General features: G+C 68.6%; 211 protein-coding genes, 4 tRNA genes and 3 pseudogenes (2 of these 218 only partly in view). 126 read left to right on the top strand and 92 right to left on the bottom strand.

Annotated elements, in window-relative coordinates; genetic code table 11:
- Positions 1-332 carry the final stretch of a peptidoglycan-binding domain-containing protein gene (locus Q0938_RS07800; RefSeq protein ID WP_299360760.1) on the top strand. The gene continues 1,090 nt to the left of window position 1, outside the view, so the window shows 332 of its 1,422 coding nt (coding positions 1,091-1,422); the start codon falls outside the window, past its left edge; it ends in the stop codon at positions 330-332.
- 109 nt (positions 333-441) lie between these two features.
- Here the strand turns inward: Q0938_RS07800 and ykgO are convergent, their stop codons facing one another.
- Both ykgO and Q0938_RS07790 read right to left on the bottom strand, forming a co-directional pair.
- On the bottom strand, positions 442-567 hold the full coding sequence (gene ykgO, locus Q0938_RS07795; protein ID WP_036720860.1) for a type B 50S ribosomal protein L36: 126 nt from the start codon (positions 565-567) through the stop codon (positions 442-444).
- 78 nt (positions 568-645) lie between these two features.
- Positions 646-720: transfer RNA gene (locus Q0938_RS07790), tRNA-Val, on the bottom strand.
- A 182-nt stretch (positions 721-902) separates the two neighbouring features.
- On the opposite strand from Q0938_RS07790, the gene Q0938_RS07785 reads away from it, so the two are divergent.
- Both Q0938_RS07785 and nagA read left to right on the top strand, forming a co-directional pair.
- On the top strand, positions 903-1,793 hold the full coding sequence (locus tag Q0938_RS07785; RefSeq protein ID WP_299360757.1) for an N-formylglutamate amidohydrolase: 891 nt from the start codon (positions 903-905) through the stop codon (positions 1,791-1,793).
- Positions 1,794-1,856: 63 nt separating this feature from the next.
- Complete coding sequence (gene nagA, locus Q0938_RS07780; RefSeq protein ID WP_299360756.1) at positions 1,857-3,065, top strand: N-acetylglucosamine-6-phosphate deacetylase; 1,209 nt, start codon at positions 1,857-1,859, stop codon at positions 3,063-3,065.
- On the opposite strand, the gene Q0938_RS07775 is transcribed toward nagA, so the two are convergent.
- A complete protein-coding gene (locus tag Q0938_RS07775; protein WP_299360798.1) occupies positions 3,023-3,709 on the bottom strand; it encodes a YggS family pyridoxal phosphate-dependent enzyme in 687 nt (228 codons plus the stop codon). The genes nagA and Q0938_RS07775 overlap by 43 nt on opposite strands.
- Positions 3,710-3,779: 70 nt before the next feature.
- Entirely contained in the window at positions 3,780-4,745 is a 966-nt protein-coding gene (locus tag Q0938_RS07770; RefSeq protein ID WP_299360755.1) for a porin, read from the bottom strand.
- 311 nt (positions 4,746-5,056) lie between these two features.
- Here Q0938_RS07770 and Q0938_RS07765 point away from each other — a divergent pair, with 311 nt between their 5' ends.
- The 6 genes from Q0938_RS07765 (at position 5,057) to Q0938_RS07740 (ending at position 12,266) form a co-directional block, all read left to right on the top strand.
- Positions 5,057-5,527: a DUF3576 domain-containing protein gene (locus tag Q0938_RS07765; protein WP_299360754.1), complete on the top strand. Its 471-nt coding sequence runs from the start codon at positions 5,057-5,059 to the stop codon at positions 5,525-5,527.
- Between the two features lie 111 nt (positions 5,528-5,638).
- Positions 5,639-8,179 carry a leucine--tRNA ligase gene (gene leuS, locus Q0938_RS07760; protein ID WP_299360753.1) on the top strand — a complete coding sequence of 847 codons (2,541 nt, stop codon included), beginning with the start codon at positions 5,639-5,641 and terminating at the stop codon, positions 8,177-8,179.
- On the top strand, positions 8,166-8,651 hold the full coding sequence (lptE, locus tag Q0938_RS07755; RefSeq protein ID WP_299360752.1) for an LPS assembly lipoprotein LptE: 486 nt from the start codon (positions 8,166-8,168) through the stop codon (positions 8,649-8,651). Before leuS ends, lptE begins: the two co-directional genes overlap by 14 nt.
- Positions 8,648-9,676: a DNA polymerase III subunit delta gene (holA, locus tag Q0938_RS07750; protein WP_299360750.1), complete on the top strand. Its 1,029-nt coding sequence runs from the start codon at positions 8,648-8,650 to the stop codon at positions 9,674-9,676. The genes lptE and holA overlap by 4 nt, the downstream gene beginning before the upstream one ends.
- Positions 9,673-10,950 carry a TIGR03862 family flavoprotein gene (locus Q0938_RS07745; protein WP_299360748.1) on the top strand — a complete coding sequence of 426 codons (1,278 nt, stop codon included), beginning with the start codon at positions 9,673-9,675 and terminating at the stop codon, positions 10,948-10,950. Before holA ends, Q0938_RS07745 begins: the two co-directional genes overlap by 4 nt.
- A 47-nt stretch (positions 10,951-10,997) precedes the next feature.
- Entirely contained in the window at positions 10,998-12,266 is a 1,269-nt protein-coding gene (locus tag Q0938_RS07740; RefSeq protein WP_299360747.1) for an MFS transporter, read from the top strand.
- Positions 12,267-12,308: 42 nt separating this feature from the next.
- Here Q0938_RS07740 and Q0938_RS07735 read toward each other — a convergent pair whose 3' ends face one another.
- On the bottom strand, positions 12,309-13,217 hold the full coding sequence (locus Q0938_RS07735; RefSeq protein ID WP_299360745.1) for an NAD(P)-binding domain-containing protein: 909 nt from the start codon (positions 13,215-13,217) through the stop codon (positions 12,309-12,311).
- A gap of 143 nt (positions 13,218-13,360) precedes the next feature.
- On the opposite strand from Q0938_RS07735, the gene Q0938_RS07730 reads away from it, so the two are divergent.
- From Q0938_RS07730 to Q0938_RS07715, 4 genes are all read left to right on the top strand, one after another.
- The gene (locus Q0938_RS07730) at positions 13,361-14,290 is read left to right on the top strand and encodes a glycosyltransferase family 2 protein (RefSeq protein ID WP_299360744.1); all 930 of its coding nucleotides are present in this window, start codon (positions 13,361-13,363) and stop codon (positions 14,288-14,290) included.
- Between the two features lie 103 nt (positions 14,291-14,393).
- Positions 14,394-15,587, top strand: coding sequence for an MFS transporter (locus Q0938_RS07725; protein WP_299360742.1), 1,194 nt, complete (start codon positions 14,394-14,396; stop codon positions 15,585-15,587).
- Positions 15,580-16,656 carry a glycosyltransferase family 4 protein gene (locus Q0938_RS07720; RefSeq protein ID WP_299360741.1) on the top strand — a complete coding sequence of 359 codons (1,077 nt, stop codon included), beginning with the start codon at positions 15,580-15,582 and terminating at the stop codon, positions 16,654-16,656. Before Q0938_RS07725 ends, Q0938_RS07720 begins: the two co-directional genes overlap by 8 nt.
- Entirely contained in the window at positions 16,653-17,267 is a 615-nt protein-coding gene (locus Q0938_RS07715; protein WP_299360739.1) for a glycosyltransferase family 29 protein, read from the top strand. The genes Q0938_RS07720 and Q0938_RS07715 overlap by 4 nt, the downstream gene beginning before the upstream one ends.
- A gap of 25 nt (positions 17,268-17,292) precedes the next feature.
- Here Q0938_RS07715 and Q0938_RS07710 read toward each other — a convergent pair whose 3' ends face one another.
- Positions 17,293-17,676, bottom strand: a complete 384-nt coding sequence (locus Q0938_RS07710) for a hypothetical protein (RefSeq protein ID WP_299360738.1) — start codon at positions 17,674-17,676, stop codon at positions 17,293-17,295.
- A 136-nt stretch (positions 17,677-17,812) separates the two neighbouring features.
- On the opposite strand from Q0938_RS07710, the gene Q0938_RS07705 reads away from it, so the two are divergent.
- A complete protein-coding gene (locus Q0938_RS07705) occupies positions 17,813-18,454 on the top strand; it encodes a carbonic anhydrase (protein ID WP_299360737.1) in 642 nt (213 codons plus the stop codon).
- An 82-nt stretch (positions 18,455-18,536) separates the two neighbouring features.
- Here Q0938_RS07705 and Q0938_RS07700 read toward each other — a convergent pair whose 3' ends face one another.
- Positions 18,537-19,559, bottom strand: a complete 1,023-nt coding sequence (locus tag Q0938_RS07700; RefSeq protein ID WP_299360736.1) for an aspartate-semialdehyde dehydrogenase — start codon at positions 19,557-19,559, stop codon at positions 18,537-18,539.
- 187 nt (positions 19,560-19,746) lie between these two features.
- Here Q0938_RS07700 and Q0938_RS07695 point away from each other — a divergent pair, with 187 nt between their 5' ends.
- The 5 genes from Q0938_RS07695 (at position 19,747) to Q0938_RS07675 (ending at position 25,613) form a co-directional block, all read left to right on the top strand.
- Positions 19,747-21,144 carry a M17 family metallopeptidase gene (locus Q0938_RS07695; protein WP_299360734.1) on the top strand — a complete coding sequence of 466 codons (1,398 nt, stop codon included), beginning with the start codon at positions 19,747-19,749 and terminating at the stop codon, positions 21,142-21,144.
- A complete protein-coding gene (locus tag Q0938_RS07690) occupies positions 21,144-21,971 on the top strand; it encodes an NlpC/P60 family protein (RefSeq protein WP_299360733.1) in 828 nt (275 codons plus the stop codon). Before Q0938_RS07695 ends, Q0938_RS07690 begins: the two co-directional genes overlap by 1 nt.
- A 106-nt stretch (positions 21,972-22,077) precedes the next feature.
- Complete coding sequence (locus tag Q0938_RS07685) at positions 22,078-23,139, top strand: saccharopine dehydrogenase (protein ID WP_299360731.1); 1,062 nt, start codon at positions 22,078-22,080, stop codon at positions 23,137-23,139.
- Complete coding sequence (locus Q0938_RS07680; protein WP_299360730.1) at positions 23,136-24,305, top strand: saccharopine dehydrogenase family protein; 1,170 nt, start codon at positions 23,136-23,138, stop codon at positions 24,303-24,305. Before Q0938_RS07685 ends, Q0938_RS07680 begins: the two co-directional genes overlap by 4 nt.
- A gap of 99 nt (positions 24,306-24,404) precedes the next feature.
- Positions 24,405-25,613: a PQQ-dependent sugar dehydrogenase gene (locus Q0938_RS07675; protein ID WP_299360728.1), complete on the top strand. Its 1,209-nt coding sequence runs from the start codon at positions 24,405-24,407 to the stop codon at positions 25,611-25,613.
- Positions 25,614-25,649: 36 nt separating this feature from the next.
- Here the strand turns inward: Q0938_RS07675 and mutL are convergent, their stop codons facing one another.
- The gene (gene mutL, locus Q0938_RS07670; RefSeq protein WP_299360726.1) at positions 25,650-27,500 is read right to left on the bottom strand and encodes a DNA mismatch repair endonuclease MutL; all 1,851 of its coding nucleotides are present in this window, start codon (positions 27,498-27,500) and stop codon (positions 25,650-25,652) included.
- 193 nt (positions 27,501-27,693) lie between these two features.
- Here mutL and Q0938_RS07665 point away from each other — a divergent pair, with 193 nt between their 5' ends.
- Positions 27,694-27,870, top strand: coding sequence for a hypothetical protein (locus tag Q0938_RS07665; RefSeq protein ID WP_299360725.1), 177 nt, complete (start codon positions 27,694-27,696; stop codon positions 27,868-27,870).
- Positions 27,871-27,925: 55 nt separating this feature from the next.
- Here the strand turns inward: Q0938_RS07665 and Q0938_RS07660 are convergent, their stop codons facing one another.
- Complete coding sequence (locus Q0938_RS07660) at positions 27,926-29,323, bottom strand: pitrilysin family protein (protein WP_299360724.1); 1,398 nt, start codon at positions 29,321-29,323, stop codon at positions 27,926-27,928.
- Positions 29,320-30,957, bottom strand: coding sequence for an insulinase family protein (locus Q0938_RS07655; protein WP_299360722.1), 1,638 nt, complete (start codon positions 30,955-30,957; stop codon positions 29,320-29,322). The genes Q0938_RS07660 and Q0938_RS07655 overlap by 4 nt, the downstream gene beginning before the upstream one ends.
- A gap of 202 nt (positions 30,958-31,159) precedes the next feature.
- On the opposite strand from Q0938_RS07655, the gene Q0938_RS07650 reads away from it, so the two are divergent.
- Both Q0938_RS07650 and Q0938_RS07645 read left to right on the top strand, forming a co-directional pair.
- Positions 31,160-32,221, top strand: a complete 1,062-nt coding sequence (locus tag Q0938_RS07650; RefSeq protein WP_299360721.1) for an aldo/keto reductase — start codon at positions 31,160-31,162, stop codon at positions 32,219-32,221.
- Between the two features lie 80 nt (positions 32,222-32,301).
- Positions 32,302-33,270: a nitronate monooxygenase family protein gene (locus tag Q0938_RS07645; RefSeq protein ID WP_299360719.1), complete on the top strand. Its 969-nt coding sequence runs from the start codon at positions 32,302-32,304 to the stop codon at positions 33,268-33,270.
- Positions 33,271-33,277: 7 nt separating this feature from the next.
- Here the strand turns inward: Q0938_RS07645 and Q0938_RS07640 are convergent, their stop codons facing one another.
- Entirely contained in the window at positions 33,278-34,741 is a 1,464-nt protein-coding gene (locus Q0938_RS07640) for a transcription antitermination factor NusB (protein ID WP_299360718.1), read from the bottom strand.
- A 56-nt stretch (positions 34,742-34,797) separates the two neighbouring features.
- Here Q0938_RS07640 and Q0938_RS07635 point away from each other — a divergent pair, with 56 nt between their 5' ends.
- Positions 34,798-34,980, top strand: a complete 183-nt coding sequence (locus tag Q0938_RS07635; protein WP_299360717.1) for a DUF1674 domain-containing protein — start codon at positions 34,798-34,800, stop codon at positions 34,978-34,980.
- A gap of 70 nt (positions 34,981-35,050) precedes the next feature.
- Here the strand turns inward: Q0938_RS07635 and dapB are convergent, their stop codons facing one another.
- Positions 35,051-35,899, bottom strand: a complete 849-nt coding sequence (gene dapB / locus Q0938_RS07630; RefSeq protein ID WP_299360715.1) for a 4-hydroxy-tetrahydrodipicolinate reductase — start codon at positions 35,897-35,899, stop codon at positions 35,051-35,053.
- Positions 35,900-35,984: 85 nt separating this feature from the next.
- Here dapB and rbfA point away from each other — a divergent pair, with 85 nt between their 5' ends.
- The 11 genes from rbfA to Q0938_RS07575 all read left to right on the top strand — a co-directional run bounded on the left by rbfA (position 35,985) and on the right by Q0938_RS07575 (position 45,589).
- Complete coding sequence (rbfA, locus tag Q0938_RS07625; protein ID WP_299360713.1) at positions 35,985-36,413, top strand: 30S ribosome-binding factor RbfA; 429 nt, start codon at positions 35,985-35,987, stop codon at positions 36,411-36,413.
- A complete protein-coding gene (locus tag Q0938_RS07620; RefSeq protein WP_299360712.1) occupies positions 36,400-37,170 on the top strand; it encodes a phosphodiester glycosidase family protein in 771 nt (256 codons plus the stop codon). Before rbfA ends, Q0938_RS07620 begins: the two co-directional genes overlap by 14 nt.
- The gene (gene truB / locus Q0938_RS07615) at positions 37,170-38,063 is read left to right on the top strand and encodes a tRNA pseudouridine(55) synthase TruB (protein WP_299360711.1); all 894 of its coding nucleotides are present in this window, start codon (positions 37,170-37,172) and stop codon (positions 38,061-38,063) included. The genes Q0938_RS07620 and truB overlap by 1 nt, the downstream gene beginning before the upstream one ends.
- A 62-nt stretch (positions 38,064-38,125) precedes the next feature.
- Positions 38,126-38,917, top strand: coding sequence for an aldolase/citrate lyase family protein (locus tag Q0938_RS07610; protein ID WP_299360710.1), 792 nt, complete (start codon positions 38,126-38,128; stop codon positions 38,915-38,917).
- Positions 38,918-39,012: 95 nt separating this feature from the next.
- Positions 39,013-40,212 carry an ABC transporter substrate-binding protein gene (locus tag Q0938_RS07605; protein WP_299360709.1) on the top strand — a complete coding sequence of 400 codons (1,200 nt, stop codon included), beginning with the start codon at positions 39,013-39,015 and terminating at the stop codon, positions 40,210-40,212.
- A 109-nt stretch (positions 40,213-40,321) separates the two neighbouring features.
- Entirely contained in the window at positions 40,322-41,521 is a 1,200-nt protein-coding gene (locus tag Q0938_RS07600) for an ABC transporter substrate-binding protein (protein ID WP_299360707.1), read from the top strand.
- A gap of 5 nt (positions 41,522-41,526) precedes the next feature.
- Positions 41,527-42,300 (top strand): ABC transporter ATP-binding protein, encoded by a 774-nt coding sequence (locus Q0938_RS07595; RefSeq protein WP_299360705.1) that lies wholly within the window; start codon positions 41,527-41,529, stop codon positions 42,298-42,300.
- Positions 42,297-42,998 carry an ABC transporter ATP-binding protein gene (locus tag Q0938_RS07590; RefSeq protein ID WP_299360704.1) on the top strand — a complete coding sequence of 234 codons (702 nt, stop codon included), beginning with the start codon at positions 42,297-42,299 and terminating at the stop codon, positions 42,996-42,998. Before Q0938_RS07595 ends, Q0938_RS07590 begins: the two co-directional genes overlap by 4 nt.
- A 1-nt stretch (position 42,999) precedes the next feature.
- Positions 43,000-43,887, top strand: a complete 888-nt coding sequence (locus Q0938_RS07585) for a branched-chain amino acid ABC transporter permease (RefSeq protein ID WP_299360702.1) — start codon at positions 43,000-43,002, stop codon at positions 43,885-43,887.
- Between the two features lie 28 nt (positions 43,888-43,915).
- Positions 43,916-44,887, top strand: coding sequence for a branched-chain amino acid ABC transporter permease (locus Q0938_RS07580; RefSeq protein ID WP_299360797.1), 972 nt, complete (start codon positions 43,916-43,918; stop codon positions 44,885-44,887).
- A 177-nt stretch (positions 44,888-45,064) separates the two neighbouring features.
- Complete coding sequence (locus Q0938_RS07575) at positions 45,065-45,589, top strand: DUF2243 domain-containing protein (RefSeq protein WP_299360700.1); 525 nt, start codon at positions 45,065-45,067, stop codon at positions 45,587-45,589.
- Positions 45,590-45,663: 74 nt separating this feature from the next.
- On the opposite strand, the gene Q0938_RS07570 is transcribed toward Q0938_RS07575, so the two are convergent.
- The 3 genes from Q0938_RS07570 to Q0938_RS07560 are packed head-to-tail and all read right to left on the bottom strand — an operon-like array spanning position 45,664 to position 49,348.
- Positions 45,664-47,877 (bottom strand): xanthine dehydrogenase family protein molybdopterin-binding subunit, encoded by a 2,214-nt coding sequence (locus Q0938_RS07570; protein ID WP_299360698.1) that lies wholly within the window; start codon positions 47,875-47,877, stop codon positions 45,664-45,666.
- Complete coding sequence (locus tag Q0938_RS07565) at positions 47,877-48,845, bottom strand: xanthine dehydrogenase family protein subunit M (RefSeq protein WP_299360697.1); 969 nt, start codon at positions 48,843-48,845, stop codon at positions 47,877-47,879. The genes Q0938_RS07570 and Q0938_RS07565 overlap by 1 nt, the downstream gene beginning before the upstream one ends.
- Entirely contained in the window at positions 48,842-49,348 is a 507-nt protein-coding gene (locus tag Q0938_RS07560; protein ID WP_299360695.1) for a 2Fe-2S iron-sulfur cluster-binding protein, read from the bottom strand. The genes Q0938_RS07565 and Q0938_RS07560 overlap by 4 nt, the downstream gene beginning before the upstream one ends.
- Positions 49,349-49,413: 65 nt before the next feature.
- On the opposite strand from Q0938_RS07560, the gene Q0938_RS07555 reads away from it, so the two are divergent.
- From Q0938_RS07555 to Q0938_RS07545, 3 genes are all read left to right on the top strand, one after another.
- A complete protein-coding gene (locus tag Q0938_RS07555) occupies positions 49,414-50,316 on the top strand; it encodes an XdhC family protein (RefSeq protein WP_299360694.1) in 903 nt (300 codons plus the stop codon).
- The gene (locus tag Q0938_RS07550) at positions 50,313-50,858 is read left to right on the top strand and encodes an NTP transferase domain-containing protein (protein ID WP_299360692.1); all 546 of its coding nucleotides are present in this window, start codon (positions 50,313-50,315) and stop codon (positions 50,856-50,858) included. Before Q0938_RS07555 ends, Q0938_RS07550 begins: the two co-directional genes overlap by 4 nt.
- A gap of 150 nt (positions 50,859-51,008) precedes the next feature.
- Positions 51,009-52,223, top strand: a complete 1,215-nt coding sequence (locus Q0938_RS07545) for an SMP-30/gluconolactonase/LRE family protein (RefSeq protein ID WP_299360690.1) — start codon at positions 51,009-51,011, stop codon at positions 52,221-52,223.
- Between the two features lie 100 nt (positions 52,224-52,323).
- On the opposite strand, the gene Q0938_RS07540 is transcribed toward Q0938_RS07545, so the two are convergent.
- Entirely contained in the window at positions 52,324-53,250 is a 927-nt protein-coding gene (locus Q0938_RS07540) for an NAD(P)-dependent oxidoreductase (RefSeq protein ID WP_299360689.1), read from the bottom strand.
- Between the two features lie 217 nt (positions 53,251-53,467).
- On the opposite strand from Q0938_RS07540, the gene denD reads away from it, so the two are divergent.
- From denD to Q0938_RS07525, 3 genes are read left to right on the top strand one after another with little or no spacing between them, the layout of a single operon-like run.
- Complete coding sequence (gene denD, locus Q0938_RS07535) at positions 53,468-54,451, top strand: D-erythronate dehydrogenase (protein WP_299360688.1); 984 nt, start codon at positions 53,468-53,470, stop codon at positions 54,449-54,451.
- On the top strand, positions 54,451-55,182 hold the full coding sequence (locus Q0938_RS07530; RefSeq protein WP_299360686.1) for a GntR family transcriptional regulator: 732 nt from the start codon (positions 54,451-54,453) through the stop codon (positions 55,180-55,182). The genes denD and Q0938_RS07530 overlap by 1 nt, the downstream gene beginning before the upstream one ends.
- 25 nt (positions 55,183-55,207) lie before the next feature.
- Positions 55,208-55,942: an SDR family NAD(P)-dependent oxidoreductase gene (locus Q0938_RS07525; protein ID WP_299360685.1), complete on the top strand. Its 735-nt coding sequence runs from the start codon at positions 55,208-55,210 to the stop codon at positions 55,940-55,942.
- Between the two features lie 46 nt (positions 55,943-55,988).
- Here Q0938_RS07525 and Q0938_RS07520 read toward each other — a convergent pair whose 3' ends face one another.
- From Q0938_RS07520 to ugpC, 4 genes are all read right to left on the bottom strand, one after another.
- Entirely contained in the window at positions 55,989-56,873 is an 885-nt protein-coding gene (locus Q0938_RS07520) for a carbohydrate ABC transporter permease (RefSeq protein ID WP_299360684.1), read from the bottom strand.
- A gap of 9 nt (positions 56,874-56,882) precedes the next feature.
- The gene (locus tag Q0938_RS07515; RefSeq protein WP_299360683.1) at positions 56,883-57,824 is read right to left on the bottom strand and encodes a carbohydrate ABC transporter permease; all 942 of its coding nucleotides are present in this window, start codon (positions 57,822-57,824) and stop codon (positions 56,883-56,885) included.
- A 63-nt stretch (positions 57,825-57,887) separates the two neighbouring features.
- Positions 57,888-59,189: an ABC transporter substrate-binding protein gene (locus Q0938_RS07510; RefSeq protein ID WP_299360682.1), complete on the bottom strand. Its 1,302-nt coding sequence runs from the start codon at positions 59,187-59,189 to the stop codon at positions 57,888-57,890.
- Between the two features lie 25 nt (positions 59,190-59,214).
- Positions 59,215-60,270, bottom strand: coding sequence for a sn-glycerol-3-phosphate ABC transporter ATP-binding protein UgpC (gene ugpC / locus Q0938_RS07505; RefSeq protein ID WP_299360681.1), 1,056 nt, complete (start codon positions 60,268-60,270; stop codon positions 59,215-59,217).
- A 259-nt stretch (positions 60,271-60,529) separates the two neighbouring features.
- Here ugpC and Q0938_RS07500 point away from each other — a divergent pair, with 259 nt between their 5' ends.
- From Q0938_RS07500 to otnK, 5 genes are read left to right on the top strand one after another with little or no spacing between them, the layout of a single operon-like run.
- Positions 60,530-61,480, top strand: coding sequence for a tripartite tricarboxylate transporter substrate binding protein (locus Q0938_RS07500; protein WP_299360678.1), 951 nt, complete (start codon positions 60,530-60,532; stop codon positions 61,478-61,480).
- 1 nt (position 61,481) lies between these two features.
- Positions 61,482-61,967, top strand: a complete 486-nt coding sequence (locus tag Q0938_RS07495) for a tripartite tricarboxylate transporter TctB family protein (protein WP_299360677.1) — start codon at positions 61,482-61,484, stop codon at positions 61,965-61,967.
- A 3-nt stretch (positions 61,968-61,970) separates the two neighbouring features.
- Positions 61,971-63,464: a tripartite tricarboxylate transporter permease gene (locus Q0938_RS07490; RefSeq protein WP_299360676.1), complete on the top strand. Its 1,494-nt coding sequence runs from the start codon at positions 61,971-61,973 to the stop codon at positions 63,462-63,464.
- Positions 63,457-64,365 carry an L-threonate dehydrogenase gene (ltnD, locus tag Q0938_RS07485; protein WP_299360675.1) on the top strand — a complete coding sequence of 303 codons (909 nt, stop codon included), beginning with the start codon at positions 63,457-63,459 and terminating at the stop codon, positions 64,363-64,365. Before Q0938_RS07490 ends, ltnD begins: the two co-directional genes overlap by 8 nt.
- Entirely contained in the window at positions 64,362-65,612 is a 1,251-nt protein-coding gene (gene otnK / locus Q0938_RS07480; RefSeq protein WP_299360673.1) for a 3-oxo-tetronate kinase, read from the top strand. The genes ltnD and otnK overlap by 4 nt, the downstream gene beginning before the upstream one ends.
- Here the strand turns inward: otnK and Q0938_RS07475 are convergent.
- The 3 genes from Q0938_RS07475 to Q0938_RS07465 form a co-directional block, all read right to left on the bottom strand.
- On the bottom strand, positions 65,601-66,359 hold the full coding sequence (locus Q0938_RS07475; protein ID WP_299360670.1) for a TIM barrel protein: 759 nt from the start codon (positions 66,357-66,359) through the stop codon (positions 65,601-65,603). The genes otnK and Q0938_RS07475 overlap by 12 nt on opposite strands.
- Positions 66,359-67,009 (bottom strand): aldolase, encoded by a 651-nt coding sequence (locus Q0938_RS07470; protein WP_299360669.1) that lies wholly within the window; start codon positions 67,007-67,009, stop codon positions 66,359-66,361. The genes Q0938_RS07475 and Q0938_RS07470 overlap by 1 nt, the downstream gene beginning before the upstream one ends.
- 343 nt (positions 67,010-67,352) lie before the next feature.
- Positions 67,353-67,428, bottom strand: a tRNA-Lys gene (locus tag Q0938_RS07465).
- Positions 67,429-67,523: 95 nt separating this feature from the next.
- On the opposite strand from Q0938_RS07465, the gene dapF reads away from it, so the two are divergent.
- The 8 genes from dapF (at position 67,524) to Q0938_RS07425 (ending at position 75,251) form a co-directional block, all read left to right on the top strand.
- Complete coding sequence (gene dapF / locus Q0938_RS07460; RefSeq protein ID WP_299360667.1) at positions 67,524-68,372, top strand: diaminopimelate epimerase; 849 nt, start codon at positions 67,524-67,526, stop codon at positions 68,370-68,372.
- Positions 68,369-69,634: a tRNA (N(6)-L-threonylcarbamoyladenosine(37)-C(2))-methylthiotransferase MtaB gene (gene mtaB / locus Q0938_RS07455; protein ID WP_299360665.1), complete on the top strand. Its 1,266-nt coding sequence runs from the start codon at positions 68,369-68,371 to the stop codon at positions 69,632-69,634. Before dapF ends, mtaB begins: the two co-directional genes overlap by 4 nt.
- Before the next feature lie 117 nt (positions 69,635-69,751).
- Positions 69,752-70,669: a histone deacetylase family protein gene (locus Q0938_RS07450; protein WP_299360663.1), complete on the top strand. Its 918-nt coding sequence runs from the start codon at positions 69,752-69,754 to the stop codon at positions 70,667-70,669.
- On the top strand, positions 70,666-70,911 hold the full coding sequence (locus tag Q0938_RS07445; RefSeq protein ID WP_299360662.1) for an exodeoxyribonuclease VII small subunit: 246 nt from the start codon (positions 70,666-70,668) through the stop codon (positions 70,909-70,911). Before Q0938_RS07450 ends, Q0938_RS07445 begins: the two co-directional genes overlap by 4 nt.
- Positions 70,912-70,914: 3 nt before the next feature.
- Positions 70,915-71,817, top strand: a complete 903-nt coding sequence (locus Q0938_RS07440; RefSeq protein ID WP_299360661.1) for a polyprenyl synthetase family protein — start codon at positions 70,915-70,917, stop codon at positions 71,815-71,817.
- Positions 71,818-71,858: 41 nt separating this feature from the next.
- A complete protein-coding gene (dxs, locus tag Q0938_RS07435) occupies positions 71,859-73,799 on the top strand; it encodes a 1-deoxy-D-xylulose-5-phosphate synthase (protein WP_299360660.1) in 1,941 nt (646 codons plus the stop codon).
- A 107-nt stretch (positions 73,800-73,906) separates the two neighbouring features.
- On the top strand, positions 73,907-74,620 hold the full coding sequence (locus Q0938_RS07430) for a VIT family protein (protein WP_299360658.1): 714 nt from the start codon (positions 73,907-73,909) through the stop codon (positions 74,618-74,620).
- Positions 74,621-74,633: 13 nt separating this feature from the next.
- On the top strand, positions 74,634-75,251 hold the full coding sequence (locus Q0938_RS07425; protein WP_299360656.1) for an SH3 domain-containing protein: 618 nt from the start codon (positions 74,634-74,636) through the stop codon (positions 75,249-75,251).
- A gap of 16 nt (positions 75,252-75,267) precedes the next feature.
- On the opposite strand, the gene Q0938_RS07420 is transcribed toward Q0938_RS07425, so the two are convergent.
- Positions 75,268-76,155 (bottom strand): SDR family oxidoreductase, encoded by an 888-nt coding sequence (locus tag Q0938_RS07420; RefSeq protein ID WP_299360654.1) that lies wholly within the window; start codon positions 76,153-76,155, stop codon positions 75,268-75,270.
- Complete coding sequence (locus Q0938_RS07415; RefSeq protein WP_299360652.1) at positions 76,152-77,129, bottom strand: LLM class flavin-dependent oxidoreductase; 978 nt, start codon at positions 77,127-77,129, stop codon at positions 76,152-76,154. Before Q0938_RS07415 ends, Q0938_RS07420 begins: the two co-directional genes overlap by 4 nt.
- A 99-nt stretch (positions 77,130-77,228) precedes the next feature.
- Between Q0938_RS07415 and Q0938_RS07410 the strand changes: the two genes are divergently transcribed.
- The 3 genes from Q0938_RS07410 (at position 77,229) to Q0938_RS07400 (ending at position 80,956) form a co-directional block, all read left to right on the top strand.
- Positions 77,229-78,713: an AMP nucleosidase gene (locus tag Q0938_RS07410; RefSeq protein WP_299360650.1), complete on the top strand. Its 1,485-nt coding sequence runs from the start codon at positions 77,229-77,231 to the stop codon at positions 78,711-78,713.
- Between the two features lie 547 nt (positions 78,714-79,260).
- A complete protein-coding gene (locus tag Q0938_RS07405; RefSeq protein ID WP_299360648.1) occupies positions 79,261-79,560 on the top strand; it encodes an HU family DNA-binding protein in 300 nt (99 codons plus the stop codon).
- An 82-nt stretch (positions 79,561-79,642) separates the two neighbouring features.
- Positions 79,643-80,956, top strand: coding sequence for an MFS transporter (locus tag Q0938_RS07400; RefSeq protein WP_299360647.1), 1,314 nt, complete (start codon positions 79,643-79,645; stop codon positions 80,954-80,956).
- A gap of 73 nt (positions 80,957-81,029) precedes the next feature.
- On the opposite strand, the gene Q0938_RS07395 is transcribed toward Q0938_RS07400, so the two are convergent.
- Complete coding sequence (locus Q0938_RS07395; RefSeq protein WP_299360645.1) at positions 81,030-81,833, bottom strand: response regulator; 804 nt, start codon at positions 81,831-81,833, stop codon at positions 81,030-81,032.
- A 92-nt stretch (positions 81,834-81,925) separates the two neighbouring features.
- Here Q0938_RS07395 and Q0938_RS07390 point away from each other — a divergent pair, with 92 nt between their 5' ends.
- Genes Q0938_RS07390 through Q0938_RS07380 form a run of 3 tightly spaced genes read left to right on the top strand, consistent with a single transcriptional unit; the run spans position 81,926 to position 84,452 of the window.
- Positions 81,926-82,072, top strand: a complete 147-nt coding sequence (locus Q0938_RS07390) for a NepR family anti-sigma factor (protein ID WP_299360643.1) — start codon at positions 81,926-81,928, stop codon at positions 82,070-82,072.
- 2 nt (positions 82,073-82,074) lie between these two features.
- Positions 82,075-82,662: an RNA polymerase sigma factor gene (locus tag Q0938_RS07385; protein WP_299360642.1), complete on the top strand. Its 588-nt coding sequence runs from the start codon at positions 82,075-82,077 to the stop codon at positions 82,660-82,662.
- A gap of 35 nt (positions 82,663-82,697) precedes the next feature.
- Positions 82,698-84,452 (top strand): histidine kinase dimerization/phosphoacceptor domain -containing protein, encoded by a 1,755-nt coding sequence (locus Q0938_RS07380; protein WP_299360640.1) that lies wholly within the window; start codon positions 82,698-82,700, stop codon positions 84,450-84,452.
- Here the strand turns inward: Q0938_RS07380 and Q0938_RS07375 are convergent.
- The 4 genes from Q0938_RS07375 to Q0938_RS07360 form a co-directional block, all read right to left on the bottom strand.
- Positions 84,446-85,357 carry a YihY/virulence factor BrkB family protein gene (locus tag Q0938_RS07375; protein ID WP_299360639.1) on the bottom strand — a complete coding sequence of 304 codons (912 nt, stop codon included), beginning with the start codon at positions 85,355-85,357 and terminating at the stop codon, positions 84,446-84,448. The two genes, Q0938_RS07380 and Q0938_RS07375, sit on opposite strands and share 7 nt — an antisense overlap.
- 61 nt (positions 85,358-85,418) lie before the next feature.
- A complete protein-coding gene (dnaQ, locus tag Q0938_RS07370; protein WP_299360796.1) occupies positions 85,419-86,126 on the bottom strand; it encodes a DNA polymerase III subunit epsilon in 708 nt (235 codons plus the stop codon).
- A complete protein-coding gene (coaE, locus tag Q0938_RS07365; protein ID WP_299360638.1) occupies positions 86,119-86,721 on the bottom strand; it encodes a dephospho-CoA kinase in 603 nt (200 codons plus the stop codon). Before coaE ends, dnaQ begins: the two co-directional genes overlap by 8 nt.
- Positions 86,718-87,566 (bottom strand): shikimate dehydrogenase, encoded by an 849-nt coding sequence (locus Q0938_RS07360; protein ID WP_299360636.1) that lies wholly within the window; start codon positions 87,564-87,566, stop codon positions 86,718-86,720. Before Q0938_RS07360 ends, coaE begins: the two co-directional genes overlap by 4 nt.
- Before the next feature lie 438 nt (positions 87,567-88,004).
- Between Q0938_RS07360 and Q0938_RS07355 the strand changes: the two genes are divergently transcribed.
- The 7 genes from Q0938_RS07355 (at position 88,005) to Q0938_RS07325 (ending at position 95,227) form a co-directional block, all read left to right on the top strand.
- Positions 88,005-88,454 (top strand): CopD family protein, encoded by a 450-nt coding sequence (locus Q0938_RS07355; RefSeq protein ID WP_299360633.1) that lies wholly within the window; start codon positions 88,005-88,007, stop codon positions 88,452-88,454.
- Between the two features lie 138 nt (positions 88,455-88,592).
- Positions 88,593-89,864, top strand: coding sequence for a transcription termination factor Rho (gene rho / locus Q0938_RS07350; RefSeq protein WP_299360795.1), 1,272 nt, complete (start codon positions 88,593-88,595; stop codon positions 89,862-89,864).
- Positions 89,865-89,871: 7 nt separating this feature from the next.
- A complete protein-coding gene (gene mnmE, locus Q0938_RS07345; protein WP_299360631.1) occupies positions 89,872-91,128 on the top strand; it encodes a tRNA uridine-5-carboxymethylaminomethyl(34) synthesis GTPase MnmE in 1,257 nt (418 codons plus the stop codon).
- A 27-nt stretch (positions 91,129-91,155) separates the two neighbouring features.
- Positions 91,156-93,000, top strand: a complete 1,845-nt coding sequence (gene mnmG / locus Q0938_RS07340; protein WP_366942737.1) for a tRNA uridine-5-carboxymethylaminomethyl(34) synthesis enzyme MnmG — start codon at positions 91,156-91,158, stop codon at positions 92,998-93,000.
- Positions 92,997-93,572 carry a 16S rRNA (guanine(527)-N(7))-methyltransferase RsmG gene (gene rsmG, locus Q0938_RS07335; RefSeq protein ID WP_299360627.1) on the top strand — a complete coding sequence of 192 codons (576 nt, stop codon included), beginning with the start codon at positions 92,997-92,999 and terminating at the stop codon, positions 93,570-93,572. Before mnmG ends, rsmG begins: the two co-directional genes overlap by 4 nt.
- Complete coding sequence (locus tag Q0938_RS07330; protein WP_299360625.1) at positions 93,565-94,356, top strand: ParA family protein; 792 nt, start codon at positions 93,565-93,567, stop codon at positions 94,354-94,356. The genes rsmG and Q0938_RS07330 overlap by 8 nt, the downstream gene beginning before the upstream one ends.
- The gene (locus Q0938_RS07325) at positions 94,349-95,227 is read left to right on the top strand and encodes a ParB/RepB/Spo0J family partition protein (protein WP_299360623.1); all 879 of its coding nucleotides are present in this window, start codon (positions 94,349-94,351) and stop codon (positions 95,225-95,227) included. The genes Q0938_RS07330 and Q0938_RS07325 overlap by 8 nt, the downstream gene beginning before the upstream one ends.
- Here the strand turns inward: Q0938_RS07325 and hemW are convergent.
- The 3 genes from hemW to rph all read right to left on the bottom strand — a co-directional run bounded on the left by hemW (position 95,224) and on the right by rph (position 97,909).
- Positions 95,224-96,426, bottom strand: coding sequence for a radical SAM family heme chaperone HemW (gene hemW, locus Q0938_RS07320; protein ID WP_299360622.1), 1,203 nt, complete (start codon positions 96,424-96,426; stop codon positions 95,224-95,226). The genes Q0938_RS07325 and hemW overlap by 4 nt on opposite strands.
- A gap of 167 nt (positions 96,427-96,593) precedes the next feature.
- Entirely contained in the window at positions 96,594-97,199 is a 606-nt protein-coding gene (gene rdgB, locus Q0938_RS07315; RefSeq protein WP_299360621.1) for an RdgB/HAM1 family non-canonical purine NTP pyrophosphatase, read from the bottom strand.
- The gene (gene rph / locus Q0938_RS07310; protein WP_299360620.1) at positions 97,196-97,909 is read right to left on the bottom strand and encodes a ribonuclease PH; all 714 of its coding nucleotides are present in this window, start codon (positions 97,907-97,909) and stop codon (positions 97,196-97,198) included. Before rph ends, rdgB begins: the two co-directional genes overlap by 4 nt.
- 100 nt (positions 97,910-98,009) lie before the next feature.
- On the opposite strand from rph, the gene hrcA reads away from it, so the two are divergent.
- From hrcA to Q0938_RS07290, 4 genes are all read left to right on the top strand, one after another.
- A complete protein-coding gene (gene hrcA / locus Q0938_RS07305) occupies positions 98,010-99,059 on the top strand; it encodes a heat-inducible transcriptional repressor HrcA (protein WP_299360619.1) in 1,050 nt (349 codons plus the stop codon).
- Positions 99,060-99,064: 5 nt separating this feature from the next.
- On the top strand, positions 99,065-99,661 hold the full coding sequence (locus Q0938_RS07300) for a nucleotide exchange factor GrpE (protein WP_299360618.1): 597 nt from the start codon (positions 99,065-99,067) through the stop codon (positions 99,659-99,661).
- Between the two features lie 147 nt (positions 99,662-99,808).
- Positions 99,809-100,447: an ATP-dependent Clp protease proteolytic subunit gene (locus Q0938_RS07295; RefSeq protein ID WP_299360617.1), complete on the top strand. Its 639-nt coding sequence runs from the start codon at positions 99,809-99,811 to the stop codon at positions 100,445-100,447.
- A 244-nt stretch (positions 100,448-100,691) separates the two neighbouring features.
- Positions 100,692-101,573 (top strand): hypothetical protein, encoded by an 882-nt coding sequence (locus tag Q0938_RS07290; protein ID WP_299360615.1) that lies wholly within the window; start codon positions 100,692-100,694, stop codon positions 101,571-101,573.
- 25 nt (positions 101,574-101,598) lie between these two features.
- Here the strand turns inward: Q0938_RS07290 and Q0938_RS07285 are convergent.
- The 7 genes from Q0938_RS07285 to fdnG form a co-directional block, all read right to left on the bottom strand.
- Positions 101,599-101,694, bottom strand: a tRNA-Sec gene (locus tag Q0938_RS07285).
- A gap of 19 nt (positions 101,695-101,713) precedes the next feature.
- A complete protein-coding gene (selB, locus tag Q0938_RS07280; RefSeq protein WP_299360601.1) occupies positions 101,714-103,636 on the bottom strand; it encodes a selenocysteine-specific translation elongation factor in 1,923 nt (640 codons plus the stop codon).
- Positions 103,633-104,997 carry an L-seryl-tRNA(Sec) selenium transferase gene (selA, locus tag Q0938_RS07275; protein WP_299360599.1) on the bottom strand — a complete coding sequence of 455 codons (1,365 nt, stop codon included), beginning with the start codon at positions 104,995-104,997 and terminating at the stop codon, positions 103,633-103,635. The genes selB and selA overlap by 4 nt, the downstream gene beginning before the upstream one ends.
- Positions 104,997-105,914, bottom strand: coding sequence for a formate dehydrogenase accessory protein FdhE (gene fdhE / locus Q0938_RS07270; protein ID WP_299360598.1), 918 nt, complete (start codon positions 105,912-105,914; stop codon positions 104,997-104,999). The genes selA and fdhE overlap by 1 nt, the downstream gene beginning before the upstream one ends.
- A 28-nt stretch (positions 105,915-105,942) precedes the next feature.
- A complete protein-coding gene (locus Q0938_RS07265; RefSeq protein ID WP_299360597.1) occupies positions 105,943-106,629 on the bottom strand; it encodes a formate dehydrogenase subunit gamma in 687 nt (228 codons plus the stop codon).
- Positions 106,629-107,624, bottom strand: coding sequence for a formate dehydrogenase subunit beta (gene fdxH, locus Q0938_RS07260; protein WP_299360596.1), 996 nt, complete (start codon positions 107,622-107,624; stop codon positions 106,629-106,631). Before fdxH ends, Q0938_RS07265 begins: the two co-directional genes overlap by 1 nt.
- Entirely contained in the window at positions 107,621-110,701 is a 3,081-nt protein-coding gene (gene fdnG, locus Q0938_RS07255) for a formate dehydrogenase-N subunit alpha (RefSeq protein WP_299360594.1), read from the bottom strand. Before fdnG ends, fdxH begins: the two co-directional genes overlap by 4 nt.
- A 222-nt stretch (positions 110,702-110,923) precedes the next feature.
- Between fdnG and selD the strand changes: the two genes are divergently transcribed.
- Positions 110,924-111,967: a selenide, water dikinase SelD gene (gene selD / locus Q0938_RS07250; RefSeq protein ID WP_299360592.1), complete on the top strand. Its 1,044-nt coding sequence runs from the start codon at positions 110,924-110,926 to the stop codon at positions 111,965-111,967.
- A gap of 41 nt (positions 111,968-112,008) precedes the next feature.
- Here selD and efp read toward each other — a convergent pair whose 3' ends face one another.
- Entirely contained in the window at positions 112,009-112,575 is a 567-nt protein-coding gene (gene efp / locus Q0938_RS07245; protein ID WP_299360591.1) for an elongation factor P, read from the bottom strand.
- Between the two features lie 85 nt (positions 112,576-112,660).
- On the opposite strand from efp, the gene epmA reads away from it, so the two are divergent.
- Positions 112,661-113,716: an EF-P lysine aminoacylase EpmA gene (epmA, locus tag Q0938_RS07240; protein WP_299360589.1), complete on the top strand. Its 1,056-nt coding sequence runs from the start codon at positions 112,661-112,663 to the stop codon at positions 113,714-113,716.
- On the opposite strand, the gene Q0938_RS07235 is transcribed toward epmA, so the two are convergent.
- Entirely contained in the window at positions 113,717-113,977 is a 261-nt protein-coding gene (locus Q0938_RS07235) for a hypothetical protein (RefSeq protein WP_299360588.1), read from the bottom strand.
- Positions 113,978-114,009: 32 nt separating this feature from the next.
- On the opposite strand from Q0938_RS07235, the gene Q0938_RS07230 reads away from it, so the two are divergent.
- From Q0938_RS07230 to Q0938_RS07210, 5 genes are all read left to right on the top strand, one after another.
- Positions 114,010-114,243: a GAF domain-containing protein gene (locus Q0938_RS07230; RefSeq protein ID WP_299360587.1), complete on the top strand. Its 234-nt coding sequence runs from the start codon at positions 114,010-114,012 to the stop codon at positions 114,241-114,243.
- Positions 114,224-114,625, top strand: a complete 402-nt coding sequence (locus Q0938_RS07225; RefSeq protein WP_299360586.1) for a GFA family protein — start codon at positions 114,224-114,226, stop codon at positions 114,623-114,625. Before Q0938_RS07230 ends, Q0938_RS07225 begins: the two co-directional genes overlap by 20 nt.
- 55 nt (positions 114,626-114,680) lie before the next feature.
- On the top strand, positions 114,681-115,334 hold the full coding sequence (locus Q0938_RS07220; protein WP_299360585.1) for a LysE family translocator: 654 nt from the start codon (positions 114,681-114,683) through the stop codon (positions 115,332-115,334).
- Positions 115,331-115,978 carry a pseudouridine synthase gene (locus tag Q0938_RS07215; protein ID WP_299360583.1) on the top strand — a complete coding sequence of 216 codons (648 nt, stop codon included), beginning with the start codon at positions 115,331-115,333 and terminating at the stop codon, positions 115,976-115,978. Before Q0938_RS07220 ends, Q0938_RS07215 begins: the two co-directional genes overlap by 4 nt.
- A gap of 174 nt (positions 115,979-116,152) precedes the next feature.
- Positions 116,153-116,689 (top strand): lipocalin family protein, encoded by a 537-nt coding sequence (locus Q0938_RS07210; RefSeq protein ID WP_299360582.1) that lies wholly within the window; start codon positions 116,153-116,155, stop codon positions 116,687-116,689.
- Positions 116,690-116,853: 164 nt separating this feature from the next.
- Here Q0938_RS07210 and Q0938_RS07205 read toward each other — a convergent pair whose 3' ends face one another.
- On the bottom strand, positions 116,854-117,423 hold the full coding sequence (locus Q0938_RS07205; protein ID WP_299360581.1) for a Hint domain-containing protein: 570 nt from the start codon (positions 117,421-117,423) through the stop codon (positions 116,854-116,856).
- Positions 117,424-118,123: 700 nt separating this feature from the next.
- Here Q0938_RS07205 and Q0938_RS07200 point away from each other — a divergent pair.
- Positions 118,124-118,555 carry a nuclear transport factor 2 family protein gene (locus Q0938_RS07200; RefSeq protein WP_299360580.1) on the top strand — a complete coding sequence of 144 codons (432 nt, stop codon included), beginning with the start codon at positions 118,124-118,126 and terminating at the stop codon, positions 118,553-118,555.
- A gap of 137 nt (positions 118,556-118,692) precedes the next feature.
- Here the strand turns inward: Q0938_RS07200 and Q0938_RS07195 are convergent, their stop codons facing one another.
- From Q0938_RS07195 to hslV, 3 genes are all read right to left on the bottom strand, one after another.
- On the bottom strand, positions 118,693-118,884 hold the full coding sequence (locus Q0938_RS07195) for a PLD nuclease N-terminal domain-containing protein (RefSeq protein ID WP_299360579.1): 192 nt from the start codon (positions 118,882-118,884) through the stop codon (positions 118,693-118,695).
- Positions 118,885-119,024: 140 nt separating this feature from the next.
- Complete coding sequence (gene hslU, locus Q0938_RS07190) at positions 119,025-120,323, bottom strand: ATP-dependent protease ATPase subunit HslU (RefSeq protein WP_299360578.1); 1,299 nt, start codon at positions 120,321-120,323, stop codon at positions 119,025-119,027.
- A 3-nt stretch (positions 120,324-120,326) separates the two neighbouring features.
- A complete protein-coding gene (gene hslV, locus Q0938_RS07185) occupies positions 120,327-120,884 on the bottom strand; it encodes an ATP-dependent protease subunit HslV (protein ID WP_299360576.1) in 558 nt (185 codons plus the stop codon).
- A gap of 82 nt (positions 120,885-120,966) precedes the next feature.
- On the opposite strand from hslV, the gene Q0938_RS07180 reads away from it, so the two are divergent.
- Positions 120,967-121,890, top strand: coding sequence for a hypothetical protein (locus Q0938_RS07180; protein ID WP_299360575.1), 924 nt, complete (start codon positions 120,967-120,969; stop codon positions 121,888-121,890).
- Positions 121,891-121,950: 60 nt separating this feature from the next.
- Here the strand turns inward: Q0938_RS07180 and trxA (Q0938_RS07175) are convergent, their stop codons facing one another.
- From trxA (Q0938_RS07175) to kynU, 8 genes and pseudogenes are all read right to left on the bottom strand, one after another.
- Complete coding sequence (gene trxA / locus Q0938_RS07175) at positions 121,951-122,436, bottom strand: thioredoxin (protein WP_366942736.1); 486 nt, start codon at positions 122,434-122,436, stop codon at positions 121,951-121,953.
- Positions 122,366-125,902, bottom strand: a complete 3,537-nt coding sequence (gene addA / locus Q0938_RS07170; RefSeq protein ID WP_299360573.1) for a double-strand break repair helicase AddA — start codon at positions 125,900-125,902, stop codon at positions 122,366-122,368. The genes trxA (Q0938_RS07175) and addA overlap by 71 nt, the downstream gene beginning before the upstream one ends.
- Entirely contained in the window at positions 125,895-128,900 is a 3,006-nt protein-coding gene (gene addB / locus Q0938_RS07165; RefSeq protein ID WP_299360571.1) for a double-strand break repair protein AddB, read from the bottom strand. The genes addA and addB overlap by 8 nt, the downstream gene beginning before the upstream one ends.
- The gene (locus Q0938_RS07160) at positions 128,893-129,582 is read right to left on the bottom strand and encodes a nucleotidyltransferase family protein (RefSeq protein WP_299360569.1); all 690 of its coding nucleotides are present in this window, start codon (positions 129,580-129,582) and stop codon (positions 128,893-128,895) included. The genes addB and Q0938_RS07160 overlap by 8 nt, the downstream gene beginning before the upstream one ends.
- Positions 129,555-130,478 (bottom strand): annotated as a pseudogene (locus tag Q0938_RS19380) (phosphotransferase); the annotation flags it as partial. The pseudogene Q0938_RS19380 and the gene Q0938_RS07160, both read right to left, overlap by 28 nt.
- Positions 130,479-130,538: 60 nt before the next feature.
- Positions 130,539-130,997, bottom strand: a pseudogene (gene tsaE, locus Q0938_RS19375) (tRNA (adenosine(37)-N6)-threonylcarbamoyltransferase complex ATPase subunit type 1 TsaE); the annotation flags it as partial.
- 11 nt (positions 130,998-131,008) lie between these two features.
- The gene (locus tag Q0938_RS07150) at positions 131,009-131,872 is read right to left on the bottom strand and encodes an IclR family transcriptional regulator (protein WP_299360567.1); all 864 of its coding nucleotides are present in this window, start codon (positions 131,870-131,872) and stop codon (positions 131,009-131,011) included.
- Positions 131,873-131,905: 33 nt separating this feature from the next.
- On the bottom strand, positions 131,906-133,099 hold the full coding sequence (gene kynU / locus Q0938_RS07145) for a kynureninase (RefSeq protein WP_299360566.1): 1,194 nt from the start codon (positions 133,097-133,099) through the stop codon (positions 131,906-131,908).
- Positions 133,100-133,328: 229 nt separating this feature from the next.
- On the opposite strand from kynU, the gene Q0938_RS07140 reads away from it, so the two are divergent.
- A complete protein-coding gene (locus tag Q0938_RS07140; protein WP_299360565.1) occupies positions 133,329-133,910 on the top strand; it encodes an HAD family phosphatase in 582 nt (193 codons plus the stop codon).
- Here Q0938_RS07140 and Q0938_RS07135 read toward each other — a convergent pair.
- Complete coding sequence (locus Q0938_RS07135; protein WP_299360564.1) at positions 133,899-134,855, bottom strand: sugar kinase; 957 nt, start codon at positions 134,853-134,855, stop codon at positions 133,899-133,901. The genes Q0938_RS07140 and Q0938_RS07135 overlap by 12 nt on opposite strands.
- Before the next feature lie 271 nt (positions 134,856-135,126).
- Between Q0938_RS07135 and Q0938_RS07130 the strand changes: the two genes are divergently transcribed.
- Positions 135,127-136,074, top strand: a complete 948-nt coding sequence (locus tag Q0938_RS07130; protein ID WP_299360562.1) for a 2-dehydro-3-deoxygalactonokinase — start codon at positions 135,127-135,129, stop codon at positions 136,072-136,074.
- A complete protein-coding gene (locus Q0938_RS07125) occupies positions 136,071-136,676 on the top strand; it encodes a 2-dehydro-3-deoxy-6-phosphogalactonate aldolase (protein ID WP_299360561.1) in 606 nt (201 codons plus the stop codon). Before Q0938_RS07130 ends, Q0938_RS07125 begins: the two co-directional genes overlap by 4 nt.
- 40 nt (positions 136,677-136,716) lie before the next feature.
- Here the strand turns inward: Q0938_RS07125 and Q0938_RS07120 are convergent, their stop codons facing one another.
- A complete protein-coding gene (locus Q0938_RS07120; RefSeq protein ID WP_299360560.1) occupies positions 136,717-137,568 on the bottom strand; it encodes an ureidoglycolate lyase in 852 nt (283 codons plus the stop codon).
- 55 nt (positions 137,569-137,623) lie between these two features.
- Entirely contained in the window at positions 137,624-138,373 is a 750-nt protein-coding gene (locus Q0938_RS07115) for an SDR family oxidoreductase (protein ID WP_299360558.1), read from the bottom strand.
- A gap of 265 nt (positions 138,374-138,638) precedes the next feature.
- On the opposite strand from Q0938_RS07115, the gene Q0938_RS07110 reads away from it, so the two are divergent.
- Both Q0938_RS07110 and Q0938_RS07105 read left to right on the top strand, forming a co-directional pair.
- The gene (locus tag Q0938_RS07110) at positions 138,639-140,135 is read left to right on the top strand and encodes a UxaA family hydrolase (RefSeq protein WP_299360556.1); all 1,497 of its coding nucleotides are present in this window, start codon (positions 138,639-138,641) and stop codon (positions 140,133-140,135) included.
- A gap of 16 nt (positions 140,136-140,151) precedes the next feature.
- Positions 140,152-141,045, top strand: coding sequence for a DMT family transporter (locus tag Q0938_RS07105; protein ID WP_299360554.1), 894 nt, complete (start codon positions 140,152-140,154; stop codon positions 141,043-141,045).
- Here the strand turns inward: Q0938_RS07105 and Q0938_RS07100 are convergent.
- The 5 genes from Q0938_RS07100 to Q0938_RS07080 are packed head-to-tail and all read right to left on the bottom strand — an operon-like array spanning position 141,030 to position 146,059.
- Complete coding sequence (locus tag Q0938_RS07100) at positions 141,030-141,740, bottom strand: GntR family transcriptional regulator (protein ID WP_299360553.1); 711 nt, start codon at positions 141,738-141,740, stop codon at positions 141,030-141,032. The genes Q0938_RS07105 and Q0938_RS07100 overlap by 16 nt on opposite strands.
- Positions 141,737-142,714, bottom strand: coding sequence for a 2-hydroxyacid dehydrogenase (locus Q0938_RS07095; protein ID WP_299360552.1), 978 nt, complete (start codon positions 142,712-142,714; stop codon positions 141,737-141,739). Before Q0938_RS07095 ends, Q0938_RS07100 begins: the two co-directional genes overlap by 4 nt.
- 23 nt (positions 142,715-142,737) lie before the next feature.
- A complete protein-coding gene (locus Q0938_RS07090) occupies positions 142,738-143,505 on the bottom strand; it encodes an SDR family oxidoreductase (protein ID WP_299360551.1) in 768 nt (255 codons plus the stop codon).
- Between the two features lie 3 nt (positions 143,506-143,508).
- A complete protein-coding gene (locus Q0938_RS07085; protein WP_299360550.1) occupies positions 143,509-144,243 on the bottom strand; it encodes an SDR family oxidoreductase in 735 nt (244 codons plus the stop codon).
- Positions 144,244-144,277: 34 nt separating this feature from the next.
- The gene (locus Q0938_RS07080) at positions 144,278-146,059 is read right to left on the bottom strand and encodes an IlvD/Edd family dehydratase (RefSeq protein WP_299360549.1); all 1,782 of its coding nucleotides are present in this window, start codon (positions 146,057-146,059) and stop codon (positions 144,278-144,280) included.
- A gap of 143 nt (positions 146,060-146,202) precedes the next feature.
- Here Q0938_RS07080 and Q0938_RS07075 point away from each other — a divergent pair, with 143 nt between their 5' ends.
- The 3 genes from Q0938_RS07075 (at position 146,203) to Q0938_RS07065 (ending at position 149,872) form a co-directional block, all read left to right on the top strand.
- Positions 146,203-147,114: a dihydrodipicolinate synthase family protein gene (locus Q0938_RS07075; RefSeq protein WP_299360548.1), complete on the top strand. Its 912-nt coding sequence runs from the start codon at positions 146,203-146,205 to the stop codon at positions 147,112-147,114.
- Position 147,115: 1 nt separating this feature from the next.
- Entirely contained in the window at positions 147,116-148,258 is a 1,143-nt protein-coding gene (locus Q0938_RS07070) for a fumarylacetoacetate hydrolase family protein (protein WP_299360546.1), read from the top strand.
- Positions 148,259-148,354: 96 nt separating this feature from the next.
- Positions 148,355-149,872 carry an aldehyde dehydrogenase (NADP(+)) gene (locus Q0938_RS07065; RefSeq protein WP_299360545.1) on the top strand — a complete coding sequence of 506 codons (1,518 nt, stop codon included), beginning with the start codon at positions 148,355-148,357 and terminating at the stop codon, positions 149,870-149,872.
- 22 nt (positions 149,873-149,894) lie between these two features.
- Here Q0938_RS07065 and Q0938_RS07060 read toward each other — a convergent pair whose 3' ends face one another.
- Positions 149,895-150,785 carry an alpha/beta hydrolase gene (locus tag Q0938_RS07060; protein ID WP_299360544.1) on the bottom strand — a complete coding sequence of 297 codons (891 nt, stop codon included), beginning with the start codon at positions 150,783-150,785 and terminating at the stop codon, positions 149,895-149,897.
- 96 nt (positions 150,786-150,881) lie between these two features.
- Between Q0938_RS07060 and Q0938_RS07055 the strand changes: the two genes are divergently transcribed.
- Genes Q0938_RS07055 through Q0938_RS07045 form a run of 3 tightly spaced genes read left to right on the top strand, consistent with a single transcriptional unit; the run spans position 150,882 to position 153,843 of the window.
- Complete coding sequence (locus Q0938_RS07055; RefSeq protein ID WP_299360542.1) at positions 150,882-151,880, top strand: tripartite tricarboxylate transporter substrate binding protein; 999 nt, start codon at positions 150,882-150,884, stop codon at positions 151,878-151,880.
- Positions 151,881-151,907: 27 nt separating this feature from the next.
- Positions 151,908-152,357 carry a tripartite tricarboxylate transporter TctB family protein gene (locus tag Q0938_RS07050; protein ID WP_299360540.1) on the top strand — a complete coding sequence of 150 codons (450 nt, stop codon included), beginning with the start codon at positions 151,908-151,910 and terminating at the stop codon, positions 152,355-152,357.
- 1 nt (position 152,358) lies between these two features.
- Positions 152,359-153,843, top strand: coding sequence for a tripartite tricarboxylate transporter permease (locus tag Q0938_RS07045; protein WP_299360538.1), 1,485 nt, complete (start codon positions 152,359-152,361; stop codon positions 153,841-153,843).
- On the opposite strand, the gene hppD is transcribed toward Q0938_RS07045, so the two are convergent.
- Positions 153,840-154,958 (bottom strand): 4-hydroxyphenylpyruvate dioxygenase, encoded by a 1,119-nt coding sequence (gene hppD / locus Q0938_RS07040; protein WP_299360536.1) that lies wholly within the window; start codon positions 154,956-154,958, stop codon positions 153,840-153,842. The two genes, Q0938_RS07045 and hppD, sit on opposite strands and share 4 nt — an antisense overlap.
- A 112-nt stretch (positions 154,959-155,070) precedes the next feature.
- Here hppD and Q0938_RS07035 point away from each other — a divergent pair, with 112 nt between their 5' ends.
- From Q0938_RS07035 to Q0938_RS07015, 5 genes are all read left to right on the top strand, one after another.
- Positions 155,071-155,550: an Lrp/AsnC family transcriptional regulator gene (locus Q0938_RS07035; protein ID WP_299360535.1), complete on the top strand. Its 480-nt coding sequence runs from the start codon at positions 155,071-155,073 to the stop codon at positions 155,548-155,550.
- Between the two features lie 29 nt (positions 155,551-155,579).
- A complete protein-coding gene (gene purH / locus Q0938_RS07030; protein ID WP_299360533.1) occupies positions 155,580-157,169 on the top strand; it encodes a bifunctional phosphoribosylaminoimidazolecarboxamide formyltransferase/IMP cyclohydrolase in 1,590 nt (529 codons plus the stop codon).
- A gap of 16 nt (positions 157,170-157,185) precedes the next feature.
- Positions 157,186-157,971 (top strand): signal peptidase II, encoded by a 786-nt coding sequence (lspA, locus tag Q0938_RS07025; protein ID WP_299360532.1) that lies wholly within the window; start codon positions 157,186-157,188, stop codon positions 157,969-157,971.
- Positions 157,972-158,004: 33 nt separating this feature from the next.
- Positions 158,005-158,511, top strand: coding sequence for a DUF3035 domain-containing protein (locus tag Q0938_RS07020; RefSeq protein WP_299360530.1), 507 nt, complete (start codon positions 158,005-158,007; stop codon positions 158,509-158,511).
- A gap of 151 nt (positions 158,512-158,662) precedes the next feature.
- Positions 158,663-159,259 carry a queuosine precursor transporter gene (locus Q0938_RS07015; RefSeq protein ID WP_299360528.1) on the top strand — a complete coding sequence of 199 codons (597 nt, stop codon included), beginning with the start codon at positions 158,663-158,665 and terminating at the stop codon, positions 159,257-159,259.
- Positions 159,260-159,598: 339 nt separating this feature from the next.
- Here the strand turns inward: Q0938_RS07015 and Q0938_RS07010 are convergent, their stop codons facing one another.
- Positions 159,599-160,783, bottom strand: a complete 1,185-nt coding sequence (locus tag Q0938_RS07010) for an acetyl-CoA C-acyltransferase family protein (protein WP_299360527.1) — start codon at positions 160,781-160,783, stop codon at positions 159,599-159,601.
- Between the two features lie 186 nt (positions 160,784-160,969).
- Here Q0938_RS07010 and Q0938_RS07005 point away from each other — a divergent pair, with 186 nt between their 5' ends.
- The gene (locus Q0938_RS07005; protein ID WP_299360525.1) at positions 160,970-161,554 is read left to right on the top strand and encodes a lytic transglycosylase; all 585 of its coding nucleotides are present in this window, start codon (positions 160,970-160,972) and stop codon (positions 161,552-161,554) included.
- A gap of 61 nt (positions 161,555-161,615) precedes the next feature.
- Here the strand turns inward: Q0938_RS07005 and Q0938_RS07000 are convergent, their stop codons facing one another.
- Together Q0938_RS07000 and Q0938_RS06995 are read right to left on the bottom strand one after the other, a co-directional pair.
- Positions 161,616-162,191 carry an outer membrane lipoprotein carrier protein LolA gene (locus Q0938_RS07000; RefSeq protein ID WP_299360524.1) on the bottom strand — a complete coding sequence of 192 codons (576 nt, stop codon included), beginning with the start codon at positions 162,189-162,191 and terminating at the stop codon, positions 161,616-161,618.
- Positions 162,192-162,301: 110 nt separating this feature from the next.
- Complete coding sequence (locus Q0938_RS06995) at positions 162,302-163,525, bottom strand: UbiH/UbiF/VisC/COQ6 family ubiquinone biosynthesis hydroxylase (protein ID WP_299360522.1); 1,224 nt, start codon at positions 163,523-163,525, stop codon at positions 162,302-162,304.
- A 159-nt stretch (positions 163,526-163,684) separates the two neighbouring features.
- Here Q0938_RS06995 and Q0938_RS06990 point away from each other — a divergent pair, with 159 nt between their 5' ends.
- The 4 genes from Q0938_RS06990 (at position 163,685) to Q0938_RS06975 (ending at position 171,211) form a co-directional block, all read left to right on the top strand.
- A complete protein-coding gene (locus Q0938_RS06990; RefSeq protein WP_299360520.1) occupies positions 163,685-165,022 on the top strand; it encodes an amidase in 1,338 nt (445 codons plus the stop codon).
- Positions 165,023-165,106: 84 nt separating this feature from the next.
- Positions 165,107-166,294 carry an aminotransferase class I/II-fold pyridoxal phosphate-dependent enzyme gene (locus tag Q0938_RS06985; RefSeq protein WP_299360518.1) on the top strand — a complete coding sequence of 396 codons (1,188 nt, stop codon included), beginning with the start codon at positions 165,107-165,109 and terminating at the stop codon, positions 166,292-166,294.
- Positions 166,295-166,299: 5 nt separating this feature from the next.
- Positions 166,300-168,930: a DNA translocase FtsK gene (locus tag Q0938_RS06980; RefSeq protein ID WP_299360517.1), complete on the top strand. Its 2,631-nt coding sequence runs from the start codon at positions 166,300-166,302 to the stop codon at positions 168,928-168,930.
- A gap of 112 nt (positions 168,931-169,042) precedes the next feature.
- Positions 169,043-171,211 carry a catalase gene (locus Q0938_RS06975; protein WP_299360516.1) on the top strand — a complete coding sequence of 723 codons (2,169 nt, stop codon included), beginning with the start codon at positions 169,043-169,045 and terminating at the stop codon, positions 171,209-171,211.
- Between the two features lie 54 nt (positions 171,212-171,265).
- Here Q0938_RS06975 and Q0938_RS06970 read toward each other — a convergent pair whose 3' ends face one another.
- The 3 genes from Q0938_RS06970 to ribA form a co-directional block, all read right to left on the bottom strand.
- Positions 171,266-171,880: a rhomboid family intramembrane serine protease gene (locus tag Q0938_RS06970; protein ID WP_299360515.1), complete on the bottom strand. Its 615-nt coding sequence runs from the start codon at positions 171,878-171,880 to the stop codon at positions 171,266-171,268.
- Between the two features lie 88 nt (positions 171,881-171,968).
- Positions 171,969-172,487: a L,D-transpeptidase family protein gene (locus Q0938_RS06965; RefSeq protein ID WP_299360513.1), complete on the bottom strand. Its 519-nt coding sequence runs from the start codon at positions 172,485-172,487 to the stop codon at positions 171,969-171,971.
- Complete coding sequence (gene ribA / locus Q0938_RS06960; protein ID WP_299360512.1) at positions 172,484-173,545, bottom strand: GTP cyclohydrolase II; 1,062 nt, start codon at positions 173,543-173,545, stop codon at positions 172,484-172,486. Before ribA ends, Q0938_RS06965 begins: the two co-directional genes overlap by 4 nt.
- A gap of 134 nt (positions 173,546-173,679) precedes the next feature.
- Between ribA and Q0938_RS06955 the strand changes: the two genes are divergently transcribed.
- Positions 173,680-174,366 carry a response regulator transcription factor gene (locus Q0938_RS06955; protein WP_299360510.1) on the top strand — a complete coding sequence of 229 codons (687 nt, stop codon included), beginning with the start codon at positions 173,680-173,682 and terminating at the stop codon, positions 174,364-174,366.
- 185 nt (positions 174,367-174,551) lie between these two features.
- Entirely contained in the window at positions 174,552-175,457 is a 906-nt protein-coding gene (gene argC, locus Q0938_RS06950; protein ID WP_299360509.1) for an N-acetyl-gamma-glutamyl-phosphate reductase, read from the top strand.
- A gap of 28 nt (positions 175,458-175,485) precedes the next feature.
- On the opposite strand, the gene Q0938_RS06945 is transcribed toward argC, so the two are convergent.
- Genes Q0938_RS06945 through trxA (Q0938_RS06935) form a run of 3 tightly spaced genes read right to left on the bottom strand, consistent with a single transcriptional unit; the run spans position 175,486 to position 177,241 of the window.
- On the bottom strand, positions 175,486-175,644 hold the full coding sequence (locus Q0938_RS06945; RefSeq protein WP_299360794.1) for a Trm112 family protein: 159 nt from the start codon (positions 175,642-175,644) through the stop codon (positions 175,486-175,488).
- Between the two features lie 53 nt (positions 175,645-175,697).
- Positions 175,698-176,333, bottom strand: a complete 636-nt coding sequence (locus Q0938_RS06940) for an LON peptidase substrate-binding domain-containing protein (RefSeq protein WP_299360508.1) — start codon at positions 176,331-176,333, stop codon at positions 175,698-175,700.
- Positions 176,333-177,241, bottom strand: coding sequence for a thioredoxin (gene trxA / locus Q0938_RS06935; protein ID WP_299360507.1), 909 nt, complete (start codon positions 177,239-177,241; stop codon positions 176,333-176,335). Before trxA (Q0938_RS06935) ends, Q0938_RS06940 begins: the two co-directional genes overlap by 1 nt.
- A 170-nt stretch (positions 177,242-177,411) precedes the next feature.
- Between trxA (Q0938_RS06935) and nhaC the strand changes: the two genes are divergently transcribed.
- Positions 177,412-178,974 carry a Na+/H+ antiporter NhaC gene (gene nhaC / locus Q0938_RS06930; protein WP_299360506.1) on the top strand — a complete coding sequence of 521 codons (1,563 nt, stop codon included), beginning with the start codon at positions 177,412-177,414 and terminating at the stop codon, positions 178,972-178,974.
- 76 nt (positions 178,975-179,050) lie between these two features.
- On the opposite strand, the gene Q0938_RS06925 is transcribed toward nhaC, so the two are convergent.
- Positions 179,051-179,842, bottom strand: a complete 792-nt coding sequence (locus Q0938_RS06925) for an exodeoxyribonuclease III (RefSeq protein ID WP_299360793.1) — start codon at positions 179,840-179,842, stop codon at positions 179,051-179,053.
- Between the two features lie 240 nt (positions 179,843-180,082).
- On the opposite strand from Q0938_RS06925, the gene Q0938_RS06920 reads away from it, so the two are divergent.
- On the top strand, positions 180,083-180,532 hold the full coding sequence (locus Q0938_RS06920; RefSeq protein WP_299360505.1) for a hypothetical protein: 450 nt from the start codon (positions 180,083-180,085) through the stop codon (positions 180,530-180,532).
- Between the two features lie 106 nt (positions 180,533-180,638).
- Here Q0938_RS06920 and Q0938_RS06915 read toward each other — a convergent pair whose 3' ends face one another.
- Positions 180,639-181,706, bottom strand: coding sequence for a DNA topoisomerase IB (locus Q0938_RS06915; protein ID WP_299360504.1), 1,068 nt, complete (start codon positions 181,704-181,706; stop codon positions 180,639-180,641).
- Between the two features lie 119 nt (positions 181,707-181,825).
- On the opposite strand from Q0938_RS06915, the gene Q0938_RS06910 reads away from it, so the two are divergent.
- On the top strand, positions 181,826-182,053 hold the full coding sequence (locus tag Q0938_RS06910; protein ID WP_299360502.1) for a hypothetical protein: 228 nt from the start codon (positions 181,826-181,828) through the stop codon (positions 182,051-182,053).
- A 56-nt stretch (positions 182,054-182,109) separates the two neighbouring features.
- On the opposite strand, the gene Q0938_RS06905 is transcribed toward Q0938_RS06910, so the two are convergent.
- The 4 genes from Q0938_RS06905 to Q0938_RS06890 all read right to left on the bottom strand — a co-directional run bounded on the left by Q0938_RS06905 (position 182,110) and on the right by Q0938_RS06890 (position 185,899).
- Complete coding sequence (locus Q0938_RS06905; protein WP_299360500.1) at positions 182,110-182,949, bottom strand: esterase-like activity of phytase family protein; 840 nt, start codon at positions 182,947-182,949, stop codon at positions 182,110-182,112.
- Between the two features lie 53 nt (positions 182,950-183,002).
- Positions 183,003-183,842 (bottom strand): penicillin-insensitive murein endopeptidase, encoded by an 840-nt coding sequence (gene mepA / locus Q0938_RS06900; RefSeq protein ID WP_299360792.1) that lies wholly within the window; start codon positions 183,840-183,842, stop codon positions 183,003-183,005.
- A 35-nt stretch (positions 183,843-183,877) separates the two neighbouring features.
- The gene (locus Q0938_RS06895) at positions 183,878-185,248 is read right to left on the bottom strand and encodes an MFS transporter (protein WP_299360499.1); all 1,371 of its coding nucleotides are present in this window, start codon (positions 185,246-185,248) and stop codon (positions 183,878-183,880) included.
- A gap of 69 nt (positions 185,249-185,317) precedes the next feature.
- Positions 185,318-185,899: an acyl-CoA thioesterase gene (locus Q0938_RS06890; protein ID WP_299360498.1), complete on the bottom strand. Its 582-nt coding sequence runs from the start codon at positions 185,897-185,899 to the stop codon at positions 185,318-185,320.
- 149 nt (positions 185,900-186,048) lie between these two features.
- On the opposite strand from Q0938_RS06890, the gene Q0938_RS06885 reads away from it, so the two are divergent.
- The 3 genes from Q0938_RS06885 (at position 186,049) to Q0938_RS06875 (ending at position 189,088) form a co-directional block, all read left to right on the top strand.
- A complete protein-coding gene (locus Q0938_RS06885; protein WP_299360497.1) occupies positions 186,049-186,342 on the top strand; it encodes a YggT family protein in 294 nt (97 codons plus the stop codon).
- Positions 186,342-188,363, top strand: coding sequence for a DNA helicase RecQ (recQ, locus tag Q0938_RS06880; RefSeq protein ID WP_299360496.1), 2,022 nt, complete (start codon positions 186,342-186,344; stop codon positions 188,361-188,363). Before Q0938_RS06885 ends, recQ begins: the two co-directional genes overlap by 1 nt.
- A 113-nt stretch (positions 188,364-188,476) precedes the next feature.
- The gene (locus tag Q0938_RS06875; RefSeq protein ID WP_299360495.1) at positions 188,477-189,088 is read left to right on the top strand and encodes a hypothetical protein; all 612 of its coding nucleotides are present in this window, start codon (positions 188,477-188,479) and stop codon (positions 189,086-189,088) included.
- Between the two features lie 164 nt (positions 189,089-189,252).
- Here Q0938_RS06875 and Q0938_RS06870 read toward each other — a convergent pair whose 3' ends face one another.
- The 4 genes and pseudogenes from Q0938_RS06870 to Q0938_RS06855 form a co-directional block, all read right to left on the bottom strand.
- Positions 189,253-189,771, bottom strand: coding sequence for an Hsp20/alpha crystallin family protein (locus Q0938_RS06870; protein ID WP_299360493.1), 519 nt, complete (start codon positions 189,769-189,771; stop codon positions 189,253-189,255).
- A gap of 424 nt (positions 189,772-190,195) precedes the next feature.
- The gene (locus tag Q0938_RS06865; protein ID WP_299360491.1) at positions 190,196-191,314 is read right to left on the bottom strand and encodes a trypsin-like peptidase domain-containing protein; all 1,119 of its coding nucleotides are present in this window, start codon (positions 191,312-191,314) and stop codon (positions 190,196-190,198) included.
- A gap of 151 nt (positions 191,315-191,465) precedes the next feature.
- A pseudogene (locus tag Q0938_RS06860) lies at positions 191,466-192,798 on the bottom strand (ATP-binding protein).
- Positions 192,795-193,454, bottom strand: a complete 660-nt coding sequence (locus Q0938_RS06855) for a response regulator transcription factor (RefSeq protein WP_299360489.1) — start codon at positions 193,452-193,454, stop codon at positions 192,795-192,797. The pseudogene Q0938_RS06860 and the gene Q0938_RS06855 overlap by 4 nt, the downstream one beginning before the upstream one ends.
- Before the next feature lie 144 nt (positions 193,455-193,598).
- Between Q0938_RS06855 and Q0938_RS06850 the strand changes: the two genes are divergently transcribed.
- The 9 genes from Q0938_RS06850 to Q0938_RS06810 all read left to right on the top strand — a co-directional run bounded on the left by Q0938_RS06850 (position 193,599) and on the right by Q0938_RS06810 (position 203,647).
- The gene (locus Q0938_RS06850; protein WP_299360488.1) at positions 193,599-193,925 is read left to right on the top strand and encodes a PepSY domain-containing protein; all 327 of its coding nucleotides are present in this window, start codon (positions 193,599-193,601) and stop codon (positions 193,923-193,925) included.
- Positions 193,926-194,308: 383 nt separating this feature from the next.
- Positions 194,309-194,683: a hypothetical protein gene (locus Q0938_RS06845; protein ID WP_299360487.1), complete on the top strand. Its 375-nt coding sequence runs from the start codon at positions 194,309-194,311 to the stop codon at positions 194,681-194,683.
- Positions 194,684-194,720: 37 nt separating this feature from the next.
- Positions 194,721-195,191, top strand: coding sequence for a DUF2271 domain-containing protein (locus tag Q0938_RS06840; protein WP_299360486.1), 471 nt, complete (start codon positions 194,721-194,723; stop codon positions 195,189-195,191).
- A gap of 8 nt (positions 195,192-195,199) precedes the next feature.
- Positions 195,200-197,407: a PepSY domain-containing protein gene (locus Q0938_RS06835; protein WP_299360484.1), complete on the top strand. Its 2,208-nt coding sequence runs from the start codon at positions 195,200-195,202 to the stop codon at positions 197,405-197,407.
- Positions 197,388-198,359, top strand: coding sequence for an FAD:protein FMN transferase (locus tag Q0938_RS06830; RefSeq protein ID WP_299360482.1), 972 nt, complete (start codon positions 197,388-197,390; stop codon positions 198,357-198,359). The genes Q0938_RS06835 and Q0938_RS06830 overlap by 20 nt, the downstream gene beginning before the upstream one ends.
- A gap of 530 nt (positions 198,360-198,889) precedes the next feature.
- Positions 198,890-200,500: an MBOAT family O-acyltransferase gene (locus tag Q0938_RS06825; RefSeq protein ID WP_299360480.1), complete on the top strand. Its 1,611-nt coding sequence runs from the start codon at positions 198,890-198,892 to the stop codon at positions 200,498-200,500.
- 14 nt (positions 200,501-200,514) lie between these two features.
- On the top strand, positions 200,515-202,437 hold the full coding sequence (locus Q0938_RS06820) for an HAD family hydrolase (RefSeq protein ID WP_299360478.1): 1,923 nt from the start codon (positions 200,515-200,517) through the stop codon (positions 202,435-202,437).
- Entirely contained in the window at positions 202,434-202,682 is a 249-nt protein-coding gene (locus tag Q0938_RS06815) for an acyl carrier protein (RefSeq protein WP_299360476.1), read from the top strand. The genes Q0938_RS06820 and Q0938_RS06815 overlap by 4 nt, the downstream gene beginning before the upstream one ends.
- Positions 202,679-203,647: a hypothetical protein gene (locus Q0938_RS06810; protein ID WP_299360474.1), complete on the top strand. Its 969-nt coding sequence runs from the start codon at positions 202,679-202,681 to the stop codon at positions 203,645-203,647. Before Q0938_RS06815 ends, Q0938_RS06810 begins: the two co-directional genes overlap by 4 nt.
- Positions 203,648-203,799: 152 nt before the next feature.
- Here the strand turns inward: Q0938_RS06810 and adh are convergent, their stop codons facing one another.
- The 3 genes from adh to Q0938_RS06795 form a co-directional block, all read right to left on the bottom strand.
- The gene (gene adh, locus Q0938_RS06805; RefSeq protein WP_299360472.1) at positions 203,800-205,326 is read right to left on the bottom strand and encodes an aldehyde dehydrogenase; all 1,527 of its coding nucleotides are present in this window, start codon (positions 205,324-205,326) and stop codon (positions 203,800-203,802) included.
- Positions 205,327-205,451: 125 nt separating this feature from the next.
- Positions 205,452-206,387 carry a GAF domain-containing protein gene (locus tag Q0938_RS06800; RefSeq protein WP_299360471.1) on the bottom strand — a complete coding sequence of 312 codons (936 nt, stop codon included), beginning with the start codon at positions 206,385-206,387 and terminating at the stop codon, positions 205,452-205,454.
- Positions 206,388-206,607: 220 nt separating this feature from the next.
- The gene (locus Q0938_RS06795) at positions 206,608-207,585 is read right to left on the bottom strand and encodes a DUF305 domain-containing protein (RefSeq protein ID WP_299360470.1); all 978 of its coding nucleotides are present in this window, start codon (positions 207,583-207,585) and stop codon (positions 206,608-206,610) included.
- 374 nt (positions 207,586-207,959) lie between these two features.
- Between Q0938_RS06795 and Q0938_RS06790 the strand changes: the two genes are divergently transcribed.
- The 4 genes from Q0938_RS06790 to Q0938_RS06775 are packed head-to-tail and all read left to right on the top strand — an operon-like array spanning position 207,960 to position 211,835.
- Positions 207,960-209,090 (top strand): mandelate racemase/muconate lactonizing enzyme family protein, encoded by a 1,131-nt coding sequence (locus tag Q0938_RS06790; RefSeq protein WP_299360469.1) that lies wholly within the window; start codon positions 207,960-207,962, stop codon positions 209,088-209,090.
- Between the two features lie 20 nt (positions 209,091-209,110).
- Complete coding sequence (locus tag Q0938_RS06785; RefSeq protein ID WP_299360468.1) at positions 209,111-210,028, top strand: dihydrodipicolinate synthase family protein; 918 nt, start codon at positions 209,111-209,113, stop codon at positions 210,026-210,028.
- A complete protein-coding gene (locus Q0938_RS06780; RefSeq protein WP_299360467.1) occupies positions 210,028-210,900 on the top strand; it encodes a 3-hydroxyacyl-CoA dehydrogenase NAD-binding domain-containing protein in 873 nt (290 codons plus the stop codon). Before Q0938_RS06785 ends, Q0938_RS06780 begins: the two co-directional genes overlap by 1 nt.
- The gene (locus Q0938_RS06775; RefSeq protein ID WP_299360465.1) at positions 210,897-211,835 is read left to right on the top strand and encodes a 3-hydroxyacyl-CoA dehydrogenase NAD-binding domain-containing protein; all 939 of its coding nucleotides are present in this window, start codon (positions 210,897-210,899) and stop codon (positions 211,833-211,835) included. The genes Q0938_RS06780 and Q0938_RS06775 overlap by 4 nt, the downstream gene beginning before the upstream one ends.
- Before the next feature lie 27 nt (positions 211,836-211,862).
- On the opposite strand, the gene Q0938_RS06770 is transcribed toward Q0938_RS06775, so the two are convergent.
- The 4 genes from Q0938_RS06770 to Q0938_RS06755 form a co-directional block, all read right to left on the bottom strand.
- Positions 211,863-212,513, bottom strand: a complete 651-nt coding sequence (locus Q0938_RS06770; protein WP_299360463.1) for a GntR family transcriptional regulator — start codon at positions 212,511-212,513, stop codon at positions 211,863-211,865.
- Positions 212,514-212,605: 92 nt separating this feature from the next.
- Positions 212,606-214,150, bottom strand: coding sequence for a tripartite tricarboxylate transporter permease (locus tag Q0938_RS06765; RefSeq protein WP_299360462.1), 1,545 nt, complete (start codon positions 214,148-214,150; stop codon positions 212,606-212,608).
- A gap of 10 nt (positions 214,151-214,160) precedes the next feature.
- On the bottom strand, positions 214,161-214,616 hold the full coding sequence (locus Q0938_RS06760; protein WP_299360461.1) for a tripartite tricarboxylate transporter TctB family protein: 456 nt from the start codon (positions 214,614-214,616) through the stop codon (positions 214,161-214,163).
- Between the two features lie 59 nt (positions 214,617-214,675).
- The gene (locus tag Q0938_RS06755; RefSeq protein WP_299360460.1) at positions 214,676-215,665 is read right to left on the bottom strand and encodes a tripartite tricarboxylate transporter substrate binding protein; all 990 of its coding nucleotides are present in this window, start codon (positions 215,663-215,665) and stop codon (positions 214,676-214,678) included.
- 146 nt (positions 215,666-215,811) lie between these two features.
- Here Q0938_RS06755 and Q0938_RS06750 point away from each other — a divergent pair, with 146 nt between their 5' ends.
- Positions 215,812-217,539 (top strand): IlvD/Edd family dehydratase, encoded by a 1,728-nt coding sequence (locus Q0938_RS06750; protein ID WP_299360458.1) that lies wholly within the window; start codon positions 215,812-215,814, stop codon positions 217,537-217,539.
- 57 nt (positions 217,540-217,596) lie between these two features.
- On the opposite strand, the gene Q0938_RS06745 is transcribed toward Q0938_RS06750, so the two are convergent.
- A tRNA-Gly gene (locus Q0938_RS06745) sits at positions 217,597-217,670 on the bottom strand.
- A gap of 102 nt (positions 217,671-217,772) precedes the next feature.
- Here Q0938_RS06745 and Q0938_RS06740 point away from each other — a divergent pair.
- On the top strand, positions 217,773-219,224 hold the full coding sequence (locus Q0938_RS06740; RefSeq protein ID WP_299360456.1) for a TrkH family potassium uptake protein: 1,452 nt from the start codon (positions 217,773-217,775) through the stop codon (positions 219,222-219,224).
- A 62-nt stretch (positions 219,225-219,286) separates the two neighbouring features.
- Here the strand turns inward: Q0938_RS06740 and Q0938_RS06735 are convergent, their stop codons facing one another.
- Positions 219,287-220,927 (bottom strand): peptidoglycan-binding protein, encoded by a 1,641-nt coding sequence (locus Q0938_RS06735; protein WP_299360454.1) that lies wholly within the window; start codon positions 220,925-220,927, stop codon positions 219,287-219,289.
- Between the two features lie 95 nt (positions 220,928-221,022).
- Between Q0938_RS06735 and Q0938_RS06730 the strand changes: the two genes are divergently transcribed.
- The 3 genes in view from Q0938_RS06730 to glyS are tightly spaced (each overlapping or abutting the next) and all read left to right on the top strand, a layout consistent with a single transcriptional unit that may run on beyond the window.
- Positions 221,023-221,988, top strand: a complete 966-nt coding sequence (locus Q0938_RS06730; RefSeq protein ID WP_299360452.1) for a glycine--tRNA ligase subunit alpha — start codon at positions 221,023-221,025, stop codon at positions 221,986-221,988.
- On the top strand, positions 221,985-222,467 hold the full coding sequence (locus Q0938_RS06725; protein ID WP_299360450.1) for a DUF6446 family protein: 483 nt from the start codon (positions 221,985-221,987) through the stop codon (positions 222,465-222,467). The genes Q0938_RS06730 and Q0938_RS06725 overlap by 4 nt, the downstream gene beginning before the upstream one ends.
- On the top strand, positions 222,467-223,951 hold the 5' portion of the coding sequence (glyS, locus tag Q0938_RS06720) for a glycine--tRNA ligase subunit beta (protein ID WP_299360448.1). 756 nt of this gene lie beyond the right edge of the window; only the first 1,485 of its 2,241 coding nucleotides appear in the window; its start codon is at positions 222,467-222,469; its stop codon lies off the right edge, out of view. The genes Q0938_RS06725 and glyS overlap by 1 nt, the downstream gene beginning before the upstream one ends.

Here is a 223,951-nt window from a genome sequence, read left to right as displayed (position 1 = left end):
GGGCGCGGGCGATCGAGGCCAAGACGCTGGCCGGGTACCAGGCCTATCTGGCCGCCCACCCGCGCGGCGCCCATGCCGCCGAGGCGCGGCAGGTGGTCGACCGGACGGTCGCCGAATACGCCCGCACCGAGGCGTCGCTGATGCCCGATGCCGGGACGCGGCGGCTGCTGGAAGAGCGGCTGAAGGCGATGGGCTATGAACCAGGCGAGGTCGACGGGGCCTTTACCACCGCGACGCGGGCCGCGCTGCGGGAGTACCAGAAGCGCAACGAGCTGAGCGTCACCGGCTATGTCAGCCAGCAGTTGCTGATGAAGATGCTGATGCAGATCTGACCGGCGGCGTTCCGGCAGGGCCCACGCAGAATCAGACCGCCCGCGGCGCTGCCACGGGCGGTCTGATCGGTGCAATGCTGTGGCCCGGCAGGTCGCCCGGGCGGGATGATCAGCCCTGACGCGCCTTGAAGCGGCGGTTGGTCTTGTTGATCACGTAGATGCGGCCCTTGCGGCGCACCACCTGGCAGTCCCGGTGACGTTCTTTCAGCGAACGCAGCGAGTTCCGGACTTTCATCGGCTCTCTCCTCTTGGCGGCGCTCGCAGGTTGCGCCTGGAAACTGAAATGCCCCCGGGGACCGGGGGCGGCGAAGAATGGTGGGCGGTACTGGGATCGAACCAGTGGCCACTACGATGTCAACGTAGTGCTCTACCGCTGAGCTAACCGCCCGTCCAGCGCCGCCCGGCAAGAGCCGGAGGGGCGTCGGTCCGCGTGTCTATATCGACAGGCCCGAAGGCTTGCAAGTAGGCTTTGCGTCCGCCCCTGCCGCAGCTTATCTGACGTCAGTGCGGTGACCGCTGCCGGGCCCAACCGGGCCGGGCCACAGGGAAAGGCCGCAGGGAAAGGGACCGATGTCGCGCGATTTCGCAAGGCTGTTCGATCTGGTCCGGCCGGCGCAGTGGCGCGGCGGGCTGATCTTTGCCTCGCCCCATTCCGGGCGCGACTATCCCGACTGGTTCCTGGCCGAATCGCAGCTGGAGCTGCGGGTGCTGCGGTCGTCCGAGGATGCGTTCGTGGACCGGCTGATCGAACCCGCGGTGGCGCAGGGCGCGGTGGTGCTGAGCGCGCGGGTGCCGCGGTCCGTGGTCGACCTGAACCGTGCCGATGACGAGATCGATCCCCGCGTGGTCGAGGGGGGCGTGCCGGGTAGGACCAGCACCCGTGTCATGTCCGGGCTGGGTGTGGTCCCCCGGGTCGTGGGCCAGGGCCGCGAGATCCGCCGACTGCCCCTGTCCCGGGCCGAGGCGGCGCGCCGGATCACGGCGTTCTGGCACCCCTATCATGCGGTGCTGGCCGGGCTGATGAACGAGGCGGTGGCGCGGTTCGGGCGGGCGGTGCTGATCGACGTCCATTCGATGCCCCGCGCGGCGCTGAGCCATCTGCCGGGCCAGCGCCCCGAACTGGTGCTGGGGGACCGCAACGGCGTATCGGCCGAGCCCGCAGTCAGCGCCGCGGTGGCCGCCGCCGCCGTGGGCGCGGGGTTCCGCATCCGCGCCAATTCGCCCTTTGCCGGGGCACATGTGGTTACCGCCTATGGCCGCCCGTCGGCGCGGCGCCACGCGGTGCAGATCGAGATCGACCGGACGCTCTACATGGATGAGGAGGCGATCGTGCCGCATCACGGGTTCGACCGGTTCGCAGCGCGGTTTGCCGGGCTGATCGCCCGGCTCCCCCCGGCGCTGTCCGCCATCGATGCGGGCACCGCGGCCGATCGCGATCGCCCCGATCTGGCCGCGGAGTGACGGCCGACGCTCCGGTAATCGCCAGTGCTGGCCTGGACGGGGCGGCGCGCCTATGACCCGGACATGACCCACGCCGATTGCCCGGACCGACCGTTGACCGACATCGCCGACCGCCCCCGGTCGATCCGGGCGGGGCTGGTCTTCGACGGGCGGGCGGATGAGCCGCTGCCGGACCATGTGGTGGAGATCGAGGCCGGGCGAATCACGGCGCTGCGCCCGGCCCGTCCCGGCGACCCGCGGCCCGCGGCCGCCATCCTGGCCCCCGGCTTCATCGACCTGCAGATCAATGGCGCGGCCGACCGGCAGTTCAACCTGGACCCCACCGCCGACACGCTGGCCCGGATCGCGGCGGGCGCGCGGGCCGGGGGCACCGCACAGCTGCTGCCCACCTTCATCACCGCGCCGGGGCAGGATTACCGGCGTGCGCTGGACGCCGGACGCACCGCGGTGGAGCGTGGCGTGCCGGGGGTGCTGGGGGTTCATCTGGAGGGACCGTTCCTGTCGCCCGCGCGGCCCGGCATCCACGACGCCGCCGCGATCCGGCCGCTGGACGCCGCCGACGTGGCGCTGCTGGCCGCGCCGTTTCCGGGCGTGCTGCTCGTGACCCTGGCGCCCGAGGGGCAGGACCCGGCGATGATCGCCGCGCTGGACCGGGCCGGGGTGATCCTGTTCGCCGGCCACAGCGAGGCGCAGCCCGGCGACCTGCCGCCGCAGATCCGCGGCGTCACCCATCTGTGGAACGCGATGAGCCAGCTGGCCGGCCGCGCCCCGGGGCTGGTCGGCGCAGCGCTGCAGTCCGACCGGCTGTTCGCCGGGCTGATCGCCGACGGCCATCATGTCGCCTGGGGCAACGTGGCGATGGCCGCGCGGCTGATGGCGGACCGGCTGTGCCTGGTCACCGACGCGATGCTGACCCTGGCTGGAACGACCGAGGAATTCACCCTGTCCGGCCGGCGCATCTGGCTGGCCGAAGGGCGGCTGACCGACGCAACGGGGCGGCTGGCCGGGGCGCATGTGGCGATGGATGATTGCGTGCGGCACATGATCCGCCACGCCGGCGTGTCACCGGCGGCGGCGCTGCGCATGGCGTCGGGGAATCCGGCGCGGGCGCTGGGGCTGGACGGGTCGCTGGGGCGGATCGCGCCGGGATGGCGAGCGAACCTGACCCTGCTGGACGCCGATCACGACGCGACGGGGGTGGTGGTCGACGGCGCCCTGTTCCGGCGCGATCAGCCGGACGACCCCTCGCCCGTGTCGCCGGCCGCGCCGTAGTCGCGGGCGCCGAAGATGGCGCTGCCGACCCGCACGTGGGTCGCACCCTCGGCCACGGCGGCTTCGAAATCGGCGCTCATCCCCATCGACAGCAGCGGCAAGCCGTTGGTTTCCGCGATGGCCCGCAGCAGGCGGAAATGCGGCACCGGGTTCTCATCCTCCGGAGGGATGCACATGGCGCCGTCCAGCCGCAGCCCGTCGGCGCGGCAGGCGGCGACGAAGGCGTCGGCGGCGTCGGGCAGCAACCCGGCCTTCTGCGGCTCGGCGCCGGTGTTGACCTGAACGAACAACTGCGGCTGCCGCCCGGTCTGGTCGGCCAGCCGCGCCAGCCGGCCGGCCAGCGAGGCGCGGTCGAGCGTGTGGATCGCGTCGAACAGATCGACCGCCGCCTTCGCCTTGTTCGACTGCAGCGGGCCGATCATGTGCAGCGCGACACCGGGGAATTCCTGGCGCCATTCGGGCCATTTTCCCTGCGCTTCCTGCACGTAGTTTTCGCCGAACACCCGGTGCCCGGCCTGCAGCACCGCCCTGACGCGGTCGGCGGGCTGGACCTTGCTGACCGCGATCAGGGTGACGCGGCCGGGGTCCCGGCCGGCGGCGGATTCGGCCGCCCGCAGGCGGCGTGTGATGTCGTCCAGTGCCATGCGGCCGAGGGTTTCAAATGAAAAGAGCGGGCGCAAGGCCCGCTCTTTCCCGATAGCACCGATCCGGGGATCAGAAACTGAAGGAGACACCCATCGAGGTGATCTTTTCTTCGTCGCCATCGCGCCTCTCGTCGCGCTTACCGTGCTGCGCGAACAGCTTGGCGCCTTCACCCAGTTCGTACTCGGCGAACACGGTGTAGTAGTCCTCGTCCCAGTCCTGATCCATCAGGTAGTTGGCGCCGAACAGGATGCCGTTGGCGTTGTAGGCGGCCGAGATGTCCCACTGCTCGCGCTGATCGGGCGTGTCGTCCTCGCCCTTCCAGTAGGCGGTGCGCAGTTCGATCATGTCGGCGATCTTGGTGCCGGCCGAGGCGCCCCAGAGGTAGCCGTCATCGCTGTCTTCGTAGGCCAGACCGACGTTGAAGCCGTAGTTGGCGAACGTGCCGGCATAGCCGACCGAGATGCCCTTGGCGTCGTCTTCGCCCGCATAGGACAGCGACACGCCCAGATCGCCCATGTCGTAGTCATAGCGCAGGATGTTTTCATTATCGTCGTTGTCGACCTGGTTCTCGGTCCACATCTCGTAGTCCAGACCGATGATGCGGTGGACTTCGGTGATCCGCTTGTCGAACGCGCCGTCGGTGTTGCCGTAGGTCATGGTGCCATACGTGCCGCCGAAGAAGACGTTGGTGCCCGAGGTCTCGTTCCGGCCCTGCTTGGAGGGATAGCCGTCGCCGTCAACGTCGGTGAAGTCGGTGCAGAAGTCCGGATCACCCGGGTCGGGGTCGCAGGAGTTCTGGCGGCTGTCTTCCAGGTCTTCCAGATCGATGTTGGCGCCGAACGACAGGCCGGTGTCGGTTTCACCACGCAGGCGGACGAACAGATCGACGTTGTGCTGCAGCACGAAGTCGTCGCCGGAAGCCTTCCGCTCGTCCGAAATGACGCCGAACATCGCCAGACCATCCAGCGTGACTTCGGCCGATGCGACACCGGCGGTCATGACGAGCGCGGTGGTCGCGAACAGAACCTTTTTCATCTCTTACCCTCTTGTCTCTCCGTGGTCCCAGGCGGTTGACCACCCGGGTGTGAGGCGAAATTCCTGCTTTTGGGTTTTCATTGCAAATCAATCGACAGCCGCCGCGACGTTTAACGATCCGGGTGCGGCTTCTTGGTCACAGTGCCGTGTTGTGGCTGCACCGCAGGGCTGTCCGGGATAACCGCTTGTCGCGTCGGGGCCCCGCAGGATAAGACTGGCGGCGACAGGACGGCCACCGCTTTCGAGGTTCCTGACGCGACGGTGCGACGGGCCAACTGCGACGGGATGGCCGCGACGGGATGAGGGACGCGATGACACCACGGATCTGCCGCATCACCGCCATCCTGGCCGTGAGCGGAATGCTGGCCGCCTGCGGGACGGCCGGCCCGCGGATCGGCGGGCTGCCGCCGAACAGCCCGCCGCCCGAGCCAGAGCGCTCGACGATCTGGGGGCTGTTCCGCAGCACCGAGAACCCGAACCAGCAGGTCGCGGTGAACCGCTATCTGTGGAACGCCAGCCTCGAGGTGCTGGATTTCCTGCCGGTCCAGTCGATCGACCCGTTCACCGGGGTGATCGTGACCGGCTACGGCACGCCGCCCGGCGGCGGCCGCGCCTATCGCGCCACCGTCAAGATCAGCGATCCCGCCCTGGATGCCCGCAGCCTGAAGGTCGCGCTGCAGGATTCGGGCGGCGGCGCCGTCGCGCCGGGCACGGTGCGGGCGGTCGAGGATGCGATCCTGACCCGGGCCCGGCAGTTGCGGGTCCGCGACGGGCGGCTGTAGGCAGCCGCCGGGGCCGACGCACCGAAACCCCGGCGTCTGGCGGCCGGGCGCTAGACCTGCGCCGGGCGCACGGCTAAACCCGCGCGGCAATGTTTCGCCCGGAGGTCCGCCATGCCCTATGATCCCGCCCACAGCGAATCGCGCTGGCAGCAGGCGTGGGATGCCGCCGGCAGCTTTCGCGCCCGTCGCGACGAACGCCCGAAATACTATGTGCTGGAAATGTTCCCCTATCCCAGCGGGCGAATCCACATGGGTCACGTCCGCAACTACACGATGGGCGACGTGGTGGCGCGGTACAAGCGCGCCCAGGGCTTCAGCGTGCTGCACCCGATGGGATGGGACGCGTTCGGCATGCCGGCCGAGAACGCGGCCATGGAGCAGGGCGGGCATCCGCGCGACTGGACCTATGGCAACATCGCCACGATGCGCGACCAGCTGCGCCCGCTGGGCCTGTCGATCGACTGGAGCCGCGAGTTCGCAACCTGCGACGACGATTATGTCGCCCAGCAGCAGGCGCTGTTCCTGGACTTCCTGGAGGCCGGGCTGATCACCCGCAAGTCGGCGCAGGTGAACTGGGACCCGGTCGACATGACCGTGCTGGCCAACGAGCAGGTGATCGACGGCAAGGGCTGGCGGTCGAACGCGCCGGTGGAGCGGCGCGAACTGACGCAGTGGTTCTTTCGCATCTCGGATTACTCCGAGGAGCTTCTGGCGGCGCTGGACGGGCTGACCGGCTGGCCCGACAAGGTGCGGCTGATGCAGGCCAACTGGATCGGCAAGTCGCGGGGCCTGCAGTTCCGGTTCGGCACGGTCGATGCGCCCGCGGGATTCGACCGGGTCGAGGTCTACACCACCCGGCCCGACACGCTGAGGGGCGCGTCCTTCGTGGCGCTGTCGCCGGATCACCCGCTGGCCCGCACGCTGGCCGCGACGGACCCGCGCATCGCCGCGTTCGCCGAAGAGTGCCGGCGCGGCGGCACCACCGAGGAGGCGATCGAGACCGGCGAGAAGCTGGGGCTGGATACCGGGCTGACGGTGCGCCACCCGCTGGACCCCGACTGGCAGCTGCCGGTGTGGATCGCGAATTTCGTGCTGATGGAATACGGCACCGGCGCCATCTTCGGCAGCCCGGCGCATGACGAGCGCGACCACGAATTCGCGACGAAATACGGGCTGCCGATCCCGGCCACCTTCGGCGAACGGGGCATGGATATTGCCGCCGCCGACGCGCTGGTGGCCGCCGGGGCCTATGTGCCGCTGAAATCCGAGACCGTCACCTATGTCCGCGGCTTTGCGGGCGCCGCCGACCAGACCGGCGAGGCGGCGGTCGATGCCGCGATCGTCGTGGCGGAACGGGACGGCTGGGGCGAGGCGGTGACGAAATACCGGCTGCGCGACTGGGGCATCTCGCGCCAGCGCTACTGGGGCTGCCCGATCCCGGTGGTCCATTGCGGCGCCTGCGGCACGGTGCCCGAAAGCAAGCAGAACCTGCCGGTCCTGCTGCCGCTGGACGTCAGCTTCGACGTGCCCGGCAACCCGCTGGACCGCCACCCGAGCTGGGCCGCGACATCCTGCCCACGCTGCGGCGGCCCGGCCCGGCGCGAGACCGACACGATGGACACGTTTGTCGATTCGTCCTGGTACTACGCCCGCTTCACCTCGCCCCACGCGGCGACGCCCACCGACCGGGCCGATGCCGATTACTGGATGAACGTGGACCAGTATATCGGCGGCATCGAGCACGCGATCCTGCACCTGCTGTATTCGCGCTTCTTCGCGCGGGCGATGGTGCAGACCGGTCACCTGCCCGAAACGGCCAAGGAGCCGTTCGACGCGCTGTTCACGCAGGGGATGGTGACGCACGAGATCTACATGACCCGCGATGCGCAAGGTCGGCCGGTCTATCACCTGCCCGAGGACGTGACCGACGGAAAGCTGGCCGACGGCACCGCGGTGGACATCATTCCCTCGGCCAAGATGTCGAAGTCCAAGAAGAATGTCGTGGACCCGGTCGACATCGTCACCCGGTTCGGCGCCGACACCGCCCGCTGGTTCATGCTGTCCGACAGCCCGCCGGAACGCGACGTCGAATGGACCGCCGCGGGCGCCGAGGCGGCGGCCAAGTTCCTGGGCCGGGTCTGGCGGCTGGCCGACGAGACGCCGCAGGACGGCGCGGACGATCCCGACCTGACCCGCGCCGCCCACCGGGCCATCGCCGACGTGACCCGCGCGATCGACGGATTTGCGTTCAACAAGGCGGTGGCGGCGATCTACACTTTGGCCGCGGCGGTGGCGAAATCCCCGTCCGGCGGCGAACCCCGCCGCGCGGTGCTGCGGATCATGGCGCAGCTGATGGCGCCGATGGTCCCGCATCTCGCCGAGGAGGTGTGGGCGAAATCCGGCGGCCAGGGCATGGTCGTCGACGCCGCCTGGCCGCAGGCCGACCCGGCGATGCTGGTCGACGACAGCGTGACATTGCCGATCCAGATCAACGGCAAGCGGCGGGCCGAGATCACCGTGCCGCGCGACATGGCCGCGGCCCAGATCGAGGCGCAGGTGCTGGCCGACGACACGGTGCAGCGCTTCCTGAACGGCGCGGCGCCGAAGAAGCTGATCGTGGTGCCGGGGCGGATCGTCAATGTCGTGGCGTGACCGCCGCACCGCGCTGGCGCTGCTGGCCGCGGCGGCGCTGGCGGGCTGCGGCTTTACCCCCGTCTATGGCCCCGGCGGCGGCGGGTCGGCGCTGTTCGGTCAGGTGCGGGCGGCCGATCCGCAGACTCAGGACGATTTCGCCTTTGTCCGGCGCATCCAGGACCGGCTGGGGCCCGAGGGATCGCGCCTGCAGCTGGACTACGCGCTGACCGTGGCGGTGGTGCCGCAGGCGATCAGCACCGACCAGGTCGCCACCCGCTATTCGCTGAACGGGACCGCATCCTATCGGCTGGTCGATGCCGCCAGCGGGGCGACGGTGACCGAGGGACAGGTCAGCAACTTCACCAGCTATTCCTCGGTCGGAACGACCATCGCCACCCTGACGGGGGAACGCGACGCGCGCGAACGGCTGGCGACGATGCTGGCCGACCAGGTGGTCACGCGGCTTCTGGCGGCCGCCCCGGCGCGATGATCCTGAAGGGGCAGGAGATCGCGCGCTATCTGGCGCGGCCCGATCCGACCCGCCCGGCCCTGCTGATCCACGGCCAGGACGCGATGCGGGTCGCGATGAAGCGGGCCGAGGCGGTGGCCGCCCTGACCGGTCCCGCCGCCGACACCGAGATGCGGCTGACCCGCATCGCGGCGGCCGACCTGCGCAAGGACACGGCCCGGCTGATCGACGAGGTCAAGGCGGTGGGGTTCTTTCCCGGTCCCCGGGTCGTTCTGGTCGAGGACGCGACCGACGCGGTCGCGCCGGCGATCCGGGCGGCGCTGGAGACCTGGGCGCACGGCGATGCGGTGATCGTGGTCACCGCCGGGGCGCTGAACAAGGGCTCGGCGCTGCGCAAGATCTTCGAGGCGCATGGCACCGCCGTCGCCGCGCCCGTCTATGACGACCCGCCGGGCGAGGAAGAGATCGGCCGCTGGCTGGCCGACGCGGGGCTGCGGGCGGTGCCGCCCGCCGCGATGCGCGACTTGGTGGCCCTGTCGCGGGCGCTGGACCCCGGCGATTTCCGCCAGACGGTCGAGAAGATCGGGCTGTACAAGTTCGGCGATGACGAGCCGCTGACCGGCGAGGAGATCGCGCTGCTGGCCCCCGCCACGATCGAGGCGGATGTCGACGACCTGATCCATGCCGCCGCCGAGGGACGCGCCGACGCGCTGGGCCCGCTGATGCAGCGGATCGAGACGCAGGGCATCCTGCCGGTGACGATCTGCATCGCTTGCGTTCGCCATTTCCGGGCACTGCACGCCGCGGCCTGCGATCCGGGCGGCGCGGCCGCCGGGCTGTCGCGGCTGCGCCCACCGGTGTTCGGGCCGCGGCGCGACCGGATGGTCCGGCAGGCGCAGGGCTGGGGCATGCGCCCGCTGGAAGATGCGCTGCACCTGCTGCTGGACACCGACCTGACGCTGCGATCGGCGTCGCGCGCGCCGGCGATGGCGGTGATGGAACGGGCGCTGATCCGGTTGGCGATGATGCCGCGGGGCGGGCGGTGAACGAACCGGCCCGGAACCTCGACACCAGCGACCGATGTACCCCCGAGCCCCTGCCGGCGCTGGTCATCGGGGCGGGTCCGGCCGGGCTGATGGCCGCCGAGGCGCTGGCCGGGGCCGGCCTGCCGGTCGTGGTCGCCGAGGCGATGCCGACGCCGGCGCGCAAGTTCCTGATGGCGGGCAAGTCCGGATTGAACCTGACCCGGGACGAACCCGTTCCAGCCTTCGTCGCTCGTCTGCAGATGGGTGCGGCCGATGGGCCCATGGATGGGCTGGACGCCGCCGGGCTGCGCGCGATCGTGGCGGATTTCGGGCCGGACCAGGTGATGGCCTGGGCGCGGGGGCTCGGGATCGCTCTGTTCACCGGATCGACCGGACGGGTGTTTCCGGTGGGGATGAAGGCCTCGCCCCTGCTCCGCGCGTGGCTGGGACGGCTGCAGTCGCAGGGGGTGACGCTGCGCAGCCGCTGGCGATGGACCGGGTTCGATGGATCCGCGCTGGCATTCGACACGCCGGACGGGACGCGGCTGGTGGCGCCGCAGGTCACGGTGCTGGCGCTCGGCGCGGCCAGTTGGCCCCGTCTGGGATCGGACGCCGCCTGGGTGCCGTGGCTGCGCGACGCCGGGGTCGAGGTCGCGCCGTTCCGACCGGCGAACATGGGTTTTCGGGTGGACTGGTCGGCGCCGATGGCGCGCCACGCCGGCGCCGCGGTCAAGGGCACGGCGCTGCACGCAGGCAGGCTGACCAGTCGGGGCGAATGGGTGATCACCCCCGGCGGGGTCGAGGGCGGCGGAGTCTACGAGGTCGCGTCCGCCCTGCGCGACGGCGCGCCGGGGATCATTGACCTGGCCCCCGATCTGGACATGGCGGCCCTGGCCCGTCGCCTGGCGCGCCCGCGCGGGCGCCTGTCGATCGGCAACTGGCTGCGCCGCGCGATCGGCGACCCGGTGCGGGTTGCGCTGCTGCTGGAGTGGGGTCGCCCGCTGCCCGAGGACCCTGCCGCGCTCGCCCGGCGCATCAAGGCGGTGCCGCTGCGCCACGCGGGGCCGATGGAGCTGGACCGCGCGATCTCGTCCGCCGGCGGGATCACCGGGTCCAGCCTGCGCCCGACGCTGGAGTTGCGTGCGTGTCCGGGCCTGTTCGCAGCCGGCGAGATGCTGGACTGGGAAGCCCCGACCGGGGGCTATCTGCTGACCGCCTGCATGGCCACGGGCCGCCACGCCGGCCACGAGGCGGCACGGCGGCTGGCCCGCGGCGCCCCGGCCGCGACCGATTGACGCCGGCGCGGCGGCGGGCAAATGTCGCACGTCCCGCGGAGCCGCCGATGAGCCTGTCCCCCACCCTGTCGCCGTCTGCCCGGCTGTTCACCCCGGTGCTGATCGGCGGATCGCTGATCCTGCTGATCAACTTCGCCCTGCGGGCGAGCTTTGGCGTGTTCCAGATCCCGGTGGCCGAGACCTTCGACTGGCCGCGCGCCGATTTCAGCCTGGCGATCGCCATCCAGAACCTCGCCTGGGGGATCGGCCAGCCGATCTTCGGCGCGCTGGCGGAACGCTGGGGCGACCGCTGGGCGATCATCCTGGGCGCAGCGCTGTATTCGTTGGGCCTGTTGATGACTGCGGTCGCGCAGACGCCGGGCGCGATGCAGATGTGGGAAATCGCCGTGGGCTTCGGGATCGCGGGCACCGGGTTCGGCGTGATCCTGGCGATCGTCGGACGCGCCGCCAGCGACGACAACCGCAGCCTGGCCCTGGGCATCGCCACCGCGGCCGGATCGGCCGGGCAGGTCGTCGGCCCGCCGCTGGCCGAAGGGCTGCTGGCGCTGATGCCCTGGCCGCAGGTTTTCATGGTGTTTGCCGGGCTGGTGCTGACGACGCTGCTGTTTCTGCCGATGTTGCGGTCGCGCGAACCCGCCAGCAGGGCCGAGATCGAGGAGAGCATGGGGCATGTGCTGCGCCGTGCGTTCACCGATCCCAGCTATCTGATGATCTTTGCCGGGTTCTTTTCCTGCGGCTACCAGCTGGCCTTCATCACCGCCCATTTCCCGGCCATGATCACCGAGATGTGCGGCCCGATCGCGCCTGACGGCGGGCTGGCGGCGCTGGGGATCACCACCACCTCGGCGCTGGGGGCGGTGGCGATCTCGCTGATCGGGCTGACCAACATCGCGGGCTCAATCCTGGCCGGGTGGCTGGGCCGGAAATACAGCCGCAAGTACCTGCTGGCGGGCGTCTACACGCTGCGCACGATTGCCGCCGCCTGGTTCATCCTGACCCCGATCACGCCGACCACCGTGGTCGTGTTCTCGCTGGTGATGGGGTCGCTGTGGCTGGCCACCGTGCCGCTGACCTCGGGCCTGGTCGCCTATATCTACGGGCTGCGCTACATGGGGACGCTGTACGGCTTCGTGTTCCTGTCCCACCAGCTGGGGTCGTTCCTGGGGGTGTGGCTGGGCGGCCGGCTGTATGACGCCTATGGCGACTATACCATCGTGTGGTGGGTGGGCGTCGGGGTCGGCGCGTTCTCGGCGCTGATCCACCTGCCGGTGCGCGAGGCGCCGATGGGTCTGCGCCCCGCCCCGGTCGCCGCTTGACCGGACCGGGGAGCCGGAGGCTGAGCGCCCCGTGCCGGCCGCTCAGCCCGGGTCGGCGACCGACTGGATGTATTTGGCGGTCATCAGGTCCAGATGCGCGCCGCCGCCGTTCTTGGCGACCGTGATCTCGTCATCCGAGCAGCGGGCAAAGGCCCCGGCGGGCAGCTCGTAGAAATCGGCAAGGATGTCGGTCTCGGCGATCCGGCCCTGTTCCAGCGGGATCTGGATCTCGCCGATATGGCCGATGGTGGTGGCGCGGCTGTCCACGAACAGCCGGGCGCGACGCAGCACCTCGTCGTCCGCTTCGCGCATGTCGGGCCGATACGCCCCGATCAGGTCGACATGGGTGCCCGGCGAGAGCCAGTCGCCGTGCAGCAGCGGCTCGGTCGCCATTGTCGCGGTGGCAATGATCTCGGCGTCGCGCACGGCAGGTTCCAGGTCAGGCGCCACCTGCGCGTCCTTTCGGGCGGCCAGCGCCCGCGCGGAGTCGATCCGCCGGCTCCAGATCGTGACCTGCGCGTCCGGAATCAGGGCGCGATAGGCGTCGACCATGCTGGCGGCGACCTGGCCCGCGCCGATGATCAGCACCCGGCGCGCATCCTTCCGGGCCAGCCGCCGCGTCGACAGCAGGCTGTCGCCCGCGGTCTTCCACCTGGTGACCAGGTGGAAATCGACGACGGCCTGCAGCTGCCCAGTGGTGTCATCCAGCAGGTTCACCGCGCCGTTCACCATGGGCACGCCACTGGCAGGGTTGCCGGGGAACACGCTGGCGGGCTTGACCGCGATCCCCAGCCCGTCGATCCAGGCGCTGCGGGTCAGCAGCGTGTCGGCGCCACGGTACAGGAAACTGTCGGCCACCTCGGCGCGCGGCAGCTCGTGCCCCGCGGCCAGCGCATCGGTCAGGGCGATCCAGTCGAGCCGTGTTTCGACGTCGGGGCCGATGATCTGCATGGTTTTCCTTTCCGTTGCGCGCCGCAACCTAGACGGGACCGCCCGTCCATGCCAGAGCCGAGGGCAGTCCAGGACAGACCCATGATCCCTGCCCCCGATCCCGCCCCAGATGTCGCAGCGCCTTGGTCAGCCCGGAGGCGCCCGTGACGATTGCCAGTCCGCAGGTGGCGGTGCTGATGGCGCTGCATCAGGGGGCCGCGTTCCTACGCGACCAGCTGGACAGCATTGCCAGCCAGCAGGACGTCGGCTGGCGGCTGGTTGTGGGTGACGACGGCTCCACGGACGGCGGACCGGCGATGGTCAAGGAATTTGCCGCCCTGCATTCGGACCGCGTCCAGTTGCGAACCGGTCCGCAGCAAGGGGCGGTGGCACAGTTCCGAGCCCTGCTGCGTATGGCGCCGGCGGTCGAGTTCGTCGCGCTGGCCGACCAGGACGATGTCTGGCACTCGGACAAGCTGGCCCGCGCCGCCACGGCCCTGCGGTCCGTGCCTGCGGATCGTCCCGCGGTGTATTGCAGCCGGGTCACGATCTGCGACGCGCGGCTGCGGCCGATCGCCCTGTCGCGACTGCCCCATCGGCCCCCGAACTTTCGCCACGCGCTGGTGCAGAACGTGGTACAGGGCAACACCGTGGTCCTGAACCGGGCCTCCATGCAGTTGCTGCGGGCCGCCGACATGCTGTCCGGACCCGTGACGATGCACGACTGGTGGATTTACCAGATCGTCAGCGGTGCCGGCGGACGGGTGATCTATGACCCCCGCCCCTCTCTGCTTTACCGACAGCACGACGCCAATGTCGTGGGCGCCAATGACGGCGCGCGATCCCGGCTGGCCAGCCTGGGGCGGATGCTGCGCGGCGATCACGCGCGGTGGAGCCGCCAGAACCTGGCCTCGCTGACGGCCTGCGCGCCGTTGCTGACCCCGGGCAACCGGGTGCTGTTGGCCGAGTTCCGGCAGTTGCTGGATGGCGGACCTGCCACTCGGCTGGCGGCGCTGCGCAGGGCCGGGTTCTATCGCCAGGGGCGCCTGTCGCAGGCGGCGCTGTGGGCCGCCGCCGCCTTGGGCCGGGTCTGACACAACCGCAGACCGGCGCCGCTTCGGACGGGGCTTGCATGCCGCCCCGCGCTGCCGCAGCTTGCGCCGGCATCGGACCAGGAACCGGGGTCAGCCAGACATCATGGGCGCGTTTCTTTCGCTTGGCACGATCGCGCTGACGCTGGCCTATACGCTGAGCCAGTTCTATCGCGCCTTTCTAGCGGTGCTGACCTCGACCCTGGAAGCAGAGCTGGGGGCCACGCCCAGCGATCTGGCGCTGTCGTCGGGGATGTGGTTCGTCACCTTCGCGCTGATGCAGATCCCGGTCGGCTGGGCGCTGGACCGGTTCGGGCCGCGGCGCACCGCATCCTGGCTGCTTGCCGCCGGCGCCGGGGGCGGGGCTGCGGTCTTTGCGCTCGCCACCGAGCCCTGGCATCTGCATGTCTCGATGGGCCTGATCGGGATCGGCTGCGCGCCGGCCCTGATGGCGAGCTACTACATCTTTGCCCATGACCATCCGCGGGCCCGATTCGGGGCGCTTGCGGCGGCTGTGGTGGGGTTCGGTTCGGCCGGCAACATCCTGGGCGCGGCGCCCCTGGTGTCGATGATCCAGGCGATCGGCTGGCGCCCCACCCTGTGGCTGGTGACCGCGCTGACGCTGGGGGTTGCGGTGCTGATCGCGCTGTCGGTGCGCGACCCCGATCACGGCGGCGGCGGACGCCCGGTGGGGCGGGTCCGCGACATCCTTCGGCTGCGGCAGCTGTGGTTCCTGCTGCCCCTGTTCTTTGTCAGCTACGCTGCCTCGGCGGCGATCCGCGGCCTGTGGGCCGCGCCCTATCTGCAAGGTGTTCATGACGCCAGCGACACGCTGGTGGGGCGTGCGACGCTGGTGATGGGCGTCGCGATGGTGGTCGGCAACTTCATGGCGGGGCCGATCACGAAGGCGATGGGGTCGATCCGGCGCACCGTTGTCGCGGGCCACGCGATCACGATCGCGGCGCTGGCTTGGCTGTGGCTGGCGCCCGCCGCCCCGGCCGGGGTCGTGATCGCGCTGCTGGGGGTGATCGGGCTGGCGGGCGTCAACTATGCGCTGATCATGGCGCATGCGCGCAGCTTCCTGCCCCCGCATCTGGTCGGGCGGGGGGTCACGCTGATGAACATGCTGTCGATCGGGGGCGTGGGCATCATGCAGTTCGCGTCCCGCCCGCTCTACACTTGGGCCGCGCAGGCCTACCCGCCGGCGCAGGCCTTCGGGCTGCTGTTCGCGTTCTTCCTGGTTCCGCTGGTGATCGGGTTCGTGCTGTATCTGCTGACGCCCGAGGCCGCGGATGCCTGAGGCTTCAACCGCAGAGCGCGCCCCGCCGCCCCCGCCCGTGGGCGCGATCGAGGTCGTCGCCCCGAACCTGAAACGCAGGCTGTCCGGGGTGACCGCCACCGTGGTCCGGCTGATCCCGGTGCAGGCGCGGCTGATCGGGATCGTTGCGACCGGCCCGGGGCTGCCGCCGCAACTGCCCCATATCCCGCTGGTCCGCGCCGCCACCCTGCCGCGGGACCGATGGCGGGTCTGGCACGCCCGCCGCAATACCGAGATGCTGATGGGGCTGGCGCTGCGCCACCTGCTGCGGCGGCGCTATCGTCTGCTGTTCACCAGCGCGGCCCAACGGCGCCACACCGGGCTGACCCGCTGGCTGATCCGGCGCCAGGATGCGGTGATCGCCACCTCGCCACAGGCGGCGTCGTATCTGGAACGCCCCGCCACGGTGATCCTGCACGGGGTCGACACCGCGACCTTTCACCCGCCGCGTGATCGGGCCGCCCTGCGCCGGTCGCTGGGGCTCGACCCCGACGCCGTCCTGGTCGGCTGCTTCGGCCGGGTGCGGGCGCAGAAGGGCGTCGATCTGCTCGTCGAGGCGGCGCTGGCCAGCTTTCCCCGGCACCCGCGGGCCCAGCTGATCCTGACCGGCCGGATCACCCCCGAGAACCGCGGCTTTGCCGATGATCTGATTGGCCGGATCCGCGCGGCCGGTCTGGACCGGCGCATCCGCTTTCTGGGCGAGATCCCGTGGGACGACGTCGTGCGGCATTACCAGGCACTGGACCTGTTCGCCGCGCCGGCGCGGTGGGAGGGTTTCGGCCTGACCCCGCTGGAGGCGATGGCCTGCGGGGTGCCGGTCATCGCCAGCCGCGCAGGCGCCTATGAGGCGCTGATCCGGGACGGCGAAACGGGCACGCTGGTCGATCGCGGCGATGCCGCCGCCTTGACAGGGGCGCTCGAGCGCTGGTTGTCGGACGATGCCGGGCGCGGCGCGGCGGGCCGGGCCGCCCGCCAGCACGTGCTGGATCACCACGGCATCGACCACGAGGCCCGCGCCATCGTGACCCTGTACCGGGATCTGCTGTCATGACGCCGCTGCGCTTCTACATGGCCCGGACGCTGCGGAACGAGGCGATGCTGGCGTCGCTGTCGGTGGCGCAGGGCGCGCTGCTGGCGGCGCTGGACGGGCAACGGGTGGCACTGGTCGGTAACGCCCGGGCCTTCGCCGATCAGCGCCATGGTGCCGCCATCGACTCGGCGGATCTTGTCATCCGCATCAATCGCGCACCGATGCCGTCGCGGGAAAGTCACGGGCAGCGCACCGACTGGCTGGCCCTGGCAACCCGGCTGCGGGCGGCCGACCGGACCCGGCTGTCGCCCGCGCGCATCCTGTGGATGTCACCGAAGCGAAAGCGGCTGGACTGGCAGACCGCGCATTCACCCGGGTTCTATCTGCATCCACCGGCTGACTACGCTGCGCTGGTGCAGCGGCTTGGCGCCCCGCCGACCACGGGGGCCATGACCATCGAACTGGCCCTGCGGTCGCGGCTGGCGCGGCTGGATCTCTACGGCTTCGACTTCTTCGCCTCGCAGTCGCTGTCGGGGCGGCGCCAGGCTGCTCAGGTTCCGCATGATTTTGCTGCCGAAGCCGCGTGGGCCGCGGGTCTCGCCGCGGCCGACCCGCGCCTGATCCTGAACTGACCGTCCCGCCCGGCCCGCCGGCTGCCTATCCCCACACCTTCGTGCCTTCCCAGATCTCGCCCAGGGATTGGGCGCCGACCCGCGACAGGCGCGATATGGTCGCCGACAGCGAGATCCGGTCCTGCAGCTCCGCGCAGCGGCCCACATCCACCGCGACACCTGCCAGCGACACCAGCCCCATCTGCCAGGCCAGCCGGGCAAGCGCCTCGGCATGGATCAGCACCGCGGCAGCATCGCCCTCGGCCCCGGCCGTGAGGATGGAATCGATGCCGTCGGCAATCTGGTCCAGCGCCGCGGAGATGACCTGTTCGGCCGCCCGCTCGCCCAGGTCGTCCACGATGGCGCCCAGCCGTCGATCGTCGAAACAGACAGTCTCGACGATCTCGATCCTCTTGAGCTGGTTCGACATGCTCCGGTACACCCGTTGAATTTCACACGAGAACATGCCAGCTAGCAGTCAATAAACGCTTTCGGTCGACCAGAAAACCCGTGCAATTTTACGCAACGGGCAAGCCGGTCGGCGCGCAACAGCCGAAAAGGGCATCATGTCGGTCTTTTCATCCCTGCCCGGCTACCTGGTCCAGCGCTATCAAGGATGGAAGGCGACCCAGTTTTCCGAGAACCGGGCCTGGTATCGCCGGCTGGCCGAGGATGGCCAGCGTCCGCGGGCCATGGTGATCTCGTGCTGCGATTCGCGGGTGCACGTCACCTCGATCTTCGGGGCGGATTCGGGCGAATTCTTCATCCACCGCAACATCGCCAACCTGGTGCCGCCCTACGCGCCGGACGGCGAACAGCACGGCACCTCGGCGGCGGTGGAATATGCGGTCCAGACGCTGCGTGTCGCGCATCTGATCGTGGTCGGTCACACGAATTGCGGGGGCGTCGCCGGATGCCACGCGATGTGCTCGGGCGCGGCGCCGGAACTGGAGGAGAAGACCAGCTTCGTCGGCCGCTGGATGGATATCCTGCGCCCGGGCTACGAGCGCGTGAAGGACCTGCCCGCCGATCAGCAGATCAGCGCACTGGAGCGCCAGGCGGTGCTGATCTCGCTGGAGAACCTGATGACGTTCCCGTTCGTGGCGGCCAAGGTCGAGGCCGGCGAGATGACCCTGCACGGGCTGGTCCACGACATCGCCGAGGGTCATCTGATGCAGGTCGACACCACCGGCTTCGCGCCGATCTGACACAGCCAGCGGGCGGCAGGTATCATCCGGGCTTTCGGCCGGGGCACCACGGAACGGTGCCCCGCCACACGCACGGCGGCGGTCAGCCCTTTTTCAGCATCCGGTTGCCCAGCAACTCGGCGATCTGCACGGCGTTAAGGGCCGCGCCCTTGCGCAGGTTGTCGCTGACGCACCACAGGTTCAGGCCGTTGTCGATGGTCGAATCCTGGCGGATGCGGCTGATGAACGTCGCATAGTCGCCCACGCATTCGACCGGGGTCGTGTAGCCGCCCGGCTCGCGCTTGTCGATCACCAGCACGCCCGGCGCCTCGCGCAGGATGTCACGGGCCTCGTCCTCGTCCAGGAAATCCTCGAACTCGATGTTGATCGCCTCGGAATGGCCGACGAAGACCGGCACCCGCACGCAGGTCGCGGTGACCTTGATCGCGGGGTCCACGATCTTCTTGGTCTCGACGACCATCTTCCATTCTTCCTTGGTCTCGCCGGAATCCATGAAGACGTCGATCTGCGGGATCACGTTGAAGGCGATCTGCTTCTGGAACTTCTTCGGCTCCACCTCCTGACCGGGGACATACATGCCCTTGGTCTGGTTCCACAGCTCGTCCATGCCGTCCTTTCCGGCGCCGGACACCGACTGGTAGGTGCTGACCACCACCCGCTTGATCCGGGCCCGGTCGTGCAGCGGCTTCAGCGCGACGACCATCTGCGCGGTCGAGCAGTTCGGGTTGGCGATGATGTTCTTGCGCGCGTAACCCTCGACGGCCTCCGGGTTCACCTCGGGAACGATCAGCGGAACGTCCGGGTCGTAGCGATAGAGCGACGAGTTATCGATCACCACGCACCCCTGCGAGGCGGCCAGGGGGGCGTATTTCTTCGTCGGTTCCGACCCGATCGCGAACAGCGCGATGTCGTAGCCGGTAAAGTCGAATCCCTCGATGTCGCGGGTCTTCAGGGTCCGGTCGCCATAGCTGACCTCGGTGCCCAGACTGCGGCGCGACGCCAGGGCCACCACCTCGTCGGCGGGAAACTGGCGTTCGGCCAGGATGTTCAGCATTTCGCGGCCCACGTTCCCCGTGGCGCCCGCGACGACGACCTTGTAGCCCATCAGGGGATCCTTTCGCGTTCAAGCCGCCGGCGACTAACCGAAATCGGGGGGGAAGTGAATATGCCGCCCGCTATCCGGGCCGGTCATCGGCGGACCGCGGGAATAATGTCCCGATCGCCCCGACAAGGGGGGTTCCCCGCCGGGCGCGTCCGCGCAAGAACCGGGCGGAGACGCGCAGGAGGACGTGATGACCGAACCCGAATTTGCCCCGGCGGGGACCGAAAGCCGGCCGCTGTGGCTGGTCGCCCAAGGTGACGACGGACCGCTGTGGCCCCCCGGCGTGGACACCAGGTTCCCGGTTGCCGCCGGCTTTGCCGCCAAGCCGGGGCAGCTGTGCCTGCTGCCGGGCGAGGACGGTCTGGCCGGCGCGCTGTTCGGCGTCGGTCGGCCCGCGACACCGTCGGATCGCCCAGCCCGCGAACGCTTCACGCTCGCCAAGGCGGCCGATTCATTGCCCGGGGGGGCATGGCGCCTGGAATCGTTGCCGGACGGCTATGACGCGACCCATGGCGCGCTGGGCTGGCTGTTCGCGCAGTACCGGTTCGGCCGCTACAAGGCTGCAGAGCCGCCGCAGGCGCGGCTGGTCTGCCCGGCCGGCGTCGACGCCGATGCCGTGCTGGCGATGGCGGCCGGCGAATATCTGGCGCGCGACCTGATCAACACGCCGGCAGCCGATCTTGGTCCGGCCGAGTTGGAGGACGCCGCGCGCGACCTTGCCGCCCGGCATGGCGCAACAATTGACGTGATCACCGGTGAAGCGTTGGCCGAGGGGTTCCCGATGATCGCCGCCGTGGGCCGGGCGGCCGGGCCGGGTCGCGCGCCGCGGCTGATCGACCTGCGGTTTCCCGGCGACGGACCGGCGATCACGCTGGTCGGCAAGGGGGTCTGTTTCGACACCGGCGGGCTGGACATCAAGCCTGCCGCCTCCATGCTGATCATGAAAAAGGACATGGGCGGCGCGGCGAACGTGCTGGGTCTCGCCGAGACGCTGGCCCGGCTGGGGCGCGCGGGCGGATTGCGGGTGCTGATCCCCGCGGTCGAGAACGCCATCGCCGGCGACAGCTTTCGACCCGGCGACGTGCTGACCAGCCGCAAGGGTCTGACCGTCGAGGTGAACAATACAGACGCCGAGGGGCGGCTGGTGCTGGCCGACGCGCTCGCCCTTGCGGCCGAGGACGCGCCCGCCGTGCTGATTTCCATGGCGACGCTGACCGGGGCCGCGCGGGTGGCGCTGGGCCCCGACCTGCCGCCCTTCTTCTGTGATCACGAGGGCGCGGCTCGGGCCCTCTACCAGGCCGGGCACGATCACGCGGATCCGGTCTGGCGCCTGCCGTTCTGGGATCCCTACGAATCGATGATCGAACCCGCCATCGCCGATCTGGACAACGCGCCCGGCGGCGGTTTCGCCGGCGCGATCACCGCGGCGCTGTTCCTGCGGCGGTTTGCCGAGGGTGTGGGCATCTATGTCCATTTCGACATCTATGGCTGGCAGCCGACCGCCGCACCGGGTCGCCCGAAAGGCGGGATCGGCCAGGGCATGCGCGCCCTGCTGCACGCGCTGCCGCAGATGGTGGACGAGGGCTGATGGATAGGCGGCTGACCCCGGCCACCGAACGCACGGCGCTGCGCGGCAGCGGCGTCGAGCGCCCGGTGACGGTCGACGGGACACCGATGCGGGTGGCCGTGCCGCTGGCCGATCTGTGCCGCGCACCGGCGGGTGCCCGGGATCGGCAGGTGGTCTTCGGCAGCGACGTGACGGTGATCGAACGCCGCGACGACTGGGCCTTCGTGCAGGCAGCCGCCGATGGCTATTGCGGCTGGATCGCCGCTGACGGGCTGAGCGGCGAGCGGCCGGCGATCACCCACCGGGTCAGCGCCCCGGCCACCCATGTCTATCCCGGGCCCGGTCTGAAGCTGCGCGAATCCGCGGCCCTGACGCTCGGGGCGCGCCTGTCGGTCGAGCGGATCGACGGAACCTTCGCGCGGCTGGCCGGGGGCGGCCATCTTCCGGTCCAGCACATCGCCGCCACCCCGGCAGGGGACCCGGTCACGGTCGCCCTGTCGCTGCTGGGCACGCCCTATCTGTGGGGCGGCAATTCCCGCGCGGGGATCGACTGTTCCGGGCTGGTCCAGGCGGCGCTGCATGCCTGCGCAATCGCCTGCCCCGGCGACAGCGACCTGCAGGAGGCTGCCTTTCCGACCGTGTCGGACCCCGGTCGCGGCGACCTGCTGTTCTGGCCGGGCCATGTGGCGATGGTGATCGACGCGCAGCGCATGGTTCACGCGACCGCCTGGGCGATGGCCGTGGTGACCGAAGACATTGCCGCGGCCCGCGCCCGGATCGACGCCGGCGGCGACGGGCCGTTCCGCGGCGCCCGCAGGCCGCTTGCCCGCCCGCTGCGGTTTCCCTAGACCTGTGACGGGCGCGACACCGCCGGCCGACGAGACGGGCACCAACGCCAGGCAACGACGCCGGGCGTCGACGCGGGGCGACGGGCGGCATGCAGCAGGGGGACACATGACGCATCTGTGGGTGCGGGCGGAAAGCCGCTCGAACGAGGACCGGGTCGGGATCACCCCTCAGGGTGTGCGCGACCTGATCCGCCGCGGCTTCAAGGTCACCGTCGAGGAGTCCGCGCGGCGCATCTTTCCGACCAGGGACTACGCTGCCGCCGGGGCCGAGATCGTGACCGAGGGGGCGTGGCGGACCGCGCCACCCGATGCGATCATCTTCGGTCTCAAGGAACTGCCCGACGACGGCATGCCACTGGCCCATCGCCACGTCATGTTCGGCCATGCGTTCAAGGGCCAGCCGGCAGGACAGGACCTGCTGCGCAGGTTCCGGCAGGGCGGCGGCCGCCTGTACGATCTGGAATATCTGGTCGACGAGGATGGCCGTCGGCTGGCCGCCTTCGGCTACTGGGCCGGTTATGCCGGTGCGGCGGTCAGCCTGAAATGCTGGGCGGCCCAGCAGCGCGGCACGATCTGCGGCCCGGTCCACCCCTATCCCGACAAGGACAGCCTGGAATCGGAACTGCGCGCGGAACTGGATGCCACCGGCCTGATCCGGCCCACCGCCATCGTGATCGGGGCCAGGGGACGGGTCGGCAGGGGGGCGTCGGACCTGTGCGCCGCCATGGGGGTGCGGGTCACCCGCTGGGACATCGAAGAGACCCGCGGCGGCGGGCCGTTTCCGGAGATCCTGCTGCACGACGTGTTCCTGAACTGCATCCTCGCGCAGCCGGGCTGCCCGGTCTTTGTCCCCGCAGAGGCGATCCGGCCGGCCCATCAGCTGACGGTGATCGGCGACATCGCCTGCGATCCGACCAGCGACTTCAGCCCCATCAAGGTCTATGACCGGACCACCGACTGGGACCACCCGGCGCTGCGGGTGGCCGAACATCCGCCGCTGGACGTGATGGCGATCGACAACCTGCCGTCGATGCTGCCGCGCGAGTCCAGCAGCGACTATGCCGACCAGCTGCTGCCGGTGCTGCGCTGCCTCGACCGGATCGACGAGGGCGCCTGGGGCCGCGCCGCTGCCACCTATGACACGCATCTGAAAGGAGTGTCCGAATGACCATTCACTGGGTGGGCACCGGCCTTTCCGCCATCCCGGGCCTGCGCCGTCTGATCGGGGACGGTCGTCCGGTGACGGTGTGGAACCGCACCGTCGACAAGGCGCGCGAGGCCGTCGGCGACCTGACCGACGACATTCGCGCCTATACGCCCGAGGCGCTGGCGGGGGTGCTGCAGAAAGGTGACGTGGTCGTGTCGATGCTGCCCGCCGACCAGCATGTGAGGCTGGCCGAACTGTGCATCGACCATGGCGCGAACTTCGTCAGCTCGTCCTACATCGCGCCGGAGATGGCCGCGCTGGACCGGCGCGCCCGCGACGCGGGGGTGGCGCTGGTGAACGAGGTCGGGCTGGACCCCGGCATCGACCATCTGATGGCGCATGACCTGGTCGCCGATTACCGGCAGGTCGCGCAGCCCGGCGACGTGGTCAGCTTTACCAGCTATTGCGGCGGCATTCCGCGCTATCCCAATCCGTTCCGCTACAAGTTCAGCTGGTCGCCGCTGGGCGTTCTGCGGGCCCTGCGCTCGCCGTCCAGGTCGATCCGGGAGGGGGCCGAACGCGACGTGGACCGGCCCTGGAACGCGATCGAACCCTATGACGCCCCACTGCCCACCCCGGAACGGTTCGAGGTCTATCCGAACCGCGATTCCACCCATTTCGTCGACCAGTACGGGTTCGACCGCGACTGGGCGCTGCGCGATTTCGTGCGGGGCACGATCCGGCTGAAGGGCTGGGCCGAGGCCTGGGCGGACGTGTTTGCCGAGGTCGAGAGCCTGACCGGACCCGAGGGCGAGGTCCGCCTGCGCGAGATGGCCGACGAGTTCTGGACCCGCTACGCCTATGATCCGGGCGAACCCGACCGGGTCGTGCTGTTCGTGCGGCTGCGGGCCGAACGCGACGGCGCGACCGTCTATGACCGGGAATGGGTCCTCGACGCGCACGGGTCGCGCAACGGGACGGCGATGGCGCAGCTCGTCTCGCATCCGGTGGCACTGGCGGTCGAGGCGGTGCAGCGGGGCGATTTCCCACCCGGCGTCCATGCCGCGCCCGACGATCCGGAACTGGTCGGGACCTGGCTGACCGAGGTGTCGGGGATCGCCAACCACATGGCCAAGATCAACCACCTGACTCGCGAACAGCCGGTGATCGCGCCAGAAAGCCGCTAGGCGCCTCGGCGGCCCGCGCGCGGCGCCCGCCCGTCCCGGGCCAACAGACCGGAACGATCGCCGGACCGGTTTCGTTCGTCCCGAAACGGAGGAACGACCATGTCCCGGAACAGCCACATCCGGTCCGCGGCGGCCGGCCTTGCCCCGATGCTGATGTCCACGGCGCTGCTGGCACTGCCCGCCTGTGCCGCCGACTTCAACGACGCGGCACCCAATGCGCCGCAGCAGACCCCGGCCTTTCCCGAACAGACCCGCGCCCCGGTGATCGCCGATGACGTCGCGCTGAAGACGGAAGTGGTGGCGGACGGGCTGGAACACCCGTGGGGCATGGACCAGATGCCGGACGGGGCGTGGCTGGTCACCGAAAAACCCGGCCGGTTGCGGGTGATCGCCCCGGATGGCACGGCATCCGAGCCGATCTCGGGCGTGCCCGAGGTGGATGCCCGCGGACAGGGCGGCCTGCTGGACGTGCTGCTGGCGCCCGACTTCGCCCAGACCCGCAGGTTGTGGCTGAGCTTTGCCGCGCCCGCCGAAGGCGGCAAGAACCAGACCGCGGTGGTGACCGCGACGCTTGCGCATGACAACCGCTCGCTGCAGGACGTGCGGGAGATCTTTCGCCAGCAACCGGCGTGGGACAGCGACAAGCATTACGGGTCCCGCCTCGTGCTCGACCCCGAGGGCAAGTTGTTCGTGACGCTCGGCGAACGCTCGAACCCCGACAGCCGGGCCCTTGCGCAGAATGACGACAACCATATCGGCAAGCTGGTGCGGGTCGATCCGCAGGGCGGCGCGGCAGGCGCGGGGACCGACGGCTGGCTGCCCGACACTTTGGCCAAGGGGTTCCGCAACGTTCAGTCCGCGGCGCTGGACCCGCAGGGGCGGCTGTGGACGGTCGAACACGGTCCCAAGGGCGGGGACGAACTGAACCGTCCCGAGCCGGGCCGCAACTATGGCTGGCCGGTGATCACCTACGGCGTCGACTACAGCGGTGGCCCGATCGGCGAGGGACTCACCGCGGCCGAGGGGATGGAGCAGCCGCTCTACTACTGGGACCCGGTCATCGCGCCGTCCGGCATGGTGTTCTATGACGGCGAGATGTTCGCCGACTGGCAGGGCGACATCCTGATCGGCGGGCTGCGCGACCAGTCGCTGGTGCGGCTGCAGATGGACGGGGACAGGGTCACCGGCGAGGCACGCTACCTGCAGGGCAACGCGCGGATCCGGGACGTGGACGTGGCGGCTGACGGGGCGATCATGCTGCTGACCGATGCCGCGAACGGGGCGCTGATCCGGGTGACACCCGAGTGATGGGGGCCTGACCCCGGCGCGCGGCGCCCGTCCGGTTCAGCGACCGAACAGGCGCTCGATGTCGGCGAGCTTCAGCTCGACCCAGGTCGGACGGCCGTGGTTGCACTGGCCGGACCGGGGCGTGCGCTCCATCTCGCGCAGCAGGGCGTTCATCTCGTCCCCGCTCATCCGGCGGCCCGATCGCACCGAGCCGTGGCAGGCCATCGACGACAGCACCGCGTCGAGGCGCCCCTGCAGCAGGTCGGCGCTGCTGCCGTCGGCAAGGTCGTCGGCGATGTCGCGCAGCAGGGCGGCGGCATCGGCCCTGCCCAGCGCCGCGGGGATCGCCCGCACCGCGACGCAGCCGGGGCCGAACGGCTCGACCGTCAGTCCCAGCCGGTCCAGATCGGCGGCGACGTGCAGGATACGCCCGGCCAGATCGTCGCCCAGATCGACGATCGCCGGGATCAGCAGCGCCTGCGCGGGCACGGGCGTTCCCTGCGCGACCGCCTCGGCGGCCTGCTGCTTCAGCCGTTCATAGACCAGCCGCTCATGGGCGGCATGCTGGTCCACGATCACCAGCCCGTCGGCCGTCTGCGCGACGATCCAGTTCTCGTGCAGCTGTGCGCGCGCCGCCCCCAGCGGGGCGTCGGACGGGGCCTGATCGGCACTGTCCTGCCGTGGGGGCTCGACCCGCGCCTGCGTTTCGGCGAAGCCCGGCATTGTCGCTGGATGGTCGGGGACGGGTTCACACAACGGGCCGGGTTGCGACGGCCACGCGGTCCGGGCGTTGCTGCGGCCCGGCGCGTTCCCCAGCTGGCCGGGTCGGAAGGCCGCCAGCGTCGCCGCAGCGCCGGTGGTGGCGGCGCGGCGGGTCCCGCCCGCCAGCGCATGGCGCAGGGCGGACACCACGATCCCGCGGGCCGCGTCAGGGTCGCGGAACCGCACCTCGGCCTTGGCCGGGTGGACATTCACGTCCACCGCGTGCGGATCGCAGGCGACGAACAGAACCGCCGCAGGGTGTCGCCCGCTCGCCAGCACGTCGAAATAACCGGCCCGCAACGCCCCGGTCAGCAGCTTGTCCCGGACTGGCCGGCCGTTCACGAACAGATGCTGCGCCACCGCGGCGCCGCGGGTATAGGTGGGCAGCGCCGCAAGCCCGGTCAGCCGCACGCCGTCACGCTCCGCCTCGATCGGGATGGCGTTGTCCAGGAAGTCGCGGCCCATCACCTGGCCCACCCGCGCCGCCAGCGCCGCGCTGCCGGCGCACGGGTCGGCGCGGAACAGGACCCGGCCGCCGCCGCCCTCATCGGCAATCTCGGTCAGGGTCAGCGCGATGCCGGACGTGGCCAGCGCCAGACGCCGGATCACCTCGGCGATGGCCTGGGTCTCGGCCCGGTCGCTGCGCAGGAATTTCAGCCGGGCCGGGGTGGCAAAGAACAGGTCGCGCAGTTCGACGACGGTGCCGCGATTGCCCGCGGCCGGCCGCACCGGTTCGATCCGCCCGGCGGTGACCGAGATCGTCGCCGCATCGGCCGCGGCGGCGCGACTGACGATGGTCAGGCGCCCGACCGCCCCGAGGCTGGGCAATGCCTCGCCGCGAAATCCGAAGCTGCGGATGTCCAGCAGATCGGAGCCGTCGATCTTGGATGTCGCATGCCGCGCCAGCGCCAGCGGTAGATCGTCGGCGGTCATGCCACAGCCGTCATCCGCGACGCGGATCAGCCGTTTGCCGCCGCCCGCGATGGTGATGTCGATGCGTCGCGCGCCCGCGTCCAGGGCGTTCTCGACCAGTTCCTTGACCGCCGATGCCGGGCGTTCCACCACCTCACCGGCCGCGATCCGGTTCGCGGCGGATTCATCCAGCTGGCGGATCACCGGGCGGATATGGGGGTGATGCTGTGTCATCCGCCCAGATTTAGCATCCCGCGGCGGAGTCGATCCAGCAGATTCGGGGCAGATGGGGTGCGAGGCTGATCCGGATCGACCCGGAGGTCCGACCCTGTTCAGGCGCAAGCGGCGGAACACCGGGAACAAATCGGCTTTTCGCGCGCTAGGACACGAGACCGGGCGACCGGTTGCAGCTTTTCAGGAGAATGTGATGACAAAGATCGGTGTGATTTCGGCCCTCGGGCTGGTGCTGGGCCTGGCCGCCTGTGGCGAAGATACTGCAACCCGCGCGACCACGGGCGCCGCAACAGGCGCCGTCGTGGCCGGACCCGTCGGCGCCGTCGCCGGCGCCGCGCTGGGCGGAACGGGCGCGGTGCAGGTCAAGTAAGACCTTCCACCCCTGCCGCCACGTGATTGCCGCGCACCTCCGGGTGCGCGGCTTTTCAGTTGACGGCGGCCGGGGTGTCCACCGTTGCACCCTCCATTGCCGCGGCACCCGTGCTCGCAGCCGAGTCTGGCGCGTGAGCCACCGGGTCCGCCTCGATGCCTTCGGGCCGGCCAACCAGCACGACCTGCAGGGCGCTCTCATCCAGCACCCGTTCCGCGACCCGTTCCACGTCGGCCAGGGTAACCGCCTCGACCTTGTCGTTGCGGGTGTTCACGTAGTCGCGGGGCAGCTCCATCAGCTGCATCCCGACAAGGATGTTCGCGATCTTGCCGTTGCCGTCGAACCGCAGCGGATACTCGCCGGTGAGATAGGTCTTGGCATCTGCCAGTTCCTGCTCGGTCACCCCGTCCTTCATGCCGCCCCAGACCTCGCGCAGCAGCGCCACGGCCTCGGCGGTCCGGTCGTTGGCGGTGGCCATTCCGCCCTGCCACGTCTCGCCCAGACGCTTGTTCACCAGCCCGGTCCCGACGCCATAGGTCAGCCCCCGCTCCTCGCGGATCTCGGCCATCAGGCGGGACGAGAACCCGCCCCCGCCCAGCACGTGATCCAGCACGAAGGCCGCGAAATAGTCGGGATCGTCCATCGGCAGGCCCTTCTGGGCGAAGGCCACGACGGTTTGCGGGCTGTCCCACTCGATCACCGTGGTTCCGCCCCTCGCAAGCAGTTCGGCCGGCGGCGGCAAGGGGGCACTCGCCTGGGCCGGTAGGTCGCCTAAAACACGATCGATCAGGATACCCAGCTCCTCGGCGGTGATGTCGCCGGCGGCGGCCACGATCGCGCGGTCGCGGGCCAGCACCCGGTCCTTGGCGGCGCGCAGGTCGTCAGGGGTCAGGGCGGCGACACTGTCGATGGTGCCGTTCAGCGAGCTGCCATAGGGGTGATCCCCCCAGAGGGCGCGCGCCAGTCGGTTGCCGGCGATGGCATTCGGGTCGGTTTCCTCGGACCGGATGACCGATTGCACCTGGGTGCGGACCCGGTCCACCGCGTCGGCGTCGAAGCGCGGTTCGACCAGCGCGGCGCGCAGCAGGTCGGCGGCCTGGTCGCGATTTTCGGTCAGCATCCGCGCGCCGACGGTCACGGCATCGTCCCCGGCGTCGAACGAAAACCGCGCAGCCAGAGACTGGGCCGCCTCGGCGAACGCGGTGGCATCCATGTCCGCGGCGCCCTCTTCCAGCGTGGCGGTCATCAGGTTGACGGCGCCGCGCTTGCCGGGGGCGTCCATCGACGCCCCGCCCCGGAACGCGATGGACAGGGCGACGAACGGAATCGAGTGATCCTCGACCAGCCAGGCGGTCAGCCCGCCCGGCGAGGTCACCTCCTGGATATCGATCGCGCGGGCGGGCAGCGCGGCGAGCAGGGTCAGCGTCAGGGTGGTAACGAGCGCACGGATCATGGCTGGCTTTCCGGTTGGGCCGACGCGGCGGGCGCGTCCGGGTGGGAGTCGGACGAGGCCGTGTCGGCCGGCGTGGTCTCGGCGAGGTCGGTGCCCTCGCCTGCCGCAGCCTTGGGCGACACGGCGGCGTGCGGCGCCGGGGGAGTGCCGGGCGAGGGCGTATCGTCGACGGGGCTAGCCTCTGCGTCCTCAGCATCCGCGGCGGGGGAAGCGTCGACGGGGACAGCCGCCGGATCCGAGGCCACGGGGGCGGCAGGGTCGACGTCGGCTGCCGCGAGCTGCGCCCCCGGTGCGGGCAGCAGCCACGAGGTCACCCCCGGCTGGTCGCCCAGCACCAGCGCGGCCGCCTGACGCACGTCCTCTGCCGTCACCTCGGCCAGCAGGTCGGGCCAGTCGTTCACGTCCTGAACCGTCAGACCGATCGACAGGCCCTGGCCGTAATCATAGGCGCGGGCATGGGCGGAATCGCGTTCATAGATCCGCTCGGCCCGCAGCCGGGTGCGGACACGTCCCAGCGCCGCGGGATCGGGCCCTTCCTCGAGGAACCCCGACAGGGTCTCCTCCAGCAGTCGCTCGGCCTCGTCCTGCGACACGCCCGGCGCGGGAACGACCGTCATCGAAAAGGTGGTCGGATCGACGGACAGCCCGTCATACCGGGCCCCGGCATAGACCGCCTTGCCGCTGAGCATCAGCGCCTTGCCCAGCACCGAGGTCTGGGGCGATCCGCCCAGCAGGTCGGCCAGCACGGTCAGCGCCGCCGCCGTCTTTTGGTCGCCCGGGTTGCGTTCGGGCGCGATGATGCTGCGCGACAGCACCGGCTGCGGCACCCGCGGGTCGCTCATCTCCATCCGCCGCTCGGCACGCTGCACCGGCTCCTGCGGGCGGGCTTCGCGGGTCGCGTCGGGCTTTGGCGGGATCGGGCCGTAATGTTCTTCGGCCAGCTGCCTGACCTCCTCGGGGGTCACGTCGCCGGCCACGACCAGCACGGCCTGGTTCGGGGCGTAATGCGAGTCGTACCAGTCCAGCGCGTCCTGCCGGGTCAGCCCCATCATCTCCTCGCGCCAGCCGATCACCGGGCGGCCATAGGGATGGTTGTAGAACTGCACCGCGGCGCGTTCCTCGCCAAACAGGGCGGCGGGATCGCTGTCGGTCCGCTGGGCGCGCTCCTCCAGCACGACCTGGCGTTCGGCCTGCCAGTCATCCTCGCCGATCCGAAGATTGGCCATGCGGTCGGCCTCCATCTCCATGATCAGGGGCAGACGGTCGGCGGCGATCCGCTGGAAGTAGGCCGTGAAGTCATAGCTGGTGAAGGCGTTGTCCATGCCGCCATTGGCGGTCACCGTCTTCGACAGCTCGCCCGGCTCCAGCGTGTCGGTGCCCTTGAACATCAGATGTTCGAGATAATGCGCGAGGCCCGTCTTGCCGGGCGTCTCGTCGGCCGATCCGATCTTGTACCAGACCATCTGCACCACGACGGGGGCGCGGTGATCCTCGATGACCACCGCCTCCATGCCGTTGTCCAGGGTGAAATGGCTGATGCCCGGCGGCATCTCGGCCCACGCGACCGGCGCGGCAAGGGCGGGCACAAGCCCCAGCAGCAGGGCGGCGGGCAGGCGGCGGGTGGCGCGGGACATCGCTGCTCCTTCTGGGGCGTGTGGCCCGGCAAAGGTGGCAACTGCCGGGACCGGGCGCAAGAACGCCCCGCTCAACCGCGCGTGAGGCGGGGCGTCCCGGCGCACCCTGCCCCGGGGCGGGGCCGCGGCCGCTTGCACCCGCCCGCCCGGGCTGGCAGGGTCGCGCGCGCCGCCGGCACCGCAATCAAAGGACGATCATTCCGTGAAAACCCGCACGCTTGGCGGCCTGACCGTCACCGATGTCTGCCTTGGAACGATGACCTTCGGCAACCAGACGGGACCCGAGGATGCGTTTGCCCAGATGGACCGGGCGATCGATGCCGGGATCACCTTCTGGGACACGGCCGAGATGTATCCGGTCAACCCCGTGACTGCCGAAACCTACGGACGCAGCGAGGAAATCATCGGCGCGTGGTTCGCACGTACCGGGCGCCGCGCCGACGTGCAGCTGGCCACCAAGGCCAGCGGCAAGGGCAGGAACGGACAGTTCAGCCGCGACAATCGCGGGTTCGAGCCCGACAACATCGCGCAGGCGGTCGACCTGTCGCTGCGCCGGCTGCAGACCGACGTGATCGATCTCTACCAGCTGCACTGGCCCAAGCGCGGCAGCTATGCGTTCCGGCAGAACTGGACCTACGACCCGCGCGGCACCAGCAAGGCGCAGGTCGAGGACCACATGGGCGGCGTGGCCGAGGCGATGAAGCACATCGTCGCTGCGGGCAAGGTGCGCGAATTCGGCCTGTCGAACGAGACGGCGTGGGGCACGATGCGGTGGCTGGCCGCCGCCGAACGAACCGGCGGGCCCCGCGTCGTATCAGTCCAGAACGAATACGGCCCGCTGCACCGGCTCTACGACACCGACATGGCCGAGCTGGGCCACAAGGAGGACGTGACCCTGCTGGCCTATTCGCCGCTGTCAGCAGGGCTGGTGACCGGCAAGTATTCCGGCGGCGCCACGCCCGCGGGCAGCCGGGCGGCGGTCGATATCGCCCATGGCGGACAGGGAAACCTGGGCGGGCGCCGGACCGACCGCTCGGTCGCCGCGGCCGACGCCTGGGGCAGGATGGCGCGGGATCTGGGCCATGATCCGATCCATCTCGCCATCGCCTTCGTCCGGGCGCGCCCGTTCCCCGCCATCCCCATCATCGGCGCGACCGAGGTGGCGCAACTCGATCACCTGTTGGCCGGGCTGTCGGTGACGGTCGATGCCGACGCCGCCCGCCAAATCGACGCGTTTCACCGGGCGCACCCGCTGTCGTTCTGACCTGCCCGATCCGACGCCGCGGCGGGGCTTGCGCTTCGTCGCGCGGCGCCCATCATCGCGCGACAGTCGAGGAGAACCCCATGCTGCCGCCCATCCTGCAAGGCCTGCGCATCCCCGTTGTCGCATCGCCGATGTTCATCGTGTCCGGCCCGGACCTGGTCATCGCCCAGTGCAAGGCCGGCATCGTCGGCAGTTTCCCGGCCCTGAACGCCCGCGAGGCCGAGGGCGAGCCGCCCCTGCTGGACGCCTGGCTGACCCGCATTCAGGACGAACTGGACCGCCACAACCAGGCCAATCCCGACCGCCCTGCCGCCCCCTTCGCGGTGAACCAGATCGTGCACCGGTCGAACGCGCGGCTGGAACGCGACATCGAGATCTGCCACCGCCACAAGGTCCCGATCTGGATCACCAGCCTGGGCGCCAGGCCCGAGGTGAACGAGGCCGCGCATGACTGCGGTGCGATCGCGCTGCACGACATCATCAACGCGACCTTCGCGCGCAAGGCGCTGGACAAGGGCGCCGACGGGCTGATCGCGGTGGCCGCCGGCGCCGGCGGCCATGCGGGTCAGCAGAACCCGTTCGCGCTGGTCCAGGAAATCCGCGCGTTCTTCGACGGCCCGCTGCTGCTGTCCGGCGCGATCGCGACCGGGCGGGCGATCCTCGCTACCCAGGCCGCCGGCGCCGACCTGGCCTATATCGGCAGCCCCTTCATCGCCACCGAGGAAGCGCAGGCGGACGCGGCCTACAAGCAGATGATCGTCGACAGCGGGGCCGAGGACATCGTGAATTCGTCGCTGTTCACCGGCATCCACGGAAACTACCTGAAACCCTCGATCCGCGCCGCGGGGCTCGACCCCGACGCCTTGCAGGCGGCCGACCCTGAATCGATGGATTTCAGCAAGGGCAGCAGCAAGGCCAAGGCGTGGAGCCAGATCTGGGGATCGGGCCAGGGGATCGGTGCGGTCCGGTCGGTGGTGCCGGCGGCCCGGCTGATCGACCGCCTGGCCGACGAATACGCCGCGGCCCGCCAGGCGCTGTGCGCCGGCTGACCGGGCGTCAGCCCTGGCCGCGCCTGAGCCGGGCGATGAAGAACCCGTCCATGCCGCCGCGATCCGGCCAGTAGTCCGGCCGCAGCCGCAGCCCGCCGGAAGCGGTGATCCAGACTGGGTCGATGCCGGGGCCGTCGGGCGGTTCGACCGCGCAATCCGGATGGCGGGCAAGTGCGGCATCCAGCTGATCCTCGCCTTCAGCGGGCAGCAGCGAACAGACCGCATAGACCAGCCGTCCGCCGGGGCGCAGCAGGTCCAGCGCTCGATCGATCAGCGCCGCCTGCTCTGCTACAAGTTCGGGAATACCACTGCCGTCGCGGATCAGCGGCAGTTCCGGGTGGCGGCGGATGGTCCCCGTCGCCGAACAGGGCGCGTCCAGCAGAACCGCGTCCAGCGGCGCATCGGGACGCCAGCTCAGGGCGTCGGCGGCGACCAGATCGGCGGCAAGCCCGGTCCGGGCCATATTGTCCGCCACCCGCGTCAGGCGCTGCGCGCTCAGGTCCACGGCGGTCACGCGGGCCCCGGCCGCCGCCAGTTGCAGGGTCTTGCCGCCCGGCGCGGCGCACAGATCGGCGATGCGTTCGCCCGGACGCGGGGCCAGCACCGCCACCGGCAGCGCCGCGGCGGCGTCCTGCACCCACCAGTCGCCCGATCCATAGCCCGGCAGGGCGGTGACCTGGCTGCCGGCGGGCAGGCGATGGCTGCCGGTCGGCAGCGGCTCGCCCGGCACCACGGCCCCGGGCTTGCCGGTCAGATCCAGCGGCGCGGCGCGTTCGTGGGCGGCCTCGATGGCGCTGACCGCTGCCCCGCCCCAAGCCTGTTCCATCGGCCTTCGCACCCACGCGGGCAATTCGGTCGGACCCGCCGCGTTCCAGATGGCCTGCCCTGACGCGGCGCGGCGCAGCACGGCATTCACCATCCCGGCCGCGGCCCGAACCTTTGGCGCACCCCGCTGCGCCAGCGCGACGGCCGCATTGACGACGCCGTGCGGCGCCTCGGCCAGGGCCAGCATCTCGGTCGTCCCCAGCATCAGGATGTCATGGACCTCGGGCCGCGGGCGGCGCGGGCACAGCGGCGCCAGCACCGCCTCGGCGCGCCCCCGGTAGCGCAGGGTCTCGGCGGCCAGTCGCTGGGCGCGGGCACGATCGGCGCCGGGCAGATGGTCGAGCGCGGCGGCCGCGTCCGACAGCGTGGCGCCGGACCGGACCGCCGCCAGCAGCGCCAGCGCACCGGCGCGGGCGTCGGCGACGGAGTTGTCGTGACGAGGTAGTCGTGCTGCCGATGGCCGTCGGCCGGGCGGCGACGACTTCTTTCGACGTTCAGGTCTTGCCGTGGCGGGCGGGGTGTCATCCGCTGCAGCAGGCGGCTGAGCGGACGGTTTCGGCGGCGGGACACGGGCGGCAACGCGGCGGCGCGGACGCGCCTCGGGTCCGTTCCCCGGCCGGCCCTCACGGTCATCAGACTTGTCCATCTCGCCTCCGCTGCTTAGCTGGCGATCAGGGATATCCTCGCTGGAGGGGCTTTGCCATGACGGAAGCGACCAACCGATCGGACCTGCCGGCGGCCGCGCTGCGGGCGCTGGCCGAGGCCGAAGAGCGCCGGAAGCGCCAGCCGCCGCTGGACCTGCCGCCCGAACTGGGCGGCCGCGACGGGCCGGAGCCGGTGCGCTATGGTGACTATGAGCGCAAGGGGATTGCCGTCGATTTCTGACCCGCCGGGTGCTGCCGCCGGCGCCCTCGTCACCCGGGGTCCTGAACGGCCGCCGGTCAACGCGCTGCGGTCACAGCCCCAGAACGTCGGCCATGTCGTATTCGCCGGGCCCCTTGTCCTGCCCCCACAAGGCCGCGCGCAGCGCCCCGCGGGCGAAGATGGCGCGGTCGGTGGCCAGGTGTCGCAGCACCACCCGTTCCCCCGCGGCCGCGAAGATCACGTCGTGTTCGCCGACCACATCGCCGCCGCGGATCGCGCTGAACCCGATGCTGCCCGGCCGGCGCGCCCCGGTGATCCCCTCGCGGGCCGGGGTGCGCAGCTCCTCCAGCGCCGCGCCGCGCCCCTCGGCCGCCGCCGCGCCCAGCATCAGCGCAGTGCCTGATGGGGCATCGACCTTGTGGCGGTGATGCGCCTCGACCACCTCGATGTCCCAGTCCTCGCCCAAGGCGGCGGCGACGCGGCGGGTCAGCCCCAGCAGCAGGTTGACCCCCAGGCTCATGTTCCCGGCCCGGATGATGGGGGCGTGGCGGGCGGCGGCGGCGATGCGGGTCAGGTCGTCGGGTGACAGGCCCGTGGTTCCGATCACGTGGACGGCCCGCGCCTGCGCCGCAAGCTCGGCAAAGCCGACCGAGGCCGAGGGCGTGGTGAAATCGATCACCGCCTGCGCCCGGGCGATGGCCGGCAGCGGGTCGTCCGTGACGGTGATCCCGATCGGCGCCCCGCCCAGCGCGGCACCCAGGTCCTGGCCGATCCAGTCGCTGCCCTCACGCTCCACGGCGCCGACCAGGTGGCAGGCATCCGACGCGCGCACCAGTTCGACCAGCATCCGCCCCATCCGGCCCGAGACGCCGGTGACGACGATCCCCGGACCCGCCTCGTCCGTCGTGCTGCCGGTCGTGTCGTCCGTTGTCGCGTCCATCCTCGCCGCCCCCTTGTTGTCCGGCTTGTGCCCCGCATATCCCTACCCCGTTGCGGCATGTGCGGCGACCCCCTAGATGAGGCGGATGGCATCCAACCGCTTTCAACACGGACCCGGCCCGTCGCAGCGCCAGCTGCGGGTGGGCGAGCTGATCCGCCGCACGCTGTCGGACGTGCTGCTGCGGGGCGACGTGCACGATCCCGACCTGAACCGGTTCTCGATCACCGTGGGCGAGGTCCGCACCTCGCCCGACCTGAAGATCGCCACCGCCTATGTGCTGCCGCTTGGCGGCCGCGACGCCGACGAGGCGCTGGCCGCGCTGCGGCGCAACACGCGGGAGCTGCGCCACCTGGTGTCGCGGGACCTGACGCTGAAATACGCACCCAACCTGCGCTTCGAGCTGGACGAGACATTCGACCGGATGGACGACACCCGGCGCCTGCTGGAACAGGACCGGGTGCGTCGCGACGTGGCGAATGACGGCGATGGACCGGATTCCGATGAGATGGGCTGACGTCCGGCGCCGGCTGGGTCTGGCCGCGGGCGCGCTGGTGGCGATGACGCTGCCGGTGCTGGCCGATCTGTGCGAGGAACGCGCGTTTGAGGGCCAAGCCTTCGCGGTCTGCACCGTCCGCGGCGCCGACCAGGACAAGCTGCGGCTGTGGCTCGACGGGCCGGACGGCAAGGTGCTGGGCGATTTCGGCGCGGTGCGCGGCACGCTTGCCGCGGACGAGGTCTTGGGATTCGCGATGAACGCCGGGATGTTTCATCCCGACTACGCGCCGGTGGGCCTGTACCGGGCCGACGGCACCGAACGCGGGCGGCTGGTCACCGCCGGCGGCGGCGGCAATTTCGGGCTGCGGCCGAACGGGGTGTTCTGCGTGGGCGCCAAGGCGCCGTTCCAGGTCATCGAAAGCCGCCGCTTTGCCAGCGCCGATCCGGACTGCCGGCTGGCGACGCAATCGGGCCCGATGCTGGTGATCGACGGCGAGCTGCACCCGCGGTTCCTGGCCGACAGCGACAGCCGCTATATCCGCAACGGCGTGGGGGTGTCGCAGGATTTCCAGACCGCGTGGTTCGTGATTTCCGACCGGGCGGTGACCTTCCACGAATTTGCCCGGTTCTTCCGCGACGGGCTGGGGGCGCGCAACGCGTTGTATTTCGATGGCTCGATCTCGCGGCTCTACGCGCCGGCGCTGAACCGCGCCGACTGGGGCCGCGCCATGGGGCCAATCGTGGGCTATGTCGGCAAGGCCCGGGGGCAGTCCTGATGGGCCGGCGCAAGGGGCGCGACCTTTCGGGCTGGCTGATCGTCGACAAGCCGGCGGGTATCGGGTCCACCGACGTTGTCGGGCGGGTCCGCTGGGCGCTGGACGCCAAGAAGGCCGGCCATGCCGGGACGCTGGACCCGGACGCCACCGGGCTGCTGGCCGTGGCACTGGGCGAGGCGACGAAGACCGTCCCCTATCTGACCGATGCGCTCAAGGCATACGACTTCACCGTCGCCTGGGGCGCCGAGACCGCCACGGACGACGCGTCTGGGGCGGTGCTACAGACCTCGGACGCCCGCCCCGATGCGGCCGCGATCCGGGCCGCCCTGCCGGCCTTCACCGGCGAGATCCTGCAGGTGCCGCCGGCGGTGTCGGCGGTCAAGGTGGAGGGTGCCCGCGCCTATGATCTGGCGCGCGCCGGCGAGGCCGTCGATCTGGCCGCCCGACCGCTATGGGTCGAGGAACTGACGCTGGTCGAGGCGCGGCCGGACGACGCCGACCTGCACATGGTCTGCGGCAAGGGCGGCTATGTGCGCGCCATCGCCCGCGATCTGGGCCGCGCCCTCGGCTGCCTCGGCCACGTCACCGCCCTGCGCCGGGTGTGGTCCGGGCCTTTCGACGTGGAGGGGGCGGTCCCGTTCGACCGGGTCGACCGGGCGAACAGCGCCGAACTGGAGGCCGCGCTGCGCCCGATCGAGGCGGCGCTGACCCTGCCGCTACTGCAGGCCACCGATCAGGGCGCCGTGCGGATCGCCAACGGCAATCCCGGGCAGGTTCTGGGCCATGTCGATTACGGCACCGAGGTGCAGGTCAGCCATGCGGGCCAGGCGCTGTGCATCGGCCGCTATCTGGGCGGCGAGGTGCAGCCCAGCCGGGTGTTCGTGCGTCACTGACGGCTGGTCCCCGGCGCGCCGCGCCGCTAGGTTGCCGCAGAACCTGCCGCGTGGATGACCCGATGCCCAATCGCTTCAAGACCGCCCTGGCCGAGGGCCGTCCGCAGATCGGCCTGTGGCTGGGGCTGGCCGACCACTATGCGGCCGAACTGGTGGCCGGGGCCGGGTTCGACTGGCTGGTGATCGACGGCGAGCACGCGCCGAACGACATCCGCTCGACCCTGGCGCAGGCCCAGGCGATCGCGCCCTATCACAGCCATGCCGTGGCCCGGGCGCCGGTCGGACATGTGCATCTGGTCAAGCAGTATCTGGACATCGGAATCCAGACGCTGCTGATCCCGATGATCGACACGGCCGAGCAGGCGGCCGAGATGGCCGCCGCCATGCGCTATCCGCCGGACGGCATCCGGGGGGTGGCCAGCGCGGTGGCGCGCGTCAGCGGCTTCGATCGCGACGCGGGATATCTGGCCCGCGCCGACGACGACGCCTGCCTGCTGGTCCAGGTCGAGACCACCCGCGGGATCGACAATCTGGCGGCCATCGCGGGCACCGACGGGGTGGACGGGGTATTCATCGGTCCCGCCGATCTGTCGGCCGCGATGGGACATCTGGGCGATCCCGGCCATCCGGACGTGCAGGCCACGGTCGAGGCGGCGATCGCGACCGTCCGGGACGCCGGCAAGGCGCCCGGCATCATCGCGGAGGACGTCGCCCAGGCGCGGCGCTATCTGGCCCTGGGCGCACTGTTCGTCGCCGTCGGCACGGATGTGGGGCTGCTGCGGCGCGCCACCGACACGCTGCTGGCGCAGTTTCGCAATGGGGACGAACCGGCTTTCCGCGGCGATCCGGGCTAGCGCCGCCTGTCCAGAGGGACAGTTGCATTGCGACCTGTTTTCGGCATGCTTGCGCCGGCGAAGGGCAGGAACTGCCACCGCACAGGGAGGATCATATGAACAAGCTATTGGGAGGCGTCGCGGCAGCGGCGCTGATGACGACGGCCGCGCAGGCGGAAATTTCGGACGGCAAGGTCAAGATCGGCATCCTGAACGATCAGTCCGGCGTCTATGCGGATTTCGGCGGCACCGGCTCGGTCGAGGCCGCCCGGATGGCGGTCGAGGATTTCGGCGGCACCGTGCTGGACATGCCGATCGAGATCGTCTCGGCCGATCACCAGAACAAGGCTGACATCGCCAGCAACATCGCCCGCCAGTGGTACGACACCGAACAGGTGGATGCCGTCATGGAGCTGACGACCTCGTCGGTGGCGCTGGCCGTTCAGGCGCTGAGCCAGGAAAAGAAGAAGATCAACCTGGTGACCGGGGCGGCCACCACCGACCTGACCGGCGAGCAGTGTTCGCCCTACGGGTTCCACTGGGCCTACGACACCCATGCGCTGGCCGTGGGCACGGGCGGCGCGCTGGTCGAGCAGGGCGGCGACAGCTGGTTCTTCCTGACCGCCGACTACGCCTTCGGCTATTCGCTCGAGGAAAACACCGCCAACATCGTCAAGGAACGCGGCGGGTCGGTCGCCGGGGCCGTCAAGCACCCGCTGGCCACCAACGACTTCTCGTCGTTCCTGCTGCAGGCCCAGTCCTCGGGGGCCAAGGTCATCGGCCTGGCAAACGCGGGCATGGACACCCAGAACGCCATCAAGCAGGCGGCCGAATTCGGCATCACCCAGGGGGGCCAGAAGATGGCCGCGCTGCTGTTCACCCTGGCCGAGGTGCACGGGCTGGGGCTGCAGACCGCGCAGGGGCTGACCCTGACCGAAAGCTTCTACTGGGACCGCACCGACGAAAGCCGCGAATTCGGCAACCGCTACAAGGAGCGGACCGGGGCCATGCCGAACATGATCCAGGCCGGCACCTATTCGGGCGTCCTGCACTATCTCAAGGCGATCGAGGCCGCCGGCACGGACGAGACCGAGGCGGTCGCCGCCAAGATGCACGAACTGCCGGTCAGCGACCTGTTCGCCGAGAACGGCAAGGTCGCCCCGAACGGGCGGATGATTTCCGACGTCTACCTGATGCAGGTCAAGACGCCCGAGGACAGCACCGGCGAGTGGGACTATTACGACGTGCTGGCGACGATCCCGGGCGACGACGCCTACATGGATCCCGCCGCCTCGGGCTGTCCGCTGGTCGAGTGACGCGGCGTCGCGCGGCGCCCCGGCACCGCGCGGGAACTCTTGCAATGACGGCGATCATCGCCGACCCTGTCGTACGGTCCGCCACAGAGCGGGATCTGGGAGGAAATACATGAAGAAGCTTTTGCTGAGCGTCGGCGCCATGGCGCTGACCGGCGCCGCTGCGCATGCCGAGATTTCGGACGGCGTGGTCAAGATCGGCATCATGAACGACATGTCGGGCCCCTATTCCGCGATCAGCGGCCAGGGCTCGGTCGAGGCGGCGCGGATGGCGGTCGAGGATTTCGGCGACACCGTCCAGGGCTCGCCGGTCGAGGTCGTCTCGGCGGACCACCAGAACAAGCCCGACGTCGGGTCCAGCGTGGCGCGGCAGTGGTTCGACACCGAGCAGGTCGACACGATCATGGACCTGACGACCTCGTCCGTGGCGCTGGCCGTGCAGGCGGTCGCCGGCGAAAACCAGAAGATCACCATGAACACTGGCGCCGGCACGACCGAGATCACCGGCAAGGCCTGCACCCCGTTCAGCTTCCACTGGGCGTATGACACGCACGCGCTGGCGGTGGGCACCGGCGGCGCCGTCGTGGACGCCGGGGGCGACACCTGGTTCTTCCTGACCGCCGACTACGCCTTCGGCTATTCGCTCGAGGAAAACACCACCAAGACCGTCGAGGAAAAGGGCGGGCAGGTGCTGGGCTCGGTCCGGCACCCGCTGAACAACAACGACTTCTCGGCATTCCTGCTGCAGGCGCAGTCGTCGGGCGCCAAGGTGATCGGCCTGGCCAGCGCCGGCACCGACACCCAGAACGCCATCAAGCAGGCGGCCGAGTTCGGCATCACCCAGGCGGGCCAGAACCTTGCCGGTCTGTTGCTGTTCATCACCGACATCCACGGGCTGGGGCTGCAGGCCGCGCAGGGGCTGTACCTGACCGAATCCTTCTACTGGGACCGCGACGACCAGTCGCGCGAGTTCGGCAACCGCTTCAAGGAACGCACCGGCGCGATGCCGTCGATGGTGCAGGCCGGCGTCTATTCGGCCGTGTCGCAGTATCTCAAGGCGATCGACGCGGCCGGCGGCGACGACGCGACCGCGGTGGCGGCAAAGCTGAAGGAGATGCCGGTCGACGACGTGTTCGCACGCGGCGCGACCGTCGCCCCGAACGGCCGGCTGCTGAACACCCAGTACCTCGTGCAGGTCAAGACGCCCGAGGAAAGCACGGGTGAGTGGGACTACTACAAGATCCTGGCCGAGATCCCGGGCGAGCAGGCCTACATGGATCCCGCCGAATCCGGCTGCCCTCTGGTCCAGTGAATCGGATGAGCGACCCGGTTCAGACCACGGAACCGCGGGTGGTGTTGTCCGCCCGTGGTCTTGGCAAGGATTTCTCCGGGTTCACGGCGGTCAACAACGTGAACCTGGACGTCCATCACGCCCGCATCCATGCGCTGATCGGCCCCAACGGGGCCGGCAAGACCACGGTGTTCAACCTGCTGACCAAGTTCCTCCCGCCCACGCGCGGGAGGATCACCCTGCTGGGGACCGACATCACCAAGATGAGCCCCGACGTGGTCGCCCGCATGGGGCTGGTGCGATCCTTCCAGATTTCGGCCGTGTTCCCGCACCTCACGGTGCTGGAGAACGTGCGCGTCGCGCTGCAGCGTCCGGCCGAGCTGCACATCCAGTTCTGGCGCCCGATGAAGTCGCTCGAGGTGCTGAACGGCCGCGCCGAGGTGCTGCTGAACGATCTCGGCCTGATGGAATACCGCGACACCCGCGCCGCCGACCTGTCCTATGGCCGCAAGCGGGTGCTGGAAATCGCGACCACGCTGGCGCTGGACCCGGAGGTCCTGCTGCTCGACGAGCCGATGGCCGGGATGGGGCACGAGGACGTGCACATGGTGTCCGACATCATCCGCGAGGTCGCCCAGCACCGCGCCGTGCTGATGGTCGAACACAACCTCTCGGTGGTTGCCGACATCTGCCACCACGTCACGGTGCTGCAGCGTGGCGAGATCCTGGCCGAGGGCGATTACGAAACCGTCGCGTCCGACCCGCGGGTGAGAACGGCATATATGGGATCCGACGCATGACCCGCCTGCTGGAAGTCGAAGACCTGCACGCCTGGTACGGCGAAAGCCACGTACTGCACGGCGTCACCATGCATGTCGACAAGGGCGAGACCGTCTGCATTTTGGGCCGCAACGGGATGGGCAAGACCACGACGCTGCGCGCGATCATGGGGATCGTCCGGCAGCGCAAGGGCCGCATCACCTTTGCCGGCCGCGATGTGCTGGCCATGCCGCTGCACCAGACCGCGCGGGCGGGCCTGGGCTTCGTCCCCGAGGAACGCGGCATCTTCGCCACGCTCTCGGTCGAGGAAAACCTGATGCTGCCCCCGGTCTTCGCCGAGGGGGGAATGTCGGTGGCCGAGATCTACAAGCTGTTCCCGAACCTTCAGGAACGCCGCCGCAGCCCGGGCACCAAGCTGTCGGGCGGGGAACAGCAGATGCTGGCCATGGCCCGGATCCTGCGGACCGGCGCCAACACCCTGCTGCTCGACGAGCCGACCGAGGGGCTTGCCCCGGTGATCATCGAGGCGATCGGGGTGGTCCTGCAGGAACTGCGCAGCCGCGGCATGACCGTGGTCCTGGTCGAACAGAACTTCCGCTTCGCATCCAAGGTGGCGGATCGGTTCTACGTCATGGATCACGGGCAGATGGCCCATGAATTCCCGGTGGGCGAACTGGAAACCCGCATGGACATGTTGCACGAAACGCTGGGGGTCTGACATGACGATGGTGTTCGGTATCCCCATCCAGGCGCTGCTGGGGCAGCTGCTGGTCGGGCTGATCAACGGATCGTTCTACGCGCTGCTGTCGCTGGGTCTGGCGGTGATCTTCGGTCTGCTGCGGGTGATCAACTTCGCGCATGGTGCGCAATACATGCTGGGCGCGTTCGTCGCGCTGCTGGCGCTGAAATGGGCCGGCGTGCCCTACTGGGCCGCGCTGGTCGTGGCGCCACTCGTGGTTGGCGGCCTCAGCGCCCTGATCGAACGCACGATGCTGTCCCGGCTCTACCAGCTGGACCATCTCTACGGCCTGCTGTTCACCTTCGGTCTGGCGCTGGCCGTCGAGGGCGGCTTCCGCTGGTATTTCGGTGCCTCGGGCCAGCCCTACTCGCCGCCCGCCGCCCTGAACGGGGGCGTGAACCTGGGCTTCATGTTCCTGCCCATCTATCGCGGCTGGGTGGTGGTGTTCTCGCTGATCATCTGCCTCGCGGTGTGGGCGCTGATCGAGAAGACCCAGCTGGGCGCCAAGCTGCGCGCCGCGACCGAGAACCCGACCCTGGTGCAGAGCTTCGGGATCAACGTGCCGTTGCTGCTGACGATGACCTACGCGCTGGGGGCGGGGCTGGCCGCCATCGCCGGGGTGCTGGCCGCACCGATCTACCAGGTGTCGCCGCTGATGGGCTCGAACATCATCATCGTCGTGTTCGCGGTGGTCGTGGTCGGCGGCATGGGGTCGATCATGGGCGCCATCGTGACCGGCTACATGCTGGGCGTCGCCGAGGGCCTGACCAAGGTGTTCTACCCCGAGGCGTCGAACATCGTGATCTTCGTCATCATGGCAATCGTGCTGATCCTGCGTCCGGCGGGTCTGTTCGGAAAGGAAGCTTGACATGGCCGACCAAAGCCGAACCGCCGACATGACCCCGACCGCCGCCGCGGACGCCCCTGCCCCGCGCCGGGGGGTGACCATGCTGCTGGTGGTGATCGGGCTTGTCCTGCTGATCGCCGCCCCCTTCTACCTGTACCCCGTCTTCGTCATGACGCTGCTGTGCTTCGGCCTGTTCGCGGCGGCGTTCAACCTGCTGCTGGGCTATACCGGGCTGCTGTCCTTCGGCCACGCGACGTTCTTCGGCGGATCGGCCTACTTCACCGCCCATGCCGCCAAGGAATGGGGATGGCCGCCGGAGTTCGCGCTGATCCTGGGCGTGCTCGGCGCGATCGGGCTGGGGCTGGTGATGGGCGCGATCGCCATCCGGCGGCAGGGCATCTACTTCGCCATGATCACCCTGGCATTGTCGCAGATGTTCTTCTTCGCCTGCCTGCAGATGCCCTTCACCCACGGCGAGGACGGGATCCAGTCGGTGCCGCGGGGCGTCCTGTTCGGGCTGATCGACCTGGACCAGCCGCTGAACATGTACTTCTTCGTCGCGGCGATGTTCGTCTTCGGCCTGGCGGCGATCTGGCGGATCGTGAACTCGCCCTTCGGCATGATCCTCAAGGCGATCCGCGAAAACGAACAGCGCGCCGTGTCGCTGGGCTATTCGGTCGCGCAGTACAAGCTGGCCGCGTTTGTCATGTCGGCCGCCTTCGCCGGCCTTGCCGGCGGGCTGAAGGCGCTGGTGATGGAGTTCGCCACGCTGACCGACGTGACCTGGCAGATGTCGGGCGAGGTCATCCTGATGACCCTGCTGGGCGGGATCGGCACCATGGCCGGGCCGGTGGTCGGCGCCGGCGTCATCATCGCCCTGCAGAACCGCCTCGCGACCTCGGATTTCCCGGTCACGATCATCACCGGCCTGGTGTTCATGGTCTGCGTCATGCTGTTCCGCCGCGGGATCATCGGCGAACTGATGGAAAGTCGGCTGGGGCGGATGCTGGGCCTGCGCTGAGGGCCATCCATCCCCCGATCATGACCCGCATCAGGGCCGCGCCTCGAAAGGGCGCGGCCCTTCGCCTTGCCTGACCCGCGCCCGACCGCCGAAGGCGCCCCGTCCTGCCCGGAACCTTGCCCGCGGCGCGGCCCGGCGCGATACTGACCGGCAGCGACCGGAAGGCAGGAGGAGCGCATGGCGCATCACACAGACGAGATGGACCGGGCCGTCCTGCCCGATGTCCCGTTTCCGCGCGGCGCCGGCATCCTGCTGGGGCTCGGTCTGGGCGGGTTCTTCGACGGCGTCGTGCTGCACCAGATCCTGCAGTGGCACCACATGCTGTCCGATGGCGGGTTCCCCCCCAACACGCTGCGCAACCTCGAAATCAACGTCCTTGCCGACGGGCTGTTTCACGCGACGACCTATGTCTTCACCGCGGCGGGGCTGTTCCTGCTGTGGCAGACCTCCCGGCGCGCCCATCTGCGCTGGTCCGCCAAGCTGCTGTTCGGCTCGATCCTGATGGGGTTCGGGATCTTCAACCTGGTCGAGGGGCTGGTGGACCACCAGCTGCTGGGCATCCACCACGTGAACGAACTGGTGGACCCGGCCTACTGGATCTGGTGGGATCTGGGCTTCCTGGCTTGGGGGGCCCTGATGCTGTGGTTCGGGCGCAAGCTCTACGCGGACGGGCGCAGGGAATCCGACGGCGCCGCCCCCTGACAGGGGTCCGGGCCGAGCAACCGGTGTCGACAGGACAGCACCGCGCCCGACCCCCGGGCGCGGCGGGCCTCCGCTCAGTCCAGCTTCGCCAGCACCTTGTCCAGCGTGACGGGGAAATGGTGGAACCGCTTGCCGGTGGCGTTGGCGATGGCGTTCACGATCGCGCCGGCCGTGCCGCAGCAGGCCAGTTCGCCAATCCCCTTCGCCTGCATCGGGTTCGCGTAGGGATCGCGGTCGTCCAGGAACTCGACATCGATATGCGGCACGTCCAGATTCGCCGGGATGTGGTACTCCGCCAGATCGCGGTTGACGAAACCGCCGTCGCGCGGATCGGTCATCACCTCCTCATGCAGCGCCTGGCCGATGCCGAAGATCATCCCGCCGATGCACTGCGACCGCGCCGTCTTGGGGTTCAGGATGCGGCCGGTGGCGAACACCGCGCTCAGTCGCCGGACCTGCACCTCGCCGGTGACGCTGCTGACCGCGACCTCGGCGAATTGGGCGCCCCAGCAGGCCTGGCGGTGATCCTGCGACGTGGTCCCCGGCTCGATCTCGCCGGTGCCCTGCAGGCTGTCGCCGGCCAGCAGGTCCACGATCTGCCGCTGGCGATTGCCGGCGATGGCGGTGCCGTCCTTCAGCGTCAGCTCGCCCGGATCGCAGCCCATCCGCTCGGCCAGCCGGTCGCGCACCGCCTGCGCGGCCAGCATCACCGAACTGCCCGCCGAGGCGGCCCCGAACGACCCCCCCGATCCTGACGACGCGGGCAGGTCGCTGTCGCCCAGCATCGTCGTCACCCGGTCCATGGGCAGGCCCAGCACCTCCGCCGCGATCTGGGTCAGGATCGCATAGCTGCCGGTCCCGATATCGGTCATGTCGGTCTCGACCAGCGCGGTTCCATCCGCCGCCAGCGTCACCCGGGCCGCGCTGTTTTCCAGCATGTTCACCCTTATGGCCGAGGTCATCCCCATGCCGATCAGCCATTCGCCATCGCGGCGGGTGCCGGGCTGCGGCCGATCGGCCCAGCCAAAGCTTTCGGCCCCGCGCCGCAGGCAGTCCGCCAGCCGGTTGCCGCTATAGGGCTTGCCGGTGGTCGGATCCTTGTCGGGGATGTTGCGCAGCCGCAGCTCCACCGGGCACAGGCCCGCCGCCTCGGCCAGCTCGTCCAGCGCCGCCTCGGTCACCGGAACCCCGATCGCCTCCCCCGGCGCCCGCATCGATCCGGCCGCGGTGATGTTCAGCCGGCCGACATGATGGCCGATCAGCCGGTTCTCGCCGCGATAGGTGAACGGCGTCGCCTGGGTCACCGGCTCGCTGAACCGCTCGCCGGGCAGGTTCGACACCCAGGCCTCGTGCCCGACCGCGGTCAACTGGCCGTCCCGGTCGCAGGCCAGCCGCACCCGCTGCCGGCTTTCGCTGCGCCGCATCGTCGTCTCGTAGACCTGGCGGCGATGCAGGGCGATCGCCACCGGACGCCCGACCTTCTGCGCGGCGATCGCCGCACCAACCGCCTCGTGGCTGATCCCCAGCTTGCTGCCGAATCCGCCGCCCACATAGGGTGACAGGATCCGCACCTTTTTGGGGCTGATCCCCAGCGCGTCGGCGAGTTCTTCGACATTGTGCTTCAGCATCTGGTAGCTGCCGCGCACCTTCAGCTGCCCGTCCTCCCACCAGGCGACGGCGGCATGGGGCTCCATCGCCGAATGGCTCATCGTCGGGGTGGTATACTCCAGATCGACCCGGAACGCCGCCGCGTCCATCTCCTTGTCCAGATCGCCCTGCGTCGCCTGTTTCTTGGGCGGCGTCTCGTAGCTGGCGCGCTCGGGGGTGAACACGCCCTTGTCGGTGCGGTCGTCATACTGCGCCCGGGCCGCCAGCGCGGCATCGCGGGCCTGCTCCATCGTCTCGGCGACCACCACCGCGATCGGCTGGCCCTTGTAGAACACCTCGGCCGGACCCTGGTAGGGCGCCTTGCCGGCCTGTCCCTGGGCCGGGTTGCGGATCAGCCGGTCGTCGCGGATCACCGCCAGCACCCCCGGCATCGCCCGCAGCTCGGACGTGTTCAGCCCGACCACCCAGCCCTTGCCGACCGTCGACCGGACCAGCCAGCCATAGACGGTGCCGGGCGGATGATCCTCGTCGGCATAGGTCGCCGTGCCGCGGACCTTCAGCGGCCCTTCGGGGCGATCTAGCGGGCTGCCGACGATCCCCTGCACCGTGTGGTCCAGCAGGTTGCGCTCGTCCCGGCTGTTCATCTGGTGGCGCAGCGTCAGTTCGATCGGGTCGGGCATCACATCGTCTCCTGCGTGGCCTCGGCCAGCACCGCGCGCATCGTGCGGCGCAGCAGCGGGATCTTGAAATCATTGTCGCCATAGCCTTGCGCGCCGGCCAGCACGACGTCGGCGGCGCGGTCGAACAGGTCGGCGGACGGTGCCTGCCCGGCCAGCATCGCCTCGGCCTCGATGGCCCGCCAGGGCTTGGCCGCGACCGAGCCGAAGGCGAGGCGGACCGTCTCCATCCGTCCGTCCTTCATTCCCACCGCGGCGGCGACCGACACCAGCGCAAAGGCATAGGACCGGCGGTCGCGCACCTTGCGATAGATCTGCCGCCCGCCCAGCGGCGCCGGCAGGCGGACCGACAGGATCATTTCGCCGGGCCGCAGCTCGGTATCGCGCTCCGGCGTCGTGCCGGGCAGGCGGTGAAACGCCGTCGCGGCGATCTCGCGCCGGCCCTCCGGGCCCTCGACCTCGACCGTGGCGTCCAGCGCCGACAGGGCCACCGCCATGTCGCCCGGATAGGTGGCGATGCACTGGTCGGACGCGCCTAGGATCGCGTGCAGGCGGGTCCGGCCGCCGATCGCCGCGCAGCCGCTGCCCGGCTCGCGCTTGTTGCAGGGCGCATCTATGTCGTAGAAGTAATAGCAGCGGGTCCGCTGCATCAGGTTGCCGCCGGTGGTGGCCCGGTTGCGGATCTGGCCGCTGGCCCCGGCCAGGATCGCCCGCGACAGCAGCGGCCAGTCGGTCCGCACGGCGTCATCCGCGGCCAGATCGGAATTGCGCACCAGCGCCCCGATCCGCAGCCCGTCGCCGTCCCGCTCGACCCGGTCCAGCCCGACATGGTTCACGTCGCACAGCCGGTCCGGCGTCTCGACCTGGTGCTTCATCAGGTCCAGCAGGTTGGTGCCCCCGGCGATGATCCGGGCGGCGCTGCCGATTGCCTCGGCCGGGGTGGCGGCGCGGGTATAGGTAAACGGCCTCATGCCGGCGCCTCCGCGGCGTCGCGGATCGCGTCCACGATGTTGGGATAGCACGAACAGCGGCACAGATTGCCGGACATCCGTTCGCGGATCTCGTCGTCGGTGAATTGCGGCGCGGTCAGGTCCGCCGACATCTGGCTGGGCCAGCCCTGGCGCAGCTCGTCCAGCATCGCGGTGGCCGACACGATCTGCCCCGGCGTGCAATAGCCACACTGGAACCCGTCATGCCGGATGAACGCGGCCTGCATCGGGGCCAGTGCCTCGGCCGTCCCGATCCCCTCGATCGTGGTGATCGCGTCGCCGTCATGCATCACCGCCAGCGACAGGCAGGCATTCATCCGCCGCCCGTCCAGCATCACCGTGCAGGCCCCGCACTGGCCGTGGTCGCAGCCCTTCTTGGTGCCGGTCAGGCCCAGGTGCTGGCGCAGCGCGTCCAGCAGGGTCACGCGCGGGTCGTCCAGCCGCAGCCGGTGCTGCGCGCCGTTGACGGTCAGGCTGATCTCCATGGGGTTCTCCTCCGCGATGCGCCGGGGTGGGAACAACCCGGCGCGCTGTTGTGTTCCCGTGGGTGATGCACAAACCGCCCCTTCCGCCGCCGCCGTCCGCGGCGGTCGACGATCCCGTCGGCGACCCGCTCGCGGCCCTGGACGATGGCGGGGTGCTGGCGGTGGTGACCGGGGTCGAGGGGCCGCATTACCGCAGCCCCGGCGCGATCATGGGCTTTCCGGCGGCCGGCGGCGCAGTCGGCCAGCTCAGCTCCGGCTGCATCGAGGCCGACCTCGCCTTCCACGCCCGCGAGTCCGCCGCCAGCGGCCGGGTCATCCGGCTGCGCTACGGAATCGGCTCTCCGTTCCGCGACCTGGTGCTGCCCTGCGGCGGCGGGCTGGACGTCGCGCTGGTGCCGCTGCCCGACCCGGCCCCGCTCCGCGCCGCGCTGGCGGCCCGCGACGCCCGGCAACCTGTGATCCTGGGGCTGGACCTCGACCGGGGCACGGTGGCGCTGGACGGCCCCGGCTTCGCGCTGCGGGTGCTGCCGCCGACCCGCTTCCTGACCTGGGGCGCGGGGGTCGAGGCGGTGACCTTCGCGGCGCTGGCGCGGGCCACCGGCTTTCCGGTCGAACTGTCCACCCATGACGACGCGACCGCCGCCGCGGCGCAGGCTAGGGGCGTGCCGCTGCGCGCCCCGGGGCCGGTCAGCGCCGATCCCTGGACCGCCATCACCCTGTTCTACCACGATCACGACCGCGAGCCGCCGGTGCTGGCGCAGGCGCTGCTGACCCCGGCCTTCTATGTGGGCGCGCAAGGCAGTCTGCGCAGCCATCGCGCCCGCACCGCCGCGCTGCGTGACATGGGCGTGCCGGCCGCGGCGATCGCCCGACTGCGCGGCCCGATCGGCCTGATCCCGTCGGCCCGCGACCCCCGGGTGCTGGCCGTGTCGGTGCTGGCCGAGATCCTGGCCGAGGCGACGGCGTGACCCAGGCCGGGCCGGTCGCCGGGGTGCTGCTGGCCGCCGGCCACTCGCGGCGCTGGGGGCCGGGCAACAAGCTTCTGGCAGAGTATGCCGGGCGGCCGCTGGTCTGCCATGCCGCGGCCACCCTGCAGCGCGCGCCGGTGGCCCTGCGCGCCGTCGTCCTGCGGGATGCCGCGGTGGCCGATCTGCTCAGCGACTTGATCCACATCGCGCCCGATGGCGACGACCAGTCGGGCAGCCTGCGCGCCGCCGCCGGATGGGCCGCGGCACAGGGGGCGGGGCGGCTGCTGATCCTGCTGGGCGACATGCCGGCGCTGTCGGACGCGACCGTTGCCGCCGTGATCGACGCCTGCGACGACCGACCCGCCGCCGTCCGCCACCCCGACGGCCGCCCCGGCGTGCCGGCCTGTTTTCCGGCAACGGCCTTTCCGCTTCTCTCCACGCTGCAGGGCGACCGCGGCGCCGGCGCGCTGCTGGACGAATGCCGGATCATCCAGGCCCCGCCGGCCGAGCTGCTGGACGTGGACCGCCCCGGCGATCTCTGACGCGCCACCCGGCGGCGATGGGCGTGGACCCGCCGCGCCTCCGCGATGCGACTCCCGCGAGGCCCGGTTCTGGTATACCATGCCGCCGGACGGCCGCAGGGCCGAGGGGGACCTGCCGGCGTCGCGATCCTTGGAGGAGGAGACTTGGTGATGTCCAAGATGCAGAAGCCGGGCCTGACCCGGCGTCAGTCGCTGGTGTCGATCGGGCTGGGTGGGGCGGCCGTCCTGGTCGGCAGCCGGCAGGTCATGGCCCAGGGCGGGCAGGCGGCCGAACCGCTCAGCACCGTCACCACGCCGCGCCGCAGCTTCGCGGCGGATGCGGAACCGAACGTCTATTTCTGGGACCCGGACGTGATCGCGGCGGACCCGTCCTTCAACGGCCTCGCCCAGCCGAATGCGCCGATCAGGCGGTTGTGGACCGGTGCGCTGTGGTCCGAGGGGCCGGCCTGGAACAGCGTCGGCAAGTTCCTGGTCTGGTCCGACATCCCCGCCAACCGGCAGCTGCGCTGGCTGGACGACGACGGCCATGTCAGCGTCTTCCGGGCACCGTCGAACAACTCCAACGGCAACAGCTTCGACAGGTCCGGCCGGCAGCTGACCTGCGAGCATCTGACCCGGCGGGTGGTCCGCTATGAACTCGACGGATCGGTGTCGATCCTCGCCGACCGGTTCGAGGGCAAGCGCTTCAATTCCCCCAACGACGTGGTCGAACATCTCGACGGCAGCATCTGGTTCACCGACCCGCCCTATGGCGGACAGCTCTACGAGGGCGCCCCCGATGCGGCGGGCGGACCCACCAACCCCGAGGGTCTGATCAACAATCGCCTGGGCCAGCCGCCCGAAATCGGCGAGGCGCAGCGCGAGATGGCGCACGGCGTCTACCGGATCGCCACCGACGGCACGATCACCCGGATGGTCGAAGAGGTCCAGGTGCCCGACCCGAACGGCCTGTGCTTCTCGCCCGACGGCCGGCGTCTCTACGTCGCCAGCACTGGCAAGGGTCCGGGCGACACGGGCGAGGGCGGCAAGGGTGACATCCACGTCTTCGACATCGCCGATGACGGCACCGCGTCGAACGGGCGGCTGTTTTCCGACTGCGTCGTCGACGGCGTGAAATGCGGCCCCGACGGGGTGCGCTGCGACGTCTATGGCAATCTGTGGGCGTCCAGCAACGCCGGCCGCGCGGTCGGCTACAGTGGCGTGACCTGCTGGTCGCCCGACGGGCTGCTGCTGGGCCGGATCCGCCTGCCTGAGGTCTGCGGCAATCTGTGCTTCGGCGGGCCCAAGCGCAACGTGCTGTTCATGGCGGCCAGCCAGTCGCTCTACGCGCTGCCCACCGCCACCCAGGGCGCCGGGCCCGCCTGACCGAACCTGCCTGGTGCGGGCCCGTCATACGGGCCCCATCGCAGGGGCCGGTCCCCCAGCCCCTGTCCCACGGCCACGGTCGGGCCGACCGTGGCGGGCGTCAGCCCTTGCCGCCGCGGGTCACCTCTGCCGCCAGGTCCACCCCGTTCAGCCCGGCCACCACGTCGGCCAGTTCGGGTACGAACTTGTCGCCGTGGCCCATCGCCTCGGCGGTGGCAAAGGCATTGCGCATCGCGGCGCCCATCGGATTGGCCGCCCCCGCCTGCATCGCCATCATCGCCGCATAGCGCAGGTCCTTGGCGGCGTTGGTGATGGTGAACTTGTGCACCTCGCGGTCGCGGCCCACCGCGCCCGCCATGAAGGTGTCGAAGAACCCGTTCGACATCCGGCTGGACCCGATGACCGTCTGCACCGTCTGCGGGCTTAGCCCCGCCCGCGCGGCGATGGCCAGCGCCTCGGCATAGAGCGCCGCATAGCCCATCGCGATGAAGTTCATGATCAGCTTCATCTTGTGCGCCGATCCGACCGGCCCGACATGGTTGATGTTTGCGGCCCAGCATTCGATCACCGGCCGGATCCGCTCCAGCACCGCCGGGTCGCAGCCGACCATCGCGTCCAGGGTGCCGGCCTCGGCCTCCTTCGGGGTGCGGCCCAGCGGCGCATCGACGTAATCGCCGCCCTTCGCCTTCAGTTCGGCGGCCAGCGCCACGGTCGATCCGGGTTCGGCGGTCGTGGTGTCGATCACCACCAGCCCCGGCCGGGCCCCGGCCAGGATCCCGTCGGGGCCGCGCATCACCGCCTCGACCACGTCCGAGTTCGGCAGGCACATGTGGATGATGTCCACCTCGGCCGCCATCGCCGCCGGGCTGGTCGCCTCGGTCGCCCCCTGCCCGATCAGGTCGTCGACCGGGCCGCGATTGCGGTGGCCGATCACCTGCAGCGTATGCCCCTTCTGGATCAGGTTCTTGGCCATGCCGTGGCCCATGAACCCCACCCCGATGAATCCGATCCGTTCCGGTGTCGCCATGCCGCTTTCCTCCCCTGTTTGGCGGCGATGGTATACCATGCGGCCCGGCGGGCAAGGGCCTGCGGGGACCGACGTCCGGGCTGCCGTTGCACCGGAACGGATCATGAAAACTGCATGAACCATGCGTGAACGTCGCATCTTTCTGCGCCGGACACTTTTCCGCCACCGCCGCGCAATGTATACAGCCCGAAGGGATCTTGGCGGCGGGGACAGCGACATGAAGGTACTGGTGATCGGGGCGGCGGGGATGGTGGGCCGGATGCTGGCGCGCCACCTGCTGGACAGCGGTAAGCTGGGGGACAGCACGGTCACCGACCTGACCGCCTTCGACGTGGTCCCGGCCGACCTGGACGCCGGATCATCCGCCGTCCGCCTGTCGATCCGTGAAGGCGACATCGCCGACCCCGCAACGGTGGACCAGCTGATCGGCGACCGCCCCGACGTCATCTTCCACCTCGCCGCGGTGGTGTCGGGCGAGGCCGAGGCGGATTTCGACAAGGGCTACCGCATCAACCTGGACGGCACCCGCCTGCTGTTCGAGGCGATCCGCGCCCAGCCCGACTACCATCCGCGCGTTGTGTATACGTCGTCCGTCGCCGTCTTCGGCGCCCCCTTCGAGGACCCGATCACCGACACCTACATCACCGCCCCGATGACCAGCTACGGCACCCAGAAGATGATCGGCGAGCTGCTGCTGAACGATTATTCGCGCCGGGGCATATTCGACGGCATCGGCCTGCGCCTGCCAACCATCGTCGTGCGCCCGGGCAAGCCGAACAAGGCCGCCTCCGGGTTCTTCTCAGGGATCATCCGCGAGCCGCTGGCGGGTCAAGAGGCGATCCTGCCAGTCGAGGATAACGTGCGCCACTGGGTCGCGAGCCCGGCCTCGGCCTTGGGATTCCTGCTGCACGCGGCCACGATGGATTTGGCGCCGCTGGGCGCCCGGCGCTGCCTGAACATGCCTGGCCTGTCGGTGACGGTGGGCGAGATGCTGGCCGCGCTGGAGGATGTGGCCGGTCCGCAAACGACCGCCCTGGTCCGCCGCGAACCGGACGAGACGATCCGCGGCATCGTCGCCGGCTGGCCGCGCGATTTCGATCCCGCGCGGGCCATGCAGCACGGCTTCGTCGCGGATGCCAGCTTTCACGACATCATCCGGGCCCATATCCGCGATACCGGCGCTCGGCCCGAGAGCGGCTGATGCCGACCGAGGCGCTGACCCGACGCGCCAGGCGGGCCGCCCGACCCGGGCCGGGTCCCACGGCGGCGCCGGGACTGTCAGCACGCGACAGGGCCTATCAGGATCTGCGCCATCGCATCCTCACCGGCCGGCTGGCCCCGGGCACCACGCTGCTGGAAACCGAACTCGCGGCGCTGCTCGGCCTGTCCCGGACACCGGTGCGCGAGGCGACAATCAAGCTGGCGGAAGAGGGGCTGATCGACATCCGCCCCCGCCACGGCATCACCGTTCGCACCGTGTCGCCCGAGGACGTCCGCGACATCCTCGACGTCTTCTCTGCCCTGGAGATCCGGGCCGTCGAACTGGTCGCCCGCCGCGGCCTGACCGACGAGGAGCTGGCGCATCTGCAACAGATGCTGTCGCGAATGGAGCGGCTCACCGCCGCCGGCGACATCGCCCGCTGGTCCGACATGGACGACGATCTGCATTCGACCATCGTCGCGCTGTGCGGGAATCCGCGGCTGCTGCGCACACTGGGGGAATACTGGGGCCAGCAATACCGGGCACGGCTGCTGATCCTACCGCTGCGTCCCGCCCCGGTGCAATCGGACCTGGAACACCGCGCGATGCTGGCCGCCATCGCCGCGCGGGACGTCGAGGCCGCGCGGCGAACCCATCAGCAGCATCGCGACCGGGCGGATGCGCAGCAGGTCGAGCTGCTGCGCGCCCGGCTCGGATCCGGCGCGGCGTGACATGCAACAGCAGGGAGCAACACCGATGAACCGGATCGATCTTGAGGGGCGGCGCGCCGTCATCACCGGCGGGGCGCAGGGGATCGGACTGGCGATCGCCCGGCGGTTCGTCGCCAGCGGCGCGTCGGTGATCCTGTGGGACATGCAGGACGCGACCCTGTCGGCCGCGGTGGCGGAGCTGGGCGATGCGGCGCAGGGCCGCTGCCTGGACCTGGCCGATGATGCCGCGGTGGCCGACGCCGCCCGGGCAGCCGGCGAGGTGGACATCCTGGTCAACAACGCCGGCATCACCGGAGGGAACGGCCCGGTGACAGAGCTGGATCCCGCGATCTGGCGGCAGGTCGTCGAGGTCAACCTGAACGCGCCCTTCGTGATATGCCGGGCCCTGATCCCCGGCATGGTCGAACGGGGCTATGGGCGCATCATTAACATCGCCTCGGTCGCGGGAAAGGAAGGCAATCCGAACGCCGCCCACTACTCGGCCTCGAAGGCCGGGCTGATCGCGCTGACCAAGTCGCTGGGCAAGGAGCTGGCCGGGACAGGGGTCATCGCCAACTGCGTCACGCCGGCCGCGGCGCGGACACCGATCTTCGACCAGATGGCGCAAAGTCATATCGACTACATGCTGGCCCGCATCCCCCTGAACCGGTTCCTGGAGCCCGACGAGGTCGCCGCACTGGTCGCGTGGCTGGCATCCGAGGACTGCTCGTTTTCAACCGGTGCGGTGTTCGACATCTCGGGCGGCCGGGCGACCTACTGAACGGGGCGCGGCGCGGGCCCGTCCACCGCAGAGATCGGGCGGCCCGTTACTCCTTCACCGCCCCCGTCATCGACGAGACGTAGTAGTCGACAAAGAAGGAATACAGGATCACCACCGGCAGCGATCCCAGCAGCGCCCCCGACATCAGCGCGCCCCATTCATAGATGTCGCCGCGCACCAGTTCCGTCAGCACCCCGACCGGAACCGTCTTGTTCTCGCTGCTCGAAATGAAAGTCAGCGCATAGATGAACTCGTTCCACGACAGCGTGAAGGCAAAGATGCCCGCCGAGATCAGTCCCGGGACCGACAGCGGCAGCACGATCTTGGTCAGGATCTGCCAGCGAGTGGCGCCGTCCACCAACGCCGATTCCTCGAGCTCGTAGGGGATCGACCTGAAATATCCCATCAGCAGCCAGGTGCAGAACGGGATCAGGAAGGTCGGGTAGGTCAGGATCAGGGCCAGCTTGCTGTCGAAGATCCCGACCTGGAAAACGATGACCGCCAGTGGAATGAATAGGATCGACGGTGGGACGAGATAGGCCAGAAAGATCAGCAGGCCGGTCATCCGCGCCCCGCGAAAGCGCAGCCGCTCGATCGCGTAGGCGGCAAAGACCGACGCCACCAGCGCCAGCGCGGTGGAGACGACCGACACCACGATCGTGTTCCACATCCACGCCGGATAGGTGGTTTCGAACAGCAGATAGCGGATGTGCCGCAGGGTCGGCTCGACGACCCAGAACGGGCTGTAGTTTTCGTAATCGGTCAGCTGGTAGTTCGGTTTGATGGCGGTGATTGCCATCCAGTAGAACGGAAACAGCAGCACGAAGACGAAGCAGGCCAGCGGCAACCACAGCGTCAGAATCCGGCGCGCGCGGCTGTCGAAATGGTCCATCCCCTCGGAATGGTCGTCGGTGGGCGCGGTCTTGGCCATGGTAAACCCTCAGTCGTTGCCCTGCTGCCACCTGCGGCGTTGCAGACCGAAAAAGCTGAACAGGATCGCGGCCAGCAGGAACGGGATCATCGCAACGGCGATCGCTGCGCCCTCGCCCAGTTGCCCGCCCGGGATGGCGCGCTGGAACGACAGCGTGGCCATGAGATGCGTCGCGTTCACCGGCCCGCCGCGGGTCAGCACGTAGATCAGCTGGAAATCCGTGAAGGTGAACAGCACCGAAAAGGTCATGACCACCGCGATGATCGGGGTCAGCAGCGGCAGCGTCACCTTGGTGAACATCTGCCAGCGGGTCGCCCCGTCAATGGCCGCAGCCTCGTTCAGCGACTGCGGAATGGTCTGCAGCCCGGCCAGCAGCGAGATGGCAACGAACGGGATGCCGCGCCAGACATTGGCGGCGATCACCGACCACCGCGCGGTCCACGGATCGCCCAGGAAGTTGATCGGCTGCGAGATCACCCCCCACTTCATCAGCACCCACGAGATGATCGAGAACTGGGAATCGAAGATCCACCAGAATGCCATCGCCGACAGCACCGTGGGCACGACCCACGGCAGCAGGATGACCGCGCGAAAGAACTTCTTCATCGGGAGATTGCGGTTCAGCAGCAGCGCCAGCCACAGCCCCAGCGCGAACTTCGCGATCGATGCCACCACGGTGTAGATCAGCGTGTTGAACACCGACAGCCAGAACACCGGATCGTCGAACAGCCAAGCATAGTTTTCCAGCCCGACAAAGACACCGGTGCGGCCGATCTTGGTGTCCGTGAAGCCCAGCCATACGCCGAGGCCAAGCGGATAGGTCAGGAAGCACAGCAGGAACACCGCGGCCGGCAGCATGAACAGCAGGCCGAGGCCGTTGCGGCTTTCCAGGAACCGACGCAGCGCGGGACGGCGCGGGACCGGCACGGCAGCAGCTTCGTCATGGGCCATTGGCGTCGTCTCCTGCAGCGAAGATGGGTCGCGCGGCTTCGCCGCGCGACCCGAGGTCAGGGATCAGCGATAGTAGCGCTGCAGCCGCCGCTCGGCGTTCTCCATGGCTTCTTCGGGGGTGCGCTGGCCGGTCACCGCTTCGGCGAACATGTCGACGAGCACATAGTCAGCCATGGCGCCGGCCGATGCGGCACCCAGCGGGCCCGCATAGCCGTTGGCACGCAGGTTCTCGGACGCCTTCTGATACGGCGCGTGCACCGGATGCGCCTCCCAGACCGGATTGTCCGAAAACGCCTTGAGCGTCGGCGCGACATAGGCCGAGGCGCCTTCGATCCAGCGGTTGTAGTTTTCCGGCCGGAGCATCCACTCGACATAGGCCTTGGCGGCGTTCGGGTACGGGGTGTGATCGAAGATCATCAGCGAGCTGATCTGGTGCAGCTCGACGCTTTCGCCCACCGGTCCGATCGGGAAGTTCGTGGTCCGGATGTCGTCGGCGATCTCCTTCATCGCCGGGTCGTTGGCGGCGGCGTAGTAGACCGAGACGCCGTTCGCGGTCAGCGCCACCTCACCTGCCAGGAAGGCCCGGTTGTTGTTGATGTCCAGCCAGCTTTCCGTGCCCGGAATGAAGTTCTCGTAGAGCTGGGTGGCATACTCGATCGCGGCCTTGGTCTCGGGGCTGTTGATGGTGACCTCGCCATTCTCGTCGACGGCCTTGGCGCCATGGCTCCACAACAGCCAGTGGGCGTAGTTGTTGCCATCCCCGACCGCCTTGCCGTGCGGGAACCCGGCCGGCGTGCCGTTTTCCTTCAGCGCCTTGACGAGGTTCAGGAACCCTTCGGTGTCCTGCGGGAATTCCTCGAAGCCGGCCGCCTTGACCATGCTGTCGCGATACACGACGGCGTTGCCGATGACTGCGATCGGAATCGCGATCCACTTGTCCTCGTGCATCCCGTAGCTTTGCGGACCCGGATACCAGCCGCCCGACCGTTCGCCCAAGGTCGTGGCCAGGTCGGTCACGTCGACCAGCTTGTCTGGATACTGGAAGGGGTCGTCGAACCAGCCCATCACGATGTCCGGGCCGGACCCGACATTGGCGGCCACCGCGGCTTTCGGGCGCACGTCTTCCCAGCTTTCCTGGTCGATCCGGACCTCGACACCCGTCGCGTCGGTGAATTCCTTGGTCAGCTGGTTCCAGGTCTCCTCGTCGCCCTTGACGAAGGGCACCCAGCGCAGCAGGCGCAGGCTGGCGCCCTCTTCGGGCGTGAACGGACCGCTGAAGTCCTGTGCGAGAGCCGTTCCTGACAGCAACAGGCCTGTGGCAAGCGCCGCGCCCGAGGCGACGAGCGTTCTGCGGGTAATGGTCATGGGTTCCTCCTCCCTGGTTTGTTTTTCAGTGCGACAACCGGGCACCGGATGCCGCGTCGAACAGATGGATGCCGGCGGGATCGATTCGGATGCCGATCTGCTCGCCGGGCTTGGCCGTGACGCGGGTCCGGAAGACGCCGGTGACTTCGGCGCCACCCAGTTGCCCGACGACATAGGTTTCGGCCCCGGTCGGTTCGGTGACTTCGACGGTCAGCGGAACGTCGCCGCCCAGCGCCATGGATTCGGGCCGAAGACCATAGACGACCTGCTGCCCTGCCTTCGCCGCGCCCGCGTCGGTGACCGGCAGGACCGTGCCGTCGGCCAGCGTCACCCCGTCGGGTCCGAACACACCATTCAGGAAGTTCATGGCGGGACTCCCGATGAACCCGGCGACGAACAGGTTCGCCGGCCTGTCATACAGGTCCAGCGGTGCACCGATCTGCTCGACGATACCATCGTGCATCACCACGATCTTGTCGGCCATCGTCATCGCCTCGATCTGGTCGTGGGTGACATAGACGGTCGTGGTCTTCAGCCGCTGGTGAAGGTTCTTGATCTCGGCCCGCATCGAGACGCGCAGCTTTGCGTCCAGGTTCGACAGCGGCTCGTCGAACAGGAACACCTGCGGGTCGCGCACGATCGCACGTCCCATCGCCACCCGCTGCCGCTGCCCCCCCGACAGCTGCCGTGGATACCGGTCGAGCAGATGCGCCAGCCCTAGGATCTCGGCCGCGGGCCGCACCTTCTCGGCGATCTGCGCCTTCCGGACGCCGCTCAGCTTCAGCGAGAAGCCCATGTTCTCGGCGACGGTCAGGTGGGGATAGAGCGCATAGTTCTGGAACACCATCGCGATGTCGCGATCCTTGGGCGGCAGATGGTTGACGACGCGGTCGCCGATCCGGACCTCGCCCCCGCTGATGTGCTCAAGCCCGGCCAGCATCCGCAGCAGCGTCGATTTCCCGCAGCCCGAGGGGCCGACCAGCACGACAAATTCGCCTTCTGCAATGTCGACATCGACGCCGTGCAGGACCTCGGTCGCGCCATAGGACTTGCGCAGCCCATCGATCGTAACAGATGCCACCAACCCCTCCCCCAAGGGAAATTCCTGCCGGCATCGTATCGTTACGCAGCCGTTCGGCAAGCCCTTTCGTCGCCGCGCGCCGTGGCGCGCCCGTGCCGACCAGCCTGCGGGAAAACATTTGACAACGTATACACGGCCGCACAGTCTTTCCGGTGATTGCGTCGCCCCGCTCGACGGAAGGCGACGAAAATACCGGGCGGGGAGGGCCGAAATGGACCGGATCAACAGACGCAGCTTCGTTGCAGCAGGAATTACCGCCGTGACTGCCCTTTCGGGCCTCGCGATCAGCGGAACCCAGGCGTGGGCGGAATATCCCGAACGTCCGATCGAGATGATCGTGCCTTGGGGCGCGGGTGGCGGTACCGACGCGGTCGGTCGCGTGTTTGCCGAACTGCTGCAGCAGCAGTTGGGCCAGCCGGTCAATGTCGTGAACCGGACGGGCGGTTCGGGCGTGGTCGGGCACACGGCGATCGCGAATGCCCAGCCCGACGGCTACACCTTGGGCGTGATGACGATTGAGATCGACATGATGCACTGGCAGGGGCTGACCGGCCTGACCTACCAGGATTTCGACATCCTCGCGATGGTCAACGCCGATCCCGGCGGCCTCATGGTGGCGAGCGACAGCGAATTTCAGACGGCCGGGGACCTGCTGGAGGCGATCAAGGCGCAGCCGCCGGGAACATTCAAGGCGTCCGGGACCGGCCAGGGCGGCATCTGGCATCTGAACATCCTGGGCTGGCTGATGTCCGAGGACGTGCCGGTCACGCAAGTCACCTGGGTGCCCAGCGAGGGCGCCGTTCCAGGCCTGACCGACATGGTCGCCGGCGGCGTGCAGGTCGTGCCGTCATCGCTGGCGGAGGGTCGCGCCCTGATCGAGGCCGGTCGCGTCCGCGCGCTGGCGAGCATGTCGGACGAGCGGCAGGACCTGTTCCCCGACACCCCCACCCTGCAGGAGGCCACCGGCTCGGACTGGACCCTCTCGGTGTGGCGGACCATCGTCGCGCCCAAGGGACTGCCGGACGACGTGCGCAGCAAGCTGGTCGATGCGGTCAAGGCCGCCTACGATTCGGAGGAGTATCAGAAATTCATGACCGACCGGGGCTTCGGGCTGCGGTGGGCCGACCCCGAAGAGGCTACCGCCATCGTTGCCGAAGACGATGCCAACCTGGGCGAGGTCATGAAGGCCGCGGGTCTGGCGCAAGAGTAGGATGGCGCGCCGGGGCGATCTGCTGATCGGCCTGATCACGCTGGTGGGCGGGCTCGTGCTTTTCGCGCTGGCACGCCCGTTCGGCCCCATGCCGGGGCAGAATTACGGGGCCGGCACCCTGCCGCGGCTGGTCGCGGTGCTGGCGGTCATGGTCGGCGGTGCCCTGGTGTTCAAGGCAACGCGGCCGGCCCTGACCGGCAGCGGCGCGACGGTCGCCGAACCCGTCCGGCCGGTGGATCGGGCAGGAATCCTGCGGCTGGCCGCCTCGTTCGGGCTGATGGTGGGCCATCTCCTGTTGCTGAGGCCGCTGGGATTCGTGCCGGCGTCGGTCCTGCTCGTCGGGGGGATCGCCATGCTGCTGGGCCGGCGCTGGTGGGAAGCGGCTCTTCTGGCGATCCTGTCCACGCTGGCCATCCGCTGGGTGTTCGTCCAGTGGCTGTCGGTCCCGCTGCCCCGGACCGACTGGCTGATCCTGCCGGGAACCTAGGCGATGGTGCTGACCCAGGCGCTGGAACTGGTGCTGACCCCGCAGGTCTTGCTGGTCATGCTGGCGTCGGGGGCGTTCGGGCTGTTCGTCGGCGCGATACCGGGCCTGACGGCGACGATGGCCACCGCGCTGCTGGTGCCGGTGACCTTCTTCATGGAGCCGGTGCCCGCCATCGCCGCCATTGTCACCGCGGCGGCGATGGCGATCTTTGCCGGCGACCTGCCCGGCGCACTGCTGCGAATTCCCGGGACGCCGGCCAGCGCCGCCTATGTCGAGGACAGCTGGCGGATGACCCGGTCCGGGCACGCCGCCGATGCGCTTGGCGCACTGCTGGTGTTTTCGGTGATCGGCGGGGTGCTGGGCACGCTCGTCCTGATCTTCCTGTCTTCGGTGCTGGCCGAAGTCGCGTTGAAGTTCTCGTCCTTCGAGTATTTCTGGCTGGTGGTGCTGGGTCTGTCCTGTGCAATCTTCGTCGCGCCCGGCTCTGCGCTGAAGGGGCTCGTCTCCCTGTGCGTCGGGCTGGCGGCCGCGACCGTCGGACTCGACAACCCCGCCGGTCAGTCGCGATTCACCTTCGGCAATGTGGACCTGATGGCTGGGGTGCCGTTCATCCCCGCCCTGATCGGGTTGTTCGCCGCGGCCGAGGTATTTCGCGCCATGCTGGCCCCGACCCGGCTGGCGCGTGCAGAACGCCCTGCGCTGCGTGGCATCTTCAGCCGGCAATGGACCTATCTGCGCCGCTATCCGGTCCAGGTGCTGCGCGGCAGCGCGACCGGAACCGTGATCGGGGCGCTGCCCGGGGCCGGGGCCGACATCGCGGCCTGGATCAGCTATGCGATCTCGAAACGGTTCTCGCGCACCCCCGAGCGGTTCGGGCAGGGCCATCCCGAGGGGCTGGTCGAGGCCGGGGCGTCGAACAACGCCGCCGTTTCGGGGGCCTGGATCCCGGCGCTGGTGTTCGGGATTCCGGGCGATTCCATCACTGCCATCGTGATCGGCGTGCTCTACATCAAGGGGATGAACCCGGGTCCCACCGTCTTCCTGATGCAGCCGCAGCTGATCTACGCGCTGTTTATCGTGTTCCTGCTGGCGAACCTGCTGATGCTGCCGCTGGGCTGGATCGCGATCCAGATGGGCACGCGGCTTCTGGCCGTGCCGCAAAGCCTGCTGATGCCGGTGATCCTGCTGTTCTGCATCGTCGGCAGCTTCGCGATCACCAATTCGCTGTTCGGCGTGGTGGTGATGCTGGTCTTCGGGGTGATCGGGTTCGCGATGGAGGAGGCTGACATCCCAATCGCGCCTGCGATTCTCGGGCTGGTTCTGGGACCCATGCTGGAAAAGAACTTCATCACCTCGATGATCAAGTCCGACGGCAGCATGCTGGCCTTCTTCGAACGGCCGATCGCGGCCGGCCTTGGGGTCGTGGCGATCCTGTTCTGGCTGGTGCCGCTGATCCGGATGATGCTGCAACGTGGAAGGCAGGTGACAGATGGCTGACGAGATGGCGGCGGCGGTGATCGGGCTGGGATCGATGGGGCTGGGCGCGGCCCTGTCCCTGGTGCGGGCCGGGATCCCCACGACCGGCACCGACCTGCGCCCCGAAGCGCTGGCGGAACTGAGGGCAGCCGGCGGCAGCACGGCCGCTACGGCGGCCGAAGCGGCGGTCGGGGCGGACGCGGTTCTGGTCTACGTGGTTAATGCCCAGCAGACCGAGGCCGTGCTGTTCGGACCCGGCGGGGCCGTGGCGGCAGCCGCCCCGGGCACCGTGTTCGTGCTGTGCGCGACCATGCCGCCCGCCGACATGGTCGCGCTGTGCGACCGGCTGGTTGCCGCCGGCATGGTTGCGATCGACGCGCCGGTGTCCGGGGGGGCCGTCAAGGCGCGCGAGGGTACGATCAGCATGATGGCGGCCGGCCCGTCCGAGGGGTTTGACCGCATCGCGCCGGCGCTCGAGGCGATATCCGCCACGGTCTTCCGACTGGGCGAGCAGCCGGGCGCCGGCAGCCGCATGAAGCTGATCAACCAGCTGCTGGCCGGTGTGCACATCGCCGCCGCCGCCGAGGCGATGGTGCTGGCCGCCAGCCTGGGCATGGATCTGGCCGAGGTCCACCGGGTCATCCAGTCCTGTGCCGGCACCTCATGGATGTTCGCCGATCGCGGCGACCACATCGTCCGGGGCGACTACACCCCGCGGTCCGCGGTGGACATCTTCGTCAAGGATCTTGGCATCGTGACCGGGACCGCGTCGGGCGCGGGCGTGCCGGTGCCCTTGTCCGATACGGCGCTGAAGCTTTTCGAACAGACCGCGGCCGCGGGGTGGGGCCGACAGGATGATGCCGCCGTGGCCCGGCTGCTCGCCCAACGTGCCGGGCTGCGCCTGCCGGGGGATGACGAATGACCATCCTGGGCTGCATCGCGGACGATTTCACCGGCGCCACGGACCTGGCTGCGATGGTCGCCCGGACCGGTGCGACGGTGTCACTGCGCATCGGCCTGCCCGACGCACCGCCCGACAGGACGGCGGATGTCGAGGTGATCGCCCTGAAGATCAGGTCCGTTCCCGCACCCGAGGCGGTGGCCGCAGCACTGCAGGCGCTGGAGTGGCTGGCCGCGGCGGGGGCGCAGCGGTTCTACTGGAAATACTGTTCCACCTTCGACAGCACGCCCGCCGGCAATATCGGCCCCGTGGCGCAGGCGCTGCTGGAGCGGCGGGGCGCGGTGAAGACGCTGTACGTGCCCTCGTTTCCCGAAAACGGCCGGCGTGTCTTCATGGGCCAGTTGTTCGTGGGCCGCCAGCCGCTGGCCGAAAGCCCGATGAAGGATCACCCGCTGAACCCGATGAGGGACAGCGACCTGGTGCGGGTGCTCGCCGCGCAGGTGGCGGACGCGGTTGGGCTGATCGACTGGCCCACCGTTTCGTCCGGCATCGCCGCTGTTAGACGCGCGATTGCGGACGGGCCCGCGCACCTAATCGCCGATGCGATCCGCGATGACGATCTGGCCACCCTGGCCGCAGCGGCACATGACCTGCCGCTGCTGACCGGGGGCAGCGCCCTGGCGGCGCATCTGCCGAAACAGTATCGCGCCGCGGGACTGATGCGCGCGGCCGACCGCGCCAACGCCCCTGCCCTGCCCGGCGGTCCGGCGCTGATCCTGTCGGGCAGCTGTTCCGCCATGACCCGCCAGCAGGTCGCGCGGTATGCGGCCGATGCCCCGTCCCTGCAGCTCGACCCGCTGACGCTGGACCGGGACGGGGTAGACCCGGCGCTCGCCTGGCTGGAGGCGCAGCCATTCGACCCCGCCCCGCTGGTCTATGCGACCGCCGCCCCCGATCAGGTGCGCGCGGCCCAAGCTGCCCTGGGGGTCGAGAAGGCGGGCGCGGTCGTCGAGGCCGCGCTGTCCCGGCTGGCAGTCGCCGCCCGCGCCCGAGGTGTGACGCGAATTGTCGTCGCGGGCGGCGAAACGGCGGGGGCGGTCACGTCGGCCTTGGGTGTATCGCAGTTGCGAATCGGGCCGGAGATCGCGCCGGGAGTCCCGTGGTGCGTGGCCGAGGATGAGCGCGGCTTGGTGGCGCTGGCGCTGAAGTCCGGCAATTTCGGGGATACCGATTTCTTTTCCCGCGCCCTCGGCCACTCACACCAGTGAGGTCATCCAGGCGAGACTGTCCTCGGTCCGCCCCACCGGCCGGTATTCCGCCCCCAGCGGGCGCGACCATCCGAGATCGTCGATGGCGGCAAAGACATGCCGGTAGTCCACCTCTCCGTGATCGGGTGGGCCGCGATCCGGCACCGAGGCGAACTGGATGTGGCCGGTGATCGGCAACATCGCCTGCAGCAGTCGGGTCAGGTCGCCGTCCATGATCTGCAGGTGATAGCAGTCGAACATCAGCCGCAGATTGTCGTGCCCCAATGCCTCGATGATGCCGGCGGCCTGCCGGGCATGGCCGAGGAAATAGCCCGGGGCATCGTAGCGGTTCAGCGGCTCGATCAGGATCGTCGCGCCGGTGGATCGCGCCTGCGCGGCGGCGTAGTCCAGGTTTGCCCGGAATGCCGCGTCGGCGTCTGGCCCTTCGGCGAACCCGGCCATGACGTGCACCGCCGGGCAGCCGATCCCGGCCGCATAGTCCAGCGCCCGGTCGATCTCGGCCCGCGCCTCTGCCTCGCGCCCCGGCAAGGCTGACAGGCCGTTTTCCCCGGGGTGCCCGCGGCGCGTGTTCAGGCCCAGCATGGTCAACCCGGTCTCGTTCAGCGCCTGCCGGACCTGCGCCGGCTCACTGTCATAGGGCCAGTGGCACTCGACCGCGTCGAACCCGGCGCGAGCGGCCGCGCGGATCGCGTCGGGCAGGGACAGTTCGGCCCAGAGAAAACCGAGATTGGCCGAAAAGCGCGGCATCATGTCCCCCATTCGATCTTGTGGATATGGACCAGATCGGCCACCTGGGCATCGGTCAGCAAACGCGCGGGCAGCCCCCGCAGCAGCAGCGCCAGACGGGCCGTCGCCTCCAGCTCCTCGATGGCGTTGCAGGCGGCCTCGACGGTGCGACCGGCCACGACCGGGCCGTGGTTCGCCAGCATCACCGCGGCGCGCCGGCCGTTCAGTGCCCGCACTGCATCGCCCATCGCCGCGTCGCTCGGCCTGAAGTAGGGCAACAGCTTGACCTGCCCCAGCTGCATGATCGCGTAGGGCGTCAGATGGGGCAGGAAGTCGTCTTCGTCCACCTCGGGCAGGGTCGAGAGCGCAACCGAGTGGGTCGAGTGCAGATGAACGACCGCCCCGGTCCCCCGCCGGGTGTCGTAGAATGCCCGGTGCAGCGGCATTTCCTTGGTCGGGGCGGGGCCGTCCACGTGCCGTCCGGCCGCGTCGAACCGGGCGAGCTGCCCGGGATCCAGTCGCCCGAAGCTGCTGCCGGTGGGCGAAACCAGCACGCCGCCGTCCTCGGTTCGAGCCGAGATGTTGCCCGTCGAGCCATGCGTCAGCCCCCGGTCATAGATCGACTGCGCGAGACGACACATCGTCTCCCGAAGACGGGCTTCGCTGTCCATCAACCGCGCACCTGCTTGTGGCGACAGTGGACGGGCTGGCGCCCTGTCGCAGGCGCGCCCACAACGCGCAGCGAACGCGCCCTACCAGGCGGCGGGCGTCGCAGGATCGGTCCGGAAGCCAGGTCGAGGTGCATGATGATCTTACTTCGCCCGTTCTTCCGGGATCACCATCGATCCAGTCTTGGCTCTTGGCCGACGATATACCGACAAAGAGGAGTTCGTCACCAGCGCGGAGGTGCCTTGCGGCAGCGCTCGCGGGCGAGAGGAGCAGAAAGTGCGATGACGCCCTGTTCGGGCCTGGACCCGCACCACGCAATCGGCATTCGCTCGCAAGGGATTCAAGTGGTGAGCCCGACAGGATTCGAACCTGTGACCCACTGATTAAAAGTCAGTTGCTCTACCAACTGAGCTACGGGCCCAACACAGGGCGTCTGCTTACGGAGGGGCGTTTGGGGGGTCAAGGGGAAAGTGGGAACGGCTGGCGGAATCGGGACGCCGGGCGTATAGCGCCGCGATGACCACGAACGCCCCCGCCGGACTGCCGTTCATGAAGATGCATGGACTTGGCAACGACTTCGTCGTGATCGACCTGCGTGACGGCGGGGCGATGCCCGACGCGGCGCTGGTCCGGCGCGTCGGAGACCGGCATTTCGGGATCGGCTTCGACCAGCTTGCGACCATTCAGAGCGACGACCGATCCGACGCAAAGCTCACCTTCTTCAATGCCGACGGGTCCGTTTCGGCGGCCTGCGGGAACGCCACCCGCTGCATCGCCCGGTTTCTGCTGGACGAGAGCGGCGCCAAAGCGCTGACCCTTCGCAGCGATCATGCGCTGCTGCCCGTCGAGGACGCGGGTGACGGCCTGACGCGCGTCAACATGGGGCCGCCGGTGCTGGACTGGCGCCACATCCCGCTGGCCGCCGACGTGGACCTGCTGCATCTGCCGATTCCGGGCGATCCCGTTGCCACCGGCATGGGCAACCCGCACATGACGTTCCTTGTGGACCGGATCGACGCCGTGAACGACTTTCCGGCCTTTGGCGCCGCGCATGAGGATCACCGGCTCTACCCCGAACGCACCAATGTCGAACTGGCCGCCCTGATCGCCCCCGACACGCTGCGCCTGCGGATCTGGGAACGCGGGGTCGGCGTGACGCTCGCCTCGGGGTCCTGCTCCTGCGCCGCCGTGGTTGCCGCGGCACGCCGTGGCGTGACAGGCCGCCGCGTGCAGGTCGTGCTTGACGGGGGTCGGCTGGACATCGACTGGCGCGATGACGGGGTCTGGATGGCGGGCCCAACCGCGCATGTCTGTGACGGCGTGCTGCGGCCGGACTGGATCGCCGCACCCGACGACCGGCCATGACCCGCCCGTCCGCAGCCCCGGTGCTGTCGACGCTGGGGTGCCGGCTGAACGCCTATGAATCCGAGGCGATGCGCGAGATGGCCGGGGCGGCGGGGCTGGACGGCGCCGTCATCGTCAACACCTGTGCGGTGACCGCCGAAGCGGTGCGCAAGGCGCGCCAGGAAATCCGCCGGCTGGCACGCGAGAATCCGGGTGCTCCGATCATCGTCACCGGATGCGCGGCCCAGGTCGAACCGGAAACCTTTGCCGCCATGCCAGAGGTGACGCGCGTCGTCGGCAATATCGAGAAGATGCAGCCCGCCACCTGGCAGAGGCTGGCCGCCCCCGACCTGATCGGGCCGACCGAGCGGGTGATGGTGGACGACATCATGTCGGTCCGTGAAACCGCCGGACACCTGATCGACGGGTTCGGCCGGCACCGCGCCTATGTCCAGGTGCAAAATGGCTGCGACCACCGCTGCACCTTCTGCATCATTCCCTATGGCCGCGGCAATTCGCGCAGCGTTCCGGCGGGTGTTGTGGTCGACCAGATCGGCCGGCTTCGGGATCGCGGATTCAACGAGGTTGTGCTGACCGGCGTCGACCTGACCAGCTGGGGGGCGGACCTGCCCGGTGCGCCGCGGCTGGGCAACCTGGTGAGGCGGATCCTTCGGATGGTGCCGGACTTGCCCCGGCTGCGGATTTCCAGCATCGACAGCATCGAGGCCGACCCGGACCTGCTGGAGGCGATCGCCACCGAGCCGCGCCTGATGCCGCATCTTCACCTGTCATTGCAGCATGGGGACGACCTGATCCTGAAGCGGATGAAGCGCCGGCATCTGCGGGACGATGCGATCCGGTTCTGCGACACCGTGCGCCAGCTGCGGCCCGACATCGTCCTGGGCGCCGACATCATCGCCGGCTTTCCCACCGAAACCGAGGCGCAGTTCGACAACTCGCTTAAGCTCGTGCAGGATTGCGGGCTGACCTTCCTGCACGTGTTCCCGTTCAGCGCGCGCCAGGGGACGCCGGCGGCACGGATGCCGCCCGTTTCCGGTCCGGCGATCAAGCAGCGTGCAGCGCGACTGCGGGCGGCGGGCGACGCCGCGCTGCGTGCCCATCTGCAGGCAGAGATCGGGCAGAGCCGGCAGGTTCTGACCGAAGGGCCGCGCCTGGGCCGGACCCCCCAGTTCACCGAGGTGCAGTTCGAACGGGACATGCCTCCCGGCACGCTGATCGACGTGCGGATCACGGGGCACAGCGGCACCCGGCTGCAGGCCTGATCGGCTGCGGGGTTCAAGAGCGGCGCGGGGCAGTTCGCCGGGCTGCGATCCGCACATGCCTCGCCAGACCCGGCAACGCAGGTTGCGGGCCCCGACAGGCAGGCCTAGGCTCCCGGCATGACCCTGCTGTACACCCATCCTTCCGCGACGTCCCACGTGACACCGCCCGGTCATCCCGAGCGGGTCGAGCGCCATCAGGCCGTTCTCGACGCGCTGTCCGATCTGGATCTGGATCGCCGCGAGGCGCCCGAGGCTGCGGAGGAGAATATCCTGCGCTGTCACCCGGCGCGGTATCTCGCACGGCTTCGCGCCGTCGTCCCGGCGTCCGGCGCGGCGCAGCTTGACCCCGACACCTACGTTTCTGCCGGGAGCCTTCAGGCCGCCCTGCGGGCCGTGGGCGGGGCCTGCGCGGCGGTGGATGCCGTGCTGGATGGTCCCGACCGCAGCGCCTTTGTCGCCATGCGGCCGCCGGGTCATCACGCCGAACGCGAGTTGGCGATGGGGTTCTGCCTGCTGGGGACGGCCGCGATCGCGGCGCGGCGGGGTCTGGATCATCACGGTCTTGACCGCGTCGCGATCATGGATTTCGACGTGCACCACGGCAACGGCACGCAGGACCTGCTGTGGGCCGAGCCGCGCGCCTTTTTCGCATCGACCCACCAGATGCCGCTGTTCCCCGGCACCGGCGCGGCGTCCGAACAGGGTGCCCATGGACAGATCATGAACGTGCCGCTGCCCCCTGGCAGCGGCGGCCAGACCGCGCGCGAGGCGTGGGCGGACATCACCGAACGGCTGGCCGAATGGCGGCCCGGGCTGGTTGTCATCTCGGCCGGCTTTGATGCCCATGCCGCCGACCCGCTGGGCGGGCTGAACTGGGACGACGGCGACTTCGCGGCGATCACCGGGATGATCTGCGCGGCCGCGGCGGATTGCGGCGCCCCCGTGGTATCGGTTCTGGAAGGTGGCTATGATCTGCCCGCCCTCGGCCGTTCTGCCCGGGCGCACGTGGATACGCTGAAGGAACTGTCCTCATGACGACCGACCCCGAAATCGAGGCAATGTCCTTCGAGGACGCGATGAAGGAACTGGAAACCACGGTGACCAAGCTGGAACACGGTGAGGCGACGTTGGAACAGTCGATCGCGCTCTACGAGCGCGGCGCCAAGTTGCGCGCGCATTGCGAACGCCGCCTGCGCGAGGCCGAAGAACGCGTCGAGCGCATCACCCTGTCCGCCAGTGGCGAGCCGCAGGGCACACGCCCGGTCGACGGTCTGTAACCGATGTCCGCGCTGGACACGGCCATGCCCGCCCGGATGACCGAGGTCCGCGCGGCCATCAAGACGGGGCTGGAAACGGCGCTGGCGCGGCTGCCCGCGGGCGAACTGAGGGATGCGATGGAGTATGGCTGCGTCGGCGGCAAGCGCATCCGCGGATTCCTGGTGATGGAATCGGCGCGGCTGCACGGCGCGGAAGACGCTGCGGCCCTGCCCGTCGCGTTGGCGGTCGAGATGCTGCACGCCTACAGCCTGATCCATGACGATCTGCCGGCGATGGACGATGACGACCTGCGTCGTGGGATGCCCACCTGCCACATCCAGTGGTCCGAGGCGACCGCCATCCTGGCCGGTGACGCGCTGCAGTCCTTGGCCTTTGAACAACTCACCGATCCGGCGGTGGGCGATACGGAGGTGCGGGTGACGCTGGTCCGCCGGTTTGCCGAGGCGATCGGGGCACGGGGCATGGTCTGGGGCCAGATGCAGGACATATCGGCCGAACAGGCCGTCGAGCCGCTGGACCTGAACGCCGTGAAGTCGCTGCAGCAGGCAAAGACGGGCGCCCTGATCGGCTTCGCGGCGACGGCCGGCGCCGTGATGCGCGGGGCCGATCCCGCGCCGATGGCGGAATATGCCCGCAATCTGGGACTCGCCTTTCAGATTGCCGACGACATCCTTGACGTCACCGGCGATGAAGAGACCGCCGGGAAGCGCGTGGGCAAGGATGCAGCAGCCGGCAAGGCCACCTTCGTGTCGCTGCTGGGACTGGAAGAGGCGCGCGACAAGGCCGCGGCAATGGTGCGGCGGGCGGAACTGGCGCTGACGCCGTATGGCGATGGCGACCAGACCGGCGCGGCCGCGGAAAACTTGCGACAGCTGGCGCGTTTCGTTATCCACCGCCAGACCTGAGCGGCCCGACCGGCTGCAGCCGCCCGAAAGGGGCATGCCAGATGACCGACACGCCTGCCGCGCCGCCTGCCCCAGCCCAGCGTCCGGCGACGCCGATCCTGGACCGCGTCACCCTGCCTGCCGATCTTCACGCGCTGTCGGATCGCGAGTTGCGGCAGCTTGCCGACGAATTGCGCGCCGAAACGATCAGCGCCGTCAGCCTGACCGGTGGGCATCTCGGCGCGGGACTTGGCGTCGTCGAACTGACCGTTGCCCTGCACGCGGTGTTCAACGCACCGCGCGACAAGATCATCTGGGATGTCGGCCACCAGTGCTATCCCCACAAGATCCTGACCGGACGGCGGGACCGGATCCGCACCTTGAGGATGGAGGGCGGGCTCAGCGGCTTCACCAAGCGGACGGAGTCGCCCTACGACCCGTTCGGCGCCGGCCATTCCAGCACCTCGATCAGCGCCGCGCTGGGGTTTGCCGTCGCGCGTGATCTGGGCGGCGATCCGGGTGACGCCATCGCGGTGATCGGCGACGGCGCGATGAGCGCGGGCATGGCGTTCGAGGCGCTCAACAATGCCGGTCACATGCATACCCGGCTGATCGTGATCCTGAACGACAACGAAATGTCGATCGCCCCGCCCACCGGCGCATTGTCCAGCTATCTGACCCGGCTCTACACGCAGGGTCCGTTCCAGGAACTCAAGTCGGCGGCCAAGGGGGCGGTCAGCCTGCTGCCGCCGCCGATGCGGGCCGGGGCGCGCCGCGCCAAGGAAATGCTGAAGGGGCTGACGGTCGGCGGCACATTGTTCGAAGAGCTCGGCTTTTCCTATATCGGCCCGGTCGACGGGCACGATCTGGACCAGTTGCTGGCGCTGTTGCGGACCGTCAGGTCGCGGGCGGACGGGCCGGTGCTGATCCACGCGGTCACCCGCAAGGGCAAGGGATACGCGCCGGCCGAAAATGCCGCCGACCGCGGTCACGCCCGGTCCAAGTTCGACGTGATCACCGGCGAGCAGGCCAAGGCCAAATCGAACGCCCCCAGCTACACCAGCGTCTTCGCCCGGTCCCTGATCCGCCAGGCGGAAAACGACGACAAGATCGTCGCCATCACCGCCGCGATGCCGGACGGAACCGGGCTCAACCTGTTTGCGGAGCGGTTTCCGCAACGCTGCTTTGACGTGGGGATCGCCGAACAGCACGCGGTCACCTTTTCGGCCGGGCTGGCGGCCGGCGGGATGAAGCCGTTTTGCGCCCTCTACTCCACCTTCCTGCAGCGCGGCTACGACCAGGTCGTGCATGACGTGGCCATTCAGCGCCTGCCGGTCCGCTTTGCGATCGACCGGGCCGGGCTGGTCGGGGCGGATGGCGCCACCCATGCCGGTGCCTTCGACATCGGATTCCTGTCCAGCCTGCCCGGTTTCGTCGTCATGGCCGCGGCGGACGAGGCGGAACTGGTCCACATGGTGGCCACCGCCGCGGCGCTGGACGACCGGCCGAGCGCCTTTCGCTTTCCCCGGGGGGAAGGCACCGGGGTCGACATGCCGGAACGCGGAACACCGCTGGAGATCGGGCGCGGCCGCATCATCGCCGAAGGGGCGCGTGTCGCCATCCTGTCCTTCGGCACCCGTCTGGCCGAGGTCATGCGGGCGCGCGAGGCCCTGGCTGCCCGAGGGGTTGCCCCGACTGTCGCGGATGCGCGGTTCGCGAAGCCGTTGGACCGAGACCTGATCCTGCAGCTTGTCCGCGAGCACGAAGCGCTGATCACGATCGAGGAAGGCGCGGTGGGCGGTTTCGGCAGCCATGTGGCGCAGCTTCTGGCCGACGAAGGCGTCTTCGACAGGGGTTTGCGGTTCCGCAGCATGGTTCTGCCCGACAGCTTCATCGATCACGCCTCACCGGCCGCGATGTATCGGGTCGCCGCCATGGACGCGCCGCAGATCGAAGCCAAGGTGCTCGAACTGCTGGACGTGGCTGTCGTGCGCCGGGCGTGATCCGGCGACGTTTAACCGATCACGGGCGGGACGATCATGGGCGGACGCATCCCGAGGCAGGATTCCCGACGGCTTGTGTCGCGGATCAGTGAGCACGGGCGGGGTCGATGAGCCCGCACACCCACCCGCTTGCCCACCCCCACGATCCGCACCGCATCACACGGTCCGGGTGGCTGCGCGCCGCGGTGCTCGGTGCGAATGACGGCGTCGTGTCGATCGGGTCGCTGATCCTCGGGGTGGCGTCTGCCGATCCGTCGCCGCGCGCCGTCATGATTGCGGGGGTCGCGGCTCTGGCCGCCGGGGCGCTGTCGATGGCCGCAGGCGAATATGTCAGCGTCAGTTCACAGGCCGACATCGAGCGGGCCGACATCACGCGCGAACGCCACGCCCTGCACGCGCAGCCGGAGATCGAGCTGGAAGAGTTGATCCGGATCTACGAGGCACGCGGACTGGCGCCTGACACCGCCCGGCTGGTCGCTGTTGAGCTTACCGAACATGATGCACTCGGGGCCCATGTCCGGGACGAACTCGGCCTGACCGAGGTGCTGGGGGCGCGCCCGATGCAGGCGGCATTGGCGTCCGCCCTGACCTTCAGCGCCGCAGGCGCGATCCCGCTGGCCGCCGGGCTGCTGGCCTCTGACGAGATGCTATTTCCGGCGGTCCTCGTCGTGACGCTTTTGGCCCTTGGGCTGCTGGGCGGGATCGGCGCGGTGGCGGGCGGCGCGCCCGTTGGACGGGCTCTCGTACGTGTGTTCCTGTGGGGCGGGGCGGCGATGGCGATCACGTCGGGAATCGGGCATCTTTTCGGAACTGCTGCCTGAAGGATCGACGCTGATGTTCCGTTCCTTGCTTGTCCTGGCCCTTTGCTGCGCAACGCCGGCATGGGCAACACCCGAATACGTGCTGCCCACCTTGTTCGACGTCACGGGAGTGGCCGCCGACGATCGGCTGAACATCCGCGAGCGGCCTGATCCCTCGGCCCCGATCATCGGGACGCTTGCCCCCGACGCCAGGGAGGTCGAGGTGGTGGGCGAGCGGTCCGGCTGGGCACAGGTGACGAGTGCCGAGCGCTCCGGCTGGGTCAATGCCAAGTTCCTCGCCTATCGCACCGATGTCTGGGAACCGGGGGCCCTGCCGCCCACCCTGGGCTGCGTCGGGACCGAGCCCTTCTGGGCGCTGTCGCAGGGGGCGGGAGGGATGGTGTTCTCGTCACCCGACGGCCCGGATCGTACCATGGAGCTGCGCAAGGTCATGGATGACGGGCATTTCCGCAGCCCGGTGCGCGGGCTGATCGCAGGCGACGCGCAGGGGAGGCTGACCGCCGTTATCCGGCCGGAGCAATGCAGCGACGGCATGTCGGACCGCGCCTACGGGCTGTCGGCGACGCTGATCTTCGACGGGTCGGCGCAAGCATCACGCATGTTCACCGGATGCTGCCGGATCGGCCACTGATGTCCAAGCCGTGCTGCTATCTTCCGACAGTTTCACGTGAAGCGAGACGGTTCGCCTGCTCCGCCGCTAGAACTGCGGCAAGGCCGCTCCGGTAATCCGGATAGCGCAGGCGAACGCCGAGATCCCGCTTGATCAGGTCGTTCCGCACGCGCTTGCTGTCCGCGTAGAAGCTGCGCGCCATCGGCGTCATCCCGACGGTATCGAACGGTTCCGCCTCGGGCACCGGCACGCCGAGCAGTTCGGCAGCATGGGCGATCACGTCCTGCGGCGGTGCGGGATCATCGTCACAGAGATTGTAGATCGCGCCGGGATCAGGCCGGGCAATCGACGCCGCAAGCACCTGCGCGATGTCCTCGGCATGGATCCTGGAAAACACCTGGCCCGGTTTCACGATCCGCCGCGCCGTGCCCGCGCGCAGCTTGGCGAATGGACCCCGGCCGGGGCCATAGATGCCGGCCAGACGAAAGATGTGCAGCGGCAGGTCATGCGCCAGCGCCAGCGCCTGCCAGTCCGCCTCGGCAGTCACCCGCGCCCGCCCCCGCCGGGTGGTCGGGTTTAGGGACGAGCTTTCGTCGACCCAGCCGCCGTCCCGATCCCCGTAAACGCCAGTCGTCGACAGGTAGCCGAGCCAGGGTGCCGGGCTGGCCGCGATCGCGTCGGCGAAGTCCCGCAGGGCCGGATCACCCGCCTCGTCCGGTGCGGCGCCGATCAGGATCGCATCCGCAGATGCAAGCTCCGAGCGGACCGCTTCTTCTTCGCCGGGCCAGTGCAGCGGCCGGGCGCCGTCCGCCGCGACGCGCGACTTGCCTTCCCGGGTGGTTCCGACCACCTCCCATCCCCGCGGCACCAGCAGACGGGTCAGAAAGCCCGCCGAGTAGCCGTGCCCCAAGACAACCAGCTTCATCCCATCACCTCGGCGGCGATGGCATAGCTGCGCAGCCGTGCGTCAGGATCGAAGATGTTGCCGGTCAGGATCATCTCGTCGGGTTCGTACTTCGCCACCAATTCGTCCAGTTGCGACTCGACCGCATCTGCCGCGCCAACAGCGCTGATCCGCAACGTGGCATTTACCGCCGTCTGGTGCTGGGGGGGAATATGGGCGTCCAGATCATCCACGGGCGGCGGCAGCTTGCCCGGCTGGCCGCTGCGCAGCCGGTAGAAGCTGATCTGCTGGCTGGTGCGCAGCCGCGCCGCTTCGGCGTCCGTGTCGGCGGCGATGACATTGACCGCCAGCATGAACCGCGGTGCATCCCCCCACGGCCCCGGCTGGAACCGCTGGCGGTAGAGAGACACGGCCTGGTCCAGATCGCCGGGGGCGAAATGTGACGCAAAGGCATAGGGCAGCCCGAGTGCCGCCGCCAGGCTCGCCCCATAGAGCGACGAGCCGAGGATCCAGACCGGCACGTTCGTGCCCTCGCCCGGATGGGCCGCCACCGGGGCCCCCGCGCGGCGCGGGCCAAGATAGGACAGCAGTTCGACCACGTCGTTGGGGAAATCGTCGTTGCGCTGCATCCCCCGGCGCAAGGCATACATCACCGCGCCGTCGCCGCCAGGCGCGCGCCCCAGCCCCAAGTCGATGCGGGGTCCGTGAATGGTGGCCAGCGTGCCGAACGCTTCGGCAACCGCGAGGGGTGCATGGTTGGGCAGCATGATGCCACCCGCCCCCACACGGATGCTGCTGGTCTGCCCGGCGATGTGGTCGATCAGCACCGCGGTCGCGGCACTGGCGATCCCGGGCATGTTGTGGTGTTCGGCCAGCCAGTAGCGCTTGTAGCCCTGCGCCTCGGCCGCCTGGGCCAGACTGACGCTGGTCGCGATGGCGGTGCGGGTGTCCGATCCTTCGGGAACAGGCGCCAAGTCGAGAATGGATAGGTCCATGAGCAGTCCCCTGTTTGACCCTCACATAGGCCCGCCCCGGTCCACTTGCCAGTGCACCATGGCGATGCGACAGTCCCGCCGGGCAAGCGGGATATGAGCATGGACAGCATGACACGGCTGCTGCCGGTCGAAACGCCAGACCCGGTGGAACGCGTGTTCTTCGCCGACCCGGGGGCGGCGGTGGACCGGCTGGTCGAGTTGTACGATCGAAGCTCGGCGTTCCTGCTGGACCGGTTCCTGACGACCCTGTCCGGGAACCGTCCCGAAGCGCGGTTCAGGGCGTTCTACCCGGAGATTCAGCTGACCACCTCGGTTCACAGCAAGACGGATTCAAGGCTCGCCTTCGGCCACGTCGCCAGTCCGGGCAGCTATACCACGACGGTCACCCGGCCCGAGCTGTTCCGCGATTATCTGACCGAGCAGATCGGGCTGCTGATCCGCAATCACGGGGTTTCCGTGGCGATCGGCGACAGCGCCACGCCGATGCCGGTCCATTTCGCCGTGGCGACGCGCAGCGATCTGAACGTGCCGCAGGATGGCGTGCTGGATTATTCGCTGCGCGACGTGTTCGACGTGCCCGACCTGAACACGATGAACGACGACATCGTCAACGGAACGGGAACCCCGGACCCGGACGGCAGCCGGCCGCTCGCCCCGTTCACCGCCCAGCGGGTTGATTATTCCCTGGCCCGGCTGGCCCACTACACCGCGACCGCACCCGAGCACTTCCAGACCTTTGTCATGTTCACGAACTACCAGTTCTACGTGGACGAATTCGAGGCGTTTGCCCGGCGTGTGATCGCGGACCCGCACAGCGGCTATGTCGCGTTTGTCGGTCCCGGCAACAGCGTTCTGGAGCGGCCCGACGAGGTAATCGCCACCGGTGCCAAGACACCGCAAATGCCCGCCTATCACCTGAAGCGCGCGGACGGGAAAGGGATCACCCTAGTCAATATCGGCGTGGGTCCGTCCAACGCCAAGACCGCCACCGACCACATCGCCGTCCTGCGGCCGCATGCCTGGCTGATGGTCGGGCACTGCGCCGGGCTGCGCCACAGCCAGTCCCTGGGCGATTACGTGCTCGCCCACGCCTATTTGCGCGAAGACCATGTGCTGGACGACGATCTGCCCATCTGGGTGCCCATCCCCGCTCTGGCAGAAGTGCAGGTTGCGCTGCAGGAGGCGGTGGCCGAGATCACCCAACTGGAAGGGTACGAGCTGAAGCGGATCATGCGGACGGGCACGGTGGCGACCATCGACAACCGCAACTGGGAATTGCGGGACCAGTCAGGACCCGTGCAGCGGCTGTCGCAGTCCCGGGCCGTTGCGCTGGACATGGAAAGCGCCACGATCGCCGCAAATGGCTATCGCTTCCGCGTCCCCTACGGCACGTTGCTGTGCGTCAGCGACAAGCCCCTGCACGGTGAGTTGAAACTGCCCGGAATGGCCACGGACTTCTATCGCACCCAGGTCGCCAGTCATCTGCTGATTGGAATCCGCGCGATGGAGAAGCTGCGCGAGACTCCGGTGGAGCGGCTACATTCGCGCAAGCTGCGCTCGTTCCACGAGACGGCGTTCTTGTAAGCGCCTCCCCCTTTCACGAGGGCTGCGACGCTAAAGTTGGAAGCATTGCGGTCGGCTGGGCGACGCCCGTCTTTCTGAAATCTTGACGATCTGACACTCAAGCTGCACCGGTGTGAACTTCATCCGGGTGCCGGTCGAGCTAACGCAGGCGACCCGCGGACCTTTCGGAACATTCCTCGCTCGTTTGCTCTCGATCTTCCGCCCCGACATCTACGCGTCGCAGGCTGCCGATTTCCGCGTGCTGCGCTATGATATCCGCCACGCCCTTATCGTCTGGCCGCACCGGAGCGCGCCCGTCGGGCGATGTGGCGCAGGCGGATGTCACAGCAACGGGCCAAGCACCGGACCCCCCGGACGGTCAGGCGTCGACCCCGTGCGCCACGGCCGCGTGTGAGGCCAATTTGAGCCACTTGTGGCCGTTCCAGCCTCCGCGAGCCGCAAAAAAGGTTGAAATGCTGGGAAAAACCGGCTGTAGCAGTGGAATTGCCAGCGCGACTGGTACGAATGCGCGCGCTCAAGCGTGCGCCACACGAGGAGACGGGACCCCATGGTTGATGCCCCTGCCAAGCCGATGACCAAGACGCAACTCGTTGCTGCGCTCGCCGACGAGATGGGCGGAGACAAGAAATCCGCGAACGCCGCGCTGGACGCGATCCAGACCGTGGTCAGCCGCACGGTGGCCGAGGGCGGCACCCTGACTCTGCCGGGGATCGGCAAGATCGGTGTGCGCGCCCGGCCTGAGCGTCAGGTTCGCAACCCGCAGACGCAGGAAATGATGACGAAGCCCGCGGACAAGGTGGTCAAGGTGACCATCGCCAAGGCGCTAAAGGACAGCGTCAACGCCTGATCCCACAGGGATCCACAGGAAGGGTGCAGGGGTCGCGCCGGTCGCGGCCTCTTCCGGTATCCGCTCAGCGCGAGGCACAGGCATGGACAGAACGGTCGACGAGGTCCTGAGCGAAGCGGGCGCCGGACGCTTTCAGCGCCGGCTGATGGGCATCTTCGGCCTGGTGTGGGCAGCCGATGCGATGCAGGTGGTGGCGGTCGGCTTTGCTGCGGCCTCGATCGCGAAGGATTTCGGCCTGACCGTCGCGCAGGCTGCGCAGCAGACGGGTACGCTGTTCTTCCTGGGCATGTTCCTGGGTGCCGCGCTGTTCGGGCGGATCGCGGACCGGGTCGGGCGTCGGAACGTCCTGCTGGTGACGGTTCTTTGCGATGCCGTGTTCGGACTGGCGTCGGCCTTCGCCCCTTCGTTCGAGATCCTGCTCCTCCTGCGGTTCCTGACCGGGATGGCGGTGGGGGGCACCCTGCCCGTCGACTACGCGATGATGGCCGAATTCCTGCCGCCACGAAATCGCGGTCGCTGGCTGGTCTGGCTCGAGGGGTTCTGGGCGGTCGGGACGCTGATCGTGGCGCTGACCGCTTGGTATGCGGCCTCGACCGGCCTGACCTCCCCCTGGAAGCTGATCTACATCGTCGCGGCGCTGCCGGCGCTGATCGGCATCTTCCTGCGCCTGTGGGTGCCCGAGTCACCGATGTTCCTGATCCGCAAGGGTCGGCTGGATGAGGCCCGGTCGGTGTTGAACAGGGTACGCCGAACGAACGGAATCGCGGCGCTCTCAGACAAGATCCGCCTGTCGGTTCCGGCCGGCATCCCGGGTGAAGGGCTCTTTTCCGGTGGTCGCGCCCGCATGACCATCGCGGTCATGGCGCTGTGGTTCCTGGTGTCGCTGTCCTACTATGGCGTCTTCGTATGGCTGCCGGGCCGGCTCGCGACCGAGGGGTTCGGCTTCGTCCGGGGGTACGGTTTTCTCGTGCTGCTGGCGATCGCCCAGCTGCCGGGCTACGCGCTCGCGGCCTGGGGGGTGGAGCGGATCGGCCGCCGCCCGACGCTGCAACTGTTCCTGCTGATCTCAGCGGCTGGCTGTCTGGGTTTCGTGCTCGCCACCTCGGCCGCGATGGTCGCAATCTCGCTTCTGGTGATGAGCTTTGCCCTGCTCGGCACGTGGGGGGCCCTCTACGCCCTGACACCCGAGCTTTACCCGACCACCCTGCGGGGGACGGGCATGGGCACGGCAGGGGCGATGGCGCGGCTGGGAGGCATCTTTGCTCCGAGCCTGCTGCGCCCTGTCGTGGAGCGTGATTTCGCGCTGGCGATCGGCCTGTTCGCGGCGCTGCTGATCATCGCGGCTGTCGTCACACTGCTGATCGGCAAGGAAACACGCGACATGTCGATCGTCTGACAACCGAAAGCGAGGCCCTGGCGGGGCCTCGGTGCTGCATTGCGGATTTCAGAAGGTCGTGGCTGCGGTTGGCTCAGGCAGCGCCCATGCCTTCCGACGACGCGAAGAACATCGCCTGGCTAACGGCGGACCGCACCTGTTCCTCGCTGTACGGCTTGGAAATCAGGAAGGCCGGTTCCGGCCGGTCGCCGGTCAGCAGCCGCTCGGGGAACGCCGTGATGAAGATCACCGGCAGATCGCCCAGGCTGGTCATCAGTTCGTTGACCGCATCGATCCCCGACGATCCGTCGGCCAGCTGGATATCGGCGAGGATCAGGTCCGGGCGCCGTTCCCCGGCCAACTGCAGGGCAGCCGAGTGGGTTCGGGCGATGCCCGTCACCTCATGCCCCATGGCCTGCACGATGCCCTTCAGGTCCATCGCGATGATCGTCTCGTCCTCGATGATCATCACCCGGCCGCTGATCGCGCGCCCCATCTCGTTCAGGGCGATCTGCACCAGCTCCTCAGCCTCGTCCTGCTCGATCTGCATGACCCGGGCAATCTGGTCATAGCGCAGCTCCTCGATCGTGCGCAGCAACAGCGCCTCGCGCGAATTCGGGGTCAGGCTGCGCAGGTGGTGCTGGGCCCGCGCCTCGCGAGAAGTCTGTTCCTCGCTGTCGACCGGCTGACCCGAGCTTTGCCAGATTGCATGAAAGGCGCGGTAAAGGGCGATGCGGATGTCATCGCCGGCAACCATGCTGCGATCCGCCAGGATGGCTTCCAGGGTCGCGGCGGCATAGTTGTCCCCTGCACTCTGCGTGCCCGTCAGCGCCCGGGCGTACCGGCGCAGATAGGGCAGTTCACGTCCGATCGACTGGGCAAGATCTGCAGCTGACATCAAATCCTCAAAAATTCGGCGTTCCTCGGAACTGTTGGTGCTACCTATCTGTTGGGGACGGTGCACACAAGTTTCCGGAAGTATGATGACCAATGAACATGAGGCGTGAAGAAAGCAAGCGCGCCGCCATCGAGAAGCAGATCGACGAAAATCTGCGGCGGGTGTATGAGCAGGACAGGGCGCAAGAGGTCCCCGACAGGTTTCTTGTTCTTCTCGAGAAACTGCGTGGCCAGGAATAATCATGAAACACCGACTGGCGTCAGACCGGGACGCAGCCAAGAGCGGCGATCCGCGTGACGAACTGGTGGACCACCTGCCCGCGCTGCGGGCCTTTGCGCTGTCGCTGACCCGCGAAGGCGCGTCGGCCGACGACTTGGTCCAGGACACGATCGTCAAGGCGTGGACCAACATGGACAAGTTCCAGGTCGGGACCAACCTGCGCGCCTGGCTGTTCACGATCCTGCGCAACACGTTCTACTCTGCCCGCCGCAAGACGCGGCGCGAGGTCAGCGACAGCGACGGCATTCATGCGGCCCGACAGGCGACACGTCCGGAACATGACGGACGCCTGGCCATGAACGACTTCAGGGCCGCGTTCGACAAGCTGCCCGACGAACAGCGTGAAGCCCTGATCATGGTCGGCGCCTCGGGCTTTTCCTACGAGGAAGCGGCCGAGATGACCGGCGTCGCGGTCGGCACCGTCAAGTCCCGGGCCAACCGGGGGCGGCGTCGGCTGGCCGAGTTGCTGCACCTCAAGGACGGCGAAGAGTTCGAGATGACCGACCGCGCGACCATGGCTGTGATGGCGAACAACCCCGTCTCGCGTTAGGCGTGCACGTGCGCTGGTCGGAACGACTGCAGTTCATGCGCGGGCTGGGTTTCCGGCTGGCGATGCTGCTGTCGGTCGCAATCCTGCCGATCGGGCTCATTTCCCTGATGCAGACGCTGAACCTCTCGCAGGCTGCGGAGAGGTCTGCCGAGCTCGCCCTGCTCGGCCGGACATCAGCCGCCGCCGCCGGCGAACGCGCGCTTCTGCAGAATGCCTTGGGATCGGCCGACGCGCTGGGACCGGCCGTGCTGGAGACGATGAAGGACTCCGCCGCATGCTCCGACATGCTGCGCCGGTTCGTCCAGAACAGCGCCAGCTTCACCTTTGCGGGGTTTACCCGGCTGGACGGGTTCGCGGACTGTACCTCGCGCGACGACGGTCGGCACGACTTGCGGGGCTCCGAGCATTATCTCGCGTTCATCGAAAATCCCGGTGTCGTCATCTCGGCCGCGTCCGCGGGACCCATCACCGGCGAACCGGTCGTGATCGTGTCGCAGGCGCTGTACGAGGACAGCGAACTGCTGGGCTATGTCGCGACATCGATGTCGCAGGATCTCATGCGGTCGACCCACGACCCCAACAACAACGGCAATGCCGCCCGGGTGGTCACCTTCACCAATACCGGACAGGTGCTTTCCACGGATGCGTCGCGGGCCGACGTGTCGACCCTGCTGCCCCAGGGGGCGACACTGCAGTCGCTGATCGATCGGAGCGAGACCACGTTCCGTGAGGTGGCGAACTCGGGCGAGACACGGCTGTTCACGGTCGTACCCGTGATCCCCGGGCTGGTTTACGCCCTGGGCAGCTGGAACCTGAATTCCGCCGACGTCATCAACATCTCGATCTCGCGCTTCACGGGGATCCTGTTTCCCGTGGCGTTGTGGGCCGTCTCGCTCGCCGTAGCCTACTTTGCCGTCTTCCGGCTGGTCCTGCGCCATATCCGGGAGTTGCGGGGACAGATGCGGCGCTTTGCCATTGGGGACCGGCGACTGCCGCCACCGGTGCTGGAGGACGCGCCGGCCGAGATCGCCGATGTCAGCCAGACCTTTCATGACATGGCGCGTATCCTGATCCGCGACGAAGCCGCGATGGAGGCAGCCGTCCACGAGAAGACGGTCCTGCTGAAGGAAGTCCATCATCGCGTGAAGAACAACCTTCAGCTGATCGCATCCATCATCAACATGCAAAGTCGCATGTTCAGGGACAGCGAGGCGGGGAAGGTGCTGCGCTCCGTCCAGGATCGCGTCGCCTCGCTGGCGACCATCTACCGAAACCTGTACCAGGCCGAACATCTGGATTCCGTCGAGGCCGATCGGCTCATTTCTGACATCATCAACCAGATGGCAAACGCCTCCGTCGGGCCAGGTTCAGGTCTGACCATCCAGACGGATCTCGACCACCTCACCTTGTTACCCGACCAGGCGGTGCCGCTGACGCTGCTGACGACCGAGGCATTCACGAATGCGCTGAAATATGCGGGCCGGTCGGAGGAGGACGGGCGTTATTTCGTCCGGGTCGCGCTGAAGCGGGACGTGTCCGGTTTCGCCCTGCTGGAGGTCGAGAACTCGATCGGCCCGAGCACCCGCGAGCAGATCGAGGGAACCGGCCTGGGTGGACAGCTGATCGAGGCCTTTGCCACGCAACTTGACAGCGAAGCCGAAACCCACATCGACGAGAAGTCCTACAGGTTGCGGATGCGCTTTCGGGTGGACGAGAACGTCGGGTTTTCCGTTGAGCCCGAGCGACGGGTCGTCCTGACATCCGCAGCCCGTGGCGGTGCGCGTCACTGAGACTCTTGGTGCGGTTCAGATGCATTGGCGGCTTCGGTCCGGTTTGCCAGTGCCCGGGCGCGGCGGGCCGCCACCACCCGCCGCCGGCGGGCCAGTTCGACGTTAATCAAGGCGCCGAGCATCACCGAAAATCCGGCCAGATAGAACCACATCAGCAGCGCCACGACGGCCCCGATCGACCCGTAAATCCGGTTGTAGCTGTTGAAACTGCCAAGATACGCTGAAAACGCCAGCGACGCCCCGGCCCATGCCATGGCCGCGATCAGCGCACCCCACGTGAAGATCGGAGTCCGGGGCGTCTTCACGTTGGGCCCATACCGATAGATCAGCCCGATCCCGATGATGACGATCAGGAACAACGCGCCCCAAGGTGCGGCGCTGATCAGGAAGCCCCGGATTGCCCCGAACTTGAGGAAATTCAGCGCCAGGGGGACGATGACGATCGTGGCAAGGCCCATCAGCACAACGCCGACGATTGCCAGCGTCAGGGCGTAGGCCAGAACGAAACCGAAGATGGTGGAGTGGGAACGTACCCCATAGGCGGCGTTCAGGCCCCGGACCAACGCATCGACTCCGGCCCGTGCCGCGACGGTAGCGATGAGGAACGAGATGGCAGAGGCCCAGCCCAGCTTGGTCCGCCCGCCAGAGGTCAGCGCATCGACCTGGGCCCGCAGGATCTCGCCTGCCTCGGGTGGCAGGAATTCATCCACGGTCATGTAGTAGTCGGTGATGATCGTCGGGTCGAACCACAGGCCCCACAGGGCGATGATGGCCGCCATTCCGGGAAACACGGCGAACATCGCGTAGAAGGCCACGCCCGCTGCGATCAGACCCATGTGGATCTTGTCCATCCGCTCGAACACGGCTTGCATGAAGACCCAGATATCTTTGAGCTGTTCGATCATGCCGGCTCATCGTCTGCGCCGGCACAGCATCGCCGCTTTGCCGGCGGCGTGCAACGTCGCATCAGGACAGCGGGCTGGCGACCCGCAGCCAGACCGCCTTGTCTCCCATCCTCGCGACGAAGGCCGCATGCGCCTCGATCTCGGCGGGGCTGATGCGGGGCGGCAGCGGTCGTGCCCGGACGCGCCGGGGGGTCAGCGCAAGGGATACCGCCTGACCGCCCTCAGCGGCCGGGGCGTCCAGCACGAGATCAGGCTGACGACCGCCGATCAGCTCAAGATAGACCTCGGCCAGCAGTTCGCTGTCGAGCAGCGCCCCGTGCAGATCTCGCCCAGAGTTGTCCACCCCGAACCTGCGGCAAAGCGCGTCGAGTGAGGCGGGCGCGCCGGGAAACTTCTGCCGCGCCATTGCTGCCGTATCGAGCGCCCGCTCCGCCGTCAGGGGCGGTTGGCCGCACCGCCGAAGTTCTGCATTCAAGAACTTGAAGTCGAACTCTGCGTTGTGGGCAATCATGCGCGCTTCCGCGCCCACAAATGCCAGCAGGTCGGCAGCGATCTCCGAAAAGCGGGGTTTGTCCCGCAGGAAATCGTCGGTCAGCCCATGCACCGCCAACGCCTCGGGTGGCATGGTCCGATCCGGGTTGATGTAGACGTGGAAGCGTCGACCGCTCGGCAGATGGTTGATCAGTTCGACCGCGCCGATCTCGACGACGCGGTCGCCGGTGAACGGATCGAATCCGGTCGTCTCGGTATCGAACACTATCTCACGGATCATGTGCGTCCCTGCGGTGGAGAATTTCGTCACAGATGGCATCGACCGCCGCCTCGGCGGCGTCAATGCTGTCGGACGGGATGATCCAGTCGGCGCGGGCACGTTTGTCCGCATCCGGCATCTGACGCGACAGGATCAGGTCGAGAGTGGCCGCCGTCATTCCCGGCCGCGCCAGGACGCGGTTGCGCCGGACCGCCTCATCGGTGCTGACCACCGCGACCCCGTCCATCGCGGCGGCGCTGCCGGTCTCGAACAGCAACGGAATGTCCAGTACCACGATGGGTGCCGCGGCATGCTGTTCGAGGAACGCGGCCCGATCCGCTGCGACCAGGGGATGCACGATCACCTCGAGCCGCGACAGGGCGTCAGGATCGGCGGCCAGCAGTGCCTTCAGTCGGCTGCGATCGACGGTGTTCTGCACGACGGCCTCGGGGAAGGCTGCGCCGACAGGTTCGACGGCGGCGCCATCGGCTGCATACAGCCTGTGCACCGCCGCATCTGCATCCCAGACGGGACAGCCGCGGGCCGCAAACATCTTGGCAGCAGTGGTCTTACCCATTCCGATCCCGCCCGTCAGGCCGAGCACGAAGCTCATGCGAGTACCGCCCGGCGCAGGTCATTGTCGACCTCCGGGGTTTGACCGAACCAGCGTTCGAAGCCGGGGGCGGCCTGGTGCAGCAGCATGCCCAACCCGTCGACCACCTCGCAGCCCCTGTCGCGTGCCTTGACCAGAAAGGCTGTCTCCAGCGGCGTATAAACCAGATCGGTCACGACTGCCTGCGCTGACAAGATGTCCATCGGGACACGGAGATCTGGTCGACCATCCATCCCCATCGATGTCGCGTTGACGACAGTGGCAGCCCCGTCCAGCATGTTGCCGGCCTGGACCCAGTCACAGACGATCACGCGCGGACCGAAATCGGACCGGATCCGTTCTGCCCGCAAGCGGGTACGGTTCGCGATGCGGATTTCCGGCGCACCGCTTTCAAGCAATGCACAGACAACGGCCCGGGCAGCGCCGCCGGCCCCGATCACCGCCGCGGGGCCGGCGTCGGGTCGCCATCCAGGCACCCCCTGACGCAGGTTGGCGATGAAGCCGTATCCGTCGGTGTTGTCCGCGTACATCCTTCCATCCGGCCGGAAGGTGAGAGTGTTGGCCGCACCGATCAATGCGGCGCGGTCAGAAACGACATCGGCCAGGGACAGCACCGCCTCCTTGTGCGGGATGGTGACGTTTGCGCCGACGAAGCCCGCCTGCGGGAGCGTGTGCAGGACATTGGCCAGATGCTCCGGCTGCACCGCCATGGGAACGTAGTAGCCACGGATCCCGTACCTCGCCAGCCAGTGCGCGTGCAGCGCCGGAGAGCGCGAATGAGCGACCGGCCAGCCGATCACACCCGCCAGAGGGATACCGTTCGACTTGGGATGAGGGTCGGCCATCGAGGCTCCGGTCTAGTGCGACGCATCAATCATCGGCCGGACGGATCGTCGGAACAACCCCCGCGGCTCGGCCATCGCATTGACGACAGAAATGGGGACAAGCCTGTGTAAGAAGCCTCTGACAAGCTGGGTGTGATCCCTCTGGCCCTGATCCGAGCCCATGTGAACGGTTCGGCAGGGCCGGATTTCCACAGGGGGACAAGCGGTTCTCGGCTTGTCCAAAGATCGCTGCTCCCGTCGCTGAACAACCGATCAGATAATGTATAAGATACTGATTGATCTACGTTTCATAAGAAAATTTACGAGGATGAAGCTGTGTATCATCCTGTGGATAATCGCTCGGCAGACGCGTACATACAGTACCCCACAGCCCCTACAACCATCATCATCCTTCTTTTAGTCTTTCAGTTAAGATGAGGTGGCCGTACACGTCCCGCCATGTTGGACTTTCTTGCGCTTGCATACCCTTGGGTGAAGTCGTTTCACGTGATGGCCGTGCTGTCCTGGATGGCTGGCCTGTTCTACCTGCCGCGCATCCTAGTCTATCATGCCGAACGCGCGGGTGAGTCTGGCGAGCCGCTGGATTCGTTCAGAATCATGGAGCGAAAGCTCATGCGACTGATCATGAACCCCGCCATGATTGCCACCTGGGTCGCGGGCCTGGCGCTTGTGTTCACACCGGGGATCGTTGACTGGTCGATGATATGGCCCTGGACAAAGGCTGCCGCCGTGATCGGGATGACGTGGTTCCATCACTGGCTGTCGCGGCAGCGCAAGATCATGGTGACGCAGCCGGCGCCGCTTCCGGGCCGAAGCTATCGGCTGATGAACGAAGTTCCGACTGCCCTGATGGTCGTCATCGTGGTGTCGGTGATCGTCAAGTTCTGACGACGCCCGGTTTGACTCCGATCGCGGCTTGACCTATCAGGTCGGGGCTGCCCGTCCGGGTAGTGTTTTCCATATTCGAGATTGCGGTCCTTCAACTGTCCCTTCCAGGGACAAGCAGGTCCATAGCTGGTGAGCAACATGAACGAAGAGCGCCTGAACCTCGCGGACCTGAAGGCGAAAAGTCCGGCCGACCTGCTTTCGATGGCCGAGGAATGGGAAATCGAGAACGCGTCCACGATGCGCAAGGGCGAGATGATGTTCTCGCTGCTGAAAGAGCATGCGGATGAAGGGTTCGACATCGGTGGCGACGGGGTTCTGGAAGTCGTTCAGGACGGTTTCGGATTCCTGCGATCGACAGAGGCCAACTACCTGCCCGGTCCGGACGACATCTATGTCAGCCCGGACATGATCCGGCAGCACGCGCTGCGCACCGGAGATACGGTCGAAGGGGTGATCCGGGCCCCGGGTGAAAACGAGCGGTATTTTGCACTGACCCGCGTCGAGAAGATCAACTTCGAGGATCCCGAGAAGGCCCGGCACAAGGTTGCGTTCGACAACCTGACGCCGCTGTATCCCGACTCCCGTTTGAAGATGGAAATCGAGGATCCGACGATCAAGGATCGTTCGGCGCGCATCATCGATCTGGTGGCGCCGATCGGCAAGGGTCAGCGAAGCCTGATCGTCGCCCCGCCCCGCACCGGCAAGACGGTGCTGCTGCAGAACATTGCCCACTCAATCGCGCAGAACCATCCGGAATGCTACCTGATCGTGCTGCTGATCGACGAGCGACCGGAAGAGGTCACTGACATGCAAAGGTCGGTCAAGGGCGAGGTGGTGTCGTCGACCTTCGACGAGCCCGCCAGCCGGCACGTCGCTGTGTCCGAAATGGTGATCGAGAAGGCCAAGCGTCTGGTCGAGCACAAGCGTGACGTCGTCATCCTCCTCGACTCGATCACGCGGTTGGGGCGTGCGTTCAACACCGTCGTCCCGAGTTCGGGCAAGGTGCTGACGGGTGGCGTCGACGCCAACGCCCTGCAGCGGCCGAAGCGTTTTTTTGGTGCCGCGCGCAACATCGAGGAAGGTGGGTCGCTGACCATCATCGCGACCGCGCTGATCGACACGGGTTCGCGCATGGACGAGGTCATCTTCGAGGAGTTCAAGGGAACTGGGAACAGCGAGATCGTCCTCGACCGCAAGGTTGCGGACAAGCGCGTGTTCCCGGCGATGGACATCCTGAAGTCGGGAACGCGGAAGGAAGAATTGCTGGTGGCGCAGAAGGACCTGCAAAAGACCTATCTGCTGCGCCGCATCCTGAACCCGATGGGCACCACCGACGCCGTCGAGTTCCTGATTTCCAAACTGAAGCAGACCAAGTCGAATGCCGAGTTCTTCGACTCGATGAACGCCTGATATTGCGTTGGATACGATCTACGCCGAGTCTACGCCGCCCGGGCGCGGCGGCATCTCGGTCGTCCGCCTCAGCGGCCCCGACGCCCGGGTGATTGCAGAGGGTCTTGCGGGGCCCCTGCCCATTGCCCGTCACTGCTATCTTCGAGCCTTGCGTGATGGTGATCGGCTGATCGATCGCGGACTGGTCGTTCGGTTCGACGCCGGATCCAGCTTTACGGGCGAGGAGGTTGTTGAGTTCCAGCTCCACGGGGCACCGGTAGTGGTCAGGTTACTGCAGGTCAGGCTGGATAGCCTGGGTGCGCGGCATGCCGATGCCGGTGAATTCACCCATCGCGGCTTTCTGAACGGCCGGATGGATCTGACCGAGGCAGAGGGGCTGGCGGATCTGCTGGCGGCCGAAACCGAGGTGCAGCATCGTCAGGCCATTCGCAATGCCGGCGGCGCCTTGCAGGATTGGGCGACTGACCTTCGCAGCAAGCTCGTCCGCGCGGGCGCCCTGGTGGCGGCGTCGATCGACTTTGCCGACGAAGAGCTGCCCGATGATCTGGCGGTGGAAGCTGTCGCGTTGCTGCGCGAGGTTCGGGGCAGAATCGAAGAGCAGCTCGCGGGGTTTCCAGCGGCAGAGCAGATCCGGACCGGTTTCGAGGTGGCAATTGTAGGTCCGCCCAATGCCGGCAAGTCCTCTCTGCTGAATGCCATCGCGCGCCGCGAGGTCGCGCTGGTTACCCCTATCGAGGGCACAACCAGAGATGTTCTGGAAGTCAGGGTGGATCTTGGTGGACTGCCCGTGACTTTTCTTGACACCGCGGGTCTGCGTGAGACCAAGGACGTCGTGGAGCGGATGGGTATCGAGCGTGCCGAGTCGCGCGCGGCGGCCGCCGATCTTCGCATCCACCTCTCGGAGAGCGGAACGAGATCGGCTCGATTGTGGCGGGACGGGGATCTGTGCCTGCGGTCCAAGGCTGACCTGACCGAGGGCGGGGATATTTCGGCCGTGACAGGTCAGGGTGTGCGCGAGGTTCTCGATACGATAAGATCGCTGCTGACCGAGCGGGTATCGTCCGCCGGTCTGGTGACCCGCCACCGGCAGGCCAGCGCTCTGGAGCGAGCTCTCGCGGCGCTGGACGTGGAGGCGGGGCTGTCAGCGGAGCTGGTTGCCGACAATATACGCGTTGCGTCGACCGCGCTGCGTGAAGTGGTTGGCGAAATCGGCGTCGAAGACTATCTAGACGAGGTATTTTCAGCGTTCTGCATCGGGAAGTAGTTTCACGTGAAGCAATCCTACGAGGTCGTGGTTATCGGAGGCGGTCACGCCGGTGTCGAGGCGGCAGCTGCATCCGCCCGAACAGGTGCGGCGACGCTGCTGGTCACGATGCGCAGCGCTGACATTGGAACAATGTCGTGCAATCCGGCAATCGGGGGGCTCGGAAAGGGACATCTCGTTCGAGAAATAGATGCACTTGACGGGATCATGGGGTTGGCCGCCGACAGGGCTGGCATCCAGTTCCGTCTGCTGAACCGACGCAAGGGACCAGCAGTGCAGGGCCCAAGAGCGCAAGCGGATCGGGACTTGTACAAGATCGCGGTCAACGACTTGGTCCTGGATCACGACCGGCTGGACGTCCTTGCCGGCGAGGTCACGAAACTCCTGCGGGACGCTGCGGGACGAGTTCGGGCCATCGTCCTTTCAGAGGGGAGCGAGATCGGCGCCGGCGCCGTTGTTGTCACCGCCGGAACTTTCCTCAACGGTGTCATTCACACAGGGGACCAGAGCCGACGCGCGGGACGCTGGGGTGGGTCTGCTTCCGTAGGCTTGGCGGCGGAATTGCTGCGACTGGGTCTGCCGCTGGGACGATTGAAGACGGGGACCCCCCCGCGCCTTGCGAGGAGGACCATCGACTGGGATCGGCTGGAGCAGCAGCCGGGAGACGAGGACCCGGTCATGTTTTCTTATCTCAGCGAAGGTCCTGTTGCGCCTCAGGTCACATGCGCGATCACCCACACGAATGCGGAGACACACCGCATCATCTGGGATAATCTCGACCGGTCCGCGATGTATGGCGGCCGCATCGAAGGCGTTGGCCCGCGGTACTGTCCCTCGATTGAAGACAAGGTCGTGCGCTTCTTCGACAAGCGCTCGCACCAGGTTTTCCTGGAACCGGAAGGCTGGGACAGCGATATCGTCTACCCGAATGGCATCTCGACATCCCTGCCCGAGGAGGTTCAGTGCGATTACGTGCGAACGATGCGGGGTCTCGAGGAAGCCGAGATCCTGCAACCCGGTTACGCCGTGGAGTATGATTATGTCGACCCGCGCGCCTTGAAGCTTACCTTGGAACTCAAGCGCGTGCCCGGCTTGTACTTGGCCGGGCAAATCAACGGTACCACGGGCTATGAGGAGGCTGCGGCACAAGGGCTGGTGGCGGGACTCAATGCGGCCCGATCCGTCGCGTCGCGCGCGCCCGCCATCTTCTCCCGGACGTCGAGCTATATCGGGGTGATGATCGACGATCTGACCTCACGCGGTGTCTCTGAGCCCTACCGCATGTTCACGTCGCGGGCCGAGTTCCGGCTGTCCCTGCGGGCAGACAATGCCGACCAGCGGCTGACGCAGTTCGGCAGGGAGCTGGGTATCGTTCGCGACGAACGGTGGCATCACCATGAAAGGAAGGTCCGCGAGTATCGCCGGGCCGAGGCCATCGCCAAGAATACAGTCTTCACCCCGGCCGAACTCGGCGCACGTGGAATAGAGGTTCGTGCCGACGGGCAGCGGCGCTCCCTTTACGCGCTGCTTGGTCAGGCGGGCACATCCCACGACCGGATCGCGGCTCTCGACAGCGATCTCGCAAGGGTGGACGCCCTTATCGTCGAGCAGCTACAGCGGGATGCGCTCTATGCCCAGTACACGGACCGGCAAGCTCGTGACGCGGATGCGCTGAGGCGGGAAGAGGCGATTGCCATACCACCCGACTTCGCTTTCGGAACAGTGTCCGGATTATCCGGTGAACTGAAGCAGAAGTTGTCGGCTTCTCAGCCTGAAACAATCGCCCAAGCTGCGCGGATCGAGGGCATGACACCCGCTGCCCTGACGCTGCTGCTCGCATTGATCAGACGCCAGTCTCGTCAATCCGCGTGATTGCTTCACGTGAAGCGCAGCTTCGCTGCTATGCCGCTCTGGTCAAGAAATGGAGTCCGTCGATAAACTTGGTGGCAGCAAGCACGCTCACCGACCTGTGGGATCGACACATTCTGGACAGCGCACAACTCGCCGATGTCGCCCCTGAAGCGCCCTCTTGGCTGGATCTCGGCTCGGGCGGCGGGTTGCCCGGGCTTGTACTCGCCATTCTCCGTCCCACAATGAGTGTTGAACTGCTCGAGGCGGATGCCCGAAAGTGCGCCTTCCTGCGAACCTGCTCGCGCGAACTCGATCTGCCTAACGTGCGCGTCACGAACATGCGCATCGAACAGCGCATTCCCGCAACAGCAGAACATATCAGTGCCCGTGCGCTTGCTCCACTCGAGAGGCTCGTGCCATACGTGGCGCGGCATCTCGCCCCCCACGGAACCGCTTGGCTCATGAAGGGCGAGGCATGGCAGAACGAGGTAGATTCGGTGCGGAATGACTGGCGATTCACCCTGAATGTTCATCCGAGCCGAACCCGGCCCGGCGCAGCCATCCTGCAGCTCTCGGACATCCGGCATGCCTGAACCCGCAATCGTCGCCATTGCCAATCAAAAAGGTGGTGTGGGAAAAACTACCACCGCCATCAACCTCGGCGCCGCCTTAGCCGATCTTGGGCACAGCGTGCTGTTGGTCGACCTGGACCCGCAGGGCAACGCCTCGACGGGCCTTTCACTGGATCCCGATCAGCGCGAACCGAGCAGCTATGATCTGCTGACGGGCGAAGCCGGGTTGGCCGATGCTGTACGCGACACGGCGATTCCCCGCCTGTCGATCGTGCCCGCCAACGCGGACCTGTCCTCGGCCGATATCGACCTCTCGGCGCGGAGCAGCCGGACGAAATTGTTGCGGCAGGCCGTATCGCAGTCGAAGAGCGAGTTCGTGCTGATCGACTGCCCCCCGGCGCTCGGTCTGCTGACATTGAACGCCATGGTCGCGGCGCAGAGCGTGCTCGTGCCACTGCAGGCGGAGTTCTATGCTCTTGAAGGGTTGTCGCAACTGCTGCTCACCATCCGCGAGGTGCGCCAGTCCGCCAATCCCGATCTGCGGATCGAAGGCGTTCTGCTGACGATGTCGGATAATCGAAACAATCTTGCCATTCAGGTCGAGGCTGACGCGCGGTCCACCTTGGGAGAGCTGGTCTTCTCCACGGTGATCCCCCGCAATGTAAGGGTTTCCGAGTCCCCGTCGCACGGAAAGCCGGTCATCCATTACGATCCGGGTTCCAAGGGCAGCGCCGCGTACCGCGCTGTTGCAAAGGAATTCCTGCAGCGCAGAAAACATCCAGCCCGAGGCAAGCAGAATGTCTGATCGAAAATCCGAACGTCGTGGCTTGGGGCGCGGGTTGTCGGCCTTGATGGCGGACGTGGCACTGACCCCGGACGCGCCCGTCCCCGCGTCCCAAAGACTGCCAACCGAACAGCTGATCCCGAACCCGGCCCAGCCGCGTCGTGATTTCAAGCCGGAGCAGCTGCAGCAGTTGGCTGAGTCGTTGCGAAGCCGCGGCGTATTGCAGCCCCTGATTGTCAGGCCGCATCCGGATGGCGGTGATCTCTATCAGATCGTCGCGGGTGAGCGACGGTGGCGCGCCGCTCAAATCGCGCAACTGCACGACCTGCCTGTGATCGTCAGCCATCTGGACGACGCCGAGGTGCTGGAAGTCGCGCTGATCGAGAACATTCAGCGCGCCGATCTGAACGCGATCGAAGAGGCCGCGTCGTATCGCCAGCTCATGGACCGGTTCGGGCACACGCAGGAGAAGCTCGCCGAAGCCTTGAACAAGAGCCGCAGCCACATTTCGAACGTTCTCAGGTTGCTGAACCTGCCGGAGCAGGTGCAAGCCATGCTGCGCGACGACAGTCTGACGGCTGGCCACGCACGGGCCCTGATCACGGCGGATGATCCCGTGGGGCTTGCGCGTCGGGTGGTGGAAAAAGGCCTGTCGGTGCGCGAAACCGAACAGCTCGTGCGGGATCAGGGCGCCTCGCCCGTTGCCCGTGCACCGCGCCGGGAACCCGCCAAGGATGCCGATACCAGGTCGCTGGAGGCGGACCTTGGTGCCCAACTCAAGATGCGTGTCCGCATCGATCAGGCCGGACAGGACGGTGGCCGCGTGACGATTACCTATCGTGACCTGGATCAGCTCGACCGGTTGTGCCAGCTTCTCGGGGGATCCGCCTAGGGCGCAAGTTCGCGCAGCAGGGCGTTCAGCACCGGCCGACCCGTGGCGGTCGCCCTCAGACGACCGTCGGCAACGGTGACCAGCCCCAGCTCCGCAAGGGACGCTACGCGATCCGCGTCGACGGCTGTGCCGTTCAGGCGGGCGAACCGGGCCATGTCCATTCCCTCGCCCAGCCTCATCGACATCAGCATGTATTCCACGGCCCGATCGCTGCGCGACAGATCGACGGCCGCCAAGTCGCCGCTGCCCTGCGCCTCGACTGCCTTCAGCCAAGCGCCGGGTGCACGAATCGCTTCGGTGGCGCGCCGGTACTCGCCCAGACTCAGCCGACCATGGGCACCGGGCCCAACAGCTGCCCAGTCACCTTGGCGCCAGTAGATCAGGTTGTGGCGACATTCCGACCCGACCGCCGCGTAGTTGGAGATTTCGTAGCCGGCATAGCCGTGATGGTCGCAGATCTCCTGCGTGTCGAAGTACATGTCTGCGGAGAGGTCTTCGTCCGGCAGATCATTCAATTGTCCTGCCGCATGGCGCATCCCGAACGCGGTGCCGGGCTCGATAGTCAGCTGGTACAGCGACAGGTGGTCTGCCGCCATCGCCAGCGCGTCGTTCAGCTCCCGGCGCCAGGCACTACGCGTCTGCCCTTGTCGAGCATAGATGAGATCGAAGCTGACCCGGTCGAATGTCTGCCGCGCGATGTCGAATGCGGCGCGCGCCTCGGCAGCGCTGTGCTGTCGTCCCAGCCGGTGCAGATCCGCATCGTGCAAGGCCTGGACGCCCATCGACAGCCTGTTCACGCCGGCGTCGCGATAGCCCCGGAATCGCTCCGCCTCGACGCTGGTGGGATTTGCCTCCAGCGTGACCTCGATGTCGTTCGCCGCCGGCCAGGCCGATCGCGCCGCCTCAATGATGGCGGAGACGGTTTCGGGCGACATCAGCGACGGCGTGCCCCCGCCGAAAAAAATGCTGTTCAGGACCCGTCCGGGAACCTGGGTCGCCACGCGCGCGATCTCGGCACGGAACGCGGCGGTCCAGCGCGGTTCGTCGATGGTGAGCGCCACGTGGCTGTTGAAGTCACAGTAGGGGCACTTGGCGGCGCAGAACGGCCAATGAACGTACAGCCCGAACCCGCCGGCGCGCCAATCCTCCGCGACGGAGGAAAGTTGTCGGACAGGTTCGTGCTCGTGAGATGGTTGCAAATGCAACAATTTGGCGTGTTCCCGTTCCTCAGTCATACTTCCGCCATCCCGATCTCATCGCCGGCGGATCAGACCGTTTAGCTAGTCCGTTCCAAGGGCATATCAATGCGTGGGCCCTTACAGGTGCAGCGGGAGTGCGCAGCGGCTCTGGCAAAGAGGCCAGCACGTCACTCGAAAATCGCCTGCAGCTTGCGGAAGGCGTCGGCCCGGTGACTGATGCGGTTCTTCTCCTCTGCACTCATCTCGGCAAAGGTCCGATCCTGTCCATCCGGCACGAACATGGGATCGTAGCCATGGCCAAGCTCGCCGCGGACGGGCCAGACCAGCCGGCCCGCTACAACGCCCTCGAAAACTTCCTCATGTCCGTCGGGCCAGACCAGGACAAAGGTTGCGTGAAACTTCGCCGTCCGCGGCTCTGGAACGGCACGGGCCTCCAGTTCTCGCCATGTGCGGGTCATCGCCTGCATGAAATCGCGGCCCGTCTGGGTTTCCGCCCAGTCCGCCGTGTGGACGCCAGGCGCCCCGTCCAGCCCGTCAACCGAGATCCCGCTGTCGTCCGCAAGCGCGGGCAGGCCCGTCGCCTGCATCGCGGCGCGCGCCTTTATCCGGGCATTGCCCAGAAACGTCATTTCGGTTTCCTCGGGTTCCGCCAGACCCAGTTCGGCCGCACCGACAACGTCGATCCCGTGAGGGGCGAATAGGGCGCGCAACTCGTCGAGCTTTCCGGCATTGTGCGTCGCGACCAGCAGGCGCCGCTCGGTCAACCGTCTCATGCGACCGCGGACTTCTGTGCGTCGATCAGCGTCGCGCGGCTCTGATCAACAAGTTCCATCAACTGGTCCAGTTCCGTGCGCGAGAACGTCGATCCTTCGGCTGACATCTGAACCTCGATCAGCCGACCCGCACCGGTCACGACGAAATTCCCGTCGGTGCCCGCGACGCTGTCCTCGGCGTAATCGAGGTCGACGACGGGCTGACCGGCATAGATTCCGCAGCTGACTGCGGCAACGTGATCCAGGATCGGGTCGACGGTCACCATCTTGACGGCGAGCAGCTTATTCACCGCCAGGCGCAGCGCGACCCATCCCCCGGTGATCGCGGCGCAGCGGGTGCCCCCGTCGGCCTGGATGACGTCGCAGTCGACCACGATCTGCCGTTCGCCCAACGCCTGGCGGTCAACCCCGGCCCGGAGGGCGCGTCCGATCAGTCGCTGGATCTCGACCGTCCGACCGCCCTGCTTGCCCGCCGCGGCCTCGCGCCGGTTCCGGGTGGTGGTCGCACGGGGCAGCATCCCGTACTCCGCGGTGACCCAGCCCTGTCCGGTGCCCCGCAGGAACGGCGGGGGCCTGTCCTCGATCGACGCCGAACACAGCACATGCGTGTCGCCGCACTTGATCAGGCAGGACCCCTCTGCATGCCGCATGACGCCGGTTTCGATTGAAATCGGGCGCAGTTGGTCTAGATTTCGGCCAGAGGGGCGCATGCAGTGTCCTTTCAGGATGATGCTCGTCAGATACAGGCGCCCCCGCCCTGACCGCAACCCTAGCAGCCTGTCTCACATGACCTTGCACCCCGACGGTTCCATGAACAGCCGCGATCTGCTTTCCGACCTGAACGACCGCTCGCGTGAGGTGTTCCGCCGGGTCGTCGAGGGGTATCTGGAAACCGGCGAGCCGGTCGGATCGCGCACGCTGACCCGTGGCATGTCGGTGTCCGCCGCGACCATCCGCAACGTCATGCAGGATCTCGAGTTCCTGGGCCTGCTGGACAGTCCCCATGTCTCCGCCGGTCGGCAGCCCACCCATCTGGGCCTGCGCCTTTTCGTGGACGGGTTGATGGAGATCGATCCCGTTGCCCCGGCGGACCGCGCGCGGATCGAGGAAACGCTGGGGCATGATGACCCGGACACGCCGGTCCTGCTGGATCGCGTCAGCACCGCCCTGTCGATGATGACACAGGGCGCCTCCGTCGTCCTGATGCCCAAGCAGGAGGCCCCGGTCCGTCATATCGAGTTCGTCAGCCTGGCCCCCGGTCGTGCCCTGGTCATTCTGGTCTTCGCCGACGGGCGGGTCGAGAACAGGGTGTTCAGCCCCCCGCCGGGCCAGACGCCGAGTTCGATGCGCGAAGCGGCCAACTTCCTGAATGCGCAGGCCGAAGGCCGCACGCTCGCCGAATTGCGGGCCAGTCTGGGCGACGCCATCGCGCAGAACCGGCAGCAGATCGACCGGCTTGCCGCCGATCTGGTCTCTGCCGGGCTGGCGATGTGGGATTCGGACGCGCCGGATCCCCGCCTGATCGTCAAGGGACGCGCCAATCTGCTGGCCAACGAATCCGCCGATCTGGACCGTGTCCGGGTGCTGTTCGACGACCTGGAGAGAAAGCGCGACATCGCCCAGTTCCTGGAACTGGCGGAAGAGGGCGAGGGCGTCCGGATTTTCATCGGGTCCGAAAACAAGCTTTTTTCACTTTCGGGTTCCTCTCTCGTCGTTTCGCCATATATGAACGCTGATCGACGAATAGTGGGCGCTGTCGGGGTGATCGGTCCGACACGGTTGAACTATGGCCGGATCGTTCCGATTGTGGACTACACCGCGCAGCTTGTCGGCCGGGTGCTGTCCGGCCGAAAAGGGTAGGACGAATGAACGATACACTGACCGGGCAGATCGAGACCGGCGATCTCGATCAGCAATATGACGAGGATGGCGCGCTGGACGCGGCCGATCGGGACGGCGACGACGGCCGGATTCAGGCGCTCGAGGCCGAGCGCGACGATTATCGGGATCGCTTCATGCGCGCCCTGGCGGATGCCGAAAACGCGCGCAAGCGGGCCGAGAAGGACCGGCGCGAGGCGGAACAATATGGCGGTTCTCGTCTGACGCGTGACCTGCTGCCGGTCCACGACGCCCTCAGCCGCGCACTGGATGCGGCGGGCGAAAGAACCGAGTCGAACGCGGCCCTGATCGAGGGTGTGGAATTGACCTTGCGTGAACTGACGAACGTTCTGACGAAGCACGGCGTTGTCGTCGTGAACCCTGCCATCGGGGACCGTTTCGACCCGAAGGTGCACGAGGCGATGTTCGAGGCGGCGGTGCCCGGCACGACCGCCGGCAGCATCATCCAGGTTATGGCGAACGGTTTCATGCTGCATGACCGCTTGCTGCGTGCGGCACAGGTGGGGGTGTCGTCGATGCCCGCCGAGAAGACTGCCCAGCCGGCGACCTCGCAGCAGAATTGACGTCCCTCGGTCCTGCTCGGGGTTTGGCAGCGACCGGACATTGCCGCGCCGCGGGCGATCGGGTCCTTTACGGACCTTCAAACCCTGCCTAGGTAAGACGGCGGCGGAACGATCGCGTCCGCTGCCGTTCACGTGAAAGGATCGATGATGCTGCGCCACCGCCTCGACGACGATGACGATGATGACGACGATGAGCGGCCGCGCGAGGACGGGCAACAGGGCGAGGATCTGGGCCTTCCGCAAAGCCCTGCAATCGACAAGCTGTATTTCCGGTCGCGCACCGTGATCGTTGCCGGGACGATCAACGACAAGCTGGCGCAGCGCACCGTGTCGCACCTGCTGGCCCTGGCCGAGGACAGCGACAAGCCGATTAACGTCCTGATCTCCTCGCCCGGTGGGCACGTCGAATCCGGCGACATGATCCACGACGTGATCCGTTTCATCCGCCCCCCGGTGCGGACCATCGGCTCAGGCTGGGTCGCCAGTGCGGGGGCCTTGATCTTTGTCGGTGCAAAGCGGGAAAACCGGTTCTGCCTGCCCAACACGCGGTTCCTGATCCACCAGCCCTCGGGCGGGATCGGCGGCACCAGTTCCGACATGATGATCCAGGCCGAGCAGCTGCGTCTGATGCGGGACCGCCTGAACCAGATCTTTGCGGATGCCACCGGGCAGTCGATCGACCGCGTTGCTGCCGACACGGAGCGGGACTTCTGGCTGAATACCCAGGAAGCCATCGACTACGGTCTGCTCAGCAAGGTGATCCGCAGCGCCGACGACCTGCCATGACGGCGGCGGCGGGCGCGCCCACAAGGTGCGCCGCGCCATCGCAGGGCAGGGAGAGAGCGGCCAGCACCAGCAGCGTCGGTGCGGTGACAAGACTCGTGACGGGCGGATGATGCCGCGCTAGTCTGAAGCTGGCCGCCTCGCGCCAGACCCGCAGAAGAAAGCCAGTCCGATGCCGAAGTTCACGCCTCATCTCTTGCTCAGCCTTGCGCTGCTGACCGCCCCCGCAGCAGCACAGAACACGCAAATGACCGTACCCCTGCAGGAACCCGGCAGCGCCGCCGCGCCTGCGGACACGGTGCAGGTTCCGTCCACACAGCCCTCAGCCGGAACAGAAGAGCAGGCCGGCGCCGCCAGTCTGGCGAGTGACGACCAGCAGATCGTCTCGACGCCGGCCGAGACGGGTGCCCCGGCTCCGGCAGAGATCGCCCCGGGCGCGCTCGAACCTGCTCAGACCGAGATGCCGGCGAGCACGCAGGAAGCGCTGGCCACCCCGACCATGGCCGATCCGGACGCCTCTGCGGCGGACGCTGCCGGCGTCAGCGTGAATGATCAGCAGCCTGGCCCGCAGAACGCCAACACCTCTCCCCCGGACGCATCCACCGATCCGGTCCGCGACACGGCGGCAACTGCAGCGACCACCCCGGCGGCAGCTGCGGGGCAGGCACCTGAGGATGAGGAACAGCAGGACGCTGCGGCCACTGCCGAGGATCAGGCTGCCGCCGCGCGCCAGTATGCGTCGACGGTACAGGCAAAATCACAGGTCGGCATCGGCTTGACGCCGGAGGAAGTGGCAGCCATTGCCGGTGCACCTGCGATCACCCCGGTCTTTCTGTTCGACCAGGACGAAGGGCAGGGCGATCCTGCGTCAGCGCAGTCGAGCGAGGGAGCCGACGAGGCGACAGTCGCGGTTGCCGCGCAGGATGGCGCCGGCTCGGACGGCGTAGCGACCGCGGCGACCGAACCCGAACAGGAGAACGCTGACGGGACCGCCCCCGGCAACGAGGGCTCGACAGGTTGGACCGGCGGTCTGGGCGGATCGATGATCGGCACCAACCCCGCGGGCGCATTGCCGGAGTCCAAGACGTGGCAGCCGCCGACCGCACGCGGTGTCGACCTCGCCGGATGAGGGGTGCCGGCTGCATGGGCCGGACTGGCGGAGGAGAATGGGAGTCGAACCCACCCGGGACAGGCGCGCTGCCCCAACCGGATTTGAAGTCCGGCCGCCCCACCGGGGACGATTCTCCTCCAACTCAGGGCCGGTCCACCTCAGAGCCCGTCGGCGAACATGTCTGCGCGATGTGGGTTGATGCGCCGCAGATCGCCGCGCCTCAGTGTTACGCCATGCCGGTCGAAAAAGTCGAGCAGTTCGATCGCCACCTTGCGCCCGTTCTGGAGCCTGTCGCGGAACGCGGCGGCGGTGACCCAGCCGTCCTCGGCTGATCGCTGCACGTCGGCGATGATCCGCACCATCTCTGCCGTTGTCGTTCGCAGGAAGAAATGGTCGTGGCGCAACTGGTCCACCCGTCCCTGGCGGGCGGCCATGCGCATGACCCGGCGGACATCCGCCTCTGGCACGTCCATTTCGGTCGCGAGATCCCGGACCCGTGGCGGGCGGAAGCGGGCAGCGCCGCCCAGATGGGGCAGCAGCCTGTCCAGGAGCGCGTCGTCTGCTGGGGACAGTCGGGCGGTATGTCCGGCCAGCCGCACGAACCCGCCCTCGACCACGATCACGCCGTCTCGAGACCGGCTGGACAGGTAATCCGTGAAGGCCGCGGGAGGCAGGCGCGGCGTCAGCGCCAGGCGCAAGCGCTCGCGACCGATGCCCTGCATCTCGGGATGTTCCACGTGAAATGTCGACAGCCTGTCGATCAGCATCGCGTCCAGACCGCGGATCGTGTCGGCCGCCATGACCAGGGTCGTGTCCCCGGCATTGATCGTGTGCTGCGCGGTGGCGAGCCGTGCCACGATTTCGTCCGACAGCGCCCGATCCCGGGCAAACCCGTCGAGCTCCACGAAATGGGGCGGCAAGGCCAGCAGGTCATTCAGTGCGACTTCCGGGTCGGTCGTCCCGTTTGCGGCGATCACCTGTAGTCGTTCGGGTGTGCGGCGACGGCGCGCCGGGGCGCGCAGGTCGCGGAAGTCGCCCCCGCCCAGCGTCCGCCGAGCCGAGACGTCGCGCAGAATAAACCGTTCGCCCACCATGGCGGCGATAGGGCGGTCCAGCACCAGCTGAACCGGCCCGCTATCCCCGGGCCCTAGGTCACCGCCCAGGGGGACGATCCGGACCCCCGTTTCCACGGCACCGACGTGAAGCCGCGCGGGGAACCACGTCGAGATCGGCTTGGGCTCGGACGGCAGCACCCGCAGCACGGCGTCGATCCGGTCGGTGGGTACATGCAGCACAGGGTCAAGCGCCACGTCGCCGCGATGGATACTGTCGCGGCTGATCGCCTCGCCCGCCAGGTTCACGGCACAGCGCTGCCCGGCCAGCCCGGTCGCCGCTGGCTGGTTCTGGGCATGGATCGCCCGCACCCGGCCGGACAGCCCGGCCGGAGAGATGACGACCGTGTCTCCGACCGAGACGCGTCCGGTCTGGACGGTCCCGGTCACCACGGTCCCCGCGCCCTTCAGCGTAAAGCTGCGATCGACCGCCATCCGGAACCTGCCGGTCGCGCTACGGGCCACGGTTGCCGCCTCCGCCGCCGCAAGCGCGTCCCTCAGTTGCCCGACCCCTTCGCCGGTGATCGATGACACGGGGATCACATCGGACTGCGCCAGTCCGGTTTCGTCGAGCAGCGCCCGGATCTGCGCCGTCACGTCGGCGCGACGTTCCGGCCCGGCCAGATCCGCCTTGCTCAGGGCGACGATGCCACGGTGCACGCCGAGCAGATCCAGGATGGCCAGATGCTCGCGCGTCTGCGGCATCACCCCGTCGTCCGCGGCCACCACCAGAAGGGCCATGTCGATCCCGCCGGCCCCGGCGAGCATGGTATGGACAAACCGTTCATGCCCCGGCACGTCGACAAAGCCGGTAATTGCCCCGCCGCCCAGATCGGCATAGGCGAATCCCAGTTCGATGGTGATCCCGCGGGCCTTTTCCTCGGCCAGCCGATCTGCGTCGACCCCGGTCAGCGCCCGCACCAGCGCAGTCTTGCCGTGGTCGATATGTCCGGCCGTGCCGACGATCATAGATGCGAAAGGGTGCCCAGCAGCGCCCCGTCATCGGTCAGGCAACGCAGATCGAGCAGCAGGGCACCGTCCCGGATGCGCCCGATGACCGGCACCGGCAGTGCCCGCAGTCGCGCGGCCAGCCGGTCCGGCGCATCGCCCCCGTGACCGCGCAACGACAGTGCTACCGACGGCAATGTCTCGACGGGCATCGCGCCCGATCCGATCTGGCTCATGCAATCGACGACGTCCAGCTGATGGTCCGGCAGCATGGCGCCGACCGGGCCCCTCAACCGACGGGCCTGCGCCGCGATATCGTCCCGCGTGCGAGTCAGCAGGCGCAGGGTCGGCAGCCGTTCGGCGAGACGGTCCGGATCGCGATACAGTCGCAAGGTCGCCGCGATCGCTGCAAGGCGGATCTTGTCGACCCGCAGCGTCCGTTTGAGCGGGTCCTGGTTGATCTGCTTGATCAGCTCGGCCCGTCCGACGATGAAGCCGGCCTGGGGGCCGCCCAGCAGCTTGTCGCCAGAGAACGTCACGAGATCGGCGCCTTCGGCCACCGCCTGTGCGACCGTCGTTTCCGCCGGCAGGCCCCAACGGGCGGGATCGACCAGCGTCCCGGACCCGAGGTCATGCACCATCGGCAGCCGCGCCTCGCGCGCGATGGCGGCGAGGTCGTCCGCCGGCACCGCAGCCGTGAAGCCCTCGATCCGGTAATTGGACGGGTGAACCTTCATCATCAGGGCGGAACGATCAGTAACCGCGTCGCGATAGTCCCGCGCATGAGTGCGATTGGTGGTGCCCACTTCGATCAGCGTCACGCCCGCTCGTGCCATGATGTCGGGGATGCGGAACGACCCGCCGATCTCGACCAGTTCGCCCCGCGACACGATCGCCTCGCGCCCCCGCGCCAGTGCGTTGAGCACCAGCAGGACAGCGGCGGCATTGTTGTTGACGACCGTGGCCGCCTCGGCGCCGGTCAGGTCGCACAGAAGCTGCGAGACGTGATCGTCCCGCTCACCCCGGCGGCCGGTGCCCAGATCGTATTCCAGCGCAACGGGATGGCGCATTGCGTCTACCGCCGCGGCGATGGCGGCCTCGGCCAGCACGGCTCGGCCCAAGTTGGTGTGCAGCACGGTTCCGGTCAGGTTGATCACCGGACGCAAACTGCTGATCGTCTCGGCGTCCAGCCGTTCGCCGGCGGACCGGACCAGCGCTGCGGCACTCGGTGCCGCCCCCCCGGCGCGTATGGTATCGCGCGCGGCGTCCAGCGTGGCGCGCAGGGCGTCCGTAACGGCAGCGCGTCCGTGTCGGTGTGTCAGGTCCTGCGCCGAGCCGGCGAGAAGCCGGTCGAGTGACGGCAGGTCGCGCAGCGCCTGCATCAGTAGCCGATCAGAAAGGGGTTGAGGCCGCCGCGGCGCCAGGGCTCCGACTGCATCAGGGCGTCCAGCCCCATGCTGGCGACATCGTCGGCCACCGGGTCGAGCGAGGGGTTGCGGGTCTGCAGCATCTGCTTGACCCAGCATCCGCATTCCTCGCAGGTTTCTGCCCTGATCGTCGCCTCGCCGGAACCGTCGTCCAGCGACCGGAAACCGATCCCTTTCGTCGATCCGCAGCACAGGCATTTCACCCGAACCTCGTTCCACTGCGTCTGACAGCAGTTGCACACAGCATAGCGGGTGCCTTCGGCGCCCTGGATTCCAATGACGACCGAGGACACGGGCTTGCCGCCGCAGGATGGACAGACGCCGGTGCGGATCGCAACCAGCTGGCCGGCGTCGAGCGCGGCAGCCATACGGCCCAAATGCACCTGGATCGCAGCCGCCACGAACAGATGCGGCGCTGCGCTGTCGGCCGGAACGGCGTCGTCCAGGACATTCCCGACCAGCCAGCGCCGGTCATCGTTGGTTGCGGCAGTCAGCGCCTGCAACGCGAGCCGTGCCGGGGCCGGCATGTCGATGCCGTCGGCCTCGCGACAGAACTGTTCAAGGGTAGTGGTCAGGTTCGGATCGTCGATCAGCGCATGTCTATCAATCGGCGGCATCCGGGATGAACGGGCCAGCGCAATTCGATCGGCGGGCAAAGCAGCGGGGGCGGGCAGGGATCGGCACATCCTGTCCTGCACCCGTGACAGTTCGGCGAGGAAACGCAGATACGGTCCCAGCTTCGATGTTTCGGCCAAGAAGGCAAATCGATCCGCCCGTGCCGCGAACAGCCGTTCGGGTTGGGGCAGAATGGCCAACGGCGGCGTGGGTACGCCGCCGATCATGTCAGGTCTGGGCTGGACGTCCTGCGTCATCGTTCCCCCGGGCGAGCGCCGTGAGGGGTCACTCTGCCGGATCGGCCCGTTGGCGTCTAGCCAGTTCCCGCAGCCACTTGCGGTGGTGCCGCCAGGCCCAGCCCCCGGTCACCCGGCCCGAGACCATCGCCTGCAGGGTTCCCCGGGTCCAGAAGGCCGCGAAGATGTGCAGGATGAGGGTCAGGATGATCAGCACCGCGGAGACCGAGTGGGTCAGCAGAGCGATCCGACGGGTCTCGACGGAAACAAGGTCGGGAAAGAACTGGTACCAGATCATCACGCCAGAGATGATCAGCACAAGGATCAGCCAGAACATCGCCCAGAAGACAAATTTCTGCCCGAAATTGTACTTTCCGAGTTCCGGCAAACGTTCTTCATGCCCGGAAACCACGTCACGGAAGTTGGACAGCCAGACCAGATCCTCGCGCCGCATGATATTGTAGCGCCACAACTGCAGGAACAGCAGCATGAAGCTGAGGAACAGCACGATCCCGATGAAGGGGTGCAGCCAGCGCGTGGTCTCGCCGCCGCCGAACAGTCCCGACAGCCAGTAGAGGGACGGATCGAAGAAGGCGAAACCGGACAGCGCCAGCAGGATCAGGGTTATTGCCGTCACCCAGTGGTTCAGCCGGGTCAGCCCGCCATAGCGTTTGACCTCGACCGGATCGCGGGACACGATCCGGTCGCCGGGCTCGGAATAGACGCGACGCGCCATCAGACCTGCTCCTCCGGTGGTGCCGCCGGGTCGGCCGCGCGGTCGACCATGTCAGCGGCCCTCTGTTCGTCTTCGGCCTCCACGTCACTGCGGGTCATCAGCCCCATCACGAGGCTGCCCACCGCGGCGAGCCCCATCGCAGCCAGGCCGAAGGTCTTGGTGGGACCTTTCCAGTTCTCGACAACCCCGGCGATCTGCGGATTTTCCGGCAGATCGTTGTAGATGCCGGGCTTGTCGGCGTGGTGCAGGACGTACATGACATGCGTCCCCCCGACGCCTTCAGGATCGTAGATCCCGGCATTGTCGTAGCCGCGTGACTTCAGATCCTCGACCCGCTCGGCCGCCAGGGCGGTCATGTCGTCCTTGGTGCCGAAGGTGATCGCCTTGGTCGGGCACGCCTTGGCACAGGCCGGTCCTTGGCCGACGGCGACCCGGTCGGAACACAGCGTGCACTTGTACGCCTTGTGGTCCGCCCGACCCAGCCGCGGGATGTCGAACGGGCACCCGCTGACGCAATAGCCGCAACCGATGCAGTTCTCCTGGATGAAGTCGACGATGCCGTTCGAATACTGCACGATCGCGCCGGGTGCGGGGCAGGCCGTAAGGCAGCCCGGCTCGGCGCAGTGCATGCAGCCATCCTTGCGGATCAGCCATTCGAAGTCGCCGCTGTCGGGGTTGTCGTATTCGGCGAACCGCATCAGCGTGTACATGTCGGGGGTCAGATCCAGCGGATTTTCGTAGACCCCGACATTCGCCCCGATCTCGGGGTGGGTGTCGTTCCATTCGACGCAGGCCGACTGGCACGCCTTGCAGCCGATGCACTTGCTGACGTCGATCAGCTTGGCGACCGGCGTTAGGGCGGTGGGTTCGGCGGCGACCGGCCCCCCCGCCGAGGATCGCACCACGGCGGCCTGGCCCATATTGCCCTGCACCGGCTGGACCGGCGGATTGGCCGCCGCGGTCCGCGGGCTGTCCATCATGGGTGATACGGTCACGACACGGCCTCCCCGACTGCGGGTTCGATGTTCACCAGGAACGCCTTGTATTCCGGCGTCTCGATGTTGGCGTCACCGACAAAGGGCGTCAGGCTGTTCGGCCCCCACCCCTTGCGTGCGGCGCCGACAAAGCCCCAGTGCAGCGGAATTCCGACGACATGGACGGTCTTGCCGTCGCAGATCATCGGCTTGATCCGCTTGGTCACCAGCGCCTTGGCCCAGACCTCGCCACGCTTGGACCAGACACGCACCTGCCCGCCGCGGGTGATTCCGCGCTCCGCGGCCAGCTCCTCGCTGATTTCCACGAAGAATTCGGGCTGCAGCGAGGCATTCACCACGTTGTGCTTGGTCCAGTAGTGGAAATGTTCGGTCAGGCGATAGCTGGTGGCGACGAACGGGAACTCCGTGCTGTCGCCCAGATGCGCCACGTCGCTTTCGAATAGGCGCGCGACCGGGTTCCCGCGCATCTTGGCGTTGAACACGTTCGCCATGGGGCTTTCGAACGGCTCCATGTGGGTCGGGAACGGACCATCCCGCATCATGCCCCGGGTGAACAGGCGCGATACGCCTTCCTGGTTCATGATGAACGGGCCCACCTCGTCGGGCTTGGCGGTGGGTGCGATGTCAGGGACGTCGTACCCCGTCCATTTCTCGCCGGTCCACCAGATCAGCGGACGTTCCGGATCCCAGGGATTGCCCGCCAGATCGGCCGAGGCCCGGTTGTACAGCGTCCGGCGATTGACCGGCCAGCTCCACGACCAGTTGGCATAGGCGCCGGTTTCGTCGGGGTCGGAATTGTCCCGCCGCGCCATGTTGTTGCCGTCCTCGTTCCAGCAGCCGGAATAGATCCAGCAGCCGCACGAGGTCGAACCATCGTCGCGCAACTCGGTGAAGTTCTTCACCAGCTTGCCCTTGGCGGCCAGCACCTTGGCCTGGTCAGCAGGATCGGTGACGTCCTCCAGCGCCCGCCCGTTCATCTCCTTCGCCAGTTCTTCGGCGGTGGGATCGTTCGGGTCGGCGTAATCCCAGGTGAGGTTCACGATGGGATCGGGGAACACGCCGCCTTCCTTCAGGTACAGATCGCGCACCCGCAGGAAGATCTGCGCCATGATCCAAGTGTCCAGCTTGGCGTCACCCGGCGGCTCGGCGCCCGGCCAGTGCCACTGCAGCCAGCGGCCCGAGTTGGTCAGCGAACCTTCGTCCTCGGCAAAGCAGGACGACGGCAGCTGGATCACTTCGGTCTGGATGGCGGCGGAATCCACCGGATTGTGCTCGCCGTGGTTTTCCCAGAAGCGGGCGGTCTCGGTTTCCAGCGGGTCCATCGTCACCAGCAGCTTCAGCTTGGACAGCGACCGTGTGACCTTGCCCCGGTCGGGGAAGGCCAGCAGCGGGTTGAAGCCCTGGCAGAAGTACAGGTTGCAGCGTCCCTGATCCATCAGCTCGAACATCCGCAGGACGTCATAGGTAGGGACATCCAGCTTGGGCAGATAGTTGTAGGCCCAGTCGTTCTCCTTGGTGGCGGCGTCACCCCACATTGCCTTCATGAAGCTGACCATGAACTTGGGATAGTTCTGCCAGTAGCTGGTCTGGTTCGGGCGCAGCGGCTTGAACGCCCGGCTCTTCATGTACGATTCCCAGCTGGGTTCCTTTTCCGTGGGAATGTTCAGATAGCCGGGGATCAGGTTGGACATCAGACCGATGTCTGTCAGCCCCTGGATGTTGGAATGGCCGCGCAGCGCGTTCATCCCGCCGCCCCGGACCCCGATATTGCCCAGGATCAGCTGCAGCATCGCCATGCCGCGGATGTTCTGGGCGCCCTTGGAATGCTGCGTCCAGCCCAGCGCGTACATCGAGGTCATCGTCTTGGTGGGCGACGAGCATTCCCCGATCATTTCCGCGATCTTCAGGAACCTGTCGCTGGGTGTCCCGCAGACGCGTTCCACCATCTCGGGCGTGTACGCGTCGACATGCGCGCGCAGCAACTGCCACACGCAACGGGGATTCTCCAGGGTCGGGTCAACCTCGGCGTAGCCGTCCTCGCCGATGACATAGTCCCAGCTCGACTTGTCATAGTCGCGCTTTTCCTCGTCATAGCCGGTGAACAGCCCGTCCTTCCACCCGAACTCGTCCTTCACGATGAGCGACGCGTTCGTGTAGTTGCGAACGTAATCCCACTGAATCTTGTCGTTCTCCATCATGTACCGGATCAGGGCCATGAGGAACACGATGTCGGTCCCCGGACGGATCGGGGCATAGTAGTCGGACACCGATGCGGTGCGCGTGAACCGGGGGTCCACGACGATCAGCTTGGCCCCGCGATGGTGCTTGGCCTCGGTTACCCACTTGAACCCGCAGGGGTGGGCTTCGGCGGCATTGCCGCCCATCACGATCACAAGGTCGGTATTCTTGATGTCGGTCCAGGAGTTCGTCATCGCTCCACGGCCAAATGTCGGGCCCAAACTGGACACCGTGGGGCCGTGTCAGACGCGTGCCTGGTTGTCGAAACCTACAATACCCATCGACCGGACCACCTTGTAGGTCGCCCAGGCCGTTTCGTTGGTGGTGGCCGAAGCGGCCAGGAACCCCGCGGTGGTCCACCGGTTCACCGGGATGCCCACCTCGTTCAGGGTCATGAAGTTCGCGTCGCGATCGTCCTTCATGGTCCGGGCGATCTTGTTCAGCGCATCGTCCCAGCTGATCGGCTCGAACGCGGTGCCGCCGGCCCGCCGGATCATCGGCTGGGTCAGGCGCGTCTCGGCATTCACGAAACCGCGCAGCGCCGCGCCCTTGGGACACAGCGTCCCACGGTTGGTCGGGTGATCCGCATCGCCTTCGATATGGAAGATGCGGTTCTTGCCGGTCTGCTCGTCCTTGCGCGAATACAGGATGACGCCGCATGCGACAGAGCAATAGGGGCAGGTGTTGCGTGCTTCGGTCGTGGCGACCAGCTTGAAATCGCGCACATGCGCAAGTTCGGCCGCCTCTGCCTCGCCAAAGCCCATCGCTCCGAGCGATGTTGCCGCGACACCCGCGCCCGCCAGCTTCAGGAAGCTGCGACGCGAGAGGTCGATGTTCATCGGGTCCTCCGTTGTTGCCTGTCCACCAAGATAGGTCCGACCATCTTGGAGCAATCCGGGATCAAGTCAAGAAACACTCGGCCTGGGCTGGTTCGGATCGGGGTCAACCGGGCCAGGCTGTCGGTCCCGTGTCCGGCGGGTTGACATCTGCGCGGGACGGACGCCCTGAATGCCCATCTGTGATCGCCGGCACACGGCCGCACGCCCACGAAAGGATGTCCGATGGCCCAGACCGATCTCCGCCTGTCCCAACTGTCCCACGGCGGCGGCTGCGGCTGCAAGCTGGCGCCGGCCGTCCTGCGCGAACTGCTGGCCGACCAGCCCGTGGGCCAGATGTTCCCGCAGCTGCTCGTCGGAAACGAGACCGCCGACGATGCCGCGGTGTGGCAGCTGGACGATCAGACCGCGGTGATCGCCACGACGGATTTCTTCATGCCGATGGTCGACGATGCCCATGCCTTTGGCCGCATCGCCGCCACCAATGCCATTTCCGACATCTATGCGATGGGCGGCCGGCCGATCATGGCGCTGGCGATTCTCGGGATGCCCGTCGACCGGCTTCCGGCCGGCACCATCCGCGACATCCTGCAGGGCGGCCAGTCGGTCTGTGCCGAGGCGGGGATTCCGGTCGCCGGCGGGCATTCCATCGACTCGGTCGAGCCGATCTACGGGCTGGCGGTGATCGGCATCGTCAATCCCGGCAAGCTGCGCCGCAATGCCGATGCACAGCCCGGGGATGTGCTGATCCTGACCAAGGGGCTTGGCGTCGGCCACTATTCCGCCGCGATCAAGAAGGATGCGCTGGATCAGGCGGGGATCGACGAGATGATCGCCTCGACCACCCTGCTGAACCGGATCGGGGTCGATCTGGCCGACGATCCGGCGGTCCGTGCGATCACCGATGTGACCGGTTTCGGTATCCTGGGCCACGGGCTGGAGGTCGCGCGGGCGTCCGGCGTTCGGCTGGTGATCGATCGCGCCGCCCTGCCACGGCTGAGCCGGGCGGACGACCTGGCGCAGGCGGGGTTCGTGACCGGCGCCTCGCACCGCAACTGGGCCGCCTATGGCGACGACATCACGCTGCCGCCCGACTGTCCCGACTGGCAGCGGGCGCTGCTGTGCGATCCGCAGACCTCCGGCGGGCTGCTGGTGTCCGTCGCGGCGGACTCGGCGCCGGGCTGGATCGACCGGCTGCACGAGGCAGGCTATCCGCTGGCTGCCGTGATCGGCGGGGTCGAGCAAGGCGGCGGTGTGACCGTCCTTTGATCAAGCGCGGCCCCGGCCGATCCGGCCGGTGCCCGGCGCATTCAGTCCTTGGACCGTTCGACGTAGCTGTTGTCTTCGGTGTTGATCACGATCCGCGTACCGGCGCCGATATGGGGGGGCACCATCACCCGCAGCCCGTTGTCGCAGGTCGCGGGCTTGTAGGACGACGACGCGGTCTGTCCCTTGACCACCGGCTCGGTCTCGGTGACCTCGACGGTGATCCTCTGCGGCAGTTCCAGCGCGATCGGGGCGCCGTTGAACACCTGCAGGGACACCCGCATGCCTTCCTGCAGATAGGCCTTCTGGTCGCCGACCATGTCGGCGGGGGCGACGACCTGCTCATAGGTCTCGGGCTCCATGAAGTGGAACCCTTCGCCGTCCTCATACAGGAAGTCGTAGCCGCGTTCGTCGACATGGGCGCGCTCCACCTGTTCGGTGGTGCGCCAGCGCTCGCTGACCTTCACGCCGTCGGCGATCCGGCGCATGTCCACCTGGGTGACGGGGGTGCCCTTGCCGGGGTGGAAGTTCTGGGCGGTCAGCACGACATACAGCTTGTCGTCGATCTCGACAACGTTGCCCTTGCGGAGGCTGGAGGCGATGACTTTCACTTGCGACTTTCTTGCGATCTGGGAATGCGTGGATTATCGCCGCGGTGCTTAGCGCATCACGCGCGAAATCGCCAGAGGTGCGCCGATGCCCCGTCCGACACCGGCGACGCAGACCCCGTGGTGGGACCGCGGCCGCCATGCCGACCGTCGGCCTGTTCTGATCACCCGCAACCGCATCCAGCGGGCGATCCGTGGCTGGCTGGAGGCCGAGGGCTTCACCGAGGTGGATCCTGCGGCTTTGGCGATCAGTCCGGGCAACGAGGCGCATCTGCACGGCTTTGCGACCGAGGCGATCGGAAATGACGGGCAGGGGCGGCGGATGTACCTCCACACCAGCCCCGAATTCGCCATGAAGAAGCTGCTGGCCGCCGGTGAAACCCGCATCGCGGCCTTCGTCCATGTCTGGCGCAATCGCGAACGGGGTCCCCTGCACAGCCCGGAATTCACCATGCTGGAATGGTACCGGGTGGGCGAATCCTACGGCGTGCTGATTGATGACTGCGCCGCGATGCTGCGGCTGGCCGCCGGGGCCGCCGGGACGCCCGTCCTGCGGTTCCGCGACCGCACCTGCGACCCGCTTGCGGACCCCGAGCGGCTGTCGGTGGCCGACGCGTTCGCCAAACACGCCGGCATCGACCTGCTGGCCACCGTGACCGTGCAGGGGCAGACGGACCGGGATGCCCTGGCCGCGCAGGCCCGCGCGGCCGGCCTGCGGGTGGCGGCGGACGACAGCTGGGGCGATATCCTCAGCCGTGTGCTGGTGGACCGGATCGAGCCGCATCTCGGCCACGGCCGCCCCACGATCCTGGACCGCTATCCCGCCCCCGAGGCCGCCCTGGCCCGGCGCGCGCCCGATGACCCCCGCGTCGCCGAGCGGTTTGAGCTGTATGCCTGCGGGGTGGAACTGGGGAACGGCTTCGGCGAACTGACCGACGCCGACGAACAGCGCCGCCGGTTCGTGGCCGAGATGGACGAGAAGCAGCGGGTGCACGGTGAGCGTTATCCGCTGGATGACGACCTGCTGGATGCGCTCAGCCGCATGCCACCGGCCAGCGGCATCGCGCTGGGATTCGATCGGCTGGTGATGCTGGCCACCGGGGTGCCGCGGATCGACGACGTGCTGTGGACCCCGGTGCCCTGATCATCCCTGACGACCCCTTTCCTGCCGGGCCAAGGGGGCTTTTGCGGCCGGTGCCGCGCGGGTAGCCTGTGCGGCATGGTCGATTACCCCGCCCTTGCCGCACGCATCCGCTCGCTCACCGCGGGCGAAACCGACGAGGTGGCGCTGATGGCCACGCTCGCCTGCGAGATCCACCACGCCGATGATCGCTTCGACTGGACAGGCTTCTATCGCGTGGTCGGGCCCGAGCTGCTGAAGATCGGGCCCTATCAGGGCGGGCATGGCTGCCTGACGATCCCGTTTTCACGCGGGGTGTGCGGCGCCGCGGCCCGAACGGGCCGGACGCAACTGGTGCCGGACGTCGATGCGTTCCCGGACCACATCGCGTGTGCCAGTCGACCCGGTCCGAAATCGTGGTGCCGGTCTTCGGGGCCGACGGGCGGCTGATCGGAGTGCTGGACATCGACAGCAATCGGCCCGACGCCTTTACCGCCGCCGATCAGGCCGGCCTGGAAGGGATGATGCAGAATGTCTTTGGAAAACTCTGAGCGGCACGCCGCGTGCCTGTGCGGCGCAGTCCGCGTCACCATCCGTGGGGCGCTGTCCGACGCGGCCGCCTGCCATTGCAGCCAGTGCCGGCGCTGGTCCGGGCATGTCTGGGCCGCCATTCCGGTCCCCCGCGACCAGCTGACGATCGAGGGCGCGGCGCATGTCCGCTGGTACCCGTCGTCCGCCGCGGCCGAGCGGGGGTTCTGCACCACCTGCGGATCCTCGATGTTCTGGCGCGCCACCGGCAGCGATCAGATCGACGTGGCTCTGGGCTGCATCGAGTCCCCGACCGGGCTGCAGCTGGAGCGGCATATCTGGGTTGGCGACAAGGGCGACTACTACGACATCGCCGACGGTGTGCCGCAGGAGGACAGGCAGTGAGCGCAGGCGGCCTGTCCGGTGCCGTACGACTTGTGCCGGCGCTCTCCGGCCCGCCGTGGCAGTTGCGGCGGGGTTTGCGCGGGTGATCTGGGAGACGCTGGGAAACATCCCGCCTGCGCAGCTTGCGGCGTTTGTCACGGGCGGGCTGGTCCTGAACTTTGCGCCGGGCCAGGACGTCGTCTTCGCCAGCGCCTGCGGGGTGCAGGGCGGGCCGCGCGCCGGGGCGCTGGCGGGGTTCGGCGTGGGGATGGGGGCGCTGTGCCACGTGCTGATGGCCACGGTCGGGCTGGGCGCAATCGTGGCCGCGCACCCCGAGGCGCTGCGCCTGATCCGTTGGGCCGGCGCCTTCTACCTGCTGTGGCTGGCGTGGAAAAGCTGGACGGCCGGACCCGTACAGCTGTCCGTCCGGGCGGCGGTGCGCCCGTGGACCATCGTCCGCCGCGGCATGCTGTCGAACCTGCTGAATCCCAAGCCGGTGCTGTTCCTGCTGGCCTTCCTGCCGCAATTCACGCGGCTGGCCTATGGGCCGATCTGGCAGCAGATCCTGGGGCTGGGGCTGATCTTTGTGGTGACCGGAACGATCGTCACGATGGGCTATGGCGTCGTGGCCGGGTATCTGGGGCAGATGCTGGGCCGGCACATGCGGGTGCTGAACCGGGTCGCGGCGGTGATGTTCGCGGGGCTGGCGCTGCGGCTGGTGGCGCGATGAGCTTTGTCTATCGACCCACCGACGAGCCGCCGCGGCTGATCCATGACGACGACCAGATCCTGGTGGTCGAAAAGCCGGCCGGGCTGCTGTCGGTGCCGGGGCGCGGGCCGGACCGGGCCGATTGCCTGATCGCCCGGCTGGGCCGCGCCTTTCCCACCGTGCTACTTGTGCACCGGCTGGACCTGGACACGTCGGGGATCATGGTCTTTGCGCTGACGCCGCATGCGCAGCGCCATCTGGGCCGGCAGTTCGAGCAGCGTCAGGTGAAGAAGACCTACATCGCCCGGGTGTCCGGGCGGCTGGTGCCGGCGACGGGGGCCGTGGACCTGCCGCTGATCGTGGACTGGCCGAACCGGCCGCGGCAGAAGGTGGATCACGAGACCGGCCGGCCGGCGCGGACCGAGTGGCGGGTGGTGCGTGCCGGTGACGCCGAGACGCGGGTGCGGCTGACGCCGGTGACGGGGCGCAGCCACCAGCTGCGGGTGCACATGGCGAGCCTCGGACACCCGATCCTGGGCGACACGCTGTACGCGTCGGGGGCGGCCGCGGACCATCCGCGGCTGATGCTGCATGCCGAAACGCTGCGGCTGCGCCACCCCGACAGCAACCTCAGCATGAGCTTTTCGGCCCCTGCACCATTCTGACGATGTTCACGCATGGTTCATGCAGTTTTCATGCATCGTTCTGCACATATCCCGCAACGTGCGGTGATGCCGGCCGCGCGCAGCCTTTCCCCGGGATCGCGCGTTGAGCCGCCGAACCGCAGCCCGGGACCACCGCCCGACCGGTGCCCCGATCCGCCGAAGGAGAAAGCCGAGATGACCCCGATCCGCACCGTCGCCGTGGCGCTGACCGCCACCGTCGCAGCCAGCCTCGCCGCCCGCGGCGTGATGACCCGCAGGCCGGCCGGCATCAGCCCGGTCACCGGCTTCGACATCACCCGGTATCTGGGCCGCTGGTACGAGATCGCGCGACTGGACCACCGGTTCGAGCGCGACATGACCCATGTGACTGCGCGATACGACCTGAACCCGGACGGGTCGGTGCAGGTGGTCAACCGCGGCCGGCGCAATGGCAGGTGGAAGGAGGCCCGGGCCACCGCCCGGTCCCTTGGCGATCCCGCGACCGCCAGCCTGGCGGTCAGCTTCTTCCCCGGCTTTCCCGGCGGATACCACGTGTTCGAACTGGATGCGGATTATCGCTGGGCGATGATCTCGGGCCCGAACCGCGGCTATTTGTGGATCCTGTCGCGCGACCCGACGATGAACGAGGCCACCTATCAGCGCCTGGTCGGCATCGCCCGCGACAAGGGGTTCGACGTGGACGGGCTGATCCGGGTGCAGCAGGAGGGATGACCGCCGAACCGCATGACGCTGGAAGCGGAGGCCGATTGCGCTCGACTGCACTGCCAGCCCCCAGCAAGTGTCATTCGCTCATCCCGGCTGGCTTGGGCGAGGGCCCGGCCGGCCGGCATTGAAAAGTCCCACTGCCGTGCCGACACGCAACTCGCACTGCCGGGTCAGGCAGCCCTGCGCGCGGTGGGGTCCTTCGGGTCGACGCGGATTTGGGCGACCGGGTCGCTGGCGTGGCGGGCCACGAGGTCCGGAAAGGTCTTGGCCAGCTTCAGGTCCGCAGTCATGCAGAGGCTTTCAGCCCGGATGATCGTCCCGTCGGCGTCGGCCTTGGCAAACAGCCAACTGTGGTCCTCGACCAGGATGTGGAAGTACCGCGACCCGTCGATGCGCGACCGCACGGTGGTGAGGTTGCAGGCGGGAACGATGATGTTGCCGACCTTGATGCCGTGATTGGGCGACAAGCGCACATTCTCGAACACCGCTGGGCGGTCTCGGTATTCCACCGGCTGCCAGGATTCGACCGTCAGGATCGTCTGGATCCCGCGCGAGGTGACAATCCGGTCGCCCGTCTGGATCTCCTCAACGGGGACCCAGCCGCGCTCGAGCCAGATCAGGGTCCCTTCGCCGAAACAGATGTAGCCGTGATCTGGCGGCAGGGGCGTGAAATCGTCGTTGCCGCGGCCGCCGCCGCCCCGCGAGGCAAGCGCCAGCAGGAACAGGGGAATGAGCGCCATCCACCAGTTCTGCGGTGCGCCTGCGGTCACGGCGGGCGCAGACGGAGCGACGTTGAGCATGGGCGCGACATAGCCCCCTGCCAGCGCCGTCCCGCCCCAAGCGCCGCATGCCGCAGCGGCGAGACCTGCCTGCCAGCGCCGGCGCAACCCGGACCAACCCCGCGGTCGAACTACCGGGTTCGTGGCCCTGCAATTCTTGGATGATCGAGCCTTATGTGTGTGGCGACTATTCCGGGCAAATCCGTGGTCCCGGGTCGCGCCAGCTTGCAGAAATGCAGAAGTAAAACGAATTGACAAAGAAAGTCGGAAGCGACGGAATGTCCCGTCCATGGCGTGCTCCATCCTCAATAGCGGTGCATCTTGTCCAGCAGAGAGAATTGAAGCGGCGATTCCAACTTGCCTTTTTCGACAGTGTTGCGGAAAGGACGTCTCGCCGTGGTTGCATGTGCTTGGATTTGCTTGAGTCAAGCGAGTCTGTCCCAACTGTCAATCTGGCAATCGCGTTGACTCGCGCCACGCGAGAAGTGTCAGAAGATGAAACTCCATTACAGCGACACAACGCAAAGTTGCGGGGCTGAAGCGCGACAGTCGATTTGTCGCAGTTATGATTCGCTTGGAACGGATCCGCGTCGAACAACACATCGTCTTTGCGCATGTGTCCGAGCCGATATGCTTAGAACAAAACCGAAGAAAGCACCTGATGGAGCAAGCGGTCCGCACGCTGTTCGCGCGATATGAAGACTTCTTCAACCGGTCCCTTGCCGGGGAGATCGATCTGGATGAGGGGTCGTCGCTGTACGCGTCTGACTTCATCGCCGCGTCGCCGTCCGGCGTCATCACGGGGCGGAACGACGAACAGCTGCGGCAGGTGATGGCGCAGGGGTTCGAGCGCTATCGCGCGATCGGCACGACCGGGATGCGCGTCCGGGACGTCCGTATCGCGCCGATCGATGACCTGCATTGTGTGGCCCATGTCGCGTGGACGGCAAGCTATGCCCGTGACGACCTGCCCGCGACGACGGTCGATTTCGATGTGCACTATCTGGTCCAGGTCCTGGACGGGGCGGCGAAGGTCTTTGGCTGGATCGCGGGCGACGAGGAGGCGGTGCTGAGACAGCACGGCATCCTGTAACGGCAGCCCGGCCGTGGGGCTGGGGGCCGGGATGGTGCCGGTGGGGCGGCGGGCGCATCGCCGTGCGGTGCCCGGGGACACCAAACGGAAAAGGCCCCCGCATGCGGGGGCCTCGTGCCGTGTCGTCCCGGCGTCGCTCAGCGGCGGTAGTTCGCCTTGGGCCCTGCGAAATACCAGATGATCAGGCCCAGCACCGGCAGGATCGCGATCAGGATGACCCACAGGATCTTGGACTTGCCCGACGCGTTCGAGTTGATGACCGAGGCGATCGCCCAGACGTCCAGGGCAAAGATGACGAGGCCGATCAGGCCATTGAAGAGGTTGGACATGATGTCTCCTGCGGCAGGGATGGGGGTGGTGGCGGCGGATGCCCTGCCGGGACAACCGTTCGCGGGGCAGGGGGTTCCCGCGGGCCCGCCGCCCGCGCCACAGTCCGGCCGGACCTGTCCAGGGTCCGCCCGTCAGCGGGTCAGAGGACGTAGCGCGACAGGTCGGCCGAGCGGGACAGGTCGCCCAGCTGCGATTCGACGAAGTCCGCGTCGACCGTGACCTGCGATCCGCCCTGGTCGGGGGCGGTGAAGGACAGATCCTCGAACACCCGTTCCATCACCGTGTAGAGCCGTCGGGCGCCGATGTTCTCGACGCTGCCGTTCACCTCGGCGGCGATCCGGGCCAGCGCCGCGATGCCGTCGTCGGTGAAGCTGACGGTCACCCCCTCGGTCGCCATCAACGCAGTGTACTGGCGGGTCAGGGCGTTGTCGGTTTCGGTCAGGATGCGGACGAAGTCCTCCTCGGTCAGGGCGCGCAGCTCGACCCGGATCGGCAGCCGGCCCTGCAGTTCCGGCAGCAGGTCGCTGGGCTTGGCGATGTGGAACGCGCCGCTGGCGATGAACAGGATGTGGTCGGTGCGGACCGGGCCGTACTTGGTGCTGACGGTGGTGCCCTCGATCAGCGGCAGCAGGTCGCGCTGCACCCCCTCGCGGCTGATCTCGCCGCCGCGCGCGTCGCTGCGGGCGCAGACCTTGTCGATCTCGTCGATGAAGACGATGCCGGATTGCTGCACGGCGTCCAGCGCCGCGGCCTTGATCTGGTCGTCGTCCAGCAGCTTGTCGGCCTCTTCGGCGATCAGCAGGTCGTAGGACGCGGCGACCGTGACCTTGCGGCGCACCCGGCGGCCGCCAAAGGCCTTCATCAGCCCCGACAGGTCCATCATGTTGCCCAGCCCCGGCTGGCCCGGGATCTCCATCCCAAGCGGGTTGGAGTGGTCGGTCAGCTCCAGCTCGATCACGGTGTCGTCCAGTTCGCCGCGCTTGAGCTTGCCGCGGAACATCTCGCGGGTCTGGTCGCGGGCCTGGTCGCCGGCGAGCGCCGCGATGACGCGTTCCTCGGCGGCCTGGTGGGCCCGGGCCTTGACCGCCTCGCGCATCCGGTCGCGGGTCTCGGCCACGGCAGCGTCGGTCAGATCGCGGATGATCTGTTCGACGTCGCGGCCGACATAGCCCACCTCGGTGAACTTGGTCGCCTCGACCTTGACGAACGGGGCGCCGGCCAGCCGCGCCAGGCGGCGGCTGATCTCGGTCTTGCCGACCCCGGTGGGGCCGATCATCAGGATGTTCTTGGGATACACCTCGTCGCGCAGGTCGTCGGGCAGCTGCTGGCGGCGCCAGCGGTTGCGCATGGCGACGGCGGTGGCGCGCTTGGCGGCGGCCTGGCCGATGATGAAGCGGTCGAGTTCGCTGACGATCTCGCGCGGGGTCATGTCGGTCATGGCTCAGGCCTCGATGGTTTCGACGGTCAGATTGCCGTTGGTGTAGACGCAGATGTCGGCGGCGATGGCCATGGCCGCGCGGGCCACCGACTCGGCGTCCCGGTCGGTGTCCATCAGCCCCCGGGCGGCGGCGAGCGCGAAGTTGCCGCCCGAGCCGATGGCGGCCACGTCGTGTTCGGGTTCCAGCACGTCGCCGGCGCCGGTCACCACGAACAGCTGGGCGCCGTCGGTGACGATCAGCATCGCTTCCAGGTTGCGCAGGTACTTGTCGGTGCGCCAGTCCTTGGCCAGCTCGACGCAGGCGCGCTGCAGCTGTCCGGGCGAGGCTTCCAGCTTCTTCTCCAGCCGGTCCAGCAGGGTGAAGGCGTCGGCGGTCGATCCGGCAAAGCCCACCACCACGTCATGGCCGCCGGGCGACAGGCGGCGGACCTTGCGGGCCGTGCCCTTCATCACCGTCTGCCCGACGCTGACCTGGCCGTCGCCGGCAACGACCACCCGGCCGCCGCGCCGGACCGCCAGGATCGTGGTGCCGTGCCACCCGGGAAATCTGTCGTCGCTCATTCGCGTCCCTTCAGTCTTCGGCGCCCGAGATAGGCGCGGGCGCCATCTTCCGCAACCGCGGGGGGCCGGATAGCCTGCGGCCATGCCCGCGCGCCCGCCCGCCGACCGACGCCCCAAGCTGCTGCGCATCCATCTGGACGGACCGATGCTGGCGAACGCGCGGGCGCGGCGGTTCAATTTCCTGAACGTGCTGACCGACGCGGTGCGCGATGCCGGGTGGCAGGTCGCGCTGCTGCCCGAGGGACCGGCGGCCGACGGGGACGATCTGCCCGAAGGCGTGCACGCGCTGCACCATATGCGGCGGCCGTCCCATCCCCGGGCGCTGAGCTTTCGCCGCGCCTATCACTATCCGTTCTGGTTCATCGAGCCGGTGGCCGAGCGCTGGCGCTTTGCGGTGGCGCGCGCGGCCTTCGACCCCGCACAGATCGACGGCGCCGCTGCCGCGGCGTTTGCCGAGCGGCTGCGGGCGCGGGTGCTGCCCGGCCCGCCGCCGCGGCGCGGCCGGCATGTGCTGGTGCCGCTGCAGGGGCATGTCCGGCGCTGCCGGTCGTTCCAGACGATGAGCCCCGTGGCGATGCTGGACCGCGTCTGCGCCACCGGCCTGCCGGTGGCGGCGACGCTGCATCCGCGCGAACGCTACGACGCCGACGACCGGGCGGCGCTGGCCGCGCTGGCGGCGCGGCACCCGAACCTGACGATCGGGGGCGACAGCGCCGCATTGCTGCGGGACTGCGCCTGGGTCGCGGCGCAGAACAGCGCGGTGTGTTTCGACGGGTTCCTGCTGCACAAGCCCGCGGTGCTGTTCGGGCAGATCGACTTTCACCATATCGGGCTGAACGTCGCGGCGCTTGGCGTCGAGACGGCGCTGGACCGGGCGCCGGATCACGCACCGGCCTTCGACCGCTATCTCTACTGGTTCCTGCAGATGCAGGCGATCAACGCGACGCGGCCCGACGCGCCGGACCGGATCAGGGCCGCCATGCGTCGGGGCGGCTGGCCGATCTGACCGCCGCCCGACTTTCGGTGATGGCCGGGCCGGTCCCAGGGACGGCCGGCCGCGGCCGGATCAGACGTTCTCGTCGATCCAGGCCTTGAGCGAGGCCTTGGGTGCCGCGCCGATCTTGTTCGAGACGACCTGGCCGTCCTTGAACAGGAACAGCGCCGGGATGCCGCGCACGCCAAGCTGCGCGGGTGCGTCCGGGTTCTCGTCCACGTTGACCTTCACGATCTTGACGCGGCCGTCATATTCGGTGGCCAGTTCTTCCAGGGCGGGGCCGATCTGGCGGCAGGGGCCGCACCATTCGGCCCAGAAATCGACGACGACGGGGGTGTCGGACTGGCGCACGACGCTGTCGAAATCGGCGTCGGTGGCGTGTTGGGTAGCCATTGCAAAGCTCCTGCAGAGGGGTCTGGTCGGATCAGAGCTATGGACGGGGTCCGGTCCGGTCAACCCCGCGGGTGCGGGACGGCAGCCCCGGCGGTCACCGGCCCGTCGGGTGGGCGGCCGGGCCGGTGCCGTCGAGCGCCGCCCGGGCCCGGTCCAGCGCGGCATCCAGCAGCGGATCGGGCAGGTCCATGAGCCGCCGCCCGCGGGTCCAGAGCACGCTGGCCCGCAGCGCCCGGCCCGGATAGATCAGCGCCAGGGCGGCGCGATAGGCGGCCATCTGGCGCAGGATCCCCTCGGGCACCTCGGCCGCCGTGCCGGGCAGGTCGGCATTCGACTTGTAGTCGATCAGATGCACCCGGTCGGGCGCCACGATCAGCCGGTCGATGGTCCCGGTGAGCGGTCCGATCCCGGGTAGCGTGGCCGTCAGCGGAACCTCCTGCAGCACGGTGGCGCCGGGGTCGTCGGGGGTGAACAGCGCGGCGAGATCCGCGGCCCCGATCACCGCCGCGACCTCGTCCAGCAGCGTGTCCAGCGTCGCCGCGTCGGGCAGTCCACCCTCGGCCCCGGCCAGGGTGGCGCGGGCGATGGCCGGCCAGTCGGCGGGGTCGCGGCCGGGCAGTTCCTCGAGCAGCAGGTGCAGGCGGGTTCCGGTCAGCATCGCGGCCTGACGGTCGGCGTCGGCCATGCTGCCCAGCGCCTTGGCCCCGCCGAGGCCGGTCGCGGCCAGCTGGCGGGGCGGGCGCGGCGGCGTGGCGGGCAGGGCGGCGGCCCAGAGCGGCAGCGGGGCAGGCGTGGTTGGCGGGGCCGGGGGCGCGTCGCCGGGGAGCTGTGGCCAGTCGCCGAAGGTCAGGCGGCGGACCCGGCCGATGCCGGGGATCTCGTGGTGCGATTCGGTCAGGGCCGGGGCGGCACCGGCGGCGGGATCGACAGCCCCGGTCAGCCGGTCCATGCCGCTGCTGACCAGCCCGTGCCAGCAATCCGGGCCGGTCTTGCCGGCGGCGGCGACGATCAGCCAGCTTTCGGCGCGGGTCAGCGCGACATAGAGCAGGCGGCGGTTTTCCTCGTCCCTGCGCCGGACCTCGTCTTTCACCCAGCGGCTGACCGGCTCGGGCCTTTCGTCGCTGCGCCCGCGCCAGATCGCCGGCGGTCCTGTCGGCGGGGTCAGGATCTGCGCCTGGTCGTTCGCCCGGCGCTCGGCGGTGTCGGGCAGGATGACGATGGGGCTTTCCAGCCCCTTGGCCCCGTGCACCGTCATCACCCGGATCAGCCCCGCGCCCTCGCCCGCCGCGCCGGGTTGGCGCCGGACCTCGGTTTCATCCTCGGCCAGCCAGACGAGGAACCCCGTCAGCGACGGCACCTCGGCCCGTTCGTAGGTCAGTGCCTGCGACATCAGTTCGTCGATGCCGTCCTCGGCCTCGTGCCCCAGCCGGCCGATCAGCCGGGCACGGCCGCCGTGACGGATCAGCAGCCGGGCGATCAGGTCGTGCGGGCGCAGGAAATCGGCCTGTCCCTGCAGATCCGCCAGCAGGTCATAGGCGACGCGGCCCGCGCTGTCCGGCGCGCTGTCGCGCAGCGCCTGCCACAGATAGCCGCGGCGCGGCGCGGCCAGGCGGTAGAGATCATCCTCGGACAGGCCGAACAGAGGCGAGCGCAGGGCGGTGGCCAGCGCCAGGTCATCTTCTGGCGTGGCCAGGAAGGACAGCACCGCGCGGATGTCGCGGACCGCGATCTCGGCCGCGAGCTTGAGCCGGTCGGCGCCGGCGACCGGCAGGCCGCGGGCCTTCAGCGCGCGGATCAGTTCCGGAAACAGCCGGCTGCGGCGCTGGACCAGCACCAGGATGTCGCCGGGGCGGATCGGGCGGGTGCGGTTGTCGCGCACCGAGGTGATCGGCTGGCCCAGCATGGACTCGATCCGACTGGCCACGGCCTGGGCCAGCACGGTCGTGGCGGCATTGGGTGCGGGGGCATCCACGGGCCGGTGCCAGTCGCGCGGCGGCGGGCCCTCGGGTTCCGGGACCGGGGTCCACAGGTCGACCCGGCCGGGCAGGTCGGCGCGGAATGCGATGTGGTGCGGGGGGGCGCCGAGGCCGCGCGCCGCATCGCCCGCGAAGACCGCATCGACCAGCGACAGGATCGCGGGCGAGGAGCGGAACGAATGTTCCAGGGCGGCCTGCTGCATGGGCGGGTCCAGCACCGAAAACGCCGTCTGAAAATCGCGCTGCCGTTCCTCGAACACGGCGATGTCGGCGCCCTGGAAGGAATAGATCGACTGCTTGGGGTCGCCGACCACGAACAGCGTGCGGGTGCTGCCGTCCGGGCGGGCGTCACCGGGCGGGGCCGCCGCCCGCGCCCCGGCGCCGGCGGTGAATTCGTCGGTCAGGCGCTGGATCACCCGCCACTGCCCGGGCGAGGTGTCCTGCGCCTCGTCCACCAGGATGTGGTCGATGCCGCCGTCCAGCCGGAACAGCACCCATGGCGCCATGGTCGAATCGGACAGCAGCCGCGCGGTGCGGGTGATCAGGTCGTCGAAATCCAGCCAGCCGCCGGCCTGCTTGGCCTCCGCGTAGCGGCGGCAGAATTCGCAGCCGAACGCCTGCAGCGCCAGGGTGCGGCGGGCATGGTCCAGCGCCAGCCGCCGGGGGCGCGCGATCTCGACCCGTTCCATCAGCGCGGTCAGCGCCTCCATCAGGGCCGCGCAGGCGCCGGTCTGAAGGGCCTTGGCCGGAAAGCCGCCGATCTTGGCCGTGAACGGCGCCGTCGCCTTCGCGCCGGTCAGCAGGCAGTGTTCCAGCAGGATCAGTTCGTTGATGCCGGGCTGGTCCCAGCGTCCGGCGGCGAGCCGGTCGCCGGCCGTCCGGTCCCTGGAACCACTGGTCCGCAGATGCGGGAGCAGTTCGGCGATCACGCTGCAGTCCCCGTCGGGAAAGACATGGGCCAGCAGGCTGTCGGGGGTGAAGCCGTCCGGCAGATCCACCTGGTCCCAGATCGTCGCGCGGCAGGGCGCGGAATCGAAGTCGCGCAGCGAGGCCAGAAACCGGTCCAGCCGGTCGTCGGTCAGCAGCATGGCGATGTCGGTCAGGGTGGGGTCGCCCTGCCGGGCCATCTGTTCGACGATTTCGGCCCGCAGATTCGCGGCCGAGCGGTCGTCCAGCTCGGCAAACCCGTGCGGCACCCCGGCTTCCAGCGGAAAGCGGCGCAGCACGGCGGCGCAGAAGCTGTGGATCGTCTGCACCTTCAGCCCGCCGGGCGTCTCGATCGCCTGGGCGAACAGGCGGCGCGCGGCGCGCAGGTCGGGCGTGTCGCCGGGGGCGAGACGCTGCAGTTCGCCGGTCAGCTGTCCGTCGGGCAGCATCGCCCAGCTGCCCAGGCGCGACAGCAGGCGGTTCTGCATCTCGGACGCGGCGGCCTTGGTGTAGGTCAGGCACAGGATCCGCTCCGGCCGAGTGCCACGAAGCAGAAGCCGCGCGACCCGGTCGGTCAGCACCCGCGTCTTGCCCGATCCGGCATTCGCGGTCAGCCAGGTCGAGCGCGCCGGATCGGCGGCCCGGCGCTGGGCGCGGGTGGCGTCGTCCGGATCGGCGGTCGCACCCGCGGGCGCCGGGGCGGGGGTCGGCGGGGTCAGGTCAGTCATGGTCGCCCACCTGCTGCGGGTGCGCCGCATCGGCGGTCGTCCATTCGCCGAACCGCGAGATGCCGTCGTAGTCGCTGCGGTCGGTCACCGACTGCAGCGCGGCGCGTGCGGTGAATCCCTGTCCGCCGGCCAGATAGCACGAGATCAGGTCTACGAACCTGTCCCATGTCTCGGTGAACAGATCGGCCGAGGCGGCGCGCGTCTCGGTCTCGCCCGGCCCGCCCAGGCGGATATAGCTGATCCCGGACACGCGGCGGCGTTCGCCCAGCAGGCCGCGTTCGACCATCGCCGCCTCGAGCAGCAGCTGCTTGTCGAAGGCCGCCATCTGGCTGTCGCTGGGGGGCTTGCCGGACTTGTAGTCGTAGACATGCGCGGTGCCGTCCCGCAGATGGTCGATGCGGTCGGGCTTCGCGGTCAGGCGGAACGCGCGCCCGCGCACATCCAGCCCCGGCACCGGCACGGTGTGGCGGTCCTCGACCAGGGCAGGGCTGCCAAGCTGCAGCCTTGCATGTTCGTCGGCGGCCAGCCGGTCGGCGATGCGGCGGATCCGCGCGGTCCAGAACAGCCGCGCGGCGGGCCAGGGCACATCCCGTTCCAGCACCCGGTCGGCTGCCTGCAGCAGCCGGTCGCGCAGGATGTCCGGCCCGTCCAGCGGGCCCGGCGGCGGCGTCAGGAAATCGTGCACGATGTCGTGCAGGATGGTGCCGCGCTCTGCCGCATCCGGTTGCGGCCGCAAGGGGTCCAGCGGGCGCAGGCCAAGGACCTTCTGCGCGTACACCGCGTAGGGGTCGCGGATCAGCCGTGCGACCCCGGTGACCGACAGGTCGGCCAGCGCCCCGGGCGGCGGGATCGGCGAGGGGCGTGGTTCGGGAGTGCCCAAGCTGCCGGGCGCGCGCAGTTGCCGGGCGTGGTCCAGCCAGACCCGGCCACGCGCCTGCATGTCGGCCAGCGCGGTGGGGCCATGCTGGTCGCCATCCAGCCCGCGGATCAGGTTGACCAGCCGGTTCAGCCAGCGCGAGGGGACGGTTTCCGCCTCGGCGTCGCGGCGGGCGCGGGTCAGGATCACCCGTGGGGCGCCCAGCCCGATCTGGAAGTCGTGGGCGGACAGGCCGATCCGCCGTTCCGGCAGGGTCAGCCCCGCCTGGCGGCGCATCTGCCGGCTGAGCCAGGGATCGGGCGGCAGCGCCTGCGGCCACCCGCCCTCGTTCAGGCCGGCCAGGATGACCAGGCCGGTGGCCTCGGTGCGGGCTTCGCGCGGGCCCCGGATGCGGACCAGGGGGTGGGCGGCGACGTCCTGGCGGACGGCCTGCGCCTGCAGCAGGTCCAGCAGCAGGTCGGCGTGGTCCGCAGCGGTCGCGGGCGGCCCGAGGGCCGCGTGTTCGGCCATGTGGTCCAGCACCGCGCGGGCCAGTTCGCCGGGCTGTTCGGCCCACAGCCGCGACTGCGCCACATCGCCATCCGGCCCGGCGGCCAGCGCCTCGGCCAGAGTGCGGCTGTCGTCGATCCGGTCGGCCAGCGGCCGCGCGGCCCGGTCATCGCCCAGCGGCGCCATCCGGTCGAGCATCGCCGCCACCCAGCCGGCCCAGATCGCCCGCTGCGGATCCGGGTCGGTGCCGTGCCTGCCGGGCCGCCCGGCCCAGTCGCGCAGGGCGGCGCCGTCGGGAAAGGCCGGGCCGTGGCGGCGCAGCTGCAGTTCCAGCTCGCGGGTCTGGCGCAGGTGGTCGCGGCGGGGCAAGGCGGCGCTGCCGGTGGCGGTCAGCGGATGTTTCAGCAGCACCAGCAGCCGGTCGATGGTCAGCGGCTGGCCGAACAGCCCCGCGACGTGGCGCAGGAACAGGCCGGCGGCGGTCAGTGACAGGGGCTGACCGGCGCTGTCGTCCGGGATCAGGCACCAGCGATCCAGCGCCGCCTGGACGCGCCGGGTCAGGGTACGGTCGGCGGCGATCAGCGTGACCGTCTGCTCGTCCTCGACGGCGGCACGGATCACCAGCGCGATGGCGTCCGCCTCTTCCGCGGGGTTCTCGGCCTCGATCAGGGTCAGGTTCCCTGTGGCAGGGCGCAGGTCGCCCAGCGCCGGGCCGTGCGCGATCCACTGGTCGGTCACCGGCGCGGGGCGCAGCGCCAGCGACACCAGCCGCGATCGGGCGGGATCCGGCGCCGCCGCGTCGACCCACGGGCGCGGCTGGCTGAAGCGGGCGACCAGTGGCGCAAACCGCGCCTGCGGATGGTCGTCGGGGGCATGGCCTGGCGCGGCACCGGCCTGTCCGTCGCCCGTGCCATCCCGCGCCAGCCGGTCCCAGATCTCCAGGGGCGTGTCGAAGTCGAAGCCGGGCAGCACCACCGCCCCGTTCGGCAGCGCGGCCACCGCCTGCATGAACAGCCGGGTGCCGCCATGCGAGCCGGTCGATCCCGCGACGATCACCGGCGCGTCCGGCAGGTTGCGGCCCGCCGCCCAGTCCGCCGCCATCCGTTCGGCCGCCCGGCGCTGGCGCGCCTCGCGGTCCAGCGCGGGCCCGGTCAGGTGGAACTCCGCGGCGATGCGCAGGAAGGCCAGCGCCCGCTGCCAGTGGGCGGCGTGGTCGGCGGCGTCGATCCGGTCCAGCGCATCGGGACCCAGCCCCTCGGTCTGCATCTCGGCCATCAGCTGCGCCAGCGAACCGGCGAGCTCGGGCACGCTCTGCCCCGGACGGGCATGGGCGGGGACCGCCTCGATCAGCCGGGCAAGCTGCAGGCGCCGGGCCAGTGGCGCGGCCAGCGGCTGGTCGGCGCCGTCGGCCCCCAGGTCGGCCAACAGCCGAAGCCGCGGCAGCAGCAGCGGCCCCCGCGCCTCGAACGCGGCGCGCAGGGCGGTCAGGGTGCGGCCGGAATTCGCATACACGGTGACGCGGGCCAGCGCCTCGGGCGGGCTGGGGGCCAGCCGCGCCAGCAGCCCGTCGGCGAAGGCCGCGGCAAAGTCGGCGCCGGGCGGCACCGCGTAGAGCCCGCCCAGATCAGCCATTGCGGATCAGCGCCTCGGCCAGCGGGATCGCGTCGGGGCGGCCGACATCGCACCAGCCGCCCGGATGGACCAGGCCAAAGGCGCGACCGTCGGCGATCAGCAGGTCCCACAGGCGGTTCAGCGAAAACACCTCCTCGCCGATCCCCGCCAGCCGGTCGGTGCGGATGATCTGGCAGCCGCCGTAGACGTGGTCGCCCCCGCGCGCGATCCGCCCCTGCGGGTCCAGCGCGAAGTCGCCGGCGCCGACCCGGCCGCTTGCCCGGTCGTGCGGCACCAGCATCAGCAGCGCGTCCATCCGGTCGCCGTCCCAAGCCGCGCGCAGGGCGGCCACCGGGTTTGGGCCGGTCCAGACCACGTCGGGGTTCATCGTGATGACCGGACCGCCCCCCAGCAGCGGCAGCGCGTGGCGCAGCCCGCCGCCGGTTTCCCGCAGCAGGTCGGATTCGTCCGAGATCACCACGTCGCTGCCGGCCAGATGCGCCGTGATCTGATCGCCCAGGTGATGGGTGTTGACGACGATCCGGCGGGCGCCGCCGTTGCGTGCCAGATCCAGCGCCCGGTCCAGCAGGGTGCGGCCCGCAACCGGGATCAACGGCTTGGGTGTATGGTCGGTCAGCGGCGCCATGCGGGTGCCGCGACCCGCGGCGAACAGCATCAGCCGGTCGGGTGCGTCTGGCCGCATCGGGCAGCGATCCTTTCGATCAGGTCGGGCGTGGGGGCCGGGATGTCGTCAAGCGCCGCCGCCAGCGGTGCGAGCGCGGGGTGCGCCACATCGCGCCGGACAGCGTCCCAGACCCGCGGCAGGAACTGCAGGTAACGCGGCTTGCCGCCGGTCAGGCACAGGCGCACGAAGATCCCCGTGATCCGCAGGTTGCGCGCGGCCCCAAGCAGCGCATAGGCGGCGGTGAAGCGGTCGCGCGGCAGGCCCGTCGCCGCGAGGTAGCGGTCGATCTGGGCCCGTTCCAGCCCGACATCCACGTCGCGGCGCGCATCCTGCAGGACGGAGACCAGGTCATAGGCCGGATGGACCGCCACCGCGTCCTGGAAATCCAGCAAGCCGAGGGGCAGGTCATCGCCACGGTCGACGATGTTCTCGGCATGAAAGTCACGCAATCCGACCACCGGGGCAACATCGGCGCACAGGGCTTCATGCAGGGTCCGGACCGCGGCACCGATCCCGGCGCCGCGCCCGGGCGCACCCGCCGCCGGGGCATACCACTCGGCGAACAGGCCAACCTGGTCGGCCAGCGCCGGCCCGTCGAGGCGGGGCAGGGTGTCCGGCGGGGGGTGGCGGTGCAGGTCGACGAGCAGATCGGTAATCCGGTCGTGCAGCGGGGCGGCGCGTGCCGGGTCGCGCTGCAGCACGCGCGCGACCAGATCGTCGCCCAGATCCTCGAGCAGCAGCAGCCCCTGTGCGGGATCCTGCGCCAGCACCGCGGGGGCCGCGAATCCGCGGTCGCGCAGCCAGCTGGTCATTGCCAGATAGGGTTCGCAGGATCCGGGCGGGGCGTCCATCAGCACCGCGCTGCGGTCAGCGTCCCGCAGCCGGAAATAGCGGCGTGTCGAGGCGTCGCCGGCCAGCGGCAGCACCTGCGCCTCGGACCAGCCCGCGCCGTGCAGGAACTGCGCAATATGGGTCAGACGCGGGATGTCTGTCCATCTGTCTGGATCGCCCGTCAGCGTGATGGCCCGCCGCTCGGGGGCGGTTTCCCGCAGCGCGACGGTCAGCGTGTCGGGCGGCGGGGGGTCCATCCGCTCGGGCCATTCGATCAGGGTGATGGCTTGCGCCAACGCCTCGTCAAGCCCCAGTTCGACCAGCTCGGCCGGGTCGGTCAGCCGGTAGAGGTCGGCGTGCCAGATCTCGCCGCGTGGCGTGTCGTAGCTTTGCACCAGGGTAAAGGTCGGGCTGGGCACCTCGGCGTCCGGATCGCCGGCGCTGGCCCGGATCAGGGCGCGGGCGAAATGGGTCTTGCCGGCGCCGACCGGGCCCTGCAGCAGCAGGCAGTCGCCGGGGCGCAGAACCGCCGCCAGCAGGCGTCCCAGTCCGGCGGTCAGCGCCGCATCGGCGTCGGGAAGGCAGGCAAGCGCAGCGGTCATCGGCGGGCAGACTAGCGCCTGGTGGCGGCGCCGGAAAGAGGCCCGGGCGAGCGGTCCGACGGGGCGCGAGACCGTAGCTCCCGCCGCACCGGATCGGCGCCGCCCGGGCCGCCCAGCGCGGTGCCCAGGGCCCGGGCGGCCGTGACGACACGGGGCGCCATCAGGTCGATGCGGGCGGCGGTCAGCCGCGCGGACGGGCCGGCCAGCGCCAGTGCGGCGACCGGATCGCCCAGACCGCCAAAGACCGGCGCGGCGAGCCCCGACAGGCCCTCGGCGGCCTCGTCGATCTCGCGCGCCACGCCGCTGTGGCGGATGGTGGCGAGGTCGGCGGTCAGGTCGCCCTGGTCGGTCCGCGTGGCCGCGGTCAGCGCCGGCAGGTCGCCGCGCCCCAGGAGCGCATGCACGCGCTGCAAGGGAAGATGCGCGATCAGCGCCTTGCCGGCGGCCGTTGCGTGCAGGGCCAGGCGGGTGCCGTCAGGCAGGTCGGCCCGCACCGGGTGGGGCGGTTGCGCCTGCGCGACGATCAGGGCGCCGTCCCCGTCAGCGACCGCCAGCAGCGCGGTTTCGCCGCTGTCATCCGCCAGCGCCCGCAGGATCGGCCGGGCCCGGTCGCCAAGGCCGCCGCGGCGCAGGAACGCCGCGCCCAGCCGGAATGCCGCCGGCCCCACCGTCCACAGCTGGCTCGCGGGGTCGAGTTCGGCCATCCGGCGTTCGGCCAGGGTGGTCAGCAGCCGCAGCACGGTGGTGGGTGGCAGGTCCAGCTGGCGCGCCAGTTCGGCGCGGCTAATTCCGTCCGCCGCGGCCAGCGCCAGCACCGTGTCGAGGGCGCGGGCGACGACACGGGAAACGTCGGGCCGGGGCGGATCGGATGGCATGCTCAGTCCTCCGGTGTCATGGCGACGGTTCCATCAGGTCACCGCGTGGCGCTGCTGGAACCGCGGCGCGCTCCAGCTGCGGTCCCGCAGGATCCCGGCAAGCGTCGCGGCGGCGCGCGCGATGTCGTCGGTGCCGAGATAGAGCGGCGTGATCCCGAAGCGCAGGATGTCGGGGGCGCGGAAATCTCCGATCACCCCGGCGGCGATCAGCGCCTGTATGACGGCATAGCCCTGCGGGTGGCGAAAGCTGACATGGCTGCCGCGGCGCGCCGGTTCACGGGGCGAGGCGAGGGTCAGCTCCGGACAGTCCGCCTCGACGGCGGCGATGAAGGCCTGCGACAGCTCGATCGACCTTGCGTGCACGTCCCCCATCGAGACGCCGTCCCAGACATCCAGGGCGGCGTCCAGCGCCGCCAGCGCCAGCACCGGCGGCGTGCCGACCCGCATCCGCTCGATCCCCTCGCCCGGGGCATAGGTCAGGTCGAACGCGAAGGGCTGGCGGTGCCCCAGCCAGCCGCTGAGCGCGGGATGCACCTGATCGGCATGCTGCGGGGCGACGTGGATGAATGCCGGGGCGCCGGGGCCGCCATTCAGATACTTGTAGGTGCAGCCGACCGCGAAATCGGCCCCGCCGCCCGCCACGTCCACAGGCAGGGCCCCGGCGGAATGGGCAAGATCCCAGATCGCCAGCGCGCCTGCGGCGTGGGCGCGGGCGGTCAGGTCGGCCATGTCGTGGCGGCGCCCGGTGCGGTAATCGACCTCGGTGATCAGGATCGCGGCCACGCTGTCGTCGATGGCGCCCGCGACGTCGTCGGGCGCGACCAGCCGCAAGTCGTGGCCTGCGTCCAGCATCTGCAGCAGGCCCTGCGCAATATAGAGGTCGGACGGAAAGTTGCCGGTGTCGGACAGCACCACCTTGCGGCCGGGTCGCATCGCCAGCGCCGCGGCCAGCGCCTGGTGCACCTTGATCGACAGCGTGTCGCCCATCACGACGCTGTCCGGCGGCGCGCCGATCAGGCGAGCAACCCGGTCCCCTACCCGGCGCGGCAACTCCATCCAACCGGCGCGGTTCCAGCCGGTGATCAACATCCCGCCCCATTCGTCCCGGGCGACCGCGGCCAACCGGTCGGGCACGTTCCGGGGCAATGGGCCCAGCGAGTTGCCGTCCAGGTAGATGACGCCGTCGGGGATCTGGAACAGGCCCCGGGTCCGGTCGAAGTCGGTCATCGCGGCGTCGTCACTGGGCTGCCCTGTCACCGATGGCGGTGGGCCGTCTTCGCATCTGGCCGGGATCGCTGCAACGGCACAATGCGGGGACCGCGCGATGCGGATGTCTAGGTGCGGGCTGTCACGTGGCGCCGCGCCGCGATAGGGCAGCAGGCAGCAGCAGGCAGGATCTGGCGTGAACATCGTGTTCGACATCGGCAACGTGCTGATCCGGTAGGACCCGGCGGCGGTGTTCCGGGACAGCTTTCCGGACGGCGTAGCGCGAGAGGCGTATCTTGCCGAGATCGGGTTCCGTGACTGGAACATGGCGGCGGACCGCGGCACCTCCTGGGCCGACAACGTCGCGGCGCTGCAGCGCCGGCTGGGGCCGCGGGCGCATCCGGCGGTGCTGTATCCCGACCGCTTCGCCGACAGCATCCGCGATCCGATTGAGGGCAGTTGGGACCTGCTGGAGCGGCTGCGCGACGGCGGCCACGCGATCTGGGCGATCACCAATTTTTCCGCCGAGAGCTGGCCGGTGGCGGTCGCGCTGCATCCCCGGCTGGGCCGTGCCTTCCAGGACGTGATCGTGTCCGGACGCGAACGCGTGGCCAAGCCCGACGCGGCCATCTATCGGCTGCTGACCGCCCGGCACGCGCTGGACCCGGCCGCGTGCCTGTTCATCGACGACAGCGCCGAGAATGTTGCGGGCGCACGGGCGGTGGGCATGCAGGCTGTCCGGTTCACCGATCCGGCGGCGCTGGGCCGGGCGCTGGTCGCACGGGGGCTGCTGGCGCCCGACGCGGGCCTGGGGGACGGGTCAGATGACTGATCCCCCGTCGATCTCGACCAGCGCACCGCGCTGGCGGATCACCTGACGACTGACCGCGTGCCCGGCCCGGATCGCATCGGCGACGCCGTGGCCGGCAAGCCGCGCCGCCAGATAGCCGGCATTGAAGCTGTCGCCGGCCGCCGTGGTGTCGACCGGCGCCTCGCGGCGCAGCTCGTCCACGCATCCGGTTCCGTCCGCGCCCCCGAACCGGACCGGCTCGCCGCCAGCCTTGACCACCACCTGCCGCGCCCCCGCCGCCAGATAGCGATCGATCGTCGCCTGCGGGTCGGGGTCGCCGAACTGGCCGTGCTCATCGTCGAAGCTGGGCAGCATCTCGTCGGCCAGCGCCGCGGCCCGTTCGACCGTGCCGCGCATTGTGGCCGCATCCGCCCACAGCCTGGGGCGCAGGTTGGGGTCGAAGGCGACGCGGGCGCCGTTTTCGCGGGCGCGGGCCAGGGACGCGAGCAGCCGGTCACGTCCCGCAGGGGGCAGAATCGCCAGGGTGATGCCGGACAGGTAGATCCAGTCGGCCGCAGCAAAGGCGCGGTCCAGTGCAGTGCCGTCATCCGCAAGGCCCCGCGCCGCCGACTGGCCGCGCCAGTAGCTGAAGCTGCGTTCGCCCCCGGTCAGGTGGATGGCGTAGAGCCCGACCTCGGCCGCCGGATCGCGCGAGATGTGGGTGACGTCCAGGCCCGCGGCCTCGATGAACTTGCGCATCCCGTCGGAAAACGGCGACACCCCGATGCGCGACATGAAGCCGATGGCCCGGTCCGACGGCAGCAGCCGGCGCAGATACCACGCGGTATTCAGCGTGTCCCCGGCAAAGCCCAGCCGCCACAGCGAGGGCTCGTCCGCGGGGGACATCTCGACCATCGCCTCGCCGACGCTCAGCACCGCCAGCGGGCGGCCGGTGCGGGCCGCCGCATTCTGCCGCAGTTCGGTCATCGCGGTCCGGTTCCCGGTGAAGGATGGGTGCGGCTCATGCGCTGGTCCCCTGTGCTGGCGTGCGCTGGACGCGCAGCTTCGATGCCGGGGACGGGCTTGGCAAGGGGGACGGCGGACCCCCGGGGCCATTGCGTCGACGGGGCGCCTCGTCTTAGCTGATCCGGACCTGACAGGAGGCCGGGCGGCGCCGACCGCCCCCGAAAGGATGCAGCATGAACCGGAACACGGCAGGCGAGCGGCCGGGGCGATGGTGACGGCGGAGACACAGTCGATGGAGAACGCCGGGTACGAGCCTTCAGCAGGCGGCGCCCGGCCGGACTGGATCGCCGTCGACTGGGGAACCAGCGCGCTGCGGGTCTGGGCGATGGCGGATGACGGCACGGTCCTGGACCGCGGCCGGTCGGACCAAGGCATGGGCGGTCTGGACCCGGAGGGGTTCGAGCCGGCCCTGCTGGCGCTGATCGGGGGATGGCTGCCGGCCGCCGGGACCATTCCGGTGATCGCCTGCGGCATGGTCGGTGCGCGCCAGGGCTGGGCCGAGGCGGGCTATCGCCCCGTGCCCTGCGCGCCGCTGGCCCTGCCGCTGACGGTGCCGCCGGTTTCCGATTCCCGGATTCGGGTCGGGATCGTGCCGGGGCTGTCGCAGCTGCGGCCCTCGGCCGACGTGATGCGCGGCGAGGAAACCCAGATCGCCGGGGTCATGGCGCTCGAACCCGGATGGGACGGGGTCGTGTGCCTGCCGGGAACCCACAGCAAGTGGGCCGAAATCTCGGCGGGGGAGGTCGTGAGCTTTCGCAGCTTCATGACCGGCGAACTGTTCGCCCTGCTGTCCACCCGGTCGGTGCTGCGCCATGGCCTGGCCGGCAGCGGCGACGACGACGAGGCGGCATTCGATGCCGCGGTGCTGGATGGGGCGGCCCGCCCCGAAGCGCTGGCCGCGAGGCTGTTCACCCTGCGGGCCGAAGCCCTGCTGACCGGCCTGCCCGCAGCCGCTGCCCGGGCGCGGCTGTCGGGGCTGCTGATCGGGGCGGAGCTGGTCGCGGCTCGCCCGTGGTGGCTGGGCCGCGACGTGCTGATCGTGGGTGATGACGCGATGGCGGGGCGCTATGGCCGCGCCCTGTCGGCAATGGGCGTGACGTCCCGCACCCTGCCGGCGGAACGCGCGGTGCTGGCCGGGCTGAGCCGTGCCCGCGCTTTGGCGGCAAGGGAGAGCGCATGACCCGCAACATCATCGCCATCCTGCGCGGCGTCACCCCGGACGAGGTCGAGGATCACGCCGCAGCCCTGATCGGCGCCGGCATCACGATGATCGAGGTGCCGCTGAACTCGCCCGATCCGTTCGACAGCATCTCCCGCTTGCTGGCGCGGTTCGGCGACCGGGCCCGGATCGGTGCGGGGACCGTCCTGACGGTCGGTCAGGTGAATCTGCTCGCGGGGATCGGGGCGCATCTGGTGGTGTCGCCCAATGCCGATGCCGCGGTGATCGCCGCCACCCGCGCGGCCGGGATGGAGAGCTGGCCGGGGGTGATGACGCCCACCGAATGCTTTGCCGCGCTGGCGGCCGGGGCCACCGGGCTGAAGCTGTTCCCCGCGTCGCTGATCGGGGCCGCGGGGCTGGCGGCCATCCGCGCGGTGCTGCCGCCCGAGGCGCCGGTCTACGCCGTGGGCGGTGCCGGGGCGTCGAACTTTGCCGCGTGGCGGGGCGCAGGCGCCGACGGGTTCGGGATCGGCACGGCGCTGTACCGTCCCGGCCAGTCCGCCGACGCCACGGGGTCGGCGGCGGCGACGATCGTCGCCGCCTATGACGCGGCCTGCGCCTGACAGAGGTGGCCGTCGATCCGTGCCGGGACGGCCCCAGCGGTCAGGCCACGACCTTCTGGGTCTGTTCGCCCAGGCCGCTGATGCCCAGCCGCATCGTCTCGCCGCCCTTTAGGAAGACCGGCGGCTTCTGCCCCATGCCGACGCCCGGCGGGGTTCCGGTCGTGATCACGTCGCCGGGCAGCAGCGTCATCAGCCGCGAGCAATAGCTGACCAGGGCCGCCACCCCGAACACCATCGTGCGGGTCGTTCCGTCCTGGTAGCGGCGGCCGTCCACCTCCAGCCAGAGGTCCAGGTCCTGCGGGTCGGGGATGTCGTCGGCCGTGACCAGCCACGGACCGATCGGCCCGAAGGTGTCGAAGCCCTTGCCCTTGTCCCAGGTGGCCGTCCGTTCCAGCTGCCATTCCCGTTCGCTGACGTCATTGACCACGCAATAGCCGGCGACGTGGTCCATGGCCCGGTCCTCCGGCACGTCCCGGGCCGGTGCGCCGATCACGACGCCCAATTCGACCTCCCAGTCGGTCTTGGTGGCGCCCCGCGGAATGTGCACGTCATCATCGGGGCCGACGATGCAGCTGGTCCACTTGTTGAAGACGACCGGTTCGGACGGGACCGGCATCCCGGATTCCGCCGCGTGATCGGCATAGTTCAGCCCGATCGCGACGAACTTGCGCACGTTCCCCACGCAGGCACCCAGGCGCAGCCCCTGCTGCGGCGTGCCATCGACCAGCGGCAGATCTGCCGGGTCCAGCCCGCGCAACCGGTCCAGCCCCGCCGGGGTCAGGGCGTCCCCGGCAATGTCGGGGACGTGGCCGGACAGGTCCCGGACCCGGCCCTGATCGTCCAGCAGGCCGGGTTTCTCCTGCCCTTGCGGGCCATAGCGCAGCAGTTTCATTCTCGCTCCTTCACAAGGCGACGGAGGCCGGGGCGCGGGTTGGCCGGGCCAGCCGTCAGATCGTCACGCCGCCATCGACCAGAACCGCCTGGCCAGTCATGAAGCGGCTTTCGTCGGACAGCAGATAAACCACCATCGGGGCGATGTCGTCCACCACTGCAAGGCGCCCCATCGGCTGGCGCGCGACAAAGTCGCGTTCCGCCTGGGCCGGGTCGGGTGCGCCGGCGATGCGCTCGCGCAGGCTGGGCGTGTCCACCGTGCCGGGGCACAACGCGTTGGCGCGCAGACCGCGCTGGACGAAATCGGCGGCGACGGATTTCGTCAGCCCGATCACCGCCGCCTTCGTCGTGCCGTAGGCACAGCGGTTCACGAATCCCTTCACGCTGGACGCCATCGAGGCCATGTTGACGATGGACGCCGCGCCGGTCCGGTCGGCCTGCCGCAGCATGCCTGGCAGCACCGCGCGCGTGACGTGGAACATCGCGTGGATGTTGATCGCAAAGCTCGTGTCCCAGTCGGCCTGGGTGCAGTCGAGGATGTCACCGTTCACGACGACCCCCGCGCAGTTGAAGAGGCCGTCGAGATCGCCCGCCCCTGCGCCGACCCGTGCCACGGCATCTGCATCGGTGACGTCCAGCTGCGCCGTGGTCAGACCCGATGCGGACAAGTCGGACAGCAGCCCGGGATCGCGGTCGGTGGCCAGCACCTCTGCCCCTTCGGCCGCGCAGGCGAGTGCCGCGGCGCGGCCCATCCCCTGACCTGCGGCCGTGATCATGATCCGCTTGCCCGAAAGCCGTCCCGCCATGTGTTTCCCCCCTGCCGCCGGTGCTGCGGCCTGCCGGGTGACAGGCTGCGCCGAAAGGATATTCTGTCGCAAGCCGATTTGCCGGTCGGGCCCGCGACCACGGGTTCGTCCGGGGCCCAGATCGGCATTGCGGGCATGTGGACCTTACCCTAGCGTGCGACCTGCACACAGCCTTTCTGTTCGGGGTCGAAACGATGGCGACAAGGCCAGTCTTCCTTGATGGTCAGCAGGTCCGGCCCACGGGCCTGCCCGGGTCGCCCGCGTCATGACCGCCCGGCTCGTCACGCTTGATCCGTCCGACAATGTCGCAACGGTCACGGCCACCCTGAACGTTGGTGAGCAGGGTGCCAACCAGACGATCCCGCGGGGGCACAAGATCGCCCGGCAGGCCATCGCGACGGGAGAGACCGTCGTGAAATACGCCCAGGTGATCGGCTGGGCCTCGACGGACATTGCCGCGGGGGACCATGTCCACACCCACAACGTGGAATTCCGCAACCTGGCCCATGCGCACAGCTACGGGTCCAACCTGCGGCCGGCGCCGGCGCCTGCCCGCCGCGACAGCTTCAGGGGCTACCGGCGCGCGAATGGCGCGGTGGGCACGCGCAACTTCATCGCCATCCTGACCTCGGTGAACTGTTCGGCGACCGCGGCCCGCAAGATCGCCGATCATTTCACCGCCGAGCGGCTGGCCGCCTATCCCAACGTCGACGGGGTGACCGCCTTCGTGCACGGGACGGGATGTGCCATGGGGGGCGACGGGACCGGGTTCGAGACCTTGCAGCGCACGCTGTGGGGCTATGCCCGCAACCCCAACGTCGGCGGGGTGCTGATGGCGGGGCTGGGCTGCGAGATGATGCAGATCGACTGGCTGATCGAGGCCTATGGCCTGACCCCCGGTCCGCTGTTCCAGGCCATGAACATCCAGGATGTCGGGGGGCTGGCGCGAACCGTGGCGCTGGGGATCCGCAAGGTCGAGGAGATGCTACCGGTGGTCAACGCCGCCACGCGCGAGGACTGCCCGGCGTCGGACCTGATGGTGGCACTGCAATGCGGCGGGTCGGACGCCTGGTCGGGGATCACCGCCAACCCCGCGCTGGGGCATGCCTGCGACCTGCTGGTGGCGCAGGGCGGAACCGGCGTTCTGGCGGAAACGCCGGAAATCTACGGGGCGGAACATCTGCTGACCGCGCGCGCCGCCCGTCCCGATGTGGGCGACAAGCTGCTGGAGCTGATCGCCTGGTGGGAGGATTATGCCGCCCGCAATCGCGGCAGCATGGACAACAATCCCAGCCCCGGCAACAAGAAGGGTGGGCTGACCACGATCCTGGAAAAATCCCTGGGGGCCGCGGCCAAGGGCGGGACCACGCCGCTGAACGGTGTGTTCCGCTATGCCGAGCCGGTGACGGGGCGCGGCTTCACCTTCATGGACAGCCCCGGCTATGACCCGGCCAGCGTCACCGGGCAGATCGCCTCGGGCTGCAATCTGGTGGCGTTCACGACCGGCCGGGGATCGGCCTTCGGGTCCAAGCCCTCGCCGTGCATCAAGATCGCCACCAACTCCGAGATGTTTGCCCGCATGCGCGACGACATGGATGTCGATGCCGGCCGGATCCTGAACGGCGCGGCGAGCGTCGAGGAGGTGGGGCGCGAGATCTATGAGCTGCTGCTGCGGGTCGCCTCGGGCGAGCGGTCCAAGTCCGAGGCCCAGGACCTGGGCGACTACGAATTCGTGCCGTGGCAGATCGGGGCGGTGATGTAGCCGCCCGATGTCGTCCGTGCCGATCGACAGAAAGCTGCGCGGCCTGGCGATATTCGCCATGAGCGTCGCACTGTTCGGCTGCATCGACACCTCGGCCAAGTGGCTGATCACGGCAGGGCTCGCGCCGCTCGTCGTGGTGTTCGCCCGCTATGCCGGGCATCTGATGCTGATCCTGGCCGTCACCCTGCCGACGCAGGGGACGGCGGTGCTGCGATCGGTGTCGCCCCGGCTGCAGCTGGCGCGGTCGGCCTGCCTGTTCCTGTCCACGCTGTTCAACTTTCTCGCGCTGCGCCACCTGCCGCTGTCGCTGACCACCGCGATCCTGTTTTCCGGACCGATCTTCACCACCCTGCTGTCCATCCCGCTGCTGGGCGAGCGGGTGACGCCGCGGCGGATCGCCGGGGTGGTGCTGGGGTTTGTCGGGGTCCTGTACATCGTCCAGCCGTGGAGCGAGAATTTCTCGCCGGCGATGATCCTGTCGATCGGGTCGGTGCTGTCGGTCTCGATGTACTTCATCCTGACCCGCCGGCTGTCCCACGAGGCGAATGCCACCCACCAGATCTGGGCGGGCGCGGTCGCAACCCTGTGTCTCGCGCCATTCATCCTGTGGCAGGCGACCTGGCCCGAGCGGCCCATGGAATGGCTGATCTTCGCGCTGATCGGCGTCTTCGGGCTCAGTTCGCACAGCCTGGCGGCGCTGGCCCACCGGATGGCGCCTGCATCGGTGCTGGCCCCGATGATCTATCTGCAGCTGCTGTTCGTCAGCTCGCTGGCCTATCTGGTCTTTGGCAGCGTGCCGGGCCCCGAGGTCCTGATCGGCGGCGCGATCATCATCGCGGCAGGGCTGTGGCTGCGCCATGTCGACCGGATCGAGACGCCGGCCACGGCAAACCCTCAGCCGCGGGGCTGATCCGTTTCCTCGGCCGGGCTCATCTGCCGCGTCAGGTTCCTGACCAGACCGTCCAGATGTGATTCCATGTGCCGGCGCATTGCAGCGGCGTCGCGGGATTCCAGCGCCCGCACGATGCCGCGGTGGTCGGCCAGCACGCGCATGGCGTCGGTGCGTTCCCGGGCGGACAGGAACCGGATGCGCCACAGCCGCGACAGATATTCGCCATGGGTGCGGGTCAGGGCCGGGTTGTGCGAGGCGGCGACGATGGCCCGGTGCATCTGCATGTCGGCGTCGAACACCTCGACCTTGTCGCCGCTGGCGTGATCGGCCTCGATGGTCTCGCACAGGCGGCGGATGGCGACGATCTCCTCCGGGGTGGCGTTGCGGCAGGCGAGTTCGCCGCCGAACAGTTCCAGCTGCCGCAGCACCGCGACCTCGTCCAGCGCCTCGTCCAGGGTCATGTCGATGACCGTGGGGCTGCGCAGCGGGCGCAGGGTGACGAGACCTTCCTTCGCCAGCATCCGCACGGCCTCGCGCAGCGGGGTGCGGCTGACCCCCAGCCGTTCGGCGTGGTCGCGTTCCTTGATGGGGCTGCCGGGCGGCAGCACGCCGGTCAGGATCTCGCGCCGCAACTGCGCGGCGATCGTCCCGGGATAGGTGGTCGCGGTTTCGCGGCCGCGGCTGCTGTCCCCGCGGCCCGCCCTGCCGGTCATCCGCCGGCGGCTTGCCGGACCACGGCCGCCGGATCGTTGACCGGGGTTTCGGGGGCATGGCCCTCCAGCATGGCGCGCAGGTTGCGCCGCTGCAGCGCGCCCATCGCCGCGCGGGTCTCGACGGTGGCCGATCCGACATGCGGCAGCGGCAGCAGGTTCGGCAGCCGCGCCAGGCGCGGATCGACATCGGGCTCGTTGCGGAACACGTCCAGCGCCGCGCCGCGAATCCGGCCCTGTTCCAGCGCCTCGATCAGCGCCGCCTCGTCCACGACCGATCCGCGCGAGATGTTGACCAGCACGCCGTCCGGCCCCAGCGCGTCCAGCACCCGGGCCGACACCATCCCTTCGGTGGCCGGCCCGCCGACGACCGACACCACCAGATCGTCGACTCCACGCGCCAGATCGACGGGATCTGCATGGTAGGTCCACCCGGCGGGCGTGTCCTTGGGCGTACGGGACTGGTAATGGATCCTGCACTTGAACGCGACCAGCCGGTCGGCGATCTCGCGTCCGATCCGGCCCATCCCCAGAATGCCGACGGTGCGACCGGACAGCTTGCGGGCCAGCGGCAACTCGCCGGTCTGCGCCCAGCTGCCATCGCGCACCGCGCGCATCCCGCGCTCGAAATCGCGGCTCTGGGCGACCAGCATCGCGACGGCAAGATCCGCCACGTCGTCGTTCAGCACGCCCGGCGTGTTGGTGACGACAATGCCCCGTTCCGTCGCGGCGGCAACGTCGATCGCGTCATAACCCACGCCGTTGTTGGCGATCACCCGCAGCCGTGGCAGCAACGCCATCTGGTCCGGGCCGAAGGGGGCGTGCCCCCGATAGGCCACGGCCTCGATCCTGTCCCGGTCCGCCTGCGGCATCCCTGCCAGATCATCCAGGGTCGCCAGCATCGCAGCCCCCTCTTCCTCGACCAGTGCGGTGTGATCGATGTCTGCATAAATGCCGATCGCCAGAACCCGGGTCATGCGACCTCCCTGTCAGAAATGTGTCAAAGTGATGCGGTGATCCCGCCGTCCACGTAGAGCGTCGTCCCGTTGACGAACGACGACGCGGCCGAGGACAGAAAGATCGCGGCGCCGACCAGTTCCTCGACCCGGCCCCAGCGCCCGGCCGGGGTGCGGCGGGCCAGCCAGTCGGAAAACGCCGGGTCGGCGACCAGCGCGGCGTTCAGCGGCGTGTCGAAATAGCCGGGCGCCAGGCCGTTGCACTGTAGCCCGTGACGGGCCCAGTCGGTGGCCATGCCCTTGGTCAGGTTGGCTACCGCGCCCTTCGTCGCGGTGTAGGGCGCGATCCCGGGCCGCGCCAGCGCAGTCTGGACCGAACAGATGTTGACGATCTTGCCCTTCCCGCGCGGGATCATGTGACGGGCGACGGCCTGCGCCACGTTGAACACGCTGGCGATGTTGGTCTGCAGCATCTGCTGGAACGCCTCGGGCGGGAAATCCTCCAGCGGCGCGCGGTGCTGCATGCCGGCGTTGTTGATCAGGATGTCGATCGGCCCGGTCGTCGCCTCGATCCGGTCCACCGCGGTGCGGACCGCGGCATGATCGGTGACGTCGAACGGATGAAGCTCGACGTCGGCGCCACCCTCGCGCAGCCGTGTCGCGGCCGCCTCCAGCCGGGCGGGATCGCGGCCGTTCAGCAGGATGGTGGCCCCGGCGGCGGCCAGGCCGCCGGCCAGCGCCAGGCCGATCCCCTGGGACGACCCGGTGATCAGGGCGCGGCGGCCGCTCAGGTCGAACAGGGCCAGCGACACGCCTCAGCCCCGTCCGACAAAGGGCATGTTGGTCGCCATCACCGTGATGAACTGGACGTTCGCGCCCTCCGGCAGGCTGGCCATGTGCAGGACGGCATCGGCGACCACCTGGGCGTCCATCACCGGCTCGATCCGGTTCGAACCATCGGCCTGCGGCACCCCCCGCGTCATCGCCTCGGCCATTTCGGTCAGGGCGTTGCCGATGTCGATCTGGCCGCAGGCGATGTTGAACGGCCGCCCGTCCAGCGACAGCGACCGGGTGATCCCGGTGACCGCATGCTTGGACGCCGTGTAGGCGATCGAGCCGGGGCGCGGCGCGTGGGCCGACACCGAACCGTTGTTGATGATCCGTCCGCCCTGCGGGTCCTGGGCGCGCATGACCCGGAACGCCGCGCGCGCCGCGTTGAACACGCCGTTGACGTTCACGTCGATCACCCGGCGGAACTCGTCCGGATCGACCTGATCCGGTGTCTGGGTGACCAGCCCGGTTCCGGCGTTGTTGAAAAGCACGTCCACCCGGCCCCACTCTGCCGCGGTCCGGTCGAACGCGGCGTCGACGGCGGCCGCGTCGGTGACGTTGCAGGGCAGGACCAGCGCGCCGCTGTCACCCGCGGTCTCGTTCAGCGCGTCGGCACGCCGGCCGATCAGCCCGACCCGCCAGCCGGCCTGCAGGAATGTCCGGGCGGTGACGCGGCCGATGCCGCTGCCCGCCCCGGTGATGATGATGGATCCTGGCATGCGTCCCCCTTTGACGGCCTTGTGCGCGTGACCGCTAGTGATTGTCGCGCGGCAGGTCGCGGGCGACGCGGTGATAGGCGGTGGCAAGTTCCAGACAGCCCCCGTCCGCCAGCTGGCCGACGGTGCGGCGATACAGTTCCTGCCACGGCGTCTGGTTGACCAGTTCGGGCGGGGTCCAGGCGGCGCGTCGCGCCTGCCATTCGGCGTCGTCGACCAGCGCGTCCATACGCCGTGCATTGAGGTCCAGCCGCACCCGGTCGCCGGTCTGCAGCAGGGCAAGCCCGCCGCCGACCGCCGCCTCGGGGCTGGCGTTCAGGATGGACGGGCTTTCCGAGGTGCCGGACTGCCGTCCGTCGCCTACCGTGGGCATGTGATTGATTCCGGCCTTCAGCAGCGCGTCGGGCGGCTGCATGTTCACCACCTCGGCGCTGCCGGGATAGCCGACGCAGCCGACATTCCGGATGAACAGGATGCACTGCTCGTCGATGCCCAGGGCCGGATCGTTGATCCGGTCATGATAGTCCTCGGGTCCCTCGAACACGATGGCGCGGCCTTCGTGAACCCCCTCGTTGCCGGGATCGGAGAGGAAGCGCCGGCGAAAATCGTCGGAGATCACGCTGGTCTTCATCAGCGCGCTGTCGAACAGGTTGCCGGACAGCACCAGGAACCCGGCCTTTTCGCGCAACGGATTGCCGACGGGGCGGATCACGTCGTGATCGGTGGAGCGCCATTCGGCGACATTTTCGCCGGCGGTGCGGCCGGTGACCGTCATCGCGTCGTCGTTCAGCAGACCGGCCTGCTGCAGCTCGCCCATGACCGCGGCGACGCCACCGGCGCGGAAGAAGCTTTCGCCGAGATACTGGCCGGCCGGCTGCATGTTCACCAGCAGCGGCAGGTCGAAACCGACGGTTTCCCAGTCGCGCACGTCCAGTTCGACACCGGCGTGGCGGGCGATCGCCTGCAGATGCGGCGGGGCGTTGGTGGACCCGCCGATCGCGGTGTTGACGCGGATCGCGTTCTCGAACGCGGCCCGGCTCAGCACATCGCTGGGCTTCAGGTCGTCCAGCACCATCTGCACGATGCGCTTGCCGGTCTGATAGGCCATCGCCATCCGTTCGCGGAACGGCGCCGGAATCGCCGAACAGCCGGGCAGCGACATGCCCAGCGCCTCGGCCATGGCATTCATCGTGCTGGCGGTGCCCATCGTGTTGCAATGCCCCAGGCTGGGGGCAGAGGCGCAGACCCGGCTGATGAACTCGTCGTAGTCGATCTTGCCCTCGGCCAGCAGCCGGCGGCTTTCCCAGACGATCGTGCCGGACCCGGCGCGCTTGCCCTGCCACCAGCCGTCCAGCATCGGCCCGCCATTCAGGGTGATCGCCGGCAGGTCGACCGTTGCCGCGCCCATCAGCATGGCCGGTGTGGTCTTGTCGCAGCCGGTGGTCAGGACCACGCCGTCGATCGGATAGCCGTGCAGCACTTCGACCAGTGACAGATAGGCCAGGTTACGGTCCAGCGCGGCGGTGGGCCGCTTGCCGGTCTCCTGGATCGGATGGACGGGAAATTCCATCGGGATACCGCCGCCGTCGCGGATACCCGCCTTGATCCGGTCCATCAGGAACACGTGGATCTTGTTGCAGGGGGCGATGTCGCTGCCGGTCTGGGCAATCCCGATCACCGGCCGCTCACCCTGCAGTTCCTCGCGCGTGTATTCCTGGTTCTGGTAGCGTTCCAGGTACAGCGCAGTGATGCCCGGGTTGTTCGGGTTGTCGAACCATTCCTGGCTGCGAAACCGCTTGTTGGCGCGCGTGTCGGACATCCCCACCCCCCCTGCATGACCTGCGTGGTCTGGTATACCAGCCACGCGGAAGCTGTAAAGCTCTGCCCGGTGCGCGGCCGCTGTCTTGCAGCACGACGGGAATGGTATACCATCCGCTGGGTTACTCAGCAGGGGGGAATGGCATGCCGGGATATGAGGGGATCTGGCCGGTCGCGCCGACGCCGTTCCATCCGGACGGGGCGATCGATACCGAGGGCATGCGCCGGGTTCTCGACTGCATGATCGACCAGGGTTCGACCGGCATCTGTATCCTGGCAAACTTTTCGGAACAGTTCCTGCTGTCGGATGACGAGCGCGAGACGCTGGCCCGGCTGTCGCTCGAACATGTGGCGGGCCGGGTTCCGGTCATTGTCACCATCAGCCATTTCGCGACCGCGATCGCCGTGTCACGCGCGCAGCGGGCCCGGGACCTGGGCGCCGCGGCCGTGATGATGATGCCGCCCTATCACGGCGCCCTGATGCGCGGCACCGCCGAGCAGACCTTCGAACAGTTCCGCGCCGTGGGTGAGGTCGGGATTCCGATCATGGTCCAGGACGCGCCGCTGTCCGGGGTCGATCTGCCGGTTGCGCTGCTGGTCCGGATGGCCCGCGAGATCGAGATGGTGAAGCTGTTCAAGATCGAGTGCCCGCAGGCCGCGGCCAAGCTGCGCGCCCTCATCGCCGAGGGCGGCGATGCGATCGAGGCACCGATGGACGGCGAAGAGGCCATCACCCTGCTGGCCGACCTGGACGCGGGGGCGACGGGGTCGATGACCTCGGCCTCCATCGTGGACCAGATCAGGCCGGTGCTGGACCTGTGGGCCGCCGGTGACCGGGCTGGCGCGACCGATGCCTATGCCCGGGTGCTGCCCTTCGTGAATCACGAGAACCGGCAGGCCGGGTTCCGCGCCGCCAAGGTGCTGATGAAGGAAGGCGGCGTGATCGCATCCGAATACTGCCGCCATCCGATCGCGCCGCTGCATCCGGCGACGCGCGCGATGACCGTCGAACTGGCGAGGCGGCTCGATCCGCTCGTCCTGCGCTGGGGGAATTAGGATGCCGCAACCGGATCTGCCGGACGAGGGCGTCTTTGTCGGTCGGGTGTGGCGGCCCGACATCGGCCCGGCCGTGGTGGTTCACCGGGACGGACGGCTGCTGGACGTGACCTGCCCCGAAGTCACGACGATGCGCGACCTGCTGGAACGCGATGACCCCGTGGGGTGGTTGCAGGCGCAGCGGGGCGCAGACATCGGATCGCTGTCGGATTTCGCCGTCATGGGGGCGGGCGGGAATGATCCGCGGCTGCTGTCCCCTGCCGACCTGCAGGCGATCAAGGCCAGCGGCGTGACCTTTGCCGCGTCGATGGTGGAACGGGTGATCGAGGAGCAGGCGGCGGGCGATCCCGATCAGGCCGCCGCCATCCGCGCCCGCATCGGCGAGGCGATCGGCGCCAACCTGCGCGGCATCGTGCCCGGCTCGGACCGGGCCGCCGAGGTCGCCCGCATCCTCAAGTCGGAGGGGCTGTGGTCCCAGTATCTCGAGGTTGGGATCGGCCCCGACGCCGAGATCTTCACCAAGTGCCAGCCGATGGCGTCGGTGGGCTGGGGGGCGGATGTCGGCCTGCATCCGATCAGCCGCTGGAACAACCCCGAACCGGAAATCGTGCTGGCGGTGGACAGCAGCGGCCGGGTCCGCGGCGCCACGCTGGGCAACGACGTCAACCTGCGCGACGTCGAGGGGCGATCCGCCCTGCTGCTGGGCAAGGCCAAGGACAACAACGCCTCGGCCGCGATCGGCCCCTTCATCCGGATGTTCGATGCCGAGTGGGGGCTGGACCAGGTGCGCGCCGCCGAACTGACGCTGCGGGTCGAAGGGACCGACGGCTTCGTGCTGGACGGGCGGTCCTCGATGTCGCAGATCAGCCGCGACCCCGCCGATCTGGTGGCGCAGGCGATCGGCCGGCATCACCAGTATCCGGACGGGTTCATGCTGTATCTCGGCACGCTGTTCGCACCCACCCAGGACCGCGACGCGCCGGGGCAGGGCTTTACCCATCATCCCGGCGACATCGTCACGATCCGGGAACCGGCGCTGGGGGCGCTGACCAACACCGTCCGGTCGTGCACCGACTGCCCGTCCTGGACGTTCGGCACGGCCGCGCTGATGCGCAGCCTGGCAGGGCGGGGGCTGCTGGCGTGATGCCGCCCGGGATCAACCTGGCATACCAGATTTGACTCGTCCGGGCGCAGCGTCCATGTCTCGCCGGCAGTCGGCGCAATCGCGAAAGGGCACGTCATGACCTTCACACCTCACGGCAAGCACCTGATCGGCGGGGAATGGATCGGGGGCGACGCGACCTTCCGGTCGTCGCCCGCGCATGGACCGGCCCATAATTATGCAGCCGGTACGCCGGACCTGGTGGCGCGGGCCTGTGCGGCGGCGGCCGACGCGTTCGACGATTACGCCGCGACCTCGCGTGAGGCGCGCGCCGCGTTTCTGGAGGCGATCGCCGACGAGATCGACGCGCGTGCCGATGCCATCACCGAGATCGGCACCCAGGAAACCGGGCTGCCCGAAGCGCGACTGCAGGGCGAGCGGGGGCGCACCACAGGCCAGCTGCGCCTGTTCGCGGACCATATCCGCAAGGGCGACTATCTCGACCGCCGGATCGACACGGCGCTGCCCGACCGCCAGCCCGCCGCCCGACCCGAACTGCGGATGATCCAGCTGCCCGTCGGTCCGGTCGCCGTGTTCGGCGCCTCGAACTTTCCGCTGGCGTTTTCGACGGCCGGTGGCGACACGGCCGCGGCGCTGGCCGCCGGTTGTCCGGTGGTGGTCAAGGGCCATTCCGCCCATCCCGGCACCGGCGAGATCGTGGCCGAGGCGATCAAGGCCGCCATCGCGCGCACCGGCATGCCACCAGGGGTGTTCGCCCTGATCCAGGGCGGCAACCGCAAGGTCGGCGAGGCGCTGGTCACCGATCCCCGCATCAAGGCCGTGGGCTTTACCGGCAGTCTTGCCGGCGGACGGGCGCTGTTCGACCTGTGCGCCGCGCGCCCCGAACCGATCCCCTTCTTCGGCGAACTGGGCTCGGTGAACCCGATGTTCGTCCTGCCGGCCGCCGCCGCGGCGCGCGCCGACGAGATCGGCACCGGCTGGGCCGGATCGCTGACGATGGGGGCAGGGCAGTTCTGCACCAATCCGGGCATCGCCGTGGTGCTGGACGGTCCCGACGCCGACAGGGTGGTGGACGCCGCGCGCCGCGCCCTTGCCGATGCGGCGCCGCAGACGATGCTGACTGACGGGATCGCATCCGCCTATCGTGAAGGGATCGACCGACTGGGCCAGTCCAACGCGGTCAAGCCCGTCCTGAACACCGACAGCAGCGATCGGAGCGCGGGGCCCAACCTGTACGAGACCACGGCCGATGAGTTCCTGGGCGAAGACAGCCTCACCGAAGAGGTGTTCGGTCCGGCTGGCCTGATCGTCCGGGCCGGCACGCCCGACGAGATGCTGCGCATCGCCCGCGGCTTTCCGGGCCAGCTGACCGCGACGCTGCACAGCGACGAAGCCGACGCCGCGCTGGCGCGGCGGCTGCTGCCGGTTCTGGCGCAGAAGGCGGGCCGGGTTCTGGTCAACGGCTTTCCGACCGGGGTCGAGGTGGCGGACGCGATGGTCCATGGCGGACCCTATCCCGCCTCGACCAATTTCGGCGCGACCAGCGTCGGCACCCTGTCGATCCGGCGTTTTCTGCGGCCGGTATGCTTCCAGAACCTGCCCGACTACATACTGGAGGGTGACCTGCGCGGCTGATGCGACCGCGCCCGGATCGCCGCTAGCCCGGTCGGATCGCGGGGTCCGGCAGCGCCGCATCCACCGCGCGCGCCAGCGTGCCGTCCGGGTCGACTAGGCTCAGCGCGATGTCGAAATGGTGGAAGCCCGGCATGTCGACCAGTTCGGCCCGATTTCCCGCCGCACGCCAGGCGTCCACATAGGCGCGCGTCTGGCGGGCGAACTGGGCCGTCTCGTCGCCGCCGGCCGCGGCCAGCAGCGTGGCGCGGCTGCCTGCGGGGATGTGCCGGATCGGGCTGTTGCGATCGACTGACGCCTCGTCGAACTGCATGAAGTCGTTGACATAGCTGTGCCGCAGCGGTTCCAGGTCGTGAATTCCGGACAACGCCAGCCCCACCCCGATCGTGTCCCCCGGGATCCCGAACCGGTCCGTCCATCCGCCCGCCAGCAGCATCCCGACAAGATGCCCGCCAGCCGATGATCCGCCCACCGCCAGGGGCCTTGGCCCGATCCGGAACCTGTCCCGGTTCTGCGCCAGAAAGGCCACGGCGGTTCGCACCTGGCGGACGATCTCGTCCAGATCGGCGTTGGGAACTAAGGTATAGTCCACCACCGCCACGTGGAACCCGCGGTCATGCAGGCCGCGCACGGCAAAGGCGTTGTCATCCTTGGACAGCGCGCGCCAGTAGCCGCCGTGGATCCAGATGAACAGGCGGCTTCCCGGCGCTGCGGGATAGAAATCCAGCGTCTCGCCGCTGACTGGGTCATAGACGATGTCGCGCTGATGCGGGATGTCGCGGCGCACCCGGTCGCTTTCCGCCTGATAGCGCGCAAGCTCGGCCTCGAAGGAGGGCACGGTCTCGCGGGCGTTGTACTGTCGGTCCATTTCGGCCCGGTCAGGGCGGGCCTGCGCCGGCTGCGCGCTGTCGGTCATCGACGATCCTCTGCGGTCGGGTAATCCTTCGGGCAGATTGACGCCGCTTGCACCGGCAGGCAACAGTCCCCCGTCACCAAGCAAGGGAGCGCTGAGATGCCCGACATCACCCGCCGGGGCGCGATCGCCGCCGCCGCCATCACCGCCATGACGCTGCTGGCGGGGCCGGGAACGGCCCAGACCGCCGCAACCGACTGGCCCACGGGTCCGGTCCGCGTGATCGTCGGATTTCCGGCCGGCTCGTCGCCGGACACGCTGGCCCGCCTGATCACCGAGCCCTTGGCCGAGCGCCTGGGCCAGCCGGTCGTCGTGGAAAACAAGCCGGGCGCCGGCGGGGTGATCGGCGTCCAATCGATGCTGACCGGCACGGACGGGCACACCTTTGCCACCACGATCAACGGGCCGCTGACCACCTCGCAGCGGCTGGTCAAGGACCTGTCCTATGACCCGGCGACGGACATCGCCCCCGTCGCCCTGATCGCCACCAGCGCGCTGGTGCTGGGTGTCAACGCCGCGTCGCCGGCGCAGGACCTGGCCGGATTCGTCGAACTGGCGAAGTCGGCGCCGGGCGATCTGACCTATGGTTCGGTTGGGCAGGGGTCGGGCGCGCATCTGACGGCCGAGCTGTTCAACGCCGCCGCAGGCATCGAGATGCTGCACGTGCCGTTCACCAGCTATGCCGAGGTCACCACCTCGATCGTCGGGAACGAGATCGACGCCGGCTTCATGGCCCCATCGGCCGCCCTGCCGCAGGTGCAGGCGGGGACGATGCGGCTGCTGGGCATCACCTCGGCGGAACCATCGCCGCTGGCGCCGGACGTCCCGGTGATCGCGGGGCAGGCCGGCCTGCCCGCCGATTTCAAGGCGGAGCTGTGGAATGCGTTCATTGCACCGTCGGGCACCGATCCTGCGGTCATCGAGCGCCTGAACACCGAACTGAACGCCATTTTGCAGGACGAGGCGGTCGTCGAGAAGCTGCTGGCGATCGGCTGGCAGGCGCAGCCGGGCACGCCCGAGGACCTGACCGCGCGGATCGAGGCCGACACCGCCATGTGGGGCGCGGTGATCGACCGGGTCGAGGCGGCGGGCAACTGACCCTGGCGACGACGGCGACTGGCGGACATGCAGCGCGACCAACATGATCTGTGGGGCGGCCTTGGACTGGCCGCCCTGGGGCTGGCTGTCGCCGGCCACGCGCTGACGTCATTCGAGTTCGGCACGTTGCGCGCCATGGGGCCGGGGTTCTTTCCGGCCGTGCTGGGCGGCCTGCTGGCGGTGCTGGGCGTGATGATCGCCGTTCCTGCCTGGGCCCGCGCCGGCGAGGCGCGGCCGTTCCACCTTCCCGAGGCGGTGGCCGTGCTCGCCGCGGTGGTCCTGTTCGGGGCGGGTCTGTCGCGCCTGGGTCTGGTCGTCACCACGGCGCTGGCGGTGCTGCTGGCGAGCTGGCCGGCGCCGCGCCCCGGCGTCGGCTGGCGAGTGGCGCTGGCCGGCATCGTCACCGCCCTGACATGGCTGGTGTTCGGCGTCGGCTTGCAGATGACGATCCCGCTCTGGCCGGCGGGACTGCGCTAGCATGGGCGCATGGGACGGGCTGATCTACGGGCTGGGCGTCGCCACCCAGCCATCGGTGCTGCTGTACTGCTTCTTCGGGGTCGCGCTGGGCACCCTCATCGGGGTGCTGCCCGGGATCGGCGCGATGGCCGCCATCTCGCTGCTGCTGCCGATCACCTACTACATCTCCGCCGAGTCGGCGCTGGTGATGCTGGCCGGCGTCTATTACGGATCGCAGTATGGCGGCGCCGTGGCGTCGATCCTGCTGCGCCTGCCAGGGACCCCGCAATCGGCGGTCACCGCGCTGGACGGGTATCCGATGGCCGTGCAGGGGCGGGGCGGACAGGCGCTGTTCGCGGCGATGCTGTCGTCTTTCGTCGGATCGATGCTGGGCATCGTGGTGCTGGTGGTGCTGGCCGGCTGGCTGGGCCGGGTCGCGACGTCGTTCGGGGCCGCCGACTATGCCGCGATGATGGTGCTGGGTCTGGTGGCAGCCTCGACCATCGGATCGGGGGCCCCCGCCAAGGGGCTGGCGATGGTGGTGCTGGGCCTGATCCTGGGGACCGTCGGCACCGACGTGAACAGCGGCGCGCAGCGGATGACCTTCGGGTCGACGCAGTTGATGGACGGGATCAACCTGGTTGCGCTAGCCATGGGGCTGTTCGGGGTGGCCGAGGTGATCGGCAACATCCGCCGCGGCGATCGCGGCCAGCCCGACCGGGTCCGACTGGCCCAGATGATGCCGACCCGTGACGATCTGCGCCGCATGGCGATGCCCACCCTGCGCGGCACCGCGCTGGGCAGCTTCTTCGGGGCGCTGCCGGGCACCGGATCGACGATCTCGTCATTTCTGTCCTACGCGATGGAGCGTCGGGTCTCGCGCCGCCCCGAGCGGTTCGGCAAGGGGGCGATCGAAGGCGTCGCGGGCCCCGAGGCCGCCAACAACGCCGCCGCGATCACCGCCTTTGTCCCGACGCTGACCCTGGGCATCCCCGGCGATCCGATCATGGCGCTGATGCTGGGGGCGCTGGTGATTCACGGCGTCCAGCCCGGTCCGATGATGCTCGAGGCGCGGCCCGAGATGTTCTGGGGCCTGGTGGTCAGTTTCGGCATCGGCAACCTGCTGCTGCTGATCCTGAACCTGCCGCTGATCGGGCTGTGGGTGTCGATCCTGCGGTTGCCGTTCCGCTGGCTGTACCCGGCGATCATCGTGTTCGTCTGCCTCGGCGTCTATTCGGTACGGTCCAGCAGTTTCGACGTCATGGCGGTCGCGGTGATCGGCGCTGCCGGTCACCTGCTGGCGATGGCGCGGTTCAATCCCGCGTTGCTGCTGCTGGGCTTTGTCCTGGGGCCGCTGATCGAGACCAATCTGCGCCGTGCGCTGCTGATCTCGCGCGGCGATCCGCTGGTGTTCCTCGAACGGCCGATCGCGGCCGGCTTCGTCGCGGCCAGCGCCATGCTGATCGTGTGGTCGGTCTGGCAAGCGGCGCGTCGGAAGCGGTCCTAGCCCCCGCTGCGGGCCGCCGCCGGCAGCACGCCCCGGCGGATCTGGTCCTCCTCGATCGATTCGAACAGCGCGCGGAAGTTGCCTTCGCCAAACCCGTCGTCACCCTTGCGCTGGATGAACTCGAAGAAGATCGGCCCGATGACTGTCTTCGAGAAGACCTGCAGCAGGATGCGGGTTTCGCCGCCGCCGACCACACCTTCGCCATCGATCAGGATGCCGTGCCGCTTCATCCGGTCGAGCGGCTCGTCATGGCCTTGCACGCGCGTGTACGACATCTCGTAATAGGTGTCCGGCGGTGCGGGCATGAACTCGATCCCCCGCGCGGCGATCGCATCCGTCGCGGCATAGATGTCCTCGGTCCCGACGGCGATATGCTGGATGCCCTCGCCCTTGTATTCGCGCAGGTATTCCTCGATCTGGCTGTGCGCGTCGGTGGATTCGTTGATCGGGATGCGGATCTTGCCGTCGGGCGAGGTCAGCGCCCGGCTGGTCAGCCCCGTCTGCTTCCCCCGGATGTCGAAGAACCTGATTTCCCGGAAGCCGAAGGTGTCGCGGTAGAACTTGTACCACGAGTCCATGTTGCCGCGGATGACGTTGTGGGTGAGATGGTCGAGGTAGTAGAACCCCACCCCGGCCGGGCGCGGATCGGCGTCACCCAGCCACGCGAAGTTGGCGTCATAGCAGCTGCCCGCGTCGCCATAGCGGTCGATGAAGTAGAGCAGCGACCCGCCGATCCCGAACACGGCAGGGGCCTCGACCGACTTGCCCGGGCCAGTGTATTCCGTCGCGCCCAGATCGACCGCGCGCCGCAGCGCGTGCCGGGCATCGACGACCCGCCAGGCCATCGCCGGTGCGCAGGGGCCGTGTTCGGACACGAACCGCGCCGCGTGACTGCCCGGGTCGGCGTTCAGCAGATAGTTGATGTCGCCCTGACGATACAGCGTGACAGCCTTGCTGCGGTGTCTGGCAACGGGACTGAACCCCATCTGCCGGAACAGTCTGTCCAGCACCTGCGGGTCGGGATGGGCGAACTCGACGAACTCGAATCCGTCGGTGCCCGCGGGGTTTTCGGGTGAAATCTGCGCTTTCGGGGCGTCATGTGGAAACGGACCCATGGATTTCCTCCTGCATCATGCGTCAATATGGCGCATGCTAACTGCAGGGTGGGCGCAAACTTGAGCCCTTCGAGCGGATCCATGCGAAGAAGACGCACAAGGTCGGTCGATCATGACCATCAGTCTCGATCACCACGACATCGCCTTGCTGCGCGCGCTGCAGCGCGACGGGTCCATGACGGCGGCGGCGCTGTCGCAGCTGGTGAACCTGTCGCCCAGCCAGTGCGCGCGCCGCCGGGCCGCGCTGGAGCAGGCCGGCGTGATCAAGGGTTATGTCGCGCGGCTGGACGCCGCGCGGCTGGGGATCGGGCTGCGCGCCATCGTGCGGGTCAACCTGCGCGCCCACGGCAAGCGCAGCGACGACGATTTCGTCCGGTTCATCGACACCGAACCCGTGGTGCAGTCGGCGTTCTCCGTCTCGGGCGACGCCGATTACGTGCTGGACGTGCGCTGCGCCGACCTGGAAGCGTTCGCGGTCTTCATCCACGACCACCTGCTGCCGCATCCGCAGGTGGGCCAGGTCCGGTCGGACATCGTGCTGCGCACGGTCAAGGACCGCGGCGTGCTGGACCTTCGCGCCCACGGGGGATAGGGGAACGGCATCGCAGACACGAGACGCCCATGACCCATCCCATCCCGCTGCGCCGCGCCCTCATTTCGGTATCCGACAAGTCCGGGCTTACCGAACTTGCCCAGGGCCTTGCGGCCCGCGGGGTCGAGTTGCTGTCCACCGGCGGTTCCGCGACCGCCCTGCGGGAGGCCGGGCTGACGGTGCGCGACGTCGCCGATCTGACCGGGTTCCCCGAGATGATGGACGGCCGGGTCAAGACGCTGCATCCGCGCGTCCATGGCGGGCTGCTGGCGCTGCGCGATGATGAAGGCCATCGCGCCAGCATGGCGGAACACGGGATCGAGCCGATCGATCTGCTGGTGGTGAACCTCTACCCGTTCGAGGCGACGGTCGCCCGCGGCGCCGGTTACGCGGAATGCGTCGAGAACATCGACATCGGCGGGCCGGCGATGATCCGCGCCGCGGCCAAGAACCACGCCTATGTCACGACGATCGTGGACGTGCAGGACTATCAGGCGCTGCTGGACGAACTCGACGCGCATGACGGCGCGACGACGGCGGGGTTTCGCAAGACGATGGCGCAGGTCGCCTTTGCCCGCACCGCCTCGTATGACGCGTCAGTGTCCGGCTGGATGGCCGGTGCGATCGGACAAGCGGCCCCGCGCCGGCGGGTCTTTGCGGGGACGTTGGCCCAGACCCTGCGCTACGGGGAAAACCCGCACCAGGCGGGGGCGTTCTATACCGACGGCTCCGCGCGGCCGGGCGTCGCCACCGCGACGCAGTGGCAGGGCAAGGAACTGTCCTACAACAACATCAACGACACCGACGCCGCGTTCGAACTGGTGGCGGAATTCGATCCAGCCGATGGGCCCGCGGTCGCCATCATCAAGCACGCCAATCCCTGCGGGGTCGCGCGCGGCGATACGCCGGAGCAGGCGTATCGGCGTGCCTTCGACTGTGACCGGACCAGCGCCTTTGGCGGGATCATCGCCCTGAACCACCGGCTGGACGCGGCGACCGCCCGCGCCATCGCCGAGATCTTCACCGAGGTGGTGATCGCGCCCGACGCGGATGCCGAGGCGCGCGAGGTCTTTGCCGGCAAGAAGAACCTGCGCCTGCTGACCACGGGCGGCCTGCCCGACCCGCGGGCGGGCGGGCTGACCTTCCGGCAGGTCTCCGGCGGCTTTCTGGTGCAGGACCGCGATACCGGGCAGGTGGCGCCATCGGACCTGCGGGTGGTGACGCGTCGTCAGCCCAGCGACGCCGAGATGCAGGATCTCCTGTTCGCCTGGACCGTGGCCAAGCACGTCAAGTCGAACGCGATCGTCTATGCCCGCGACCGGGCCACCGTCGGGATCGGGGCCGGTCAGATGAGCCGGGTCGATTCCACCCGCATCGGCCGGCGCAAGTCGGAAGACATGGCCGAGGCACTGGGGCTGGCGGCGCCCCTGACCGAAGGCGCGGCGGTGGCCTCGGACGCGTTCTTTCCGTTCGCCGACGGGATCGAGGCGCTGGCCGAGGCCGGTGCCCGGGCGGTGATCCAGCCCGGGGGATCGATGCGGGACGACGAGGTGATCGCGGCGGCCGACCGGCTGGGTCTGGCCATGGTGCTGACCGGCCAGCGGCATTTCAGTCACTGATCGCGGCCCTGCCGGCATGACCGACGACGCCCCCACGCCCATCGATCCGCCAGCGGACCCGCCCGAGCCCAAGCTGCGCAAGGCGTCCTCCGCCCCCCGGCGCAAGTCGGCGGGATCTGCGCCCGCGCGCGGCGCCGACAACGGCACGTCCGGACAGGCAAGGGCCAAGGCTGCGCCGCGACCCCGGCGCAGCGCGGGCAAGGCCGTCGCGCCACCGGTTCCGGACCGATCGGCTGCGCTGCGGATGGCACTGATCGTCGCGGCGGTCGTCGTCGCGCTGGATCAGCTGACGAAATACGTCGTGGTGCATGCGCTGCGCCTGAAGGAGATCCAGGAGCTCACCGTATGGGAGCCGTTCCTGAACCTGCGGATGGCGTGGAACCAGGGGATCAATTTCGGCCTGTTCAGTTCCGATGTCGAGGTGATGCGCTGGATCCTGGTCGGGGTTGCGGCCGTGGTCTGTGTGGGCGTCGCGATCTGGCTGTGGCGGGTCAGGCCGGGACGACTTGCACAGGTCGCGTCGGGCCTGCTGATCGGTGGCGCGGTCGGCAACGTGATCGACCGCATCGCCTATGGGGCGGTGGCCGATTTCCTGAACATGTCGCTGCCGGGCTGGCGCAACCCCTACAGCTTCAACATCGCCGACATCGCGATCTTCGCCGGTGCCCTCGGACTGGTGTTCCTGCCGGGCGATGGTGGCGCGGGCGGGGACCTGCCGCAGGAAAAGCCGCGCCGGAGCCGCGCGCGGCGGGACAAGACCCATGACGACAAGACCCGTGACGGCAAGGCCCGGACGCGCTAAACCCGGTCCGACGAAGGAACCGGAGTTTCGAACATGCGGTCTGTTGCACTTGGCCTGTCCCTGCTGGTGCTGGCCGGCTGCGCCGATGACGGGCGGCTGATGAACATCCGTTCCAGCAGCGAAGGTCCGGATGAATTCGCCATCGTGCCGACCCGGGCGCTGCAGATGCCGCCAAGCCTGGCGCAGCTGCCGCCCCCGACGCCGCAGGGTGCCAACATCACGGATCCGACCCCCAGGGCCGATGCGGTCGTGGCCTTGGGCGGCAACCCTGCCAGGTTGACCGATCAGGGGATCGCCGCCAGCGACGCGGCCCTGGTCGCCTATGCGGGCCGTCAGGGCCTCCAGTCCGACATCCGCGAAATCACCGCGGCCGAGGATCAGCAGTTCCGGTCCCGGCAGGGACGGCGCCCCCTGGAGGTTCTGGGCCGGCAGGGCGTCTACTATCGCGCCTATCGTCCGCAGACGCTGGACAGCTGGAGCGAACTGGACCGCTGGCGCCCGACCGGGGTGCAGACCCCGACCGCGCCGCCGGAGCCGTGATCTCGGGGGTGGGCGTGCCCGCCCCATGGCTCACGCCGATCCTTGACAGCCGGGTTCAGCGTCCGTAAGCGGCATCCGTTCCGTCGCGCCCACGTGGGTTGCGCTGCGGGACCGAGTTGTTCCGCCACCTTGTAAAACGGAAACGATCCCCATGCGCTCTCTCGTGCCCGCCATCATGGCGATGGCGGCGGTCGTCGTCGCATCCAACATCCTTGTCCAGATCATGCTGGGCGACTGGCTGACCTGGGGCGCGCTGACCTACCCGTTCGCGTTCCTGGTCACCGACATCAGCAACCGGATCCATGGTCCCCGCGCGGCACGGCGCGTCGTGCTGGCTGGATTCGCCGTGGGCCTGGCATGCTCGCTGATTGCGGCGGGGCTGGACAAGACCACGTTGCGCATCGCGATCGCCTCGGGCGCGGCGTTTCTGGTGGCGCAGCTGCTGGACGTCGCAGTGTTCGACCGCCTCCGCCGGCAGGACTGGTGGCGGGCGCCGCTGGTGTCCTCGATCATCGGGTCGGCCGTGGATACGGCACTGTTCTTCAGCATCGCCTTTGCCGCGTTCCTGCCGGCCGATGGCAACACCGGGTGGGCGAACGAGGCGGTCCCGCTCCTGGGCGCCGGGCCGGTCACGCCGGTATGGGTGTCGCTGGCCGTCGCTGACTGGGGGGTCAAGCTGGTGCTTGCCATACTCGCCCTTGCGCCGTTCCGGATCACGATCCACAAAATCCTGACACGCGCACCCTGATTTCCGTTGACAGACCGAATCGCTGTGGCAGTCTGACGTCAGTGTCAACGCAGCGAAAGGAGGTGGTCCAGTGTCGAGAGTGATGTTGGAGAGAGGTGTCGGGACAATCAGGGGGCGTGCCGCCTGAGGGCAACCCCAAAGGGGGCCAAACCCTGCCTGGGACCGGATGATTTCCATCCCTAACCGGACCATCTCCCAGATCTCGCGGGCCGTCCACAAGGGCGGCCCGTTCTGCTTGCGGCCGCCGGGATCGCGAAGCCCGGTCCGCTGTTCACTGAAAAGCCCGCCCGCATTGCTGCGGCCGGGCTGATGCTTGTCAGATAGGGCAGTTGCGCCGGATCAGATCCGTTCGATGGCGAGCGCGATACCTTGGCCACCACCGATGCACATGGTGATCAGCCCCAGCTTGCCGCCGGTCCGTTCCAGTTCGTACATCGCCTTCACCGTCAGCACCGCGCCGGTCGCGCCGATCGGGTGGCCAAGCGCGATGGCGCCGCCGTTCGGGTTCACTTTTTCGGCGTCGAGCCCGAGACCCTTGTTCACCGCCAGCGCCTGCGCGGCAAAGGCCTCGTTGGACTCGATCACGTCGAAATCCGTCACCGACAGGCCGGTCTTCTCCATCAGCTTCTCGACTGCGGGGATCGGGCCGATGCCCATGACCTCGGGGCGCACGCCGGCGTGGGCGTAGCCCAGAAGCCGGAACTTGGGCGTCAGGCCTGCGGCCTTGGCGGCGTCGGCACGCGCCAGCACGATCGCGGCCGCGCCGTCATTGATGCCGCTGGCGTTGCCGGCGGTCACGGTGCCGTCGTCCTTCTTGAACACGGTGCGCAGCCCGGCCAGCGCCTCGGTGGTGGTGGCCTTGGGATGCTCGTCCGTGTCGAAGGTAACGGTGCCCTTGCGGGTCTTGACCTGCACCGGGACGATCTGCTCCTTGAAGCGGCCTTCCTGGATGGCGCGGGCGGCGCGGTTCTGGCTTTCCAGCGCGAAAGCGTCCTGGTCGTCGCGGCTGATCTGGTGCTCGCTGGCCACGTTCTCGGCGGTCACGCCCATGTGGCCGGTGCCCATCGGATCGGTCAGCGCGCCCACCATCATGTCCAGCGCCTGCTGATCACCCATCTTCGCGCCGTGGCGCATCGACGGGAGGATGTAAGGGCCGCGGCTCATGCTCTCGGCGCCGCCGGCGACGCCGAAATCCGCATCCCCCAGCATCAGCGACTGCGCCACCGAGGCAATCGCCTGCGCGCCCGATCCGCACAGGCGGTTCACGTTCATGGCGGGGGTCTTGTCCGGGATGCCGGCGTTCAGCATCGCGACCCGGGACAGGTACATGTCGCGCGGCTCGGTGTTGATGACGTGCCCGAAGGCGACCGTGCCGATCTGCTCGGGCGAGACGCCCGCGCGTTCCATCGCGACCTTGGTGACCGTCGTGGCCAGGTCGATGGGCGGAATTCCGGCAAGGCTGCCGCCGAATCCGCCGATGGCGGTGCGGGCGCCGGAAAGTATGACGATCTCGTTCTCGGCCATGACCTCTCCCTTTTCACGGTCTGTTTACGTTGCCGCACCTTAGACCGAAGCGAACACGGGCGAAAGGCCATTGCATGGCGACGGTCCGGGCACCGCCCGCATCCCGGCTGACGCATTCCTGATTTCCCCGCCGGCCCGTTTCCGTTAGGTTCCGGGGCAAAACACGACAAAAAACCGAGGCGGCAGATGAACAGATACCTGAAGCTGGGGATCATCCTTCTGGTGGCATCCTGCGGGGGCGGGGGCGGGGGCAAGCCGCCCCGCAACCTCGACAATGCCTGCGCGCTGGTCGCGGAACGGCCCGCCTATCTGCAGGCGATGCGGAAGGCCGAGCGTCGCTGGGGCGTGCCGGTTCACGTCCAGATGGCCGCGATCCACCAGGAATCGAAATTCGTGGGCAATGCCCGGACCCCCCACCAGTATGCGCTGGGGATCATCCCGCTGGGACGGCAGAGCTCGGCCTTCGGCTATTCCCAGGCGCTGGATGGCACCTGGGACGAATATCTGCAGGAAACCGGCCAGCGCCGGGCGCGGCGCGACAACATCCGCGACGCCACCGACTTCATGGGCTGGTACATGCAGAACTCGACCCGGCGGCTGGGAATCTCGCCCCACGACGCGCGCAACCAGTACCTTGCCTATCACGAAGGGCGCAGCGGGTTCGCGCGCGGATCGTACAACAGCAAGTCATGGCTGGTGGCGGTGGCCGCGCAGGTGGGCGCCCGGTCGGAGATGTACCGTCAGCAACTGGCCAGCTGCAGACGGGCCTGACCGCCGGAACTGGGCAAGGTGCCGAACGGACCGCCTTGCCCCGCCGCCGTTGAGGGGCCGCTTACTGGATCGCGAACTTCGAGGCCGGGATGCCGACGCCGGTCTGCATGTCGCCCAGGATGACCGTCGTCTTCTTGCCCGCGTCGTCCGTCACCACCCACTGCCGCAACTGGGTGGGGTTGGCGGTGAACACCATCTGGATGTTGCCGTATTCGGGATGCTCGGGGTCCTGCGCCCGCACCACCGTCGTGTTCTTCTGTTCCGAATGGGCGGTCACCATGCGGGCACGGCCCAGATTGATGTTGTCGGCCAGGATGATCGACAGCGGCGTCTTGGACAGCGGGTATTGCTGCGGGCCGGTGTTCGACTTGCGGTCGAACACGGCGACCTGCCCCGCGGACGCGATCACCAGGGTCTTGTCGCCCTTGTATTCGAACCTGACCCGGTTCGGCCGGTGGATATAGACCGTTCCGGTCGAGATCGAGCCGTCCGGGTTGACCTGCGTGAACCCGGCCACGGCCGTCTTGATCGTGTTCAGATAGCGCGAGATCTCGTTGAGGGAAATCTTCTCGGCCATCGCCGGGACGGCAAGGACGAGGGCGAAGGCGGGCGCAAGAGCGAGGGAGCGAAGGTTCATGCAGCGGATCATAGCGCCGTCCCAATAGGTTGCACGTCACGAAACAGGGACGGGTCGGCCGCTGAACGCTCTCAGGCTCGTGACGGTTCCGGCGAGCGTGTCCGCCGGTTCTAGAGCGGCTGCCCGGTCAGCAGCCGTGGCATCGGGTCCATGCTCAACCCGGCAGCCTGGCGCATGAAGGTGCGACGCACCGGACCGATGGCGGTGATCGCCCCCATCCCCAGTCCCCTGACCGTCCGCAGCAGCGGGTTGGGGGTGGAAAACAGCCGATTCACGGCATCCATGCCCAGACCCAGCGCAGTCGCGTTGAACCGGCGCCAGCGCTGATAGCGCGCCAGCACGTCCGCGGCGCCGATGTCCTCGCCACGACGCCACGCCTCGACCAGCACCTCTGCCAGGGCGGCGACGTCGCGCAGCCCGAGATTGAGCCCCTGTCCGGCGATCGGGTGGACCCCGTGGGCCGAGTCCCCGACCAGCACCACCCGGCGCGCCACATAGTCGTGCGCCATGGCCAGGCTCAGCGGATAGGTGAAGCGCGGCCCGGCCAGCGTGATCCGCCCCAGGAAGTCGCCGAAGCGGGGCCTCAGCACCTCCATGAACCCGAGGTCGTCCAGCCCGGCGATGGCCGCGGCGCTGTCGTCCGGTTCGGACCAGACGATGGAACTGCGGTTGCCGGGCAGGGGCAGGATCGCCAGCGGCCCGGTCGGCATGAAGAACTGATGGGCGATCCCCTCGTGCGGCAGTGCATGATCGACGGCCGCGACAAGCGCGGTCTGCCCATAGGACCAGCCGGCCCGGCGGAGTCCCGCCCGCTCTGCCACGCCGGACTGGCGTCCGTCGGCCCCGACCAGGACGCGCGCGGTCAGTCGCTGGCCGTTCGACAGGACCGCCGTCACCCCACCCGCGCCGGATTCCTGCCCGGTCACGGCGGTCCCCGCGATGTGGCGGACCGAACCGTGCATGGCATCCATCAGGGCGGCATAGAGGAACCGGTCCTCCAGCATGTGTCCGACCGGACCTTCCTCGATCTCGGCGCTGTCGAACATCAGGGCCAGACGGCCCGCGCCTTCGCCCGGCCAGCCCTGCGTCGCGATCACCCGGTTGATCGGCTGCGAGTGCGGCGCCAGGCCGCCCCACAGCCCCAGCGCCGTCAGCAGCCGCCGCGACGCCAGTGCCAGCGCATAGGCGCGCCCGTCGAACCCTTCGGCCGCCCGGTCGGCCGCAGGGCGCGCATCGACCACCGCGACCGACAGCCCGGCGGCCTGCAGCGCCAGCGCCAGCGCCGGTCCGTTCAGCCCGCCTCCGGCGATGATCACGTCATGGTCGAACCGCATCTTCCGCCTCATCCTGTGGACGGCCGCCGTGGCGCATCCCGGGGCCAAGCTTAGGTGCCGCGCGGGTCAGGGTCCATCCGCCATTGCCCGACCCTGCCGGCGCCGCTAGCCTTGCGGCGACGCACCGGGCTGCGGCGTCGGGGGAATAAGGGAAAGCGCATGGACTGGCTGACATCATCCGCGACCGAACAGGGCCGGGCGATCCTGGCCGGGCTGGTCAGCCCCGTCGATCTGGCGGACGGCTATCTTGACGCCATCACCCGGCATCCCGACGCCGCCCGAATCTTTGCCCGGACCACCCCGGATCGGGCGAGGAACGAGGCCGTGGCGGCGCATGACCGGGCCAAGGCCGGCCTGCGGCGCGGCCTGCTGGACGGGGTCGCGCTGAGCTGGAAGGACAACATCGACAGCGCCGGCGTCGCCACCCAGGGTGGCACCCGCCTGCTGGAGGGCCGCGTGCCGGTCGCCGACGCCCGGCAACTGGCCGACGCCACGCTGCAGGGGCTGGTCTGCCTCGGCAAGACCCACATGACCGAGCTGGCGTTCTCCGGTCTCGGGGTGAACCCCGGCACCGCCACGCCGCCGAACAGCCTAGATCCGGCACTGTGTCCGGGCGGCTCGTCCTCGGGGGCGGCGGTGTCCGTGGCGCTGGGCCTTGCCGCCGCGGCCGTCGGATCCGACACCGGCGGATCGGTCCGCCTGCCCGCTGCGTGGAACAACCTGGTCGGCTTCAAGCCGACCCACGGCGCGGTTCCGATGGAAGGCGTGCTGCCCCTGTGCCAGAGCTTCGACGTCACCGGCCCGATCGCCCGGACGGTCGAGGACTGTGCCGAGATCATGGCAGTGCTGACCGGCCGCACGGCGGCCGACCTGCGCGGCGCCTCGATCAAGGGACTGCGACTGCTGGTGCTTGGCGGCGTCCCATACGAGGACGCCCGCGAGGGGCCGGTGCAGGCGTTCGAGGAAGCGGTGGCCCATCTGGCCGCGGCAGGAGCGTCGATCACCCATGCGACCCCGCCGGAGGCGGCCCGGGCGATGGCGCTCGGCACCCCACTTTATGCCGCCGAGGCCTATGGTCTGTGGCGGGCCCAGATCGACGTGGCCCCCGACCTGATGCTGCCGGTGACGCTGGCCCGGTTCCGCAGTGGCGAACAGATGACGGCACCCGAATTCGTCGAGCGCTGGACGGATCTGCGCCGCGCCCGGGTCACCTGGGCCCAGGCAGTCGCCGGGTTCGACGCGGTTCTGCTGCCCACCGCGCCGCTGCTGCCGCCGCAGGCGGACAGGGCGATCGCCGACCCTGAATTCTTTGCGACCGAAAACATGCTGTCCCTGCGTAACACCCGGATCGCCAATGTGCTGGGCCTGCCCGCGGTCAGCCTGCCGACCGGGCGCCCTGCCTGCGGGCTGATGCTGATGGGTAGGGCCGGCGCGGACCGGGCCCTGCTGCGGGTGGCGGCCGCCGTCGAGCAGGCACTGGCCGCGACGGCGACCTGAACGCCGTTTCGCTGGACGCACGACGCCATTGCCGGTACCCTGCCCACAAACGGGGCGACGACGATCCCGTAACCCGAGGCAGTCATGGCAGTCCCCGAGCGGTTTTCGAACCTGCCCGAATACGCATTTCCGCGCCTGCGCCGGCTTCTGACCGGGGTCAGCCCGCCTGCCGGCGTGGCGCCCGTCATCATGACGATCGGCGAGCCGCGCCACCCCATGCCCGACTTCGTCGCCCCGACGCTGGCTGCCACTGCCGGCGAACTGGCCAAATACCCGCCCAATGAAGGCACGCCCGAGCTGCTGGCGGCGATCGCCGCCTGGCTGCGGACCCGCCACGCGATGGACGTGGACAGCGGCCAGATCACGGTGCTGAACGGAACCCGCGAGGGCCTGTTCAATGCGGCGCTGGCCCTGTGCCCGGAAGCGAAGAACGGCGCCCCGCCGAACGTGCTGATCCCCAACCCGTTCTACCAGGTCTATGCGGTGGCCGCCGCGGCCGTGGGCGCCCGGCCGGTGTTTGTGCCGGCGACGGCGGACACCGGGCATCTGCCCGATTTTGCCGGGCTAGACCCGGCGGTTCTGGACGCGACGGCGCTGTGCTACCTGTGTTCGCCCGCCAACCCGCAGGGCGCGGTGGCCGATCGCGCCTATCTGGAAACGCTGATCGCGCTGGCCGACCGGCACGATTTCCTGATCTTTGCCGACGAATGCTATTCCGAGATCTGGCGGGATGCGCCGCCCCCCGGCGCGTTGGCGGTGGCCCGGGCGATGGGCCTTCCCGACCGGGTGATGATGTTCAATTCGCTGTCCAAGCGCTCGAACCTGCCGGGGCTGCGCTCAGGCTTTGCTGCCGCGACCGCCGATCACATTGCACGGTTCCGCGTCCTGCGCAGCTATGCCGGGGCGCCGCTGCCACTGCCGCTGCAGCGGGTGGCCGAGATGGCCTGGGCGGACGAGGCGCACGTCACCGCCAGCCGTGCGCTGTACCAGGCCAAGTACGCGATTGCCGACCGGATCCTGGAAAACGTGCCCGGCTATCTGCCGCCCGCGGGCGGGTTCTTCCTGTGGCTGCCCGTTGATGACGGCGAGGCCGCGACCCTGCGGCTGTGGCAAACCGCCGGCGTCCAGGTCCTGCCGGGCGCCTATCTGTCCCGCGCGGTGGAGGGACGAAATCCCGGCCAGGGATATGTCCGGGTCGCCCTGGTCGGCCCGGCGGCCGAAACCGAGGATGCGCTGACCCGCATCCGCGACGTTCTGTACGAGGAGGGATGATCCGAATGGCAAGCTGGCAGGCGAAACACCGCGATCCCCTGTTCGACCAGACCACGCAGGCCGCGCTGGAGCGACGTGGCAAGGAACTCGCCGGCGCCGCCCTGATCGCGCTGGGCATCGTAATCGCCATGATGCTGGTCAGCTATTCGCCCGAGGACCCCAGTTTCCAGTCGGCGACGGACCAGCCGGCGCAGAACCTGCTGGGCGGAATCGGAGCCTATGTCTCGTCGGCGCTGTTCATGATCACCGGTTACGGCAGTTACGTGCTGGCGGGGGGGGCGATGGTCTGGGGGGTGCGCCTGATGCTGCACCGGGGCGAGGAGCGGCTGATGAGGGCGCTGTTCCTACCCATCGTACTGGTGCTGGTGTCCGTCTATGCCGCCTCGCTCGTGCCGCCCGCCGGCTGGACCGAAAGCTTCGGTCTGGGCGGGCATCTGGGCGACATGCTGATGGGGGCCATGCTCGGGCTGGTCCCGTTGCCGGCGGCGGTCGCGATCAAGATCCTTGCTGTGGTGATGGCGGTCGCGGCAGCCGCCTTTTCCGCCTTCGTGCTGGGCTTTTCGCGCGGCGAACTGATGGCGATCGGCCGGTTTCTGGTGACCGGCCTTGCGACCGCCTATGACTTGGCGATGACCGCGGTCGGCCGCGGGGCCAGCGTGTCGGTTGCCGGTGCGCGGGCACTGCGTCGCCGATCTGCCGCCCGGCGCGCCCGGCAGGCGGGAGAGGATCCGGAGGCCGAAATCCATCGTCCCCGCGCGGGCCGCCTTTTGGGTCGGTACCGTGCCCCGGTGTCGCCGCCGATCCCCGATCCCGAACTGATCGAATCGGATCGCGCCGATACCGACGAGGACGCGGGGCCATCACAGGAACAGATCCACGCCCGGATCACGGACGCGATCAGCGCCCGGTCGCAGGGCGGGGCACGGTCCGCGCTGTCGGCACTGACCGCACGGCTGGGCCGCCAGCGCCCCTTGGGGTCTGACGAGGACGCGACCGAGCCGACGAGTTCGCTGTCCGACGCGCCGACCGACGGTGTCAAGCTGCCGGCCACCGCCCGCCATGTCCCGCCGCCGCGCCAGGTCCGCAGTGAGGCGAGGGCGATCCCGAATACCCATACGGCCGCGTCGTTCTATGAGCCCCCCGCGCTGGCGCTGCTGGCGTCGCCCGCAACCGTCCAGCGCCACCAACTGAGCCCGGAGGCGCTGACCGAAAATGCCCGGATGCTGGAGGCGGTGCTGGACGATTACGGGGTCCGCGGCCAGATCACCGCCGTTCACCCGGGGCCGGTCGTCACGCTGTACGAGCTGGAACCCGCGCCGGGGTTGAAGGCGAGCCGGGTGATCGGGCTGTCGGACGACATCGCGCGATCCATGTCGGCCCTGTCGGCGCGCGTCTCGACCGTCCCGGGCCGCACCGTGATCGGGATCGAACTGCCGAACCAGCGGCGCGAAAAGGTGGTGCTGCGCGAGATCCTGTCGGCCCCCGCCTTTGCCGAAACGGCGGCGCCGCTGCCGCTGGCGCTGGGCAAGGACATCGGCGGCGAGCCGGTGGTGGCGAACCTCGCCAAGATGCCGCATCTGCTGATCGCCGGCACGACCGGGTCGGGCAAGTCGGTCGCGATCAACACGATGATCCTGTCGCTGCTCTACAAGCTGACGCCGGACGAGTGCCGGCTGATCATGATCGATCCCAAGATGCTGGAACTCAGCGTCTATGACGGCATCCCGCATCTGCTGTCCCCCGTGGTGACCGATCCGAAAAAGGCCGTGGTGGCCCTGAAATGGGTCGTGTCCGAGATGGAGGAGCGCTATCGCAAGATGTCCAAGATGGGCGTGCGCAACATCGAGGGCTATAACGGCCGCGTCGCCGAGGCGCTGTCCCGGGGCGAGATGTTCAAGCGCACCATGCAGACCGGGTTCGACGAGGACACCGGCGAACCCGTCTTCGAGACCGAGGAATTCCAGCCCGAGAAGTTCCCCTACATCGTCGTCATCGTCGACGAGATGGCCGACCTGATGATGGTGGCGGGCAAGGAGATCGAGGCCTGCATCCAGCGGCTGGCCCAGATGGCCCGGGCGTCGGGCATCCATATCGTCATGGCGACGCAGCGGCCGTCGGTCGATGTCATCACGGGCACGATCAAGGCGAACTTCCCGACTCGGATCAGCTTCCAGGTCACCTCCAAGATCGACAGCCGCACGATCCTGGGTGAACAGGGGGCGGAGCAGCTGCTCGGGATGGGCGACATGCTGTACATGGCCGGGGGCAGCCGGATCACCCGCGTTCACGGCCCGTTCGTCAGCGACGAGGAGGTCGAGGAGGTGGTGACCCATCTGAAGAGCTTCGGCCCGCCCAGCTACATGTCCGGCGTGGTCGAGGGACCCGAGGACGAGGTGGCGTCGGACATCGACGCGGTGCTGGGTCTTGGCGGCGGCGACGGGTCGGACGACCAGCTGTACGACATGGCGGTGGCGATCGTCGCCAAGGACCGCAAGTGTTCGACCAGCTACATTCAGCGCAAGCTCGCCATCGGTTACAACAAGGCCGCCCGCCTGGTCGAACAGATGGAGGACCAGGGCGTCGTCAGCAGCGCGAACCACGTGGGCAAGCGCGAGGTGCTGGTTCCCGAGGTCTGAGCCGGAGGCGCGTTCCTGCCGGCCGGGCGACGTTCCACGGACAGGTTGGACCGCCCGGTGCAGTTGTGTTCTAGTGCGACCAGACTCAGGGAAGCAGGGGAGTAGGGAGAGCATGGCAAACAACCCAGGGGCCGGCGACACACCGGCGAATCCGGCCTTGTCCGCATCGTTGCAGGACGGCAGCAACACCGATGCGGTGAGCGCCGCGTATCGGGACGGGACCGGGCAGGGCGGCGAACCGCAGCAGACCACCACCGAACGCGACGCCCGGATCACCACCAATCATGGTGTGCCGATCAGCGACAACCAGAACAGCCTCAAGGGCGGCGCCCGCGGTCCGACGCTGCTGGAAGATTTCGTGCTGCGCGAAAAGATCTTTCACTTCGACCACGAGCGGATCCCCGAGCGGATCGTCCACGCCCGGGGGTCGGGTGCGCACGGCACGTTCACCGTGACCAAGGCGATCCCGGAACTGACCCGCGCGGCCCTGTTCCAGAAGGAAGGCAACAGTTGCGACACGTTCACCCGGTTTTCGACCGTCGCCGGGTCCAAGGGGTCCAAGGACACCCCGCGGGACGTGCGCGGATTCGCGACCAAGTTCTACACCTCCGAGGGGAACTGGGATCTGGTCGGCAACAACATGGCGCCGTTCTTCATCCAGGACGCGATGAAGTTCCCCGACGTCGTGCACGCGGTGAAGCCCGAGGCCGACCGCATGATGCCGCAGGCGGCGTCGGCGCATGACACGTTCTGGGACTTCATCTCGCTGATGCCCGAATCCATGCACATGATCATGTGGCTGATGTCGGACCGGGCCCTGCCGCGCAGCTTCCGCATGATGGAAGGCTTCGGTGTCCACACGTTCAAGCTGATAAACGCCGACGACCAGGTTAGCTTCGTGAAGTTCCACTGGAAGCCGCGGCTGGGCATGCAGTCGACGCTGTGGGACGAGGCGGTCAAGATCTCGGGCGCGGACCCGGACTATCTGCGCCGCGACCTCTGGGAGGCGATCGACAAGGGCGACTTCCCCGAATACGATCTGGGCATCCAGGTGTTCGATCAGGCCTTTGCCGAGGCCCAGCCCTATGACGTGCTGGACGCGACCAAGATCATCCCGGAAGAAGACGTCCCCGTGCAGTTCATCGGGACACTGCAGCTGAACCGGAACCCCGACAACTTCTTTGCCGAGACCGAGCAGGTCGCGTTTCTGCCGACCAACGTGCCGCCCGGCATCGACTTTTCGAACGATCCGCTGCTGCAGGGGCGGCTGTTCAGCTACATGGACACGCAGAAGTCGCGTCTGGGGACGACCAATTTCCACCAGATCCCGATCAACGCGCCGCGCTGCCCGATGCACAACTTCCAGCGAGACGGGGAGATGCAGACGCAGATCCCCAAGGGGCGCGCCAATTACGAGCCGAACTCGCTGCACGAGGCCGGCGAGCTGACCGGTCCCCGCGTCGACGCGGAGCAGGGCTTCCGCACCGTCGCGGCCATGACCGAGTTCGGCAACGAACCCCAGCAGAAGCTGCGGGTGCGGGCGGAAAGCTTTGCCGACCACTTCACCCAGGCGCGCCAGTTCTACCTGTCGCACACCCCGGTCGAGCAGGGCCACATCGTCAGCGCGCTGGTGTTCGAACTGTCCAAGTGCGAGCTGCCCCACATCCGGGTCCGCGTGATGTCGCAGCTGCGCAACATCGACGAGGATCTGGCCCAGCGGGTGGCGAACGGGCTGGGCATGGATCTGCCGAAGGCGGCGACGCCGGCCAAGCCGCCGGTGAAGGTCAAGCCGTCCGACGCGCTGTCGATCCTCAAGCAGCCGGTGCCCGGACCCAAGGGCCGCAAGCTGGGGATCCTGGTCACCGATGGGGCGGACGGATCAGTGGTCGAGGCGTTGAAGTCCGCCGCCATGGCGCAGGGCGCGTCGGTGATGATCGTGTCGCCCAAGGTCGGCGGTTCGAAGCTCGCCAGCGGCAAGCAGCTTGAGGCGGATGCGCAGCTGGACGGGGCACCGTCGGTCATGTTCGACGCCGTGGCCCTCGTGGCGTCGAAGGCCGGTGCCGACGAGCTGACCCGGCACAAGGCGGGGATCGACTGGGTGTCGGATGCCTTCGCGCATCTGAAGGCGATCGCCGCGTCGGCCGAGGCCGAGCCGGTGCTGGCCAAGGCGGGGGTGACAAAGGACGCCTTCGTCATGGACACTGGATCGCCGGACAAGCTGGTCGCGGTGCTTGCCGATCGCAACTGGGATCGCGAGCCCACCATCTGGCTGCCCAAGTAATCAGGGCATCTCGCTAGATCGGGCCGGTGCATTGCGCCGGCCCTTTTCATCGGCTCAGCGGTATCGGGGTCGCCCCGGCGACAGCAGCGCCAGGCCAAGCCCCAGCACCGCCCCCGCAACCGTGCCGCCCAGATGCGCCTGCCAGGCGATCTGCGGGATGAGGACCGGCAGCGCGACGTTGAGCCCGGCAATCAGCAGGGCAGAGCGGATCAGCGGACCTGCCGGGCGGCGCCGGCGCCGCAGCACCACCAGCCCGTGGGCGATCAGCGCCGCAGCCAGGCCGAAGATGGCGCCGGACGCCCCGACCATGACCCCCTCGCCGGGACTCAGCGCGGTCTGGGCCAGCCCGGCGGCGACCTGGGCAACGGCGTAGATCAGCAGCATCCGCCCGACCGTCATCAGGCCGCGCATCTCGCGGGTCAGCTGGACCAGCGCGATCATGTTCATGCCCAGATGCAGCGGCCCGCCATGCAGGAATCCATAGGTCACGAACATGCCGACGGACTGGCCCGGATAGACGCCCTGCCACCCGTCAAGCAGCAGCGGAAAGAACCCGCCGAACAGGAAGGCCGTGTCGCGCAGACCCGGATAGCCGGCGAGTGCCGCGAGCGAGAGCACCGCCTCGATCGCGACGCACTGGATCAGGATGATGCGGAACGGGGCGGGCATGGCGTGATCCTTGCGTGTGACGAGCACATAGCCGCGCCGTCATTGCGGTGCAAACCAACCGCGCCGTCGCAGCTTGGCTGCCGCTGCCTCAGCTAGCGCGGCCGGCGAGCGTCGGCGGCACGATCACCCGGGTGCCCGGGGTGATCCGGGCGGCGATCCGGTGCAGGTCGGTGCGGGAAAAGGCGATGCAGCCTGCCGTCGGGTATCCGGGCCGGCGCCATTGATGCAGAAAGATCGCCGAGCCACGACCGGGCCTTGCCACCGGCCAGTTCCAGTCGGTGACCAGCACCAGATCATACATCGGGTCGGCGCGACGCAGATTCTCGTGGCTGGCGCCGAACGGGGCGCGGACATGGTGGTTGTAGGCAGGGTGGTCGGGGGCATCGCACCACCGGTCGCCGGGTCCGATCGGTTCCGCCCAGGGCGCAGGGCGCGCAACCCGGTCGGGCCGGTAGAGCAGGCCGACGATCCGGTGCGTGCCGGCCGGCGTGGCGCCATCGCCTTCGCACTTGTCGAGCCGAACCCCCCCGCGGCCGATCGAGCAGGGCCACAGCCGCCCGGCAAAGCGGACCCCGGCAGGGGTGAGCCGCAGGTCATGGGCGCTCAAAACAGATGCCCGGATTTCTCCGCCTTCACCGACAGGTAGGCGTCATTGAAGCGGTTGCGCCCGACGATCAGCGGCACGCGTTCGGTCACCCGGACCCCGTGCGCCTGCATCATCGCGACCTTGCGCGGGTTGTTGGTCAGCAGCCGCACCGAGCCGAAGCCCATGCGCCGCAATATGCCCGCGCCGATCCGGAAATCCCGCTCGTCATCCTCGAAGCCCAGCCGATGGTTGGCCTCGACCGTGTCGAAGCCCTGGTTCTGCAGGCCGTAGGCACGCATCTTGTTCGCGAGGCCGATGCCGCGGCCTTCCTGGTTCAGATACAGCAGCACGCCCTCGCCGGCGCGGCCCATCGCGGCCAGCGCGGCGTGAAGCTGCGGTCCACAGTCGCATTTCAGGCTGCCCAGGACATCACCCGTGAAACAGGCGGAATGCAGCCGCGCCAGCACCGGGCGGTCGCGGGGCGGGCTGCCGATCTCGACGACGTAATGTTCCGCAGCCCCGTCATCGGGGCGAAGGATGTGCAGGCGGCTGTTTTCAGCGGCAGCCAGTGGCAGACGAGCCGCCGCCACCGGCGCAAGGACGACTTCGGCGGCGAGCTGCGACAGCAGCGCCTCGGGCCGCAGCATCGTCAGACCGGGAGGTGGTGTGGCCACCGGAACCATCACAACCGCCGGCAGCAGCTGGGCCGACTTTGCCAACCCCAACGCGGCGCGGTGCGCCGCCACATCGCCGCCCCGCTCGGTGAAGAACGGCCCCTTCAGGGGCGTCATCAGGTCGCCCGAGGGATCGGCGACCGCCCGCAGCCAGGCGACGTCCGCATCCTTGCCAAGGGTGACACGGGCCAGATCCCCGTCATAAGCGCGTGCCTTCAGCGTCTCGGCGCGCCGCGCGGTGATCGCCAGGATGGCCGGACCCGCGCTCCGCAACGCGGCCAACCGCTCGGCCGAAAGTGTCTCGACGGCCGCGGTCAGGTATTCGCCGATCACGACGGGCAGCCCGACTCGCAGGTCGGATCGGGCCCGGGCGACAGTTTCGGGAAGGGTCGGGACGAGGCTCATGAAGGGTTTCGCTGAAACATTCCGTAACATAGCGACCGCTGGGGACAACTGCATGTGAGAAATCGTCCATCGCGCTGGACCGGCGCACCGCCCGCCCTCACCTTCGGTCGCAACCGCATGAACGGAGGCACATCATGGCCGGGCTGAAGAAGATCCTGTTGGTGGACGACGAAGAGGACCTGCGCGAGGCGCTGGCCGAGCAGTTGGTCGAAACCGAAGACTTCGACGTGTTCGAGGCCGGGACCGGCGCCGAGGCCGTGGAAAAGGCGAAGGGTGCGATCTTCGACCTGGTGGTGCTGGACGTCGGCCTGCCTGACACGGACGGGCGGGAACTTTGCAAGCGGCTGCGCAAGCAGGGCGTGAAATGCCCGATCGTCATGCTGACCGGACACGACACCGACGCCGACACGATCCTGGGGCTGGACAGCGGTGCGAACGACTACATCACCAAGCCGTTCAAGTTCCCGGTCCTGCTGGCGCGGCTGCGCGCGCAGCTGCGGACCCACGAGCAGTCCGAGGACGCGATCTTCCAGTTGGGCCCCTATACCTTCAAGCCGTCGATGAAGATGCTGATCGACGCCAAGGATCGCAAGATCAGGCTGACCGAGAAGGAAACCAACATCCTCAAGTTCCTGTACCGCGCCCAGGACGGGGTGGTGGCACGTGACGTGTTGCTGCACGAAGTTTGGGGCTACAATGCCGGCGTGACGACGCACACGCTGGAAACCCATATCTATCGCCTGCGCCAGAAGATCGAGCCCGATCCCTCGAACGCCCGGCTGCTGGTGACCGAAAGCGGGGGCTACAGGCTAGTGGCCTGAAATTCACCCCCCGGCGGGAACCCGGCGCGAAGATGCGCGTTCAACGTGCGAAGCCCAATGGCCGGGGATGCGGCCATATCTTACCCTCCCTCCCCACCTTGGGCCCCGGACATTTCTCCGGGGCCTTTTCTTTCATGCGGCCGGGACGCTATCACGGCCTTCAGAACCAGACGGGGGAGCCGATCATGCCAGCCAGGGTGTTCATCGATGGAGAGGTCGGGACCACCGGCCTGCAGATCCGCGACCGACTGGCCCCGCGCAAGGACATCGACCTGGTCCAGATCGACCCGGCGCGCCGCAAGGATCCCGACGCCCGACGCGAGGCGATGGCCCAGGCCGACGTGGCCATCCTGTGCCTGCCCGACGCCGCCGCGCGCGAGGCTGTCGCGCTGGCCGCCGATCTGCCGGTCCGGATCATCGATGCGTCCACCGCCCACCGGGTCGCGGACGGCTGGGTCTACGGTTTTCTGGAACTGGATGCGGAAATCCGGTCGGCCCTGCCCCGGGCAAGGCTTGTGGCGAATCCCGGCTGCTATGCAACCGGCGCGATCGCCTTGCTGGCGCCGCTGGTCACGGCCGGGGTGATCGGTGCGGACGAACGGCTGACGATCAACGCGGTCAGCGGCTACAGCGGCGGCGGCAAGGAGCTGATCGCGGAATTCGAGACGGGCGACGCGCCCGACTTCTTTGCCTATGCGCTCGGTCAGTCGCACAAGCATCTGCCCGAGGTGATGGGACGTGCCGGCCTGACCGCACGTCCGGTCTTTGCGCCCGCTGTCGGCCGCTTCGCCCAGGGCATGGCGGTTCAGGTGCCGCTGCATCTGAACGGTCGCCGGCTGTCACAGCTGCGGGACACGCTGGCGGCGCATTACGACGGCGCCCGGTTCGTGCGGGTCGTGCCGCCCGCACCTCGGGTGAGTCCGACCGCGCTGAACGACACGAACCTGATGGAGCTGTCGGTGCATGGCAGCGACGACAGCGGCTGTGCGGTTCTGGTGGCGGTGCTCGACAATCTGGGGAAGGGCGCGTCCGGGGCCGCGGTCCAGAACCTGAACCTGATGATCGGTGCCGAGGAAGACGCGGGACTGTAACGGGCGACCGCGGCGGGGCGGACCGAGGTCAGTCCGCCTTGATCTGCCTGGCCTGGTCGATCAGCATGATCGGGATGCCCTCGCGGATCGGATAGGCGAGCCCCGCAGTCCGCGAGATCAGTTCCTGGCGCTGCGCGTCATATTCCAGCCGTGCGTGGCTGACCGGACAGACCAGCGCCTCCAGCATGTGGCGGTCAAAGCCGTGCGCCCGCCGGGGCGTGTCCGGGGTGTCGGGGTCGGTCAATGCACAGTCTCCTCGTCGCTGGCGCCGCCGTGCAGCGCAAAGTCCAGCAGCCCGTCCAGCAGTTCGCGCCGCTGGGGCAGGGACACGGCCTCGAGCAGGGCCTGCTTGTCCTCGGGGGTGAGCGGCAGCAGCATCGACAGGCTGTTGATCAGCGTCTCGTCATCCGCCGCGCGCGCGGCATCCCAGTCGGTGGACAGGTTGCGCTGTTCCATGTACCGGCCCAGCCGGCCCATCATCGCATCGCGGTTCATCTCCGGGTCGGTGGGGCGCCGCTGCTCGCGATCGGCCGCAAACTCGGTCCAGTCCACGCGCCCGCGCAGATAGGGGGCGAATCCTTCCTCGACCTCGGACAGGGCGAAACGGGAGATCGCGGACAGCACGATGTCCATGCTGCCGTCGTCCATTTCCGAAAACATCACGACGCGCCCGGCGCAGCCCACCCGCGCCAGCCCGTCGCCGTGCGGCTGGATCATGCCGATCAGCCGGTCGGGCCGCTTCAACGTGTCCTCGAGCATCTGCAGGTAGCGCGGCTCGAAGATGTGCAGGGGCAGGGTGGCCCGCGGCAGCAGGATCACCCCCGGCAACGGGAACAGCGGGATCGTGCCGGGCAGATCGCGTCCGCGATGTACCATCAGGCGAAGATCAGCGACGACAGGCGCCGACGCCCTTTCTGGGCCAGCGGATCATTCGGCTTCATGGCGTCAAAGATGGTCAGCAGCTGCGCCTTGGCCGCGCCGTCGCTCCACTCGCGGTCGCGGCGGAATCCCTCCAGCAGCTGGTCGACGGCCTCCTCGATCCGCCCTGCCGCGTGCAGCGCCGTCGCATAGTCGAACCGCGCCTGCTGGTCGTCCGGATCGGCCGTCACTCGTGCCTCCAGTTCGGCGATCGGCCCGGCGGTAGACGCCTGGCGGGCCAGGGCCAGCTGTGCGCGCGCCGCCTCGACCGGCGCCGATTTCGCGGCACCCGCCGGCACCTCGCCCAGCGCCTGCTCGGCCCGGTCGATGTCGCCGCCGGCCAGCAGGGCGCGGATCAGCCCGCCCCAGGCCTGCGGGTTCTCGGGTTCCTCGCCAAGGATCGCCTGAAAGGTCTCCGCGGCGTCGGCATGCGCGCCTTCGGTCAGCATGGCCTCTGCCGCTTCCAGCGCCGCGCCCAGCCCGCCATCGTCGCCGCCCAGCGCCAGCAGCTTTTCGACGAACTGCTTGATCTGGCTTTGCGGGATGGCGCCCTGGAAGGCGTCGACTGGCTGCCCCTTGAAGAACGCGTAGACGGTCGGGATCGACTGGACGCGCAGTTGCGACGCGATCATCTGGTTCTCGTCGACATTCACCTTGGCCATGGCCACGCGGCCCTTGGTCCGGGTCACCTCAGCCTCGAGCTGCGGTCCCAGCGTCTTGCAGGGGCCGCACCATGGTGCCCAGAAATCGACGATGACGGGAACGGTCATCGAGCGGTCGATGACTTCGGCCATGAAATCGGCTTCGGTCACGTCCTTGATGTAATCTGCGGTCTGCGGCTGGTCGCCCGCGCCTTGAAGCAGCATCGCGAATTCCTCGCTGTGAGCATTGCGTTTGGGGAAATATGGCCCGCGACCCCGCCGGTTGAAAGGGGGGCGGCTGCTGTCGGTTGGGTTCCGAGCCCTGCCGTGCTATCGCCCGCAGCAATTCTGCCGCACCCTGCAGACATCAACAAACTTGCGAAAAGGAGAGATCGTTGAGCGTTGCGCAAGACGACATCGGACCGCGCACCCTTCCCCCGCTGGGGATCGCGGTGCTGCCCATCATCTTCACGCTCGGCATGCTCGGGCTGCAGCTGTTCTATTACGGCGACTTCACCCCCCATATCCCGCTTGTCCTTGGTCTGGCATTTACCGGCCTGGTCGGCGTCCTGCGCGGGCAGACCTGGATGGATGTCCGCGAAGGCGTGTTCCACGTGATCCACGTATCGATGCCGTCGCTGTCGGTGCTGATCGTGGTGGGCATGCTGATCGGCGTGTGGATCTCGTCGGGCACCGTGCCCACGCTGATCTATTACGGCTTGAACGTCCTGAACCCGTCGATCTTCCTGGCCGCCGCCATGGCGCTGTGCGCTGTTGTGTCGGTGTCGCTGGGCACCAGCTGGGGGACGGTGGGGACCGTCGGGCTGGCGCTGATGGGCATCGGCGCGGGGTTCGGCATCCCGATGGTCTGGACCGCCGGGGCCGTGGTGTCCGGGGCGTTCTTCGGCGACAAGATCTCGCCGCTGTCGGACACGACGAACCTTGCCCCTGCAGTGACCGGGGTCACGGTGTTCGACCATATCCGGAACATGCTTCCGACCACGGTACCTGCCATGCTGATCGCGCTGGCGATCTATGTCGCGGCGGGTTTCCTGCTGATCGAGCCGGGCGAGACGTCCTTCGACCAGATCACCCAGATCACCACCCGGCTCGACCAGGAATTCAGACTTGGCCTGATTCCCCTGATCCCGGCCTTTGCCGTCCTGATCCTCGCGCTGATGAAGAAGCCGCCGCTGCCGTCGCTGTTCGTGGGGGTCCTGCTCGGCGCGCTGGTCGCCATCTTCCTGCAGGGGCGCGGGCTGCACGAGGTGTTCACCTACGCGCAGTCGGGCTACGTGATCGACACCGGCATCGCCGAAATCGACGCGTTGCTGAACAAGGGCGGCATGCAGTCGATGATGTGGACCATCTCGCTGATGCTGATCGCGCTGGGCTTTGGCGGGGCGCTGGAACGCACCGGCTGCCTTGAGGCGATCATCCAGGCTATCATCAGCCGCGTGACCACCTTTGCGGCGGTCCAGACCTCGGCCATCGGGGCGTCGTTCGCGACCAATGTGGTCGCCGGCGACCCTTATATCTCCATCGCGTTGCCGGGACGGATGTTCGCACCGCTCTACCGCGGCATGGGCTATTCCACCCTGAACCTGTCGCGCGCGGTGGAAGAGGGGGGCACCCTGATGTCGCCGCTGATCCCGTGGAACGCGGGTGGTGCCTTTGTCATCACCACGCTGGGGCTCGGGGTGATGAGCGGCGACCTGGGCGACCTGATGTACATCCCGCTGAGCTTTGCGTGCTGGCTGTCGCCGGTGCTGGGCATCTTCTATGCCATCACCGGCCTCTTCTCGCCCCGGGCAACCGACGAGGAGCGCGTGACCTGGGATGAACAGAACGAGCAGGTCATGGATCTGGGTGACCACGCGCTGGGCGAAGCGATCGCCGAGACCACCGAGGCCGAGGCCATCGCGGCCGGCGTGCTGAGGAACCAGCCGCCGCACTGAAGCGGGCCGTTCGCCAATCATCCGGGGGCGGCCTTATGCGCAGGGCCGCCCTTTGCCACAGGACCAACGTGTCGGGTCAGACCGGCAGGTCGAAACTGGCCAGCACCGGCACATGGTCGCTGGGCTGGTCCCATCCGCGCACCGGCCGCAGGATGCGGCTGGCGTGACCGGCGGCGGCAATGTCGCGGCTGGCCCAGATATGGTCCAGCCGACGGCCGCGGTCCGACAGGGTCCAGTCGCGGTTCCGATAGCTCCACCAGCTGAACAGCGGCCCGGTCGGGATGTCCTGCCGGGTGATGTCCACCCAGTCGCCGGCCTGCATCGCATCGCTCAGGTGCGCGACCTCGACCGGCGTGTGGCTGACGACCTTCAGAAGCTGCCGGTGCGACCAGACGTCGTCTTCGCGGGGCGCGATGTTCAGATCGCCGACCAGAATGGACCTGCGTGGTGGCTCCGCGCGGAACGCGTCGCGCATGTCGGTGAGGAAATCCAGCTTCTGCCCGAACTTCTCGTTCACGGTCCGGTCGGGCGTGTCGCCGCCCGCGGGCACGTACAGATTGTGAACCACCACCCCGCCCGGCAGCCGGGCGGCCACGTGCCGGGCATGGCCCAGCGCCGCGTGATCGCGATCACCCGCATCCTCGATGGGCAGGCGGGACAGGATCGCCACGCCGTTGTAGCCGCGCTGCCCGCGCGCCACCGCCCAGCGGTAGCCCATGTCCGCAAACAGCTGCAGCGGCATTCGGTCGACCGGCGACTTGCATTCCTGCAGACACAGGATGTCGGGCGCTTCCTCGGTCAGCAACCGGGTGACGAGACCCGCGCGCAGGCGGATGGAATTGATGTTCCAGGTGGCAATGGTGAACATGGCCCGTATCTGGACCAGCCGGTCCGAAAGGAAAACCCGTCGCACCGGGGAATGCGACCGTTCCTGAGACCTGCCTTACGCCTGCAGGATGACAGCACGATTTCTCCGCAGCGTCCTTTCCGCTGCGGGTGGGGGCTCCCGGGCCGGGTGAGCAGGAAAACCGGTCGGCCCCTCTGCCCGCGGGAACATTGGGGCAGGGTTGGGGTTGAGCCAGCGACTTGACTGCGAAGGGAGGTTGCAATGCTTGCGACGACCGCGACACGGTCCGAAGGAGACCCCGCGACGCACCGCCAGTTCGAGCGTGAAGCCGAGGACCGCGTGGAATGGTATGCGGCGAGGCCGCACCTGATCGAAGACCGCCTCGGAGAACTGGATGAGGAATGGGACATCGAGCGTGCGATCCAGGCGAACGCCGCCACGCTGGCGCTGGTCGGGACCGTTCTGGCGATGAGGCATGACGAACGATGGGCCTACCTGCCGCTAATCGTGACCGGTTTTCTGCTGCAACATGCCACCCAAGGCTGGTGCCCTCCGGTTCCGATCCTGAGAGCGTTTGGATTCCGCACGTTGGGAGAGATCGACCGGGAGCGCTATGCGCTCAAGGCGATACGCGGCGATTTCGACAGCCTGCCCCCGGACACGGCCCCCGCCCGGCACCGCGCCAGCGCGGCGTTCGATGCGGCGCATTGACGTCGTGCGCCGGCCGCGGTGAGCCGACGCTCGGGCAGCCGCGGGTTGACCACCTCCGCTGCTGCACCTGAGCTGGCACGCGTCCGTGTGATCGGTCAGCGCAGGGTCAGGCCGCGGCCTCGAGCCGATGCCGTAGGAACTCCAGCACCTGCGCCTCGTCGTGGCGCAGGCCGCTGTCATCCAGCTCGTCGGCGATCTCCTCCTGCACCTCCAGCACCAGGTCGTCGGCGAGATAGCTGTCGATCACCTGCGGATGCACATAGCATTTCCGGCAGATCGTGGGGGTGTTGCCCAGCCGCGCCGCGACCCGCTCGATGGCTTCGCGGACATTCCGCTTGGCCGCCGCGGTGCTGTCGGCGGTCTGGAACTCGGTCAGCGCGAGTGCCGCCAGAACCGTGCCGGTCCAGGTGCGGAAATCCTTGGCGGTGAAGTCCTTGCCGGTGATTTCCTTCAGGTAGGCGTTCACGTCGCCGGATGTGACCTCGCGCCGCTCGCCCGCCTCGTCCAGGTACTGGAACAGATGCTGGCCGGGCAGGTCCTGGCTCTGCCGCACAATCCGCGCGATGCGGCGGTCATGGACCGACAGGTCCCACTGCTTGCCCGACTTGCCCTTGAAGCGGAACCGCACTTCGGAGCCCGCGAAGGTCACGTGCCGGTCGCGCAGGGTGGTCAGCCCGTGCGACTTGTTCTGCTTGACGTAGTCGGCGTTGCCGACCCGGATCATCGTGGTTTCCAGCAGGTGGACGACGGTGGCCAGTACCTTTTCGCGCGGCATCCCGCGGCGTGACAGGTCGGCGTCGACGCGCCTGCGTATCTTCGGCAGCACCGCGGCGAAATCCAGCATCCGTTCGTACTTGGCGCTGTCCCGCACCTCGCGGAACCGGGCGTGATACCGGTACTGCTTGCGGCCCTTCGCGTCGCGGCCGGTGGCCTGGATATGGCCGTTCGGATCGGGGCAGATCCAGACATCCGTGTAGGCGGGCGGGATCGCCAGTGACCTGATCCGCTTCAGTTCCGCCTTGTCGCGGATCGGCTTGCCGTCGACGCCGCGAAAGCTCCACCCCGCGCCAGCCTTGCGGCGGGTGATCCCGGGTTCGGTGTCGCTGACATAGACCAGCCCCGCGCTTTCCGCCGCGTCCTGCGCATCGACCACGGTTCCTGTGTCTTCGAGCATCGGCGACCCTTGTTGCTGCGCGACCAACGCCGCAGCGAACCGGAAGGTTCGCAGGGACACCCCGCGGAACCCGGGCGAGGCCCCACCCGTTCTGTTTCCAGTCTGAAGAGGAGACCGACATGGCAGAGCGGAAACAGTCCAAGGACGGCACGCGCGACACGGACGCGTTTGTCTCCGATCTCGACACCCCCGGTCAGGGCGGACGCGAAGGCGGCAGCTTGGCGCGCGCCATCGGCAGCGAGGACGAAATGAAGCGCGCCAACGAACCCGACGCGAGCACGACACGGGTCCGCAAGGCGGACGAGGAAAAGGTCGGTACCAGCAATCTGGGTACCGAGAATCGCTGACGCTGCCTGATCCGGTTCGGCCCGTACTGGCGGGACCGGATCGCGCCGGCCGGCGATCACTTGCGAATACGGTATTCCACCAGTTCGGTCCGCTGCAGGAAGACGAAGTTGTCGTCCGAGATCATCGTCAGGCGGATGCCCTGGCCGTCGTCCCAGACCGAGATCCCTTCCAGATTGTCGTACTGACGATAGCTGGTTTGGAGGACGACCTCCCCGGGCCCGAGGCCGACGCCGTTCAGATCGAACCGCCGCACCCGCGAGGCAAAGCCGAGCACCCCCTTGAAGTCCCGTTCCAGCAGGTACAGCCGTCCGTCGGGTCCGACATCGGCCCCCACCGGGGCAAACGGCCCCAGGACGGGTATGGTCCACGGCGTCGTCCAGACCCCGTCCCGCTGCACGAACACGGGGTAGGCCGCGGCCCCGACCGGTCGACCCTCGGGGATCGCCAACAAGGCGCCGTCGGGCAGGATCGCCAGCGCTTCCAGCGCGGCGTTCGGGGGCAGGGTCCTGAACGCTGCCATGATGTCGATCCGGGTGGCGGCCGCGTCGGGCGTGTCATACCGGGCGATCCGCACCAGCCCCTCGTAGCTGACATAAATGCGGCCTCCGTCGTCGATCGCCAGTCCTTCGGAGTCGCCGATCCGGCCAGGCGGCAGGACCTTGCCGGTGCTGTCGCGCAGCCGCGCCGATCCGACCACGCCCAGCCCGCGGATGCGGCCCTGCGGGTCGCGCTGGATGCTGCCCCAGCGCAATGTCACGCGGTCCGTAAGAGCGGTGAACCGCTGGCCGTCTTCGGACAGGTGAAGCCCCGAGAATCCGCCGAAATCCGCGTCGGGCATGTCCCACACATAGGTGCCCACGTAATCCACGGGCAGGGCGACGGTCGGCACCGGCACGCAGCCGGTCGCCAGGGTGACCGCCAGGCACCCTGCCGCGACGGCCCTTGCGTTCAGCGTGAGACCAGCACCTGGCAGGCCCGGGGCAGCTCGCTCAACCGGTAGCTGCGCGGATGCCGATAGTTCGGATCCGGGGGCGGGGCCGGCGGCGGATTGATCCGGTTGCGGACCCACTGCTCGGCTTCGGCACAGCCATCGCCGGATGGCGGCGGCGCCTGATCCTGGCACCCGGGCGATCCGGCCTGGCAGGCGAGTCGCACGTGGAAATGGTAATCGTGCCCGCCCAGCGGGCGGATCTTGCGGAGATAGGCGCGGTTGCCACGTTCCGAATTGCACATCATCACCTTGGCCACCGGGTCGACAAAGATGCGCGCCACGCGGGGGTCGCTGGCGGCGGCGCGGATAATGGCGTGATGGCTGGCGGACCACAACGGGCTGGGCGCAACCCCGCCGCGAACGACGGATTGCGACGAGATCCGTTCGCGGTCCGCGACCGACAGGCGCAGCGTTGACGGCGGCAGCATCCAGATGTCTGCGTCCAGTCCGATCTGGTGGCTGGCATGGCCGCTGATCATCGGGCCGCCCAGCGGCTGGCTGAGATCGCCGATATACAGTCCCGGCCAGCCATAGCGGGTCGCCTCGCGGGACAGGCCGACGAGGAAGTCGATCAGCTGCGGCTGTCCCCAGTTGCGGTTGCGCGACAGGCGCATTGCCTGCCAGGTCGGGCCGGATTCCGGCAGCTGCACGTTGCCGGACGAACAACCCTTGGAATAGCCGCCGATAGCCTGGGCCGGGCCGCGGTTGGCGACGCGATAGGCCCCGAACACATCCTTGGCGAGCGGATTTGCCGCGGCAGGTAAGCCGCTGCCGATCGCGACGGCGGCCAAGGTCAGCCCCACGGTCAGGGCACGGGTCAAAGTCGTCCGGATCACTGCTCGACCTCTCCTTCTGGGTTCACCCAGTGTAGCAACACAAGCGAAAGAAGAAACATCACGATCAGCGGCGAAATGCCCAGCCGCTGGTTGCCGGTGATCTGCGTCACCGCGGCGATGCTGAAGGGCGCCAGGAACGCCGTCGCCTTGCCGGACAAGGCGTACAGCCCGAACGCCTCGGTTGCCCGGGCCGCGGTGGTGTGGCGCACCATCAGCGTGCGGGACGCCGCCTGCAGCGCGCCGCCCGCACCGCCAATGGCAATCCCGCACAGCAGGAAGATCGCGTCCGGGAGCCGCGATCCTGTCGCCAGCGGCGTGCCGAACAGGCTATCCCGCCCCATGCCGACCAGGATCATGCAGATGATCGCCAGGACGACCGTGCAGGCGATCACCACAGGCCGGGGACCCCAGCGCCGGTCCGCGCGCCCGCCCAGCCAGCTGATCACCGCCGCGGACAGGGCGCTGACCACCCCGAACACCCCCGACCAGATCACCGGCCAGCCCAGCACCGTCCCTGCATAGACCCCGCCGAACGCGTAGAGCCCGTTCAGCCCGTCCCGCGACAGCATCGACGACACCAGCCAGGCCGCCAGCGAACGGCGGTGAACCAGGCCGCGCAGCAGCCGCCCCAGATCGGACAAGGCCCTGCCGATCCTTACGGGGCGGCGTGGCCCCGGCGGTTCCCGCACCCAGGCGAAGAAGGGGATCATGAACAGCACGTACCAGATCGCGGTGAACGGGCCGACGAAGCGCGTGCCCTCGCGCGCCGCGGGGTCCAGCCCCAGTGCGGGCGGCAGGCCGACCAGGGTGCGTCCGGTCGCCGTATTCTCGGCAAACAGCGCCATCATCACGGCCAGCGACAACACCCCGCCCAGATACCCGAACGCAAAGCCAGAGCCCGACAGCCGCCCCACCTCGGATCGCGGGGCGAGCGAGGGCAGCAGCGCGTTGGTGAAGATGGTCGCGAACTCCATCCCGATCAGGCCGATGCCGAAGAACAGCATCGCCCGGACCAGCTGCGGCTCGGCCGGGCTCAGCCCCCAAAGCCCCGCGGCGCCGATCACGTACATGCCCGAAAAAAGCCAGATCCACGGCATCCGGCGGCCGCTCGTGTCGGCGATGGCGCCCAACACCGGCGCCAGCAGCGCGATCACCACGCCGGACAGCGCCAGGGCATAGCCCCATAACGCCTGTGCGCTGGCCCCGGCCGCGGCTGCGGTCTGGCCTTGCGCCATATAGGCGCCCCGGGCGACCTCGGCGTAGTAGATCGAGAAGATGAAGGTCAGCAGCAGCGTGGAATAGGGCTGGCTGGCCCAGTCAAAGAACCACCAGCCCCAGATCCGCCGCCGTGCCGTCCGGTCCTGCATCCGCGTTCGCCTGCCATCGGGTGCTGCGGGATCACACGCCCGCGATGCGGGCATAAGGCCGAACGCCGGTTAGGCTGGCAAGTCCGGCGTACGATCCGCAGGCCCGATCGGCGGCAGCGCCGGCGGCCAGGGACGGATCGCCTCGGCGGCGATCCAGGCCTCTACCCATGCGGGCAGGTCAGGGCTGGGGTCATGCATCCCCATCGCCGCCATCGCTTCGGCGGGCGGGACCATGCCGCTGCGCTGGTCGCCACGGACGACCGCGACCCGCAACAGGATCTGGTTGCAGCATTCGCCCAGCGACCACAGCGACTGTTCCATGTAGAGGAACCGCCGGTCCCAGCCGATCACGCGTGAGACCTGGGTGAAGCGCTGGAACGGCCGGATGCGCCGGCGATAGCGGACCGTGTTTCCGGCGACGGTGATGCCCCAGCCATTCGCCTTCAGCGTGTCGGTCAGCCCAATCCGCACGGCCATGGGGATGCGGCCCAGATCATACAGCGTCAGCGTGCGTCCGTTGTTCAACTCCATCCACGGGTCCAGGTCCCATGGCCAGCAGCGGTGGGTCGACACATGCGCCTGAAGCGGCGCCAGGCGCGGGGCGCGGCGGGCCCGGGCCATGTCTTTTGCAAAACGGATCATCGGATACATGGGGTCGCCCTTTCGCCGCCCCTCGCGCTAGTCGCAGGCCAGTGCGCCGTCAACCGGCGGCCATCCGGGTGGCGCAGCCGCCAAGCGCCCGCTTGCGCCGGCGCCGTCTGTCGCCTACCTCGGACCCGATCTCTCGAAAGGACGCCGCGATGACCACGCTCTATCAGGCCCTGATGCTGATCCTGAACGTCGTCTGGTACGTGATGGTGGCGCATATCATCATGTCGTGGCTGATCAATTTCCAGGTCCTGAACCTGCGCCAGCCCCTGGTGTCGCAGATCTGGGACGGGCTGAGCCGCCTGCTGGAGCCGATCTACCAGCCGATCCGCAACATCCTGCCGAACACCGGCGGCCTCGATCTGGCGCCGCTGGTGGTGTTCATCGGACTGATCATCCTGCAGCAGGCGCTTGCCAACAACGCCGGCTTCTTCCTCGGCTACTGATGCCGCAGGATGTGCTGCGGCGGGTCTGGGGGTTCGCCGATTTCCGCCCTGGGCAGTCCGAGATCGTGCAGGCGGTCGCCGAAGGCCGGGACGTGCTGGCCATCATGCCGACCGGCGGCGGCAAATCGCTGTGCTACCAGTTGCCGGCCTTGCTGCGGGATGGCGTCACGGTGGTCATATCGCCGCTGATCGCCCTGATGCGCGACCAGGTCCGGGCGCTGCGCGAGGCCGGCGTCCCGGCCGGCGCCCTGACCAGCGGCAACACCGAGGACGAGACGCGCGAGGTGTTCGAGGCGTTGTCGAACGGCGCGCTGAAGATCCTCTACATGGCACCCGAGCGGTTGGCCGCGGGCGGCACATTGCCGCTGCTGCGACGCGCCGGGGTGACTGCCATCGCGGTGGACGAGGCGCATTGCGTCAGCCAGTGGGGTCATGATTTCCGCCCGGACTATCTGCGGGTCGGTGAGCTGAAACGGGCGCTGGGCGTACCGCTGGCGGCGTTCACCGCCACCGCCGACGCCGAGACCCGGGACGAGATCGTGGCGCGCCTTTTCGACGGTCGGGCGCCCGAGATATTCCTGCGCGGCTTTGACCGCCCGAACATCCATCTGGCGTTCCAGCCCAAGGATGGTCCGCGCCGGCAGATCATGGATTTCGTCGCGGCCCGGCGCGGCCAGCCGGGGATCATCTATTGCGCGACACGCGCCAAGACAGAAACGCTGGCGGCGGCGCTCGACCAGGCCGGCATCGCCGCCATCGCCTATCACGGCGGCATGGAAGCCGACGCCCGGCGCGAGGTCGAGGCGCGGTTCCAGCGTGACGACGGGCTGGTGGTTGCGGCGACGGTCGCCTTTGGGATGGGGATCGACAAGCCGGATATCCGCTGGGTGGCGCATGCCGATCTGCCGAAGTCGATCGAATCCTATTACCAGGAGATCGGTCGCGCCGGTCGGGACGGGGCGCCGGCCGAGACGCTGACGCTGTTCGGACCCGACGACATCCGCCTGCGCCGGACCCAGATCGACGAGGGACTGGCCCCGCCGGATCGCAAGCAGGCCGATCACGCCCGGCTGAATGCGCTGCTCGGGCTGGCCGAAGCCACCGCCTGCCGACGCCAGGTGCTGCTGTCCTATTTCGGCGAAGTGGCTGCACCCTGTGGAAACTGCGACCTGTGCGACACGCCGCCCGACATCTTCGACGCGACACAAGAGGTGCGGATGGCGCTGTCCGCAATCCTGCGAACCGGCGAGCGGTTCGGCGGCGGGCATGTGATCGACGTGCTGATCGGGCAGGCGACGGACCGGACCGCCCAGCACGGGCACGACGCGCTGCCCACCTACGGCGTCGGAAAGGCGACGCCCAAGGCCCAGTGGCAGGCGATCATCCGCCAGATGCTGGGCCGCGACCTGATCCGACCCGATCCCGAACGGCATGGCGCCTTGCGGATCACCGAGGCTGCGCATCCGGTGCTGCGGGGCGAGGTGCCGGTCCTGTTGCGCCGCGACCTGGTCCGCCGCGCCAAGCCCGCAACCGTGGTGCGCACCCAGGTCGATGACGAGGATGCGCCGCTGCTGTCGGCGCTGAAGGCCAAGCGACGCGCCCTGGCCGAGGCGCAGCGGGTGCCGGCCTATGTGATCTTTCCCGATCGCACGCTGATCGAGATGGCGCAGGCGCGGCCGCAGACCCTGGACGCGATGGCCCGCGTCAACGGCGTGGGGGCCCGCAAGCTGGAGAGCTATGGCGCGGCCTTTCTGCAGGTGATCGCCGGCGAGGTGCCACCGATGCATCCGGCCCGCCGCGCGCTGGCGGGGCGCGAGTCAGGGGACCTGTATGACCGCCTGGCCGCGACCGCCCGCCAGCTCGCGCGCGGCGAGGACGGGACGGCGAAGCCGCTGTCGCTGACCCCGTCTGCCCTGAAACGGATTGCGCAGGATCGTCCCGGCGACCTGTCCCGCTATCTCGATCAGGCGCGGCTGGAACGTTTCGGCACCGCGTTTCGGGCGGAAATCGACGGGTCGTGAGCCAAGCCATGCGGAGCAATCATCTCCGCAGGCCTGCCGGCGAGGATCGGCTTCGGGCCGCCGATCTTCCGCGAACGCCCGACCGCCCCCACATGGAGGACAGAGGAGGTGCGATGCGCTGGTTGGTCCTCATGCTGGTCCTGGCAATTCTGCCCTTGGACGCCCTGGCCGAGGACCGCCCGCGGAGCGGACTGATGTGGAACCGCAGCAGGTTGCCCGCGACGTTTCCCGTGGTCGTGAAGACGCCGCCGGGCGAGGACTACGTGATGTTCGTCACCCGCCCCGCCGACGGCGCGGCGGTCATGGCCGGCTATATCCGGGGGGGCGACTTCTTCCGGCTGCTGGTCCCGCCCGGCGAATGGCGGCTGCGCTTCGCTTTCGGCACGGCGTGGCAGGGCGAGACGAATCTGTTCGGTGCGGCAACGGACTGGATCGACGTGCAGCACGCCCTGGACTTTCGGGTGCTGGGGCTCAATCGCCGCCGCGCCTATGTGATCACGCTGACCGAACAGGACGGCACGGTGAAGGTCGTCGACGCGCGGCCGGGTGCGGAATGCCAGCTGGTGTTGTGGAACAGCGAGATCCGCGAAGCGCCCGTGGACCTGCCCGGCATGTCGCCCGAGGAGCGGGAGGTGCTGGTCGGTCCGCAACAGGAACCGCTCACCCGGCCTCGCCTGCGCTATGTCGACAGCGAGTTCGATGTCTATACCCGGCTGTGCGAGTGACTTTGCCAGGAACGAGGGCCGGCAGGCGTGCCGTCGCTGGAGCGTTCCGCGAGGCGTCGGCAAAGCGAGCGTGCGACTCGCGATGCCGGATCACGGCCGCGGGCCGGCTCAAAAGCGCGAGGCGGGCGGAGACGTAGCCTCCGCCCGCTATTTCGCTTGACTGATCAGGCAGACGTCCGAGAGCCTTGCGATCCTCCGGTATCGTCCGGGCCGCTCTGGCCTGCCCCGGCGTGAGTATGTCCGCTGGCGCTGCCGGACCCGCCGCCGGTGCCGCTGTCCTCCTGACCGCGGCCGGCAGAGCTCGACTGTGCCGACGACAGACTGCCTTCGATGGTCCGCTGGCCGGCGCCGCCCGATTGTCCGCTGCGGACCTCGATGCGCTGGCTCTTCTCCTTCTCCGCGGTCTTCGGCAGCGTGACGGTCAGGACGCCGTCCGTGAAGCTGGCCCTCACCTCGTTGGCGTTCGGCGCGAACGGCAGCTGGATCGTCCTTTGAAACGAGCCGTAGGAGCGCTCGATCAGACGGGCCTGCTCGTCCTTCCGCTCTTTGCGCTTCTCGCCCCGGATCGTGAGCATGTCGCCCTCGATCCGCAGATCGATGTTGTCCTGCGACACCCCGGGCAGTTCGGCGCTGATCTCAAGGGCATCATCACGATCGTGAATGTCCACCGCCGGCGCGATCATCAGCGACCCGCCACCCCCCTCGGGTCCGCCCTGCGATCCGCGCACGACGTCGTCGAACAGTCGGTTCACCTCGCGGTGCAGATCGAACAGCGGATCGCTGCGGCCGAAAAGACTGCGGCGGGAGCCAAATGGAACAGGATAGCGCGATACCATTGTGATCTCCTGATTTGCTTGCACATGACAGGAACTGGCCTTGCGGCACAGCATTCGGAAACCCGCGAGGCGGGGGAAAAGTTGCGTGATCCCAGACAGGAAATCTCATCACAGAACCGGTTGCCCGACCCCCGACGACCCATGCGCGTCCATCTTTCTCCAGATGGCGGGACGACCGGCGCGAGCCGCATTTACGCGATGTGTTGAAAGGACATCCGGACGGTCTCGGGCGCCGGGTGTGGACCCTCGACCCGGCCACCATTCCGCGGGCTCACTGCCCTTCGGCCAGGACCGCCTCCACCTCGATCTGGCGGCCATCCCGCAAGATCCCGAGTTCGATCCGGTCGCCCGCCTGCTGCGTCTCCAACGCTGCCTGAAGGTCCTCCGAGGTCTCGATCGGGGCATCGCCCATGGCGACGATCACGTCGCCAAGGAGCAGTCGTCCATCCGGCGTGATCCGCGCCGGCTGCAGGCCCGCTGCGTCCGCAGGGCTGCCGGGCTGAACATCGAGCACCGGAACCCCGGTCAGACCCGCACGGGCCAGCACCGCATCGCCACGTGGATCATGGGTGACACCCAGCAGCGGCGGCGCGTAACGCCCAGTGGCAATCAGCTGCGGCACGACACGGTTGACCGCATCGACCGGCACCGCGAAGCCGATGCCGGCACTGGACCCCGACGGGCTGTAGATCGCGGTGTTGACGCCGATCAGCCGCCCGGCGCTGTCCAGCAGCGGCCCTCCGGAGTTGCCCGGGTTGATCGCGGCGTCGGTCTGGATGAGACCCCTGATCCTGTGCCCTCTCTCGCCGGGCAGCTCGCGCTCGAGCGCCGAGACGATGCCGGTGGTGAGTGTCCAGTCCAGGCCGAACGGATTGCCGATGGCGAAGACGCTCTGCCCCACCCGCAGGTCCGCGCTGCCGCCGCGGGGAAGCGGCGGTGGCTGGTCCGCGCCGGCGTCGATCCTGAGCACCGCAAGATCATGCTCGGGTGCCGTCCCTACCAGGCGCGCCGGAAAGGCGCTGCCGTCGGCGAGCCGCACAATCGCCCCTGTTGCACCTTCGATGACGTGATTGTTGGTCACGACATGGCCGCGGGCGTCCCAGAGAAAGCCCGATCCACTGCCGTGCGGGACGTCGTAGGCGTTGCGGGTCCAGAAATCCACGACACGGTTGGCGGTGGTGATGGACACCACGCTGTTCTTCGCATTCTCGAAGATCGCGATGGTGGTCTGCTCGTCCGCGGCCAGATCACCCCGCGGCGCGACCACCTGCGGCGCAGCCCGCCTGTCGAGAAATGCAGCTTCCAGCAGCGGAATGCCCCGCCAGACCAGAGCGACGAGCAGTGCCGCCAACGTGACGAGCAGGAGCCTGGGGATGAACCTGTCCTTCATTGCCTTGCCCCCGTTCAATCGCCAGCCCGCCGTCTCGTGGAACGAAGGGCCACCTTGGGCAAAGACTGTCAAGCAATAGCACCAGCGGGGTCATGAAGGGGCGTGCCGCCGCTGCCGTCGTTGCTGAACGCGTGGCGGTGCCTGCCTCGATTCAGGCACCGGCGTCCGCGACGGGCAATCTGATGCAGGCGGCGAACCCGGACGAGGCGCCCGGGCGTGGGGACCTCAGCACCAGCGGGCTTTCGATGCGATCGGCGATGGCCGCGACGATCGCGAGACCTAGCCCGCTGCCATCCGCCCTTGCGCCCGCACGCTCGAATCGCCCCGTGAGACGAGCCAGCGTTTCCGATGGCAGGACGGGGCCGTCGTTTGCGACGATGAGTTCGCCATCGGGCGTGAGGGTCACCTCGACCGGGCTCGCCTCCGATCCGTGGCGCAGAGCGTTCTCGACCAGATTCCGACAAAGGATCCCGAAGGCGTCGGGATCGAGGTCCGACATGACCGGCGTCTCCGGCAACGCCAGAGCTATGCGGCCAGGCACTTCCTTTCGTGCGACCTCCGCGACCACGACGCGCGCCGCGATCCTGAGATCAGAGGAGTGATCCAGGCGAAGCTGCCCGCCTTCGGCGCGTGCCAGCTGCATCAGGCGCTCGGATAGCCGCGTCAGGCGCTTGAGCGTGGACTCGATCTCGGCCGCCCGCACCCCGGCCGCCGGATCGCGAGTCTCCGACTGCAGGCGCTGCGCCTGCGCAATGGCCCCTGCCAGCGGGGTGCGCAATTCGTGCGCGGCGTTCGCGGCAAAGCTGCGTTCGGCGTCGAAGCTGGCCTTCAACCGACCGAGCAGCCGGTTCAGGGTGGCCGCGACAGGGGCGATCTCGGACGGGATCTCGTCGTCGGGAACGGGCGACAGGTCGCGGGCGTGGCGCGCATCAAGCCGTTCGCCGAAGCGGTGCGAGACTCGCCTTGACGGCAAGCACGATCGACAGCAGCGCCAAGGGGATGACGATCAGCAGCGGCAGCACCAGACCGATCTGGATCTCGCGCGCAATGGACGCGCGGTGCGCCAGAGGTTCGGCGACCGTCATTCGGACGGTCCCCTGCAGGGCCTCGTCGTTGTACAGACGGTGCGTCGCGGTCTGGCGAAAGCCGGGCCCATCATAGGCGGGGAATGTTTCGGGCTCGGCCGCGTGCGAGTGCAGCAGCACGCGCCCCTCGGCGTCGCGCACGACATAGGTGAAGAACTCGTCGTGCTCGCGAACTGCGCCCAGTCGCTGGGCGACGCCCTGGTCCTCGCGCCCGACGATGTCCACGACGGCCAGCGGCAACAGCCGCTGGGCGGTTTCCTGCAGGACCGAGTCGAAGACCTCGTCCATCTCGTCCCGCAGGATCACGGCCGTGGCCGAGGCTGCAGCGATCCACAATACTGTCAGCAGAAGACCCAGGAACAATCCCAGCCGGGTCTGCAGGCTTCGCGGCAGCCTCACGGCCTGCCCAGTCGATAGCCCAAGCCGCGCTCGGTCTCGATGAACTGCGCACCGAGTTTCTTGCGCAGGCGGCTGACATGCACCTCGATCGTGTTGCTCTCTACCTCGGTGTCGAAGGCATAGAGCTTTTCTTCCAGCTGCGCCTTGGACAGAAGCTGACCGGGGCGTGACAGGAACGCCTCGAACAGGGCCCACTCGCGGGCAGTCAGGTGGACCGGCTTGCCGTCGCGGCGGATGCTGCGTGCGGCAAGGTCGATCTCCAGCGCGCCATGGGTGACGATCGGGTTCGGGTTGCCGGCATAGCGCCGGGCGACCGAGCCGATGCGCGCCGTCAGTTCCGACAGGTCGAACGGTTTCACGAGGTAGTCGTCGGCGCCGACGTTCAGCCCCTCGATCCGGTCCGACACCTGGTCGAGCGCGGTGACGATGATCACCGGCGTCACGTCGCCCTGGGCGCGCAGGTCCTTCAGAAAGCCGATCCCGCGGCCGTCCGGCAGCATCAGGTCCAGCAGGATCAGATCGTAAGCGGCGCCGGCCATCGCATCTCTGGCCGCATCCAGCCGCATCACCCAGTCGACCGACTGGCCATCGCCCGCGATCTGGTCGCGCACCGCGGCGCCCAGCACGGTGTCGTCCTCGATCAGCAGGATGCGCATGGTTGACCCGGTCCCTTTCCCGCCACCCTCCATGATCCGTGTGGCTGACGCAAAGCTGACACGGCCGGGTGCAGGACTTAAGGCTCCTGTCAGCTTCGCCGCGCAGGAGTTGCTCATGGTGGCCGCACCCGAGGAGTCTGGCTCATGCAGAGGATGGTGACAATGCTGGGCTTTCTCGCAGCCCTTCCCGGTGTGGCCTGGGCCGACGATGACTGCTTCGTGCCGATGGCGGGCTGGCAGCCGCGGGATGCGGTTCAGCGCCTGGCCGAGGAGAACGGGTGGACCGTCCGCCGCATCAAGATTGACGACGGCTGCTACGAGATCGACGGTCGCGACCCCGAGGGGCGCAGTATCGAGGTGACCGTCCATCCCGCCACGCTGGACGTGATCGAGTTGGAATACGAAGAAGACGACGGATACGAAGGGGACGATCCATCCCGCAAGGACCGCGACGAGCGGGGCAGGGATTGACCCGGTGGAGTTCGCAGGGCGCGTGAGTCCGGCGCCGCCGCGGCTGTCCTTTACCCGTTCCCCACCGTTTCACGGCGGCATGTAGTTGTCTGACGCTGGCTGGTGGCTCTCCAGTGCAGCGCGGCGATCGCTGCCGTACCTGGCGTCCTGAACGTGCTGCGGCAGATCCTGCGACGGCTCCGCACCAGGTCGATTCGCTTACACCAGAAGTGGGGCGATCGGGCAAGCGCCACCACGCGGCGCTCGACCTTTCGCCTGTCCGCCCGCTCTCCGGCGAGGCTTTTCGTTCCTGACGGCAAGCTGACGCAGGAAGCTCCGCGCCGTCAGGAAAGCCTCAGCCCCGGTCTGCATATCGGTCTCGGCAGAGAAAAGGAGACCCCGCCATGCGAAAGACCCTCACCCTCCTCTTCGCGTCCACGGCGTTGACCGCCGTGATCGGCACGGCCGCGTGGAGCGCGATGCAGACCCCCGACGATTGTGGCGCCGGATACTCCGCGGCGTTCTTCGACGACGGGGAGCAGGTGCTGCCGCTCATCCTCGCCAGCGACGATGGCGACCGCGATCGCGACCGTCGCTCGCGCCGCCATCATGACGACGATGACGACGACGACGACGATGATGACGACGATGACGATGATGACGACGACGACGATGGCGGCCGCCGCGGCGCTCCAAACCCCGCCCCGGCCGGCACCATGGCCCCCCCGCAGAACGGTCTGTTCGGGAGCGGCGCTCCTCCGCAGGTCCAGGTGAACTGACCATTTTCGCCGCACTTCGCAGACAAGGACCAATCAGATGAAATCGCTTCTCGCGACACTCGCCGTGACCACGGCGCTGACGCTTCCCGGCCTCGCCATGGCGCGCCCGGTGACCCTGACCACGACCCTCAACAACTATGGCGGTGACGGGGCCTACCTGGCGCTGTATGTCACCGACGCCTCCGGCGCCTACATGGGCAGCCTGTGGATGGCCGGGACCAAGTCGAAATACTACGACAGCCTGACCCACTGGTACCGGGCGACCGGCGGCGACACTGCACAGATCAACGGCATCACCGGCGCCAGCGTCGGCGCCGGGCGGACACTCGAGATCACGCTGGACCTCGCCGATGCGCTGTTCGATGCGGGCTATACCCTGCACATCGACGCCGCCGTCGAGGAGATGCGCGACAGTCCCAACGAGGTCGCGGTGCCGCTGACCACGGACGGCGCCGGCGCGCCGGCGGCCGGTCGTCGGTACATCGCCAGCTTCGCCTACGACATGTGAGTCGACCCATGATCCGCGCTCTTCATCGCTGGCCCGGTCTTCTGGCCCTGGCGCTCGTCACGGTGCTGACGCTCAGCGGCGCTGCGTTGTCGGTCTTTCCCGCAGCCGAGCGCCTCACCGCGCCGCAGGCTGACACGGGCTTGACGGTCGCGGCCCTCGCCGAGCGTATCCAGGCCGCCTATCCGGGCGTCGAGCAGATCCGGCGCGCGCCCTCGGGGCGGATCACGGCCTACTGGTTCGATCAGGGTGCACCGGGTGTCGCCGTGATCGATCCCGCGACCGGCCGCGGCGTGGCTTCGGCCGATCCGAACCAGACACAGCGCTGGCTCACGAACCTGCACCGGTCGCTCTTTCTCGGCGACGGGGGACGCATCGTCATGGCGGCGGGCGCGGCGGCGATGCTGCTCCTGTCGCTCAGCGGCACGATGCTGGTCGCACGGCGGGTCGGCGGCTGGCGGCACTGGTTCGCGCGGCTGCGCGGACCACTTGCCGGACGGCTGCATGTGGAAATCGCGCGGGTCGCGGTGTTCGGTCTTGTCCTGTCCTCGGCGACGGCCTTGTGGATGACGGCCTCCACCTTCGATCTTCTGCCAGATGACAGCGCCGCACCGAGGATACCGGCCGAAGTGAGCGGTGAGACCGGCGCGTCGCCGGCCTTGATGAAGGTGCTTGACGACACGCCGGTCGCTGAGCTGCGCGAGCTGAGCTTTCCCTATCCGGACGACGCAACCGACGTCTTCACGCTCAAGACGGATCGGGGGATCGGGTATCTCGACCAGGGCACCGGGGCTCTCCTGACCTGGTCTGACCTGACCGGGTGGGAGCGGGTCTCGGAAACGATCTACATGCTGCACACGGGACAGGGCGCCGCGGCTCTCGGGCTGATCCAGGGGCTGATGGCGCTTGGCGTGCCGCTGATGGCCGGGACGGGCGTGCTCATCTGGCTTGGCGGGCGGCGCAGGCGGCCGCGCATCCGCGGAAACCAGCCCGGGGTTGATGCCGAGACGATCCTGCTGGTCGGAAGCGAGGGTGGCAGCACCTGGGGCTTTGCCGCGACGCTCCATGCCGCGTTGGCCGATGCGGGACAAAGCGTGCACACGGCGCCGATGTCGGCCTTCGCGCCCAGCCGCTATGGGCGCGCCCGGCGAATCATCGTTCTCGCGGCGACCTACGGCAATGGCGATGCCCCGGCATCTGCCAAGGGCTTCTTGGACCGGCTGGCGGTGCGGGACCGTTCCTCCGACGCGGCGCTGGGCGTCCTTGGCTTCGGCGACCGCAGCTTTCCGGCCTACTGCGCCTTTGCCGGTGCCGTCGCAGCGGCCGCCCGCGCAAATGGCTGGCCCGAGCTTCTGCCGTTCGACACGGTCGACCGGCAATCGTCGCAGGACTTCGCGCGGTGGGGACGCGCGCTGGGGCGGGTGCTGGGTATCGAACTTGAACTGGCCCATCAGCCCGTTCTGCCCGCGACCGAGACTCTTTCGCTGGTTTCGCGCCGCGACTACGGCGCCGAGGTCGGGGCGCCGACCGCGATCCTGCGCTTTGCCCTGCCGCGGGCGAGCGTGTGGCAGCGTCTGACCGGGGCAGGGTTCGCGCGCTTCAGCGCGGGCGACCTGATCGGCATCCTGCCCGACGGCTCGCCGGTGCCGCGCCTCTACTCGCTCGCCTCCGCGCGTGACGACGGGTTCATCGAGATCGTGGTGAGACGGCACCCGGGCGGCCTTGCGTCATCCCAGCTCACCGCATTGGAGCCCGGTGACACCGTCACTGCGTTCCTGCGTCGCAACCCGGATTTTCAGCCGGGCCGAAGCCGGGCGCCGCTGATCATGATCGGCGCCGGGACCGGCATCGGCCCGCTGGCGGGGATCGTGCGCGCCAATGCGCGGCGACGGCCCATCCACCTGTTCTTCGGCATGCGCCACCCTGACAGCGACTTCCTCTACAATGAGGAAATCCCTGCCTGGCAGCAGGACGGCCGTCTGGCCCGGCTCGTCACCGGAATCTCGCGTGGGGCGCGGCCGCATTACGTCCAGGACGCGCTGCGCGTCGAGGCCGTCGACGTGGCACGGCTGATCCGGGACGGCGCCCGGGTGATGGTCTGCGGCGGGCGCGACATGGCGGCGGGGGTGGCCGACGCCCTGGCCGAGATCCTGGCGCCGACAGGTCTCACGCCCGCGGCGCTGAAGGCAGAGGGGCGGTATGTCGAAGATGTCTACTGAACTGGTCCGCCACGCCTTGAACGGCCCGACCATGGCCACGCGCTGGTCTGCCCTGTTCTTCGCCCGCCCCCATTGCGATCCGGAACCGGTCCGCGCGGCCCTCCAGGCCGCCGTCGACGAAGTCGATGCGCAGATGTCCACCTGGAAGCCCGACAGCGATCTCATGCGCCTCAACGCGGCCGCGATCGGCGCCTGGGTGGCGGTGCCGGATCGGCTGCGGCAGGTTCTGCGGCTCGGGCTCGAGATCGGTCGCGCATCCGGCGGGGCTTTCGACATCGGCATGGGCGATGCGGTGGCAGCCTGGGGTTTCGGGCCGATTGCGGCGACAGCCGACGGGATCCGTGCCGCAATGATGGCTGAGCGGGTGCCCGCACACCAGGCGCTCGAGATCGATGACGCGTCCGGGCTCGTCCGGAAGACGGCGCCGATCGCACTGGACTTGAATGGGATTGCCAAGGGCTACGGCGTCGACCGGTTGGCGGAGACGCTTGCTGCGCTCGGACTCGAGGCTGGCCTCGTCGGGATCGACGGAGAGATGCGTGCGCTGGGGCTGCGGCCGGACGGGCAGGCCTGGACCGTCGCGGTGGAGGCGCCGGACCTCGACCGCCGCGCGCCGCGGTCCATTCTGGCGCTGCAGGATGCCGCCGTTGCGACCTCGGGCGACTATCGGCACTGGGTCGAGGTGCAGGGCCGCCGTCTGCCGCACGTCATGGACCCGCGCCGCGGCGCGCCCCTGCGCGCCACCCTGGCCTCGGTCACGGTCGTCGCGCGGACATGCGCCGAGGCTGATGCCTGGGCGACGGCCCTGATGGTGAAGGGAAGCGGGGACGGCCGGGAAATGGCGCGTCGGGAGAATCTCAGCGCACTCTTCATCGATCGTGAGGGAGATCATCTTCGACAGACACCGGTGGGGCGCCTGTTCGAGACCGATCCGATCCTCGGGGCGGCTTGATACCCGCCTGCGCCGGGGTTCTTTTGTTTCATGATCGCCTGAACGTGCGCGGCCGGCTCCGCATCGTCTGAGGTGCGGTATTTCCAACCGGCGCGTAGCGTGGCCAGGAACCTGATCCCGTCTTGGGAGCGACCGATTCTCGCCTCGCGGCACGGCCTTCCCGAGGGGTCCCGGACCGCCTTCATCAGGTGTCGTTCAGCCCCTTCAACCGCTGCGGCAAGCCGCTAACCAACCACAGGATGCAGGCGTTACTTCTGCAATGGCTTTCACCCGGTCAGGCCCCGGTCGTGCCGGGTTGAGGGGTCGGGATGGCCCGTCCCCTTCGGGGGACACACGTCGCGACACGTCATTGATCAACTCGACGCTCTGCTGTCCATCCCGTACGTGTGCATGCCGCGCGGAAGAAATTTCGCGCATGTCCACACGCCATCGTGCCTTGCCCGATCGATGCTCACTCATTTCTAACCAATATCGTGATCATGTGGGTGCACGGCAGATGGTCCGGCTGCTGGTAGAGGAGGCGCGCGCGAATGCTGTTCAACTCGAGCGACTTCCTGCTGCAGTTCCTGCCCGTGGTGTTCCTGGGCTTCCTGCTGCTCGCGGGCCTCGGCTGGCAGCGCTGGGTCGGCCTCTGGCTGACAGCATCGTCGCTGGTCTTCTATGGCTGGTGGGCCACCTCCAACGTGTCCCTGCTCATCGCCAGCATCCTCTTCAACTACACGATGGGTGGTCTGCTTAGACGCCGGCGGAGCCGCCTGCTGCTGGCAGCGGGCATTCTCGGCAACGTGGCGCTGCTGGGCTATTTCAAGTACACCGGCTTCGCGGTCGAGGTGCTCCGCGACCTTGCCGGCGCCAACTGGGCCGTGCCGCACATCATCCTGCCGCTTGCGATCTCGTTCTTCACCTTCCAGCAGATCGCCTACCTCGTGGATGCCTATGATGGGGCCATCACCGAGCACGACTTCCTGAACTACGCGCTTTTCATCACCTTCTTCCCGCAGCTTATCGCGGGACCCATCACCCACCACCGCGAGATGCTGGCGCAGTTCGACGACCCGGACCGGTTCCGGCCGCGCTGGGACCTGATCGCGCTTGGCGTGACGATGTTCTGCATCGGCCTGTTCAAGAAGGTCATGGTCGCCGATCCGTTCGGTACCTACGCGACGCCGGTCTTCGAGGCGGCGCGCGAGGGCGGCGTGCAGCTGATCGAGGCCTGGGGCGGCGCGCTGGCCTACGCACTGCAGATGTATTTCGATTTCTCCGGCTACTCGGACATGGCGATCGGGCTGGGCCTGCTGTTCGGGATCATGCTGCCGGCCAACTTCAACAGCCCCTACAAGGCCCGGAACGTGATCGAGTACTGGTCGCGGTGGCACATGACGCTGACGCGGTTCCTGACGGCGTATATCTACAATCCGATCGTGGTCGCGATCACCCGCCGCCGGGCCGCGAAGGGACTGCCCCTGCCCAAGCGCGGGCGGATGACCGCGGGCACGTTTGCTGCCCTCGTCGCCATTCCGACGGTGATCACGATGCTGATCTCGGGGGTGTGGCACGGGGCGGGGTGGCAGTTCCTGATCTTCGGCCTGCTGCACGGCGTCTTTCTGGTGGTCGCGCATGGCTGGCGGTGGTGGAAGGTGCGGCGCGGCCTGCCACTCGACAGCGGCGGCCGCGTCAGCATGGCGGGATCGGTGCTGTTGACGTTCCTGTGTGCGACGGTGGCGCTGGTGTTCTTCCGCGCGGACAGTGTCGGTGCTGCGCTTGACGTCCTGCGCGGCATGGCGGGTCTGAACGGTGTCACCCTTCCAACGCCGTTCCAGCGCCTGCCGGGCTTTGCCGAGGCCGCGGCGTGGTTCGGCGTGGGCATTGGCAACATGCCGCTGTTCGATGCGTGGCTGGTGATCCGCATTGCGGTGTTCCTGTTCGTCGTCTGGGCGCTGCCCAACTCGAACCAGTGGCTGCGCGACTATCCCACCGCGCTGGGCCTCCGCGTCGAGCCGAACTGGCTTCAGCGCTACGTTCCGATCACCCGGTGGCGGCCTACGCCCGCGTTTGGCCTGCCGCTGGGCGCCGTGGCGATCGTCACGATCCTCTACGCGATCTCGGTGGCCCCGACCGAGTTCCTGTATTTCCAGTTCTGAAGGCATGTTGAGTGATGCTGTCCTGGTTGCCTGAACACCCCGATCTCGGACGCGCGCTCAGCGGGGCGCGCGCCATTGCGGATCCGATGGACCGGCTTCGCGCGGCGGTCCGGTTGGCCGGGCACGACCGCGACGTCGTGGCGACCGGTCGAGTCGATCGGCTCGCTGGTGACGGGCTGCGCGGTGGCGGGCCCGACGGCATCGCGGCGAACGGCCTTTCGCCCCTGAGGATCGCCGTTCTTTCCTCCCATACCGTCGACCACCTGATCCCCGCGATCCGGGTGGCGGGGCTGAACCACCGGATGGCGTTGTCCATCCATGTCGGCGCCTACGGGCTTTACCGCCAAGCGCTGCTGAACGGCGATCCCGAACTTGCCGACTTCGCTCCTCAGCTCGTCGTGCTGGCGCTCGATATGGCGGCGGTGCTGCCGGGGCTGCCACTCGGCACGTCGCAGGACGAGGTCGAGGCCGCGGTCGCCGCGGCGGTCGAGGACCTGCGGCTGCTGTGGCGCCAGATACGCGCGCGCTACGGGGCGCAGCCTGTCCAGCAGACGCTGGTCGATCCGTCGCCTTCGCTGTTCGGGTCGTTCGACGGGCTTGTGCCCGCTTCGCCTGCCTCGCTCTGCGCGCGGCTCAACGCGGCGATCCGCTCGGCCGCCCGCGAAGACGGCGCGCTCCTCCTGGACGTTGACTGGCAGCTGCCGCCGCGATGGGGCGAGGCCGAGCGCGTGGACCCCGTGCGATGGCATCAGGCCAAGCAACTGGTGAATCCCACATTTGCCCCGCTTTACGGGGACCTCGTGGCCCGCGTCGCGGCCGCGCTGGCAGGAAGGTCGCGCAAGTGCCTGGTGCTTGACCTCGACAACACCGTCTGGGGCGGGGTCGTGGGCGATGACGGCGTCGAGGGCATCAGGCTGGGCCAGGGCAGCGCCGAGGGCGAAGCCTTCCTCGCCTTTCAGCGCTATGCGGCGCGGCTGGCCGAGCGCGGGGTCATTCTCGCGGTCTGCAGCAAGAACGACGATGCCGTCGCGCGCGCGGCTTTCGACCAGCACCCCGAGATGGCGCTGCGCCATTCGGACATCGCCTGCTTCGTCGCGAACTGGACCGACAAGGCCACCAACCTCCGCGAGATCGCCCGACGCATCAACATCGGCACGGACAGTCTCGTCTTCGTGGACGACAACCCCGCCGAGCGCGCGCTTGTGCGGCGCGAACTGCCCGAGGTCGCGGTGCCCGAGCTGCCGGACGACGTCTCGTACTATGCCGCCCGGATCGCGCAGGCCGGCTATTTCGAGGCCGCCTCGCTGACCGGGGACGACCTTTCCCGCAGCCGCAGCTATGCAGCCAACGCGCAGCGCGCGGCGGCGATGGAGACGGCGACCGACATGGACGGCTATCTGCGAAGCCTGGAGATGCGTCTGACGGTGCGTGAGATCGGCCCGATCGACCGGCCCCGGGCCGCTCAGCTCATCAACAAGAGCAACCAGTTCAACCTGACGACGCGGCGGCGGACCGAGCAGGAACTCGAGGCGCTGCTGAAGGATCCCTCCGCACTCGGCTACGGCTTTCGGCTGAGCGATCGATTTGGCGACAACGGCCTGATCAGCGTCATCCTCGCGCGACCTGACGCGGCCTGGCCCGACGACGATCTGCTGATCGACACGTGGCTGATGAGCTGCCGCGTGTTGGGGCGCGGCGTCGAAGCAGCGGCCCTCGCGACGTTGGCGAAGGCTGCGATCCGGCGCGGGGCAGCCGCGCTGATCGGTGAATACCGCCCCAGCGGCCGCAACGGCATGGTTGCGTCGCACTATGAGCGTCTGGGATTCTCGCCAGTCGAGACCCCGTCCGGCGCGGCGGCCGACGCGCGCTTCTGGCGGTTGCCGCTGGCTGGCGCCGACCTGCCCACCCCCTTCATAGCAGTGGAACTGATTCAATGACGGAAGCCGAACTCTACGACGCCTTCACCGAGGTTATCCGCGACGTGTTCGACGACGACACCATCGTCGTGGGTCCCGAGACGACCGCCGAGGACGTCGAGGGCTGGGACAGCCAGGCGCATGTGATGCTGATCGTGGCGACCGAACAGCGGTTCGGCGTGCGTTTCCGGGCATCGGAGTTCGAGAGTCTGCGGAACGTGGGCGAGTTCGTCGCGTTGATCGCCACGAAGCTGACGAGCAGATGACGCAGGTCGCGAGCCACGAAGCTGCCGATGAACGGACGTCCGGTTCGGCATCCATGCGCGGCTACGTGCTTGCGCTGGTGGCGGGAGCGCTCCTCGTGCTTGCAGGCCTGGGAACGACGCTCGCCGTGTTGTCCGCGCGGGGAACGCTGCCGCCGCCGCAGTTTTCCAACAGCCTCTGCATGGACGAGAAGCTGCGCGCGATGCGGGACAGCCCCCCGCAGGATCCCGATCTTCTCGTGGTCGGTTCGTCGGTGGCGTGGCGCCACTTCAACAGTCCTGCGGCGGCTGCGGCGCAGCCGGGTCTCAGGCCGTACAATGCTGGGCTATGCGGCGCCAGCATCGCCCAGACCGAGGTGGTCGTCGACTGGCTGGCAGACCGTCTGTCTTCGGTCGAGCGCATCCTGCTGATCGCGTCGCCGCGCGATTTCGAGAACTGCGGGGGCGACCAACCCTCGCGCTTCGACGTTGCCGCGGTGGACCGCTACGTCTTTCAGGGCGCGTGGCCGCTGCGCTACTACCTGCGCTACTTCGACCCGCCAACGTTTGCGCGCAACGTTCGCGCGGTGCGCGAGAATCGGGGCAACCTCCAGACGTTCGACGCGCTCGTCTTCAACGAGTTCGGCGACGGGCCGATCGAGCCCCCGCAGGACCGCGGCCTTCTTTACGGAGATGTCACGATCGACCCGGTCTGCTATTCCGCGCTGCGGCGGATCGCCGTCGGGCTGGATGAGCGCGACGTTCAGTTCGACGTGGCGATGACCCCCCTCCACCCCGAGTGGCTTCGCACCTTCGACGGGGATGGGAAAACGACCGGCGCGATCGACTCGGGAATACGAGAGGCGAGTGCCGGAACCGGCGCATCACTGCTGCGCGCCGATCCGCAACTGGGCCCCGCGGCGTTCTTCGACGCCATCCATATCCGCTGGTCGCAGACAGACGAGTTCACCCGCGCACTCCTCGATTAGGCAGCGGCGGGGCACACCGCAGAATGCGGATTGGACATCCGGATTTCGGCCGCTGGCGAGGGGGAGCGCCGCAATGGACTCGGGGGTGGCGGCCGCGAGAGGAACAGATGCCCCCGAACGGGGCGCGCCAGTCGCGCGCCCCTCGGGACGGTTCAGAAGAAGCCCAGCTTCTTGGGGCTGTAGCTGACCAGCATGTTCTTGGTCTGCTGATAGTGATCCAGCATCATCCGGTGCGTTTCGCGCCCGATGCCGGACTGCTTGTAGCCGCCGAAGGCCGCGTGGGCCGGGTAGGCGTGATAGCAGTTCGTCCAGACCCGGCCCGCCTTGATCTCGCGGCCCATCCGGTAGCAGGTATTGATGTCGCGCGACCACACGCCCGCACCCAGGCCGTAAAGCGTGTCGTTGGCGATCTGCAGCGCCTCGTCACGGTCCTTGAAGGTCGTGACCGACACCACCGGGCCGAAGATCTCCTCCTGGAAGATCCGCATCTTGTTGTTGCCCTTGAAGATCGTCGGCTTGATGTAGTAGCCGCTGGACAGTTCGCCCCCAAGGTCGGCCGCCTCGCCCCCGGTCAGGACCTCGGCACCCTCGCTGCGGCCGATGTCCAGGTAGGACTGGATCTTGTCGTGCTGTTCCTTGCTGGCCTGCGCCCCGATCATCGTGTCGGATTCGCGCGGGTCGCCCTGCTTGATCGACTCGACCCGCTTGATCGCCCGTTCCATGAACCTGTCATAGATCGATTCCTGGATCAGCACGCGCGACGGGCAGGTGCAGACCTCGCCCTGGTTGAGCGCGAACATGGCGAAGCCTTCCAGCGCCTTGTCGAAGAAATCGTCGTCCTCGCGGGCGACGTCCTCGAAGAAGATGTTCGGCGACTTGCCGCCCAGCTCCAGCGTGACCGGGATCAGGTTGTCCGATGCGTACTGCATGATCAGCCGCCCGGTCGAGGTTTCCCCGGTGAAGGCGATCTTGGCGATGCGCTTGGAACTGGCCAGCGGCTTGCCGGCCTCTAGCCCGAAGCCGTTGACGATGTTGAGCACGCCCGGCGGCAGCAGGTCGCCGACCGTGTCGATCCAGACCATGATGGACGCAGGGGTCTGCTCGGCCGGCTTCAGCACGACGCAGTTGCCGGCGGCCAGAGCCGGCGCCATCTTCCAGCACGCCATCAGCAGCGGAAAGTTCCACGGGATGATCTGGCCGACAACGCCCAGGGGCTCGTGGAAGTGATAGGCGACGGTGTCGTCGTCGATCTGGCTCAGCGTGCCTTCCTGGGCGCGCAGGCAGCCGGCAAAGTACCGGAAATGGTCGATTGCCAGCGGCACGTCGGCCGCCATCGTCTCGCGGATCGGCTTGCCGTTGTCCCATGTCTCGGCCGAGGCGAGCAGTTCAAGGTTCTGCTCCATCCGGTCGGCGATCTTCAGCAGAACGTCCGCGCGTTCCTGCACGCTAGTGCGGCCCCACCTGTCGGCGGCGGCGTGGGCGGCATCCAGCGCGGCCTCGATGTCATCGGCGTCCGACCGGGCGATCTCGCCCACAGTGGCGCCGGTGATGGGCGTCGAGTTGGTGAAATAGCGCCCTGACTTCGGCGCCACCCACTGACCGCCGATGAAATTGTCGAAACGCGCGGCGAACGGCATCGTGCTGACGCCCTTGAATTCGTGCCGCTGGTCGTTGGCCATGTCGTCTTTCCTCCCCTTGGCCCGGATCCTCCTCCGGGGTCGGCCATGATGCTGGCGCGCGAATGGTTGCCGGTCAACGCGGGGGATCGGGTTTACCACGCCCGACTGTCTCGCGAGCGAGACAGTCAGCGCCCCTCCAGGCCCAGACGGCGCATCCGGCGGTAAAGCGTGGCGCGCCCGACCCCCAGGGCACGCGCTGCCGCCGACACGTTGCCGTCGGCCCGTGCCAGCGCGCGGATCACTGCGGCGCGCTCGGCGCGCTCGAACCCGGCCAGATCGTCGTCGCGGCCGAGCAGATCGATCAGCGGACGCGGCTTCAGCGCCCCTTGCCGCGGCAGACCCAAGGCCCGCCGCGCCTCGCGGGTGGCACCGATGGCCAGGTCGTCACGGTCCACGGCCAGCAGACCCTGCTCGCCCTCACCTGCCACGACGAAGCGCGCCGCGGGGAAGGCGGCGCGGAACCAGGCCGTCTCTATCTGCCGGGCAGTCTGGCCGACGAGCGCCACGATCATCGTGTTCAGCGCTTCGGTCTGGTCGGCACGGGCCGAGGACACGTCCAGGGCCGCGATCACCCGCCCCTCGGGATCGTGGATCGGGGCGTCGAGGCAGCTCATTCCCGTGTTGCGCGACAGGAAATGCTGATCGCGGTGGATGACAACCTGGCGGCCTTCGACGAGGCAGGTCCCGATGCCATTGGTCCCCTGCGCCGACTCGGACCAGTCGGTACCAGGAACCAGGTTCCAGGCGTCGAACACCGCCGCGTCGGCCGCAGCCGTGCGGCGCTCCAGCAGGATCCCATCGCCGTCGGTGAGTGCCACGGCGCAGCCCGATCCGCAGACGATCCGGTACAGTTCGTCGATCGGCTGGGTCGCCACGGTCAGGAAATGACCCAGCGCCTCGCGCCGCGTGGCCAGCTCGGTCTGGGCCAGCCGCAGGTTGTGGATCTCCGCGGCCGGGTCCAGGCCGTGCCGCAGCGCCGAGCGTCGCCAGCTGGCGGTGAGCGGCGTCAGGTCGTCCGCGGCGTGGGCCCGTTCGATGACACGATCGGCGTGATGACGCATCAGGGTGATTCGACCTCCTCCTCGTGGTCACTATAACCGGGAGAGGAGGTCGGGATCGCTGCGTGCAGTGCTTCGCTCGGCGGACAGCCCGATCCGGCGTCGATCCGCCGGCCGACGGCGATCACGCTCGACCGCACCGAAGCGGGCCGATTGTACGCTGATCATCAGCACTGCGGGTCGCCCGACGTGACCCGTCGGGCGACCGTGGAGTGGCAGGCGGTCAGTTGCTGGCCGGCGAGCTTTGGCCGTCTGTTGACGCAGAGCCGTCCGCGGGCGTTGCGTCCGCCGCAGGTTCCATCGGGACGCCGCCGGTGGCGGTGGACTTGCCCGCCCCTTCGCCTTGTCCCGGAGCCGCGGGATCGGTCGTCACGGCGCCGTCCGCCGGCGTCGCGTCAGCAGCGGGTTCCATCGGGACGCCACCGGTGGCGGTGGACTTGCCCGCCCCTTCGCCTTGTCCCGGCGCCGATGGATTGGTCGACACGGCACCGTCTGCCGGCGTTGCGTCAGCGGCCGGTTCCATCGGGACGCCGCCGGTTGCGGTGGACTTGCCGGCTCCTTCGCCCTGTCCCGGGGCCGACGGGTCAGCCGGCACGGCGCCGTCCTCCGCCGTGGCGTCGGCAGCGGGCTCCATTGGCACGCCGCCCGTCGCCGTGGACTTCCCGGCGCCCAGACCAGCGGCAGGGGCCGACGGATCCGTCGCGGCGCTCTCGCCGGTCGCAGCGTCAGCGGGCGTCGCGGACCCGGCCGCGGCCGAGGTTCCGGCCTGTGTCTCGATCCAGCTGGTCAGCTGCTCGATCTCGCTCTGCCTGGACTGGACCGCCTCTTCGGCCATGCCGCGCATCGTCTCGTCGCTGCCGAATTCGATCTGTGCCTCGGCCAGACGGACGGCGGCCTGATGATGGGCGAGCATGCTGCAGGCAAAGGCCAGATCCGGGTTCTCGTTCATCATCCCCCGAAGCATCGGGATCTGAGTTTCCATCGTGCCCCGCATCATCAGGCCGCGATGGCCCGGCATGTCATGCATGGGGCCGGGCCCCATGCCGGCCGTGTCGGCAAGGCCGGATGTGCAGGCCTCCGGCAGTTCCATCATCGCGGGCGGCCCGCCCGAGGGCGTGGACGGGGCCGGGCTCTGGGCTTGCGCCGGCGCGGTCAGCATCAGGGGCGTGATCGCGGCGAACAGAACGGTTTTGATCGTCATCGGGTTCTCCTGGGATACGGTGATGCCGTGAGTTTCCCCACGTGAGGAAGGCCGTTGCCCACCAAAAACGACAACCCCCCGCGGCAACGACCGTTCCCCTCGGGGGCGCTCGGTCTTCCTCCTGTCCGGAAATCCGCCGATCACAAAGGTCGGAACCACGCGCAGGGCTAGTGTAGGGAGTCGATACCGGCCCCCATCGCGGGCGCGACGTGTGTTCTGACCGATCCTGCTGCGAGCGCACAGCACATCCGCCGCTCCCGGGCGCGCTCTGCATGAATGTCAACAATCATGTTGACAGCTTTGATCACAGTTCGTAGCCCACCAGCCAGAGGTCCCGTCACCCGACGGGCCAGTCCGAGGGCAGGAGGAACGACATGGCGGCCGCATCCAGGATTCGCTCGGTAGAGGCACGGACGATCAGGGTTCCGCTCGACAACCCGACATCCTTCTCGACCCGTGAGGTCCACCATCGGGACTACGGGATCGTGCGGGTCACGACCGAGGATGGCAATCAGGGGATCGGCTTCTGCTACGGCGGCAGCGACGCCGGCCGGCTGGTCAGCCATGCTGTGCGCGAACTGTTTGCGCCGCTGCTCGTCGGCCAGGATGCGACCCGGGTCGAATGGCTGTGGGATCGCATGTATGGGAACGGCATCCTGCAGGGGCGGGCCGGTGCCGCGATGCGGGCACTGTCCATTCTCGACGTGGCGATCTGGGACAGGAACGCGCGGGCTGCCGACATGCCGCTCCACCGCTTTCTCGGTGGCTATCGCGACGAGACGGTGCCCGCCTACGCGTCAGGGGGCTACTACCTGGACGGCAAGACGCCGGACATGCTGGGCGAGGAACTGGCGGGCTATGTCGCGATGGGCTTCAAGGCCGTCAAGATGAAGGTCGGCCGCCTGGATCCGGCCGGGGAAGAGGCGCGGATCCGCGCCGCGCGCGAGGCGATCGGCCCCGAGGTGCTGCTGATGCTCGATGCCAACAATGCCTGGCGCGACCTGCCCACCGCGCTGCGCTTCATGGACCGCTACGAACCCTATGATCCCTACTGGATCGAGGAGCCGTTCCCCGTCGACGACATCGCCAATCACGCCCGCCTGGCCGAGCGCACGCGCGTGCCCGTTGCCACCGGCGAGATCGAGGCCGGCCGCTGGCGGTTCAAGGACCTGCTGGACCACGGTGCGGCGGCAATCCTGCAGACTGATGCCGCGGTCTGCGGCGGGATCAGCGAATACCGCCGGATCAGCGCCACGGCGGCGAGCTATGGCGTGAACCTGTGCCCGCACTGGTTCCACGACCTGCACATTCACCTGGTGGCGTCGGCCCCGAACGGGCAATTCGTGGAGTTCTTCCCGGACGACCAGGTCCTGAACTTCCGCCGCCTCGTGGACCGGCAACTCGAGGTTCGGGACGGAGAACTGGTGCTGCCGACTGGACCGGGACTCGGTTTCGGCTTCGACGAGGACGCGCTGGGCCGCTATGCCGTGGACGATTGGTCCTGAAGAGGCAAAGAGAGCAGATCATGACTGAAGCACCCAAGGGCGTCCTGTCGCCCGTCGTTACCCCCTTCGACGGGGACCTGAAGCCCGACACGGAACGCTGGCTGGCGCATTGCCGCTGGCTGCTGTCGCAGGACTGCGGTCTAGCGATCTTCGGCACGAACAGCGAGGCGAACTCGCTGTCCGTCGCAGAGCGGCGGTCGCTGCTGGAGGCCGCGGCGCAGGCGGGACTCGATGGCGCCCGGATGATGCCGGGGACCGGCAGCTGCGCGTTTCCGGAAGCCGTGGAACTGACCACGGCGGCCGTAAAGGCCGGCTGCGCGGGTGTCCTGATGTTGCCGCCCTTCTACTACAAGGGTGTCTCGGATGACGGCATGTTCGCCTTCTATTCGGAGGTGATCGAGCGCGTCGGGGACGAGCGGCTGCGGATCTATCTGTACCACATTCCCCTGGTCGCCCAGGTGCCGATCTCGCTGGACCTCATCGCGCGCCTGCTCAAGGCGTATCCGGGCACGATCGCCGGAATCAAGGACAGCTCGGGTGACTGGAACAACACCCGCGCGATGATCGAACGGTTCGACGGGTTCGACGTCTTCTGCGGGTCGGAACAGTTCCTGCTCGACACGATGCGGGCCGGCGGGGCGGGCTGCATCAGCGCCACGGCCAACATCAACCCGCACGCCATCCACGATCTTTACGCCAACTGGCAGGCTGCCGATGCCGATGCCCGGCAAGAGGCGATCACCGCGTTCCGGATGGCAATCGCCAAGCTGCCGATGATTCCCGCCCTCAAGTCGGTGATCGGGATCTGCACCGATGATCCGGAGTGGGGCCGCGTCCGGCCGCCGCTGGTCCGGCTCGACGCCGCGCAGATCGCGGAACTCGGGGCGACCCTCGAGCGGTTCGGTTTCGACATGCCCGGACGCCGCGAGGCCGCCTGATGGCGCGGGTCGCGGTGATCGGCGCCGGCGTCATGGGGCGGGCCATCGCCGCGACCTTTGCGGGGGGCGGGCTGCCGACGGTGCTGGTCTCGCGCGATCCCGACCGGCTCGGTCCGCTGCCTGCGGGCGTAGCGGCCCGGGCGACGCTGCCCGATGCCCCGCCCGAGCTGGTCATCGAGGCCATTCCAGAGGATCTGCACCTCAAGCGCAACCTCTTCCTCGATGTCGAGCGGCGCTATGCAACGGACGGCCCGGGCGACCGGGGGCCAATCCTCGCGTCGAACACCTCGGGCCTGCCGCTGCAGGAGATTGCGGCGCCGCTGGCGCGGCCGGACCGGTTCCTGGGCATCCACTACTTCTTCCCGGCCGATGAACTGCCGCTTGTCGAGGTGATCCGGGTGGCGCAGACCACGGACGCCACGGTCGCCACGGCGCGCGGTCTTCTGGCGCAGTCCGGCCGCGACAGCGTGGTGGTCCCCCAGCCCGTGCCGGGCGGGCTCGTCAACCGGCTGCAGCACGCGATCCTGCACGAGGCCTATCACCTGATGTCGCGCGGGCTTGCCACACCCGAGGACATCGACAAGGCGGCGCGCTGGCTGCTCGGCCCACGCATGTGCGTGTCCGGCCTCCTCGAACAGAAGGACCTCGGCGGGCTGACGGGCCACATCCTTGCGCAACGCACGATCGTGCCCGATCTCTGCCACGATGCCGCGCCCAACGCCGATGTGCAGGCGATGCTGGAGCGTGGAGAGACGGGCATCGCGACGGGCCGCGGCTTCTACGACTGGACAACGCGCGACGGCGCAGCCGCCGGGCGGCAGGCCGCCGAGCGGCTTCGTGCCCTGCTCGATTTTCTGGAGGCGAAACCATGAGCGTCGCAGGCATCGACAAGGTCGCGGTGGTCGGAACCGGGCTCATCGGTTCGGCCTGGGCGGCGCTGTTTCTCGCCCGCGGGCTTGACGTGGTCGCCGTCGATCCCGATCCGGAGGCCCCGGCGAAACTCGCCCGCACCGTCACCCGCATGGCCGAGGCGCTGCGCGCCGCGGGAATCGTGGGCGAGGGGACCGAAATCGCGCCCGAACGCGTGAGGTTTGCCAGAGAACCGGGGTCGGAGCTGAACGGGGTCGGCTTTGTCCAGGAGAACGCGCCTGAACGGGTCAAGCTGAAGCGCGATCTCCTGCGCAGCATCGAGGATCACGTCTCCCCCGATACCATTCTTGCGAGTTCGACGACCGCGCTGCGGGCCAGCGACTTCCAGACTGGCTGCCGGCACCCCGGCCGGGTGATCGCCGGGCATCCGCTGAACCCGCCGCACCTCATCCCGCTGGTCGAGGTGTCGGGCGGCGCGGCCACCGACCCTGCGATCATCGACCGCGCCATGGCGTTCTATGAAGCGCTGGGCAAGAAGCCGGTTCGTCTCAATCGCGATATCGAGGGGCATATCGCCGGCCGCCTGTCAGCGGCGCTCTGGCGTGAGGCCGTGCATCTCGTCGAGACGGGCGTCGCCAGCGTCGCCGACATCGATGCCGCCGTGATTCACGGTCCGGGCCTTCGCTGGGCCGCGATCGGACCGCACCTGACCTATCACGTCGGCGGGGGCGCCGGCGGGATCGCCGCCTATCTCGCGCATCTGGGTCCCAGCCAGGAAAAGCGCTGGCAAAGCCTCGGTACACCGCGCCTGGACGACGCGTTGAAGGCAAAGCTGACCGAGGGCGTCGCGGCGGAGGCACAGGGCCGGACCATCGACGCGCTTGAGGCGGAGCGTGACGCCCGCATCGCTGCGACACTTCGCGCGCTCAAAACCTGACCCCTCGGCCGCGGCCGGTGTCGCGTCTCAGACGAAGCGCGCCCGAAGGGTCTCGATGTAGCGATCCTTGGCCGGTGCGAGATGGTCCCGGCACAGGCGGACCAGCCGCTCGCGGTCGCTGCTCTCGATCGCCTCGATCATCTCCCGATGCGCCCCCGCCGCCCAGAGGAGATAGGCGCGGTCGTTGACGAAGATCGAGCGATAGGCATGCGACTTCTGCGCAAAGGTCTTGATCGCCTCGATCAGCGCGGCATTCCCGCAATGCGCAAATAACGCCTCGTGAAACAGGATATTGGCGCGGAACACCTCGCGCCGGTGGCCGCTGTCGATCGCATCGGCGTGGCGCTGCTGCAGGGTGCGCAGCCGGGCTAGGTCCTGCTCGGGGAGGGGCAGGGGGATCAGCGAGGCGGCGTGCCCCTCCAGCAGTTCGCGGACCGCGTTGATGTCCTCGACCTCGCGGATCTCGTAAAGCTTGACCACGGCGCCGCGGTTCCGCACCCGCTCGACGAGGCCCAGATGTTCCAGCCCGACCAGCGCCTGCCGCACGACGTGGCGCTTGACGCCGAACTGCTGCGCAAGGTCTTCCTCGATCAGCCGTTCGCGCGGCTGCAGCCGGCCGAAGACGATGCTCTCCTCAAGCCGCCGGGTGAGGTCCTGAATCAGATCATCGCCGCTCAATCTGCCCCTGTCCCGCTGCGCGGCAGGCTCCTCAGCCCGATCCGGCGCGTTGTCGTCCGGAATCCCGGGGGCACTTTCCCTGGCCGTTGCCATCATTCCCGGCTCCCCGGCAGGTCGTCCCCGAGATCGCTCGCTTCGCGCGGCTTGCGCAGCTTGCGACCGATCGCAGGGAAAAGCGGTGTCGACTGCAGGATCGACAGCAAGGCGATGGCCAGCAGGACGACGGCTATGGGGCTCTGCATGAAGAACAGCCAGTTGCCCTGGCCGATCAGCAGGCTCTGCTGAAGGCTGGTATCCAGCACCGGGCCAAGAATCAGGCCGATCACCAGTGGCGGCGTCGGAATGCCGACCTCGTCGAAGACAAAGCCCAGCATGCCGAAGACCAGCATCAGCCAGACATCGAACATCGAATTGTTGAGCGCGAAGGAGCCGACCACCGACAGCACGATGATGACCGGCCCCACGACCCGGTTGGGGATCTTGGTGACGGCCACGCAGGCGCGGGTAAAGAACAGCCCGACGACGAACAGCGCAACGTTGGCGAACAGCACCGCCCACAGCAGCGTGTAGGTGACGTCGCCATATTCGGTCATCAGGGTCGGGCCGGGCAGGATCCCGTGCACCATCACCCCGCCGAGCAGCACCGCGGTCGCCGATGAGCCGGGGATCCCGAGCGCGATTGTCGGGACCAGCGCACCGCCGACGACGGCGTTGTTCGCGGCCTCGGGCGCGACGATGCCCGCCGGGTGGCCGGTGCCGAACGCCTCCTTGTTGCGCGAGAACCGCTTGGCCTCGTTGTAGGCGAACCACGAGGCCGTGTCGCCGCCCGTCCCTGGGATGAGACCCGTCAGCACGCCGATCGCGCTGGACCGGACGCTGTTCGGCAGAAGTTCGCGGAACTGGGGCCAGGTCGGCAGCATCCGGTCCCGGATGCTGGACACGCGCCCCTCGCGGTCGGCCTCGCTCTTCAACATCAGCCGGATCGCCTGGGGCACCGAAAACAGCCCGATCAGCGCCACCGTGAACTCGACACCGCTGAACAGGTTCAGGATGCCGAAGGTGAAGCGGGGCGTTCCGGTCGTGGGATCCATGCCGACGGTGCCGATCAGCAGCCCCAGCACACCGGCGAAAAGGCCGAGGATCGTCGATCCCTGCGACAGCGAGCCGATGATGGTGATGCCGAGCACGGCCACGGCAAAGATCTCGATCGGTCCGAAGTTCAGCACGATGCGGCCCAAGATCGGGGCGATCGTCAGCAGCGCGATGGCCGAGATCGTGCCGCCGATCAGCGAGGCGGTGAGGGACAGGCCCAGCGCGCGGCCGGCCTCGCCCCGCTGCGCCATGGGAAACCCGTCCAGCACGGTGGCGGCTGCCGCGGGCGTCCCCGGCGTCCTGAGCAGGATCGCGGCGATCGAGCCCCCGTACATGGCGGCCAGATACAACGAGGCGAGCATCGACAGCCCGGTTTCGGGCTCCATGGAGAAGGTCAGCGGCAGCAGCAGCGCGATCGCCATGGTCGCGGACAGTCCAGGCATGGCGCCGATCACCATGCCGATCATCGTCCCGCCCACGATGGCCGCAAGGTTGACTGGGACGAAGACGTTGGCGAGGCCGATCCAGAGGAACGATTCGGGCATGATCTTCTCCTCAGGCGCCGGGATAGAGCGGGACGGGAAGGTTCAGGAACCAGATGAAGATCAGCCAGATCACGCCGGTCACGGCGACGATCGTGATCCCGATGCCCCGCCAGCCGACCGGCCGCAGCGCGATCAGGGGAAGGGCCAGCATCAGCGGGGTGGCCACCAGGTAACCTGCGACCGGGATCGCCCAGGCATAGACGAAGATCAGCGCCACGAAGGCGACGCCGATCAGAACCTTGCCCGGCTCCGGCAGGGTGACGAGCGGCCCTGCGGCCGCCCCATCCGCCAGCCGCGCGCGCCGCAGGCGGACGACCTCGCGCACCACGGCCAGCGTGGCCAGCAGGATGAGAATGATGGAAAGCAGCTGCGGCAGGCGCCGCGCGGCGCGCGGATAGTCGGCGGCCTGACCGTACATGTAGAACGCCACGCCGATCGCGACGACGGCGACGAGAATGCGCCCCATGTCTGTGTCCCCTGTCGCTGAAGAGCCGGGAGGGACGAGCGCCCCTCCCGCATTGGGCGTCAGTCCGCCTGGACGTCGTCCTTGATCGTCTCCCACACGCCCCGGAACTCTTCTTCCTGGCTCTTGAGGAAGGCGGCATAGTCGTCGCCGGGGATGAAGTCGATGTTGATCGCCTGCGCAGCGGCCGCTTCCTGGAATTCCGGGTTCTCGACAACCCGGGTGAAGGCGTCGATCAGGTGCTGGCGCGCCTCTTCCGGCATGCCCGCCGGACCGCTGTAGCCGCGCGAGGAACCCGCAACGACATCGTAGCCCAGTTCCTTGGCGGTCGGCACGTCGGGCAGTTCGTCCAGCCGCTCTTCGGCAAAGACGACAAGCGCGCGCAGGTTGCCTTCCTTGACCTGCGGGTAGGTGATGCCGACGTTGTTGAAGCTGGCGTCGATCTTGCCCCCCATCGCGGCCGTCCAGGAGGGACCGTCGCCTTCGAACGGGACCTTCTGGAATTTCACGTCGGCCGCCTGCTCCAGCAGCACCGAGGTGAAGAAGTCGTCACCGCCGACGCCCGAGTTGCCGATGGTGACCGTGCCGGGATTCTCCTTGGCCGCGGCCATCAGGTCCTCGAACGTCTGGAACGGGCTGTTGGCGGGCACGACGGCGACGCCCGGGTCCGTGACGACGTTGGCGATCGGCGTCAGTTCGTCGATCGTGTAGGTGATCGAATCATTCATGATGTAGTTGGTCATCAGCATCGGGGTGTTGGTGATGCTGATCGTCTCGCCGTCCGGTTCGACCTGCTTGGCCAGCTGGGTCCAGGCAATCGCACCGGTGGCGCCGGGCTGGTACTGGTTGACGAAGGTCACCCCGCCGAGTTCCTCGGCCAGATAGGGCTGCACCAGCTGCGCGAGCGTGTCCGACCCGCCGCCGGGGGCAAAGCCTTGCAGGACCGTGACGCTGTCGCCGCTGCCGTAATGCACCTCTTGCGCCGCTGCCGGCGAGATCGCCGCGACCAGGGCCGCTGCCGCGGTGCTGGCCAGAATGTAAGACGTCCGCATATGATATCCTCCCGTGATAGCCGCGCCGGACCGGTGCGCTGCGACGATGGTTCTACGGGTCTGCCGGCAAAGCTGTCAAACATATTGTTGACAATCTGGCGGAAGACGCTTTCCTGCAGGCCGACCTGCAAGATGTGAGGAACGACATGAGCGGTACCGCAAGCGGGATGCGCAAGGGGCTGACGAGCTATGGGGATTCCGAGTTCTCGCTGTTCCTTCGCAAGGCCTTCATCAAGGGGATGGGCTATTCCGACGACGCGCTCGACCGGCCGATCATCGGCATCGCCGACACCTCCAGCGGCTACAACGCCTGCCACGCCACGGTGCCGGATCTGGTCGAGGCCGTAAAGCGCGGGGTGATGCTGGCCGGTGCCCTGCCGGTACCGTTCCCGACGATCTCGATCCACGAGTCGTTCGCCTTCCCGACCAGCATGTTCCTGCGCAACCTCATGGCGATGGACACCGAGGAACTGGTGCGGGCGCAGCCCATGGATGCCGTGGTGCTGATCGGCGGCTGCGACAAGACGGTGCCGGCGCAGCTGATGGGCGCGGCGAGCGCGGGGGTGCCGGCGGTGCAGCTGGTGACCGGGCCGATGCTGACCGGCAGCCACCGCGGCGAGCGGGTCGGCGCCTGCACCGACTGCCGCCGGTTCTGGGGCCGCTATCGAGCCACCGAGATCGACGAACAGGAAATCGCCGACGTCAACAACCAGCTTGTTCCCGGCGCCGGGACCTGCGGGGTGATGGGAACGGCAAGCACGATGGCGCTGGTGGTCGAGGCGCTCGGGATGATGATGCCGGGCGGCGCCGCCGCGCCCGCGGTCTCGGCCGACCGCCGCCGCATCGCCGAGGCCACCGGGCGCTGCGCGGTGGATCTCGCCGCGGCGCGCCGCACGCCCGATCAGATCATGACCGCCAAGGCGTTCGAAAACGCGCTGACCGTGCTGCTGGCGATCGGCGGCTCGACGAACGCCATCGTGCATCTGGCCGCGATGGCCGGCCGGCTGGGGCTGAACCTCGACCTCGACGGCTTCGACCGGATCGGCCGGCGGGTGCCGGTGCTGGTGGACCTGAAGCCGTCGGGCCAGCACTACATGGCAGACCTGCACGACGCGGGCGGCCTCGCCACGATCCTGCGGGAGTTGCGCGACCTCCTGCATCTGGACTGCCTGACGGTGACCGGGCGGACACTCGGCGAGGAACTCGGCGCGGCGCCGCCGCCCTGGCCGCAGTCGATCGTCGCACCGCTCGACAGCCCGATCTATCCCGAAGGGGGGATGGCCGTGCTGCGCGGGAACCTCGCCCCCGGGGGGGCGATCATCAAGCAATCCGCCGCCACCCCCGGGCTCTTGCGGAAGACCGGCCGTGCGGTGGTCTTCAGCTCGGTCGAGGACATGGCGGCACGGCTGGACGATCCCGAACTCGACGTGACCGAGGACGACATCCTGGTTCTGCAGAACACCGGCCCCAAGGGGGCCCCCGGCATGCCCGAGGCGGGCTACATCCCGATCCCGCGCAAGCTGGCGGCAAGGGGGGTCAAGGACATGGTACGGATCTCCGACGCCCGCATGTCCGGCACGGCGAGCGGCACCATCATCCTCCACGTCACGCCGGAAAGTGCCGTGGGCGGGCCACTCGGGCTGGTCCGGACGGGCGACGTCATCGAACTGGACGTGCCGTCCCGCAGGATCGAGCTGCGGGTCGAGCCAGACGTCCTGGAAGCGCGCAGACAGACCTTCGTGGCGCCGTCCCACGCGGATGCCGATCGCGGCTACAAGAAGCTGTTCCTCGACACCGTGCTGCAGGCGGATCGCGGGTGCGACTTCGACTTTCTGGTGCCGCCGGAGGCTGGCCCGACCGACAAGGCGGACTGACCCTTTACCGGGGGACCTGACAACAACCGGCGATGTGGATCGACTGGGGTAGGCGACTGGAGCGGGTGATGGGAATCGAACCCACGTATTCAGCTTGGAAGGCTGCTGCTCTACCATTGAGCTACACCCGCGCCCGGTTTGTATAGGCGACGGGGGACAGCCGCGCAAGCACGGGTGCCTCGTCCGTGCGCGCCTTCTTGACCTGCGCATGGGGCGGGGGCAGTCAGGTCGCCATGATCGACATCCGCCCTGTCGCCAACACCATAGGACGCCTGACGGCGGTGTTTGGCGCGATGATGGCGCTGCCGGCGCTGGTCGACTGGTGGGCCGGCGACCCGCACTGGCAGGTGTTTCTGGAATCCGGGCTGATCTGTGGTATTGCCGGCGCGCTCGTCGCGCTGGCGACGCGTGGCAGCGGCGCCCGTGCGCTGGCGCTGGAACAGGCCTTTCTGCTGACCGCGGGGGTATGGCTGGTGCTGCCGCTGGCCGGTGCGCTGCCCTTCGTGATGGGCCAGCCCCATGCGAGCCTGACCGATGCCATGTTCGAGGCCATGTCGGGCGTGACCACCACCGGCACCACAGTGTTTCCGGAACTGGACGGGCTGCCGCTTGGCACCCATCTGTGGCGCGCCATCCTGCAATGGTCCGGGGGGCTGGGGATCGTGATCGTCGCCATGATCTTCCTGCCAGCGATGCGGATCGGGGGCATGCAGTTCTTTCGCTCGGAGGGCTTCGACACGCTGGGCAAGATCATGCCCCGGGCCGGCGAGATCGCGGCCGAGATGACCCGCATCTACATCCTGATAACGGTCGCCTGCGCCCTGACCTACGCCGCGCTGGGGATGACGGGGTACGAGGCCGTCGTGCATGCGCTGACGACCTGCTCGACGGGCGGTTTCTCCAATCTCGACGCGAGCTTCGGCGCCTTCATCGGTCCGCTGGAACTGGCGTCCTGCGTTTTCATGATCCTGGCTGCGATCCCGTTCATCCGCATGGTCCAGGCGCTCTACGGTGACGTGGTTCCGCTGTGGCGGGACAGCCAGATCAGGGCGTTCCTGACCGTGCTCGCCACGATCATCCTGATCATCGTGCTGTACCGGACTCTCCTGCTCGGGCAGGAGAATCTCGGCGACATCCTGCGCGAAACGACGTTCAACGTGGTGACCATCGCCACCGGCACCGGGTTCGCATCGACCGACGTCACCTGGTGGGGCTACATGCCGTTTGCGCTGCTGATCATCGCGGGTCTGATCGGGGGCTGCACCGGGTCGACCTGCTGTTCGATCAAGGTCTTCCGCTATCAGGTCCTGCTGCGCGCGGTCGAGGCGCAGATCCGTCGGATGCAATCGCCCCATCGCGTGGCCCATCCACGGCTCGAGGGGCGCCGGCTGGATGGCGAGGTGGTCAACTCGGTGATGGCATTCTTCACCATGTTCATCCTGTCCTTCGGCCTGCTGATCGTCGCGCTGGCGCTGACCGGCCTGCATCCGCGGACGGCGCTGACCGCCGCCTGGACGGCGATCGCCAATATCGGGCCGGTATGGGGACCGGAAGTGACCGCCAACGGATCGGTGGTGGAGTTCCCAGCCACGGCGAAATGGCTGATGATCGCCGGCATGTATGTCGGCCGCCTGGAACTGCTGGCCGTCTATGTTCTCTTCCTGCCGCGGTTCTGGCGGCAGTAGAGAACCTGCGTCTGGGCCGGGTGCAACGTCAGCGGCCGCCGCGGGGCGGCTTGCAAGGCTCGTCAGTCCGCCGCGACGGCTGCCGGCGGGTCGCCACCATCGGCACCGCGGATCGTCCCACCCGCAACGGGGTCGGCATCCTGCGACAGGTCAGGTGCCGGCGGTTGGTCCGGGCCTGCCAGGGTCGCGTCCGCGGCGCCGGCGGCTGTCATGGGGCTATCCGTGGCTTCGGCCTGATCTGCCTCTCCCGACGCGTCCATGCCGCCGGCCGGCGTGACGTCTGCGACCATGTCGTCGGTGGCCCCGGGGGCGAAGCGTGTCAGGCTGTCGGCGATTTCGGCCGCGATCCGCGGCTGGTCCTCCGCGTCCTCCACCGGCCAGATCAGGACGAAGCCTTCAGCCCGGCCATCGGCGACGCGGGCCTCGGCATGGCCGATATGGGTCGCATTGCGCCCGTCCAGGGTGATGCGGCCGGTGTCGACCTGCCGCTCGGGCGAGGGGACCCAGCCCAAGGCGGTGACAAGCCCCGCCAGGTCCAGCATCTCCTGCTGACCGCCGGGTTGGGAAAACAGGATCAGCGCCGCGCCGGACTCGTCCCTGGGCCCATAGATCGACAACCAGCGCTGGGTGCGCTCGTGCTGCAGCCGGTCCATCGGCGCGGTGACCGACAGCCCGGTATGATCGTCCTTCAGTTCGGTCAGTCCCATCCGGCCGCGCCAGTCGGCACGCCGCTCGATCAGGCGGGTCATCGCGGTGCCCGCATCGGGCGCGGCGCGGGTGGCCGCGATCTCGCGGGCGATGGCCGCGCGGGTCTGCGGGCCGTCCTTGCCGTCGATGGCGCCGTCATAATGGCCGGCCCAGCGCAGCGCACGCTGGACCTCGTCCAGCGGCGGCATGGGCGCCGACCCGGCGGCAGGCAGGTCGGGTTCGGTTCCCGGCTCGACGACAGGCCCCAGTTCGTCCGCCGTCGACACGAACGCGTCGTCCGGCGCAAGCTCTGCCGCCTGGAACGCCCGCAGCCAGTCGCCCGCCGCCGCCGGCTCGACCGGCCCCAGTGTGACGGCGAACCAGCCGGATGGCAGTTCCGCCAGCCCGGCCTCGGGAAAGCGTTCGCGCCACTCGGCGAGTGCGGCATCTGCCTGATCCCGGTCGCGCAGCGACTGCAGGCGGATATAGGCGCCGCTCGGCGGCATCTGCCGGCGTGCAGCGTTCACGTCTGCCGGCTCTACCGCCGTCGTCTCGTCCCCCACGCTGTTCCGATCAGCCGACTGGGGGATACCATCTGCCGTCGCGGCCGGATCATCCTGGGGGTCGGGCTCGGGCGCGAGGACGCTGTCCGCTGGTGCTGCAGCGCTGCCCGCTGGCAAATCTGCCGCACCCGCGGTCGCCTCGACGCGGGTCAGCGCACCGCCTTCCTCGGCCGGCACGATGAAACTGTCGCGGGGGATGCGGCCCTGGGCCTTCAGCTCCTCCAGCATCGTGGTGGCGGTCTCGCGCTCCATCGGTCCCAGCGCGATGCCGGTCCAGCCGCCGCTCAGCGGAAAGGTGACCACGTCGGGGAACTGGTTGCGCCACGCCGACGCTGCCTCTGTTGCCGCGGCGCCCCGCCTCGCCTCGATCCGGATCATGGTCTGTTCGGCCGTTGCGGCGAATGGCAGCATCGTCACCGTCAGAAATGCCAAACCCAGTCTGGTGCTACGCATGCGCTGCCTCGTCCCGCCACCGGCCTGATTGACCCTGTCAGGCCTTCCTCCTAGAAGCCCCTGACACCGCGCCACTTATGCAAAAGGACGCCGGGATGACCAGCCCCCCGAGCCCGCCTGCCGCCGCGCCTGCCGCGGACCGGCCACGCTGTTTCCAGGATGTGATCCTGCGTCTGCAGGCCCACTGGGCGGCAACCGGCTGCGCAATCCTGCAGCCCTATGACATGGAAGTCGGCGCCGGCACGTTTCATCCCGCCACCACGTTGCGCAGCCTGGGCACCCGGCCCTGGGCCGCGGCGTATGTCCAGCCCTCGCGCCGGCCGACCGACGGGCGCTACGGCGAAAACCCGAACCGTCTGCAGCATTACTATCAGTACCAGGTCATCATCAAACCATCCCCCCCGGACCTGCAGGAGCTGTATCTGGGCAGCCTCCGCGCGATCGGGCTGGACCCGCTGGTCCACGACGTCCGCTTTGTCGAGGATGACTGGGAAAGCCCGACGCTGGGCGCCTGGGGTCTGGGGTGGGAGGTCTGGTGCGACGGGATGGAGGTCAGCCAGTTCACCTATTTCCAGCAGGTCGGCGGGCATGACTGCCGCCCCGTGTCGGGCGAGCTGACCTACGGGCTGGAACGGCTGGCGATGTACGTGCTGGGGGTCGAACATGTCATGGACATGCCGTTCAACGACCCCGACGCCCCGATCCCGCTGACCTATGGCGACGTCTTTCGCCAGACCGAACGGGAATATTCCCGATGGAACTTCGAGGTCGCGGACACCGACATGCTGTTCCAGCACTTCCGCGACGCAGAGGCGGAATGCGACCGCATCCTGAGCGCGGCGGAAACCGACAGCGCCGGGCGGGCGATCCCGATGCCGCACCCGGCCTATGATCAGGCGATCAAGGCCAGCCATATGTTCAACCTGCTGGACGCGCGCGGGGTGATCAGCGTGACCGAGCGACAGGCCTATATCGGCCGGGTCCGGGCGCTGGCGAAACGCTGCGCCGACCTGTTCGTCACCACCGAGGCCGCCACCGGACCCCAAGGAGTGGCGGCATGACGACCGGCAAGATCATGGTGTCGCTGCTGCTGCTCTCGGCGCTGCTGACGGGCCTCGCGGTGTGGTATCTGCAGGTCTACGGGTTCTATGACCCGGTGGACGAGATCACCGGCGCGCAGGACATCGTGGTCACCACGACCGACGGGACGGCGCGGCCGGTCCGGATCGCCGATTTCAAGGCGATCGATGCCAGTTCGTCGCCGATCCGCTATCGCGCCTGTTTCACCCTGGATCCCGCGCAGCTGGCCGATGCGGCCCCGTATCCCGACGCGACGCCGCTGAATGGACCGGGCTGGTTCCAGTGCTATTCCGCCAAGGCGCTGACCCGGGACCTGGAGGCGGGAAATGCCCGCGCGGTGCTGGGCGAGGCCGACATCCGGCCCGATGTCGACCGGGTGCTGATCGTCTATCCTGACGGGCGCGCCTTCGCCTGGAACCAGTTCAACGACAAGAGCCCCGAGCGCGGGGTGATGGACTGATGGCCGACCTGCTGATCGAGCTGTTTTCCGAAGAGATCCCGGCGCGGATGCAGCCGCGGGCCCGCGACGATCTGCGCCGTCTGATCACCGACGGGCTGGTCGAGGCCGGGCTGACCTATGAGTCGGCCGGTGCCTTTTCCACGCCGCGGCGCCTGGCGCTGGCGGTCGAGGGGCTGTCGGGGGCAAGCCGACCGGTGCGCGAGGAGCGCAAGGGGCCGCGCACGGACGCGCCGGACAAGGCGATCGAGGGGTTTCTGCGATCCACGGGGCTGACCCGGGACCAGCTGGAGCGCCGGACCGAGAAGAAGGGCGAGGTGGTCTTTGCCGTCATCGAACGACCCGGCCGCCCTGCGGCCGAGATCGTCGCCGAGGTGCTCGACGCGGTGATCCGGGATTTCCCGTGGCCCAAGTCGATGCGCTGGGGGGCGGGCAATCTGCGCTGGGTGCGGCCGCTGCATTCCATCCTGTGCATCCTGACCGACGAGAGCGGGGCGCAGGTGGTGCCGCTGACCATCGACGGGATCAGTGCCGGCGACACCACGCGCGGGCATCGTTTCATGGCGCCCGATGCGGTCGCCGTCACCGGGTTTGACGACTACGACGCCCGGCTGCGGCGGGCCAAGGTCATGCTGGATCCTGCCGAGCGCGAACAGGCGATCCGGCAGGAGGCCGGGAACCTGGCCTTTGCCCGCGGGTGGGAAATCGTCGCCGACGAGGCGCTGATGGCGGAACTGGCTGGCCTCGTCGAATGGCCGGTGCCGCTGATGGGGGTGATCGAGGACCGGTTCCTGGACCTGCCGCCCGAGGTGCTGCAGACCTCGATGAAGGCGCACCAGAAGTTCCTGTCGGCCCGCAATCCCGCAACCGGCCGGATCGAAGGGTTTGTGACCGTCGCCAATGTCGAGACGCCGGATCATGGTGCGACCATCCTGGCCGGCAACCAGCGGGTGCTGGCCGCCCGACTGTCGGACGCTGTTTTCTTTTTCGAGAGTGATATGCGAGAGGTTCTCGCAGATGTGGAAGTATGGAAGTCTGCGCTTAAAAAAATGACTTTCCATCAAGACGTCGGAAGTCAGTGGGAACGCGTCCAGCGGATGATGGTACTTTCGATTGAGCTTGCTGCGCGCCTCGGCCTAGATCAAAAAAGTGCACAGACTGCCGCGGGCTTCTCTAAGTTCGACCTGGTTTCGAGAATGGTGAGAGAGTTTCCTGAACTTCAAGGAATTATGGGTTCTTACTATTTTGGCTCGCTAGGCCTGAGCGCGGATATTACCTCTGCGATTCGGGATCATTACCTGCCTCATGGCGCGGACGATGCCCTCCCCGAGCAATCAATTTCGCAAGTTGTTGCCCTCGCGGATCGATTCGACTTGATCGCCGCACTTTGGGCCACTGGCGAGCGGCCGAGCGGATCAAAGGATCCGTTTGGGATGCGGCGTGCAGCATTGGGCGCAATCCGCATTATTCTCGCGAAGTCTCTTAGG

This window comes from uncultured Paracoccus sp. (assembly GCF_947496875.1).
GTDB lineage: Bacteria > Pseudomonadota > Alphaproteobacteria > Rhodobacterales > Rhodobacteraceae > Paracoccus.
The sequence above is the reverse complement of the archived record's forward strand: the minus strand, read 5'-3'. Positions and strand labels throughout refer to the sequence as shown.

What these genes read in the sequence shown, in the direction of transcription:
- Q0938_RS07655 (WP_299360722.1), bottom strand. Translation starts at nt 30,957, where the DNA reads ATGTCCCGCGCCACCCGCCGCCTGCCCGCCGCCCTGCTGCTGGGGCTT.
- Q0938_RS07580 (WP_299360797.1), top strand. Translation starts at nt 43,916, where the DNA reads ATGACCCCGACCGCCGCCGCGGACGCCCCTGCCCCGCGCCGGGGGGTG.
- Q0938_RS06875 (WP_299360495.1), top strand. Translation starts at nt 188,477, where the DNA reads ATGCGCTGGTTGGTCCTCATGCTGGTCCTGGCAATTCTGCCCTTGGAC.
- Q0938_RS06775 (WP_299360465.1), top strand. Translation starts at nt 210,897, where the DNA reads ATGAGCGTCGCAGGCATCGACAAGGTCGCGGTGGTCGGAACCGGGCTC.
- Q0938_RS07420 (WP_299360654.1), bottom strand. Translation starts at nt 76,155, where the DNA reads ATGAAGCTGGTTGTCTTGGGGCACGGCTACTCGGCGGGCTTTCTGACC.
- Q0938_RS07300 (WP_299360618.1), top strand. Translation starts at nt 99,065, where the DNA reads ATGAACGATACACTGACCGGGCAGATCGAGACCGGCGATCTCGATCAG.
- Q0938_RS06920 (WP_299360505.1), top strand. Translation starts at nt 180,083, where the DNA reads ATGCTTGCGACGACCGCGACACGGTCCGAAGGAGACCCCGCGACGCAC.
- Q0938_RS06980 (WP_299360517.1), top strand. Translation starts at nt 166,300, where the DNA reads ATGGCAAGCTGGCAGGCGAAACACCGCGATCCCCTGTTCGACCAGACC.
- Q0938_RS07585 (WP_299360702.1), top strand. Translation starts at nt 43,000, where the DNA reads ATGACGATGGTGTTCGGTATCCCCATCCAGGCGCTGCTGGGGCAGCTG.
- Q0938_RS06750 (WP_299360458.1), top strand. Translation starts at nt 215,812, where the DNA reads ATGAGCGGTACCGCAAGCGGGATGCGCAAGGGGCTGACGAGCTATGGG.
- Q0938_RS06815 (WP_299360476.1), top strand. Translation starts at nt 202,434, where the DNA reads ATGACGGAAGCCGAACTCTACGACGCCTTCACCGAGGTTATCCGCGAC.
- Q0938_RS06795 (WP_299360470.1), bottom strand. Translation starts at nt 207,585, where the DNA reads ATGACGATCAAAACCGTTCTGTTCGCCGCGATCACGCCCCTGATGCTG.
- lptE (WP_299360752.1), top strand. Translation starts at nt 8,166, where the DNA reads ATGTCGTGGCGTGACCGCCGCACCGCGCTGGCGCTGCTGGCCGCGGCG.
- Q0938_RS07235 (WP_299360588.1), bottom strand. Translation starts at nt 113,977, where the DNA reads ATGCCCGCCCTGATAGGGCCCGATCTTCAGCAGCTCGGGCCCGACCAC.
- mutL (WP_299360726.1), bottom strand. Translation starts at nt 27,500, where the DNA reads ATGACACAGCATCACCCCCATATCCGCCCGGTGATCCGCCAGCTGGAT.
- Q0938_RS07635 (WP_299360717.1), top strand. Translation starts at nt 34,798, where the DNA reads ATGACGGAAGCGACCAACCGATCGGACCTGCCGGCGGCCGCGCTGCGG.
- Q0938_RS06725 (WP_299360450.1), top strand. Translation starts at nt 221,985, where the DNA reads ATGACGACCGGCAAGATCATGGTGTCGCTGCTGCTGCTCTCGGCGCTG.
- Q0938_RS07770 (WP_299360755.1), bottom strand. Translation starts at nt 4,745, where the DNA reads ATGAAAAAGGTTCTGTTCGCGACCACCGCGCTCGTCATGACCGCCGGT.
- Q0938_RS07160 (WP_299360569.1), bottom strand. Translation starts at nt 129,582, where the DNA reads ATGCGGCCAGACGCACCCGACCGGCTGATGCTGTTCGCCGCGGGTCGC.
- Q0938_RS07450 (WP_299360663.1), top strand. Translation starts at nt 69,752, where the DNA reads ATGACCCTGCTGTACACCCATCCTTCCGCGACGTCCCACGTGACACCG.
- Q0938_RS07685 (WP_299360731.1), top strand. Translation starts at nt 22,078, where the DNA reads ATGACGCATCTGTGGGTGCGGGCGGAAAGCCGCTCGAACGAGGACCGG.
- Q0938_RS06850 (WP_299360488.1), top strand. Translation starts at nt 193,599, where the DNA reads ATGCAGAGGATGGTGACAATGCTGGGCTTTCTCGCAGCCCTTCCCGGT.
- Q0938_RS07565 (WP_299360697.1), bottom strand. Translation starts at nt 48,845, where the DNA reads ATGAGGCCGTTTACCTATACCCGCGCCGCCACCCCGGCCGAGGCAATC.
- nagA (WP_299360756.1), top strand. Translation starts at nt 1,857, where the DNA reads ATGACCCACGCCGATTGCCCGGACCGACCGTTGACCGACATCGCCGAC.
- Q0938_RS07295 (WP_299360617.1), top strand. Translation starts at nt 99,809, where the DNA reads ATGCTGCGCCACCGCCTCGACGACGATGACGATGATGACGACGATGAG.
- rho (WP_299360795.1), top strand. Translation starts at nt 88,593, where the DNA reads ATGAACGAAGAGCGCCTGAACCTCGCGGACCTGAAGGCGAAAAGTCCG.
- Q0938_RS07725 (WP_299360742.1), top strand. Translation starts at nt 14,394, where the DNA reads ATGGGCGCGTTTCTTTCGCTTGGCACGATCGCGCTGACGCTGGCCTAT.
- Q0938_RS06895 (WP_299360499.1), bottom strand. Translation starts at nt 185,248, where the DNA reads ATGCAGGACCGGACGGCACGGCGGCGGATCTGGGGCTGGTGGTTCTTT.
- Q0938_RS07050 (WP_299360540.1), top strand. Translation starts at nt 151,908, where the DNA reads ATGCAGCGCGACCAACATGATCTGTGGGGCGGCCTTGGACTGGCCGCC.
- Q0938_RS07710 (WP_299360738.1), bottom strand. Translation starts at nt 17,676, where the DNA reads ATGTCGAACCAGCTCAAGAGGATCGAGATCGTCGAGACTGTCTGTTTC.
- Q0938_RS06975 (WP_299360516.1), top strand. Translation starts at nt 169,043, where the DNA reads ATGGCAAACAACCCAGGGGCCGGCGACACACCGGCGAATCCGGCCTTG.
- Q0938_RS07115 (WP_299360558.1), bottom strand. Translation starts at nt 138,373, where the DNA reads ATGGCGGGACGGCTTTCGGGCAAGCGGATCATGATCACGGCCGCAGGT.
- ltnD (WP_299360675.1), top strand. Translation starts at nt 63,457, where the DNA reads ATGGCTGACGAGATGGCGGCGGCGGTGATCGGGCTGGGATCGATGGGG.
- Q0938_RS07135 (WP_299360564.1), bottom strand. Translation starts at nt 134,855, where the DNA reads ATGACCGAACTGCGGCAGAATGCGGCGGCCCGCACCGGCCGCCCGCTG.
- selB (WP_299360601.1), bottom strand. Translation starts at nt 103,636, where the DNA reads ATGATCGTCGGCACGGCCGGACATATCGACCACGGCAAGACTGCGCTG.
- Q0938_RS07610 (WP_299360710.1), top strand. Translation starts at nt 38,126, where the DNA reads ATGCCCAATCGCTTCAAGACCGCCCTGGCCGAGGGCCGTCCGCAGATC.
- hppD (WP_299360536.1), bottom strand. Translation starts at nt 154,958, where the DNA reads ATGGGTCCGTTTCCACATGACGCCCCGAAAGCGCAGATTTCACCCGAA.
- holA (WP_299360750.1), top strand. Translation starts at nt 8,648, where the DNA reads ATGATCCTGAAGGGGCAGGAGATCGCGCGCTATCTGGCGCGGCCCGAT.
- mtaB (WP_299360665.1), top strand. Translation starts at nt 68,369, where the DNA reads ATGACCCGCCCGTCCGCAGCCCCGGTGCTGTCGACGCTGGGGTGCCGG.
- Q0938_RS07475 (WP_299360670.1), bottom strand. Translation starts at nt 66,359, where the DNA reads ATGCCGCGCTTTTCGGCCAATCTCGGTTTTCTCTGGGCCGAACTGTCC.
- Q0938_RS07620 (WP_299360712.1), top strand. Translation starts at nt 36,400, where the DNA reads ATGAGATGGGCTGACGTCCGGCGCCGGCTGGGTCTGGCCGCGGGCGCG.
- Q0938_RS06985 (WP_299360518.1), top strand. Translation starts at nt 165,107, where the DNA reads ATGGCAGTCCCCGAGCGGTTTTCGAACCTGCCCGAATACGCATTTCCG.
- Q0938_RS07360 (WP_299360636.1), bottom strand. Translation starts at nt 87,566, where the DNA reads ATGGCCGACCCTCATCCCAAGTCGAACGGTATCCCTCTGGCGGGTGTG.
- Q0938_RS07430 (WP_299360658.1), top strand. Translation starts at nt 73,907, where the DNA reads ATGAGCCCGCACACCCACCCGCTTGCCCACCCCCACGATCCGCACCGC.
- hrcA (WP_299360619.1), top strand. Translation starts at nt 98,010, where the DNA reads ATGAACAGCCGCGATCTGCTTTCCGACCTGAACGACCGCTCGCGTGAG.
- Q0938_RS06855 (WP_299360489.1), bottom strand. Translation starts at nt 193,454, where the DNA reads ATGCGCATCCTGCTGATCGAGGACGACACCGTGCTGGGCGCCGCGGTG.
- fdhE (WP_299360598.1), bottom strand. Translation starts at nt 105,914, where the DNA reads ATGACGCAGGACGTCCAGCCCAGACCTGACATGATCGGCGGCGTACCC.
- Q0938_RS07695 (WP_299360734.1), top strand. Translation starts at nt 19,747, where the DNA reads ATGACCGAACCCGAATTTGCCCCGGCGGGGACCGAAAGCCGGCCGCTG.
- Q0938_RS06915 (WP_299360504.1), bottom strand. Translation starts at nt 181,706, where the DNA reads ATGCTCGAAGACACAGGAACCGTGGTCGATGCGCAGGACGCGGCGGAA.
- Q0938_RS07495 (WP_299360677.1), top strand. Translation starts at nt 61,482, where the DNA reads ATGGCGCGCCGGGGCGATCTGCTGATCGGCCTGATCACGCTGGTGGGC.
- Q0938_RS07660 (WP_299360724.1), bottom strand. Translation starts at nt 29,323, where the DNA reads ATGATCCGTGCGCTCGTTACCACCCTGACGCTGACCCTGCTCGCCGCG.
- selD (WP_299360592.1), top strand. Translation starts at nt 110,924, where the DNA reads ATGGCCCAGACCGATCTCCGCCTGTCCCAACTGTCCCACGGCGGCGGC.
- Q0938_RS07000 (WP_299360524.1), bottom strand. Translation starts at nt 162,191, where the DNA reads ATGAACCTTCGCTCCCTCGCTCTTGCGCCCGCCTTCGCCCTCGTCCTT.
- Q0938_RS07410 (WP_299360650.1), top strand. Translation starts at nt 77,229, where the DNA reads ATGGACAGCATGACACGGCTGCTGCCGGTCGAAACGCCAGACCCGGTG.
- Q0938_RS07070 (WP_299360546.1), top strand. Translation starts at nt 147,116, where the DNA reads ATGCCGCAACCGGATCTGCCGGACGAGGGCGTCTTTGTCGGTCGGGTG.
- selA (WP_299360599.1), bottom strand. Translation starts at nt 104,997, where the DNA reads ATGCAGGCGCTGCGCGACCTGCCGTCACTCGACCGGCTTCTCGCCGGC.
- hslU (WP_299360578.1), bottom strand. Translation starts at nt 120,323, where the DNA reads ATGACCGACATGACCCCGCGCGAGATCGTCAGCGAACTCGACCGCTTC.
- Q0938_RS06990 (WP_299360520.1), top strand. Translation starts at nt 163,685, where the DNA reads ATGGACTGGCTGACATCATCCGCGACCGAACAGGGCCGGGCGATCCTG.
- Q0938_RS06865 (WP_299360491.1), bottom strand. Translation starts at nt 191,314, where the DNA reads ATGAAGGACAGGTTCATCCCCAGGCTCCTGCTCGTCACGTTGGCGGCA.
- Q0938_RS07555 (WP_299360694.1), top strand. Translation starts at nt 49,414, where the DNA reads ATGCACAAACCGCCCCTTCCGCCGCCGCCGTCCGCGGCGGTCGACGAT.
- Q0938_RS07330 (WP_299360625.1), top strand. Translation starts at nt 93,565, where the DNA reads ATGCCTGAACCCGCAATCGTCGCCATTGCCAATCAAAAAGGTGGTGTG.
- Q0938_RS07520 (WP_299360684.1), bottom strand. Translation starts at nt 56,873, where the DNA reads ATGGCCAAGACCGCGCCCACCGACGACCATTCCGAGGGGATGGACCAT.
- Q0938_RS07570 (WP_299360698.1), bottom strand. Translation starts at nt 47,877, where the DNA reads ATGCCCGACCCGATCGAACTGACGCTGCGCCACCAGATGAACAGCCGG.
- Q0938_RS07640 (WP_299360718.1), bottom strand. Translation starts at nt 34,741, where the DNA reads ATGGACAAGTCTGATGACCGTGAGGGCCGGCCGGGGAACGGACCCGAG.
- Q0938_RS06890 (WP_299360498.1), bottom strand. Translation starts at nt 185,899, where the DNA reads ATGTATCCGATGATCCGTTTTGCAAAAGACATGGCCCGGGCCCGCCGC.
- Q0938_RS07200 (WP_299360580.1), top strand. Translation starts at nt 118,124, where the DNA reads ATGGAGCAAGCGGTCCGCACGCTGTTCGCGCGATATGAAGACTTCTTC.
- Q0938_RS07015 (WP_299360528.1), top strand. Translation starts at nt 158,663, where the DNA reads ATGCGCTCTCTCGTGCCCGCCATCATGGCGATGGCGGCGGTCGTCGTC.
- Q0938_RS07125 (WP_299360561.1), top strand. Translation starts at nt 136,071, where the DNA reads ATGACCCGCAACATCATCGCCATCCTGCGCGGCGTCACCCCGGACGAG.
- Q0938_RS06790 (WP_299360469.1), top strand. Translation starts at nt 207,960, where the DNA reads ATGGCGGCCGCATCCAGGATTCGCTCGGTAGAGGCACGGACGATCAGG.
- Q0938_RS07380 (WP_299360640.1), top strand. Translation starts at nt 82,698, where the DNA reads ATGCGCGGGCTGGGTTTCCGGCTGGCGATGCTGCTGTCGGTCGCAATC.
- addA (WP_299360573.1), bottom strand. Translation starts at nt 125,902, where the DNA reads ATGACTGACCTGACCCCGCCGACCCCCGCCCCGGCGCCCGCGGGTGCG.
- Q0938_RS07590 (WP_299360704.1), top strand. Translation starts at nt 42,297, where the DNA reads ATGACCCGCCTGCTGGAAGTCGAAGACCTGCACGCCTGGTACGGCGAA.
- Q0938_RS07545 (WP_299360690.1), top strand. Translation starts at nt 51,009, where the DNA reads ATGTCCAAGATGCAGAAGCCGGGCCTGACCCGGCGTCAGTCGCTGGTG.
- Q0938_RS06995 (WP_299360522.1), bottom strand. Translation starts at nt 163,525, where the DNA reads ATGCGGTTCGACCATGACGTGATCATCGCCGGAGGCGGGCTGAACGGA.
- rbfA (WP_299360713.1), top strand. Translation starts at nt 35,985, where the DNA reads ATGGCATCCAACCGCTTTCAACACGGACCCGGCCCGTCGCAGCGCCAG.
- Q0938_RS07445 (WP_299360662.1), top strand. Translation starts at nt 70,666, where the DNA reads ATGACGACCGACCCCGAAATCGAGGCAATGTCCTTCGAGGACGCGATG.
- Q0938_RS06810 (WP_299360474.1), top strand. Translation starts at nt 202,679, where the DNA reads ATGACGCAGGTCGCGAGCCACGAAGCTGCCGATGAACGGACGTCCGGT.
- Q0938_RS07595 (WP_299360705.1), top strand. Translation starts at nt 41,527, where the DNA reads ATGAGCGACCCGGTTCAGACCACGGAACCGCGGGTGGTGTTGTCCGCC.
- Q0938_RS06925 (WP_299360793.1), bottom strand. Translation starts at nt 179,842, where the DNA reads ATGTTCACCATTGCCACCTGGAACATCAATTCCATCCGCCTGCGCGCG.
- Q0938_RS06845 (WP_299360487.1), top strand. Translation starts at nt 194,309, where the DNA reads ATGCGAAAGACCCTCACCCTCCTCTTCGCGTCCACGGCGTTGACCGCC.
- Q0938_RS06780 (WP_299360467.1), top strand. Translation starts at nt 210,028, where the DNA reads ATGGCGCGGGTCGCGGTGATCGGCGCCGGCGTCATGGGGCGGGCCATC.
- Q0938_RS07740 (WP_299360747.1), top strand. Translation starts at nt 10,998, where the DNA reads ATGAGCCTGTCCCCCACCCTGTCGCCGTCTGCCCGGCTGTTCACCCCG.
- Q0938_RS06800 (WP_299360471.1), bottom strand. Translation starts at nt 206,387, where the DNA reads ATGCGTCATCACGCCGATCGTGTCATCGAACGGGCCCACGCCGCGGAC.
- recQ (WP_299360496.1), top strand. Translation starts at nt 186,342, where the DNA reads ATGCCGCAGGATGTGCTGCGGCGGGTCTGGGGGTTCGCCGATTTCCGC.
- Q0938_RS07690 (WP_299360733.1), top strand. Translation starts at nt 21,144, where the DNA reads ATGGATAGGCGGCTGACCCCGGCCACCGAACGCACGGCGCTGCGCGGC.
- Q0938_RS07205 (WP_299360581.1), bottom strand. Translation starts at nt 117,423, where the DNA reads ATGGCGCTCATTCCCCTGTTCCTGCTGGCGCTTGCCTCGCGGGGCGGC.
- kynU (WP_299360566.1), bottom strand. Translation starts at nt 133,099, where the DNA reads ATGACCGACTTCGACCGGACCCGGGGCCTGTTCCAGATCCCCGACGGC.
- otnK (WP_299360673.1), top strand. Translation starts at nt 64,362, where the DNA reads ATGACCATCCTGGGCTGCATCGCGGACGATTTCACCGGCGCCACGGAC.
- Q0938_RS07075 (WP_299360548.1), top strand. Translation starts at nt 146,203, where the DNA reads ATGCCGGGATATGAGGGGATCTGGCCGGTCGCGCCGACGCCGTTCCAT.
- Q0938_RS06940 (WP_299360508.1), bottom strand. Translation starts at nt 176,333, where the DNA reads ATGGTACATCGCGGACGCGATCTGCCCGGCACGATCCCGCTGTTCCCG.
- Q0938_RS07375 (WP_299360639.1), bottom strand. Translation starts at nt 85,357, where the DNA reads ATGATCGAACAGCTCAAAGATATCTGGGTCTTCATGCAAGCCGTGTTC.
- Q0938_RS07510 (WP_299360682.1), bottom strand. Translation starts at nt 59,189, where the DNA reads ATGACCATTACCCGCAGAACGCTCGTCGCCTCGGGCGCGGCGCTTGCC.
- Q0938_RS07100 (WP_299360553.1), bottom strand. Translation starts at nt 141,740, where the DNA reads ATGACCGGCAGGGCGGGCCGCGGGGACAGCAGCCGCGGCCGCGAAACC.
- Q0938_RS07675 (WP_299360728.1), top strand. Translation starts at nt 24,405, where the DNA reads ATGTCCCGGAACAGCCACATCCGGTCCGCGGCGGCCGGCCTTGCCCCG.
- Q0938_RS07715 (WP_299360739.1), top strand. Translation starts at nt 16,653, where the DNA reads ATGACGCCGCTGCGCTTCTACATGGCCCGGACGCTGCGGAACGAGGCG.
- Q0938_RS06955 (WP_299360510.1), top strand. Translation starts at nt 173,680, where the DNA reads ATGGCCGGGCTGAAGAAGATCCTGTTGGTGGACGACGAAGAGGACCTG.
- dapF (WP_299360667.1), top strand. Translation starts at nt 67,524, where the DNA reads ATGACCACGAACGCCCCCGCCGGACTGCCGTTCATGAAGATGCATGGA.
- Q0938_RS07095 (WP_299360552.1), bottom strand. Translation starts at nt 142,714, where the DNA reads ATGACCCGGGTTCTGGCGATCGGCATTTATGCAGACATCGATCACACC.
- Q0938_RS06835 (WP_299360484.1), top strand. Translation starts at nt 195,200, where the DNA reads ATGATCCGCGCTCTTCATCGCTGGCCCGGTCTTCTGGCCCTGGCGCTC.
- purH (WP_299360533.1), top strand. Translation starts at nt 155,580, where the DNA reads ATGACCCATCCCATCCCGCTGCGCCGCGCCCTCATTTCGGTATCCGAC.
- Q0938_RS07385 (WP_299360642.1), top strand. Translation starts at nt 82,075, where the DNA reads ATGAAACACCGACTGGCGTCAGACCGGGACGCAGCCAAGAGCGGCGAT.
- Q0938_RS06970 (WP_299360515.1), bottom strand. Translation starts at nt 171,880, where the DNA reads ATGCCCGCCCCGTTCCGCATCATCCTGATCCAGTGCGTCGCGATCGAG.
- Q0938_RS06755 (WP_299360460.1), bottom strand. Translation starts at nt 215,665, where the DNA reads ATGCGGACGTCTTACATTCTGGCCAGCACCGCGGCAGCGGCCCTGGTC.
- Q0938_RS07490 (WP_299360676.1), top strand. Translation starts at nt 61,971, where the DNA reads ATGGTGCTGACCCAGGCGCTGGAACTGGTGCTGACCCCGCAGGTCTTG.
- Q0938_RS07525 (WP_299360685.1), top strand. Translation starts at nt 55,208, where the DNA reads ATGAACCGGATCGATCTTGAGGGGCGGCGCGCCGTCATCACCGGCGGG.
- Q0938_RS07765 (WP_299360754.1), top strand. Translation starts at nt 5,057, where the DNA reads ATGACACCACGGATCTGCCGCATCACCGCCATCCTGGCCGTGAGCGGA.
- Q0938_RS06840 (WP_299360486.1), top strand. Translation starts at nt 194,721, where the DNA reads ATGAAATCGCTTCTCGCGACACTCGCCGTGACCACGGCGCTGACGCTT.
- Q0938_RS07575 (WP_299360700.1), top strand. Translation starts at nt 45,065, where the DNA reads ATGGCGCATCACACAGACGAGATGGACCGGGCCGTCCTGCCCGATGTC.
- adh (WP_299360472.1), bottom strand. Translation starts at nt 205,326, where the DNA reads ATGGCCAACGACCAGCGGCACGAATTCAAGGGCGTCAGCACGATGCCG.
- dapB (WP_299360715.1), bottom strand. Translation starts at nt 35,899, where the DNA reads ATGGACGCGACAACGGACGACACGACCGGCAGCACGACGGACGAGGCG.
- leuS (WP_299360753.1), top strand. Translation starts at nt 5,639, where the DNA reads ATGCCCTATGATCCCGCCCACAGCGAATCGCGCTGGCAGCAGGCGTGG.
- Q0938_RS07265 (WP_299360597.1), bottom strand. Translation starts at nt 106,629, where the DNA reads ATGGCGCGTCGCGTCTATTCCGAGCCCGGCGACCGGATCGTGTCCCGC.
- Q0938_RS07195 (WP_299360579.1), bottom strand. Translation starts at nt 118,884, where the DNA reads ATGTCCAACCTCTTCAATGGCCTGATCGGCCTCGTCATCTTTGCCCTG.
- Q0938_RS06740 (WP_299360456.1), top strand. Translation starts at nt 217,773, where the DNA reads ATGATCGACATCCGCCCTGTCGCCAACACCATAGGACGCCTGACGGCG.
- Q0938_RS06730 (WP_299360452.1), top strand. Translation starts at nt 221,023, where the DNA reads ATGACCAGCCCCCCGAGCCCGCCTGCCGCCGCGCCTGCCGCGGACCGG.
- Q0938_RS07700 (WP_299360736.1), bottom strand. Translation starts at nt 19,559, where the DNA reads ATGGGCTACAAGGTCGTCGTCGCGGGCGCCACGGGGAACGTGGGCCGC.
- Q0938_RS07415 (WP_299360652.1), bottom strand. Translation starts at nt 77,129, where the DNA reads ATGGACCTATCCATTCTCGACTTGGCGCCTGTTCCCGAAGGATCGGAC.
- Q0938_RS07390 (WP_299360643.1), top strand. Translation starts at nt 81,926, where the DNA reads ATGAACATGAGGCGTGAAGAAAGCAAGCGCGCCGCCATCGAGAAGCAG.
- Q0938_RS06820 (WP_299360478.1), top strand. Translation starts at nt 200,515, where the DNA reads ATGCTGTCCTGGTTGCCTGAACACCCCGATCTCGGACGCGCGCTCAGC.
- Q0938_RS07775 (WP_299360798.1), bottom strand. Translation starts at nt 3,709, where the DNA reads ATGGCACTGGACGACATCACACGCCGCCTGCGGGCGGCCGAATCCGCC.
- Q0938_RS07735 (WP_299360745.1), bottom strand. Translation starts at nt 13,217, where the DNA reads ATGCAGATCATCGGCCCCGACGTCGAAACACGGCTCGACTGGATCGCC.
- Q0938_RS07215 (WP_299360583.1), top strand. Translation starts at nt 115,331, where the DNA reads ATGAGCTTTGTCTATCGACCCACCGACGAGCCGCCGCGGCTGATCCAT.
- Q0938_RS07530 (WP_299360686.1), top strand. Translation starts at nt 54,451, where the DNA reads ATGCCGACCGAGGCGCTGACCCGACGCGCCAGGCGGGCCGCCCGACCC.
- Q0938_RS07540 (WP_299360689.1), bottom strand. Translation starts at nt 53,250, where the DNA reads ATGGCGACACCGGAACGGATCGGATTCATCGGGGTGGGGTTCATGGGC.
- Q0938_RS07645 (WP_299360719.1), top strand. Translation starts at nt 32,302, where the DNA reads ATGCTGCCGCCCATCCTGCAAGGCCTGCGCATCCCCGTTGTCGCATCG.
- Q0938_RS07210 (WP_299360582.1), top strand. Translation starts at nt 116,153, where the DNA reads ATGACCCCGATCCGCACCGTCGCCGTGGCGCTGACCGCCACCGTCGCA.
- Q0938_RS07110 (WP_299360556.1), top strand. Translation starts at nt 138,639, where the DNA reads ATGACCGCCCGGCTCGTCACGCTTGATCCGTCCGACAATGTCGCAACG.
- Q0938_RS07680 (WP_299360730.1), top strand. Translation starts at nt 23,136, where the DNA reads ATGACCATTCACTGGGTGGGCACCGGCCTTTCCGCCATCCCGGGCCTG.
- Q0938_RS07180 (WP_299360575.1), top strand. Translation starts at nt 120,967, where the DNA reads ATGCCCGCGCGCCCGCCCGCCGACCGACGCCCCAAGCTGCTGCGCATC.
- addB (WP_299360571.1), bottom strand. Translation starts at nt 128,900, where the DNA reads ATGGCTGATCTGGGCGGGCTCTACGCGGTGCCGCCCGGCGCCGACTTT.
- Q0938_RS07785 (WP_299360757.1), top strand. Translation starts at nt 903, where the DNA reads ATGTCGCGCGATTTCGCAAGGCTGTTCGATCTGGTCCGGCCGGCGCAG.
- dxs (WP_299360660.1), top strand. Translation starts at nt 71,859, where the DNA reads ATGACCGACACGCCTGCCGCGCCGCCTGCCCCAGCCCAGCGTCCGGCG.
- Q0938_RS07055 (WP_299360542.1), top strand. Translation starts at nt 150,882, where the DNA reads ATGCCCGACATCACCCGCCGGGGCGCGATCGCCGCCGCCGCCATCACC.
- Q0938_RS07705 (WP_299360737.1), top strand. Translation starts at nt 17,813, where the DNA reads ATGTCGGTCTTTTCATCCCTGCCCGGCTACCTGGTCCAGCGCTATCAA.
- rdgB (WP_299360621.1), bottom strand. Translation starts at nt 97,199, where the DNA reads ATGAGACGGTTGACCGAGCGGCGCCTGCTGGTCGCGACGCACAATGCC.
- denD (WP_299360688.1), top strand. Translation starts at nt 53,468, where the DNA reads ATGAAGGTACTGGTGATCGGGGCGGCGGGGATGGTGGGCCGGATGCTG.
- Q0938_RS06735 (WP_299360454.1), bottom strand. Translation starts at nt 220,927, where the DNA reads ATGCGTAGCACCAGACTGGGTTTGGCATTTCTGACGGTGACGATGCTG.
- Q0938_RS06870 (WP_299360493.1), bottom strand. Translation starts at nt 189,771, where the DNA reads ATGATCGCGCCGGCGGTGGACATTCACGATCGTGATGATGCCCTTGAG.
- Q0938_RS06885 (WP_299360497.1), top strand. Translation starts at nt 186,049, where the DNA reads ATGACCACGCTCTATCAGGCCCTGATGCTGATCCTGAACGTCGTCTGG.
- Q0938_RS07355 (WP_299360633.1), top strand. Translation starts at nt 88,005, where the DNA reads ATGTTGGACTTTCTTGCGCTTGCATACCCTTGGGTGAAGTCGTTTCAC.
- ribA (WP_299360512.1), bottom strand. Translation starts at nt 173,545, where the DNA reads ATGAGCCTCGTCCCGACCCTTCCCGAAACTGTCGCCCGGGCCCGATCC.
- Q0938_RS07020 (WP_299360530.1), top strand. Translation starts at nt 158,005, where the DNA reads ATGCGGTCTGTTGCACTTGGCCTGTCCCTGCTGGTGCTGGCCGGCTGC.
- Q0938_RS06785 (WP_299360468.1), top strand. Translation starts at nt 209,111, where the DNA reads ATGACTGAAGCACCCAAGGGCGTCCTGTCGCCCGTCGTTACCCCCTTC.
- Q0938_RS07560 (WP_299360695.1), bottom strand. Translation starts at nt 49,348, where the DNA reads ATGGAGATCAGCCTGACCGTCAACGGCGCGCAGCACCGGCTGCGGCTG.
- Q0938_RS07400 (WP_299360647.1), top strand. Translation starts at nt 79,643, where the DNA reads ATGGACAGAACGGTCGACGAGGTCCTGAGCGAAGCGGGCGCCGGACGC.
- Q0938_RS07440 (WP_299360661.1), top strand. Translation starts at nt 70,915, where the DNA reads ATGTCCGCGCTGGACACGGCCATGCCCGCCCGGATGACCGAGGTCCGC.
- epmA (WP_299360589.1), top strand. Translation starts at nt 112,661, where the DNA reads ATGCCCCGTCCGACACCGGCGACGCAGACCCCGTGGTGGGACCGCGGC.
- coaE (WP_299360638.1), bottom strand. Translation starts at nt 86,721, where the DNA reads ATGAGCTTCGTGCTCGGCCTGACGGGCGGGATCGGAATGGGTAAGACC.
- trxA (WP_366942736.1), bottom strand. Translation starts at nt 122,436, where the DNA reads ATGCCGCGCTGGACCGGGCCCGGGCGGCGCTCGACGGCACCGGCCCGG.
- Q0938_RS07130 (WP_299360562.1), top strand. Translation starts at nt 135,127, where the DNA reads ATGGAGAACGCCGGGTACGAGCCTTCAGCAGGCGGCGCCCGGCCGGAC.
- Q0938_RS07060 (WP_299360544.1), bottom strand. Translation starts at nt 150,785, where the DNA reads ATGACCGACAGCGCGCAGCCGGCGCAGGCCCGCCCTGACCGGGCCGAA.
- Q0938_RS06945 (WP_299360794.1), bottom strand. Translation starts at nt 175,644, where the DNA reads ATGCTGGAGGCGCTGGTCTGTCCGGTCAGCCACGCACGGCTGGAATAT.
- Q0938_RS07405 (WP_299360648.1), top strand. Translation starts at nt 79,261, where the DNA reads ATGGTTGATGCCCCTGCCAAGCCGATGACCAAGACGCAACTCGTTGCT.
- Q0938_RS07720 (WP_299360741.1), top strand. Translation starts at nt 15,580, where the DNA reads ATGCCTGAGGCTTCAACCGCAGAGCGCGCCCCGCCGCCCCCGCCCGTG.
- hslV (WP_299360576.1), bottom strand. Translation starts at nt 120,884, where the DNA reads ATGAGCGACGACAGATTTCCCGGGTGGCACGGCACCACGATCCTGGCG.
- Q0938_RS07325 (WP_299360623.1), top strand. Translation starts at nt 94,349, where the DNA reads ATGTCTGATCGAAAATCCGAACGTCGTGGCTTGGGGCGCGGGTTGTCG.
- Q0938_RS07120 (WP_299360560.1), bottom strand. Translation starts at nt 137,568, where the DNA reads ATGAAACTGCTGCGCTATGGCCCGCAAGGGCAGGAGAAACCCGGCCTG.
- Q0938_RS07010 (WP_299360527.1), bottom strand. Translation starts at nt 160,783, where the DNA reads ATGGCCGAGAACGAGATCGTCATACTTTCCGGCGCCCGCACCGCCATC.
- Q0938_RS07605 (WP_299360709.1), top strand. Translation starts at nt 39,013, where the DNA reads ATGAACAAGCTATTGGGAGGCGTCGCGGCAGCGGCGCTGATGACGACG.
- Q0938_RS07665 (WP_299360725.1), top strand. Translation starts at nt 27,694, where the DNA reads ATGACAAAGATCGGTGTGATTTCGGCCCTCGGGCTGGTGCTGGGCCTG.
- Q0938_RS07080 (WP_299360549.1), bottom strand. Translation starts at nt 146,059, where the DNA reads ATGTCCGACACGCGCGCCAACAAGCGGTTTCGCAGCCAGGAATGGTTC.
- trxA (WP_299360507.1), bottom strand. Translation starts at nt 177,241, where the DNA reads ATGCTGCTTCAAGGCGCGGGCGACCAGCCGCAGACCGCAGATTACATC.
- Q0938_RS06825 (WP_299360480.1), top strand. Translation starts at nt 198,890, where the DNA reads ATGCTGTTCAACTCGAGCGACTTCCTGCTGCAGTTCCTGCCCGTGGTG.
- Q0938_RS07150 (WP_299360567.1), bottom strand. Translation starts at nt 131,872, where the DNA reads ATGCCATCCGATCCGCCCCGGCCCGACGTTTCCCGTGTCGTCGCCCGC.
- truB (WP_299360711.1), top strand. Translation starts at nt 37,170, where the DNA reads ATGGGCCGGCGCAAGGGGCGCGACCTTTCGGGCTGGCTGATCGTCGAC.
- Q0938_RS07065 (WP_299360545.1), top strand. Translation starts at nt 148,355, where the DNA reads ATGACCTTCACACCTCACGGCAAGCACCTGATCGGCGGGGAATGGATC.
- Q0938_RS07085 (WP_299360550.1), bottom strand. Translation starts at nt 144,243, where the DNA reads ATGCCAGGATCCATCATCATCACCGGGGCGGGCAGCGGCATCGGCCGC.
- Q0938_RS07035 (WP_299360535.1), top strand. Translation starts at nt 155,071, where the DNA reads ATGACCATCAGTCTCGATCACCACGACATCGCCTTGCTGCGCGCGCTG.
- Q0938_RS06910 (WP_299360502.1), top strand. Translation starts at nt 181,826, where the DNA reads ATGGCAGAGCGGAAACAGTCCAAGGACGGCACGCGCGACACGGACGCG.
- Q0938_RS07045 (WP_299360538.1), top strand. Translation starts at nt 152,359, where the DNA reads ATGGGCGCATGGGACGGGCTGATCTACGGGCTGGGCGTCGCCACCCAG.
- argC (WP_299360509.1), top strand. Translation starts at nt 174,552, where the DNA reads ATGCCAGCCAGGGTGTTCATCGATGGAGAGGTCGGGACCACCGGCCTG.
- Q0938_RS07470 (WP_299360669.1), bottom strand. Translation starts at nt 67,009, where the DNA reads ATGGACAGCGAAGCCCGTCTTCGGGAGACGATGTGTCGTCTCGCGCAG.
- ykgO (WP_036720860.1), bottom strand. Translation starts at nt 567, where the DNA reads ATGAAAGTCCGGAACTCGCTGCGTTCGCTGAAAGAACGTCACCGGGAC.
- lspA (WP_299360532.1), top strand. Translation starts at nt 157,186, where the DNA reads ATGACCGACGACGCCCCCACGCCCATCGATCCGCCAGCGGACCCGCCC.
- Q0938_RS07515 (WP_299360683.1), bottom strand. Translation starts at nt 57,824, where the DNA reads ATGGCCCATGACGAAGCTGCTGCCGTGCCGGTCCCGCGCCGTCCCGCG.
- Q0938_RS07600 (WP_299360707.1), top strand. Translation starts at nt 40,322, where the DNA reads ATGAAGAAGCTTTTGCTGAGCGTCGGCGCCATGGCGCTGACCGGCGCC.
- Q0938_RS06765 (WP_299360462.1), bottom strand. Translation starts at nt 214,150, where the DNA reads ATGCCCGAATCGTTCCTCTGGATCGGCCTCGCCAACGTCTTCGTCCCA.
- Q0938_RS07290 (WP_299360615.1), top strand. Translation starts at nt 100,692, where the DNA reads ATGACCGTACCCCTGCAGGAACCCGGCAGCGCCGCCGCGCCTGCGGAC.
- Q0938_RS06760 (WP_299360461.1), bottom strand. Translation starts at nt 214,616, where the DNA reads ATGGGGCGCATTCTCGTCGCCGTCGTCGCGATCGGCGTGGCGTTCTAC.
- Q0938_RS06830 (WP_299360482.1), top strand. Translation starts at nt 197,388, where the DNA reads ATGTCGAAGATGTCTACTGAACTGGTCCGCCACGCCTTGAACGGCCCG.
- Q0938_RS07395 (WP_299360645.1), bottom strand. Translation starts at nt 81,833, where the DNA reads ATGTCAGCTGCAGATCTTGCCCAGTCGATCGGACGTGAACTGCCCTAT.
- rph (WP_299360620.1), bottom strand. Translation starts at nt 97,909, where the DNA reads ATGCGCCCCTCTGGCCGAAATCTAGACCAACTGCGCCCGATTTCAATC.
- Q0938_RS07005 (WP_299360525.1), top strand. Translation starts at nt 160,970, where the DNA reads ATGAACAGATACCTGAAGCTGGGGATCATCCTTCTGGTGGCATCCTGC.
- Q0938_RS07425 (WP_299360656.1), top strand. Translation starts at nt 74,634, where the DNA reads ATGTTCCGTTCCTTGCTTGTCCTGGCCCTTTGCTGCGCAACGCCGGCA.
- Q0938_RS07225 (WP_299360586.1), top strand. Translation starts at nt 114,224, where the DNA reads ATGTCTTTGGAAAACTCTGAGCGGCACGCCGCGTGCCTGTGCGGCGCA.